General features: G+C 70.0%; 141 protein-coding genes, 1 tRNA gene and 2 pseudogenes (1 of these 144 only partly in view). 73 read left to right on the forward strand and 71 right to left on the reverse strand.

Annotated features, from left to right (window positions below; genetic code table 11):
- The 7 genes from ACFXJ5_RS07095 to ACFXJ5_RS07125 all read left to right on the forward strand — a co-directional run.
- Positions 1 to 661, forward strand: partial view of an iron-sulfur cluster assembly protein gene (locus ACFXJ5_RS07095; RefSeq protein WP_384627952.1) — the 3' portion only. The gene continues 56 nt to the left of window position 1, outside the view; only the last 661 of its 717 coding nucleotides appear in the window; its start codon lies beyond the left edge, outside the window; its stop codon occupies positions 659 to 661.
- Positions 658 to 1,683 carry an NAD(P)-dependent alcohol dehydrogenase gene (locus ACFXJ5_RS07100; RefSeq protein ID WP_384627955.1) on the forward strand — a complete coding sequence of 342 codons (1,026 nt, stop codon included), beginning with the start codon at positions 658 to 660 and terminating at the stop codon, positions 1,681 to 1,683. Before ACFXJ5_RS07095 ends, ACFXJ5_RS07100 begins: the two co-directional genes overlap by 4 nt.
- Before the next feature lie 151 nt (positions 1,684 to 1,834).
- Positions 1,835 to 3,499: a chaperonin GroEL gene (groL, locus tag ACFXJ5_RS07105; RefSeq protein ID WP_384627958.1), complete on the forward strand. Its 1,665-nt coding sequence runs from the start codon at positions 1,835 to 1,837 to the stop codon at positions 3,497 to 3,499.
- Between the two features lie 228 nt (positions 3,500 to 3,727).
- The gene (locus tag ACFXJ5_RS07110) at positions 3,728 to 5,104 is read left to right on the forward strand and encodes an Nramp family divalent metal transporter (protein WP_384627961.1); all 1,377 of its coding nucleotides are present in this window, start codon (positions 3,728 to 3,730) and stop codon (positions 5,102 to 5,104) included.
- A 46-nt stretch (positions 5,105 to 5,150) separates the two neighbouring features.
- Positions 5,151 to 5,477: a putative quinol monooxygenase gene (locus ACFXJ5_RS07115; protein WP_384627963.1), complete on the forward strand. Its 327-nt coding sequence runs from the start codon at positions 5,151 to 5,153 to the stop codon at positions 5,475 to 5,477.
- Between the two features lie 248 nt (positions 5,478 to 5,725).
- Positions 5,726 to 6,466: a class I SAM-dependent methyltransferase gene (locus ACFXJ5_RS07120; protein ID WP_384627966.1), complete on the forward strand. Its 741-nt coding sequence runs from the start codon at positions 5,726 to 5,728 to the stop codon at positions 6,464 to 6,466.
- Between the two features lie 51 nt (positions 6,467 to 6,517).
- Positions 6,518 to 7,000, forward strand: a complete 483-nt coding sequence (locus ACFXJ5_RS07125) for a hypothetical protein (RefSeq protein WP_384627968.1) — start codon at positions 6,518 to 6,520, stop codon at positions 6,998 to 7,000.
- 48 nt (positions 7,001 to 7,048) lie between these two features.
- On the opposite strand, the gene ACFXJ5_RS07130 is transcribed toward ACFXJ5_RS07125, so the two are convergent.
- The 9 genes from ACFXJ5_RS07130 to ACFXJ5_RS07170 form a co-directional block, all read right to left on the reverse strand.
- Positions 7,049 to 9,688 carry a glycosyl hydrolase gene (locus ACFXJ5_RS07130; protein WP_384627971.1) on the reverse strand — a complete coding sequence of 880 codons (2,640 nt, stop codon included), beginning with the start codon at positions 9,686 to 9,688 and terminating at the stop codon, positions 7,049 to 7,051.
- A gap of 184 nt (positions 9,689 to 9,872) precedes the next feature.
- Positions 9,873 to 10,004, reverse strand: a complete 132-nt coding sequence (locus ACFXJ5_RS07135; protein ID WP_384627973.1) for a hypothetical protein — start codon at positions 10,002 to 10,004, stop codon at positions 9,873 to 9,875.
- A 5-nt stretch (positions 10,005 to 10,009) separates the two neighbouring features.
- Positions 10,010 to 10,327 (reverse strand): DUF3618 domain-containing protein, encoded by a 318-nt coding sequence (locus ACFXJ5_RS07140; RefSeq protein WP_384627976.1) that lies wholly within the window; start codon positions 10,325 to 10,327, stop codon positions 10,010 to 10,012.
- A 36-nt stretch (positions 10,328 to 10,363) separates the two neighbouring features.
- Entirely contained in the window at positions 10,364 to 10,672 is a 309-nt protein-coding gene (locus ACFXJ5_RS07145) for an SCO5918 family protein (RefSeq protein ID WP_384627978.1), read from the reverse strand.
- Between the two features lie 64 nt (positions 10,673 to 10,736).
- Positions 10,737 to 12,212 (reverse strand): DEAD/DEAH box helicase, encoded by a 1,476-nt coding sequence (locus ACFXJ5_RS07150; RefSeq protein WP_384627981.1) that lies wholly within the window; start codon positions 12,210 to 12,212, stop codon positions 10,737 to 10,739.
- 191 nt (positions 12,213 to 12,403) lie between these two features.
- Entirely contained in the window at positions 12,404 to 12,607 is a 204-nt protein-coding gene (locus ACFXJ5_RS07155) for a cold-shock protein (RefSeq protein ID WP_010985872.1), read from the reverse strand.
- Positions 12,608 to 12,949: 342 nt separating this feature from the next.
- Positions 12,950 to 13,300 (reverse strand): MerR family transcriptional regulator, encoded by a 351-nt coding sequence (locus ACFXJ5_RS07160; protein WP_384627984.1) that lies wholly within the window; start codon positions 13,298 to 13,300, stop codon positions 12,950 to 12,952.
- A 566-nt stretch (positions 13,301 to 13,866) separates the two neighbouring features.
- Entirely contained in the window at positions 13,867 to 14,871 is a 1,005-nt protein-coding gene (locus tag ACFXJ5_RS07165; RefSeq protein WP_384627986.1) for a thaumatin family protein, read from the reverse strand.
- A complete protein-coding gene (locus ACFXJ5_RS07170; RefSeq protein ID WP_384627989.1) occupies positions 14,864 to 15,811 on the reverse strand; it encodes a thaumatin family protein in 948 nt (315 codons plus the stop codon). Before ACFXJ5_RS07170 ends, ACFXJ5_RS07165 begins: the two co-directional genes overlap by 8 nt.
- Before the next feature lie 217 nt (positions 15,812 to 16,028).
- Here ACFXJ5_RS07170 and ACFXJ5_RS07175 point away from each other — a divergent pair, with 217 nt between their 5' ends.
- Positions 16,029 to 17,936 carry a sigma-70 family RNA polymerase sigma factor gene (locus ACFXJ5_RS07175; protein WP_384627993.1) on the forward strand — a complete coding sequence of 636 codons (1,908 nt, stop codon included), beginning with the start codon at positions 16,029 to 16,031 and terminating at the stop codon, positions 17,934 to 17,936.
- A 17-nt stretch (positions 17,937 to 17,953) separates the two neighbouring features.
- Here ACFXJ5_RS07175 and ACFXJ5_RS07180 read toward each other — a convergent pair whose 3' ends face one another.
- On the reverse strand, positions 17,954 to 18,919 hold the full coding sequence (locus tag ACFXJ5_RS07180) for an AraC-like ligand-binding domain-containing protein (protein WP_384627996.1): 966 nt from the start codon (positions 18,917 to 18,919) through the stop codon (positions 17,954 to 17,956).
- Positions 18,920 to 19,099: 180 nt separating this feature from the next.
- Here ACFXJ5_RS07180 and ACFXJ5_RS07185 point away from each other — a divergent pair, with 180 nt between their 5' ends.
- Together ACFXJ5_RS07185 and ACFXJ5_RS07190 are read left to right on the forward strand one after the other, a co-directional pair.
- On the forward strand, positions 19,100 to 20,128 hold the full coding sequence (locus ACFXJ5_RS07185) for a phenylacetaldoxime dehydratase family protein (RefSeq protein WP_384627999.1): 1,029 nt from the start codon (positions 19,100 to 19,102) through the stop codon (positions 20,126 to 20,128).
- Positions 20,129 to 20,147: 19 nt separating this feature from the next.
- Positions 20,148 to 21,176 carry a carbon-nitrogen hydrolase family protein gene (locus ACFXJ5_RS07190; RefSeq protein WP_384628002.1) on the forward strand — a complete coding sequence of 343 codons (1,029 nt, stop codon included), beginning with the start codon at positions 20,148 to 20,150 and terminating at the stop codon, positions 21,174 to 21,176.
- Here ACFXJ5_RS07190 and ACFXJ5_RS07195 read toward each other — a convergent pair.
- A complete protein-coding gene (locus tag ACFXJ5_RS07195; RefSeq protein WP_384628005.1) occupies positions 21,145 to 22,035 on the reverse strand; it encodes a helix-turn-helix domain-containing protein in 891 nt (296 codons plus the stop codon). The genes ACFXJ5_RS07190 and ACFXJ5_RS07195 overlap by 32 nt on opposite strands.
- A 54-nt stretch (positions 22,036 to 22,089) precedes the next feature.
- On the opposite strand from ACFXJ5_RS07195, the gene ACFXJ5_RS07200 reads away from it, so the two are divergent.
- The 13 genes from ACFXJ5_RS07200 to ACFXJ5_RS07260 all read left to right on the forward strand — a co-directional run bounded on the left by ACFXJ5_RS07200 (position 22,090) and on the right by ACFXJ5_RS07260 (position 34,232).
- Positions 22,090 to 22,746 (forward strand): non-oxidative hydroxyarylic acid decarboxylases subunit B, encoded by a 657-nt coding sequence (locus ACFXJ5_RS07200; protein ID WP_384628008.1) that lies wholly within the window; start codon positions 22,090 to 22,092, stop codon positions 22,744 to 22,746.
- Positions 22,716 to 24,140, forward strand: a complete 1,425-nt coding sequence (locus ACFXJ5_RS07205) for a non-oxidative hydroxyarylic acid decarboxylases subunit C (protein ID WP_384628011.1) — start codon at positions 22,716 to 22,718, stop codon at positions 24,138 to 24,140. Before ACFXJ5_RS07200 ends, ACFXJ5_RS07205 begins: the two co-directional genes overlap by 31 nt.
- A gap of 29 nt (positions 24,141 to 24,169) precedes the next feature.
- The gene (locus ACFXJ5_RS07210; RefSeq protein ID WP_459253981.1) at positions 24,170 to 24,424 is read left to right on the forward strand and encodes a non-oxidative hydroxyarylic acid decarboxylases subunit D; all 255 of its coding nucleotides are present in this window, start codon (positions 24,170 to 24,172) and stop codon (positions 24,422 to 24,424) included.
- A 322-nt stretch (positions 24,425 to 24,746) separates the two neighbouring features.
- Positions 24,747 to 25,823 carry an ABC transporter ATP-binding protein gene (locus ACFXJ5_RS07215; protein ID WP_384628014.1) on the forward strand — a complete coding sequence of 359 codons (1,077 nt, stop codon included), beginning with the start codon at positions 24,747 to 24,749 and terminating at the stop codon, positions 25,821 to 25,823.
- Positions 25,820 to 26,509, forward strand: a complete 690-nt coding sequence (locus ACFXJ5_RS07220) for an ABC transporter permease (RefSeq protein WP_384628017.1) — start codon at positions 25,820 to 25,822, stop codon at positions 26,507 to 26,509. The genes ACFXJ5_RS07215 and ACFXJ5_RS07220 overlap by 4 nt, the downstream gene beginning before the upstream one ends.
- Positions 26,506 to 27,201, forward strand: a complete 696-nt coding sequence (locus ACFXJ5_RS07225; RefSeq protein ID WP_384628020.1) for an ABC transporter permease — start codon at positions 26,506 to 26,508, stop codon at positions 27,199 to 27,201. Before ACFXJ5_RS07220 ends, ACFXJ5_RS07225 begins: the two co-directional genes overlap by 4 nt.
- Complete coding sequence (locus ACFXJ5_RS07230) at positions 27,198 to 28,112, forward strand: ABC transporter substrate-binding protein (RefSeq protein WP_384628023.1); 915 nt, start codon at positions 27,198 to 27,200, stop codon at positions 28,110 to 28,112. Before ACFXJ5_RS07225 ends, ACFXJ5_RS07230 begins: the two co-directional genes overlap by 4 nt.
- A 24-nt stretch (positions 28,113 to 28,136) precedes the next feature.
- On the forward strand, positions 28,137 to 29,312 hold the full coding sequence (locus tag ACFXJ5_RS07235; protein ID WP_384628026.1) for a cytochrome P450: 1,176 nt from the start codon (positions 28,137 to 28,139) through the stop codon (positions 29,310 to 29,312).
- Positions 29,309 to 29,665, forward strand: a complete 357-nt coding sequence (locus tag ACFXJ5_RS07240) for a hypothetical protein (protein WP_384628028.1) — start codon at positions 29,309 to 29,311, stop codon at positions 29,663 to 29,665. The genes ACFXJ5_RS07235 and ACFXJ5_RS07240 overlap by 4 nt, the downstream gene beginning before the upstream one ends.
- Positions 29,666 to 29,741: 76 nt before the next feature.
- On the forward strand, positions 29,742 to 29,993 hold the full coding sequence (locus ACFXJ5_RS07245) for a hypothetical protein (RefSeq protein WP_384628031.1): 252 nt from the start codon (positions 29,742 to 29,744) through the stop codon (positions 29,991 to 29,993).
- Positions 29,994 to 30,004: 11 nt separating this feature from the next.
- Positions 30,005 to 31,156 (forward strand): SPFH domain-containing protein, encoded by a 1,152-nt coding sequence (locus ACFXJ5_RS07250; protein ID WP_384628034.1) that lies wholly within the window; start codon positions 30,005 to 30,007, stop codon positions 31,154 to 31,156.
- 375 nt (positions 31,157 to 31,531) lie between these two features.
- Positions 31,532 to 33,622, forward strand: a complete 2,091-nt coding sequence (locus tag ACFXJ5_RS07255) for a putative Ig domain-containing protein (RefSeq protein WP_384628036.1) — start codon at positions 31,532 to 31,534, stop codon at positions 33,620 to 33,622.
- Between the two features lie 103 nt (positions 33,623 to 33,725).
- Positions 33,726 to 34,232: a hypothetical protein gene (locus tag ACFXJ5_RS07260; RefSeq protein ID WP_384628039.1), complete on the forward strand. Its 507-nt coding sequence runs from the start codon at positions 33,726 to 33,728 to the stop codon at positions 34,230 to 34,232.
- Positions 34,233 to 34,303: 71 nt separating this feature from the next.
- Here ACFXJ5_RS07260 and ACFXJ5_RS07265 read toward each other — a convergent pair whose 3' ends face one another.
- Positions 34,304 to 35,452 (reverse strand): serine hydrolase domain-containing protein, encoded by a 1,149-nt coding sequence (locus ACFXJ5_RS07265; protein ID WP_384628041.1) that lies wholly within the window; start codon positions 35,450 to 35,452, stop codon positions 34,304 to 34,306.
- Between the two features lie 180 nt (positions 35,453 to 35,632).
- On the opposite strand from ACFXJ5_RS07265, the gene ACFXJ5_RS07270 reads away from it, so the two are divergent.
- Positions 35,633 to 37,660 carry a phosphocholine-specific phospholipase C gene (locus ACFXJ5_RS07270; RefSeq protein WP_384628044.1) on the forward strand — a complete coding sequence of 676 codons (2,028 nt, stop codon included), beginning with the start codon at positions 35,633 to 35,635 and terminating at the stop codon, positions 37,658 to 37,660.
- Between the two features lie 22 nt (positions 37,661 to 37,682).
- Here the strand turns inward: ACFXJ5_RS07270 and ACFXJ5_RS07275 are convergent, their stop codons facing one another.
- Positions 37,683 to 39,788, reverse strand: coding sequence for a terpene synthase family protein (locus ACFXJ5_RS07275; protein ID WP_384628047.1), 2,106 nt, complete (start codon positions 39,786 to 39,788; stop codon positions 37,683 to 37,685).
- A gap of 187 nt (positions 39,789 to 39,975) precedes the next feature.
- Here ACFXJ5_RS07275 and ACFXJ5_RS07280 point away from each other — a divergent pair, with 187 nt between their 5' ends.
- Positions 39,976 to 41,229, forward strand: a complete 1,254-nt coding sequence (locus ACFXJ5_RS07280; RefSeq protein ID WP_384628049.1) for an FAD-binding protein — start codon at positions 39,976 to 39,978, stop codon at positions 41,227 to 41,229.
- Here ACFXJ5_RS07280 and ACFXJ5_RS07285 read toward each other — a convergent pair.
- The 7 genes from ACFXJ5_RS07285 to ACFXJ5_RS07315 all read right to left on the reverse strand — a co-directional run bounded on the left by ACFXJ5_RS07285 (position 41,208) and on the right by ACFXJ5_RS07315 (position 46,901).
- Positions 41,208 to 41,729 carry a GNAT family N-acetyltransferase gene (locus ACFXJ5_RS07285; protein ID WP_384628051.1) on the reverse strand — a complete coding sequence of 174 codons (522 nt, stop codon included), beginning with the start codon at positions 41,727 to 41,729 and terminating at the stop codon, positions 41,208 to 41,210. The two genes, ACFXJ5_RS07280 and ACFXJ5_RS07285, sit on opposite strands and share 22 nt — an antisense overlap.
- 59 nt (positions 41,730 to 41,788) lie before the next feature.
- Positions 41,789 to 42,349 (reverse strand): helix-turn-helix domain-containing protein, encoded by a 561-nt coding sequence (locus tag ACFXJ5_RS07290; protein ID WP_384628053.1) that lies wholly within the window; start codon positions 42,347 to 42,349, stop codon positions 41,789 to 41,791.
- 63 nt (positions 42,350 to 42,412) lie between these two features.
- A complete protein-coding gene (locus ACFXJ5_RS07295) occupies positions 42,413 to 43,078 on the reverse strand; it encodes a DUF5063 domain-containing protein (protein ID WP_384628056.1) in 666 nt (221 codons plus the stop codon).
- Positions 43,071 to 43,670, reverse strand: coding sequence for a recombination mediator RecR (recR, locus tag ACFXJ5_RS07300; protein WP_127356250.1), 600 nt, complete (start codon positions 43,668 to 43,670; stop codon positions 43,071 to 43,073). The genes ACFXJ5_RS07295 and recR overlap by 8 nt, the downstream gene beginning before the upstream one ends.
- Before the next feature lie 34 nt (positions 43,671 to 43,704).
- A complete protein-coding gene (locus tag ACFXJ5_RS07305) occupies positions 43,705 to 44,040 on the reverse strand; it encodes a YbaB/EbfC family nucleoid-associated protein (RefSeq protein ID WP_384628059.1) in 336 nt (111 codons plus the stop codon).
- A gap of 123 nt (positions 44,041 to 44,163) precedes the next feature.
- Entirely contained in the window at positions 44,164 to 46,194 is a 2,031-nt protein-coding gene (locus ACFXJ5_RS07310; RefSeq protein ID WP_384628062.1) for a DNA polymerase III subunit gamma and tau, read from the reverse strand.
- A gap of 89 nt (positions 46,195 to 46,283) precedes the next feature.
- Positions 46,284 to 46,901: an HhH-GPD-type base excision DNA repair protein gene (locus tag ACFXJ5_RS07315; protein WP_384628065.1), complete on the reverse strand. Its 618-nt coding sequence runs from the start codon at positions 46,899 to 46,901 to the stop codon at positions 46,284 to 46,286.
- A 249-nt stretch (positions 46,902 to 47,150) separates the two neighbouring features.
- Between ACFXJ5_RS07315 and ACFXJ5_RS07320 the strand changes: the two genes are divergently transcribed.
- The 4 genes from ACFXJ5_RS07320 (at position 47,151) to ACFXJ5_RS07335 (ending at position 51,373) form a co-directional block, all read left to right on the forward strand.
- Entirely contained in the window at positions 47,151 to 48,422 is a 1,272-nt protein-coding gene (locus ACFXJ5_RS07320) for an aspartate kinase (protein ID WP_384628067.1), read from the forward strand.
- Positions 48,423 to 48,807: 385 nt separating this feature from the next.
- On the forward strand, positions 48,808 to 49,374 hold the full coding sequence (locus ACFXJ5_RS07325; protein ID WP_384628352.1) for a SigE family RNA polymerase sigma factor: 567 nt from the start codon (positions 48,808 to 48,810) through the stop codon (positions 49,372 to 49,374).
- A 23-nt stretch (positions 49,375 to 49,397) separates the two neighbouring features.
- Positions 49,398 to 50,447, forward strand: coding sequence for a hypothetical protein (locus ACFXJ5_RS07330; RefSeq protein WP_384628070.1), 1,050 nt, complete (start codon positions 49,398 to 49,400; stop codon positions 50,445 to 50,447).
- A gap of 95 nt (positions 50,448 to 50,542) precedes the next feature.
- Positions 50,543 to 51,373 carry an SURF1 family protein gene (locus ACFXJ5_RS07335; RefSeq protein WP_384628073.1) on the forward strand — a complete coding sequence of 277 codons (831 nt, stop codon included), beginning with the start codon at positions 50,543 to 50,545 and terminating at the stop codon, positions 51,371 to 51,373.
- Here ACFXJ5_RS07335 and ACFXJ5_RS07340 read toward each other — a convergent pair.
- The 3 genes from ACFXJ5_RS07340 to ACFXJ5_RS07350 all read right to left on the reverse strand — a co-directional run bounded on the left by ACFXJ5_RS07340 (position 51,323) and on the right by ACFXJ5_RS07350 (position 55,297).
- Positions 51,323 to 53,158, reverse strand: coding sequence for a S9 family peptidase (locus ACFXJ5_RS07340; RefSeq protein WP_384628075.1), 1,836 nt, complete (start codon positions 53,156 to 53,158; stop codon positions 51,323 to 51,325). The two genes, ACFXJ5_RS07335 and ACFXJ5_RS07340, sit on opposite strands and share 51 nt — an antisense overlap.
- Positions 53,158 to 54,687 (reverse strand): methionine--tRNA ligase, encoded by a 1,530-nt coding sequence (locus tag ACFXJ5_RS07345; RefSeq protein ID WP_384628078.1) that lies wholly within the window; start codon positions 54,685 to 54,687, stop codon positions 53,158 to 53,160. The genes ACFXJ5_RS07340 and ACFXJ5_RS07345 overlap by 1 nt, the downstream gene beginning before the upstream one ends.
- Positions 54,688 to 54,841: 154 nt before the next feature.
- On the reverse strand, positions 54,842 to 55,297 hold the full coding sequence (locus tag ACFXJ5_RS07350; RefSeq protein WP_384628080.1) for a MarR family winged helix-turn-helix transcriptional regulator: 456 nt from the start codon (positions 55,295 to 55,297) through the stop codon (positions 54,842 to 54,844).
- Positions 55,298 to 55,398: 101 nt separating this feature from the next.
- On the opposite strand from ACFXJ5_RS07350, the gene ACFXJ5_RS07355 reads away from it, so the two are divergent.
- Positions 55,399 to 57,477, forward strand: a complete 2,079-nt coding sequence (locus tag ACFXJ5_RS07355; protein ID WP_384628082.1) for an FUSC family protein — start codon at positions 55,399 to 55,401, stop codon at positions 57,475 to 57,477.
- A gap of 172 nt (positions 57,478 to 57,649) precedes the next feature.
- On the opposite strand, the gene ACFXJ5_RS07360 is transcribed toward ACFXJ5_RS07355, so the two are convergent.
- The gene (locus tag ACFXJ5_RS07360; protein ID WP_384628085.1) at positions 57,650 to 57,883 is read right to left on the reverse strand and encodes a hypothetical protein; all 234 of its coding nucleotides are present in this window, start codon (positions 57,881 to 57,883) and stop codon (positions 57,650 to 57,652) included.
- Between the two features lie 477 nt (positions 57,884 to 58,360).
- On the opposite strand from ACFXJ5_RS07360, the gene ACFXJ5_RS07365 reads away from it, so the two are divergent.
- From ACFXJ5_RS07365 to ACFXJ5_RS07380, 4 genes are all read left to right on the forward strand, one after another.
- Positions 58,361 to 58,753: a hypothetical protein gene (locus ACFXJ5_RS07365; RefSeq protein ID WP_384628087.1), complete on the forward strand. Its 393-nt coding sequence runs from the start codon at positions 58,361 to 58,363 to the stop codon at positions 58,751 to 58,753.
- A 162-nt stretch (positions 58,754 to 58,915) separates the two neighbouring features.
- Positions 58,916 to 59,470 (forward strand): hypothetical protein, encoded by a 555-nt coding sequence (locus tag ACFXJ5_RS07370; protein WP_384628090.1) that lies wholly within the window; start codon positions 58,916 to 58,918, stop codon positions 59,468 to 59,470.
- A gap of 535 nt (positions 59,471 to 60,005) precedes the next feature.
- Positions 60,006 to 60,335, forward strand: a complete 330-nt coding sequence (locus ACFXJ5_RS07375; protein WP_384628093.1) for a type II toxin-antitoxin system RelE/ParE family toxin — start codon at positions 60,006 to 60,008, stop codon at positions 60,333 to 60,335.
- A 24-nt stretch (positions 60,336 to 60,359) separates the two neighbouring features.
- Positions 60,360 to 61,481, forward strand: coding sequence for an ImmA/IrrE family metallo-endopeptidase (locus ACFXJ5_RS07380; RefSeq protein ID WP_384628096.1), 1,122 nt, complete (start codon positions 60,360 to 60,362; stop codon positions 61,479 to 61,481).
- 34 nt (positions 61,482 to 61,515) lie between these two features.
- Here ACFXJ5_RS07380 and ACFXJ5_RS07385 read toward each other — a convergent pair.
- Positions 61,516 to 61,846 (reverse strand): annotated as a pseudogene (locus tag ACFXJ5_RS07385) (ElyC/SanA/YdcF family protein); the annotation flags it as partial.
- A gap of 126 nt (positions 61,847 to 61,972) precedes the next feature.
- Here ACFXJ5_RS07385 and ACFXJ5_RS07390 point away from each other — a divergent pair.
- Positions 61,973 to 62,818: a PE-PGRS family protein gene (locus tag ACFXJ5_RS07390; RefSeq protein ID WP_384628099.1), complete on the forward strand. Its 846-nt coding sequence runs from the start codon at positions 61,973 to 61,975 to the stop codon at positions 62,816 to 62,818.
- Here the strand turns inward: ACFXJ5_RS07390 and ACFXJ5_RS07395 are convergent.
- Positions 62,748 to 64,457: a PE-PGRS family protein gene (locus ACFXJ5_RS07395; protein WP_384628102.1), complete on the reverse strand. Its 1,710-nt coding sequence runs from the start codon at positions 64,455 to 64,457 to the stop codon at positions 62,748 to 62,750. The two genes, ACFXJ5_RS07390 and ACFXJ5_RS07395, sit on opposite strands and share 71 nt — an antisense overlap.
- Positions 64,458 to 64,793: 336 nt before the next feature.
- On the opposite strand from ACFXJ5_RS07395, the gene ACFXJ5_RS07400 reads away from it, so the two are divergent.
- Complete coding sequence (locus tag ACFXJ5_RS07400) at positions 64,794 to 68,327, forward strand: type ISP restriction/modification enzyme (protein ID WP_384628105.1); 3,534 nt, start codon at positions 64,794 to 64,796, stop codon at positions 68,325 to 68,327.
- Between the two features lie 27 nt (positions 68,328 to 68,354).
- Here ACFXJ5_RS07400 and ACFXJ5_RS07405 read toward each other — a convergent pair whose 3' ends face one another.
- Positions 68,355 to 68,654, reverse strand: coding sequence for a DUF4193 domain-containing protein (locus ACFXJ5_RS07405; protein WP_384628108.1), 300 nt, complete (start codon positions 68,652 to 68,654; stop codon positions 68,355 to 68,357).
- 121 nt (positions 68,655 to 68,775) lie between these two features.
- Entirely contained in the window at positions 68,776 to 73,641 is a 4,866-nt protein-coding gene (locus ACFXJ5_RS07410; RefSeq protein WP_384628111.1) for a DEAD/DEAH box helicase, read from the reverse strand.
- Between the two features lie 254 nt (positions 73,642 to 73,895).
- On the opposite strand from ACFXJ5_RS07410, the gene gltX reads away from it, so the two are divergent.
- Positions 73,896 to 75,263, forward strand: coding sequence for a glutamate--tRNA ligase (gene gltX / locus ACFXJ5_RS07415; RefSeq protein ID WP_384628355.1), 1,368 nt, complete (start codon positions 73,896 to 73,898; stop codon positions 75,261 to 75,263).
- Positions 75,264 to 75,267: 4 nt separating this feature from the next.
- Here gltX and ACFXJ5_RS07420 read toward each other — a convergent pair whose 3' ends face one another.
- From ACFXJ5_RS07420 to ACFXJ5_RS07460, 9 genes are all read right to left on the reverse strand, one after another.
- Positions 75,268 to 76,257: a glycosyltransferase gene (locus ACFXJ5_RS07420; RefSeq protein ID WP_384628114.1), complete on the reverse strand. Its 990-nt coding sequence runs from the start codon at positions 76,255 to 76,257 to the stop codon at positions 75,268 to 75,270.
- Positions 76,254 to 76,880 (reverse strand): HD domain-containing protein, encoded by a 627-nt coding sequence (locus ACFXJ5_RS07425; protein WP_384628117.1) that lies wholly within the window; start codon positions 76,878 to 76,880, stop codon positions 76,254 to 76,256. Before ACFXJ5_RS07425 ends, ACFXJ5_RS07420 begins: the two co-directional genes overlap by 4 nt.
- Positions 76,881 to 76,885: 5 nt before the next feature.
- On the reverse strand, positions 76,886 to 78,616 hold the full coding sequence (locus ACFXJ5_RS07430; protein ID WP_384628119.1) for a carbamoyltransferase: 1,731 nt from the start codon (positions 78,614 to 78,616) through the stop codon (positions 76,886 to 76,888).
- Between the two features lie 14 nt (positions 78,617 to 78,630).
- Positions 78,631 to 79,440, reverse strand: coding sequence for a radical SAM protein (locus ACFXJ5_RS07435; protein ID WP_384628122.1), 810 nt, complete (start codon positions 79,438 to 79,440; stop codon positions 78,631 to 78,633).
- A 38-nt stretch (positions 79,441 to 79,478) separates the two neighbouring features.
- Positions 79,479 to 80,603 (reverse strand): hypothetical protein, encoded by a 1,125-nt coding sequence (locus tag ACFXJ5_RS07440; RefSeq protein WP_384628125.1) that lies wholly within the window; start codon positions 80,601 to 80,603, stop codon positions 79,479 to 79,481.
- Entirely contained in the window at positions 80,603 to 81,721 is a 1,119-nt protein-coding gene (locus ACFXJ5_RS07445; RefSeq protein ID WP_384628127.1) for a radical SAM protein, read from the reverse strand. Before ACFXJ5_RS07445 ends, ACFXJ5_RS07440 begins: the two co-directional genes overlap by 1 nt.
- 4 nt (positions 81,722 to 81,725) lie before the next feature.
- Positions 81,726 to 82,724, reverse strand: coding sequence for a D-2-hydroxyacid dehydrogenase (locus tag ACFXJ5_RS07450; RefSeq protein ID WP_384628130.1), 999 nt, complete (start codon positions 82,722 to 82,724; stop codon positions 81,726 to 81,728).
- Positions 82,721 to 83,779 carry a glycosyltransferase family 4 protein gene (locus ACFXJ5_RS07455; RefSeq protein WP_384628133.1) on the reverse strand — a complete coding sequence of 353 codons (1,059 nt, stop codon included), beginning with the start codon at positions 83,777 to 83,779 and terminating at the stop codon, positions 82,721 to 82,723. The genes ACFXJ5_RS07450 and ACFXJ5_RS07455 overlap by 4 nt, the downstream gene beginning before the upstream one ends.
- A 260-nt stretch (positions 83,780 to 84,039) precedes the next feature.
- Entirely contained in the window at positions 84,040 to 84,528 is a 489-nt protein-coding gene (locus ACFXJ5_RS07460; RefSeq protein WP_384628135.1) for an ATP-binding protein, read from the reverse strand.
- Positions 84,529 to 84,903: 375 nt separating this feature from the next.
- Between ACFXJ5_RS07460 and ACFXJ5_RS07465 the strand changes: the two genes are divergently transcribed.
- From ACFXJ5_RS07465 to ACFXJ5_RS07475, 3 genes are read left to right on the forward strand one after another with little or no spacing between them, the layout of a single operon-like run.
- Positions 84,904 to 86,253, forward strand: coding sequence for a hypothetical protein (locus ACFXJ5_RS07465; protein WP_384628137.1), 1,350 nt, complete (start codon positions 84,904 to 84,906; stop codon positions 86,251 to 86,253).
- Positions 86,254 to 86,287: 34 nt separating this feature from the next.
- On the forward strand, positions 86,288 to 87,394 hold the full coding sequence (locus ACFXJ5_RS07470; protein ID WP_384628138.1) for a UDP-N-acetylmuramate dehydrogenase: 1,107 nt from the start codon (positions 86,288 to 86,290) through the stop codon (positions 87,392 to 87,394).
- 29 nt (positions 87,395 to 87,423) lie between these two features.
- Complete coding sequence (locus ACFXJ5_RS07475; RefSeq protein ID WP_384628141.1) at positions 87,424 to 87,906, forward strand: NUDIX domain-containing protein; 483 nt, start codon at positions 87,424 to 87,426, stop codon at positions 87,904 to 87,906.
- 76 nt (positions 87,907 to 87,982) lie between these two features.
- Here the strand turns inward: ACFXJ5_RS07475 and ACFXJ5_RS07480 are convergent, their stop codons facing one another.
- The 10 genes and pseudogenes from ACFXJ5_RS07480 to ACFXJ5_RS07525 form a co-directional block, all read right to left on the reverse strand.
- Positions 87,983 to 88,333 carry a hypothetical protein gene (locus ACFXJ5_RS07480; RefSeq protein ID WP_384628144.1) on the reverse strand — a complete coding sequence of 117 codons (351 nt, stop codon included), beginning with the start codon at positions 88,331 to 88,333 and terminating at the stop codon, positions 87,983 to 87,985.
- A gap of 32 nt (positions 88,334 to 88,365) precedes the next feature.
- A complete protein-coding gene (locus ACFXJ5_RS07485) occupies positions 88,366 to 93,126 on the reverse strand; it encodes a putative T7SS-secreted protein (RefSeq protein WP_384628147.1) in 4,761 nt (1,586 codons plus the stop codon).
- Positions 93,126 to 93,734, reverse strand: coding sequence for a hypothetical protein (locus tag ACFXJ5_RS07490; protein WP_384628150.1), 609 nt, complete (start codon positions 93,732 to 93,734; stop codon positions 93,126 to 93,128). The genes ACFXJ5_RS07485 and ACFXJ5_RS07490 overlap by 1 nt, the downstream gene beginning before the upstream one ends.
- Positions 93,731 to 94,132 (reverse strand): SseB family protein, encoded by a 402-nt coding sequence (locus ACFXJ5_RS07495; protein WP_384628152.1) that lies wholly within the window; start codon positions 94,130 to 94,132, stop codon positions 93,731 to 93,733. Before ACFXJ5_RS07495 ends, ACFXJ5_RS07490 begins: the two co-directional genes overlap by 4 nt.
- A gap of 353 nt (positions 94,133 to 94,485) precedes the next feature.
- Positions 94,486 to 97,104, reverse strand: coding sequence for a valine--tRNA ligase (locus ACFXJ5_RS07500; RefSeq protein ID WP_384628155.1), 2,619 nt, complete (start codon positions 97,102 to 97,104; stop codon positions 94,486 to 94,488).
- Positions 97,105 to 97,299: 195 nt separating this feature from the next.
- Complete coding sequence (locus tag ACFXJ5_RS07505; RefSeq protein ID WP_384628157.1) at positions 97,300 to 99,033, reverse strand: relaxase/mobilization nuclease domain-containing protein; 1,734 nt, start codon at positions 99,031 to 99,033, stop codon at positions 97,300 to 97,302.
- Positions 99,034 to 99,035: 2 nt separating this feature from the next.
- Positions 99,036 to 99,611, reverse strand: coding sequence for a MobC family plasmid mobilization relaxosome protein (locus tag ACFXJ5_RS07510; RefSeq protein WP_384628160.1), 576 nt, complete (start codon positions 99,609 to 99,611; stop codon positions 99,036 to 99,038).
- A 386-nt stretch (positions 99,612 to 99,997) separates the two neighbouring features.
- A complete protein-coding gene (locus tag ACFXJ5_RS07515) occupies positions 99,998 to 100,819 on the reverse strand; it encodes a DUF2637 domain-containing protein (RefSeq protein ID WP_384628162.1) in 822 nt (273 codons plus the stop codon).
- An 87-nt stretch (positions 100,820 to 100,906) separates the two neighbouring features.
- Positions 100,907 to 101,548, reverse strand: a complete 642-nt coding sequence (locus ACFXJ5_RS07520; protein ID WP_384628358.1) for an ATP-binding protein — start codon at positions 101,546 to 101,548, stop codon at positions 100,907 to 100,909.
- A gap of 71 nt (positions 101,549 to 101,619) precedes the next feature.
- Positions 101,620 to 102,531: pseudogene (locus tag ACFXJ5_RS07525) on the reverse strand (hypothetical protein).
- A gap of 361 nt (positions 102,532 to 102,892) precedes the next feature.
- Between ACFXJ5_RS07525 and ACFXJ5_RS07530 the strand changes: the two are divergent.
- The 3 genes from ACFXJ5_RS07530 to ACFXJ5_RS07540 all read left to right on the forward strand — a co-directional run bounded on the left by ACFXJ5_RS07530 (position 102,893) and on the right by ACFXJ5_RS07540 (position 105,467).
- Positions 102,893 to 103,381, forward strand: a complete 489-nt coding sequence (locus ACFXJ5_RS07530; RefSeq protein WP_384628165.1) for a helix-turn-helix domain-containing protein — start codon at positions 102,893 to 102,895, stop codon at positions 103,379 to 103,381.
- 210 nt (positions 103,382 to 103,591) lie between these two features.
- Positions 103,592 to 103,930 carry a DNA-binding protein gene (locus tag ACFXJ5_RS07535; protein WP_384628168.1) on the forward strand — a complete coding sequence of 113 codons (339 nt, stop codon included), beginning with the start codon at positions 103,592 to 103,594 and terminating at the stop codon, positions 103,928 to 103,930.
- 16 nt (positions 103,931 to 103,946) lie between these two features.
- Complete coding sequence (locus ACFXJ5_RS07540) at positions 103,947 to 105,467, forward strand: LacI family DNA-binding transcriptional regulator (protein ID WP_384628171.1); 1,521 nt, start codon at positions 103,947 to 103,949, stop codon at positions 105,465 to 105,467.
- Between the two features lie 41 nt (positions 105,468 to 105,508).
- Here ACFXJ5_RS07540 and ACFXJ5_RS07545 read toward each other — a convergent pair whose 3' ends face one another.
- From ACFXJ5_RS07545 to ACFXJ5_RS07565, 5 genes are all read right to left on the reverse strand, one after another.
- Positions 105,509 to 107,077, reverse strand: coding sequence for a restriction endonuclease (locus ACFXJ5_RS07545; protein WP_384628174.1), 1,569 nt, complete (start codon positions 107,075 to 107,077; stop codon positions 105,509 to 105,511).
- 207 nt (positions 107,078 to 107,284) lie between these two features.
- Positions 107,285 to 107,947, reverse strand: coding sequence for a nucleotidyl transferase AbiEii/AbiGii toxin family protein (locus tag ACFXJ5_RS07550; protein ID WP_384628177.1), 663 nt, complete (start codon positions 107,945 to 107,947; stop codon positions 107,285 to 107,287).
- The gene (locus tag ACFXJ5_RS07555) at positions 107,947 to 108,267 is read right to left on the reverse strand and encodes a hypothetical protein (protein ID WP_384628180.1); all 321 of its coding nucleotides are present in this window, start codon (positions 108,265 to 108,267) and stop codon (positions 107,947 to 107,949) included. Before ACFXJ5_RS07555 ends, ACFXJ5_RS07550 begins: the two co-directional genes overlap by 1 nt.
- Before the next feature lie 158 nt (positions 108,268 to 108,425).
- Positions 108,426 to 108,499, reverse strand: a tRNA-Pro gene (locus ACFXJ5_RS07560).
- Positions 108,500 to 108,602: 103 nt separating this feature from the next.
- Positions 108,603 to 109,544, reverse strand: coding sequence for a metallophosphoesterase (locus tag ACFXJ5_RS07565; protein WP_384628183.1), 942 nt, complete (start codon positions 109,542 to 109,544; stop codon positions 108,603 to 108,605).
- 77 nt (positions 109,545 to 109,621) lie between these two features.
- Here ACFXJ5_RS07565 and ACFXJ5_RS07570 point away from each other — a divergent pair, with 77 nt between their 5' ends.
- Positions 109,622 to 110,080, forward strand: coding sequence for a GatB/YqeY domain-containing protein (locus ACFXJ5_RS07570; protein WP_384628186.1), 459 nt, complete (start codon positions 109,622 to 109,624; stop codon positions 110,078 to 110,080).
- 95 nt (positions 110,081 to 110,175) lie between these two features.
- On the opposite strand, the gene ACFXJ5_RS07575 is transcribed toward ACFXJ5_RS07570, so the two are convergent.
- Entirely contained in the window at positions 110,176 to 112,419 is a 2,244-nt protein-coding gene (locus ACFXJ5_RS07575; RefSeq protein WP_384628188.1) for a transglycosylase domain-containing protein, read from the reverse strand.
- Between the two features lie 387 nt (positions 112,420 to 112,806).
- Between ACFXJ5_RS07575 and ACFXJ5_RS07580 the strand changes: the two genes are divergently transcribed.
- The gene (locus tag ACFXJ5_RS07580) at positions 112,807 to 113,145 is read left to right on the forward strand and encodes a WhiB family transcriptional regulator (protein WP_384628190.1); all 339 of its coding nucleotides are present in this window, start codon (positions 112,807 to 112,809) and stop codon (positions 113,143 to 113,145) included.
- On the opposite strand, the gene ACFXJ5_RS07585 is transcribed toward ACFXJ5_RS07580, so the two are convergent.
- Complete coding sequence (locus tag ACFXJ5_RS07585; RefSeq protein WP_384628193.1) at positions 113,127 to 114,458, reverse strand: ArsA family ATPase; 1,332 nt, start codon at positions 114,456 to 114,458, stop codon at positions 113,127 to 113,129. The two genes, ACFXJ5_RS07580 and ACFXJ5_RS07585, sit on opposite strands and share 19 nt — an antisense overlap.
- A complete protein-coding gene (locus ACFXJ5_RS07590; protein WP_384628195.1) occupies positions 114,455 to 115,459 on the reverse strand; it encodes an ArsA-related P-loop ATPase in 1,005 nt (334 codons plus the stop codon). The genes ACFXJ5_RS07585 and ACFXJ5_RS07590 overlap by 4 nt, the downstream gene beginning before the upstream one ends.
- Before the next feature lie 72 nt (positions 115,460 to 115,531).
- On the opposite strand from ACFXJ5_RS07590, the gene ACFXJ5_RS07595 reads away from it, so the two are divergent.
- From ACFXJ5_RS07595 to ACFXJ5_RS07610, 4 genes are all read left to right on the forward strand, one after another.
- Complete coding sequence (locus ACFXJ5_RS07595; RefSeq protein WP_127357531.1) at positions 115,532 to 115,693, forward strand: DUF4177 domain-containing protein; 162 nt, start codon at positions 115,532 to 115,534, stop codon at positions 115,691 to 115,693.
- A complete protein-coding gene (locus ACFXJ5_RS07600; protein WP_384628198.1) occupies positions 115,690 to 116,154 on the forward strand; it encodes a RidA family protein in 465 nt (154 codons plus the stop codon). Before ACFXJ5_RS07595 ends, ACFXJ5_RS07600 begins: the two co-directional genes overlap by 4 nt.
- 392 nt (positions 116,155 to 116,546) lie before the next feature.
- Positions 116,547 to 117,476 (forward strand): NUDIX hydrolase, encoded by a 930-nt coding sequence (locus tag ACFXJ5_RS07605; protein ID WP_384628201.1) that lies wholly within the window; start codon positions 116,547 to 116,549, stop codon positions 117,474 to 117,476.
- Positions 117,473 to 118,297 (forward strand): MBL fold metallo-hydrolase, encoded by an 825-nt coding sequence (locus ACFXJ5_RS07610; RefSeq protein ID WP_384628204.1) that lies wholly within the window; start codon positions 117,473 to 117,475, stop codon positions 118,295 to 118,297. The genes ACFXJ5_RS07605 and ACFXJ5_RS07610 overlap by 4 nt, the downstream gene beginning before the upstream one ends.
- A gap of 20 nt (positions 118,298 to 118,317) precedes the next feature.
- On the opposite strand, the gene ACFXJ5_RS07615 is transcribed toward ACFXJ5_RS07610, so the two are convergent.
- Positions 118,318 to 118,992: a Crp/Fnr family transcriptional regulator gene (locus ACFXJ5_RS07615; RefSeq protein WP_384628207.1), complete on the reverse strand. Its 675-nt coding sequence runs from the start codon at positions 118,990 to 118,992 to the stop codon at positions 118,318 to 118,320.
- A 264-nt stretch (positions 118,993 to 119,256) separates the two neighbouring features.
- On the opposite strand from ACFXJ5_RS07615, the gene nth reads away from it, so the two are divergent.
- From nth to ACFXJ5_RS07630, 3 genes are read left to right on the forward strand one after another with little or no spacing between them, the layout of a single operon-like run.
- Positions 119,257 to 120,069: an endonuclease III gene (gene nth, locus ACFXJ5_RS07620; protein ID WP_384628361.1), complete on the forward strand. Its 813-nt coding sequence runs from the start codon at positions 119,257 to 119,259 to the stop codon at positions 120,067 to 120,069.
- Positions 120,066 to 120,755 (forward strand): NUDIX hydrolase, encoded by a 690-nt coding sequence (locus tag ACFXJ5_RS07625; RefSeq protein ID WP_384628209.1) that lies wholly within the window; start codon positions 120,066 to 120,068, stop codon positions 120,753 to 120,755. Before nth ends, ACFXJ5_RS07625 begins: the two co-directional genes overlap by 4 nt.
- Positions 120,756 to 120,777: 22 nt before the next feature.
- Positions 120,778 to 121,977 (forward strand): MarP family serine protease, encoded by a 1,200-nt coding sequence (locus ACFXJ5_RS07630; protein ID WP_384628210.1) that lies wholly within the window; start codon positions 120,778 to 120,780, stop codon positions 121,975 to 121,977.
- A 51-nt stretch (positions 121,978 to 122,028) separates the two neighbouring features.
- On the opposite strand, the gene ACFXJ5_RS07635 is transcribed toward ACFXJ5_RS07630, so the two are convergent.
- From ACFXJ5_RS07635 to ACFXJ5_RS07665, 7 genes are all read right to left on the reverse strand, one after another.
- Positions 122,029 to 122,217: a hypothetical protein gene (locus ACFXJ5_RS07635; protein ID WP_384628213.1), complete on the reverse strand. Its 189-nt coding sequence runs from the start codon at positions 122,215 to 122,217 to the stop codon at positions 122,029 to 122,031.
- A gap of 104 nt (positions 122,218 to 122,321) precedes the next feature.
- Entirely contained in the window at positions 122,322 to 123,254 is a 933-nt protein-coding gene (locus tag ACFXJ5_RS07640) for an alpha/beta fold hydrolase (protein WP_384628215.1), read from the reverse strand.
- Between the two features lie 13 nt (positions 123,255 to 123,267).
- Positions 123,268 to 123,717, reverse strand: a complete 450-nt coding sequence (locus ACFXJ5_RS07645) for a phage holin family protein (protein ID WP_384628217.1) — start codon at positions 123,715 to 123,717, stop codon at positions 123,268 to 123,270.
- Between the two features lie 27 nt (positions 123,718 to 123,744).
- Positions 123,745 to 125,112 (reverse strand): Na+/H+ antiporter NhaA, encoded by a 1,368-nt coding sequence (gene nhaA / locus ACFXJ5_RS07650; protein ID WP_384628364.1) that lies wholly within the window; start codon positions 125,110 to 125,112, stop codon positions 123,745 to 123,747.
- Between the two features lie 292 nt (positions 125,113 to 125,404).
- On the reverse strand, positions 125,405 to 127,360 hold the full coding sequence (acs, locus tag ACFXJ5_RS07655; protein WP_384628219.1) for an acetate--CoA ligase: 1,956 nt from the start codon (positions 127,358 to 127,360) through the stop codon (positions 125,405 to 125,407).
- A 113-nt stretch (positions 127,361 to 127,473) separates the two neighbouring features.
- Positions 127,474 to 129,759 (reverse strand): SulP family inorganic anion transporter, encoded by a 2,286-nt coding sequence (locus ACFXJ5_RS07660; RefSeq protein ID WP_384628367.1) that lies wholly within the window; start codon positions 129,757 to 129,759, stop codon positions 127,474 to 127,476.
- Between the two features lie 204 nt (positions 129,760 to 129,963).
- On the reverse strand, positions 129,964 to 130,956 hold the full coding sequence (locus ACFXJ5_RS07665; RefSeq protein ID WP_384628221.1) for a nucleotide-binding protein: 993 nt from the start codon (positions 130,954 to 130,956) through the stop codon (positions 129,964 to 129,966).
- A gap of 101 nt (positions 130,957 to 131,057) precedes the next feature.
- Here ACFXJ5_RS07665 and ACFXJ5_RS07670 point away from each other — a divergent pair, with 101 nt between their 5' ends.
- Entirely contained in the window at positions 131,058 to 131,885 is an 828-nt protein-coding gene (locus ACFXJ5_RS07670) for an oxidoreductase (protein WP_384628224.1), read from the forward strand.
- 373 nt (positions 131,886 to 132,258) lie between these two features.
- Here the strand turns inward: ACFXJ5_RS07670 and ACFXJ5_RS07675 are convergent, their stop codons facing one another.
- Complete coding sequence (locus tag ACFXJ5_RS07675) at positions 132,259 to 133,098, reverse strand: HAD family hydrolase (protein ID WP_384628227.1); 840 nt, start codon at positions 133,096 to 133,098, stop codon at positions 132,259 to 132,261.
- A gap of 483 nt (positions 133,099 to 133,581) precedes the next feature.
- Here ACFXJ5_RS07675 and ssd point away from each other — a divergent pair, with 483 nt between their 5' ends.
- From ssd to ACFXJ5_RS07710, 7 genes are read left to right on the forward strand one after another with little or no spacing between them, the layout of a single operon-like run.
- Positions 133,582 to 134,745: a septum site-determining protein Ssd gene (gene ssd, locus ACFXJ5_RS07680; protein WP_384628229.1), complete on the forward strand. Its 1,164-nt coding sequence runs from the start codon at positions 133,582 to 133,584 to the stop codon at positions 134,743 to 134,745.
- Positions 134,742 to 135,893, forward strand: a complete 1,152-nt coding sequence (locus tag ACFXJ5_RS07685; RefSeq protein WP_384628232.1) for a TadA family conjugal transfer-associated ATPase — start codon at positions 134,742 to 134,744, stop codon at positions 135,891 to 135,893. Before ssd ends, ACFXJ5_RS07685 begins: the two co-directional genes overlap by 4 nt.
- A complete protein-coding gene (locus ACFXJ5_RS07690) occupies positions 135,890 to 136,771 on the forward strand; it encodes a type II secretion system F family protein (RefSeq protein ID WP_384628234.1) in 882 nt (293 codons plus the stop codon). Before ACFXJ5_RS07685 ends, ACFXJ5_RS07690 begins: the two co-directional genes overlap by 4 nt.
- Positions 136,771 to 137,544, forward strand: a complete 774-nt coding sequence (locus ACFXJ5_RS07695) for a type II secretion system F family protein (protein ID WP_384628237.1) — start codon at positions 136,771 to 136,773, stop codon at positions 137,542 to 137,544. Before ACFXJ5_RS07690 ends, ACFXJ5_RS07695 begins: the two co-directional genes overlap by 1 nt.
- Positions 137,545 to 137,579: 35 nt before the next feature.
- Positions 137,580 to 137,768, forward strand: coding sequence for a DUF4244 domain-containing protein (locus ACFXJ5_RS07700; RefSeq protein WP_384628240.1), 189 nt, complete (start codon positions 137,580 to 137,582; stop codon positions 137,766 to 137,768).
- The gene (locus ACFXJ5_RS07705; RefSeq protein ID WP_384628243.1) at positions 137,755 to 138,081 is read left to right on the forward strand and encodes a TadE family type IV pilus minor pilin; all 327 of its coding nucleotides are present in this window, start codon (positions 137,755 to 137,757) and stop codon (positions 138,079 to 138,081) included. The genes ACFXJ5_RS07700 and ACFXJ5_RS07705 overlap by 14 nt, the downstream gene beginning before the upstream one ends.
- A complete protein-coding gene (locus tag ACFXJ5_RS07710) occupies positions 138,078 to 138,440 on the forward strand; it encodes an Rv3654c family TadE-like protein (protein ID WP_384628246.1) in 363 nt (120 codons plus the stop codon). The genes ACFXJ5_RS07705 and ACFXJ5_RS07710 overlap by 4 nt, the downstream gene beginning before the upstream one ends.
- Positions 138,441 to 138,463: 23 nt before the next feature.
- On the opposite strand, the gene ACFXJ5_RS07715 is transcribed toward ACFXJ5_RS07710, so the two are convergent.
- A complete protein-coding gene (locus tag ACFXJ5_RS07715) occupies positions 138,464 to 140,806 on the reverse strand; it encodes a DEAD/DEAH box helicase (RefSeq protein ID WP_384628248.1) in 2,343 nt (780 codons plus the stop codon).
- A 135-nt stretch (positions 140,807 to 140,941) separates the two neighbouring features.
- Here ACFXJ5_RS07715 and bldG point away from each other — a divergent pair, with 135 nt between their 5' ends.
- From bldG to ACFXJ5_RS07740, 5 genes are all read left to right on the forward strand, one after another.
- Positions 140,942 to 141,283, forward strand: a complete 342-nt coding sequence (gene bldG, locus ACFXJ5_RS07720; protein WP_384628251.1) for an anti-sigma factor antagonist BldG — start codon at positions 140,942 to 140,944, stop codon at positions 141,281 to 141,283.
- Positions 141,284 to 141,373: 90 nt separating this feature from the next.
- Positions 141,374 to 141,832 carry an ATP-binding protein gene (locus ACFXJ5_RS07725; protein WP_384628254.1) on the forward strand — a complete coding sequence of 153 codons (459 nt, stop codon included), beginning with the start codon at positions 141,374 to 141,376 and terminating at the stop codon, positions 141,830 to 141,832.
- A 317-nt stretch (positions 141,833 to 142,149) separates the two neighbouring features.
- On the forward strand, positions 142,150 to 144,555 hold the full coding sequence (locus tag ACFXJ5_RS07730) for a sodium-translocating pyrophosphatase (protein ID WP_384628257.1): 2,406 nt from the start codon (positions 142,150 to 142,152) through the stop codon (positions 144,553 to 144,555).
- A gap of 198 nt (positions 144,556 to 144,753) precedes the next feature.
- A complete protein-coding gene (locus ACFXJ5_RS07735) occupies positions 144,754 to 145,326 on the forward strand; it encodes a small secreted protein (RefSeq protein ID WP_384628259.1) in 573 nt (190 codons plus the stop codon).
- 74 nt (positions 145,327 to 145,400) lie between these two features.
- The gene (locus ACFXJ5_RS07740) at positions 145,401 to 146,918 is read left to right on the forward strand and encodes a DUF7059 domain-containing protein (protein WP_384628262.1); all 1,518 of its coding nucleotides are present in this window, start codon (positions 145,401 to 145,403) and stop codon (positions 146,916 to 146,918) included.
- A gap of 112 nt (positions 146,919 to 147,030) precedes the next feature.
- Here the strand turns inward: ACFXJ5_RS07740 and ACFXJ5_RS07745 are convergent, their stop codons facing one another.
- The 3 genes from ACFXJ5_RS07745 to ACFXJ5_RS07755 form a co-directional block, all read right to left on the reverse strand.
- On the reverse strand, positions 147,031 to 147,294 hold the full coding sequence (locus ACFXJ5_RS07745) for a TM2 domain-containing protein (protein WP_384628265.1): 264 nt from the start codon (positions 147,292 to 147,294) through the stop codon (positions 147,031 to 147,033).
- Between the two features lie 164 nt (positions 147,295 to 147,458).
- Positions 147,459 to 147,866, reverse strand: coding sequence for a DUF2752 domain-containing protein (locus tag ACFXJ5_RS07750; RefSeq protein WP_384628268.1), 408 nt, complete (start codon positions 147,864 to 147,866; stop codon positions 147,459 to 147,461).
- Positions 147,859 to 148,287: a TM2 domain-containing protein gene (locus ACFXJ5_RS07755; RefSeq protein WP_384628270.1), complete on the reverse strand. Its 429-nt coding sequence runs from the start codon at positions 148,285 to 148,287 to the stop codon at positions 147,859 to 147,861. Before ACFXJ5_RS07755 ends, ACFXJ5_RS07750 begins: the two co-directional genes overlap by 8 nt.
- 234 nt (positions 148,288 to 148,521) lie before the next feature.
- Between ACFXJ5_RS07755 and ACFXJ5_RS07760 the strand changes: the two genes are divergently transcribed.
- The 5 genes from ACFXJ5_RS07760 (at position 148,522) to ACFXJ5_RS07780 (ending at position 159,455) form a co-directional block, all read left to right on the forward strand.
- Entirely contained in the window at positions 148,522 to 148,716 is a 195-nt protein-coding gene (locus ACFXJ5_RS07760) for a hypothetical protein (protein WP_384628273.1), read from the forward strand.
- Between the two features lie 207 nt (positions 148,717 to 148,923).
- A complete protein-coding gene (topA, locus tag ACFXJ5_RS07765; protein ID WP_384628276.1) occupies positions 148,924 to 151,752 on the forward strand; it encodes a type I DNA topoisomerase in 2,829 nt (942 codons plus the stop codon).
- Between the two features lie 439 nt (positions 151,753 to 152,191).
- Positions 152,192 to 155,230, forward strand: coding sequence for a dTMP kinase (gene tmk / locus ACFXJ5_RS07770; RefSeq protein ID WP_384628278.1), 3,039 nt, complete (start codon positions 152,192 to 152,194; stop codon positions 155,228 to 155,230).
- Positions 155,231 to 155,479: 249 nt separating this feature from the next.
- A complete protein-coding gene (locus tag ACFXJ5_RS07775; RefSeq protein ID WP_384628281.1) occupies positions 155,480 to 158,746 on the forward strand; it encodes a BTAD domain-containing putative transcriptional regulator in 3,267 nt (1,088 codons plus the stop codon).
- A gap of 7 nt (positions 158,747 to 158,753) precedes the next feature.
- Positions 158,754 to 159,455 (forward strand): DsbA family oxidoreductase, encoded by a 702-nt coding sequence (locus ACFXJ5_RS07780; RefSeq protein WP_384628283.1) that lies wholly within the window; start codon positions 158,754 to 158,756, stop codon positions 159,453 to 159,455.
- A 191-nt stretch (positions 159,456 to 159,646) separates the two neighbouring features.
- Here ACFXJ5_RS07780 and ACFXJ5_RS07785 read toward each other — a convergent pair whose 3' ends face one another.
- Both ACFXJ5_RS07785 and ACFXJ5_RS07790 read right to left on the reverse strand, forming a co-directional pair.
- Positions 159,647 to 161,515, reverse strand: coding sequence for a sigma-70 family RNA polymerase sigma factor (locus ACFXJ5_RS07785; protein ID WP_384628286.1), 1,869 nt, complete (start codon positions 161,513 to 161,515; stop codon positions 159,647 to 159,649).
- Between the two features lie 174 nt (positions 161,516 to 161,689).
- Positions 161,690 to 162,379, reverse strand: coding sequence for a TetR/AcrR family transcriptional regulator (locus ACFXJ5_RS07790; RefSeq protein WP_384628288.1), 690 nt, complete (start codon positions 162,377 to 162,379; stop codon positions 161,690 to 161,692).
- Between the two features lie 292 nt (positions 162,380 to 162,671).
- Here ACFXJ5_RS07790 and ACFXJ5_RS07795 point away from each other — a divergent pair, with 292 nt between their 5' ends.
- Together ACFXJ5_RS07795 and ACFXJ5_RS07800 are read left to right on the forward strand one after the other, a co-directional pair.
- Positions 162,672 to 164,036 carry an NAD(P)/FAD-dependent oxidoreductase gene (locus tag ACFXJ5_RS07795; protein ID WP_384628291.1) on the forward strand — a complete coding sequence of 455 codons (1,365 nt, stop codon included), beginning with the start codon at positions 162,672 to 162,674 and terminating at the stop codon, positions 164,034 to 164,036.
- Positions 164,037 to 164,202: 166 nt separating this feature from the next.
- Positions 164,203 to 165,852 (forward strand): SpoIIE family protein phosphatase, encoded by a 1,650-nt coding sequence (locus tag ACFXJ5_RS07800; RefSeq protein WP_384628294.1) that lies wholly within the window; start codon positions 164,203 to 164,205, stop codon positions 165,850 to 165,852.
- A gap of 83 nt (positions 165,853 to 165,935) precedes the next feature.
- Here the strand turns inward: ACFXJ5_RS07800 and ACFXJ5_RS07805 are convergent, their stop codons facing one another.
- Positions 165,936 to 167,210, reverse strand: coding sequence for an MFS transporter (locus ACFXJ5_RS07805; protein WP_384628297.1), 1,275 nt, complete (start codon positions 167,208 to 167,210; stop codon positions 165,936 to 165,938).
- A gap of 116 nt (positions 167,211 to 167,326) precedes the next feature.
- Between ACFXJ5_RS07805 and ACFXJ5_RS07810 the strand changes: the two genes are divergently transcribed.
- Positions 167,327 to 167,890 (forward strand): MarR family winged helix-turn-helix transcriptional regulator, encoded by a 564-nt coding sequence (locus ACFXJ5_RS07810; RefSeq protein ID WP_384628300.1) that lies wholly within the window; start codon positions 167,327 to 167,329, stop codon positions 167,888 to 167,890.
- Positions 167,891 to 168,539 lie beyond the last annotated feature (649 nt).

Here is a 168,539-nt window from a genome sequence, read left to right on the forward strand (position 1 = left end):
GGCGACGGTCCTCGACCCGGAACTCGACCGGCCGATCACCGAACTCGGCTTCGTACGGTCCGTCAGCGTCGGCGCCGACGGCTCGGTGGAGGCCACTCTCCGGCTGCCCACCTACTTCTGCGCCCCCAACTTCGCCTGGCTGATGGTGGAGGACGCCCGTCGCGCCCTGGCCACGCTCTCCTGGGCCCGCGAGTGCCGGGTGATCCTCGAGGACCACTTCGCCTCCGACGAGATCAACGAGGGCGTCGGATGCGGCAAGGGCTTCGCCGAGGCGTTCCCCGGCCTCGCCGATCCCGACCGGATGGAGGAGCTGCGGGCGGTGTTCGTACGCAAAGGACACCTCGCCGCCCAGGCCAGGCTCGGCAAGCGGCTGCTGGAACGCGGCTGGACCATGCTGCAGCTCGCCGACGCTGTCCTCGGCGACGTGCCGGAACGGCTCACGGTGACGCTGCGCCGGCGGCGGACCCTGCTCGGCCTGCCCTCCGGCCCCGCCGCCCCGCTGTTCGCCGACGACCAGGGCCGGCCGGTGCCGGCCGCCGCGCTCGAACGGCACCTGCTGCGGGGCCGTACGGCGGGGGTCGGCATCGGCGCCAACACCGAGGTCTGCGAGGGCCTGCTCGCGGTCCGCTACGGGCCGTCGGAAGAGGAGGGAAGCGGATGAAAGCCGTACGCCTGCATGCCTACGATCGCCGGCCCGTGCTCGACGAGGTGCCCGACCCGGTCGTCACCGGGCCGCTGGACGTGGTGGTCAGGATCGGCGGCGCCGGGGTGTGCCGTACCGACCTGCACATCATCGAGGGCCAGTGGGCGGCCAAGAGCGGCGTCGCCCTGCCGTACATCCAGGGCCACGAGAACGCGGGCTGGGTGGCGGACGTGGGCTCCGCCGTCACCGGTGTGGCCCCCGGCGACCCGGTGATCCTGCATCCGCTGGTCACCTGCGGCCTGTGCCCCGCCTGCCGGCGCGGCGACGACGTGCACTGCGCGGCGAGCGCCTTCCCCGGCATCGACGCGGACGGGGGCTTCGCCGAGTACCTGCGGACCAACGCCCGCGCCGTCGTCCCGCTCGGCCCGGGGCTCGCCCCGGCGGACGTCGCGGCTCTCGCCGACGCCGGGCTGACTGCGTATCACGCGGCCAAGAAAGCGGCCCGCAGGCTCGCCCCGGGCGACAAGGCCGTGGTGATCGGCGCGGGTGGCCTCGGGCACATCGGTGTCCAGGTGCTGCGTGCCCTGACCCCGGCCGAGCTGATCGTCGTCGACTCCTCCGCCGAGGCGCTGAAGCTGGCCGAGACCCTCGGCGCCCACCACACGGTGGTCGCCGACGGCACCCAGGTCGAGCAGGTCGCCTCGCTCACCGGCGGACAGGGCGCCGAGGCGGTGCTCGACTTCGTCGGCGAGGGCGGCGCGCTGGAGGACGGCGTACGGATGCTGCGGCGGGCCGGCGACTACTACGTCATCGGTTACGGCGGCACCCTGTCCGTGCCGACCATCGACATCATCTCCTCCGAGATCAACTTCATCGGGAACCTGGTCGGTTCGTACACCGACCTGGTGGAGCTGATGGACCTGGCCGCCCGTGGCCTCGTCACCCTGCACACCGTCACCTATCCCCTGGACGCCTTCGACCGGGCCCTGGAGGACCTCGACCAGGGCCGGGTGAGGGGGCGCGCGGTGCTCGTGCCCTGATCCTGGCCCTCCCCCCCCGTACAGGTGGCGGCGGCCCGGTCCGTGGATCCCCAGGGGTCGGCGCACCACGGACTCCGTACCGGCCGCCGCCACCGCACCACCGACCCGCAACCCCCGTACGTACACCGCTGGACGGAAGGACGACACCGCCATGGCGAAGGACCTGCGCTTCAACGCCGAAGCGCGCGCACTGCTGGAGAGCGGGGTGAACGCGCTCGCCGACGCGGTGCGCGTCACCCTCGGGCCCAAGGGCCGCAACGCGGTACTGGAGAAGCTGACCGGACCGCCGACCATCACCAACGACGGCGTCACCATCGCTCGCGAGATCCAGCTCAAGGACCCCTTCGCCAACATGGGCGCCCAACTCGTCAAGGAGGTGGCCACCCGCACCAACGGGGACGTCGGCGACGGCACCACCACCGCGACGGTGCTCGCCCAGGCCATCGTCCGCGAGGGCCTGAAGGCGGTCAACGACGGCGCCAACCCGGTGCTGCTGAAGAACGGCATCGAGGCCGCCGTGGCCGCCGCCGTCGACTCCCTCGCCGCCCAGTCCCGGCCGGTCAGTTCCGACGAGGAACTGGTCCGCGTCGCCGCGCTGTCCGCCAACAACGACCCCGCCATCGGCGCGGCCATCGCCGAGGCCGTGGCCCGGGTCGGGCGCACCGGCGTCGTCACCGTGGAGGAGTCCTCGGCGTACGGGCTGAGCGTCGAGTACGCGGAGGGCCTGGAGTTCGACAACGGCTGGGTCTCGCCGTACATGGTCACCGACCAGGGACGCATGGAGGCGGTGCTGGAGAATCCGTACCTGCTCTACTGCGACACCAAGATCGTCAAGGTACGGGAACTGATGCCGCTCCTGGACCAGGTGACCCGCACCGGCGCCCCGCTGGTCGTGGTCGCCGAGAACATCGACGGCCCCGCCCTCGGCATGCTCGTCACCAACGCGGCCCACGGCACCTTCCGTTCCCTCGCCGTACGCGCCCCCGGCTTCGGCTTCCGGCGGATCGCGGAACTGGAGGACATGGCGGCCCTCACCGGCGGCCGGGTCATCACCGGCACCGCCGGCCGCACCCTGGAAGGCGCCACCCTGGAGGACCTGGGCCGGGCGGAGAAGGTCATCGCCACCGAGCGCTCCACCACCATCCTCGGCGGCGCGGGCGGCAAGGAGCGGGTGAGCGAACGCATCGAGAACCTCAAGACCGAGCTGGAACGCGCCACCAACGAGCACGACCGCGACAAGCTCGGCGAACGCATCGCCAAGCTCTCCGGCGGCGTCGCCGTCATCCGCGTCGGCGCCGCCAGCGGCGTCGAACTCCGCGAGAAGCAGATGCGGTTGGAGGACTCCCTCGCCGCCACGCGCGCCGCCGCCGAGGAGGGCGTCGTCGCGGGCGGCGGCGCGGCCCTGGTGCATGTGCGCGCCGACATCGCGGCCCTCGACGGGTCCGGCGACGGCTTCAGCGGCGACCCCGCCATCGGGCGCGCCATCGTCGCCAAGGCCCTCGCGGAACCACTGCGCTGGATCGCCATCAACGCCGGCCTCGACCCCGACGACGCCGAACGCCGCGTCGCCGCCCTCCCCGTCGGCTTCGGCCTCGACGCCCTGCGCGGCGACTACGCCGACCTGCACGTACGCGGCGTCATCGACCCGGTCAAGGTCACCCGCAGCGCCCTGCTCAGCGCCGCGTCCATCGCCGCGCTCCTGCTCACCACCGAGACCCTCGTGGTCGAGGAGGTCATCGGCAACCCCGGCTCCATCGTCTCCCCGGAGATCGGCGACCTCGCGGAGGGGCTGGCCCGGCCGTCCAACATCCCCTGAGGAGGCCCGTCATCGGCCTGTGGCCCAGCAAGGGACGGAAGGGGATGCGCCCCTTCAGGGGCGCGGGGAACTGCGCGAGCACCCACCACCGGCCGGTGGTCCGGACACGACAGAAACAGCCCCACCGGGCCGGTGACGACCCGCACCACCGCTCCGGCTGAGCGCGCAGTTCCCCGCGCCCCTGCGGGGCGTATCCCGACGGCGACGAAGCGACAAGGAGTGGGCGAGATGACGGCTGACGCCTCGGCGGCCCGACCCGGCCGGACACCGCCTCGCGCCACCCGGCCCGCTGGGGCCGGGCACCCCACCGAGGGCCCCGGCCGGACCCCTGGCGAGCGGCGCCCACGGCTGCGCTCGGGGCTGTCGTACGCACTCCTCGGGCCGGCCTTCGTCGCGGCCATCGCCTACGTCGACCCGGGGAACTTCGCCACCAACGTGCAGGCGGGCGCGGCGTTCGGGCCGCTGCTGCTGTGGGTGCTGCTCACCGCGAACGTCGTCGCGATGCTGCTGCAGTACCTCTCCGCGAAACTCGGCGTCGCCACCGGGATGAGCCTGCCGCAGCTGTGCCGGGTCCGGTACCGGACGCCGGTGGTGTGGGGGCTGTGGGCCCAGGCGGAGGCCATCGTGGTGATGACCGACCTCGCGGAGGTCGTCGGCGGGGCCATCGCGCTGCAGCTGCTCTTCGGACTGCCGCTGTGGCTGGGCGGTGTGGTCGTCGGTGCGGCGTCGCTGGCCGTCATGCCGATGCGCGGCCGTGGGCAACGGCGGTTCGAGGTGCTGATGGCGGGCTGCCTGGCCTGCCTGCTCGGGCTGTTCCTCCGCCAGGTGCTGGGTACCGGCTCCCCGATGGCCACGGCCGCCGGCGGGCTGCTGCCACGTCTGTCGGGTGCCGAGAGCCTGGTGCTGGCCGGCGGCATCGTCGGCGCCACGGTGATGCCGCACGTCATCTACCTGCACTCTGCGCTCACCAGCGACCGCTACAGCCTCTCCCTCACCCCCGGCTCCCCCGAGACGGGCGGCGGGCCGCCGGGTGACCGGGACCGCCCGCTGCGCCGCAGGCTGCTGCGTCACGTACGGGCCGACGTACTCATCGCGATGGGGCTGGCCGGCGCCGTGAACGTAGCCCTGCTGGTGTCGGCGGCAACCCTCTTCCACCCCGGCGCGCCCGAAGCGGCCCAGTCGCTCGGCGCGGCGCACGACGCGTACGGGCGGCTCGTCGGGCCCGCCGCGGCACTCGTCTTCGCGCTGGCCCTGCTCGTCTCCGGCCTGGCCGGCACCAGCGTCGGGATGTACGCGGGGGAGGTGGTGATGGGCGGCTTCCTCGGACGGCGCATTCCGCTGCTCCTGCGCCGGCTGCTCACCATGGCGCCCGCCCTCGCCGTCCTGGCGAGCGGCGCGAGCCCGACGGCCGCCCTGGTCATCAGCCAGGTCGTCCTGTCCTTCGGTATCCCCTTCGCCCTCTTCCCGCTGATCGCCCTCACCCGCGACCCCACCGTCATGGGCCGATGGGTCAACCGCCCCCTGACGACATACGGCGGCTGGGCTGTCAGCCTGGTCGTGGTGGGGCTCAACGCCGCCCTCCTGGTGAGCCTGCTGGGCGGCTGAACCCGGCGGCTTTCCTTCGTCCCTTCCCCCTCTCCAGGAGCACCTCATGATCTTCATCGCCGTACGGTTCACCGTCCGCCCCGAGTACCGGGACCAGTGGCTCGACCGCGTCGCCGACTTCACCGCCGGCACTCGCGCCGAACCCGGCAACCTCTTCTTCGAATGGTCCGTCGACACCGCCGACCCCAACCGCTTCGTCCTGCTCGAGGGCTTCGCCTCCCCCGAGGCCGGCGCCGAACACGTCGGCTCCGCCCACTTCAAGGCAGCCATGTCCTGGATGCCGGACGTCGTCGCGGACACCCCCGACATCATCAACGTCCAGACCGAGGGCCAGGGCTGGTCCTCCATGGCGGAAATCACGCCACGGCCTTAGACCGCGGGGGCCGTTGCCATGCTGCGTGCGCCATCTCACCGCGAAAACCCGTCCCGGCGCGGCTCGGACTGCCCCCGTGACGGCCTTCGGTGGGGGTGCGGGCGGCGATGCGCACCACCTGCGAACGGCGTCATCGTGATCCGCGTACGAGCCCCTCACACAGCCCGCAGCGGCATCCGGCCATACCGTCTGACCTGGGTCTTTGTTCCCCTCGAGGCTAAAATCGGCTGCTGGGGAAAGGGGACCGGATGGACCGGAACGTACGCTCGCTGGACGATGTGCTGGGGCTTCTGGACGGCCTGTTCGCGCCGGAGGCGGACCGTTGGACGGCGGGTGCGGCCTCGTGGTGGGACGGTTTCTACGCGGACCCGTCCAAGCCGGTGCCGTTCTTCGTGGCGAAGCCGGACGAGAACCTGGTCTCGTACCTCGACCGGGGCCTGATCACCGGGGGCCGGGCCCTCGACCTGGGGTGCGGGCCGGGCCGTAACGCAGTCCATCTCGCCTCGCGGAGCTTCGAGGTGGACGCCGTCGACCTGTCCCCGGCGGCCATCGCCTGGGGTGAGGAGCGTGCCCGGGAGGCGGGGGCCGAGGTGCGGTTCCGCTGCGGGGACGCCTTCGCGCCCGCCGGGAGCGAACCGGGCGGTGGCCCGTACGACCTGATCTACGATTCCGGCTGCTTCCACCATCTGCCGCCGCATCGCCGCCTCAGCTACCTGGCCCTGCTCGACCGGGCCCTCGCGCCCGGCGGCCACTTCGCCCTCGCCTGCTTCGCGTCCGGCGAGATGGGGTCCGAGCTGCCCGACGCCGACTTCTATCGCCAGTCCCGGCTCCACGGCGGCCTCGCCTACACGCCGGAGTCGCTGCGCTGGATCTTCTCCGACCTGACGGAGGTCGAACTGCGCCGCATGCGCGACGAACCGCCCGAGTCCCCGCGCTACGGCGAACCCTTCCTCTGGACGGCGCTGTTCCGCAGGCAAGCCCAGCCGTAGTTCGCGCGGCATGCTGGTAGCACGCGAGCGGGTCGGTCGGGAGGTGCTGGGATGCGGTGCTGGGCCGGGTGGACGGCGGTCGTCGGAGTGGTCGGCGGGGTGGTCGCCGGGGTGGTCGTGCTGGCGGCGTGCGGCGGGCCGGCGGGCGGCGGCACGCCCGCGACCCCGAGTACCGGGTCCTCCACCCCCGCAGGGGGCTGCGCCGCCGGGCACGCGGAGGTCACGGTGGTCCCGGGCGGGGCGGTGGAGCAGCAGTTGTGCGTGCGGCCCGGGACCGTGGTGACCCTGACCCTGCGGCCGCGTACGGACGACAGGCGGTGGACGGCGGTGCACAGCTCGGCGCCGGTACTCGTGCTGGCGTCCGGGTGGCGGGTCGACGCGGACGGCACCGGCCATGCGTCGCTGCGGTGCGCCGGGGTGCGGGCGGGGGTGGCGGAGGTCACCGCGCTGGCGAAGGCGCCGGACGTGGCGGGCGCGGCGCGGGCCGCCTTCCGGCTCAGGATCAGCGTGGTCCCGTACGCGAAGGAGGGGTGACCCCCGGTTCCAGCCCCGGGGCCACCCCTCCTCGTACCGCCGCGCGGCTTACCTGAGGCCGCGCACGCCGATCGTGTAGATACCGCGGCCGTGGGTGGCCGCGTACAGGGTGTTGCCGTTCGGGCTGAGCTTCAGCTGGAGCACGGCGACGGCGGGCAGGTTGCCGACGCGCTTCCAGCTCGTACGGCCCGGCGCGCGGTAGACGACGCCGAGGTCGGTGGCGACGGCGAGGCCGCCGTTGGGCAGGACGACGGCGGAGTCGGCCGGCACGTCGGGCAGGTTCGCCGAGATGTCGGTCCAGGTGGTGCCGCCGTCCTTGGACTCGAAGACGTGGCCGACGCCCGCGCCGGGGCCTTCGGTCCAGTGCCGCGAGAAGCCGTTGACCGCGAGGTAGACGTGGTTCGCGTCCTTCGGGTCGATGGCGAAGCCGCTGAGGTAGCGGTTGGGTACGGTCCCGTCGGCCGGCAGGGTGATGTCGTGCCAGCCGGTGCCGTCCGCGTTGCCGACGGAGATGCCGCGGGTGAAGCCCTGGTTGTTGCAGGGGCCGCACCAGGCCGCGTACACCTTGCCACCGGAGGAGGCGACGGCGGTGGCGGTGTGGCCCGCGCCGAGGTCGTACGCGCTGGTCCACTCGTCGCCGCTGCGGATGGCGTAGCCGTTGGTCTGCACCCACACGTGGCGGCCGCCGGCGATCCAGGTCGAGCTGTCCTTCAGGTCGGCGGAGAGCGGGGCGATGAAGCGGGCCTCGCCGGTGGCGTTGTCGGGCGGGGCGACGGAGTACGAGGTGATCGGGCCGGAGCCGTCGATCCAGGAACCGTTGTTGACGGCGCAGTTCTGGGTGACCTGGACCGCGAGGTAGACGTACTCCTCGGCGATGTTGCAGCCGTTGGCCGGGTCGGTGAGGGTGTCGCCGCCGTCACCGCCGAAGTTGGAGCCCATGATCTTGTCGTTGCTGCGCAGCTCGGACTGGCCGTTGTCCTGGAGGCCGCCGGTGACCGAGACGCCGCCGTACGTCAGGTCCTTGCCGACGCCCACCGAGTAGTACTGGAGGGTGTCGATGGTGCCGTCGTTGAGCGAGGTCCAGTCGGTGGCGTGGCCGGAGGAGTCCTGCGAGCCGTTGACCGGCCGCTTGTAGGCACCGCCGTCGTTGCCCACGTACACATAGCTCTTGCCGTGGTAGCTGCCGATGGCGACGCCGTGCTGGTCGGAGTGGGTGGTCTGGTTGCAGTCGCCGGTCTGCTTGGAGGGGTCGATGTTCCAGCAGGAGAACCCGAAGTTCCAGTACGGGCCGACGGTCGACCAGTTGCTGCCGCCGTCCTTGGTCTCGTAGACCTCCTCCAGGCCCGCGTACACATGCTGCGCGTTGGCCGGGTCGACGGTCAGGAACTGGTTGTACCAGGCCTGTACGCCCGGCATGTAGCCGCTGGAGGTCAGCGCGGAGCCGTCGGCGGCGAGGCCCTGGTAGTCGGCGATCTTCGTCCAGGAGCCGGTGGGGGAGCCGGACTTGGAGACGTAGATGCCCTCCAGGCCGCTGTCCGGGTTGGTGTTCAGCTGCTCGGGCGACTGCTCGATCGCGTAGTAGCGCGAACCGTCGGCGGAGCGGGCGAAGGTGACGTTGCCGACGTTGTCCGCGTCGGAGGGCAGGTCGCCGAGGCCGCTGGTGATCCGCGTCCAGGTGCCGTTCACCTTGGTGTAGAAGCCGTTGTAGTCGTCACCGCTGCGCCAGCCGACCGCCAGGACCACCTTCGAGGGGTCCTTCGGGTCGATCGCGATGTCGTTGGCGATGTTCTTGTACGGGGCCGAGGGGTCGTTCGCCAGCGAACCGCCGGGCAGGTAGTCGGGGTTGGGCGCGTACTCGAGCTTCCAGGCGCCGCTGAGCTTCTTCGTGGAGTGGCTCCACACGCCCTCGCTGGTCGCCGCGTACACCTTGCCGCCGCCGAAGCGCAGCTGGTGGATGGTGGTGCTCTCCAGTTCGTCGCCGCCGACCCGGCTGCGGGAGGAGAAGGTGCCGTGGTGCGGGCTCGACAGGACGTAGACCCCGCTGCCGAGGTAGGCGTCGGCGTTGGTGTTCGCCTCGCCGGTGCCCAGCCAGAGCCGGCCGCTGCCGTCGAGCGCGAGCGCGCCGGTGGACTGGGAGGACAGCTTGTCGCTGATCGGCTGCCACTTCCCGCCGCCGGTCCGGGACCGCCACACGCCGCCGCCCGCGCTGCCCGCGTAGACGTAACCGCTGTTGTCGGCGGCCATCGCCGCCAGCCGGCCGGTGACATTGCCCGAACCGCCGCTGGAGTTGGAGTCGTAGTCGCGGTAGCGCGAGTCGTCGGAGTTGTACGGCAGGTTCGTGATGTTCTGCCAACTGCCCCCGGTGCTCGGCAGGTTGCTCAGGCTGGTCCAGGCGGCGCCATACGCTCCCGGCGCCACGACGCCCGGCGAGGTCCGGGCCTCGGCGTACTGGTCCGCGCCCTCGGCTATCTCGTCCGCCTCGTTGCCGCCGTCGGAGTCCTGAGCCTGCGCCTTGGCGGTGACACCGCCCGTCGACTGCAGGCGCTCGGCCGCGAGTTGCGCGGTCGTACGGACCCCGAAGGGGCTGCCCTGGCTTGACGCGGCGCCTGCGGGTACGGCGACGAGTGCGGCGGAAGCGGTAATGGCGCAGATCGTGAACCATCGTCTTCTACGGGTTGGTGCTGACACCAGATCCTCCCAAACGGGCATTGATACAGCCGTCGCAGGAGACCCGATCACGGCCGAGCCGAAACATCCCGGGCTTGGCCAAGTCTTTGTCCAGCACCTGTCATGAGCCGCGAGCACGAAGGGCCGCGCCTGTCCAAGGCGCGGCCCTTCGTGCTGAACGGCGGAAGCTACAACACCGTCGAGCTCAGCCCGGCCATGTGCCGGTCAGGCTCCGGGTGGCGGCGGCGCCGCCGCGGTCGACGGTGGCCTTGACGGTGGCGAAGACGGCTCCGAAGAGCAGACCGAGCGGCCTGTAGGCGACTTTCACCGTGTTCACGGGGATCACCCCCGGATACCGCGCACGGCCAGGAACACCAGGAGTGCACCCGTCGCACCGGCGGCGGCCAGGAACCAGGTGCGGTTGCGGAGCACGGTGTCCCGGACGGGGGCGGTCTTCTCACTCACCTGGTGCTTGGCGGCGCCGCCTTCGTGGACGGGGGCTTTGACGTCGGCCTTGGCCGCCAGGGCCTCGACCGTCTCGCCGAGTTGCTCGCGGGTGGCTTCGGCTCGCTCGCGCAGCTCCTGCGTGGTGGGGGCCGGCCCGGATTCCTTGCGGCTGTCGGTCACCGTGAAGGCGCCGCTCAATCCTGCGGAGATCACGGGAGATCACGGGAGATCACGGGAGATCGGCGGAGATCACATACGGGCGGGATATCCGAGCAGTGCCGCCGCCGTCTCGAGCGGGTTGAGGACCTCGACGGGGGCGGCCGCGGGGGCGGGGCGGCAGGTGAAGCCGAGGCGGGTCAGGGCCCTGGTCACCTCGCCGGCGGAGAAGTCGCGGCGGTCCTGCCTGGTGAGCACTTCCCCGACCTGCATGACGGGGTAGGTACGGCGGCCGATGATCACGGACGCGCCCGTGACGGGTTCGGGCTTGATGCCCTTCATCGACTGCAGCACTTCACTCTTGACCAGGTCGAACGAGAAGTGGGCGATGACGCAGCGCATAGATGCCTCAACAGGGTTCAGGGGAAAACCGGAAAGGGGACGGGCGACTGGCTGATGTGAGGTCCTACGCGGCGCTGCTGAGAGAGGACCGGCGCTGCGGGGCGCCGGTCCGCGCCGAGGACGGGGACGATCCGGGGGTGCGGTGCCCGTGAGCGGGGCGCCCGCGCCGGCCGCGGCCCGAGGAGGCGCCGCGCTCGGCGCGCTCCGCCGCCGGTGCGGTGATGGTGACGGGGACGCCGGAGGGGGCCTGGGCGCCGGTGATCCGGCTCAGTTCGGCCTCGCCGGAGCGGACCTGGTGGGTCTGCGGGGTGATCCCGGCGGTTGCCATCAGGCGGGCCATCTCACGGCGCTGGTTGGGCAGCACCAGGGTGACGACGCTGCCGGACTCACCCGCGCGGGCGGTGCGGCCGCCGCGGTGGAGGTAGCCCTTGTGGTCGCTGGGCGGGTCGACGTTGACGACCAGGTCGAGGTTGTCGACGTGGATGCCGCGCGCCGCGACGTTGGTGGCCACCAGCACCGTGACGTGGCCGGTCTTGAACTGGGCGAGGGTGCGGGTGCGCTGCGGCTGGGACTTTCCGCCGTGCAGCGCGGCCGCCCGTACGCCGCTGTTCAGCAGGTGCTCGGTGAGCCGGTCCACGGCGTACTTGGTGTCCAGGAACATGAGCACCCGGCCGTCGCGGGCCGCGATCTCGGTGGTGGTGGCGTGCTTGTCGGCGCCGTGCACGTGCAGCACGTGGTGCTCCATCGTGGTGACCGCGCCCGCCGAGGGGTCGACCGAGTGGACCACCGGGTCGTGCAGGTAGCGGCGTACCAGGAGGTCGACGTTACGGTCCAGGGTGGCCGAGAACAGCATCCGCTGGCCGTCGGCGCGGACCTGGTCGAGCAGCTCGGTGACCTGGGGCATGAAGCCCATGTCGGCCATCTGGTCGGCCTCGTCCAGGACGGTGATGGCGACCTGGTCCAGGCGGGCGTCGCCGCGCTCGATGAGGTCCTTGAGCCGGCCCGGAGTGGCGACGACGACCTCGGCACCGGCGCGCAGGGCGTTCGCCTGCCGGCCGATCGACATACCGCCGACCACGGTGGCCAGCCGCAGCTTCAGCGACCGGGCGTAGGGGGTGAGCGCGTCGGTGACCTGCTGGGCCAGCTCCCGGGTGGGCACGAGGACCAGGGCCAGCGGCCGGCGGGACTCGGCGCGCTGTCCGGCGGTGCGGACGAGCAGTGCCAGGCCGAAGGCGAGGGTCTTGCCCGATCCGGTGCGGCCGCGGCCGAGTACGTCCCGGCCGGCCAGCGAGTTCGGCAGCGTGGCGGACTGGATCGGGAACGGCTCGTTCATGCCCAGGCTGGTGAGCGTCTTCTGCAGCGGGAGCGGCATGTCCAGCTCGGCGAATGTCGCGGCCGGCGACAGGGCCGGGGTGACGGTGACCGGCAGGGCGAACTCTCCCTGCGGCGCGGTGGGACGACGTCGGTTGCCGCCGGAGCCGCCCGTTCGGGGTCGGGAGTAACGGTCGCTCGTGCGAGTCGTGCGAGTTGTGCGGTTCACGCGGAACCTTCCTCGATGCGACACGTATCGAGGAATTCCCGGCAGCGACGAGCAGCGCAGGGAATCGCAGGAACGAGCCGAAGAAAAGACGAGATCAAAGCCCGGGCCTGCCATGCGAGCGGCCCCAAAAAAACAACGAGCCGGTGTCCGCACCTCGCGGTGCGGACCCAGCTACGTCGTACGGGTCAGCGTCAGGCGGGAACGATGTTCTCGGCCTGCGGGCCCTTCTGGCCCTGCGTGACGTCGAAGTTCACCTTCTGGCCCTCCTGAAGCTCACGGAAGCCGGAGGTGGCGATGTTCGAGTAGTGGGCGAAGACGTCAGCGCCGCCGCCGTCCTGCTCGATGAAGCCAAAGCCCTTTTCCGCGTTGAACCACTTCACGGTGCCACTAGCCATGTCAAATCTCCTTCGGGGCAAAACCCGGGGCCCGCACTGTGCGAACCCCGCATCGCTGTAATGATTGCCCGGTCCGGAACAAAGCACCGGAAATACAAAAGAGCGCCTATCGGCAAATGAAGCCGACAAGAGCACTTGAAGTCTTTGGGAACCACAACTGCAACTGTGATCAACCGTAGCACGGTGCGAGCGGCTGGGCGCGGCAAGTGATATCGCTCCGCCCGTTACGCCATAAACCCTCACCGCGCATTGCGATAATTTCTGCACCGGCGGCAGTAGATATTCGCTCAGCGGAACGTGGTGCTCCGGTTCGCGCCGGTTCGCGCCGGTTCGCTCAGGTCATCAGGAGGCGGCGGCCCCGTCCGGGTCCGCCGCGGGGTGGCGGCGCAGTTCCTCGTTGAGCCGCAGGGCCTCCTCGAGCTGGTCCTCCAGGATGACGATGCGGCAGGCGGCGTCGATCGGCGTACCGCCGTCGACCAGCTCGCGGGCGCGGGCGGCGATGCGCAGTTGGTAGCGGGAGTAGCGGCGGTGGCCGCCCTCGGACCTCAGGGGGGTGATGAGCCGGGCGTCGCCGATGGCGCGGAGAAACCCGGGTGTGGCGCCGATCATCTCGGCGGCGCGGCCCATCGTGTAGGCGGGGTAGTCGTCGTCGTCGAATCGGTCGGTGTGCTGCGGTTGGGTCTCTGGGGGCACTTGCACCTCTTCTTGGTTCTCGGGCTTCTTGGTTCTCGGGCTTCTCGGGACGCGTCGAGGGGCCCTGGCGCCTTACGGCACCAGGGCCCCGAGGGATGTCAACACCATCTGTCGGCGCTGTGCGCCGGCTTTCGTATTCCGCACGTCCGCCGGGGAGGCCGGAGATGCGGGGATCGCGAATGCGTGACCGGGGACCACCTTCCAATCCGGGGGCCTGCGGTACCCGAGCGGACCGAAGCTCTCGCCCGGGCGATCCTGATGGCGTCTACTCCTCTCTTGCTCGTCTTCTTGGGCCGGTACTGCCGGTACTGCTGAACTGCGTGTACTGCTCGGCGGCCCCTGAGGCCGCCCGGCCCGGCAACCAGCCGTGGGACCTTCCTGCACTTCCTGGCCCCATGACTCCGCTGCCGTGCCCGTGTACTGCTCGCGGCAGTTCGTCTCTGCCACGTATTGCTGACTCGCTTGGCTACGAGAAAAACCCTAGCCGGGTGACAACGGCATGTCTACTGCGGCCACGATAGATTTCCCCGGATCGGAGCAGCAGGTTTTCTGCCACGGCTGCAGGGTCACGGGGAGCTCCCGAAGGTGATGCGGTAGCCGCACTCCCCCGCGCAGGTGAAGGTGCTGGTGGCGTCGTCGTCGACGTACGAGTACGCGAACGGCTGGGCCTTCTTGAAGATCGCCGCGTAGTCGACGGGCCACTTCTCCGGCAGGCACTGGTCGCGGGGCGCCCACGTCCCGCGGCAGCAGTACTGGTCGGTGTCGAACACCCCGCAGGGGGACTCGCAGCCGACCGTGCGTCCGCCTGCGCGTACGCGCAGCGCGGTGGGGCAGGGCACCGGCCTGGTGCAGCCCGCCGAGGAGCAGCCGGAGGCGCTGACCGGGTCCTTGGTACGGCCTGCGGCGATGTTGATCCACAGGGGGACGTTGGAGCCGTCGACCATGCTGACGTCGTAGAAGTCGAGCTTCTGCCAGGAGTTGAAGTTGAACTCGGCGAGCGTCGCGGGGATCACGCCGTACTGGCCGCACAGGAAGCGGCCGGCGCAGTCACCGGTCTCGCAGTGCCCCCGGCCGACCGCGTTGAAGACGCAGCCGGTGCGGCCCCAGAAACGGCCGTTCCAGTGGTCGGGGACCTTGATGGTGAGGGTGCGGCCGGGGCGCAGGACCCAGCCGGTGGTCGGCAGCGCGGGCTGCGGGGTCTGCTGGGCGGCGGCGATCCAGAGGGTCTGGCCCAGCGTGTTGACGAAGGTCACCTGGCGGTGGCCGGTGCGCACGGTCCCGGCGGACCGGGTGGCGGTGGCGGCGGGTCGGCGGGCGGTCGCCGTGGCGGCGATGCGGCGGGTGGGACCCGGCGAGGCGGACCGGGGACTCGCCTTCGGGGCGGCGGACGCCGTCGTGCGGACCGACGGCGAAGGACTGACGGGGGCGGCCGACGGCAACGCGTGCGAGACCGTGGTCCGGTGCCCGGGGAGGCCCAGCAGCACCCCGGCGGCGACGGTGACCACAGCCGCCAGCAGCGCCACGCCCCTGGCCCGGCTGCCGCGCCTGTCGCGCCTGTCGTGCTTATCCACCGGACACCCCGAAGGTCACGCGGTAGTCGCAGCCGCCGCGGCAGGACATGGTCGCCGAGTCGTCGAAGGCGTACGAATAGGCGTAGGGCTCGGCCTTCTTGAACACCTGGGTGTAGTCCACCGGCCACCGCGACGGAACGCAGTTCTCGCGCCCCGCCCAGGCGCCGCGGCAGCAGTAGGTGTCCCCGCCGAAGGCCGCGCACGGGTTCTTGCAGGCGACGACCCGACCGCCGGCCTTGGTCTGCATGGCGGACGGGCAGGTGACCGGCTTGGTGCAGCCGGCCGCCGAGCAACCGGCGGCGCTGACCGGGTCCTTGGTGGTGCCGTGGGTGATGTTGATGTACATGGGGAGGTTGGAACCGTCGACCATGCTCACGTCGTAGAAGTCCATGCCGCCCCAGGCGCCGGTGGCGAATTCCGCGAGCGTCGCGGGGGTGGCGCCGCTGCCGGTGCACTGGAAGCCGCCCGCGCAGTCGCCGGTCTGGCAGTGCCCCTGCCCCGCCGCGTCGAAGGAGCAGCCGGTGCGGCCCCAGAAGCGCCCTCCCCAGCCCTCCGGCACGGTGACCGAGACGCTGCCGCCCGGCCGGAGGACCCAACCGGTGGTGGCGAGCGGGTGCTTGTCGCCCTTGGTGGCGGCCAGCCAGACCGTCTGGCCGAGGCGGTTGGCGAAGGCGAACGTACGGGTGCCGGCGGCGGACTTCGTGGCGGTGGCCTTGGGCCGCGTGTTCTTGGAGGCGCTGGGCCTGCTCGGCGCGGCCGAGTGGCTGGGGCTCGCCGACGGGGATGGCGAAGCCTTCGAGGCGGAGGCAGTGGGGGTGGACGGCGTGACCACGGCGTGGTCGGTGGCGGCGCTGATCTGCTGGTCGTTCCCCGCGCCCGGGGAGTGTCCGGAGGACTCGAACCACAGGAGGGCCACCGCTACCGTGAGCACCGTCGCCATGAGCCCGGCCCACCACCTTCGGGCCCGTTGCGTACGGTTGCGCCTTCGTCCCATCGCGGTACCTTTCCACTTCGCCTTCCCGGTCCCTGTCTCGGAGACCGGCGGGAAGCGGGCGGACAACAGAAAATCCCGGGACGTACGCTGATGAATTTCCGTTGTCCGGCCCCGCCCCGCCGGTCTCCGATAACAGAGGCAGAAGACATCCGGAGAGTGGACCATGCGCGGAAACGGTCGGAGCGGTACCGATACCGAGACGGTGGTGGCCGCCCGCGACGGTGACCAGGACGCGTTGGAGGCGCTGGTCGCCGACGCGCTGCCGCTCGTCTACAACATCGTCGGCCGCGCGCTGGGTGCTCACAGCGATGTCGACGACGTCGTCCAGGAGACGCTGCTGCGGGTCGTGCGGAGCCTGTCGGACCTGCGCGATCCCGACGCCTTCCGGTCCTGGCTGGTGGCGATCACCGTACGGCAGGTCCGCAACCGCGATCACTACCGCAGGACCGCCCAGTACAGCACCGCCGACCTGGACACCGCCGACCAGATGCCGGACCCCGCCTCCGACTTCGCCGACCTGACCATCCTGCGTCTCGGCCTGACCGACCAGCGCCGGGAGGTCGCCGAGGCCACCCGCTGGCTCGACGGGGACGACCGGGCGCTGCTGGCCGTGTGGTGGCTCGAGACGACCGGTGAACTGGACCGGGGCGAACTGGCCGCGGGGCTCGGCCTGTCCGGCCGCCATGCCGCGGTGCGGGTGCAGCGCATGAAGGAGCAGATGCAGGTCTTCCGTATGGTCGCGCGAGTGCTCGCCGGGCCCCGCGAGTGCCATGAACTCGACGCCCTGATCCGGGACTGGGACGGCACGCCGAGCCCGTTGTGGCGCAAGCGGTTCGCGCGGCACATACGCGGCTGCGGCACCTGCGGACGGCTCTGCGAGGACCTGCTCCCGATGGACCGGCTGCTGGTCGGCCTGCCCATGCTGCCCGTACCGGTGTCGCTGTCAGGCCTTCACCTCTCCTCGCTCCCCTCAGACGCGGTGAGGGCCGCGGCCCCGCGCACCGCTCCGCACACCCCCCAGCGGAGCGGTGCGCCAAGGGGCGCCCATGCCGCGCGCCGCCTGCTGCCCAAGGGCCCCCTCCTGGGTGCGGCCGCCGTCACCTCCGTGGCGGTCGCCGTCGCCGGCGCCCTGATCGCCGCCCACCTCTCCGGGCAGCCGTCGACCCGTGCCGACGCGGCGGCCTCACCGGTCGTGGCCGCCGCCACGCCCTCGACGGCGTCGCCCACCCCGCGTCGTACGGAATCGGCCACGCCGACCCCCACCGCGAAACCCAAGCCCACCCCCACCCCGAAGGCCAGGGCCAAGCCTGCCGCGCCGACGGCCAAGACGGTCTCCTCCGCCCAAAAGGGCGTGGGGGTATGGAAGTTCACCGGGGTCAACCAGGCGCTGGCCGCCTCAGGGGCGAGCTGGTACTACACCTGGTCCACCCAGCACCCCGGGATCAGCGGCCCCGCCTCGACCGGCTTCGTACCGATGGTGTGGGGCGCCGCCGCCACCGACGCGGCCACCCTGGCCCAGGCCAAGGCACGGGGCCCGTATCTGCTGGGCTTCAACGAGCCCGACATGGCCGCCCAGTCCAACATGACCGTCGATCAGGCGCTCGCCCTGTGGCCCAAGCTGATGGACGCGGGCCGGGTCCTCGGCAGCCCCGCCGTCGCCTATGGCGGCGACACCCCCGGCGGCTGGCTCGACCGCTTCATGTCCGGCGCGAAGTCCCACGGCTACCGCGTCGACTTCATCGCCCTGCACTGGTACGGCGGGGACTTCACCACCTCCGCCGCGGTCAGCCAGCTCAAGGCCTACCTCCAGGCGGTCTACGCCCGCTACCACAAGCCCATCTGGCTCACCGAATACGCCCTCATCGACTTCTCCCAGGGCACCCGCTTCCCGACCCCCCACCAACAGGCCGCCTTCGTCACCGCCTCCACCCGCATGCTCGCCGCCCTGCCCTACCTCCACCGGTACGCCTGGTTCGGGCTCCCCGCCTCGGATTCCGCCCCGAGCAGCGGCCTCTTCCGCAGCGGCCCGGTCGCCACCGAGGCCGGCCGCGCCTTCGAGGCCGCCCGCTGAACACGTAGGAATCCAGCTCAGGGGCGCTCGCTCCTGGCCTGCCATTCACGTGGCGACATCCCGTACGCGGCCCGGAACACCCGGCTGAAGTGCGCGGGGCTGGTGAAGCCCCAGCGGTGGGCGACGGCGGCGACGGCGGGGGTCAGGCGGCCGGGGCGGCTGAGTTCGCGGCGGCATTCCTCGAGGCGGCGGTGCTGGATCCAGCGGCTGACGGTGGTGCCTTCGTACTGGAAGAGCCGGTGGAGGTAGCGGACGGAGATGCGGTGGGCGGCGGCGATGGATTCCGGTGAGAGGCCGGGGTCGGCGAGGTGGCGGGCGATGAAGGCGCGGATCCGCAGGAGCAGGGCGTGGTGGGCGGCGTCGGTGCCGGCGGTGTCGCGGCCCAGGTGCTCGGCGATCAGGGTGGTGAGGAGGTCGACGGCGTTGCGGGCGAGCATCTCGCCGACCTGGGGGCGGCAGGAGGCGGCTCCGGCTGCGAGACCGGCCAGGAAGGGGGCCACCATGGCGGCCGGGCCCTCGTCGCCGCGGAGGGTGATGCCGGTGATCCGGCGCAGGTCGGACTCCCGGAGCCCGAGGACCTGGCGTGGCAGCTGGAAGACCTTCATCTGGAAGCGGTCGGGGAAGCTCAGGGTGTACGGCCGGGTCGTGTCGTAGAGGGCGAAGTCGCCGGGCCGCAGGAAGGCGTCCCGGCCGTCCTGGGTGATCACGGCGGGTCCTCGGCCCTGGAGGCCGATGAGCAGGTACTCGTCGCTGTCCTGGGCGATCAGCCGTGACGTACGGGAGACCCGCTCCGGGTCGGCGTCCACGGTGGAGATCTGCAGGTAGCCGAGACGGTCGGTCCTGACCGCTCCCGAGAAGGGCACGTCCGACGGGTCCCTCGGGGTGGAGACGTCCAGGGGGACGAAGGTCCGCCAGACGGCGTCGTGCCAGTAGGCCCGCCGCTCGCCGGCGGGCACGGAGTCTGTGGAGAGGACAAGGCTCACGGCGCCTCCACCGGAAGACCGACTTGCTCGTCCAATTTAGCCCGGGTCGGCGTTTCCGCGTGGTCACGTGCGCGTATCGAGTTCGCTCTCGGACAAGTGCCGGTGCACCGGCGGTCAAGCCGCGCCCTGCGGGCGGCCCAGGCTTCGAGTCACACACAGCCACGCGAAGGAGCCAGCGCCATGCCGAGAACGGCCCCGCCGGGGCACACCCCGCGTTTCACCGCCTACAGCGCCCGTTTCCCGGAGGGTACGGACGCCTTCGTGTTCGCGCAGTACGGCTGCCAGGCCCCCTCCCGGGTGGAAGCCGAGAAGGCCGCGGCGGCGCTCGCCGGGCTGTTCACCGGGCCGGACGGGCCGGACGGGCCGGACCTGGTCGACCGTGGATCGTTCGTCGACACCGCCGGGGCGCACAACGTGGTGCTGCTGGCGTACTGGTACGACCCGAGCAGGCACCGGCGCTGGCGGGAGTCGGAGGCCGTCCGAGCCGCCTGGGAGCGGCTCCCCGTGCTGGGGCCGGTCGGGCACTGGCGCGAGGAGTCGGTCATCCCCGTCGAGCGGAACGAGACGCTGCACACCCACCGCCGCGAGGACTACGCGACGAGCGGGCTGTCCCAGTCCGGCGCCCTCGAACTCCCCGAGACCCAGGTGCACGACTACTGGGGCGCGGCCCGGGACCGGATCGCGGCGTCGGCCACCGAGGCGCTGGAGCCCGCGATGCCGGTCTTCGAGCCCAGGGATCCCGCCGGCCAGGGGACTCGGGGCCGTCGCGTCAGCGTCGCCGTACCGGGGAACGTCGCGCTGATCCGTACCGCACAGGACTGGTCGGCCGGCCGGCTGTACCGCGAGACGTACCTGGCCGACGTCAAGCCGGTCAAGGACCGGGGTGTCGACTTCCTGGCAGAGAATCCCGGGTCCGGCTGCATCGCCGCCCGCAACCTCGTGGAGGAGTCGGCCGACGGCGCGCCGCTGGACCGCGCGTGCACCATCGCCTGGTTCGCCTCGCTGGAACACCTGATGACCTGGTGCCGGTCGCACCGCACGCACCTGGACATCTACGCCGCCTTCTTCCGGATGGTGGGCGGCGGCGAGGGCCCGCTGGACGTCGCCTTCTGGCACGAGGTCTCCGTACTGCCGAGCGGTTCGGTGACCGCCGAGTACGTCAACTGCGATCCGCGGACCGGCTTCCTGCCGCTGTCCCCAACCACCTGACAACAGAGGAGAGTTGACCATGGTCGAGTACACAGGGGCCTTTAAGGCGGCCGTCGTCCAGGCCGAGCCGGTATGGCTCGACGCCGACGCCACGATCGACAAGAGCATCGGCCTGATCGAGGAGGCCGCCCGCGCGGGGGCGCAGCTCATCGCCTTCCCCGAGACCTTCGTTCCCGGCTATCCGTGGTGGCTGTGGCTGGACTCGCCGGCCGGGGGCATGCAGTTCGTCGGCCGCTACCACGAGAACTCGCTGACCCTGGAGGGCCCGCGCTTCCAGCGGCTGCTCGATGCCGCAGACGCCAACGGCATCGCGGTGGTCGCCGGATTCAGCGAGCGGGCGGGCGGCAGCCTGTACATGGGCCAGGCGGTCATCTCCGCCGACGGCAAGCTCGTCGGAGCCCGCCGCAAGCTCAAGCCCACGCATGTGGAGCGCACCGTGTTCGGGGAGGGTGACGGCTCCGACCTGGTGGTGCACGACACCGCGCTCGGCAGGGTCGGCGCACTGTGCTGCTGGGAGCACCTCCAGCCGCTGACCAAGTACGCCATGTTCAGCCAGCACGAGCAGGTGCACGTGGCCGCCTGGCCCAGCTTCTCCGTCTACAAGGGGGCGGCCTACGCGCTCGGCCCGGAGGTCAACACCGCCGCCTCGCAGATCTACGCCGCCGAGGGCCAGGTCTTCGTACTCGCCCCGTGCGCGGTGGTCGGCGACGCCGCCGTCGAGCTGTTCTGCGACACCCCCGTCAAGCAGCAGCTGCTCCAGCGCGGCGGCGGTTTCGCGCGGATCTACGGCCCCGACGGCCGCCCGCTGGCCGAGCCGCTGCCCGAGGACGCCGAGGGCATCCTGTACGCCGAGATCGACCTGACCGCGATCCCGTTCGCCAAGGCCGCCGCCGACCCGGTCGGGCACTACGCCCGCCCCGACGTCACTCGGCTGCTGCTCAACCGCACCGAACGGCGCCCGGTGGAGTACGCCCCCAGCGCCGCCCCGGCGGACGAGCGCTTCGACGAGGCGGTCGTCATGGAGCCCGAGGCGACACCGGTCGGCTGAGGCCGCGCGCCACGGCGCGGAACTCCAGGGGCGTACGGCCGTCGCGCTTCCGGAAGAACTTGCTGAAGTCGCCCGGCTCACGGAAGCCGAGCCGGCCGGCGATGTCCGCCGCCGTGGCGTCGGTGTGGACGAGGAGACGCTTGGCCTCCAGCACGATGCGGGCGTCGAGGTACTGCTTGGCCGTGGAGCCGGTCGCGGCGAGGGTGGCCCGGGTGAGGGTACGGGGGCTGTAGCCGAGGGCGGCGGCGTAGTCGGCGACCCGGTGGGTGCCGGCGAAGTCCCGCTCGACGGCGGCGTGGAAGCGGCGGAAGGCGTCGTCGCCCAGGGCGGGCGACGGCGCTGCCGCCGGGGCATGGGCGAGCCGGAGCAGCAGGACCGAGAGCAGGAGGCGCAGCGCCTCGATGTGGGCGTCCAGGGGGATGGACGCGAGGTCGGCGTACTCGTGGGTGAGGTGGCGCAGCGCGAGCCGGGTGGCGCGGGCGTGCGGGCCGGCCGGGAGCAGCGGCGACTGGTCGTACGGGGGATCGGCGGCCACGAAGCCGGGCTGCCAGATGACGATGGTGCCGCGGGCCGTGGCCAGGTCGTCGGGGGAGTACTGGTGGACCTGGCCGGGGCGGACCCAGAGCCAGCTGCCGGGGGCCAGAGTGAGGTCCGAGAAGTCCACGGTGTGCGGGAGGGTGCCCGAACCGACGTGGATCAGGTGGTGGAAGCTCGGCCGCTGGGGTGTGGACAGGTCGAGGCCCCGGCGGCGGCCGCGTGCGCGCAGCTCGGCGAAGTCGAGGACGTCCATGCCGATGGGCGCGCCCAGGGACGGGCGGTAGGAGACGTCGGTGATCGAGGCTTGTCCGTTTTTTCCCATACTGAGTCCTCAGCGTACCGCCGGCCCCCGCTGACCCGCTCCTACGGTCGAAGCATGCGACTGATCGTGGGAATGACCGGGGCCACCGGGGCCGTGTTCGGTATCCGGCTGCTGGAGAACCTGGCCGAGCTGCCCGAGGTGGAGACCCATCTCGTCCTGAGCCGCTGGGCCCGGACCACGATCGAGCTGGAGACCGGGCGGGCCGTCCGCGAGGTCGCGGCGCTCGCCGATGTCGTGCACAGCCCCGACGACCAGGGCGCGACCATCGCCTCCGGGTCCTTCCGGACCGACGGCATGGTGATCGTGCCCTGCTCCATGAAGACGCTGGCCGGCATCCGTGCCGGATACGCCGACGGGCTGGTCGGCCGGGCCGCCGACGTGATCCTCAAGGAGCGGCGCCCGCTGGTGCTCGTACCGCGCGAGACGCCGCTGAGCGAGATCCACCTGGAGAACATGCTCGACCTGGCCCGCAAGGGCGTCCGGATGGTCCCGCCCATGCCCGCTTTCTACAACCACCCCGCCTCCGTCGACGACATCGTCGACCACATCACCGCCCGCATCCTCGACCAGTTCGAGCTGCCCGCCCCCGCCGCCAAGCGCTGGGAGGGCATGCGCGCGTCCCGAAGCGCGTCCCGAAGCGCCGCGTCCCGAAGCGCCGCGGCCCGAAACGGAGTACCGACATGGCATACGACGACCTCCGCAGTTTCCTGAACACCCTCGACAAGGAGGGCCAGTTGCTGCGCATCACCGACGAGGTGCTGCCCGAGCCCGACCTCGCCGCCGCCGCCAACGCGGCCGGCCGGATCGGCGAAGGCGCCCCCGCCCTCTACTTCGACAACGTCACCGGCTTCACCGATGCCCGTATCGCCATGAACGTCCACGGCTCGTGGCGCAACCACGCGCTCGCGCTCGGCCTGCCCGCCGCCACCTCGGTCAAGGACCAGGTCGAGGAGTTCGCCCGCCGCTGGGACGCCTTCCCGGTCGCGCCGGAGCGCCGCGAGGACGCGCCCTGGCGCGAGAACACCGTGCAGGGTGCGGACATCGACCTCTTCGAGGTGCTCCCCCTCTTCCGCCTCAACGACGGTGACGGCGGCTTCTACCTGGACAAGGCCGCCGTGGTCTCCCGTGACCCGGAGGACCCGGACCACTTCGGCAAGCAGAACGTCGGTACGTACCGGATCGAGGTCATCGGCCGCGACCGGCTCGCCTTCCAGCCGGTCCCGATGCACGACGTGGCCCAGCACCTGCGCAAGGCGGAGGAGAAGGGCGAGGACCTGCCGATCGCGATCACGCTCGGCAACGACCCGGTGATCACCATCGTGGCCGGCATGCCCATGGGCTACGACCAGTCCGAGTACGAGATGGCCGGCGCCCTGCGCGGCGCGCCCGCGCCCATCGCCACCGCCCCGCTGACCGGTTTCGACGTCCCGTGGGGCTCCGAGGTGGTCATCGAGGGCGTGATCGAGAGCCGCAAGCGCCAGATCGAGGGCCCCTTCGGCGAGTTCACCGGCCACTACTCCGGCGGCCGCCGGATGCCGGTCATCCGCGTCGACCGCGTCTCGTACCGTACGGACCCGGTCTTCGAGTCCCTGTACCTCGGGATGCCCTGGACCGAGGTGGACTACCTGGTCGGGCCGAACACCTGCGTACCGCTGCTCAAGCAACTGCGCGCCGAGTTCCCCGAGGTGCAGGCGGTCAACGCGATGTACACGCACGGCCTGGCGGTGATCATCTCCACGAAGAAGCGGTACGGCGGTTTCGCCAAGGCTGTCGGCATGCGCGCGATGACGACGCCGCACGGCCTCGGATACGTCGCCCAGGTGATCCTCGTCGACGAGGACATCGACCCCTTCAACCTGCCGCAGGTGATGTGGGCGATGTCGTCCAAGGTCAACCCCAAGGACGACGTCGTGATCATCCCGAACCTGTCCGTCCTGGAGCTGGCGCCCGCCGCGTCCCCGGCCGGCATCACCAGCAAGATGATCATCGACGCCACCACCCCCGTCTCCCCCGACGACCGCGGCAACTTCAGCACCCCGGCCAAGGACCTCCCCGAGACCAAGGAGTGGATCGGCCGCCTCCAGTCCCTGATCGCCGCCCGCTGAGAACCCATCCGGAGATACGGAGCCACCCCATGAACTCCCCCACGAACTCCCCCCTGATCTGCCCCCGTTGCGCCCACGAAACCGTCGGGACCGTCACCACCTCCCCCGTGCCGGGCGTGTGGGACGTCCTCCAGTGCGCCCGTTGCCTCTACATGTGGCGCACCACCGAGCCCGCCCGCCGCACCGACCGGGAGTCGTACCCCGCCGAGTTCCGCATGACCCGGGCCGACATCGACAACGCCCCCGAGGTCCCCGCGATCCCGCCGCTGCTGAGGGGCAACTGACGCCGCGAATCCGGCCAAAGCCGCTGAGAGTGGCTTGTCCGTGTGCTGACAGCGACTGTCCATTCCGTCATACGGACAGTCCTTGACGGCCCCGTCCGGCTCTTGAACGATCGCCGCATGAAGTCCGGCGTGTTTCTGACCTGCCGCCTGCACGTCGATCTGCGACGCCAGGCGAGCGACATGTGTGCGCACTGAGTCTTCCATTTCCCCTTCGCCCTGTGGTGTCCTCTGAGGCTTGATCCGCGAGATCCGTGTACCGCGATCGCCCACAGGTCCGCCGTACGCGCCAACTCCCGACGACGACGAGACCGCGAGGATTCCGGTGATCAGATTCGAGGGCGCTGCCAAGCGCCACCCAGACGGCACCGTCGCCGTCGAGGGGCTTGACCTGGACGTACCGGCCGGGCGGACGACCGTGCTGGTCGGGCCGTCCGGCTGCGGCAAGACGACGATCCTGCGCATGGTGAACCGGATGGTCACGCCGACGGCCGGCCGGGTGCTGCTGGACGGCGCCGACGTGGCGGGGCTGGACGCGGCGAAGTTGCGGCGGGGGATCGGGTATGTGATCCAGCAGGCGGGGCTGTTTCCGCAGCGGCGGGTGCTGGACAACATAGCCACCGTCCCGTACCTGCTCGGGTGGGACCGCAAGCGGGCCCGGGCGAGGGCCGCGGAGATGCTCGAACTGGTCGGGCTGCCACCGGAGACGGGACGGCGGTATCCGTTCCAGCTCTCGGGCGGTCAGCAGCAACGGGTCGGAGTGGCCAGGGCGCTGGCGGCCGATCCGCCGGTGCTGCTGATGGACGAGCCCTTCAGCGCGGTCGACCCGGTGGTGAGGGCGGGGCTGCAGGAGGAACTGCTGCGGTTGCAGGCCGAGTTGCACAAGACGGTGCTCTTCGTCACGCACGACATCGACGAGGCGGTACGGCTCGGCGACCAGGTCGTGGTGTTGCGCGACCACGGACACATAGCCCAACTCGCCGACCCGCACACCCTGTTGACCAGCCCGGCGGACGAGGACGTGTCCGCCTTCCTCGGCCCCGGACGCGGCCTGCGCGGGCTGGGGCTGGTGCCCGCGACCGGGGTCGGGCTCGACGGCCTCGCTGGTGCCGACGGCTGGGAGCTGGCCCTGGACGCGGCGGGCCGCCCGACCGGATGGACCGGCCCGGACGGCCAACTGCAGGGCCCCGCCCCGGTCTTCGTACCGGCCCGGGACAGCCTGCATGCCGCGCTGGACGCCGCCGTGCTCTCCCCGAGCGGCCTGGCCGTCGCCGTGGACGCGGATACCGGCCGGGCCGTGGGCACGGTCAGCCGGGCGGGAGTCCTCGCCGCGCTCGCCGCCGGCGCGTCGGCCGATACGCCGGCCGGTACGGCGAAGGTGCCGGGCGGGCGGCAGGCGTGACGGACGAACCTCTGGTCCGGTGGGGCTGGATCGGCAGCCACCTCGGGTATCTGCGCGACCTCACCCTCGACCACGCGGTGATCGCCCTCGTCCCGGTGCTGATCGCCCTGGTGATCGCGGTGCCGCTGGGGCTGCTCTGCACGCGCTACCCGAGGCTCTACCAACCGGTCGCCCTCGTCTTCAACGTGGTGTACGCGCTGCCCGGCGTCGCGGTGTTCGTGGTGCTGATCCCGTACACCGGCCTGGCCACCCGCACCACGGTCATGATCCCGCTCACCTGCTACGCGCTGGCGGTCCTGGTGCCGGCCACGGTGGACGGGCTGCGCGCGGTCCCCGAGGCGCTGCGGCAGTCGGCGACCGCGATGGGGTACGGCCCCTGGCGCAGGCTGGCCGCGGTGGAGCTGCCCGCCGCCGTCTCGTACGTGGTCGCCGGGCTGCGGGTGGCGGCGGTGTCGAGCATCTCGCTGGCGGCGGTCGGCGCGCTGATCGGGCGGGGCGGCCTCGGCTACCTCTTCATCGACGGCTTCCAGCGCACCTTCCCGACCCCGATCGTGGCCGGCATCGTGCTGGTCGCCGCGCTGGCCCTGGTCACCGATCTGGCCCTCGTCCTCGCCCTGCGCCTGCTCGCGCCCTGGGCCGCGCACGAGCGCCGGGCCACCCGCCGGCAACGAGGAGCGGCCCAGTGAACTGGCTCGACTGGATCAGTACGTTCGTCAACGACCCCGCCCACCGCAGCGGCCCCGACGCGATCGTCCACCGGGTCGGCGAGCATCTGGCCTTCACCGGCGAAGCGCTGTTGTGGGCAAGCCTGTTGGCGATCCCGGCCGGGCTGCTGATCGGCTACACCGGGCGCGGCGCCTTCGCCGTGACCGCGCTGGCCGGCACCGCCCGCGCCCTGCCCACCCTCGGCCTGGTCACGCTCGCCGTGCTGCTGGCCAAGATCAGCGACCTGACGGTCCTCATCCCGCTGGTCGCCCTCGCCGCGCCGTCCCTGCTGGTGGCCGCCGCCGAGGGGGTCCGCGGCACCGATCCGCAGGTCCGGGACGCCGCCCTGGGCACTGGCCTGACGCACCGTCAAGTCCTGTTCAGGGTCTGCCTCCCGGCCGCCCTCCCGACCCTGCTGGCCGGCCTGCGCACGGCGACCGTCCAGGTGATCGCGACGGCCACGGTCGCCGCGTACGTCGGTCTCGGCGGCCTCGGCCGCTATGTGATCGACGGCCTCGCCACGAAGAACTACCCGACCACGGTGGGCGGCGCCTTGCTGGTCGTCCTGCTCGCCGTGGGCGCCCAACTGCTGTTCGCCCCGCTGATCCGTTACTCGCTGCCGCCAGGTGCGCGCGCGCAACGCCGATCCCTCACCCCGAAGGAATCCCTGTGACGAAGAACCTGCTCGCCAGACCGTCCGCGGCCGTCACGCTGGCCACCCTCCTCCTGGGCGCGACCGCGTGCGGCGGCTCCGGCAGCGATCCGCTCGCGGACAGTACGAAATCCTCCGGAGGCGGCGGGACCGTGACGGTCGGCTCGGCGAACTTCCCCGAGAACGTGCTGCTCGCCTCGATCTACTCGCAGGCGCTCCAGGCCAAGGGCATCAAGGTCAAGGAGAAGTTCAACATCGGCAGCCGCGAGGTGATCTACGGACAGGTCAAGAGCGGCAATCTGACCGTACTGCCCGAGTACAACGGCTCCCTCCTGACCTACCTGAAGGCCAAGGCCGCGTCGAGCGACGAGGCGGCGGTGAACGCGGCCCTCCTCAAGGCGCTGCCCTCCTCGCTCACCCTCCTGGACTCCTCGGCGGCCGAGGACAAGGACTCGCTCACCGTCAGCAAGGCGACCGCCGACAAGTACAGCCTGAAGAGCATCCCCGACCTCAAGGACCACGCGGCCGACTTCGTGGCCGGCGGCCCGCCGGAGTTCAAGACGCGCGAAGAGCAGCCCTTCAAGGATGTCTACGGGCTGACCTTCAAGGAGTGGAAGGCCACCTCGGACGCCACCGCCAACGCCCTCAAGGACGGCACCGTCCAGGTCGGCGACATCTACACCACCGACCCGCGGATCATCTCCCTGAACCTGGTCTCCCTCGATGACCCGAAGCATCTCTTCGACGTCCAGAACGTGACCCCGCTGGTCCACAAGGGCGACCTCAGCGACAAGGGCGTCGCCGCGCTCAACGCCGTATCGGCCAAACTGGACACCGCCGGGCTGGTCAAGCTGATGAAGCGGGTCGGCACGGACAAGGAGGACCCGGCGGTCGTGGCGAAGGACTGGCTGTCCTCCAACGGCCTGGTCTGACCACCCTCGTACGGAGGAGTTCCGGTGAGCGTCGCCGCCTTTCCCCTCGGAGCGGCGACGACGCTCGCCGAACTCACCCGTGACCCGCACCCCCGGCTGGCCCGGCTGCGTACGCACGAACCCGTCTCCTGGCTTCCCGAGCTGGGCGGCTGGCTGGTCACCCGGCGCGATCTGGCGCTGGAGGTGATGCGCGACCCCGAGGCCTTCACGGTGGACGACCCCCGGTTCTCCACCGCGCAGGTCGTCGGCCCCAGCATGCTCTCCCTGGACGGCGCCGAACACGCCCGCCACCGCGCGCCGTTCACCGCCCCCTTCCGGCCCCGGGACGTGCACACCGGCTTCTCCGCCTTCATCGAGCAGGAGGCCGACCGCCTGCTCGCGCCCCTGGAGGCGGCCGGCGCCGCCGAACTGCGCCGGGACTTCGCCGGCCCGCTCGCCGCCGCCGTCATGGCGGAGGCCCTCGGCATCGAGGGGACCGCCAAGGACCTGCTCGCCTGGTACGACGCCATCGTCCGGGCGGTCTCCGAGGTCACCGAGGGACGCGACCCGGGGCCGGCCGGTGCCCAGGCGTACGCGGAGCTGAAGACGGCGGTGGCGCGGACCGTCGCCGGCGGCCCTTCGCTGCTCTCCGAGGCGGCCGGCTCGGGCTCCCTCACCCCGGCCGAGGTGGCGTCCAACGCGGCGGTGCTGATGTTCGGCGGCCTGGAGACCACCGAGGCGATGATCACCAACGCCCTGTTGCACCTCCTCGCCCACCCGGACCAACTCGCCCTCGTACGCGCCGATCCCGGGCTGCTCGACGCCGCGATCGAGGAGTCCCTGCGCCTCGAACCCGGCGCGGCCGTCGTCGACCGCTACGCCACCCGCGACCTCACCCTCGGCCCGGCCGCCACCGTGCGGGCCGGCGACCTCGTCACCGTCTCCCTGGCCGGCGCCAACCGCGACCCCGCCGTCTTCCCCGACCCCGACCGCTTCGACGTACGCCGCCACAACGCCCGCCTCCACCTGGCCTTCGCCCACGGCCCCCACTACTGCGTCGCCGCCCACCTCGCCCGCCTGGAAACCCGCGTCGCCCTCCACCGCCTCCTCCTCCGCCCCCTCCCCGGCCCCCACCTCGACCCTGCCCACCCCACCGCCCCCGAGGGCCTGGTCTTCCGCAAGCCGCTGTCCCTCCGTGTGCGCTGGGGGACCGCACGGTGACCGGGTCCCCGGGGGTGTCGTGGGGTGAGGCCGCGCGGATGCTGGCGCGCTGCTGGGCGGTCCTCGGCCTGATGTGCGCGGTGCTGAGTGTGGTGGGCGAGTCGACGTCTCTGCTGTTCGCGCCGGTCGTGATGATGCTGACCCAGTGGGCCGTGACCCGGCACCGGCACTGGGTGGCGGGGGGCACGGCGACGGTCGTGGGGATCATTGTCGGCGGAACTGCGGTCGACGGTCTGCGGCCGCATCTGGACCGGCTGGTGGCGGACACGCTGTCGACGGCGGCGGCCGTGCTGTTCTCCCTGGTCGCGTTCACGCTCGCCTCGCGGACGAGGGGCCGGGTGCGAGTGCTGTAAGGGGATCGGCCGCTGGTCGGAGTAGCGTTAAGGTCTGAGTTTCGGGGTCGGACTGATGACGAGGGGGCGGCCGGGGATGGCGCCGGACGAGACCGTGGTCGGCTGCACCGGGGTGGTGATCGTCGGGACCCGCGGATCTGCCGGTCCCGGTGAGATCCTGGTGAGTATCCGGGGCGGTTCGGAGGCGTTTCTGGCCTGGTCGGAGCGGCCCCTGCCGAAGGGGGCGCCGGTGTTGGTGGTCGAGTCCCGTGGCGAGCGCCAGGTCGATGTCATCGAGTGGGCAGATCCGTTGGACGCGTTGGCCGGCCTTGCCGGCGACGCCGGTTGAGGAGACTGAGGATGTTCGGTTACCGCGTTCCCGCGCCTGACGAGGCGATGCTGATTTCGGGAGGCAGGCGTGGACTGGGGGGTGCGCCGTTCCGCGTGGTGACGGGCCACGGGAAGTTCGTCCTGCCGATATTCCGCAAGACCCGCTTCCTGACCCTCGCGATGTGCGAGGCGGAGGTCGCGGAGACCTGCGTGACCAGGCAGGGCATCGTGCTGACGGTGCGCGCGGTGATCGCGTTCAAGGTGGGCAACGACACCGAGAGCATCGTCAACGCCGGCCAGCGCTTCCTGTCCGACCAGGACCAGATGGCGGTGCTGACCGGGCGGATCTTCGCGGGGCACCTGCGCTCGATCATCGGCTCGATGACGGTCGAGGAGATCGTCACCGAACGGCAGAAGCTCGCCACCGAGGTGCTGGAGACGTCGAAGACCGAGATGGCGAAGATCGGCCTGATCGTGGACTCGCTCCAGATCCAGTCGATCGACGACGGGGAGACCGGCTACATCGCCGCGATGGCCGCTCCGCACAAGGCGGCCATCCAGCGGCAGGCCCAGATCGCGCAGGCGCAGGCGACCCAGCTGTCGGTCGAGGCGGAGCAGGTGGCGGCGCGGAACCAGGCGGAGTACGCGCGGCAGACCGCGGTGGTCAGGGCGGAGTACTCGGCGGAGGTGGAACGGGCGCAGGCGAAGGCCGCGCAGGCCGGGCCGCTGGCGCAGGCGCACGCCCAGCAGGAGGTGCTGGCGGCGCAGACGGAGCTGGCCCAGCGGGCGGCTGAGCTGCGCCAGCAGCAACTGGTGGCCGAGATCGTGAAGCCCGCGCAGGCGGAGGCGGAGCGGATCAGGGTGCTGGCCCTGGCCGACGCCGAGCGGATGAAGATCCAGGCCGAGGCAGCCGCTTCGTACGACCGGGTGGCGCTGGACCGGATGCTGATCGACCAGCTCCCGCTGATCGTCAAGGAGGCGGCGGGCGGCCTCGCGGGCGCCAACGTCAACGTACTCAACGGCGCCGACGGGCTGGGCGAGATCGCGGCGGGCCTGGTCGGCCAGGGCCTGACGATCCTGGACTCGGTCAGGCAGAACCTGGGATCGCCGCAGAGCCGTGCCGCCGAGAAGGACGGCGGGCCGAACGGCCGTCCGTCCACCGGACAGATCGAGATCCAGTAGCACCCTCCGGAAGCGGGTTTACGCAAGGCCTCGGCCGCTGAATCGGCCGGGGCCTTCGTGTTGTTCTGCCCCGGAATCGTCGCCCGGCCCGTAAAACTCCCGCCCAAGGCGAGGCAAAGGTCTTGGGCCGTGGCTGTCCGCCCGGATGGGGCTCGGATACGTTCTGGCCATCGCTTGGCTCCGTCACAGCGGATCCATAGATCCACGGGTCTACGCGTGTCACTTGGCATGTCATGCCCATGACATTCGCCATTCATGTTCAACCGAGGAACCGCGCCCGCACCCGCCGAGAACCCCCACTTCCGGCTCTGGCACCGCGACCCGGCCACACCCCGGCCGCCGCGCTGCCGGCCTCGATCAGACGGAGGCGCAACCATGCGTCGTGAACGCATCCGAACGCCCAGACCCAGCCTGCGCAAGGCCCTCACCGCCGCCCTGCCCGCACTCGCGCTGGCGGTCGCCGGGCTGCTGGCCGCCCCGCCCGCCGGTGCGCAGCCGGTGAGCCCGGCCGCCGCCACGACCAGCCACGCCGCGGTCGCCGCCCAGAACGCGAAGGCCCTCACCGCACCGCAGCGCCAAGTCGTGCACTCCACGGGCAAGGCCGGCCAGAAGGTGCCGACCAAGAGCCTGTGCGGTACGACACCCGCCGCCGGCCACGCAGCCTGTTTCGCCCAGCGGCGTACCGACATCGCGCAGAAGCTCGCCGCCGCGATATCCCCTGACGCCACGCCGTCCGGCCTCAGCCCGACCAACCTGCACAGCGCCTACAACCTGCCCTCGACCGGCGGTTCGGGCCTGACCGTGGCGGTCGTCGACGCGTACAACGACCCCAACGCCGCGTCCGACCTGGCCACCTACCGCTCGCAGTACGGCCTGTCGGCCTGCACGGTCGCCAGCGGCTGCTTCAAGCAGGTCAGCCAGACCGGCTCCACCACCTCGCTGCCGACCAACGACACCGGCTGGGCCGGCGAGGAAGCGCTCGACATCGACATGGTCAGCGCCATCTGCCCCAACTGCAACATCATCCTGGTCGAGGCCAGCTCGGCCACCGACTCCGACCTCGGCACCGCCGAGAACGAGGCCGTGGCGCTCGGCGCGAAGTTCGTCTCCAACAGCTGGGGCGGCTCCGAGTCCTCCTCCCAGACCAGTGAGGACACCTCGTACTTCAAGCACCCGGGCGTCGCGATCACCGTCTCCTCCGGTGACTCCGCCTACGGTGCCGAGTACCCGGCGACCTCCCAGTACGTCACCGCCGTCGGCGGCACCGCGCTGAGCACCTCCTCCAGCACCCGCGGCTGGACCGAGTCCGTCTGGAAGACCAGCAGCACCGAGGGCACCGGCTCCGGCTGCTCCTCGTACGACGCCAAGCCGAGCTGGCAGACCGACACGGGCTGCACCAAGCGCATGGAGGCGGACGTCTCCGCCGTCGCCGACCCGGCGACCGGTGTCGCGGTCTACGACACCTACGGCGGCTCCGGCTGGGCGGTCTACGGCGGCACCAGCGCTTCCTCGCCCATCATCGCGGGCGTCTACGCGCTGGCCGGCACCCCGGGCACCAGCGACTACCCGGCGAAGTACCCCTACTCGCACACTTCGAACCTGTACGACGTCACCAGCGGCAACAACGGCAGCTGCTCCACGTCCTACTTCTGCACCGCCGGCACCGGCTACGACGGCCCGACCGGCTGGGGCACCCCCAACGGCACCGCCGCCTTCACCTCCGGCACCAGCACCGGCAACACGGTGACCGTCACCAACCCGGGCAGCCAGTCCACCGCCACCGGCAGCGCGGTCAGCCTCCAGATCTCGGCCAGCGACAGCGCGAGCGCCACGCTCACGTACAGCGCGTCCGGCCTGCCCACCGGGCTGTCGATCAGCAGCTCCACCGGCCTGATCAGCGGCACCGCGAGCACGGCGGGTACGTACAGCACCACCGTCACCGCCACCGACAGCACGGGCGCCACCGGCTCGGCCTCCTTCACCTGGACGGTCAGCACGTCCGGCGGGGGCACCTGCACCTCGGCCCAGCTGCTGGGCAACGCGGGCTTCGAGTCCGGCAACACCACCTGGACCGCGAGCAGTGGCGTCATCACCAACTCCACCAGTGAGGCGGCCCACGGCGGCTCGTACAAGGCCTGGCTGGACGGCTACGGGTCGACGCACACCGACACGCTGTCCCAGTCGGTGACGATTCCCAGTGGTTGCAAGGCCTCGCTGACCTTCTACCTCCACATCGACACCGCCGAGACCACCACCAGCACCGCCTACGACAAGCTCACCGTCACGGCCGGCTCCACGACCCTGGCGACCTACTCCAACCTCAACAAGGCCACCGGCTACGTCCTCAAGACCTTCGACGTCTCCTCGCTGGCCGGCACCACCGCCACCATCAAGTTCAGCGGAGTCGAGGACTCCTCGCTCCAGACCAGCTTCGTCATCGACGACACGGCCCTGACGACCAGCTGACGCACCACCCCACGCGGGCCCCGGCCGTCTCCCCACGGCCGGGGCCCTCGCATGTGGATCCTGATGCGGGTGTGGCACGTCAAACCGGAAAGGAGGCTCACCCATGCGCCGTACGACCCCCCACTCGACCCCCCACCTCACCATCCGCGGAGTACCGCTCGCCGCCCTGGCGGCGTCCGTGCTCCTGCTGGCCGGCTGCGGCTCACAGACCGTCGGCTCCTCCTCGGGCGCCGCTCCCTCACCGCCGGCCTCGCCCTCGGCCGCACCGTCCGCCACGACGAGCGGCGGCGGATGCTCGGCCGAAGTGACCCTCACCGCCAAGGACAACGGCCGTACGGTGTGCGTGACCTCGGGCGGAACGATTCGGCTGACCCTGGACGGCACCACCTCACGCCCCTGGACGGCCGTCGCGGCAACCGGCAGCGCGCTCGAGGCCACCAACGCCGGCATCACCGTCGCGCCCGGCGACGCCGCCTCGGCCTTCCACGCGGTGGCCACCGGCAAGGCCCAGCTCAGCTCCACCCGGCCGCTGTGCGCCCAGGCGCCGGGCAAGATGTCCTGCAAGGGCCTCCAGCTGTGGACCGCCCATGTGACCGTTGCCGCAAGTTGATGCGACGACGGACCACCGGCGGGATGACCCGCCGGTGGTCCGGTCGTCTGCGCGTCTGCGCGTCGTCGCGCCTACGGCGCCTTCGGCAGGCTGTAGACGTGGCCGGGCGTCACGATGCGGGTGATGGCCTGGGCGAAGAGCGTGCTCGGCTCGTAACCCTGGTACGACGTGTCGGAGTTGGAGAGCACCACCAGGCTCGCCTTGGTCTGCGGCAGGTAGACGACCGCGGCCTGGTAGCCGGGCAGCGAGCCGTTGTGGCCGATCCAGCCGTGGTTGTCGAAGATGCCGAGGCCGTAGCCGGTGCCGGGGAAGCCGGTCGGCAGGAAGCGGAGGCGCTGAGCCTGCGTCTTGGCCGACAGCAGGCTGCCGGTGGCCAGGGTGCGAGCCCAGGAGTGGAGGTCGTTGAGGTCCGAGATGATCGCACCGGCCGCCCAGCCCCAGGAGGGGTCCCAGTTGGTGGCGTCGGCGGTCTTCCCGTTCAGCGTCTGGTTGGTGTACCCGTGGGCGTGCGGGGAGGGGAACTCGGCGCCCTTCGGGAAGACGGTGTGCTTCAGATGGGCGGGCTCGAAGACCTCACGCCGCAGGAAGTCACGCAGCGACTGCCCGCTCACCTTCTCGATCGCCAGACCGAGCAGGATGGTGTTGGTGTTGGAGTAGTCGAACTTCGTCCCCGGCTTGAACTTCGCGGGGTGCTTGAACGCGTAGCTCAACAACTGCCGCGGGGTCCAGGGCTTGCGGGGGTTGCTCATGAGGGCCTTGTCGAAGCCCGGGTCCTCCGAGTACGAGAACAGCCCGCTGCGCATCTCGGCCAGCTGCCGCAGGGAGATCTTGGAGCCGCCGGGCACCCCGGAGACGTACCGCGAGATCGGGTCGTCGAGCTTGATCTTGCCCAGGTCCACCAGGCGCAGCAGGCCGGTGATGGTGAAGGTCTTGGTATCGCTTCCGATCCGCATGTTGAGCCGGGGCGACATACGGGCGTGGGTGCGCTTGTCGGCGACGCCGAAGGAGCGGACGTACTGGCCCTTCCCCGGAATCCAGAGCCCGACGGTGACCCCGGGCACGCCGGCCCGGCGCATCACATCGGTGATCGCCTTGTCGAGCTTCTTGCTGACGGAGGGGTCCAGCTGTCGGTGTGCGGCGGTGGGCGCCGCTGCCACGGGGGCGGCGAGCGCTATGGACAGTGAGGTGGCGGCCAGTGCCGCGGCGATCCTGCGCTTCATGTCTGGAACGTAGGTCGGGCGGATCACCGCGGCGACCGGTCAGCCCCTGCTTGCGGCCATCCGTGTGATTACCGGGTCAAAGCCTGCGCTCAGTTGCCGGTGCTGGGCGCCGGGTAACGTCTTCGGAAATTTGCCTCGTGGCTGTGGGGAGTTCGCGTACTCCTGGTGACACTGAGGCCCATGACCGCCATTGATCGTCGTAGATTCATGCAACTGGCCGGTGGCACCGCCGCCATGTCCGTGCTCTCCACGAGCATCGCCCGGGCCGCCGAAATTCCGGCGAACCGCCGTACCGGCAGCCTGCGGGACGTGGAGCACATCGTTGTCCTGATGCAGGAGAACCGTTCCTTCGACCACTACTTCGGCTCGCTGCGCGGCGTACGCGGTTTCGGCGACCCCCGTACGGTGACGCTGCCCAGCGGCAAGCCGGTCTGGTACCAGTCCGACGGCACGAAGGACGTCCTGCCCTTCCACCCCACCGCGAACGACCTGGGCCTGCAGTTCATTCAGGACCTCCCGCACGGCTGGAACGACGGCCATGCCGCCTTCAACCAGGGCAAGTACGACAAGTGGGTGCCGTCGAAGTCCGCGACGACGATGGCCCATCTGACGCGTGACGACATCCCGTTCCACTACGCGCTGGCCGACGCCTTCACGATCTGCGACGCCTACCACTGCTCCTTCATCGGCTCCACGGACCCCAACCGCTACTACATGTGGACCGGTTACACGGGCAACGACGGCACCGGCGGCGGCCCGGTGCTCGGCAACGACGAGGCCGGCTACTCGTGGACGACCTACCCCGAGCGCCTGGAGAAGGCCGGGGTCTCCTGGAAGATCTACCAGGACATCGGCGACGGCCTCGACGCGAACGGCTCCTGGGGCTGGATCCCGGACGCCTACCGGGGCAACTACGGCGACAACTCGCTGCTGTACTTCGACCAGTACCGCAACGCCAAGCCCGGCGACCCGCTCTACGACAAGGCCCGCACCGGCACGAACGCCAAGGCGGGCGACGGCTTCTTCGACATCCTCAAGGCGGATGTGAAGGGCGGCAAGCTCCCGCAGGTCTCCTGGATCGCCGCCCCCGAGGCCTTCACCGAGCACCCGAACTGGCCGGCGAACTACGGCGCCTGGTACATCTCCCAGGTCCTGGACGCGCTGACGGCGGACCCCGAGGTGTGGAGCAAGACCGCCCTGTTCGTCACCTACGACGAGAACGACGGCTTCTTCGACCACATCGTGCCGCCGCACCCGCAGTCCGGCCGCTCGACCGTCGACCTCACCGACGAGCTCTTCACCCCCTCCGGATCCGACACCCATGTCGCCGGGCCCTACGGTCTCGGCCTGCGGGTCCCGATGATCGTCGTGTCCCCGTGGAGCAAGGGCGGCTGGGTCAACTCCCAGGTCTCCGACCACACCTCCATCATCCGCTTCATCGAGAGCCGCTTCGGCGTCCACGAGCCCAACATCTCGGCCTGGCGGCGCGCGGTCTGCGGTGACCTGACCTCGGCCTTCGACTTCGCCAAGACCGACACGAAGGTCCCCGCGCTGCCCGACACCAGCGGCTACCTCCCGCCGGACGGCGACCGCCACCCCGACTACGTCCCGACGCCCCCGGCGAACCCGACGCTGCCCCGGCAGGAAGCGGGCCAACGCCCCACCCGCCCCCTGCCGTACGACCTCGCCGCCGACGGCGTCGTCACCGCCGCCGGCCACCTGTCGGTCACCTTCACCAACCCCGGCGCAGCGGGCGCCACCTTCCACGTCGTCTCCACGACCGACCCCGCCGGCCCCTGGACCTACACGGTCGAGCCCGGGCGCCGGCTGTCCGGCGACTGGACTATCAGCGGGGCGTACGACTTCTCCGCGCACGGCCCCAACGGCTTCCTGCGGCAGCTGAAGGGCCACACCCCCGGCCCGGAGGTCTCCGCCTGCCATGAAGGCGACCAGCAGCGGGTCCGCCTGGTCCTCACCAACGACGGCCCCGCCACCGTCCGCCTCACCGTCACCGACGGCTACGGCAAGGAGCGCCCCGCCACCTACCGCCTCCGCCCCGGTGCCCGCGTCGTCCACAGCGCGCACACCACCGGCAGCCACGGCTGGTACGACCTCTCGGTGACCTCGGACCACGACGCGGCCTTCCTCCGCCGGCTGGCCGGCCACGTCGAGACGGGCGGGGCCGGCCTGAGCGACCCGTCGTTCTGAGCCGTCGCCGCCGGGCGAAAGCTCACCCGGACAGCCCGAGGAGCCTGGGGAGCTCCGCGGCGGCGATTCCGGGGCCCGTCGGACCGGGGATGGTCAGGGCGGGCCTCGGATGGTGCCGGAGCAGGGCGGACTCCTGGTAGCGCCGGCAGTCGCGGTGCCAGTTGAGGATGCCGGCCATCCAGTCCTGCAGCTCCAGCACATAGCCGTCGAGGATCCGCCGGGCCTCGGCGCCGAGGTCGAAGTCGTCGTAGAGGACCGGCAGTTCGTGCGCGGCGACGTGCTCGAACTGCCGCATGCGGGAGGTCATGAGGTCGTCGATGACGGCGAGGGCGGTGGGGTAGTCGCAGTCGAAGAAGTTCTGGACGACGAGGATCCCGTTGTGCACCTCGCCCTCGAACTCGATCTCCTTCTGGTACGAGAAGCAGTCGTTGAGCAGGCACGCGTAGTCGGCGGCGGCGTTCTCCAGGGACTGGAGGGGGCCGCTGCTGTAGATCTCGTCCGGGACCTGCCGGCCGTGGCCGATGCGGGACAGGCTCATGGTGAGGTCGGAGCCGAAGGTCTTACGGCGCATCTCGATGTAGTCGACCGGGTCGGGGATGCGGTTCTGGGCCTGGTTGGTGAGCTCCCAGAGCCAGCCCTCGGTCATGCTCTCGACGGCGGCACGGAACGAGCGGCGGGCGCCCTCCTCCATCGGGTCGGCGGTGCGGGTCCAGAGGTCGGCGAGGCCGCGCTCCATCGCGTTGGCCGGGGCGAGGGTGAAGTGGCCGTCGACCGGCATGAAGGCCGACAGCCGGTCGTTGCGGAGCTTCGCCCCGGCCAGGTCGCGGCGGTGGCCGAAGACGACGGGGTAGTAGTCGTCGCCGTACGTGCCCCAGGCCAGCCAGGCCGACGACAGGTCGAGCTCGGCGGGGGTGGCGTCCGGGTCGAGCCCGGCGGAGCAGAGCGGCAGGTCGTAGTCGATGATCTTGCCCTCGTCCCAGATCCCCTCTTCGAGGATGCCGACGCCGTGCGCCCAGGCCACCACATTGCGGCGGGCCTCCTCCAGGTGCGGGCTGAGGGTGACCGGGAAGGGCATGGAGAAGTCGGGCAGCCGGGACGGGCCCACCCGCTGGAAGGGCACGTGGGTGAAGCCGCGCAGCCGGGCGGTTTCGGCGCGGGCGGTGGTGAGCTTGAGGTTCGCCGCCGAGATGCCGATGCCGCTGGGCCCACGCAGGGCGACCGTCCCGCCGCCGGCCGTGCCACCGCCGTTCATGTACCGGCTGGAGCGCATGTGCCACTCCAGGCCGCCGGACTGCCAGTCCTGCAGCCCCTTGACGTACGCCAGGACGTCCGCGCAGGACCGCGGGTCGAGTCCGGTCTCCACGAAGAGCGGCGGCAGTTCGGTGAGCGTGGTGTTCTCGAACTGCTGGAGGCGCGAGGTGCGCAGGTCGTTGACGGCCTCGGCGGCCTGCTGCGTGGTGCAGTCCAGGAAGGTCTCCAGGACGAGTACGCCGTTGCTGTTCTCGCCCTCGTCCTCGACCTCACGCTGGTACGAGAACAGGTCGTTGCACAGGTGGACGCCGTCGGAGAAGGCGTCCCGCAGCACCCGCATCGGCCGGGACGCGGCGATCACGTCGGGGACCTCGGCCCCGACCGCGTACTCGACGAGTCCGGCGGACCAGGGCGCTCCGCCGACCTTGCGGCGCATCTCGATGTACTCCACCGGATTGGGAATCCGGTGCGCATTCATGTTGGACAGCTCCCACAGCGATTCGTTGAGCAGATTCTCGGTGCTCTCGATGAACCGCTCCCGCCATTCCATGGACATCGCCGGCACGGTCCGCGCCCACAGGTCCGCGAGCCCCGCCTCGACGGGATTGGTGGGCTCGGGAACACCGGCCGCGTCCAGGTCCCTGGGCATGAAGGCGGGCAGCCGGTCGAGATAGGCTTTACCGCCTTCGCGGTCCTGGGTTCGTTTGAAGAGCTCCAGGAAATGGTCGTCGAAGAAGAAGACCCACACATACCAGTCGGTCACGAGCGAGAGCGCGGGTCCGTCGCAGTCCGGGTGGGTGTAGGAGCAGAGGAGGGCGTAGTCATGGGAATCGAGATCCTTCTCCTCCCAGATGCCCGAGCCTTCGAGCATCCCCATCCCGCGCGCCCATTCCCGGGAATGGGCCCGCGCCTCCTCCAGGTGGGGGTTCAGTCGGGCCGGATACGGCGTGTAGAACTCAGGTAGATCAAAAGGCTGTTGCTGCACAGGTCAGGACTACCCGGGGTCACAAACGGCTATCCCGGTCCCGAAATGGTCATATCAGTACATAAAAAGTGGAGGCGCGATGGCCAGGACGTTGACGAACTGGGCGGGCAACGTCGAGTTCGAGGCGCGGCGGCTGCACCGCCCGGCCACGGTGGCCGAGCTGCGCACCCTCGTCGCCGCGAACGACCGCGTGCGGGCGCTCGGCGCCGGCCACTCCTTCAACCGGATCGCCGACACCCCGGGCGTCCTGGTCAGCCTCGACGACCTGCTGCCGTGCGTCATCGACGTCGACCCCGGCCGCCGTACGGTCCGGGTGGGCGGCGGCGTACGGCTGGCCGAGCTGTGCGCGGAGCTGCGGCGCCACGGGCTGGCGCTGCCCAATCTGCCGTCCACGCCGCACTTCTCCGTCGCCGGCGCGGTCGCCACCGGCACCCACGGCTCGGGGGACGGCAACGGCACGCTGGCCGCCGGCGTCAGCTCCGTGGAGCTGATCACGGCGGACGGCTCCCAGGTCGTCCTCTCGCGGGGGGAGGAGGACTTCGAGGGCGCGGTGACCTCGCTGGGCGCGCTCGGGATCGTCGAGGCGCTCACCTTCGACCTGCGGCCCGGCTTCGAGGTCGAGCAGTACGTGTACGAAGGGCTGCCCTGGTCCGCGCTGGTCGACCACCTCGACGGCATCTACTCGGCCGCGTACAGCGTCAGCGCCTTCACCGACTGGGACGGCTCGCTGCGGCTGTGGGCCAAGCGCCGCACCGGCGACCCCCTCCCCGACCTCACCTGGACCGGCGCCCGGCCCGCCGACGGCCCGCGCCATCCCATCGACGGCATGCCCGTCGCCAACGCCACCGAGCAACTCGGCGTCCCCGGGCCCTGGGACGAACGGCTCCCGCACTTCCGCGCCGGCTTCATGCCCAGCGTCGGCGACGAGCTGCAGTCCGAGTACTTCGTGCCGCGCGCCGACGCCGCCGAGGCCGTGAAGGCGCTGCGCGAGCTGCGGGCGTTCATCTCCCCGGTGCTCCAGGTCGGCGAGATACGATCCGTCGCCGCGGACACCGCCTGGCTCAGCCCCAGCCACGGCCGCGACAGCATCGCCTTCCACTTCACCTGGATCGCCGACCCGCCCGCCGTCGCCCCCGTCCTCCTCCGCATCGAAGCGGCCCTCGCCCCCTTCGGCGTCCGCCCGCACTGGGGCAAGCTCTCCTCCATGGACCCGGGCACGGTGGCGGCCTCGTACGAGCACGCGCCCCGCTTCCGCGAGCTGCTGGGACGGCTCGACCCGGCGGGCACCTTCCGGAACGAGCTGATCGACAGCTACTTCCCCAGCGACTTGTAGAAGAAGGTGCAGGGCTGCAGCACACCGGCCGGATCAGCCGCGTAGTCCGGCACGACCGCCATCTCGGTCCAGCCCGCCGAGCGGTACAGGCGCTCGGCCGGGCCGCCGGCCTCCGTGTCCAGGAGCAGCAGCCTCACCCCGGCCTCGGCGGCGGCCTGCTCCGCCACGGCCAGCAGCTCACGCCCGAGCCCCTGCCCCCGGGCCTGCCGGTGGACGATCAGCTTCGCGATCTGGGCGCGGTGCCGCCCGTTGGGCTTGCCCTCGGGAGCCAGGGTCACGGTGCCGGTGAGCCGCCCGCCGCTACGGGCCGCCCAGATCAGCAAGCGGCCCTCGGCGACGGCGGGGGCCAGGTCCTCCCACCAGGCGGCGGCCGCGTCATGGCCGAAGGGGGAGAGGAAGCCGAGCGAGGAGCCGCTTTCCACGGCGTCCACGAGCAGGTCGGCCAGTTCCTTGGCGGAGGTCAGTAGTTCTTTGGCGGAGAGCCGGCTGATCGTGGGCACGGAGGCGATTCCCTTCACGGCGGTACGACTCACGGCGGTACGACTCACGGCAGGACGACTCACGGCAGTACGACAAAGACCGCGTAGCGGACCGGCTCCGGCCCCGGGCACTCGAAGCGCGTCCCGCCCCACAACCGGAACCGCAGGCAGTCCCCCTGCCCCAGCGCGTACGCCTCGCCCTGCACCGTCAGGCCGAGCGACCCCTCCAGCACCCAGATGTGCTGCTCAAGCCCCGGCACGGGCGGTGCGTCGTAACTGATCACCGCCCCCGGCCGCAGCACCCCCTCGACGACCTCGCCCCGCAGCCCCGCGTGCGGCGCGGACACGGATCGGCGTACGAAGCCGGACTCGGCGTCCGTCCACACCATCTGGTCGGCCGCGCACACCAGTTGGGCGGGCTGCGCCTCGACCTCGCTGAGCAGGCGTGACATCGTCAGCCCATAGGCCGAGCAGAGTCGGCCGAGCAGGGCGGCGGTCGGGCTGATCTCGGCCCGCTCCAGCCTCGACAGCGTCGACCGGCTCACGGCGGTGCGGTGGGCGAGGTCGTCCAGGGACCAGTCGTGCTCCGCGCGGAGCTCCGCGAGGCGGGCGGCGAGGCGCGCGTCGACGTCGTCTCTCATATCCGGGATTCTATCCCGGATATGAGAGACGACAGGGGTCTTGTTCGTCTCGGCGTCAGCGCGTCAGGACTGCTGTTGCTGCCGGCTCGACGGACGCAGTCCCAGCGGCGCGGCGATCTCCTCGGCCATGACCTTGCCGGCCTCCTCGGCCAGCCTCTCCTCGTCGCCGCTGTTGTCGTCCGTGTCGAGGCCGTCCAGCGCGTCGAGCGGGCTGTCGAGCCGCACATGGGCGACCAGCGACTGCAGGGCGCGCAGCGAAGCGGACGCCGTGGGGCCCCAGTTGGAGAGGTACGAGAACTGCCACCACCACAGCGCCTCGGTGACCCGGCCGGCCCGGAAATGGGCCAGGCCGTGCGAGAGGTCGGTGACGACGTCGGCCAGGTCGTCCGAGATGCGGCAGGCGACCGGGGTCGAGCGCGGGACGTACGGGTCGAAGACCTCGGAGTAGACGTCGATCGGCTCCAGCAGCACCGCCAGGCGCTCGCGCAGCTCGTCGGCATCGGGCTCGGGACCGATGTCGGGCTCGTAGCGCTCGTCCGGGAGGATGTCCTCGTGCGCGCCGAGACGGCCGCCGGCCAGCAGGAGCTGGGAGATCTCGAGCAGCAGGTAGGGCACCGCACTGTCGGGGTCGTCGCCCTTGGCCACCTCGCGGACCGAGAGGATGAAGCTCTCGATCTGGTCGGAGATCTGGACAGCGAAGTCGTTGGGATCCAGCGCGTTGTCAGACATCAAGCAGTCGCCTTCCTTCAAAGGCCCGACCGAGCGTGACCTCGTCGGCATACTCAAGGTCGCCGCCCACCGGCAGGCCACTGGCGAGACGGGTGACCTTCAGCCCCATGGGCTTGACCATGCGGGCGAGGTACGTCGCTGTCGCCTCGCCCTCCAGATTCGGGTCGGTGGCCAGGATCAACTCGGTTACGGTGCCGTCGGCGAGCCGGGCCAGCAACTCCCGTATCCGCAGGTCGTCCGGGCCGACGCCCTCGATGGGGCTGATGGCGCCGCCGAGGACGTGGTACTTGCCGCGGAACTCACGGGTGCGCTCGACCGCGACGACGTCCTTGGACTCCTCGACCACGCAGATGACCGCCGGATCGCGTCGCGGGTCGCGGCAGACCCGGCACAGATCGGCCTCGGCGACATTGCCGCACGTCGCGCAGAATCGGACCTTGGCCTTGACCTCGGAGAGGACGTGCGCCAGCCGGCGTACGTCCGCGGGGTCGGCCTGGAGGATATGGAAGGCGATCCGCTGCGCGCTCTTGGGACCCACGCCGGGCAGCCTGCCCAGTTCGTCGATCAGGTCCTGAACCACGCCTTCGTACACCGTCGGTACGCCTTTCCGGACTTCTCGGAACTTCTCAGAACGGCAGGCCGGGCATGCCGCCCAACCCCTGGGCGAGCGGGCCGAGCTTCTGCTGCTGAAGCTCCTGCGCGCTCGCGTTGGCATTGTGCACGGCGGCGACGACCAGATCGGCCAGCGTCTCCGTGTCCTCAGGATCGACTGCCTCGGGGTGGATGACCAGCCCCCGGAGCTCACCGGCTCCGGTCACCGTCGCCTTCACCAGGCCGCCGCCCGCGCTTCCCTCGACCTCGGTCTCGGCCAGCTCCTGCTGGGCCGCGGCAAGGTCCTCCTGCATCTTCTGCGCCTGCTTCAGCAGCTGCTGCATGTTGGGCTGGCCACCACCGGGGATCACGGTCTCGCTCCTGCCGTACGACAACGATGTGCGGGTAGGGCGAGCCTACGTGTTCCCAAGCCGGTGCGCCCTACACCCCAGGGAGGAGAACGGAGGTTCTAGGACCTGTCCGGGCCCAGGCCCCTAGTCGTTCGAGATCTCCTCGATCACGGTCGCCCCCAGCTCACGTACGAACAGGTCGTGACCGCTCAGCGCGGTGTCGTCGAGGTCCGGATCGTCGTCCTCCGGGATGTCGTCCTCGATCGGCGGCGGCTCCGGGGTGTCCTGCCGGGGCGCGGCGGCCGCTGTCCGTGGCGTGGGCGGCGGCGGGGCCTGCGCCTGCGCCTGGGGTGGCGGGCTGTACTGCGGCTGCTGCTGGGGCGGCGGCTGTACGGGGGCGGGGCGGGACGACGGGGCGTTGCCGCCTCCTCCTCCGCCACCGGCTCCGCCTGAGGGGTCGACGATCGCCTCTACGCGCCACTGCACGCCCAGCGCGTCGCTGATGGCCTGCTTCAGCACGTCCTCGCTGCCGCCGCTGACGAAGCTGTCCCGCGCCCCGGGGTTGGCGAAGCCGACCTGCAGCGTCGTGCCGTCGAAGCCCACGACCTGGGCGTTCTGGCTGAGGAGTATCCAGGTGAAGCGGCGCCGGTTCTTCACCGCGTCCAGGATCTGCGGCCACATCTGCCGTACGCGGGAGGCGTCGCCCCCTGCGGCAGCCGGCGCCGCCTGCGGGGTGGGCGCGGAGGCAGGTGCGGGGGCCTGGGCCGGCGCCGGCCCAGGGGCCTGGGCGCGGGCCGCGGGGGCTTCGGCGGGGCTCGCCGTGGGCCACGCACCGGGGCGCCGGCCGGCGGGGGCGGGCTCCACGGGGGCCGGTGCCGGGGCAGGCGCGGGGGCCGGTGCCGGAGCCGCTGCCTGGACCGGGGCGGGCGCCTGTGCCGGAGCCGGTGCCGGCGCGGGTGGGGGCGTGAAAACGGGGGCCGGCGCCGGAGCCGGGGCCGCCGCCGCGAAACCGCCCGCGGACGCGCTCCGCTCAAGCCTGTCGAGCCGGGCCTGCACCGACCGCTCGTCGCCGTACGCGGCCGGCAGCAGCACCCGTGCGCAGATCAGCTCCAACTGCAGCCTCGGCGAGGTCGCCCCCCGCATCTCCGTGAGCCCCGTATTGACCAGGTCGGCCGCCCTGCTCAGCTCGGCCGCACCGAACACCGACGCCTGGGCCTGCATCCGCTCCACGACGTCCGCCGGGGCGTCGATCAGCCCCTTCTCCAACGCGTCCGGCACCGCTGCAAGGATCACCAGATCCCGCAGCCGCTCCAACAGGTCGGCGACGAACCGCCGTGGGTCGTTCCCGCCCTCGATGACCCGGTCGACCACCTCGAAGGCCGCCGCACCGTCCCCCGCCGCGAAGGCGTCCATCACGTCGTCCAGCAGCGCTGCATCCGTGTAACCGAGCAGCGACGTGGCCATGGCATACGTGACGCCGTCCTCGCCCGCCCCCGCCAGCAGCTGGTCCATCACCGACATCGAGTCACGCACCGACCCCGCCCCGGCCCGTACCACCAGCGGATAGACCCCGGCCTCGACCGGAATCGCCTCCCGCTCACACACCTCGGCCAGGTAGTCGCGCAGCGTGCCCGGCGGCACCAGCCGGAACGGATAGTGGTGCGTCCGCGACCTGATCGTCCCGATGACCTTCTCGGGCTCCGTCGTCGCGAAGATGAACTTCAGATGCTCCGGCGGCTCCTCGACCACCTTCAGCAGGGCGTTGAACCCCGCCGACGTGACCATGTGCGCCTCGTCGATGATGTAGATCTTGTACCGGCTGCCTGCCGGCCCGAAGAACGCCTTCTCCCGCAGATCACGCGCGTCGTCCACACCACCATGCGACGCCGCGTCGATCTCGATCACATCGATCGACCCCGGCCCGTTCCGCGCCAGGTCCCTGCACGACTGGCACTCACCGCACGGCGTCGGCGTCGGCCCCTCCTCGCAGTTCAGACACCGAGCCAGAATCCGCGCACTCGTCGTCTTGCCACACCCACGCGGACCACTGAACAGATACGCGTGATTCACCCGGTTGTTCCGCAGTGCCTGCTGCAACGGGTCAGTGACGTGCTCCTGCCCGATGACCTCGGCGAAGGACTCGGGACGGTAGCGGCGGTACAGAGCGAGGGACACGCATACGACGATATCGGGCCCCACTGACACTCGGAGCCACGTCCGGCCTCGGTCGGCGAGGTCGGCCGGGGTCCAGCCGGTTCCAGGAATCAGCGGGGCCTGGCGGGCCTCACGGGCTTGGCGACGGGGGTGGCGGCCTTGGCGGCTCGTTTCATTTCCTGTTTGTGGGCGCGGACCTTGTCCAGGGAGTCGGGGCCGGTGATGTCGGCGACGGAGCGGTAGGAGCCGTCCTCGCCGTAGGGTCCGGCGGCTTCGCGCCAGCCGGGCGGGCGGACGCCGAGGCGTTTGCCGAGGAGGGCGAGGAAGATGCGGGCCTTCTGCTCGCCGAAGCCGGGGAGGTCCTTGAGGCGGTCGAGGAGTTCCCGGCCGGAGGGGGCGTCGCGCCAGATCGCCTCGGCGTCGCCGTTGTAGTGCTCGACCAGGTACTGGGAGAGCTGCTGGACGCGCTTGGCCATGGAGCCGGGGTAGCGGTGGACGGCGGGCTTGGCGGCCAGGAGGGCGGCGAAGTCGTCGGGGTCGTACGAGGCGATCGCGTGGGCGTCGAGATCGTCGCTGCCCATGCGCTGGGCGATGGCGTGCGGGCCGGAGAAGGCCCACTCCATGGGGACCTGCTGGTCAAGGAGCATGCCGGTCAGAAGGGCCAGCGGGCTGCGCCCGAGCAGCTCGTCGGCCTCCGGCTGCTGGGAGAGCCGAAGTTTGGTGTCCATAACCGGAATGCTTCCGTCCTGGGGGTCGCGGGGCAACTCGCGGGCTGACGGATCCGGACCCGTGACGTCAGCCACACCATGCGTGCCGCACGCCTCGCCGGGGCAGGGCTTCAGCTCATGACGTGGGCCGCGCGTCTCAGCATGTGGTAGTGCACGGACGCTGTGAGCCCGCTCGTTAGACTGAACCGTCTGCAGCCCCCTTGTGGGGTCTGGGGACGGACCCCCGGAAGACACTTTTGAGGAGCGCACGTGGGCCTTGTCGTGCAGAAGTACGGCGGCTCCTCCGTCGCCGATGCCGAAGGCATCAAGCGCGTCGCCAAGCGGATCGTCGATGCCAAGAAGAGCGGCCACCAGGTGGTCGTCGTGGTGTCGGCGATGGGTGACACGACGGATGAGCTGATCGACCTCGCCGAGCAGGTATCCCCGATTCCTGCCGGGCGCGAGTTCGACATGCTGCTGACCGCCGGAGAGCGGATCGCCATGGCGTTGCTGGCGATGGCGATCAAAAACCTGGGCCACGAGGCCCAGTCGTTCACCGGCAGCCAGGCGGGTGTCATCACCGACTCGGTCCACAACAAAGCGCGCATCATCGATGTCACGCCGGGCCGTATCCGCACCGCCCTCGACCAGGGCAACATCGCGATCGTGGCCGGCTTCCAGGGCGTGAGCCAGGACAGCAAGGACATCACGACGCTCGGCCGGGGTGGCTCGGACACCACGGCCGTCGCGCTCGCGGCGGCGCTGAAGGCCGAGGTGTGCGAGATCTACACCGACGTGGACGGCGTGTTCACCGCCGATCCCCGCGTGGTGAAGAAGGCCCGGAAGATCGAGTGGATCTCCTCCGAGGACATGCTGGAGCTGGCCAGCTCCGGCTCGAAGGTGCTGCTGCACCGCTGCGTGGAGTACGCACGCCGTTACAACATCCCGATCCATGTCCGGTCGTCGTTCTCCGGCCTCAAGGGCACCTGGGTCAGCAACGAGCCGCGAGAGGACCAGAACGTGGAGCACGCGATCATCTCCGGAGTCGCTCACGACACGTCCGAGGCCAAGGTCACGGTCGTCGGGGTGCCGGACAAGCCGGGCGAGGCAGCCGTGATCTTCCGCGCGATCGCGGATGCGGAGATCAACATCGACATGGTCGTGCAGAACGTCTCGGCCGCCGCCACCGGCCTGACCGACATCTCCTTCACCCTCCCCAAGAACGAGGGCCCGAAGGCGATCGAGGCCCTGAAGAAGGCCCGTACGCTCATCGGCTTCGAGTCGCTGCGCTACGACGACCAGATCGCGAAGATCTCGCTCGTCGGCGCCGGCATGAAGACCAACCCGGGCGTCACGGCGCAGTTCTTCGAGGCGCTGTCGAACGCGGGCGTGAACATCGAGCTGATCTCGACCTCCGAGATCCGGATCTCGGTCGTCACGCGCGCCGATGACGTCAAGGAGGCCGTGCAGGCGGTGCACACCGCCTTCGGCCTGGACAGCGACAGCGACGAGGCCGTGGTCTACGGCGGCACCGGTCGCTGATCCGACCTGCCTCTCCCCAATGTGACGAAGTCGCTGGTCTGGACCACTTGATCACGAAGCCGTCAGCGTCAGACAATTTCGCTCCCTGTGTGCTGCAACCGGCAGCCCGCAGGGAGCGTCTTTGTGTCAGCGCACTACGCCGGCTGGAAGAGCGCCAGGCATAAGGGGCATTGGGGAAAGAGTTGGTACGCATGGGGATTTTTGCTACACCGCCAAAAACGGTGCCTAGCGCGTACAACCCTGACGGGGGGCAGCGTGTCCAACAGGCGTGGCAGAGGCACTTGGGGCACTTGGCATCGACGCGGCGTTCGGGCGGACCGGCATCGCGGCTCCCGTGCGACCGCACACGCGGCGGCCGGGCGGCAGCGGCCGTGCACCCGGCGGCATGCCGGTGATCGCGCCGTGGCCTGTCGTCAAGGCGCCCTCAGACCACGGGGATGCTGACGCAGCGATGTCAGTCGGAACCACCGTCGACCACCTCACCGAGACCTACCGGGCGCACTACCGCTCGCTGCTCGGACTCGCCGCACTGCTGCTCGACGACACCGCCTCCTGCGAGGACGTCGTCCAGGAGGCGTTCATCCGCGTCCACTCGGCGCGCAACCGGGTCCGCGACCCGGAGAAGACGCTCGCCTACCTCCGGCAGACCGTGGTCAACCTCTCCCGCTCCGCGCTGCGTCGCCGCATCCTCGGGCTTCGGCTGCTGTCCAAGCCGATGCCCGACATGGCCAGCGCCGAGGAGGGCGCGTACGAGATCCTCGAACGCGACCAGTTGAAGGCCGCCATGCGCAAACTGCAGCGCCGGCAGCGCGAAGTGCTCGTCCTGCGCTACTTCGCGGACATGACCGAAGCCCAGGTCGCCGAGACCCTCGGCATTTCCATAGGCTCGGTAAAGGCGTACGGCTCGCGCGGTCTCGCGGCGCTTCGCGTCGCAATGGAGGCCCCGGCATGATCATCCCCGACTCCCCTCATGGCATGGATCCAAAGAACCGAGCACACATCCCTGACGACGACAACGCGCTGAAGATCGGTTACGAGGACGATCTGAACCCGGAAGAACTGGCCCTGCGCCGGCTCCTCCACGACGCCGTACAGGACATCGAGCCCCGACCCGAAACGCTGAACCACCTGCGACGCGCGGTCCCGGCCCGCCGGGCGCACCGCAGGCAGCTCCTGGTCGGCGCGGCCGCCGCCTGCCTGCTCGCGATCGCCGCCGTACCGGCCGCCCTGCACGCCGCCAACAGCGCGGACTCGGACAACCCGAACCCGGCCAACGCCTCCAGCTCCCACGACAACGGCGGCACCAACGGCAAGACCGGTGGCGACACGGCGTCCGTCAAGCCGAACGACTCCGCATCCGGCGGCAAGAAGGGCGGCGGCGCCGGCAGCAGCGCGTCCTCGGGCAAGCCCGGCAAGGCCGCCACCAGCAGCACCGACCCCTCGCAGACCCTGGCCGCCAACGCCCCGAGCTGTACGGCGGCCGACCTCGGCAACCCGCTCGGGACCACCGGCACCGCCGACTCCAGCGGCCAGGTCAGCGGCTACTTCCAGGTCGCCAACATCTCCTCCGGCCCCTGCACGGTCGACGGCGGCGGCAGCGTCAGCTTCACCGCCCAGGGCAGCGCGCAGTCCTCCGGGATCGCCGTGGTCGACCACACCGCGGGCGACGGCACCTCGCTGCCCGACTCGTCGGGGGCGACGCTGATCCTCAAGGCCGGGGAGTCCTTCCAGGTGCGGTTCACCTGGGTGCCGGCCAGTGGCGGCGGCACGTCCGGCTGCGAGACGGCCAGTACCCCGACGCCCACGCCCACCCCCTCCGACGGCAGCTCCAGCTCCAGCTCGAGCGGTACGACGACGGGCGACGGCGGCACCACCACGTCCCTCGACTCGGCCTCCGACGACTCCTCGGCCAGCATCCTGCTGACCTACACCCCGGAGGCGGGCGGCCCGGCCCCCGCCACCACCATCAGCAACGCGTGCGCCGGCACCGTCTACAAGACCGGCGCGATCGCGTCGACGACGTAGGCCTGCGACGTAGAGCGGGGCCTCGGAGCTCGGGGTGGGAGGAGGGTGCGGGGGGCGGGTCCGGGGGACGGACCCGCCCCCCGTACCGTTGAGGGGTGTACCGGTTCCTGCTGACCCCGCGCTGGCTCGCCGGCCATCTCTTCGTGGTGCTGGCCGTCATCTTCTGCGTCTTCATGGGCAGCTGGCAGCTCAGCCGCTTCGAGTCCCGCGTCGAGAGCCAACGCACGGCTGAGAAGGACACCAAGAGCGCCGCGGCGGCCCGGCCCGTCTCCCTGACCAAGCTGCTCCCCGGCACCAAGTCCCAGGTCACCACCGTCACTTCGGGCCGCGAGGTCACCGCCACCGGCCGCTACGACACCGCCCACCAGCTGCTCGTCCCCGAGCGCGTCCTGGACGGCCGCACCGGCTTCTACGTTCTGACCCCGCTGCGGGTGAACGGCGGCGCCGCCCTGCCCGTCGTACGGGGCTGGCTCCCCGGCAAGGCCTCGGCAGCGGCCGTACCCGCCGCCCCCGAGGGCGAGGTCACCGTCACCGGCGCCCTCCAGGCTCCCGAGACCACCTCCACCGACGGCGTGATCTCCACCGGCGGCCTGCCCGAGGGCCAGCTCGGCATGATCAGCGCCGCGTCGCTGGTCAACCTCGTCCCGTACGACGTCTACAGCGCCTGGATCACCCAGACCGATGCCACGGCTCCCCTGAAGGCCGTCCCGCCGACCGCCCCCGCGAACACCGGACTCGACCTCAAGGCCTTCCAGAACCTCGGCTACACGGGCGAGTGGTTCGTCTTCGCGGGCTTCGTCGTCTTCATGTGGTTCCGGCTCTTCCGCCGGGAGGCGGAGGCCCAGCGCGACGCCGCGCTGGGCCTGCCGCCGGAGTCAGTCACCCAGGCCGAGGTGCCGCCGCGCGAAGCCGAGCTCAAGTCGTAGCTGCTTGATCCGCTCCTCGACGACGAGCGAGCCGTGCCCCGCGTCGTAGCGGTAGACCTGGTGCACCTTGCCCAGGCCCTCCAGCCGCTCGACGTAGTTGTCGATCTGCTGGATCGGGCAGCGCGGGTCGTTCATGCCGGCGCTGATGTAGACCGGCGCCTTGACCTGCCCGACGTACGTGATCGGCGACGACGCCTCGTACCGGTCGGGTACGTCCTCCGGGGAGCCGCCGAAGAGGGTGCGGTCCATCGCCTTCAGGGCCTCCATCTCGTCGTGGTAGGCCGTGACGTAGTCCGCGACCGGCACGGCGGCGAGCCCGACCGCCCAGGCGTCCGGCTCGGTGCCGAGGCCGAGGAGGGTGAGGAAGCCGCCCCAGGAGCCGCCGGACAGCACGAGCTTCGCCGGGTCGGCGAGGCCGGAGTCCACGGCCCATTCACGCACCGCCGCGATGTCCTCCAGCTCGATCAGGCCGACCCGGTGCTTGAGGGCGTCGGTCCACTCGCGGCCGTACCCGGTCGAGCCCCGGTAGTTGACCCGTACGACCGCGAAACCGTGGTCCAGCCAGGCGGCGGGCCCGGCCGCGAAGGCGTCCGAGTCGTGCCACGTCGGGCCGCCGTGGATCTCGAAGACGGTCGGGAACGGGCCGTCCCCGGTCCCGGGCCGCTGTACGAGGGCGTGCACCCGCCCGCCGGGACCCTCGACCCAGACGTCCTCGACGGGAAGGGAACCGGGGGCGTTGAAGCCCGGCGCCTCCAGCACCGTCGCGCCGGTCGTGGACCGCACCTCGGACGGCCGCGCGGCGGAGGACCAGAGGAACTCGACGGTCCCGTCCGGGCGGGCCGTGGCGCCGGACACGGACCCGGCGGGGGTGTCCAGCTTCGTCAGCGTGCCGCTCTCCAGCTCATAGCGGAAGATCTCGCTCCGCGCCTGGTACGAGTGCACCACCAGCAGCGCCGACCCGTCCGGATACCACTCCGCCGCCACATCGCCCGGCAGTTCGATGGCCAGGGGCGTCTCCTCGCCCGTCGCCACGTCCCACACCATCGGCTCCCAGCGCCCGCGCCGCTGGTGCGCCACCAGCAGCCGGGTGTCGCCCGCGACCGGCGCGAAGCCCAGGCACTCCAGACCCAGCTCTTCCTGGCCGCCCCGGCTGTCGTCCAGCTCGGCGACCGTGGAGCCGTCCTTCCTCACCACGCGCAGCGCGGAGTGCATCGCGTCACCGTGCTCGGTGTGCTCGATGACGATCAGCGTCCCGTCCTCCGACAGGTCGCCCACCCCGCCCGACTCCGCGTGCCGGTAGATCTCCACCGGGTCGGCCCCGGGCCGTACGACGTGGATCGTCGTCCCGTCCTCGTCGGTCGACCGCCCCACCACGGCCGTCCCGTCCTTGGCCAGCGCCAGCCCCGCCGGGTACGACGCCTCCAGCCCCGGTGTCGCCTCCTCGTCCGGCCCGCCGCCGAAGGGCTGCCGCACCCACACCCCGAACTCGTCGCCGTCCGTGTCCCGGAACCACCACACCCACTCCCCGTCCGGCGACAGCGTCCCGTCCGACGTCCCGTTCGGCCGGTCCGTCACCTGCCGCTGCGCGCCGGTGGCCCGGTCCCAGGCGTACAGCTCGTACGTCCCCGTCGCGTTCGACACGAACAGGCTGCGGTCGGGCGCGTCCTCCGCCCACTCGGGCAGTCCGACGCGCGGCGCCCGGAAGCGCTTCTCCCACTCCGGCATGTCCGGCGTCGTCGGCGTGACCGGCGTATTGGCTTCGCTGCTGCTGCTCATGCCCTCCATCAAACCTGATCGCGTGCCCGGCCGGTGGCCTGCCTGCCGACCAGATGACGTGGCTCCGGCAGGGCGCCGTCAACGGGCGTGCACGCAGCGGCGATACGGGTGGCCGTCCCGGGGAGGAAGGGGTGCAGCTCGGTGGCGAGGACACGGAGGGCGGCGAGCAGGGAGGCCAGGACGGAGGCGGCGCCGCCGGACCTGGCGGGTTCCCAGGGGCGGGTGTGGTCGAGGGCGCGATTCGCCTCGTCCACGATCGTCCGGAGGGCGGCGGTGGCACGCCGGAAGTCGTACGCCTCCAGGGCGGCGTCGACCAGGCCGGGCACCTCCTGGCAGACGGTGGCCAGGCCGCGCAGGACGTGCGGCGATGCCCCTTCCGGCACCCGGCCGCCCCACAACCGGTGCACCAGGGTGGTGACCCGGTGGACCAGGTTGCCCAGCCCGCCGGCCAGGTCGGCGTCGGCGCGGGCCGTGAGGCGGCCGACGGTGAAGTCGGCGTCGCCCACCCTCGGCACCTCGCTCAGCAGCCACCAGCGGACGGCGTCGGTGCCGTACGCCTCGACCAGGGCGGCCGGGTCGGCCGAGGCCGCGTTGCCACTGGACTTACTGATCTTGGCGCCGTCCACGGTCAGGTAGTCGTGCACCAGGATGTCGCTGGGCACCGGCAGCCCCGCCGACAGCAGGATCGCCGGCCAGTACACGGCGTGGAACCGCAGCACGCCCTTGCCGACCAGGTGGACCCGGCGGCCGCCGTCGTCCGCCGCCCACCAGGGGGCGAACGCGGGGTCCCCGGTGCCGTAGCCGAGGCTCGTGACGTAGTTGCCGAGGGCGTCCCACCAGACGTAGACCACCTGCCCGGGATCGCCGGGCACGGGGATGCCCCAGCCCCGGGCGCGCGCCTGGGAGCGGGAGACGGAGAAGTCCCGCAGGCCGCCGTCAATGAGAGCGAGGACCTCATTACGGCGGGAGGCGGGCTCGATGCGCAGCGCGCCGCTCGTGATCAGCTCGCGCAGCGGTCCGGCGTAGCGGGAGAGCCGGAAGAACCAGTTCTCCTCGGCGACGAGTTGCGCCTCCGTGCCGTGCTCGGGACAGAGACGGCCCTGCGTCAGCTCGTCCGGCGTACAGAACTGCTCGCAGCCGACGCAGTACAGCCCCTCGTACTGCCTGCGGTAGAGATCCCCCGCCGCCGCGCACTGCCGCCACAGCCGTTCCACCCCCACCCGGTGGCGCGGATCGCGGCTGGTGCGGATGAAGTCGTCGTACGACAGGCCGAGCGTCCCGCGCAGCGCCTCGAACTCGGCGGCGTTGCGGTCCACCAGCGCCTGGACCGGCACGCCTTCGGCCTCGGCGGCGAGCACGTTCTTGAGCGAGTTCTCGTCCGTTCCGCTGAGGAAGCGGACCTTGTCGCCACGCCGCCGTCGGTGGCGGGCGAGCACATCCGCCTGCACCAGCTCCAGGGCGAAGCCGAGATGGGGGCGGGCGTTCACGTACGGGATGGTGGTCGTGACGTAATAGCGACCGGTGGTCGGACGGGTCATCGGAACCTCCTGCGGACTCCTGGGAAGAAGGAGACCGGGGCCCGGCCCGTACATGCGTCGAGGCCCCGTCTCCGGGGCCTCGGAACGTCATGCGTCCAGCATCAGCAGCCCCGCGAGCGGGGCATCATCACCTGGTGCCGACAGTGGGACGCGATCATCCCCCGATCGTACGGGGCCCGTCCGGCGCCCGGAAAGCGGATTCCGCGAGCCTGTCGATGAGCGGTGCCGCCAGGCGCAGCAACTCCCTTTCCGTGTGGGTCAGTTCGTACTCCATGCACTGGGCGAGCCAGCGGTCCCGCTGCTCCATATCGGCGGTAACGGCGGTACGCCCGGCCTCGGTCAGCGTGATCCGGTACTGGCGGGCGTCGGCGGCATCCCGGGCCCGCGTGACCAGGCCGTCGGCCTCCAGCCCGGCCAGGGTCCGGGTGAGCGACTGCGGCTGCACGTGCTGCGCGGCGGCCAGCTCCCCCGGGGTGCTCGGCCCGGCGCGGTGCAGGTGGCCGAGCACGCCGAGCCGCCCTGCGGGCAGACCGCCGGGCGGCTGCTCGGCGCGCAGCCGGCGGGCGAGGCGGACGGTGGCGCGGCGGAGGGCGGTGGCGGTGGTCGTCATGAGGGCTATCTGACGCCTTACGTAAGGTCTGGTCGGGTCGTTGGTGCTTTACTGCTGTGCTTTGCTGCCGATAATCTTACGCCAAGCGTAGTATCCGACCCATGGCCATACGGCTGCTCACTCTGCTGAGCTCCCTCGACCCCGGCTTCCTCCACCTCCGCCGCGCCGCCCAGACCCTCGCCGCCGCCCTCGCGGCGCTGCTGCTCACCGGGGGCGTTGGCGTGGGCCTGGGCCTGGGACCTGGCCTGGGCGGTCGCCTCGCGGTCGTATCCGTCGTCGTCGCCGTCACCACCGCCCGCAACCTGCGGAGCTTCACGACCCGGCAACGGGCGGCGGCCCTGGTCCATGTGCCGCTCGCGGGAGCGGTGGTGGCAGTGATCGGCGCCTTCATGGCACGCCATGCGGCGCTGGGGGCCGTGGTGTTCGTCGCGGCTGTCTTCGCCTCCCGGTGGCTGATCGGCCGGGGCGGCCGGGCGCGTCGGTTCGGCCGCCTGGCCCTCTCCCCGCTCATCGCGATGTTCGTCGTCCCGCTCCCCCCGCAGGCGGTCTCCGCGCCGGGCCCCCTCTGGCCCCTCCGGGTCGCTATCGCCTGCGCGATCGCCGTGGCCTGCGTCTGGGCCGCCCACTCCTTCGTCCTCCCCTGCCACCCCGCCCGCGACTCCGCGGCCGCCGCCCGCGCCTTCATCCGCCTCGCCCGCCACGGTTCGCCTCCCCAGGCCCTCCACCGCGCCGCCCTCGCCCTCGACGACCACCCACCCGCCGTCCACCCCCTCACCACCGCCCTCCTCCAGACCGAGTCCCGCTACGAAGCCGACCCGGCCGACCCCCGCCTCCCCGCCGCCCTCCTGCGCGCCGAGGCCCTGGCCGCCGAGCTGGCGCGCGGTGGGGACCCACGGAGGGCGGTCCCCGCAGCCGGCCCGTCCGGCGCTGCCGAGCGCTTGGCCCCGGCAGGGTCTGCGGGCGGTGTCATGCCGCCCGGCGGCCTCGATCTTCCGGCTCAGTCCTCGCCGCCGCCCGAGGCCTTCCCCGGCGATGGAGAGCACGCGGCCCGCGCCGGATCTGTGGCCGGTGTGATGTCGCCGGCCGATCCGCCCGGCGGCCTCGATCTTCCGGCTCAGTCCTCGCCGCCGCCCGAGGCCTTCCCAGGCGACGGTGAGCGCTCGGCCCGCGCTGGATCCGTCGCCGGTGTGATGTCCCAGGCCGATCCGCCCGGCGGGGGCAAGCTGCTGGCTCAGTCCTCGCCGCACGGCGGTTCCGACCGTGCTGACTCCGCTCCTGGACCGCGTTCCGGAGCCAGGCTCTCCGCCCACACCCGCCTCGCGGCGCAGCTCGCCACCGCCATGGGGCTCGCCTTCGCGAGCGGCCACCTGCTCTTCCCCCAGCGCTGGAACTGGCCGGTCATCACCGCCTTCGCCGTCTGCGGGGCGGCCCGCAGCCGTGGCGACGTCGTCCACCGGAGCGCCCTGCGCGTCCTGGGCGCCCTCTCCGGCGCGCTGACCGCCACGCCGGTCGCGTACGCCCTGTGGGGGCATGCCGGCGCGAGCGTCGCGGTGATCTTCGGCTACCTGTTCGTGGGCCTGTGGCTGCGCGACCTCGCGTACACCGCGTGGGCGTTCTGCGTGACCAGCCTGCTGGCCGTCCTCTACACGCTGTACGGCGACTCCGGCAGCGCCGCCCTGCTCGTCGAGCGCCCGGCGGGAATTCTGCTGGGCTCGGCGTGCGGGATCGCGGCGGCCTACTTCGTACTGCCGATCCGTACGGAGCGGGTGATCCGGGCCCGTACGGCGGCCGCGTTGCGGGCCCTGCAGTCGGTGGTCGAGGCGGCGCCGGGCACCGAGGAACTTCCCCTCCGCGCCCGCGCGTTCGACCGCACCCTCGCCGAGGTCCGTACCGCGGCCGCCCCCGCCCGGCTCGGCGGCCGCACCGCCACCGTCCCGGACCTGCTCGACCGCCTGGGCCGCCCCGTGCGCGCCCTCGCCGCAACGCCGGCCGCGCCCGCCGCCGACCAGGGCCCCGCCCTCGCCCGCACCGCCGCCAACGTCGGCCGCGTACGCCGCAAGCTCGGCCGCCTCCCGGAAGCCCGCCCCCCGACCCCGCCCCAACCGCGCCCCGGAGCGCCCGTGGCGGCGCCACTGGCCGAGCTCAACGCAACGCTGTCGGCCCTCTACGCACACCTTTAGCCAGCAGCCCGGTGTGCGGCCGCGCCAACACGCCGCCCGCCTCCGCGAACTCCGCGCTCAGCCGGTCGTACTGCCGCGCCCCCACCTCACACATCACGCTGCCCTTACCGGAAGCGGAGTTGCCCCGCAGTTGGATCCCAGACGCATCACGTCAAGCGATCGGCCCCGTCCGTCAGGTAGACCACTTGTACTTCCCGCCGCCCACCCACCGCACCATGGCCGGGTCGTCCAGGTCGACATGGTGCATACCCGCCGCATGCGCAAGCCTCAGCACATCGACCATGTCACGGGCGATCCCGACGGTCTCCCCGTTGATCTGTACGACCCGAAACGGCCGCTCGCCCCGCTCGACCGGGGTCACCACGATCGGGGACGACACAAAGGCCGGTGTCTCACTCTCGGTCATGGCTCCACGCTGCGCCCGCCACGCCGCACACGCAAACGCAGAGGGCCCGCCGGTCGAAACCAGCGGGCCCTCTGCTCTGGGTCGGGGTGGCGGGATTTGAACCCACGGCCTCTTCGTCCCGAATGAGGTCGGGACAAGATCGCTGCCAGGTGGATTCGTATTTGCGCTGGTCAGAGACGTGGATTCGAGTGGTCTGGGGTGGTGTCAGTGGGCCTCGGGGAGCCAATCGGCTCCCACCTGGCTCCCAGACGTTGCCTCCGAAGCCGCCGGCCGATCCGCAGGGTCATTGCACACGGCACCGCACCGCATCTATCTGGAACGGTAGCTCGCCGTAGTCGACGCCAAGCAGGAGATCGAGGGCCGTCCGCGGCCGAGGCTGATAGACATAGGGCATAGACCGGCATGGGAGTATCGATGGGTATTCGGCCAACGGCGTTCAGTGCGTTCGGGTTTGGTGTAAATTGGGAGTTCACGAAGGTGGACAGACTCATCGCACAACAAGCTTTGGACTTCCTCTCCGACAAGCGTGTGTTGACGGTTGGCCGTGCCCGCCCGCAGGTCGAGGCCACGGCATGCCTTGCGTCGGCTGCTGAGTGTCGGGCACGGCTATCCGAGGATCTGGAGCGTTTGGAGAAGCCTGGGGGCGATCTGCGCATCTGGCTTCGCGCCATGCGTAAAGGCTTTACGGACTTCCTCGAAGCTGGTGGTTCCAGCGGTGAACGGTTCGGCCCTGGATCCGATGAAGAGTTCAACGAGGCTCTGGCTCTGCTGCGAGATCGAGTCCAACAGCAGGCGAACGAGGTCTCAGACCGCTACAGGCTCACCGGCCTAAGCCTTCCGGAACACGAGGTATGGCCAACCGACTTGTAGCGGCAATGGCACCAGACACCCTGCCGCTGAGGCTGCCTGACGGCTTCGTCTGGACGGTTATCGCCGATGCCGCTCCGGTCCTCGGAGGTCAGCCGGCTGGCCAACTACGGCCTGACGCGGAGCGGCCTATCGCAAAGGTTAGATCTTCGGAAGCATGCGTCCATGACCACCGGTGACTTCTCGGATGCAGATCGCTCAGCCCTACTTGCGGAACGTCGGCAAGAGCTGGAGAACTGGCCAGCCCGACGGCGATGGCACATTGAGATGCACCCACTGCTGCACATCGACAAGCCGCGGCCAGGAGTCACGATCCCTGCCACGGACGACATGGAGCTACGGAAGGTCGTCGAGATCGTCGGCCGGTACTTCAAGAGCGAGTTGCGCTTCGACTTCCCACCATTCGCTGCTGAGCCGACTCGGCTGGACCTGGAGCAGTCTGTCGAAGGCGTGCTCTTCGACTCCCAGAAGCTACGAGCCACGTTCCCGGTCGCGGTCGGTGCCGCAGGCCTCAGCGTCCAAGACGGCGCGCGCTGGCTGGACTGGATCTGGATCCACCCATTCGAGCGGGGAACCGGACTCATGGATCAGATCTGGACCGACCTGGAAAGGATCTACGGAAGCGACTTCAAGATCTCGCCGCCAATCTCACCAGCAATGGCGGGCTTCCTCACCCACTCAGGCGTAGACCGCGGACGCTGGGCCTCCGGAGGCCGCTGACCGAGAGGAGGCCTCCCTCTCCCCGCCCATCGAACGAGGCGTTACGGCCGCCCCGACCTCGTGAGCCCGGCCGACCCGGATCAGGTGGCGCAGCAGATTTACAGCAGGCCTGATTTGCTAGTCCTGACCGGGGCTTTTCTCCGTTCCGTGTCTCGCCGGGGGACATCTGGGGGATCTACCCCGCCCCTGAACCCTCAGCCGACCGCCCTGAACAGAGGCTCTGTCGGTATGGAGTGGTCGGGAGGGGTGCGCCTCTGGTGTGGACCATTGCTGATCGATCACGCTTCCATGTCACCGCAAGGATCGTCAGCAACCCCTGCGTGCGGAGGCGAAGCGTGCGGTGCTCCACAGCCTCACAATCACCGCCCGTTTCATGATCGAATGAGGGCAATCACCCATGTTACTGATCAGTCAGTTGGTTACCTGGCGCTACGGACCGGTACGATGCTGTGATCTTGGGCTACTTGGCTGGCCTCAGTCTCGATAGGGTGACGTTTACCGATTCCGTAAACGTTCACTGGGGGCGGTGGTTACAATGGAAGTGTTGTTCGCGGATCGGAAGGTCGCCAAGATCTTTGAGTCCGAGAGGGACATGCGACGGACGTACGGAGCGCAGACGGCCGACAAGCTCGCCATGCGGCGTGCAGCTCTGGTCGCGGCCGAGACCCTTGAAGACATGCGCCCGCCGGCCCTCGGGAGGTGTGAGGAGTTGTCCGGCGACTGGGCCGGGTGCCTGTCCTTGCGCCTGACCGCCAACTGGAGGCTGATCTTCTCTCCGACCGAGTACGAGATGGACAAACAGGGCGGTCTCGACTGGTCGAGCGTGACATCAGTCACCATCGAAGAGATTAAGGACTACCACTAGCGAGCAGTATCCGGACTGGGGGTCATGCGAATGAATAATAATAGCACTGTCCGTGAACTGTACACCGCCGATGAACCGGACTACGCGGTTCCGCCGGGCGGTACTATTCTGGAATTTTTGGAAGATTCCGGAATGACTCAGAGGGAATTTGCCCTACGGTCCGACCTGAGTACGAAGCACCTAAATCAGCTCATCAAGGGCGTCGTCTCCCTTTCCCCGGATGTAGCTGAGAAGCTTGAGAGTGTAACTGGAATCCGCGCCCGATTCTGGAATCGGCTCGAAGCAGATTATCAATCAACAAGGCAGCGCTTGCGAAATGGTCGCGATCCGGCTGTCTTTGATGAGTGGTGCAAGTCCCTCCCCATGAAAGAGCTTATTAAGCGAGGGCAGCTTCCGGAAGAGCCGTCGGATAAAGCATCTCGCTGGGAGCAACTCTTGGCGTTTTTTGGTGTCTCAAGCCTCGACGCCTGGGCCGAGCTTTACGAAAAACCAGCAGCGGTATTTAGGCAGACGAAGGCCTTCGAGGCGAAGGTCGGGGCTGTAGCGGCATGGCTACGCCTGGGTGAGATCGCAGCTCAGGCGGTTCCGTGTGACCCGTTCGACAAGTCGGGGCTGCGTACGCAAATTCCTAAGCTTCGCTCTCTGACTCTTCTCCCACCAGAAGAATTCGAACCGGAACTAGTGAAGACCTGCTCTCGATATGGGGTCGCCGTGGTTTTCGTCAAGGAAATCACAGGTAGTCGTTCATGCGGAGCAACCAGGTGGACATCTCCCACCAAGGCTGTTATCCAACTCAGCTTGAGGTACAAGAGTGACGACCAGCTCTGGTTTACAGTATTCCACGAGCTTGGACACGTTCTTTTGCACGGAAGGCAAGACGTATTGGTCGAGTCGGATCGTCGTGCAACTTCAAAAGAGCCACAGGAGATTGAGGCGGACGATTTCGCCCGCGACATCCTGATTCCAGCGAAAGACGCAAAGCGTCTCGGCGAGTTGCGCTCGATCGCCAGCGTGAAATCATTCGCCCAAGAGATCGGCGTGGCTCCGGGCGTCGTGGTCGGTCGATTGCACCATGAAGGAAAATGGCCGCACCATTGGGGAAATCAACTCAAGCGACGCTTTGAGCTGGTATCGGATTTTGATTGACCCGTTCTCAGCGATTGCTCGCAGTCTTGTTCTGCAGCTTGCGGGTCATAGCGTAGGAGCGCCGCTCTTCGTACGGCTTGCTGACCAGCAGGACGGACGACACGTCTGGTGAACTCGATGTTCTCGGCGGTATTGCCCGCGCGAGGCTCAACGAGGATGGCAGCGTCAGGCACCCTCAACTCCAAAGTCCACTCCCTGTAGTGGACCGCCTCGCCTCGCGGCATGCGCTGCTGCGTCGTGGGACTGGTGGCCCCGGTGAACAATGCGTCGGTCAGCAGGCTGACGAAACCCCCAAGTAGACCAGGGTCGTATGCACCGCCAACCTTGTAGCGGCCGATGGCCAAAACGACCTGCAGATCGGTGATCTACTACGGCAGCAGCGAGTCGCCGCTCCCGACACGACAACGGGCAACGGCTGGCAGCGGTCTGCACTGCGTGTCCAAGTTCCGGAATCCTGGTCAGGATTTCTGCTGACCTGGCTCAATGGGGATATGGAGATCGGTGAGAACTGGGCCTACCGGGCCAGGCCCAAGGAGTTGGGCGGCGATGTCCGCCGGGTGGAAGTCGTGCGGACGGGCGGGCCGGGGAAGTCTGGACGGGTGCACGTACGGTTTCTGGAGGGCGACGAGGCCGGGCTGCAGGAGTGGGTGGATGTCAGCTGTCTGCTCTCCCTGTGGGCTGACGTCGAGGTGTTCCGGGCGGACGACGCGGCGGAGCTGACTCTCACCGAAGCCTCGCGGGCTGTGCGGGGCAGCACTGAGTTCGAGGCGGCCCGCATGGTGTTGGGGTTCGTCCGTCCCAAGAACAAGGTGCGCCTTCGCCGTGGCGTGGCCGACGCGGGCGTCCTGGAGATCGTCCGCTTCGATGACACCGCCGCGCTTCTCGGAATGGACCCCGCCGAACTGCGCACCGACCCGATGCTCCATGAGGACCGCAACGGCTTGTGCCTGGCCGGTTGGCCGATCACAGAGCGCGTCGCGCGCCATGTCGCCGAGAAGCACGCCGAGGAGATCCTGCCGGAAACCGACCGCCGGCAGCAGGCCCTTGCCGAGGAGCGGGCCCGGCCAGCATGGGACTCGTGGCAGCGCCGCAGGGACGACCGCAAACTGGAGGCGGAGGACGCCGTCCTGCGCACCGTCCGTGAGTGGTGCGGCCAGGAGCGGGCTGACCGCTACGACGAGCTGGTCGCCCTGCGCGCCGAGGTGCTACGGCTCGGTGAACTGGTCGAGCGGGCCGTGAAAGAACTGCGCAGCCGGGGACACGGGGTCATCGCCTCCACCATTGCCCGCGACCTCGGGGTCCATATCTCCAGCCTTGGTCCCGAGGTACGCCGCTGAGACCGGACCACGGATCCTGCTCCGGCCTCGACGGAGCGGGCTCCGCAGGAGGTTTCTCCTTCACGGGCCGGTACGGGCTCCATCCCTTGAGGAACGGCCGCAAGTCGTCCCCGGTCAGCTCGGCGTCGAACTCCTCCTCGCCCAGGCCATCGCCCGTCGCCGTCGGATCGAGCCGGTCTGCCTCTGTCTTCCCCCAGGCCGACCACTGCAGGAGCCGCTCCGTCTCCGCCGGCTCGGCGCTGCGGGCGGCGGCCTCCTCCAGCGCCGCGCAGAACACCCGGATCTCCCCCGCAGCACGCCACCGCTCCAGGGCCGTCCCGAAGCGCTCGGCCCGCGCCGCCTCAGCAGCCTCGTCCCGGGCCTCGGCGACTGCGACCTCCCACTCGCGCTGCCTGCGCTCCTGCTCCTCGGCCTCCAGCCGCCTGCGCTCGGATTCCCGCTGCTCCCGCTCCGACTGCAGCCGGAGCTGCTCCGCCTCCCGTTCCAGCCGTGCCCGCTCTTGTTCCTCGGCGCGTGTCTTCAAGGCACGGAAGACCGTGCCGATCTGTGTCTCCAGCGGCTTTCTGGGTGTGTCGGCCCAGTCCTCCTTCCAGCCGTAGCTGTAGCCCTGCTGAGCAAGGTGCAGCTCCAGCTCCCCGGAGGGCTCGAACCGCTGCGCGGGGGTTACCCGCTGCCAGCCGTACGTCTTTCGCCGACCGTGCTGGGTCGGTACGTACTGGACCTGCTTCTGCCGCTCCCGGAAGCTCAGCTCGTACGTCCTGCCGTGGACGGTGAGCAACGGCCGCGGCTGCTTGCGCTTCTTGGAGACCGCCATGTCACCGTGACGGGCAAGGGCCTCCTCGGCGAGAAGCCGGATCAGGGACAGCACCCGGGGGAGCACCTCCTCGGAGACCTCGAATGCGCTGTGGTCCGCCTGCACGGCGGCGACCACCTCGTCCACATCCGTGATGATCCTGCTGCGCTGCAACCGGATCCGGTTCCACTCGGTGTCGTCCTCGCCGGTCACCCTCAGCAGGCCAAGGAAGAAATCGCCCTTGGCCCGGCCGCTGTACTTCAGGTGGTACCCAGCCGGCGCGCAGGTGCGGGCGGCGTCGAACGCCCTGCGGTAACGGGCCCGTTCCCCCTCATCCGGGTTCGGGATCCGCAGGAAGCGCCCCGCCTTCTGCACCTCCTCAATCAATGCCGGTCCGGCGGCTGCTGGGGATGTCCTCGCAGGCTTGACGGCCGGCTGAGGCGAATTCCCTGCGGCACGTTTCATCGAGCCCCCACGGGTGCTGCGGCCTTCGCCCTCGGCTGCCTCGACGGTCATCTCGGTCTGCCGGGCTTCGGGTACCTGCTCCTCTGGCACGCCCTGGGCAGGGTGTTCGGAGTCGAGTGTCTTCTTGGCAGTCGACACCTTTCGCGGCTTCTTCGCAGGCAGGTCTGGATGGTGTCCGTGTTCCAGATAGAAGCGGCCAGCGTCGGTGATCCCGGCCTGCCACTTCCCGCCCGTCCTGGGCATGGCGATGAGCCCGCGCTCCTTCAGGGCCCGGGCGGAGAGGGCCAACTCGGGACTGTCCGAGGTAACCGGCTCCTCGCCTACTCCGATCCGGCTCAGTAGGGCGAGCTGACGTTCGTTGAGACGTGACCAACGCTGCATGGTTACGGTCGTACCGTCAGCTGCTGCCAGAGCACAAGCATTGCGGTGTGGATCAAGCCTGAGCACGTCTGAAATTGCCACGGTTCGGAGGAGCGGCTCCCGAAGTCCACCAGCCTTGCCGCCGACTTCAATGCCCGTTCGGCGGGCGGAAAGCCTGTAGGGACCTGAAGGCGGGGATGGTTGTAGGCGGTCTATGCCGAGTGGCTCTGCGCCCGTATCGTCATGGAACAGGGAAACGTTCGGACTGGGACTGGGCTCAGCAGACGTTGGGACGAGGCTGCCTGACCCCGTGTTGCCAGTAAGTCCGGTTGTTCCACGGCGGCTGGGGGAGGCACAGTGGCTGAGCCATGGGTCCAGAAACTGGTAGGTGAGTTCGGACTGGAGTGCCGGAACCGTCTCGGCCTCGGCGAACCAGAAGCCGCCATCAGCACGCCTGTAGAGAACTTAGTTCGGTCTATTGCTGAGCGCTTCCACTTTCGACTCCATTTGCATCGCGAGGTTCGGCGACCCGAACTGGGTGTACGGCCAGACTTCGCCGCCCGTTTGGGTGATCGGCAGGAGATCATTGGATATCTTGAACTGAAGCGGCCGGGTCGGAGTGTGACCCGTAGTGGACTGCGCGGAAGAGATTTGCGTCAATGGGAGACAATGACGCAGCTATCGAATGTGCTCTACACGAACGGCAGTTCGTGGGTCTTATATCGTGATGGCGAAGCCGTACGAACCGTTCACCTTGAAGGTGATCTCGAGCGTACTGGCAGTCGTCTACGGGCACCGGGAGAGGAAGGGGAATCTTTCCGGTTGCTGATTCAAGAATTCTTGGTATGGCGACCTGACCCCATCACCAGTGTCCGCGCCTTGATCAGGGCGGTGGCACCGTTGTGCCGTCTCCTGAAGGAAGAAGTGCTTGAGCAACTTGCTTTTGAATCCGAATCGTACGATCCGATCACAGGGCGTGCGACCATAAGACAATTCACGGCCTTGGCGAAAGACTGGGAGAGAGTCCTATTCCCGCGTAGCGGTGGGAAGGGTGATTATCACGTCGACTTCGCAGATCGCTATGCTCAGGCTGTCACCCACGCTCTGATTCTCGCGCGGGTGGAAGGCCTGGACGTCACCCATCAGAGTCTCCATGAGGTCGGGCAGCGACTTGGTGCCGAACATACCGTTATGGGTAAGTCACTCCAAATACTCACGGATCCCATTGGTCGGCAGTTTGGCAATTGCTTGGATATGCTCGTGCGAGTCATTGGGGCTATTGAGTGGGGGGAGATAAAGAAGCGCGAGCCGGACGCGCATGTGTATCTGTATGAAGACTTCCTGGAGGCGTACGACAAAAATCTTCGTCGCAAGTCAGGTACGTACTTCACTCCGATGCCGCTAGTTCAGAACATGGTCAGGCTGACCGAGGAGATTTTGGAGACTCGGCTAGGCTGCTCGCTTGGCCTGGCTGACAGCAAGGTTACGATTGTAGATCCAGCGATGGGGAGCGGCAGTTTCCTCAGCGCGGTAATCGACAGAGTCGCGAATCGGTGGGAGCACAAGGATGACGGGGAGCGAATAGAAGCCCTAGATAGTTTGTCTCGACGCCTTGTGGGATTCGAGAAGCAGATGGGCGCCTTCGCTGTAGCGGCGATGCGCATAACGCAGGCCCTCAGCCAGCAACAGACGCGGCTGCGTCTCAAGGATATGCATCTGCATCTGGCGGACACGCTTTCAGATCCTTGGGCAAAAGATTCCGTTCCCGACCTGGGTGCCGTCTATGCAGAACTAATCGAGGATCGGAGAACTGCCGATCGAATAAAGCACTCCGAGCCTGTCACCGTCGTAATAGGGAATCCGCCATTCATGGAGCAGGCGTTCGGCTTGGGCGGATGGATCGAGACCGGGTCGCCAGGACATTTTCAGGCGGCCAGCGAAGGAGATTGGTTCGATTCCGAATACGCTGCTCCCGGTAGACCCCTGCTCGACGGATTCCGCTTGGGCGGCACTCACGGCACATACGAGAACAAACTGCGGAATATGTACGTGTACTTCTGGCGATGGGCAACCTACAAGGTGTTCGAGCAGCACCGGTCTCAGCGTCAGAATGGGGCTGGTCTGGTGTGCTTTGTGAGCATGGCAGGATTTCTGCGCGGGCCTGGTTTCAGAGGTATGCGCGAGTACTTGCGAAGGACTTGTTCTGAAGGTTGGATCATAGACCTTTCCCCGGAAGGGCATATGCCGCCAGGGCCGACGCGCTTGTTTCCGGGAGTGAAGCAGGAGCTAGCTGTTGCAATCTTCGTACGAAAGCCAGACACATCCCAAGATGAGCCAGCCGTCATCCATTACACTGCTCTGACCGGTCACAGAGATGAAAAATATCGGAAGATAGATGAATTAACCGTCGAGAGCCCGTGTTGGCAGCAGACCCGCACGGGCTTGCAGGCAGAACTCACGCCAGCCCCTCACCTGAGCGACTGGGATGAATTTCCCACCCTGGCAGATATTTTGCCGTGGACGGCGACAGGGATTACGCCCCACCGTACATGGGTCTACGGTCCTGACAAGGAAACGCTCCGAAGGCGGTGGAATCACCTTGTTCAGGAACAGGACCTGAGAGAGAAGGCCCTACTCTTCAAGGAGACGCGTGACCGTACGCTGTTCAGCGTTGTTCCGCCGTTGCCAGGCAACTTGCCTCAACCGGAGTATTCGCTGAGCGCTGAGCGGGGAGAATCGGTTGAACCGGTTCCCGTGTGCTTCCGCAGCTTCGATCGGCAGTGGATTATCCCGGATAATCGACTCCTGGACATGCCACGCCCTGATCTCTGGCGTGCTCGGCGGGAGGATCAAATCTTCTTGCTGGAACAGCATTCGCATAAGATCGAGGCTGGGCCCGCTCTGGCCTTCTCCGCGCTCATCCCTGACAAACATGCCTTCAGAGGTAGCGGAGGTGGGCGGACGCTTCCGCTACGCCACGCCGATGGAGTGCCAAACATTTCTCCCGGCTTGCTTCAGCACCTCGCGAACTCATTCCTTGTAGCAGATATTACGGCCGATGACCTGGCGGCCTATATAGCCGGTGTTGCAGCTCATCCTGCATACACTCGGCAGTTCGCTGATGAGTTGAACACCCCTGGAGTCCGTATCCCGATCACGGGGGACTCCTCACTGTGGAACGAGGCGGTGAGTCTGGGCAAACATGTTATCTGGGCGGCTACCTTTGGGGAGCGTTACGTAGACAGCGATGCAGGCCGGCCAGCAGCTGGTGTGGGACTTCGTAAAGCCTTGCCAGAGCCCATCGTGTACAGGCCCGTGATTGACCTACGACCTCTTCCCTCCGAGGCGCTATACGATTCTAATGCGCGACAGCTCCAAATAGGAACGGGCAAATTTCACAATGTCAACAAACGAATGTGGGAATATACTGTCGACGGTCGGCGAGTGATTGACCGCTGGCTCAGCAGCCGCGGGAGTAATCCGACTGGGCGGGTCGGTAGCTTTCTGGATCGAATTCGCAGCGAGACGTGGCAGAAGGAATGGAGTGAAGAACTCATTTTTCTGCTGGCTTCGCTACGCCACCTCACTGACTTGGAGCCCGCGCAGGCTAACTTGCTCAATCGTATTCTCGCTCGGCCGCTGATCACAAAGCAGGAACTCCTCCGGCGAGAAATCCTCCCGGTCCCCTCCTACGCCACCAAGCCACGTCCTGCTGTTGTGGCGGAGGATGTGCTACCTGGGATGGGCGAGTTCGGCGGACAATTGCGCTCTAGGGTCCAACCGATCTCTCCCGGCCCTCCAGACGCTGAAGCGTCGCAAGAGGCGTCACCGAACAGTGGACGGCGCCGTGGCACAGGTCATCGGAATCACCGTTCTACAGATCACGGTTGACAGACAGGAGGGTCCCCGCTCCTCGCGTCAGGCAGCGCAGTCGCGGCAGACCGGCTGACCGTTCTTCTCAGAAGCTAGCTGGCTGCGATGGTGCACTAGGAAGCAGCTCATGCAAGTGAACTCGTCGGCCTGTCGGGGAAGCACTCGGACGGACAGTTCCTCGTTGCTGAGGTCCGCCCCTGGCAGCTCCAAGCCTTCGGCTGCGTCGAACTCATCGACATCGACGGAACCAGTCGTCTTCTCGTTTCGGCGTGTCTTTAGCTCCTCGATGCTGTCCTCGGTGCCGTCGTCATCTGTTTTGCGTGGGGTGTCGTAGTCGGTAGCCATGGTGTCCTCCGCTTTCGGGTCTCTCGCAGGTAACGCTCGGCGGGCTGTACTTGTGCCCGAAGCCGGTCGTTTGTCTCGAAAGACACCAACACCGCCTGTTGCTGTCGAGAGGAGCAGGCGATCACGCGGGGCCGTCCTGGATGTCTAGTGGCGGCAGAGCATCCACGATCCTCATCGTCTTCAGGCTCACGGTGACGATGCGCTTGAGCAGGTCGACGATGTAACGCGGGTCGTCAGACCAGTCGTTCGGATCGTTGACGATAGTGCTCGGCTTGTCCACCTTTACTTGGTAGCGGTCCATAATCCACTCGATCGCGGAACGGGCGCCAAGCTGATACCGGTACGCCTCCTCTGGGATATTGGAGAGGGTGACACGAGTATTGTAAATGATCGTGGAATGGTCCTGCCTGTTTCGGAACTTCATCTTTGTGACCTGGTAAAGATCGGACGGCAGGGTGCCCAGCTGGCCACTGACGGTCTCTACAATTCCACTGTACGGATTCACCTTCTCGTAGCCCGTGTGCAGATCAAATAGATTTCGGCCGGCGTTGGCGAATCCGTGGAAGTCGAGCGCCTTGGGGATTCGCGGAAGAGACTTCTTGAGGTCGGCAACGAACTGCTCCCTATATGCGGGAGAGTGGAGCAATCCGTAGACGTAGTGGAAGATGTCATCCTTGCCGATGTTGGCGTCACCGTAGGCAGTTCGGTAGTCGCGGAGCGCGGCATCTGTGATGTTATCGACGCGTTCATAGCCAGGCTCCTCAGAGGCGCCGAAAAGGTCGTCGCTCTTTCCGAGTTCGCGGTAAGTGTAGCGAGTGAACAAGTAACCACCCTTTCCGAAGACATCGAGACATGGCAAGGCGTCTACGGCAAGCAACGCAAATTCGCTGGTGGCATGGTATCCATTGATGTAAAATCCGAAATTCTCGGACTCTGGCGTCGGGAACATCTGAGGCAGTTGGCCGGGCCTGTGATTGAGATCCCGGTCGAAGTAAACCACTTGCCGACTGAAGGGTCGGTACATGCTGGTGGTGATGTGACTGGATTCGAAGGCGACTCTCCTCCCGCGTGCAACCTTGGGGATAAGACTCGATGACCAGCTGATCTCCTTCGGATTGCGGTCAACGAAGGACTCCACAGTCTGGCTGGGGTCAGCGATCTCGTTCTTCACGCAGTACGCACTAAAGTCTTCTACCTGGGAGTTGTAGAAATCGATAGTGCGCCGGACGTTCTGCTCAATTTTCTCGCGCGAGTAGTTGTAGACCCATGCATCGCGATTCGTTCCCAGTCCAAGCGAGTAGGAACTGAAAATTGGATCCGGCCCGATTATCCCCTTCCTGGCATTCTGCCCCAGCGGCTGGAAGGCGGAAAATTGCTCGTCGCGTTGATTGATCCAATCGCCCTCAGGATTAGGGATTACCTTGTCCCAAGGAACCGAGTCGAGGCTCTGACCGCCGAGAATCCGCAGTTTATCCTCACGGCTGAGGTAGTCACCGATGTCTCGGTAGTGAAGGGTGCATCCACTGGTCGCAGGCTTGCTTCCCTTGACGAGGACCAGGATGGCGACCGTGTTGCGACTGCCCGAGCCGAAGATCTTGCCGCCCTCCTTGCGCGACAGCTCGCCTGCAGTGCGCTGGTTGCCGCGCAAGTTGTAGCAGTAGATCGCATCGAACTCGTCTACCAGGCACTTTCGCAGGCCGTCATAGGTGTTGCCGTCGATGTAACCGCCGTTGGAAACATATGCCACTACCCCGTCATCCTTGATCCGGTCGGAAGCCCATCGGATGGCGCGGATGTAGGAGTCGTACAGAGTCCGCCGCGAAGTTGCGCTTGTGACCGCTCCGTAGGTCGACTCGATGCGGCCGTCAAGGGCCATGTATTTCTGGTTCTGATTGTTGTCGTTGGCACTGTCCTGCCCCACCGAGTACGGCGGGTTGCCGACGATCACGGTGATGTTCTGCTTCTGCTGTTTCTTCGCGCGCTCGCTGTTGCCTTCCATTACGTCCATCCCGTCGAGCTTCGCCGTGCCCTCGGCAAGCTGGAAGGTGTCCGTCAGAACGATGCCTTCGAAGGGTTGGTAATCGCCGCCGGCCAGGTCGTGGAAAGCGGCCTCGATGTTGACGGCGGCGATGTAATACGCGAGGAGCACGATCTCGTTGGCATGCAGCTCACTCGTGTACTTGCGCAGCAGATCCTCGGGCTTGATGAGGCCGGACTGGAGGAGGCGGACGGGAAAAGTTCCAGTGCCGACGAAAGGGTCGATGATCTGGACACCCTGGTCGGACAGGGACTTGCCGAAGTGCTTCGCCAGGGCCTGTTCTGTGGAGCGGATGATGAAGTCGACAACCTCAATCGGCGTATATACGATCCCGAGAGCGTCAGCAGTCTTCGGCAGAGCAGTCTTGAAGAACTTGTCGTACAGCTCGACAATGACTTGCTGGCGTCCCTCGTGGTTGTCGATGCCCTCTGCGCGGACCTTTACCGAGTCGTAGAAGCCCTGCAGGGTCTTTGCCTCGGCATCCAGGCCCTGGTCGTCAAGGATGTCGAGCATCCGCTGCATAGCCTTCGAGACGGGGTTGTGCTCGGCGAAACCGTAGTCCTTGAACAGGGCGTCGAAGACTGGTTTGGTGACGATGTGCTGGGCGAGCATATCGATGGCGTCGGTCTCGGTAACGCCCGGGTTTATGTTCAGCCGCAGCTCGCCAAGGAACTCCTCGAAGGCGGCCTTCTTCTCGGGAATTGTGAGTGCGGCCTTGATGCGGGTGACGTGTCGGGCGGCGATCTGGGCGATGTCCTTGGCCCAGTCTTCCCAGTAGTGGCGCTCGCCGACTTTGTGGACGATGCGGGCGTAGATGGCTTCGCGCCAGTCATTGACGGAGAACAAGGAGTCCTGGATGTGCTGGGCACTCTGGGCTTCCTTCTCTTTAGCGTCCTTGGCGCTGTCGGTGGTGCTGGATCCGTCCTTGTCGCCGATCGATTCGTCGCTGGGGCCGATGGCGCCGATGCCAATTTTGTTGTCGGGCCTGTTCTTGTTCAGCTCGATCTGATTGACGGTCGCGTTGAAGCGGTCGTCGTGCGCGCGCAGGGCCTGGAGGACCTGCCAGACAGTCTTGAAGCGATGATTCTCGGCGAGGGCCTTCTCCGGCGGCATCCCGGCGGGGACGGCGACGGGCAGGATGATGTAGCCGTAATTCTTGCCGGGGGCCAGGCGCATCACGCGGCCGACAGACTGGACGACGTCGACCACGGAGTTGCGGGGGTGGAGGAAGAGGACGGCGTCCAGGCTGGGTACGTCGACACCCTCGGACAGGCAGCGGGCGTTGGACAGGATGCGCGCGTTGGCCGGGCCAGGGTCCTGCTTAAGCCAGTCCAGCAGCCTGTTGCGCTGCAGGGTGTTGAACGTGCCGTCGACGTGGCCGACTTCGCAGTGCAGCACGTCGTCGTCGGCGTCGTCGTAGGCGTCCACGACCTCGTTGAAGCGGGTGGCGATCGACTTGGAGTCGGCGATGGAGCGGGCAAAGGCAACGGCTCGCTTCATGGGTGCCTCACCTTCGGCGAAGCCGGAGCCGTCGGCGAAGGTGCCGGTGCGCTTGGCCATGGCATTCCAGCAGCCGATGATCTTCGCGGCATCGTCGATGTTCAGCTCGGACGACCCGCTCGCGAAGCCCTCCTGGAGGGTTTTCGCGACTACGCCCTCGTCGATGGTGAGGATGAGGACCTTGTAGTCGGTGAGCAGGCCCTGTTCCACTGCCTGACCGAATCCCAGACGGTGGAACTCCGGACCATATGTCTGTTCGTCGTCCATCGAGGCCATGACCGCGTCCGCGTTCTTCGCATCGGACTTGGTGTCCTCGTTGTAAATCCGCGGGGTGGCTGTCATGTAGACGCGGCGGTCTGCGCCGAGGTAGTCGTCGTCGTGGACCCGGACGAACGTGGACTCGTCGTGGCCGGCCAGGGTGACGCCGGTGGTGCGGTGTGCCTCGTCGCACAGGATGAGGTCGAAGCGGGGCAGGCCCTTCTTCTGTGCCTCGGAGATGGTGGCGATGGACTGGTAGGTGGAGAACACCACGGTCAGTCCCGGGACCGCTTCCACGCTGGCCATCTGCTGGATCAGGCGGTCCGGGTCAGTAGTGGCGGGCAGGGCCAGGTCGTGGGTGGACATGTCCTTGTCGTCGCCCACGGTCTGCTGCTTGCCGACCTTGGTGTCCGAGCACACCGCGAAGGCACGTAGCGGCACTTCAGCCTCGTACGACCACTCGCGGAGCGTCTGGGAGAGCAGAGCGATCGAGGGGACCAGGAAGAGGACAGTGGTGTGCTCGCCCTCGCCGGCCTGCGTCCGCTCCTTCTGCAGCCGTTCCACGATCTTCAGGCCCGTGAAGGTCTTGCCGGTACCACAGGCCATGATCAGCTTGCCGCGGCTGTGCTCGGCAAGGCCCTGGAAGACGTCGTTGATCGCGTCGCGCTGGTGCTTGCGCGGTGACTTTTTCGCCCGCAGCGTCAGCTCGACCTGAAGGCCGGCCGTGGGGAGGTGCCACTCCACTGGGCTGCCGGCGATGTCGGACAGACCAACACGGGTGACGGGGATCTGCTGATCATCCAGCGCAGCCTCGGCGTGGACGCCCCACTTGTCTGTCGTAGAGATGATCATCCGGCGGGTGAAACCGCCCTTGCCGGAGGCCGTGAAGAAAGAGTCGAGGTCCTCCTTGCGCATGGTGTGCTGAGGCTCGTAGAACTTGCACTGGATGGCGCAGAAGCCACCGGTCTCCCGGTCCTGGGCCACCAGGTCAATGCCGGTGTCCCGCTTGTCGTGCTCTGCACCCGGCCAGTCGGCCCACATCCACACCCGGGTGAACTGCTCGGTCCACTGAGGGTCGGTGCTGAGGTACTCGACCATCAGCTCCTCGAAGCGGGTGCCGCGATCGCGATTCACGCCGGAGCCGTCGCGGATCGCCTTGAGGACGTCGTGCACCGTCGTGGTCGTGGCCACTGCGCTTCGCTTCCCATCACACTCAGAGGCGCGCGAGGCGCGCGCCGAAAAGTCACACCAGAGGTGTTCAGACCCTACTGGCACCCGCGGACATCACACACGGAGTCCGGCAGGGTTGCGCCCGAGACATGGCACCCCTGCGCCGCGCCAAGGCTGAGAGCGGCTGATTGGCAAAAGCGTGTGCTCACGTCGGTACCCTTGTGCACATGTCTGATGCCCCGGTTCGCGTTCGTTTCGCCCCGTCTCCGACCGGCATGTTCCATGTTGGTGGCGCTCGGTCCGCTCTCTACAACTGGGCGGTGGCGCGACAGTCCGGCGGGGCGTTCGTGCTGCGGATCGAGGACACGGATGCGGCGCGGAATCAGCCGGAGTGGATTGACGGGATCATCAGCGCGCTGGCGGCGATCGGGATCAACGAATCGGAGCCCGCCTTCGAGGGGCCGTACTTCCAGTCGCAGAACGCTGACCGGCACCGCGAGGCGGCGCAGAAGTTGCTCGTGGCCGGCAAGGCGTACTACTGCGACTGCACGCGCGAGCAGCTGAAGGAGCGCACCGGGTCTGAGCACCTTGGGTACGACGGGTTCTGCCGCGAGCGTGGGCTGGCGTACGAGCCGGGGCGGGCGCTGCGGTTCCGAACGCCGGATGAGGGCGAGACCGTGGTGGTGGACCTGATCCGCGGGGAGCCGGCGTTCCCGAACAGTGCGATCGAGGACTTCGTGATTGCGCGCGGGGACGGCTCTCCGGTGTTCCTGATCGCGAACGTGGTCGATGACCTGGACGAGGGGATCACGCAGGTGATCCGGGGTGAGGAGCACCTGTCGAATACGCCGAAGCAGCAGCTGCTGTGGGAGGCGCTGGGCGCGGAGCCGCCGGTCTGGGCGCATCTGCCGGTGATCGTGAATGAGAAGCGACAGAAGCTGTCCAAGCGCCGGGACAAGGTGGCGCTGGAGGACTATCTCGCCGAGGGCTTTCTGCCCGAGGCGATGGTGAACTATCTGATGCTGCTGGGCTGGGGTCCGGGCGATGACGTGGAGATCCGGCCGTACGAGGAGCTGGAGCGGCTGTTCCGGATCGAGGACGTCAACACGTCGCCGGCGTTTTTCGACGTGAAGAAGCTGACCGCGTTCAACGGCGAATACATTCGGGCGCTGACGCTGGAGGCGTTCGTGAAGGCGTGTGCGCCGTGGCTGACGGCTCCGTACGCGCCGTGGAAGGCGGAGGCGTATGACCAGGCGGTCTTTGTTGAGGTGGCGCCGCTGGCGCAGACGCGGCTGACGGTGCTCTCGGAGATCACCGCCTACGTCGACTTCTTGTTCCTGGACGAGCCGGTGTTCGACGAGGCGTCGTGGAACAAGGCGATGAAGACAGGCGCCGCCGAGCTGCTGCAGGACGCCCGTGCCGAGCTTGCTGCCGCGCCGTGGGAAGCGGAAGCGCTGAAGGCCGTGCTGGTGGCGGTGGGCGAGAAGCACGGACTGAAGCTGGGCAAGGCCCAGGCTCCAGTCCGTGTCGCGGTGACGGGCCGGACGGTTGGTCTGCCGCTGTTCGAGTCGCTGGAGCTGCTGGGGCGGGAGCGGGTGCTGGCACGGCTGGGTGCCGCGCAGGAGCGGTTGGCCGGGCAGTAAAGGGTCAGGTCGCGACCTTGTCCAGGAGCTGGCTCCAGGCGTCGGCGAAGTAGCCGGGGTCGAAGCGGGCGAGGGTTTCGTACACGGCCTTGGTGTCGGCATCCGGCGTGGCGGCCCGCTCGTAGATCTGCTCGCGGAGGCGGGCGAGGTCGAGGGCGGGCTGGGCGGTAATGTGGGCGAGGTCGCCGAGGCCGGCGATGGGGCGGATCAGGCTGGGAAGGCCGGTCATCATGGCTTCGGCCGCGCAGCGGCTCCAGCCCTCCTGCATTTGTGGGGTGAAGACGCCGACGTCGCAGGCGCGCAGGAGCCGGAAGTAGCGGTCGCGGGGCAGATCGTGGTGGGTGCCGGTGAAGCTGATGGTGTTGCTGCCGGTGGTGATGACGCGGAGCCGGGGGTCGTCGCGTAGGGCGGCGGCCACGGTCTCGGCGCCTTTCCAGTGGACGGCCTTGCCGGCGTAGACGGCGATGGTGTCGGGGGTCAGGCCGAACTCGTCGCGGCAGACCTGGCGGTTGAGGCCGCGGGCGTGGTCGATCTCGGTGAGGTCGAAGGCGTTGTAGATGACCTGGACGTCAGGGACGCCTCGGGCGCGTAAGAAGTGAGCCCAGTACGGGGCGACGCAGACGACGGCAGCGCACTGCGGCAGGACGGCGAACAGGCGTTGCCACAGTGCGGCTTCGATGGGAGCGGAGTCGTGCTGGAGCGGTTCGTAGTGGTGGAGGACGAAGACCGTGCGGGCCCGCATGCTGGGGGTGAAGAGCAGAAGGCTCAGGTCGTCCCAGACGAAGGTGCCGGGTGCGTGCCGCAAGGCGCGGATGGTGGGGGCGAGGCGGGCCAGGTGGCGGAGCTTGCGCCAGCGGCGGGTGCGGTAGGCGCGCTTGTAGTCCGGGACGGTGCGCCATTCGTATCGGTCGGCGGTGACATCGTGGAGCATCCGAAGGTACGCACGGCCGCCGGTGCGGCCTGTCGGCTCCAGGGAGTGCACGACCGGTTTCATATGCGAGCCTCCTGGGTGTCGCGTTGGTAGCGCTCGAACTCGGCCATGAGTACCGTGCATGCCGCTTCCAGGTGCGTGTTTATGGGGCGGGCTCGTTCCGCGAGAGGCAGGTAGAACTCGGCCAGAGCGGTGACGAATCGCTCGCGGCGGGCGGTGTTCGGGGAGTTCCGCAGGTCGCGGAGGTTGTGGATGCGGTCGGCGAGCCGGACGAGCAGCCCTTCCGGCGAGAGGCGGGTGGTCTTTTCTCGCCAGGTCGCCTCGTCGCCGGACTGCTTGGGCCGCTCGTCCAAGCGATGGTCAGGGGTCATCGCTCGCAACTGCTCCGCGAAGTCTTCGCCGAAGCGTGACGCCACGGTCGGGGCGGAGCCCGGGGAGATCTCCAGGGCGTCGTGCAGCAGGCCGAGGAGGAGCGTGTTGGGGGTGGTCACGGCGAGTTCGTCGCGCAGGATGCCGACGACCGCAAGAGGGTGCTGGAGGTAGGGGGTGCCCTGGTCACGTGTGTGGCCCGCGTAGATGGTGAGGGCCAGCGCGGCGGCTTGCTGGCCTTGGGCTTGGGCGGCCGGGTTCCAGGTGGTCACGTGCAGGGTGCGGAGGATGGCGTCGATTTCGGGGGTTGGGGGCATCGGGTTCACCTCTCGCTTGCGGTGGTGAGCGGGCTGATGTGGGGGAACGGGATGTGGTCGGCGAGCAGGAGCGTTTCCCCGACGGCGAGCGCGTCCAGGCCGAGGTCGGCGGTGGCGTGGAGGGCCTGCCCGGCGGTTTGGAGGATGGGGGTGCCCTTGCGGTTGAAGGAGGTGTTGAGCAGGAGCGGCAGGTCGGTGCGGCGGTGGAACTCCTCCAGGAGCGGCCGGAGGCCGGTGTGGTCGGCGGAGACGGTCTGCAGGCGGGCGGTGCCGTCGTGGTGGGTGACTGCGGCGATGCGGTCGGCGCGGCAGTGGCGGGCGTGGGAGACGCGGTTCATGAACGGGTCGCCGGTGGTCATGAACCAGTCGGGCGCGTGCTCGGTGAGGACGGCGGGGGCGAAGGGGCGGTAGGAGGCTCGCTGTTTGAGGGCGTTGAGGCGGTCGCGGGTCTCGGCGCGGCCGGGGTGGGCGAGGATCGAGCGGTGGCCGAGTGCGCGTGGCCCGAATTCGAGCGGTCCCTGGACCCAGCCGACGATGCGGTGGTCGGCGAGCAGGGCGGCAACGGTGGGCACGAGGCGTTCGCCCAGGTTGGGGATGGCTCGGTATCCGGCGGGCAGGCCTGTGTCGGGCAGGGGGCCTGGTTCGGGGCCCCAGGCGGCGTCGGTGGGGATCGGGAGCCGGGGTTGGCCGAGCTGGTAGTGCCAGGCGTACAGCGCGGCGCCGAGGGCGGTGCCGGCGTCGTGCGGCGCGGGGGCGACGAAGAGGTTGTCGAAGCCGGAGTCGGCGGCGAGGTGGCCGTTGAGGTGGGAGTTCAGGGCGCATCCGCCGGAGAAGACGAGGGTGTTCGCGGTGGTGAGCCGCTGGAGGTGGCGGGCTATATGGGTGACGGTTTCGGCGAAGACTTCCTGTACGGCGGCGGCAAGGTCGGCTCGTTCCTCCAGGGTTGCGTCGGCGGCGGTGTCGGCGGTCCAGGCGCGCTTCCCGATGACCAGCGGGGTCTCGGTGTCGGCCGAGCCCAGCGGATGGGGGATGCGGACTTCGCCGTTGTCGCCGAGGTGGATCAGGGCACGGACGTTCTCGCGGTGGCGGCTGGGGTCGCCGTACGCGGCCAGGGCCATCATGCTGCCTTCGGGCTCGTCGCCGGGCGGGATGATCCGCTGCGCGAGGTTGCGGTAGAAGTGGCCGAGCGAGGGGTGGTCGCGGCGGGGGCCTGCGGGGCCGGGGATGACGGTCGGCATGGCCTGGTGGATGCGGTCGACGCGGTCGGGGTGCAGGTCGTAGCCGGTGATGCGTTCGCGGCCGGGGCCGAAGTCGGCGCCGAGGGACGAGCCGCCGGCGTCGATGACAAGTCCGGCGGCGTGGTCGTGGCCGGAGAGCAGGTAGCCGGCCATGACGTGGGCGGTGTGGTGGGAGATCAGTCGCAGTCGCTCGCCGAGCGGGGTGGGCAGGAGCGCGGCGAGTTCCTCGCGTTCCTCGGCGAGCCACCATCCGGCGGCCGGGGTGGGGCGCATGGACGGGGTCCATACGGCGTCGATGTCTTCGGGGCTGATTCCGGCGGCCTCCAGGCACCAGGCCAGGGCATGGGTGGGAGCGGTGAGCGTGGCTTTGTGCGTGTGCTGCTGCCGGTGGTGCTTGATTCCGCTCCAGCGTTCCTCTTCGGCGGCGTAGAGGCGGCCGTCGACGATCAGGGCGGCGGATGTGTCGTGGTGGAAGTTCAGGCCGAGGACTGCGGGCATGTTGGTACCTCCGGTCAGGCAGCGGTGATGGGCTCGGGCAGCTGGAGGGGGAGGACGGGCGAGCCGGAGTCGGTGTACTCGTGGCACTTGCCGCAGAAGCGGTAGTGGTGGCGGCGTGGGGCGAAGACTTTGGCCGTGAAGTCGTCGTCCCAGATGCTCAATTCGCTGTCGTCCTTGGCCATCGCGTTGAAGCAGCGGTAGCAGGAGCCGTCGAGTTCGATCATCAGGTGCTGGTCGAGGTAGCGGGCGCACAGGCCGCGCAGCTCGTTGTGGGGCTGGCCGACGTCGATGTGGTGGACGTGGTTGGTGACGTGGATCGCTCCGTATGCGGAGCAGAGTTCTGCGAGCTGGGTGAGGCGGTGGGGGCTGATGCCTTCCAGGACGCTGTTGACCACGACCGTTTTGCCGGCCGCGCGGAGGACTGGGACGGTGGCGTGGACCTCCTCGTAGTTGCCGTGTTCGTCGTCGCAGCCGATGAGGATCTGGTCGTAGGAGGCCAGGGTGGTGTCCATCAGGCGCTGGTTGCGGGCCAGGGTGATGGCGTTGGTGCCGAGCACCATGACCTTGTCCGGCAGGCGGGTGCGGGCGAGGTGGCTGAGGGTGGGGAAGTCGCGGTGGACGGTGGGTTCGCCGCCGTTGATGTGGAGCTGCTGGAAGGGGATGGTCTCCAGGCGGTCCAGGACGGTGGAGAACGTCGTGGGCGGCATGTTCTCGCCCTGGGCGCCGTCGGCGAAGATGCAGAAGTCGCAGGAGCGGTTGCACTTGGTCGTGATTTTGATCTTGGCGGTCTTCAGGACCCGTGGACGGACGGCTCCGGCGGGCATGGCGCTGCCTCCTTGGATGGTGAGGGGTAGTGCGTTCGTCATGTGGTGTGGAGAGTGAGGAAGTCCTCCACAAGTGCGTGGTGCCGGTCCCAGGCGGCGAGGGCGTCACGCAGGACGGCGGGGGTGGTGGGGCCGGTGGGGAGCAGGTCGGCCATGCGGGCGGCGAGCTGCTGTTCGGGGGTGCGCTCATCTGCGGCCAGGGTGCGCAGGACTTCGGCGGCGGCGCGGAGTTCCTTGGCCTCACGGGTGATGAGGTAGCCGGTGGCGACGCCGAGTGGTGGGCTGAGGTAGTACAGCCAGCGGGCGACACGGACGCGGAGCATGCCGGCGGTCATCGTCCAGGCCGTCGGCTGCGCGCCGTCGGTCTCATTGAAGTTGCTGCCCTTGGTTTGGGCGGGGACATGACGCATGGCGGCATCGAGTGCGACATGGGCGGATCGGAGCAGGTCTCGTATGGCAGGTGTTCGGCTCGCCATGTCGGGTTCGGCGGCCAGCGTGTGGCGGAGGAACGTTTCGGTGTGCCGCTCCAATCCGGCTGGGCGCCATTGGGTGAGGGCGGCGGACTTGCCGGGCAAGCGGTTGCGAGTCGCCAGGGCTGCGGCGGCGAACCAGCAGGGGGCGACGTAGTGCCAGGCGACACAGTGCCTGCGGTAGCCGGGGATGTCCTGGGTGACGTTGTCGGTGCTGTCGGCGGCCAGCTGGTAACGGCCGCCGAGCCGGGAGCCGAGGATGCCGCGGTAGAAGCGTTCGTCCAGGCGGCTCCACGGGGCTGACTGGGCGTGGGACTTCCAGCGCTGGAGAGTCGGGGCGTGGCCGTGGATCAGGCTCCAGGTGACCAGCTCGGGTGGGGAAACGCGACTGCGGTGGGCCTCGGAGACGGTGAAGGCGAATCCGGGTGGGTGCTCCAGCAGGCGCCGGTTGGCAACCTCGTGGGTGACGGCGCTGGCGTGGGCGGCGGCCAGGTGGTGGTTCCACTCACGCCAATCGGCCGGTGGCTGGTCGAGCAGGACGCGTACATCCAGGTCGGAGTGCGGAGCGAGCAGGTCGTTGCGCTGCCACTTGTGCGTGAGCATCGCCACCTGGAGCCCGTGACGGGCCAGCTCGTGGACGTACAGGGCGCCGAGCTCGTCGTACAGCGGCATCGTCTCGATCGGGGCGGCCATCACTGGTCCTCCCCGGCCAGCGGGCGGCGCACTGAGCACGACGAGGCGGCTGTGCCGGTACTGACCAGGGGCAGCAGCGGGAGGACGGGGGCGCCTTCGGGGCGCTCCATGCGGTCCCAGCGCAGGTCGTAGTCGACGTAGTGGAAGCCCTGCCAGGCATCGTTGCTGTTGCGCTCCAGCATGGCGCGGAACAGATGGGCGAAGGCGTCGGTGAGCGTGCCATCGGTGAGGTGGGGTTTGAGGGGGATGTCGCGGTTGTGGAGGATGCAGGGCCGTGCCACTCCTGTGGGGGTGATCTTGATGCGGTTGGCGTCCGAGCAGGTCGCGCAGCTGGAGTTGGAGATGAAGCCGATCGATCCGGCCCAGCCGACGGGCTGAAGGTAGCGGCCGGGACTGCGTACGCCGAGATCGCCCCGGGCGATCTCACCGGCGTCGGCGAACCAGTCCTCCAGACGGGTGCGGACTTCCGCCTCGGGGATGAACTCGGTGTCGAACAGGGCCTGGGCCGGGCCGATGTTCTGCAGCTCGATGAGGCGGACGGCGATCGGCAGGTTCCTGGCGAGTTCGGCGACCTGCAGGGCGTCGTCCAGGTAGCTGCGTTGCAGGACGCAGTTGACCTTGACCTTCAGCCCGCGGGCCAGGGCCTCGTCGATGGTCGTGCGGGTGGTGCGGGGATCGCCGCCGCCCATGATCGTGGCCGAGCGGGTCGGGTCGAGGCTGTGCAGGCTGACGTTGAGGTAGGTCAGCCCGGCGCGTTGGAACTGCTCGACGCTCAGGCCGTTGCGGAGGTTGCCGTGGCTGGTCATGCCGATGGAAGCGTCGGGGCCGAGGCCGTCGGCGAGGGCGGCGATCACGTCGAGGATGTCGGCGCGCAGGGTCGGTTCGCCGCCGGAGCAGTGGGCCTTCTTCACCCGCCAGGCTCCGGCCTCGGCCGCGATGGCTGCGTAGTCGGCGGCGGTGAGCGGCCGGTCCTTGTGGCCGTAGTCGGGCATGCAGCGCGGTTTGCAGAAGACGCAGTCCAGGTTGCACAGGGAGTTGAGGGTGAGGGCGAGGTAGGGGTGGTTGCGGCCGGTGGCGGCGAAGGTCGCGAGCAGGTCGCGGTGGTCGGCGGTGAGCATCGGGTCAGCCTCCTGCGGTCGAGGTGCGGGTGGTGGGCGCGGTGGCCAGGCCGTTCAGGGGCCATCCGGCCAGGTGGCGGTGCAGGTTGTCGGCGAAGAACGCCACGGCCTCGTCCATGTAGGTGCGGGAGAAGGTCGCGCTCTTGGGGGTGAGGACGACGCGCGGGTGTCGGCGCAGCGGATCGCTCATGGGCAGGGGGCGGGGGTCGGTGACGTCGAGAGCGGCGCCGCGCAGGCGTCCGGTGTCCAAGGCGGCCAGTAGCGCGGCGTGGTCGACCGTGGAGGCGCGGCCGAGGTTGACGAAGAGTGCCCTGGGCTTGAAGGCGGCGAAGGTGTCGCCGCTGAAGAAGTGGTGGGTGTCGCTGGCGGCGGGCAGCAGGTCGACGACTACGTCGGCGTTGGCGACCGCGGAGCGGATGTCGTCCGTACGCATCCACGTGATGCCGTAGCGGTCGGTGGCGGGTGGGTTGCGGCGTACACCGATGACCTCCATGCCGAACGCGCGGGCGGCGTGCGCGAGATCGGCGCCGATGCTGCCGCAGCCGACGATGGTCATGGTGGCGTCGGCCAGGTCGAAGAACTCCTCGGCGAGGTCGTCCTTCCACCATTGGTGGGTCTGCTGGAGGCGGTTGCTGGTGAACAGGCCACGGGAGAAGCCCAGGATCAGGCCCAGGGCGTGCTCGGCCATGGGGCGGCCGTGGAAGCCGTAGGAGCGGGTGACAGCGACACCGGCGGCCTCGGCTTCGGCGATCGGCAGGTGGTCGGTGCCGGCGGCCGGGGAGGCGATCCACTCCAGGTGCGGGGCGGCGGAGAACCAGTCGATTCCGAATCGCCAACCGAAGTACACCTGGGCGTCGGGCAGCTGCTCGGCGACGGTGTCGGTGGTCGCGAAACGGAAGTCCACCGCCGGGAACGCGGTGCGCAGGGTGCGCTCGTGCTCCTTGGAGAGGCGCCAGAAGGGATGCGGCGATTCCAGGCACACCAGAACCACGGGACGGCTCATCGCGACTCACCCCATGCGGTTGCTGACGGGGCCAGTGCCCACGGCGCGATCTTGGTGACTGCGGTGCGGATGGTGGCCAGATAGTCGTGCCGGGTTTTCAGTAGTGCGCTCCCGGCGCTCACGAGCTGTTCGCGCTCGCGCGGCGTCACCGTCAGGGCTCGGTGGATGGCTTTCGCCAGCGAGTCGGGATCGTTGGGCGTGGCGGCGTAGCCGGTCACTCCGTCCAGCACGGTCTGGGTCAGCCCACCGGTGCGGGTGGCGACCACGGGGCCGGCCTTCGCGGCGAAGGCCTCCAGCGGGATCCGTCCGAAGGGCTCCTCGCGGGAGGGCACGATCACGGCCCGTAGCGCTGGGCTGTGCAGCCAGCCCCGTACGGTCGGGGTGAAGCGGGTGATCAGCGTGGCGTCCACTTGGTGTTCGCGGATGATCTGGGCCAGAAGGGCCTGGTAGGCGTCTGCCTGCGGGGTGGTGCTGGTGGCGGCCAGCACCAGGTGTGGGAGCCGGATGCGCTGGCTGCGTAACAGGGCAAGGGCGATGAGGAGGTCTTCGAAGCCCTTCTCGGGCACGGCCCGGCCCATGGCCAGGAGGAATCCGGCACGGGCGCATGCGGGAAGTGGCAGTTCCGCCGATGGCTGGGCGGTCTCCTCCTCCAGCAACAACCCGTTGGTCAGGTCGAGGAGCGTTCGTGCGGGAATGCCGTAGTCCTGGCGCAGATGCCACCGCATGTGCTGGGAGATCGCCGCGATCCTGCCGCCCTTGGCGGCGACCGACCTCAGCCCTGCCCACTCCCAGCGGATGCGGGCCCGGTCCTCAGGATGGGCCACCATGGCGGTGGAACGTGGGACCAGGAGAAGGTCCATGTCATCGGGCGTATGTGGAGCCAGGCCGAGGAAGGGCACGTCGAGGCCGATCAGCAGGCAGCGGCCTGACTGGGCTGCCACCCCTGCGGCCTCCTCGGCGACCAGCTGGCAGAGGGTTTCGCAGCCGCGTACGGATTCGGTCAGAGCGTGACCATTGGAGGTGGGCACGACCCTGGCCCCGCAGGCGTCGAGCATGGCCCGCACCTGAGCGGTCCACTGACGATCCCGGTGCGGGTGGTCTTCAGGTACGTGCGCCGGAACGACCACGAGTCGGCCTTGCGGCAGCAACCGACTCAGGGCGGTCAGAAAAGCCCTGTTGCTGAAGCCGGTGCCAGAACTGGCGCCGTAGAAGCCGTCATGCAGAGCGACGACGACGCACGGTGACGCGGACGCGCGAGACGCAGAAGGCTGATCGATCGTGCCCGTGTTGGCCGCTGGCGGCACGGTCTCTACGGTCATGCTTTGTCCCCTCCGTCGAAGGTCCCGTGGTTCGAGCCTGTGCGCGGGCCGTCTGCCGCCGGTACGGCGATCAGGGCCCAGGTGCTCTTCGTGCCGTCCCCGTGCGGCATCCAGCCCCAGTCGCGGGCCAGGGAGTGGACCAGGCCGAGGCCGCGCCCGCTCTCGGTGCTGCCTGCCGACCCGTGGCGCAGGATCGGCGGGTTGGCGGAGCCGTCCTGGACCTCGATGAGGAGAAGGCCTTCGCAGCGGGTAGCGGTGAAGCCGATTTCGGGGCGCGGGGCGTGCCGGACGGCGTTGGTGACGAGTTCACTGACCACCAGGAGTACGTCGTCAATGACGTGCACGACCTCCCACGTCACCAGGGCCTTCTCCATCTCCTGGCGTACTCGCCGGACCTCTCGGGGCTCAGGCGCGGCGCCCATGGCCAACTGGGCCGTGGGCGCGAGGTCAGGGCACATACGGGGAGCGGGAATCGTGGTCGGCATTCCGGCCTCCTCAGCCCCTCCGCCACATGCCGGGGCGTGGGGACACTGGCGTCGTACGACGACCGGCAGAGCGGGCGCCAGCACCGACGGGTACATCCACGGCCCGCCGTGCCGGGTGGTGTTGGCTCGAAGGATCAGGCTCATGGCCACCTGCCTTTCTGCTCGGTCGGTGGATGTCATGGCCGCGACCTCGTGCATCGCGTGACATCAACTTCACCGGCAGTAACGGCCTGCTGGAAGGGGTGGCAGAGGTCAGCAAGGTTCGTGGGTTGGTCAGAATGGTCAGCTTCCGGTGGACTGCCGTCCCTTGGTGGGGAGTTCATGTGAGGGTGGGTAGTCAGACGGAGGCCGAGGAAGGCGAACGGAGGTACTGCGATGGGCGAGATGTCGTTGCTCGGCGAGTGCCTGAGCCAGTTGGACTGGTCGCCGGAGCGTCTGGCTCGCGAGATCAACCGGGTATGCGGGAAGGGCGCGATCAGCGTCAAGGCCCCATACGGCTGGCTGCGCGGTTCCTGCCCGCGTGGCCGCCTGCCGCAGGTAGTGGCGACGATCCTCACCCGACGCCTCAACGAGCCGATCACGGCGGAGGCGCTCTGGCCTGCGAAGTTCTCCGCCCGGTGCGTGATCCTCGCCGCGGATGACGGACTGGATCTGCCCTGGACCCAGGAAGGCACTCTTCAGTCCACTGCCGTGCTCGCCCCGTCTTCGGCCGCTCTCAATCAGCCGGTGACGCTGCTGGCGCTCGCCGGTCCTGACCTGATCCGCCCGGCGGTCGACTGGCTGACCGCCCCCGAGGCTTCGGCAACAGGGAGCGTTCAGGGCGAGCAACTGAACCCGGACGCGGTCGGCGTCCTCGCCGACCGGGTGGCACAGCTGCGGCGCCTGGACGACTCGCAGGGCGGTCCGCTGGTGCTGGAGTGGATTGCCCAGGACTTGCGGTGGACCGCGAACCTGGCGCGTACCGCCTCCTACGACGCCCCGACCGGGGCCCGTCTGTTCCAGGTGTTCGCCGAGCTGGCCCAGCTGGCCGGCTGGGTGGCCTGCGACCTGGGCCGTGACGCCCTCGGCCAGCGCTACTTCCTGGTCGGGCTCCGGGCCGCGCACGCCGCCGGCGACCAGCAGCTCGGCGCGAACATCGTCTCCTGCCTCAGCTACCAGGCGTCCTGGAACGGCAACCGCGATGACGCTCTCCGGCTGATCAAGCTGGCCCGTAGAGGGGCCGGACGTCCGCCCGCCGCTTCCGTACACGCGCTGCTGGCCACTCGGCAGGCTCGTGCTCACGCCCAGCTCGGCGAAATCGCCGAATGCGCGCAGACCCTCGACGAAGTCGCCGAGCTGGGGGAGACGATCACCACCGGGAGCGAGCCGTCGTGGGCCTACTGGGTTACCCCCGCCGTACTCGCCGCTGACGCGGGACGCGCCTGGCTGGAACTCGGACAGCCCGATCGGGCAGAACAGAGCCTGCTCAGAGGACTGCGGTTGTTCGGCACCACGCAGCCGCGCAATCGCCTGCTGCACAACACGTCACTGGCCGAGGCCCGACTCGCGCGACGCGACGTCGACGGCGCCGCCGAAGCCACCCAAGACGCCCTGGATCTGACCACGTCCTTCGGCTCCGCGAGGGCCCGGAAGCGCCTGAAGGACCTGCGGACGAAGTTCACACCCCTCGACGCTGCCGTGGCCCGAGAGGTCTGCGACAGAATCGATACGGTCCTGTCCGCCTGAAACCTCCGCACCAGGCTCGCACGAAGGAGCGCTCATGCACGTCCGCGAACAGGTCCCTCTGGCCACGTTGACCACCCTGGGTATCGGTGGACCTGCTGCGGCGCTCGTCGAACTGACCGACCTGGACGATCTCCCCGAGGTCACCGCCTTCGCCCACACCCAGGGAGCCCACCCACTCGTCCTGGGCAGCGGCAGCAACGTCCTCGCCGCCGACAGCGGCTGCCTCGTCCCCGTCATCAAGATGGCCACCAGCGGGATCCGGCTTGAGCCCCAGCCCGCCGACGGCTCCGTGCTCGTGACCGTGGAGGCCGGCCATTCCCTTCAGGACCTGGTGGACACCACCATCGCTGAAGGACTCACCGGGATGGAGACCTTGACCGGCATTCCTGGCACGGTGGGCGCCACCCCGGTACAGAATGTCGGCGCCTACGGCCAGGAGGTCGCCGACACCCTCGTCTCGGTCGAGGCATGGGACTGGGAGCAGAATCGGATGGTCTCGCTCACCGCCGAGCAGTGTCGGCTGGGGCATCGCACAAGCGTCTTCAAGCACTCGAATCGCTGGCTGCTGCTGAAGGTGGCCTTCCGGCTGCGGCCCTCCGCACTCAGCCGCACGATCACCTACCGCCAGGTCGCCGATGCCCTCGACATCCCGCTCGGCACCCGTGTTCCGCTCTCCGAGGCGGCGGCCGGCGTGCTGGCAGTCCGGCGGAGCAAGGGCATGGTGCTCACCCCGGGCGACCGCGACAACCGCAACGCAGGCAGCGTCTTCCTCAGCCCGGTCATTACCCCGCAGACCGCCGAACGGCTGCGGGCGCAGGACGCCCCCGTGCACGACTTCCCCGACGGCTCCACCCGGGTCAGTGCCAGCTGGCTGATCAAAGAGACCGGCCTCGCCCTGGGGGAGCGGCTCGCCGAGGGGGTACGGCTGTCCACCAAGCAGTACACCCTGGTCGCGGACGATGGCGCGACGGCTGCCGCCTTCGCCGCCGCCGCCGAGATCATTGTGAACAAGGTGCACAAGGCCACCGAGGTACAACTCACTCCGGAGCCGGATCTGTTCGGCGATGAACCCACCTACCGCCGCCTGGCCGAGCGGAGCCCGTCGAGCCGCCCGCTTGAGCCGTCGGGACGCACATCGTGATGGTGAACGAGACCGCTACCGTGTCCCGAGTGACCAGCACCGGAACCCCCGAGCCCATCGCCCAGCCCCGAGTCGCAGCGGGGGTGCTCTTCTTCGACGAGGCCGGAGAAGTGCTGCTCGCCAAGCCAACCTACAAGCCAGGTTGGGAGATCCCCGGCGGTTACCTCCACCCCGGCGAAACGCCTCGCGAAGGGGCGGCACGTGAGGTCACCGAAGAGCTTGGCATCGCACCGCCCATCGGCCAACTCCTCGTCGCGGACTGGGCACCCCACCCCGCCGAGGGCGACAAACTCCTCTTCATCTTCGACGGCGGGCAACTTCCCGACGACATCCGCGAACAAATCACCGTCGACGGCAAAGAGATCAGCGAATACGCCTACTACCGGCCCGACCAGATCGACGCGCTCCTCATCCCCCGGCTGGCCCGCCGAGTCCACGCGGCGATTGGCGCCCGTGCGCGGTCGGAAACCACTTACCTTGAGAACGGGGCATGCTTCGGCTTCGAGGCCTAATCCCACGGTCCGAGTGCACAGCCGACCGGGGGATCAGCCTTGCCGCCCGATCCGTCTCTGCCTTCCTTTGTAACCTTTAGCTCAGCAAGAGGTTATCGTTAATGGACACGAAGGGGTAGATGCCGATTTCCAGGCGCGCGGTAGATCCACTCATTTCGAAATCAATCAAAAAATACGTGCGCTCCGACTCGGATATTAGCCGAATGCGCGTTGCTCCTTCGCGGAAGATCTCCACCAATTGGTTCGCTCCAAGCTTCCAGAGGAATCTAACGGAACGCCCGGTGAGACTGTAGGAAAGTAGCAGGCTACCCCCTTCTGTGTCGAGATGAATTGTTTGCAAGAGCCCTTCCTCGGACTCCTCTGGGGCAACCCCGAGCTTCTCGATGATCTCGATTTCCTCGGGGGTGCTGAAGCCTCCGAAATCCACAAACCCTCCATTTGAAATGCCATATGTTCCAATTACCGTAAGATCGACGGACCGCCTCCTCTGCCATGGAGTATAGAGGTGGAGAATCGGTAGGTCCCGTCGGGCATGATCTGCCACGTGGTCTGGGCCTGGACTCCACCGAAGGGTCCCATGATGAGCGTGTTCGTTTCACCGAAGGTCCCGTACTTACTGGTGAAGGTCTTTTCGAAGCCCTGCTCTATGCCTTTTCTCAACTGCTCGGACACGTATGCCCGTGATTCCGGGGAGTCTCGCAGGCCAATTCGACTCAACTGTTGATCGTTTTGTATGGCGCGAGGTGTGTTGTGGGGATCGAAGGCAATGTCTTTATTGTATAGGTAGTCTAGCTTTCGGGGATTTATTTCCGCCTTTGCGGAACATGGTGAGAGGCCAAGGGGATCGGTCCAGGTGTGGGGATTGTGGACGTATGCTGCTGGGTTTGGCGCGGGCTCCAAACCCAGTGGGTCGGGGGTGGTGTAGCGGGCGGTTTCGGGGTCGTAGTAACGGTGGAAGTTGTAGTGGAGGCCGGTTTCGGGGTCGAAGTATTGGCCGGGGAAACGGAGGGGGGTGTAGGCAGTGCTGTCGCGGGTCCAGGTGGTGGCGCCCCAGAGGGTCGTGCGGGTGCGGTAGCCGACCCGGCCGGTTTCGTCGACGAGTTCGGTGGGGGTTCCGACGAGGTCGGTGATGATGGCGAAGAAGCGGGAGTCGACTTCTTGCTGGGGGACGTCGGCGGCGGTTATTCGCTCGGTCTGGGCGAGGGGGCGCAGGCCGTCGTGGTCCCAGGTGAGGGTGACGGGGTTGGGGTTCTGGGGGGAGCCGGTGGTTTGTTCGGCGAGGGTGGGGCCGTCCCAGGTGAAGTGTGTCTGTTCGGCGATGTCGCCGGTGGCGGTGAGTCGTTGTTTGGCGATGCGGCGGCCGAGGGGGTCGTAGATGTAGCGCCAGACGGTGCCGTCGGGGGTGGTGACCGTGGTGAGGCGGTCTTCGGCGTCCCAGGTGTAGCGCCAGATGTCGGGTTTGCGGGACAGGCGGGTCTTCTGGCGCAGTGTGATGCGGCCCTGGGCGTCGTGCTCGTAGCGGATCCGGCCGGCGTGGGTGATGCGGGTGCCGGTGTAGGTGCGGGTGCCGGTGGCTTCTTGGCCGGGGTGTTTGGTGGGCCAGGAGGCATCGGTCTGGTTGCCGGTGTCGTCGTAGGCGTAGCGCTCGGTCCAGTTGCGGGCGTGGACTGTGGTGACACGGCCTGCGGCGTCAAGGTCGAAGGTACGAGAACCGTCCAGGTCATCGTCGATGGCCATGAGGTTGCCGTCGGCCCGGTAGGTGTAGGTGCGGTGCTGGAGGCGGCGGGTGTCGGCTGTCAGGGACTGGGCGGTCTGGCGGCCGAGGGCATCGAATGTGGTGGAGAGCGTGACCACGTCGCCGAAATGACGGACGATTTCGCGACCCGCGGCGTCATGCTCGAAGTCGAAAGTGTGGCCTGCTGTTGTGAGCGTAGTGCGGTTGCCTGCCGCGTCGTAGGTCCACCCGCTGACCGCGCCGGTCGGGGTCGTGCGGGCGGTCCGACGGCCGAGGTCGTCGTAAGTGAAAGCCAGAGTACGGCCGTTGCAGGCTTCGGCGGTGATGCGACCGAGGCGGTCGCGCTGGTAGGTCAGGGAAGCTTCGGGGCTGGTTGCCTGGAGGAGGCGGCCTGCTTCGTCGTACGTGAAGGAGGTCTCGGCACTGTCGGCTGTCTTGGTGATGACGTTGCCAAGCACGTCGTGCGCGTAGCTGGTGGTCTGGCCGAGGGCGTTCGTACGGCCGACGAGTTGTCCGGCCTCGTCATGGACGTAAGTCAGCGTGCGGGCGTCGAAGTCGGTCTCGGATATCAGGCGGCCGGCGGGGTCGTAGTCGTAGGTCCAGGTCAGGCCCTGGGGGTTGGTGACCTGGCGGAGTTGGAGGGTGGTGTCGTGGGTGAAGGTATGCCGCACGCCGTCTGGGCCGGTCTGGGCCGTGAGCAGGTCGAAGTGGGTGTATTCGGATCGCGTGACGCCGCCGATGGCGTTGGTGTGGGTGAGGACGTTGCCTTCGCCGTCGTACGTCCAGGATTCGGTGGTGCCGTCGGGGGCCGTGCGGGAGGAGAGTTTGCCCTCGATGGTCCAGGTGAGGCGGGTGGTGTTGCCGAGTGGGTCGGTGGCGCTGGTGACGCGGCCGAACCCGTCGCGGAGGTAGCGGGTGACCGCCCCCAGCGGGTCGACGATCTCGACCGGTAGACCGGCGCTGTCATGGCGGACGCGTGTGGTGTTGCCTAGCGGGTCGGTTACGGCGGCCAGGTTGCCGGCCTCGTCGTAGGCGTAATGCGTCGTGGCGCCGTCCGGGCCGGTGCCGGAGGTGCGGTTCCCCGTCGCGTCGTAGGTCTGGCGCGATGTGGTGCCGTCGGGGTTGCGGATGACGGTGGGCAGGCCGAGGTCGTTGTAGGCGGCGATGGTGGCGTTGCCGTCGGGGCGGGTGATGGTGGCCGGGCGTCCGGCTTCGTCGTATTCGAAGGTGACGGTCCGGCCGAGGGGATCCGTGCGGGAGAGAACGCGGTCGTAGCGGTCGCGGGTGGTGCGGGTGGTGTTGCCCAGTTCGTCGATCTCGGCGACGACCTGGAGGGCGTCGTTGATGAGGCGGCGTCTGGTGTGGCCGAGGGAGTTGGTGATGGTGGTGACGCGCAGGCCGGTGTCGGGGTCGGTCTGGTCGTAGTCGTAGGTGTTGCGCAGGTGGCCGGCGGCGCCGCCCTGGGAGATGCAGCGGCTGTGCTCGTCGTAGACGTATTCGAAGCGGCTGCCGTTGCGGTCGGTCCAGGAGGTGATGCGGCCGGTGTCGTCGTAGCCGAAGACCAGGGGCTGTCTGGAGGAGTTGATGACCTCGGTGAGGCGGCCGTCGGTGTAGCCGTAACGGATCAGCTCGACGTCCGATCCGCCCTCCCCCGCGCCGGCCAGGTGGAGGGCGGTGATGCGGCCGTGCTGGGTGGTGATGCGGAGGTGGTAGCCGGCGTGGTGGCGGATGGCGAGCGGGGTGCCGATGCTGTCGTGCTCGAAGTCGATGGCGCGACCGTGCCGGTCGGTGATCCGGCGGATGAGGGCCAGGTTCTCGTCGTAGGAGGCGAAGGCCTGGGTGTGGCCAGTGTCGGGGTCGGTGACGGTGTAGCCGTCGTCGGTGCGGTCGAGCAGCCAGCGTGAGCCCTCGCGGGGCTGGGTGGGGACGCCGGGGACCGGGTGGGGGAAGTCGAGGAGGTGGCCGTCCTCGGTGATGAGGACGACGCCCTGGGAGTCGATCTCCAGGCGTTGGTCGGCGGTGCTGGCCCAGCTGCGGCCCATCCACCAGCCGGAGCGGTAACTGGATTCGTACTTACGGGAGAACAGCAGGGGCAGCGCGCCGGGAAGCCGCACGTCGGTCTGCGGGAGGAGCACGCGGCCAGTCGCGATGTCGACGGGGTCGTCTTCGCACTTCACGGCGTCGTTCTCGCGGGAGGCGTTGCGTGGTTCTTCGTCTGCCGTCCTGCGCGCCGCTCCTTCCGCCGCGTCGTCCGCGCTGCGTGCCGCGCCTTGTTCGGCTGCGTCGAGGGCACTGCGTTCGGCGACGGTTTCGGCGCCTTCTTTCGCGGCGGCGATGGCGGTGCGTTCGCCGGCGGTGGCGGCGGTGCCGGCGCCGTCGGTGAGGATGGCGGTGAGGATGTTGAAGCCGAGGCGGCCGCCGGCTTCGCTCGGGTCGCTGCCCCAGCCGGTGCCGACCAGGGCGCTGGGCAGGCGTTCGGGGTGGGCGGCCATGGTGACCAGGCCGGCGGCGGCCAGGTTCATGCCGGTCATCCACTCGGCGGGGTGGGTGAGGTTGTACGGGTCCATGGGGTTGAGGCTGCGGGCGAAGCGGCCCAGGTCGGCGGCGCCGCGGACGATGCCGCCGAGGCCGTGTTCGAGCTCGACGCCCATGGCGGCGCTCTTGTCGTTGCCGGTGGCGAGCAGGCGCATGGCGAAGGACGGCTCGGCCGGGGCGAGCTCGGTGGCCCCGGCGATGGCGGCTTGGGCGTCGCGTGCGGCGGAGTCGCGCTGTTCGCGGGCGGTGTTCAGGATGTCCTGGGCGGCCTGGCGGTCGTCGGTGCCGGGGTCGGTGAAGGCGGCGGGTTTCACCGGTGGGTTGTCGGGGTTCTGGCCTGCCGCGAGCATGTCGTTGTAGGTGTCGATGTCGAGGTTGTAGAGCTTGACGGCGGCGTTGTAGTCGCCGACCGCCTGTTCGGTGGCTTTCTGGCCGTCGCGGTAGCGCTCGACGGCCTCCTTGGCCTGCTGCTGGGCCCAGGTGATGGTGTCGGCGTAGCGGTCCAGGGCGTCGGCAGCGTTGCCGCAAGCGTCGGCGGCCTTGAGCCACTTTTTGGGGTGGGTGTCGAACTTCTCGCGGAAGGCGTCGGCGGCCTTGCCGGTCCAGTGGGCCGTGTCCAGCCTCGAAAGCCCCGAGTGCGCGTTCTCGAAGGCGGCATGGAACTTCCGCAGATGTTTTACGGTCCTCCGGATCGCCTCGGCGTCACCGTGGACCAGTTCCTTGGGCTCCTCGCTCTGCCCGAGCTGCTGCTCGGCGACGTCCGCGCCGAGGGCGGAGGCGGCCCGGTCGCCGAAGTCCTCGACGGCGTCGGCCGCGCTGTGCAAGCCCACGGTGTCCAGGGCGCCGCCGGCCACGTCGGTCGCGGTGTCGATGCCCTCGCCGACCAGCTTCTTCGTACCGTCGTAGGCGCCTTCGAGCGCGTCCCCGAGGTTGTTCAGGCCCCAGCTCATCAGCTGTCGCTCCCGAACGCCTGATCCTTGGCCGCTTCCAGCTCCTCGCCGGAGACCCCGAACGCGCGTAGCAGCGCCTCGTTCTGGGTGCCGCCGGTCAGGCTGTCGCGAGCGGTCTCCTTCCAGGTCTGGTCGACGGTCTGGGCCGACTCGTTGAAGGACTGTCCGCTGTAGTCCGGGTTCAGGGAGGACTTCATGTCGGCGACGACCTGGTCCCGGGACATGGCCGCTGCTTGCTCCTCGGTCAGGTGGGGGTTGCCGATCGCCGTGTTGACGCCGACCTTGAGGGTGTCCTTGGCGTACTGCTCCATGTCGTTGTAGATCCCGGCCGACAGGTTCAGGCCCTCGGCGAACTGCGTCGCCTCACCGACCAGTTCCCGCACGCCCCACTCCCAGCGCTCGCAGAAAGTGTCGAACGCGCCCGTCAGCCCGGCCGCTCCCAGTTGCAGCCCGGTCAGCTGCAGTTCCTGAAAGCCCCGTCCGACGTCGGAGTAGCCGATCTGCCCGGTGACGTCCTTCAACTCGGCGATCACCCCGTTAAGGCCCTTGGCCACCTCCGCCAAGGCTTCCGGGTCCGCGCTGTAACCGTCCCCCACCCCGCCGCTCACGCGTCCACCGCCACCGCGTCCGGCACGATCCCCGCCACCGGCGGGAACATCACCGGCCGCTCACCCGCCACGTCCAGCGCCACCCCGGTAGGCACACCGACCTGAGGGATCACCACATCCAGCAGCCGCGCACCCAGCACGGATATGAACTCCCAGTCCGAGCCCGGCGATTCGGGGCGTGCGCCGCGTGCCGCCGCGAACCGTGCCAGCTCCGCCTCGTCCGAGAACGCGTAGATCCACCGGATCCCGCCCGACTCGGCCGACCACATCCCGCCCCCGGCATCCAGCGGTACCAGCACCGTGTTGCGCCGGAACTCTCCCAGGAGCGCGGCGAACCACCGCCGGAATTCTGCCGGTCCGGTTGTGTCCGTGGCTGCACTTCCCCCGTTAGCACGCATGAACGCAATCCTCCCAGCTGGCACTTTGCAACGGCAACGCCGCTTTGACCTCGGAGGTGATTCACAGGTCGGGCAATCCGCCCAGGGCGACCACAGCGAGGTGCTACTACGCCGGGTGTTCCTACTTGCGGCGGCGCTGTCCGTCGTGGCTCGGGAGGGCGGGCCGTGGTGTCGCCGGTTCGGTTACGTGCTGCTGTTGCGTGGCTGTGCGGATGGTCGAGCGTTTGCGGGCAGCTTCGGCGACCGAGTTGCGGGCGGGGTTGCGGCTGGTGTGAACTGCCCCTTGCGTGCGAGTTCGTTGCGCCCGTGGCCCCGGACAGCTGCCGTCCGGGGCTTCCGTGCTGGTCCAGGACCTACGCAGGCGGCAGGTTGTCGATCTGGCCCTGAAGCCGCACGATGTCCTCTTCCGCCTTGGCGAGGCGAGTACGGATCTTCTCGACCACGTTGTCCGGGGCCTTCGCCAGGAACGCCTCGTTGCCCAGCTTGGCCTCCGCCTGGGCCTTCTCCTTCTCGGCCGCAGCAAGGTCCTTGGCCAGGCGCTTACGCTCCGCTGCGACGTCGATGGTGCCGGACAGGTCGAGCGCGACCTTGGCACCGGCGACCGGGAGCGTCGCGGTCGCGTGGAAGCCGTCGCCCTCCGGCAGGAGACGCAGCAGCTGGCGGATGGCAGCCTCGTGGGAAGCGAGCTGCGTGCCCGACAGGTCCAGGCGGGCCGGGACCTTCTGACCCGGCTGCAGGCCCTGGTCCGCACGGAAGCGGCGGACCTCCGTGATCACCTTCTGCAGGTTTTCGATCTCCGCCTCGGCGGCCGGGTCACGGAATCCGCTGTCAGCCGGCCAGTCAGCGATCACGACGGATTCGCGGCCGGTCAGCGTCGTCCACAGGGTCTCGGTGACGAACGGTACGACCGGGTGGAGCAGGCGCAGGGTGAGGTCGAGGACTTCGCCCAGGACGCGGCCGGAGACCTCCGCCTGCTCGCCGCCCTCGAAGAAGGTGGTCTTGGACAGCTCGACGTACCAGTCGAAGACCTCATCCCACGCGAAGTGATAGAGCGCGTCGGCGAGCTTCGCGAACTGGTAGTCCTCGTAGTAGGCATCCGCCTCGGCCACGATGCTGTTCAGCCGGGACAGAATCCAGCGGTCCGCGGCAGCGAGCTTCTCGACGGGCGGGAGGTCTCCCTCGATCGTGGCGCCGTTCATCAGTGCGAAGCGAGTGGCGTTCCAGATCTTGTTGGCGAAGTTCCGGGACGCCTGGACCCAGTCCTCGCCGATGGGCACGTCCGTACCGGGGTTGGCGCCCTTGGCCAGAGTGAAGCGGACGGCGTCCGAGCCGTACTTGTCCATCCAGTCCAGCGGGTTCACGGTGTTGCCGAAGGACTTCGACATCTTCTTGCCGAACTCGTCGCGAACCATGCCGTGGAACGCGATGGTGTGGAACGGCACTTCGCCGTCCATCGCGTACAGGCCGAACATCATCATGCGGGCGACCCAGAAGAACATGAGGTCGTACCCGGTGACGAGGACGGAGTTCGGATAGAACTTCTCCAGGTCCGGGGTCTGCTCCGGCCAGCCGAGAGTGGAGAAGGGCCACAGACCAGATGAGAACCAGGTGTCGAGGACATCTGTGTCCTGGGTCCAGCCCTCGCCGGTCGGCGGCTGCTCGTCGGGGCCGACACAGACGGTCTCGCCGTTCGGGCCGTGCCAGACGGGGATCCGGTGGCCCCACCAGAGCTGGCGCGAGATGCACCAGTCGTTGAGGTTGTCGACCCAGTCGAAGTACCGCGGCGACAGGTCGGCGGGGTGGACGTTCACCTGGCCGTCGCGGACCGCGTCGCCGGCGGCCTTGGCGAGTGTCTCGACCTTGACCCACCACTGCAGGGACAGCCGCGGCTCCAGCGTCGTCTTGCAGCGCGAGCAGTGGCCGACGGAGTGCGTGTACGGGCGCTTCTCGGCGACGATCCGGCCTTCGGCCCGAAGAGCGGCGACGATCGCCGAACGCGCCTCGAATCGGTCCAGGCCCACGAAAGGACCATGAACCGTGATCACGCCGCGCTCGTCCAGCACCTCGATTGAGTCGAGCCCGTGGCGCTGACCGATGGCGAAGTCGTTCGGGTCGTGGGCCGGGGTCACCTTGACGCAGCCGGTGCCAAACGCGGGGTCGACGTGGGTGTCCGCGACGACCGGGATCGTACGGTCCGTGAGCGGCAGCTTGATCCGCTTGCCGACCAGGTGCTTGTACCGCTCGTCGTCCGGATGGACAGCGATCGCGGTGTCGCCGAGCATCGTCTCGGCGCGGGTGGTTGCGACGATGAGAGTGTCTTCGCCCTCCCCGTACTTCAGCGAGACGAGCTCACCGTCGTCGTCCTGGTAGTCCACCTCGATGTCCGAGATGGCCGTCAGACAGCGCGGGCACCAGTTGATGATGCGCTCGGCGCGGTAGATCAGGCCGTCGTCGAACATCTTCTTGAAGACGGTCTGGACGGCCCTGGAAAGGCCCTCGTCCATGGTGAAGCGGTCACGGCTCCACGCGACGCCGTTGCCGAGGCGGCGCATCTGGCCAGCGATCTGGCCTCCGGACTCGGCCTTCCACTGCCAGACCCGCTCGACAAAAGCCTCGCGTCCCAGGTCGTGACGTGACTTGCCTTCCTTGGCAAGCTCTCGTTCGACCACGTTCTGAGTGGCAATGCCGGCGTGGTCCATGCCGGGCTGCCACAACGTCTCGTACCCCTGCATGCGCTTGCGGCGCGTGAGGGCGTCGATCAGCGTGTGCTCGAAGGCGTGGCCCAGGTGCAGAGAACCCGTCACGTTCGGCGGCGGGATGACGATCGTGTACGCGGGCTTGTCGCTCTTCGCGTCGGCCTCGAAGTAACCACGCTCTACCCAGCGCTCGTACAGCGACCCCTCTACCTCGGCCGGCGCGTATTGAGTCGGCAGTTCAGGGGAGCTGTTGGGGCGCTGAGTGTTATCGGTCACGAGGGCCAGTCTAGGGGCCCGGTGCTCCTCGCTTCGCCTGACTATTGCGCGCAGACCGTGCCCTGGTCAGGACATGAAAGTGGCCGCACGGATGTGATTCAAGTGTGACCAAGAACACTCCCGTGCGACCACTTCCTAGCCTACCCCCTCCGCCACAGCGGGAGGGCCAGCCCCACTTGGCTTGCAGCTCATCTGCTACCGCCGGGGGCGGTTGTTCCGTCCCGCAGCGGCGGAAGGGGTCGTTGGCTGCGTTGGAGGCGTCTCGCAACCTGCAGCCCATGCGCCTGTGGTGGTGCGGCGGCGGGCGGCTTCGGCGCGGCGGTTGGGGGCTGGGTCGCGGCTGGTGTACTGGATCCGGGTAATCAGGACGCGGGCGGGTTGGCGGGCGGTGGCCAGTTCGCGCTGGGCGGCGGCCTCCTTGAGGAGTTGGTGGGGCTTGTGGCCGCCGGCTTCGGCGTCGGCGAGGACGGTGGCGAGGGCGGGCCAGCCGGGGTCGGCGAGGATGCGGGCGGCATGGTCGGGGACCGCGGCTCGTACGTCGTTGGCGAGGGTGTTGCGGGTGTCCGCCTTGGGCTGGCGCTGGGCGAGCGTGGCGAGCTGCTGGGCGGCGGCGTGGTCGTAGGCGGCCTGCAGGTGCTGGACGGCCTGGTGGGAGGCTGCGGCCTGCTGGGCGTGTCCTCGGGCCTGGTGCCAGCGGCCGGCGAGGATCGCGGACCAGACGAGGGCGGCGATCAGGACGGCGAGGGCGCTGCCGTCCTTGCCGCTTCCGGCGTTGACGAGGTTGCGGGCGGCGGTGCGCAGGCCGGTGGCAGTGCGGTGCTCGGCGCGGATCTGGGAGCGCTGGGCGTGGGCGAACGCCTTTGACGCAGCCCGCAGTTCGGTGCGGAGTTCCGAGGGTGCGGCCTGCGCGGTGGCCTCGATGAGTTCGCCGAGTGCGGCGATCTGGGCCTGGGCCAGGCTGCCGTCGCCCTCGCTCGTTTCGGCATCGGCGAGTTGGCCCGGGAAGCCGTCGAGGGCTTCGGTGGCGCTGTGCCATGGGGTGCTGGGCCGGTTGCGGCGAGCGGTGGGGTGCTCCTCCGGCATGTTGGTGTCGAGACGGGCTTCGAGCTTGGGCAGGGACAGGTCGGGGGCGATCTTCCCGCCGGGGATGTAGATCTGCTCGCCGTCCTTGTTCAGGTCGCCGGGGCGCCCTACGGAGTAGCCGATGAGGTCGCCGGAGGGAGCGCGCCGGGGCTTGACCTGGACGTCGTCGGCTTGAAGGTAGGCGAGGAGTTCTTCGACGGTGGAGGTGTAAGGGATGGCGGCGCGGATGCGGTCCTGGAGCCATTCGCGGCTGGTCTGCTCCCATCCCAGGCGCTTGGCCTTGTGCATCTCACCTTGCGTGGGCCGCCTGGCGGCGGTGCCGTCACCGGTGGCGAGCTGGCGCAGGCCGTAGTCCTTCTCGATGGCGCGGCATTCGGTTCCGGCGCGTCGGCCGCTGTCGTTGAGCTTGGGGCGGCGGCCGTCTTCGCGGACGGTGGTGGCGAGGATGTGGATGTGGTCGTCGGCGTGGCGGACGGCGATCCAGCGGCAGGCCAGGTCATCGCCCGTGGGCGCGATACCGGCGGCTTGGACGATGCGCTCAGCGATGTCGGCCCATTCGGCGTCGGAGAGGTAGCGGTCCTCCGGGGCGGCGCGGACCGGGCAGTGCCAGACGTGGTCAGTGACCTTCTGACCGAGTTCGCTGTTGCGCAGGCGTACGGGGGCGTCCAGGTGACGCGCGAGTTCGGTGAGGGTGGCCCTCTCGTCCCGGCCAGGGTCGGGCAGGCCGAGCGTGGCGAAGGCGCCGACGATATGGGGGTCGTGGTGCTCGTCGTGGCGGCCGGGCCCGTAGAGGTAGGCGAGCAGACCGCGGGTGTTGGCGCCGGGGTCCTTGATGGACGCGATCACAGTCAGGCCTCTTGGTCGGCGGGCTGGCGGAGGGCTTCGGCGATCTGCGTCAGCAGGTGGTGCAGGTCGTCGAGGGTGTGGCGGAAGTCGGTGGGTGGTTCGTAGGCGCCGTTGAAGGCGCGGGCGATCTGGTTGACGTTGTGGCCGATCCTGTTGAGGTGGCGCAGCGCTTGGGCGCGGAAGACGTGGGTTTGGCGGCGTTCTTCCGCCAGCGGCAGGTCGACGAAGAACCGGCCGTCGATGAAGGCCAGGGTGACGTCGGCGGCGAAACCGGACTCTCCCCAGTAGCCGTGGGCGGCGGCCGAGGTGTGCAGGCGCTCGCGCTCGCCGGGCGTGAACCTCAAGGGGCCTACGCGCGCGGTGCGCTTGGCACCGGTGAAACGCCGGATCGCCGGCTGGGCGCTCTGCACGGCAGGCTCGCAGGCCGTTTCGTCGGCTATGGCTGGTGCGGCGGTTTCGCTGGGTCGGACGGCGGCGAGTGCGTCGCTCTGTACGGCGTGGAGCGTGTCCCGGTCGGGGTCGGCCACGGCCCCGACCTTCTGGCCCGGCGCGCCCTCGCGACGGGCCTTCTCCGCCACCCCTGGGGCGGAGAACCTCCCAGTTCGGCCATGAGTCGGACTGGGGGGACTACTGGCTCCGCCAGGAGTCCCCTTACCGAACGCCCGACGCCAAAGGACCTTCAGGTCAACGGATTTCGATGACCGGTCCGGACCCTCGGTGGGGTTGTCGTCGAGGTGCGACCTCTTCTTCACTGCATTGTCTCCTCTCGGGGCACGCGGGGTGTGGGCGCCGCCGGACTGTCTGGGGCGTACGGGTGGGATGGTCCGGACGATCAGCGGTTTGGTCGGGACGGGAAGTGTGGTGTAGCGGGCTGCTGTCCGGAGTGCGAGGGACTGTCGTGGTCCAGTACCGGAAGTATTTTCGGTACTTCCGGTACCGGGCCACGTGGAGTGGAAGGGGCCGGTCAGAGGCTGTTGCCGACGGTGGCCGTGTCAGTGGTGGCTTCGGTCTCCAGGCTGCGGATGACTTCCTTGAGGCGCTCGTGGCTGATGGTGTGACCGGCATTCCGGATGGACTCCAGGACGGCCTTGCGGGAGACCGTGCCCATGGCGGTGACCGTGGGGCGGGCGATGGCCACCAACTCGTCGATCTCTGCGCTCGGCGGCCGTCCCATGCGCCGGGTCGGCGGCTGGATGTCCTCCGGCGCGGCGTCGGCGGGCTCCGAGTCGTCGAGCGCGTCACCCTGCGCGGGTGCGGTCGACTCCGTGAACGTTGCCGGCTCGGCGTCGGCCGGGGCTCCCCGGTCTGGTCCGGTGCCGCAAGTCGGAGGATGCGGGTGGTCGGTTCCGGCGGCGTGGCGGGTGATGAGGATGTAGAGGTGGACGGCTCCGGCGAGGGCGAGCGGGGCGATGGTGCTGAGGGCGCCGACGGTGAAGTCCCCGAGCCGGAGCACCCCGGATGCGGTGGCGGTTTGTTGGTTGATGCGGATGGCGTGGAGGGCGTTGGCCCAGATGCTGGCGGCGGTGGCGGTGCCGAACAGCGTCCAGACGTACAGGCGGGCATGGAATGGGGCGGCACGAAGGATGATCAGGGCGCGCACCCCGTAAGCGATGAAGCCGTCGATCACCAGCGGGAACAGGTACGTGAGGATTCCGCGGACGTGGATGGCGACGGCCATCTGCTGCAGCGCGTCGTAGGACAGCGCGCAGCCGGCGCTGCCGAGGACGGTGATGGCAGCGCGGTCCCAGGCGGACATGCGGGCAGCGGGTATTGCGGTGGTGGTCATGAAGGTCTCCGATGGGCCCTCCCGCGCGCAGACGGATGCGCTGCGGGAGGGCGAGGTCGGGCGAAGGGAGATGCGGCGGTCCGCTGATCAGGCGGTGGTACGCCTTCTGCGGTCGGGACCGGTCAAGACGGCTCGCTCGGTCATCTCCGCCAGGCGGGAGGCGATGCGGTCACCGAGGACGTTGCGGATCTCGCGGACCGGCAGGTTCGTCGTGAACACGGTGGGGAGCAGTTGCTCGTAGCGGTGGTTGACGAGCCGATAGGTCAGCTCCTCGGTCCACTCGCTGGCCTTGGCCGCGCCGAGGTCGTCGACCAGCAAAAGCGGGCAGCGGGTCATCATCTGCAGATCGCGTTCGGCGTCGTGGCCTTGGCGGGGCCGCTGGGCGGCGTACAGGTCGGCGGCGGTGATCACCTGCCAGCGCAGGCGCACACCGGCCTGGAGGAGGCTACGTACGGCCCCGTAGGCCTGATACGTCTTGCCGACGCCGGTCGGTCCGGCGATCAGCAGCGACGGGCCGGTGGCGATTCCCCGCGTACTGCCGGGTCCGGGCCTGGCGGCGAGGGTCACCTGCTTGACCCAGATGGCGACCTCGGGATGGTCGGCCTGGGCATGGCGATAGCGCGGCGGAATGCGCCCCTCGGCGAGTTCCAAGGCGTCCGCCTGCTGCTCCGGCTCCTCGTCGAGGACGTGCTCGGGGGTCAGTCCGCGTGCGGCGAGGAGGCGTTCCATGCGCTGGCGCATCGCGATACCGGCCTGCTCGGGATCCCGGCTGCCGTGCTGGCGGGGGTGGTGTCGGCGGATCACAGGTCACCTCCGTACGCGGCCTCGACATCTGCGGGGTTGGTCCAGGCTCGGTGCCCGCGAGCAGCAGGCCGGTCGGCGTTCATGACCTCGTTGACGAGACTGGGCAGCAGGCTGGGGCTGAGCCCTTTGGTGCGCAGGCGGTCCAGGGCGGTGCGGATGTGGGCGGGGTCGATGCGTTCGGCGAGGAGTTGGTTGATCTCCCGGCCGAGGTGGCCGAGGAACTTCTCGGGCGGCCGATGGGCGCACGCGGCGACGTATTCGCGGATCAGCTGCCGGGCAGAGACGATCTCGGGCGCGGGGGCGCTTGCGCCCCCCGAAGGAACAGATCCTAGGTCCAAGATCCTAGGTCCTAGATCCGGACCCTGAGCCCTCACTGACGACTCACTGAGTCCTCCGTGACTGGGCACCGAGGAGTCACCAAGACCCTTCTGACCTGCGTCTTCGAGATTCGCAGAAGGCTCGGCGGTTTCTCGTGAGGCCTCGGGGAGCAGTCAGTGAGGGCTCAGTGAGCCCTCACTGACTGCTCCCCGAGTACGCGGTGAGGGCATCCCGTTCTGCGCGGTGTCGTGGTGGGGGCAGGCGGGGTTGCGGACGCCGCTGGGGCGGTTGATCTTCTGGTGGAGGTGCCAGGTGACGATGTGGAGGTAACGCTTGCCGTCCTGGCCGGCGTAGCGGCAGATGAGGTCGGCGTCGGCGAGCTGGGCGAGGTCGTTCTCCACGTCCATGGGGCTGTGGTCGGGGCGAAGGGACCACAGCAGTCCGGTGATGACGGCGGCCTGGTCGCGGAAGCGGCCGTGGTCGTCGGCCTGGGTGAGCAGCCCGACGAAGGTCCGCTCGGCGGACAGCGACACGGCGGCCAGGGATTCGGAGGCGAAGGCCTCGGGCTTGATGGTGCGGATGCGCGCCATGTCTATCGCCCCGCCTTCGGCAGGGCGTGGCGGGCGGGGGATGCGGGGTTGGGTGGGGGCGTCGTACCCTGGGGCACGGAGACTCCTTACCCGGAGGGCCATATGGGACGGCAATCCCGGCCTACCGGTTGATCGTTCTTTGGATGGGCGGTCGTCAAGGTTTCTGCTTCAACCCCCGGCGTTCGCAGCGCCGGGGGTTCTGTCGTCTTCGGGCGTCTCTCAGGTCGATTCGGTGGTGGAGATCAACAGTACCATCCATCTTGCGATTCGCAGAGCATTTCTGCAATCCGCAGAGGCATGCTACTGTTTTGACCTTGCTGCAAACCGCAGAGAGTCACTACGAGAGGGAGGAGTCGACCCGGTGACAGACGACGCCCCGCCCGAGGAGTCCGCGCCGCTCAGCGGCGAGGAAAACCTCGCCGTCCGCATCAAACTCGAACGCGAGACACGCGGCTGGAGCACCAACGCCGTCTCCGACCGCCTCAACGCCGCCGGCTACGACATGAACCCCTCCGCCGTCTGGCGCATCGAGAACGGCAAACGCCGCGTCAACCTCGACGAGGCCATCGGCTTCGCCGAGATCTTCGGCCTCTCCCTCGACAGCCTCGCCGGCCCGCCCCGCCTGGCCGCCCACGCCAGAGCCATGGAACTCGTCGAGGTCATCCGCCGCGCCTGGGGCGACGTCCAACGCGCCAATCTCGCCTTCACCCAAGCCCGCGACGCCCTCGACATCTACCTCGACAACCACCCCGACATCGCCAACGACGTCGATGCCGTCATCTCCAACGCCCTCGCCCACGACACCATGAACCTCCCCCAGCCCCACGAACTGCACCGACAAGGCGAATAACCCCACCGCCCCATCCACCCCTGAGCGCTGCGAACGCCCAGGCCCCAGGAAACCCCGCGCACCCACAACCGCCCATCCAAGAACGATCAACCGGCAGGCCAGGGATTGCCGTCCCCTGAGGCCCGCCGGGTAGGAGCCTTCCCTTGCGCCGATTCGCGCTACCCCATGCTCTCCTCGGACCCTGGCACACCGCTGAGGAGCTGAAGGCCCATGCCTGAGCCCCTGCGAAGCGACGTCATGCCACCCCGCCTTCACCTTCCCGAAGAAGTCGCTGCCGTCCTTGGCTGCTCTACGTGGTGGGTCAAGGACCGCGCCCGCCGACGCCTCATCCCCTTCACCCGGGTCGGCCGCGCCTACCGCTTCACCGCCGCCCAGCTCACCGAGATCATTCACCTCCACGAGGAGCGACCCGCCCAAGCCGCGCCACACGTCGTGTCCGCCCCGCCTCCTCCCGCGCCCCGGCCTTCCCGGTCCGGCGAGTCCGCGGTGCGCTTGCAGGCCCGGGCTCCGCGCCGAGCCCGCCAGGCCCAGTACGACACCGCCGCGTAGAGAGGAGGGGACACCCATGGGTTTCGCGGAAAAGCGCGGGAACTACTGGCGCGGTCGCTACAAGACCACGCCGAGCAAGCACAACACCGTCCTCGACCCCACCGGCAAGGCGGTCAAGTTCGCCACCAAGCGCGAGGCCAAGCGCGCTGCCGACGAAGCGGAGATGCAGTTCCGACGTGGTCATTGGCGCGACCCAGCTCTCGGACAGGAGACCTTCGGCGAGTACGCCAGCCGCTGGTACGACGCCCAGGACCTGGCCGCGTCCACCATGCAGAACTACCGCCGCCACATCGAGGAGCACCTCCTCCCCGACTTCGAGGACAAGGCACTCGCCGGCATCCTGCGCACCGACATCGCCCTCTGGGAGAAGAAGGCAAGGGCCGCTTACGCCGCCTCCAGCGTCAAGACCTGGCGCGCCACGCTCCATCTCATCCTGGCCGACGCAGTCGACGAGAGCCTCATCGACGCCAACCCCGCCACCAAGCGCCGGGGCCGGGGCAAGCGTGCTGGCCGCTCCAGCGAACGAGGCCCCGAGAAGGTCGTCACCGACCCGCTCGGCACCCTGCTGATCGCCGAGCGGGCAGCCCTGCTCTCCGGCCGGGACGATGAGTTCGTCGCCGTGGTCCTCAAGGCGTACACCGGCATGCGCTGGGGTGAAATCGTCGGCCTGGAGAGGGAGTTCGCCCGGTCCAGTGCTGTACGCGTCGAGTGGCAGCTGTACGAACTCGATAGCGGCGAGATGGTCCGCTGCCCGCCCAAGGACGACAGCTACCGCACCATCGACACCCCCGACTGGCTGTCGGCCCTGGTCGCCAACCACATCGCTCGCACCAAGCCGACCCCCTGCCCTTGCCACGGCAAGACCTACGTCTTCCGAGGCCAGCGCGCCGCCCGCACCGGTGGCCACCACGGCGCCAAGCTCGTGGACGTCGCCCGCCGCGCCAGGGTCTCCACGGGCACCGTCTCCAACGTCCTCAACCACCCCGACCGCGTCACCGAGCCCACCCGCATCCGGGTCGAGGCCGCCATCGCGGACCTCGGATTCGTACGCGGAGGCACGGTAACCGGCCACACCGCCCACTGGCGCCGCAACGGCTTCTCCACCTGGCTCTTCACCCCCGCCGTCTCTGGCTGGTACCCGAAGAAAGCACCCCAGGAGGCGCGGCCGGTTCCGCTGCTTGGCGAGCCGTGGCCTGGCATCCCTGTCCGAGGGCGTAACGCTCAGGGACGGGCCGACGCCTGCTGGGCCCCGGTCGCGAAGGGTCTCACCCCGCACGGCCTCCGCCACTCCCACCGCACCCTCATGGAGGACCTGGGCACCGAGAAGGTCCTCATGGACGAGCGCATGGGCCACATCGACGGCTCGGTCTCGGCGCGCTACGCCCACGTCACCCCGGGCATGCGTAAGCGGCTGACGGGCGGCCTGACTGAGCAGTGGGAGGCCGCCCTCGACGCTCGTCTGGGGGTGTGCGTCGGCTCACCGGTCCGCGTTCTCGATGACCTACTACGGGTACGGGCGGACGCACGCCAACAGTAGGGCAGAGGTAGGCGTCGCGCGCTGAGTCCAGGGCGCGACGCCTACCGAGGGCGCCGCTTCGGCGGTACCGGTCCGGGGATGACGTCGAGGTTCATGTGCTCCTTGAACAAGTGCACCAGGTTGGCTCCGTCAAGGAGTTCGAGCCGCCCGTGTTCGTTGGCGAACGCCTCGCTGGCGCGGCCGAACCAGGATGTCGTCACGAGGATGCCTTTTGCTGCCCGCTTGTGTTCCACGACGCCGGCGAGTGCGGAGACGGTCTCGAACGGCACTACGTTCTTGGTGCGCTTGGCCTGGATGATGCACAGCCCTTTCATGACGGGGTCGGTGTTCATCGCGACCGCGTCCACCCCCTCGTCCTTCGACGGCTGGGTGTTCACGCTGTCCAGGCCGATGGCTTCGAACAGTTGCCTAATGAGGTGCTCGAACTCCGTGGGTTTCAGGTCCATCAGCACCGGTCGGCTGTCCAGGCCAGCCACGACGTCCAAGCTGTCCATGAGACGGAACTTGGACAGATCGAACGTAACCAGCGGGCGCACTGGTTCCAGCTCGTACGGGTTCGGTGAGATCAGTGACCTCAGCCGCTTCAGACAGGCACGCGGGTCCACCTGTGTCAGGACCAGATGACTGAACTCTGCCCTATCTGCCTGGAGCGTGATCAAACACGGATGGACCTTGCGCCCGGTAGCGCGGTCGATGGTGGCCACATGTCCGTTCAGGGCGATGGACTGGACTACGCCTTCGGCGTCGGCGGCAAAGAGCTCGTGCACGGTGCGCAAAGCGGTCTGCGCCAGGACTGACGCGTACAGGTCCTTGCGCTCTTTCTCCGGGCGCGGAACGGGTGTTATCTCGTCGCGCATCTTTACATAGCGGTATGCGCGGGCCGTGGGGACCACGTCCTCCAGCGGCAGGTCGATCTCAACGAGCAGATCACCCGTGTCCGCCTGATACGAGACCTGATGGGCCTTCGGAAAGCCGTGTGGGTACACCGAGGCCGCCAAGGCCTGGTCGATGAACCACCCGACAGCCTCAACATCCCTGTCCCGGTAGGCGTTACGGCGTTCCTCGAGCGCAGTGTTCCACGCCTCGATCAGGGCAGCTTTTTCCTGGTTGCGTTCCTCGTGCTGCCTACGGGCCTTTTCCAGCTTCTCCACGCGTTTCTTCTCGTCGCGTGCGTGCTCCCGCAGCGCTCTGTCGAACCGCTTGCGGGCAGTTTCGAGCTCCGCGTCGTACCCGCGACGTCCAAATCCGAGAGCACCGAGCAGTCCTCGTGGCGGCTCGGGCTCATACTCTTCCCAGCGAGGCAGGGGCGCAGCTTTCGTGCGCCCTTTGGGCGGCACGAACAGTGGGGGAACGAACTCCTGCCTCAGCCGATCGAACGTCAGCGGGCGCCCGTCCACTACGGCTGTGCGCAACAGCTTTGAGAGTTGCTCGGCATCGTGCTCGGCCACGCTGGTGCGGTCAACAGCCTCCTGGGCACGGGCCGCTTCGTACGCGAGCTTCTCCTCGCGCGCCTTCCGCTTGGCCTCGGCCTCGGCGGCCCTCTGGGCCTTCTCTCGTTCTCTGGCCTGCCGCGCGAGTTCCCGTGCGTATGGATCGTTCCCGCCCGCCACTGTTTCCCCTAGCTCAGTGCCTGATCGTCAGATCGGAACGTTCCGCAGTATCCCGTACCGGGCCGATGGCGTCAGCAGGTACTTGTCGAAGGCGTCCCCTGCTACCAACTGCCCCGGTCGGCCTGCGACTGAAACCGCACGGTGCACCTCAGGTAAGGACTGGGCCGTGTGCACTTGGCTGCTGCAGTTCGCTTCTCGGCTGCCTGGTTACTCGCTTTCGCGCGAGTTCAGTCGGCGCTGCCAGTCCGCGAACTGAGCCCGGATAGCAGCGGCCTCTGCGGCAGCGAGGCCGTACGCAGCGAACTGCTTGTCGGTGTAGCGCTGGACGCGGGCGAGCGAGTCGGCGAACATGCGCGGCTCGAAGCCGTCGTCGTTCTGCTTCGCCAGCTCCATCAAGCGCTCGCGGGTGAACCCGGCCTTGAGAAGCCCGTCGATGTCGATGGCGTCGCGGACCTCCGCCCGCCCGTCCAGTGCGGCGATCTTCCCAGCGGCGACGTCGTCAGGGTGCAGTACGGGACCGAGTTCGGACGCCACGGGCGGGTGGTGCAGGAACTCGGCGACGAGTTCGACCTTGTTCTGGATCCCGCTGGCCGGTTCGGTCACGGTGAGCCGCGTGTACGTGTGCTCGGGATTCTGGTGCGCGACGACGACGGTGAAGCCTGCGGCTTCGTAGGCCGCGATGACCCGTTCGGTGGCCGCGGGCATTTCCGCGGTGGCCCGCTGGAACGGAGCGAATAGGTCCACGTCGTCGCTGATGCGGTTCACGATCTGGTGGGCCTGGACGGCATAGCCGCCTGCGAGGGCGTAGCCGAAGTCGTCGGCGAGCGCGTCGAGCCCGATCCGGATCAGGCGGCGGTGCAGTTCGTCCACTATGCGGCGGCCGCCGTCGTTGCGAGTTCGGGGAACCGGGCCTGCCAGGCCATACGGGCGGGGGAGGGCAGGAACAGGCTCGCCCAGTGGCGGCGCAGCAGCGTGGCGTTCAGATGGGTCCGTAGATCGTCCGGGGCCTGGGCCTCCCGGATGACCCGCTCGTACATGAGCAGCAGGTCGGCCTCGTCGGTGAGGTCGTACACGTAGTACGGACCCCAGTCGATGTGGCGGGGCAGCGTCATGGCACCGGCTGTCGGCCCGACGAGTTCGTCGAGCGACTCCGGCAGCGCGTAGATCCTGGCTGCGGCGTACCTGCTCATGAACCCAGCATGCCGCAAGGTGTCCGAGCGCGGTACTGAGCCCGCCGTTGGGAGCCGGGTTTCGAGGTCGGCTCCCAAATGGCTCCCAAGGACACTCAGAAAAGCACTCAGGGCCCGATCCATTAAGTGGATCAAGGCCCTGACCTGCTTAAACGAAGTCGGGGTGGCGGGATTTGAACCCACGGCCTCTTCGTCCCGAACGAAGCGCGCTACCAAGCTGCGCCACACCCCGGTCCTGCGATGCCGCGCCGTTTCCGGCGCGACGAGGATTACTCTAGCGGACCGGCTGCCGGAGACGAAATCCGGTTTTCGGTGTCAGGCCCGGCCAGGGGGGCTCAGGCGGGGCGGGGGGTCAGGGTGAGGAGGGTGGCTTCGGGGGGGCAGGCGAAGCGGACGGGGGTGTAGCGGTTGGCGCCGCAGCCGGCGGAGACGTGGAGGTAGGAGCGGTGGCCGGCGGCGTCGTGGGTGGAGAGGCCCTTGACGCGGTCGGTGTCGAGGTCGCAGTTGGTGACGAGGGCGCCGTAGAAGGGGATGCAGAGCTGGCCGCCGTGGGTGTGGCCGGCGAGGATGAGGGGGTAGCGGTCGGCGGTGAAGGCATCGAGGACGCGCAGGTAGGGGGCGTGGACGACTGCCAGGGACAGGTCCGCGCTCGATTCGGCGCCGCCGGCGACGAGGGGGTAGCGGTCGCGCTTTATGTGGGGGTCGTCGAGGCCGGTGAGGGCGATCTCGATGCCGTCGTCGAGCTTGAGGCGGCCGCGGGCGTTGTTGAGGCCGACCCAGCCGGCGGTGTCGAAGGCGTCGCGGATGCCTTCCCAGGGGTTGCGGAGGACGCCGGTGGCGTGCCCGTGCCCGTTCTTGCCGTTGAGGCCGTACTGGCCGCGGCCGCGCTCGAAGAGGTAGCGGGCGGGGTTGCGGAGCTTGGGGCCGTAGTAGTCGTTGGAGCCGAAGACGTACGTGCCGGGGAACTCCATGAGGGGGCCGAGCGCGTCGAGGAGCTCGGGGACGCCCTCGGGGTCGGAGAGGTTGTCGCCGGTGTTGACGACGAAGTCGGGGCGCAGGCCGGCGAGGGACTGCAGCCAGTGGCGCTTCTTGTTCTGGCCGCTGACCATGTGGATGTCGGAGACCTGGAGTACGCGCAGCGGTCGCATGCCGGGGGGGAGTACGGGGATCTCGACCCGCCTCAGGCGGAAGGACCGCGATTCGATTCCGGCGGCGTAGGCCACGCAGGCCGCGCCGACTGCCGTGATGCCAAGAGGGACTCCGTATCGAGCGCGCATGCGGTCCATGGTGACAGACGCCCTGTCAGACCCTAAATTTTCGGCCCCCAGGCGGCCGACCTGGCAGACTCGATGCCATGACCACCACGCTCAAGCAGCGCCTGAAGGACGACCTCACCACCGCCATCAAGGGGCGCGACGAGCTGCGCTCCGCCACTCTCCGGCTGACCCTCACCGCCATCACGAAGGAAGAGGTCGCGGGTAAGCAGGCCCGCGAGCTGTCCGACGCCGAGGTGGTGAAGGTGATCGCCCGCGAGGAGAAGAAGCGCCGGGAGGCGGCGGAGGCCTTCGAGCAGGGCGGCCGCAAGGAGTCGGCGGAGCGGGAGCTCGCGGAGGGCGAGGTGCTGCAGGCGTATCTGCCGAAGCAGCTCGACGACGCGGAGCTGAGCGGGATCGTGGCGCAGGCGATCAAGGAGTCGGGCGCCGAGGGGCCGAAGGCGATGGGCGCGGTCATGAAGATCGTGAACCCGAAGGTGGCCGGGCTCGCGGACGGCGGCCGGGTGGCGGCCGAGGTGAGGAAGCAGCTGGCCGGCTGACCGCCTGGCCGTAGGGATACGGATACGGATACGCGTAAGGGGCGCCCCTGAGAAGGGAGCGCCCCTTACGCATGCGGTCAGAAGGAGGGCGGCACCTAGCCGCCGTTCCCGCTTCCGTTGCCCCCGCTGCGGCCGTTGCTCGTGGACCCGGTACTGCTCGAACTGCCCGTGGTGTTGAAGATGCCGCCGAGCAGCCCGGTGCTGTTGGTGCTGCCGGTGCTGGTGGTGGTTCCGGTGGTGCCCGTCGACGTGCCGCCGTTGCTGTTCCCGTTGTTGTCCTTCGAGGTGTCCTGGATGGCCACCGTCGGCAGGTTGGCGGAGGACGTACCGGACAGGGCGCCGGTCATCGCGTCCTTCCAGATCGGGCCCGGGGTGTCGGCGCCGTAGACCTTGGAGTGGTACTGGCCGCCGATGGTGATGTTGATCATCTTGCGCTGGTGGTTCGGGTCGCCGACCCAGACCGCGCCGGCCATGTTGGAGGTGTAGCCGACGAACCAGGCCGCGTAGCGGGAGTCGGTCGTACCGGTCTTGCCCGCGCTGTCGCGGTCCTTGAGGCCGGCCTGCTTGCCGGTGCCGTCCTCGACCACGCCCTTGAGGAGGGTGTTGAGCGTGGAGGCGGTCGTCGTGGACATCGCCCGCTCGCACGAGGTCTTCGGGACGGCCAGCTGCTTGCCGGTGGTGTCCGTGATCGACTCGATGGCGGTGGGTGAGCAGTAGACGCCGCCGTTGGCGAAGGTGGCGTAGGCGTTCGCCATGGTCAGCGGGGTGACCTCCTGGGTGCCCAGGGTTATCGACGGGACCTGGTCGAGCTTCTTGCCATCGGCCCGCTGGATGCCCATGGAGGTGGCCATCTTGGTGACCGAGCAGACGCCGATGTCACTGATGAGCTGGACGTAGTAGGTGTTGACCGACTTCGCGGTCGCCTCCTTCATCCCCATCGGGCCCTTTTCCGTGGTGCTCTCGTTCTGGACGGTGGCGCCCTCGTTGTTCGTCCAGCTCCCGCTGCAGGTGGAGACCGGGCTCGGGTACGCCATCTTGTACGGCGCCGGGTAGACCTGCGAGGCGCTGGTGCCCTGCTCGATGGCGGCGGCCGCGGTGATCGCCTTGAAGGTGGAGCCGGGCTGGTAGCCGGCGCCGCCGCCGCGGTTGCGGTTGACCGAGTAGTTGATCGTGGTCTGGTTCTTGCCGAGGCCGTACGGGCGGGACTGGCCCATGGCGAGGATCTTGCCGGTGCCGGGCTGGACGAGGGTGACGGCGGTGGCGACCTCGTCGCTCGCGTAGACGTGGTTACTGATCGACGACTGGACGGAGGCCTGGGCCTTGGGGTCCAGGGTGGTCTTGATGGTGAGGCCACCGTGGTCCCAGCGCTGGACGCGGGCGGCCCGGGTCGTCCCGAAGGTCTTGTCGTTGAGGAAGACCTCGCGTACGTAGTCGCAGAAGAAGCCCGCGCCGTTGACGGCGGTGATGCAGCCGCTCTTGGGCTTGCTGACCTTCAGGCCGAGCGATGTCTTCTTCGCGGCGTCAGCCTGCGCCTGCGTGATGTCCTTCACGTCGGCCATCCGCTGCAGCACGGTGTCGCGCCGCTTCTTGGCCGTCACCGGGTCGTTGATCGGGTCGTACGTGCTCGGCGACTGGACGAGGCCGGCCAGCAGCGCGGACTGGGGCAGCGTGAGGTTCTTGGCGCTGGTGCTGAAGTAGCGCTTGGCGGCGGCCTCGACGCCGTACGCCTGCTCGCCGAAGAAGGTGATGTTGAGGTAGTTCTCAAGGATCTTGTCCTTGCCGAGCTCCTGCTCGAGCTTGATGGCGTACTTCATTTCCTTGATCTTGCGGCCGAGCGTCTGCTGGGTGGCCTGGGCGACCTTGGTCGGGTCGTCGCCCGCCTCCTCGATGAAGACGTTCTTCACGTACTGCTGGGTCAGGGTGGACGCGCCCTGGGCGACGCCGCCGTCCTGGGCGTTCTTGTTGAGGGCGCGGAGGATGCCCTTGACGTCGATCGCGCCGTGTTGGTAGAAGCGCGAGTCCTCGATGGCGACGATCGCCTGCTGCATGGTCTTGTTGACGTTCTTGAGTGACACGACCTGGCGGTCCCGCGAGTAGACGGTGGCGATCAGACCGCCGTTCGCGTCGAGGATCTGGGTGCGCTGACTCAACGGTGGACGCTTCAGTTCGCCCGGCAGCGAGTCGAACTCGGACGCCGTGCCCTTCGCGGAAAGCCCGAGTGCGCCGGCGGCGGGCAGCGCTATACCCGCCAGCACGACGCCCGCCAGGACGCTGACTCCGAGGAACTTGGCGGCCTGCTGGGCTGTGGAGAGCCCCCCGCCCGATCGCTTCTGACCCATGCAGGGCATCGTACGTTGCGATTCTTAGGACGTGCGGCCACCTGTTCGCCTATCCTGTAACAAGAGCAGGCGCGACCCGCAGCGTGCGTCTGTCCACCCCCGTCACTCTTGTGGGTGATGAGAAGTGTCCGAATTCCTGTCATATGCCATAGGTCTCGGGCGCTGGAACGCTCGAAATATCCGACTTTGACGCCTAGGTCGGATATGTCGCCAGCTCACTCCCGCGGGTGATCTGCCGCGTACCCATAGTCCGTTCGGGCCATTCAAGATTGGGCCTGAAAGGGCTGTTGCGCCGTGCCCACCTTCCGTAACGTCCTCAACTGGCGGCGGTGAATATGCCGCTCGCCGCCGTGGGGGAGCCTCGATTCGGGAGAGGACGGCGCCAGCATGAGCAGCTGGGTAACCGACTGGAGCACGCTAGCCGCGTGTCGTACGACGGATCCGGACGAGCTTTTCGTCCAGGGAGCGGCCCAGAACAGGGCCAAGGCGGTGTGCACCGGCTGCCCGGTGCGGACCGAGTGCCTGGCGGACGCCCTCGACAACCGCGTCGAGTTCGGCGTGTGGGGCGGCATGACAGAACGAGAGCGCAGGGCGCTGCTGCGTCGGCGCCCAACGGTCACCTCGTGGCGCGCGCTCCTGGAGACAGCGCGTACCGAGTACGAGCGCAGCACAGGCGTGCTGCCGCTGGACGACGACGAGTACGGCGACTACGCGGCGGTCGGCTGACCCTGTGCGAGACGCTCGCCGATCTCGCGCAGGCCCGCCAGGTCGTGTACGTCACCGGGCAGTGCGGCCACGTCCACCATGGGCACCTCGGGGTGCACCGAGACGAACCGGTCGCGGGTGCGGCGCTCGCGCGCGACCAGCTGCATGCGCTCCGCGTGCAGCCGCAGCAGTCCGGCGGCGAGGCGGTGCGCGTCGTGGGCGTCGTGCGTGTTGGTCTCTTTGGACTCTGACTCGGGAGAGTTGGTACGAAGTCCAACCTTCCCGTCCGGCTGATCCACAATGCCGACCTTTTGAAGATTTTCTGCGGATTCGTCGAACTCCCCGCTGGGGAGGGGAGTTGGCGACTCCTCCGAGCCCTCTTCCGAGCCCTCGTCGTCCTCCTCCAGCGCCTCGGCGGCGGCCAGCGCGCGCTCCGCCGTCAGCCGCTCCGCCCCGCTCCCGTGCACCCGGTTGAGCACCAGGCCCGCCAGCGGCATGTCCTCCGCCGCCAGCCGCTCCACGAAGTACGAGGCCTCGCGCAGCGCGTCCCGCTCCGGCGCCGCCACCACCAGGAAGGCGGTGCCGTTGGCCTGGAGCAGCTTGTACGTGGCGTCCGCCCGCTTGCGGAAGCCGCCGAACATCGAGTCCATCGCCGCCACGAAGGTCTGTACGTCGCGCAGCAGCTGCCCGCCCACGACCTTGTTCAGGGTGCCGGTCATCATCGACATCCCCATGTTCAGGAACTTCACCCCGGCCCGGCCACCGACCTTCGCCGGCGCCATCAGCAGCCGGATGAACCGCCCGTCCAGGAAGGACCCCAGTCGCTTGGGCGCGTCCAGGAAGTCCAGCGCGGACCGGCTCGGCGGGGTGTCCACGATGATCAGGTCCCAGGCGTCGAGTGCGCGGAGCTGGCCCAGCTTCTCCATGGCCATGTACTCCTGCGTGCCCGCGAAGCCCGCCGAAAGCGACTGGTAGAAGGGGTTCTCCAGGATCGCCCGGGCCCGTTCCGGATCGCTGTGCTGCATCACGACCTCGTCGAAGGTCCGCTTCATGTCGAGCATCATCGCGTGCAGTTCGCCGCCCGCCGACTCGTCGACGCCGTTCACCTTGCGCGGGGTGTTGTCCAGCTCGGTCAGCCCCATGGACTGGGCCAGCCGCCGCGCCGGGTCGATGGTCAGGACGACCGCTTTCCGCCCGCGCTCGGCGGCCCGTACGCCCAGGGCGGCCGCCGTGGTCGTCTTGCCGACGCCGCCGGAGCCGCAACAGACCAGGATGCGGGTGCGCGGGTCGTCGAGCAGGGGGTCGATCGCCAATACCGGACTCTCCAGGCTCATGCGACTCCCAGCCCCTGCTTCCGTAGATTTTCAGCCAATCGGTAGAGCCCACCGAGGTCGACGCCGTCGCCCAGCAGATCCAGCTCGTACGTCGGCAGTCCCAGCTCTTCCAGCTCGGCGCGCTCCCGCCGTTCCAGGGCGACCCGCTCGGCGTGCTCGTGCGCCTCCGCCAGCAGCGGGTCCACCAGGCGCTCCGCGTGGCCACCACGGCGGGCGCCGCCGAGGCCGGCCTGCGAGAGGGCCTTGGCGACGGCCGTACGCTGCCCGTTGGCGGCCGCGCACACGGCCTCGGAGTCCAGGACGACCGGCCGCACCATGTTGATCACCACACCACCGACCGGCAGCCCGGCCGCGCGTAGTTCGGCGACGCCGTCCACGGTCTCCTGGACTGGCATCTCCTCCAGCAGCGTCACCAGGTGCACCGCCGTCTGCTGGGACTTCATCACCCGCATCACGGCCTGCGCCTGATTGAATATCGGCCCGATCCGAGCCAGGCCGGCCACCTCGTCGTTGACGTTGAGGAAGCGGGTGATCCGGCCGGTGGGCGGCGCGTCCATCACCACGGCGTCGTACGTCCGCCAGCCCGCCTTGTCCTTACGGCGGACGGCCTCGCACGCCTTGCCGGTCAGCAGCACGTCGCGCAGACCCGGCGCGATGGTCGTCGCGAAGTCGATCGCGCCCAGCTTCTTGAGCGCCCGGCCGGCCCGGCCGAGCTTGTAGAACATGTCCAGGTAGTCCAGCAGCGCCTGTTCGGGGTCGATGGCGAGCGCGTGCACTTCACCGCCGCCCGGGGAGACGGCGATCTTCCGCTCCACGTACGGCAGCGCGTCGGTCTCGAAGAGCTGGGCAATGCCCTGCCGCCCTTCGACCTCGACCAGGAGAATCCTTCTCCCCTCGGCGGCCAGGGCGAGCGCGAGCGCCGCGGCGACCGTGGTCTTTCCCGTGCCGCCCTTGCCCGTCACGATGTGGAGCCTGGTGGCGTTCGACTGTTGAGGGCTCACATATGCGAGCCTAACCAGTCGGGCGGCGGGCTACGCGTGAGGGCACCAGGGTCAGGCATTACAGTCCCTGTCATGGCTAAGTGGGAATACGCGACCGTGCCGCTGCTTGTGCACGCGACGAAGCAGATTCTGGACACCTGGGGCGAGGACGGCTGGGAGCTCGTCCAGGTCGTGCCGGGGCCCAACAACCCCGAGCAACTCGTCGCCTACTTCAAGCGCGAGAAGCAGGCATGAGCGCGGCCGAGGCCCGTCTCGCCGAACTCGGGCTGACCCTCCCCGGGGTCGCGGCACCGCTCGCCGCCTACGTTCCCGCCGTCCGGTCGGGCTCCTACGTCTTCACGGCCGGCCAGCTTCCTCTCGTTGACGGCAAGCTCCCGCTCACCGGCAAGGTCGGCGCGGAAGTCACGGCCGAAGAAGCCAAGGAACTGGCCCGCACCGCCGCCCTCAACGGCCTCGCCGCCGTCAAGTCCGTCATCGGCGACCTCGACCGCCTCAAGCGCGTCGTCAAGGTCACCGGCTTCGTCGCCTCCGCCCCCGACTTCACCGGCCAGCCCGGCGTCGTCAACGGCGCGAGCGAGCTCCTCGGCGAAGTCCTCGGCGAAGCCGGCATCCACGCCCGCAGCGCGGTCGGCGTCGCCGTCCTCCCCCTCGACGCCCCCGTCGAAATCGAGCTCCAGGTAGAAGTCCAGGACTAGCCCCGCCCCACCGCCGGCGTTTCATCCCCCACCCCAAACCCCGGACGGGCTGAAGCTGGCTCACCCGGGTTGTGGGTAGGCCGTCCGCCAGAGGGCGAGCGAAGCGAGGTGGGGGTCCCCCCGGCCGAAGGCTGGGGGTGGGGGCACCTCCCAAAGGAAGCTTTGGGGGAGGGCTGGCACAACCCGGCCACGGACCCGCGGCCGACACTGCACGCGTCCGGGGTCCAGGGGCAGCGCCCCTGGTTTCGGGAAGGGGCGGGGTGGGGGAAAGCCACCCCGCCCAGGCCCGCAGCCGCCACCCGACCGCGCAACCCACCCACCCGGCAAGGGCGCGGCGGCGTCAAAGAGGGGCCCTATCGAACATCCCCGCGGAAGCGCATAGCATCCGCCCCATGACCACCACGAACGGCCAGTGGTTCCCGGCGAGCTGGCCGGAGCGGATCAGGGCGCTGGCGGAGGGCCGGCTGGAGCCAGTCGTGCCACGGCGGGCGGCGACGGTGATGTTGCTGCGCGACACCGGGACGGGAGGCGGCGGCCCGGCCGTGCACATGCTGCGCCGGAGCACGTCGATGGCCTTCGCGGCGGGCGCGTACGCCTACCCCGGCGGCGGGGTCGACCCGCGGGACGAGCGGCCGGTCGGCTGGGCGGGCCCGGGCCTGGACGTGTGGGCGGAACGGCTGGGCGTGGACGCGGTGTCGGCGCAGGCGGTGGTGTGTGCGGCGGTGCGGGAGACGTTCGAGGAGTCCGGGGTGCTGCTGGCGGGGCCGGACGGCGGCAGCGTCGTGGCGGACACGACCGCCGAGGACTGGGAGGCGGACCGCCGGGCCCTGGTCACCCGGGAGCTGGCGTTCGCCGACTTCCTGGCCCGGCGCGAACTCGTGCTGCGGTCGGATCTGCTCGGGCCGTGGGCGCGGTGGATCACCCCGGAGTTCGAGGAGCGCCGCTACGACACCTGGTTCTTCGTGACGCTGCTGCCCGCCGGCCAGCGCACCCGCGACGTGTCCGGCGAGGCCGACCACACGGAGTGGCTGCGGCCGGCCGAAGCCGCGGCGGCGTACGACCGGGGCGAACTGACGATGTTGCCGCCGACCATCGCGACGCTGCGGGACCTCACGCCGTACGCGACCGCCGCCGAGGCCCTGGCCGGGGCTGCGGGCCGCGACCTGAGCCCCGTACTGGCGCAGGCAACGCTGGAAGGCGGCGACATCGTGCTGAGCTGGCCGGGGCACACGGAATTCACGAAGCGAATCGCCCCCAGAGCCCCCAAAGCCCCTAAAGCCCCCAAAGACACTGGAACCACTGGAACCGGAGCTGTCGAATGACCGCGGCCATCCTGCCCGGCGACCCCCGCCCGACCGTCGGGGGGCAGGCGACCGCGCGCGCCTTCTGCGTGCTCGCGCCGAACCCGTCGCCGATGACCCTCGACGGCACCAACACCTGGATCGTGAGCGAGCCGGACTCCGACCTGGCCGTCGTCATCGACCCGGGCCCGGCCGACGAGGCACACCTCGAGCACGTCGTGAGCACTGCCCGCTCCCTCGGCAAGCGGATCGCCCTCACCCTGCTCACCCACGGCCACCCCGACCACGCCGAGGGCGCGGCACGTTTCGCCGAGCTGACGCGCACGTCCGTACGGGCCCTGGATCCCGCCCTCCGCCTCGGCGGGGAGGGGCTGGAGGCCGGTGACGTGATCACGACGGGCGGCCTGGAGCTGCGGGTCGTCCCGACGCCGGGCCACACCGCGGACTCCCTGTCCTTCCATCTGACCGCCGACGACGCCGTCCTCACCGGCGACACGGTCCTGGGTCGCGGTACGACGCTCGTGGCGCACCCCGACGGCCGGCTCGGCGACTACCTGGACTCCCTGCGACGCCTCCAGCACCTCACGATGGAGGCCGGCGTCGACACCGTCCTGCCCGGCCACGGGCCCGTGCTGACGGACGCGCGCGGCGCCGTGGAGTTCTACCTCGCCCACCGCGCGAACCGCCTCGCGCAGGTGGAGACGGCCGTGGAGGCGGGGTACGTCACCTCGGGCGATGTCGTCGCCCATGTGTACGCGGACGTGGACAAAGCCCTGTGGCCCGCAGCCGAACTCTCGGTGCGGGCACAGATGGACTACCTACGGGAGCACGGCCTCATCTGAGGACCGCCACCTGGGGGCGCTCAGCGCGAGCGCTTCGCCAGCCGCTCGACGTCGAGCAGGATGACCGCCCGCGCCTCGAGCCGCAGCCAGCCACGGCCGGCGAAGTCGGCCAGTGCCTTGTTGACGGTCTCCCGGGACGCGCCGACCAGCTGGGCCAGCTCCTCCTGGGTGAGGTCGTGGACGACGTGGATGCCCTCTTCGGACTGCACGCCGAAGCGGCGCGACAGGTCCAGGAGCGCCTTGGCGACGCGGCCCGGAACATCGGAGAAGACCAGGTCCGACATCACGTCGTTGGTTCGCCGGAGCCGGCGCGCGACGGCGCGCAACAGGGCGGTGGCGACCTCGGGCCGGGCGTTGAGCCAGGGCTGGAGGTCGCCGTGGCCGAGGGCGAGGAGCTTGACCTCGGTCAGGGCGGTGGCGGTGGCGGTGCGGGGGCCGGGGTCGAAGAGCGAGAGCTCACCGATCAGCTCGCCCGGGCCGATGACGGCGAGCATGTTCTCGCGGCCGTCGGGTGAGGTGCGGTGCAGCTTCACCTTGCCCTCGGTGACGACGTACAGCCGGTCCCCGGGGTCACCCTCGTGGAACAGCGAGTCGCCACGCGCGAGCGTGACCTCCGTCATGGAGGCGCGCAGTTCAGCGGCCTGCTCATCGTCGAGCGCCGCGAATAGCGGTGCGCGCCGCAGAACGTCGTCCACGTGCTCTCTCCTTGTCGGCCATGCCGGACCTTGCTACTGCCCGGACCATCATGCCGTACAGCAAAACAGTGCGATCAATCACAAGTCTGTCTTATGTGTGGCCGGACCTGTGCCCCGGGGGTCCGTTTGGGTGCGGGATCTTCGCGGTCCGTGCCGGATGTCAGCCCCGGGCCTTAGGCTGGCCGGGTGTCTGATACGCCGAGCGCGCAGAAGAAACGGCAGGGTGGTACGGCCAAGCGAGTGAAGGCCGCGCCGGATTCAGCCCTGAGCGAACAGAGCGTGGCGAGCGCGCCACCGAACGGAATTCGCAAGGGCGAATCAAGGGTGGGGCTGGTCCGCCGGGCCCGGAGAATCAACCGGGAGCTGGCCGAGGCGTATCCGTACGCCCATCCCGAGCTGGACTTCGAGAATCCGTACGAACTCCTCGTGGCGACCGTGCTGTCCGCACAGACCACCGACCTCAGGGTCAACCAGACGACGCCCGCGCTCTTCGCGAAGTACCCGACGCCCGAGGATCTGGCGGCCGCCGATCCGGAGGAGCTGGAGCAGATCATCAAGCCGACCGGCTTCTTCCGGGCCAAGGCCAGGTCGCTGCTCGGCCTGTCGGCCGCGCTGCGCGACCGCTTCGGCGGCGAGGTGCCGGGGAAGCTGAAGGACCTGGTCACGCTGCCGGGTGTGGGCCGCAAGACGGCCAATGTGGTGCTCGGCAATGCCTTCGGGGTGCCCGGGATCACCGTGGACACGCACTTCGGGCGGCTGGCGCGCCGCTTCGGGTGGACCACGTCGGAGGACCCGGAGAAGGTCGAGCAGGACGTCGCGAGTCTCTTCCCGAAGAGCGAGTGGACGATGCTGTCCCACCGGGTGGTCTTCCATGGCCGCCGGGTCTGCCACTCCCGCAAGCCCGCCTGCGGCGCCTGCCCGATCGCCGCCCTCTGTCCTGCGTACGGAGAGGGTGAGACCGATCCGGAGAAGGCGAAGAAGCTGCTGAAGTACGAACTGGGCGGGGCCCCGGGCCAGCGGCTGAAGCCGCCGCCGGACTTCCCGGGCAAGCCCGCCCCTCCTCTGGGGGCTGAGTGACGAGAGCAAGCGAGACCCACAACGGCGACATCACGGTCAGCTCGGACGGGCTGCCCGACTGGCTGCACCCGGTCGCCCACGCGGCGGCCGGCGTGCTGCCGGAGCAGCTCAGCCGTTTCCTGCCGCCCGCGGTCGGGGGCAGGGCGTCGGCCGTACTGATCCTGTTCGGGGAGGGCGCCGACGGCTCGGGCCCCGAGCTGCTGCTCATGGAGCGGTCCAGCTCCCTGCGGTCGCACGCCGGGCAGCCCTCCTTCCCCGGCGGGGCGCTCGATCCGGAGGACGGCGACCCGGAGGACGAGGGCCCGCTGCGGGCCGCCCTGCGGGAGGCGCAGGAGGAGACCGGCCTCGACCCCTCGGGCGTCCAGATCTTCGCGGTGCTGCCCCGGCTCTACATCCCGGTGAGCAGCTTCGTGGTGACCCCGGTGCTGGGCTGGTGGCGCAGCCCGAGCCCGGTCGGTGCCGTCGACCTCGCCGAGACCGCCCGGGTCTTCACGGTGCCGGTCGCGGACCTCGTGGACCCCGCCAACCGTGCGACCGTCGTGCACCCCAGCGGTTACCAGGGGCCGGCCTTCCTGGTCGCGGACGCTCTCGTGTGGGGCTTTACAGCGGGACTGATCGACCGAATTCTGCACTTCGCGGGCTGGGAACGAAGTTGGGATCGTACAAAGTCCGTCCCACTCGGCTGATCCTCCGTGAGACGGTGTCCACGTGAATGTGCTGGACGTCGTACTGCTGCTCGCCGCCGTGTGGTTCGCGGTCATCGGCTACCGCCAGGGGTTCATCGTCGGCGTCATGTCGGTGGTCGGCTTCCTCGGTGGCGGCCTGATCGCCGTCTACCTGTTGCCCGTGATCTGGGGCGAGGTCACCGACAAGGCCACCCCCGGCACGGTGGCGGTGGTCGCGGCGGTGGTGCTGGTCATCGTCAGCGCTTCGGTCGGGCAGGCGTTCACCACGCATCTGGGCAACAAGGTCCGTACGCACATCAGCTGGTCACCGGCGCGCGCGATCGACGCGATCGGCGGCGCCGTGGTGAACGTCGTGGCGATGCTGCTGGTCGCCTGGCTGATCGGGTCCGCGCTGGCCACGACGACGCTGCCCACCCTCGGCCGCGAGGTGCGCTCGTCCAAGGTGCTGCTGGGGGTCGCCAGGGTCGTACCGCAGCAGGCGGACACCTGGTTCGCGAACTTCAGCTCCACGCTCGCGCAGAACGGACTGCCGCAGGTCTTCACGCCCTTCGCCAACGAGCCGATCACCGATGTGCCGCCCCCGGACCAGGCGCTCACCACCAGCAGCGCGGTGAGCCAGGCCAGGAAGAGCATCGTCAAGGTGGTCGGCACCGCGGCGAGCTGCGGCAAGATCCTCGAGGGCAGCGGCTTCGTCTTCGCCAACCACCGCGTCATGACCAACGCCCATGTCGTCGGCGGCGTCGACGAGCCGACCGTCCAGATCGGCGGCGAGGGCAAGCTCTACGACGCCAAGATCGTGCTCTACGACTGGCAGCGCGACATCGCCGTCCTCGACGTGCCCTCGCTCAACGCCCCCGCCCTGCAGTTCAGCGCGACGGACGCCAAGACCCGCGACGACGCGATCGTGGCCGGCTTCCCGGAGAACGGCGCCTTCGACGTCCGCGCCGCCCGGGTCCGTAACCGCATCCCCGCCACCGGCCCGGACATCTATCGCCGGGGCACGGTGAACCGCGACGTCTACTCGCTCTACACCACGGTCCGTCAGGGCAACTCCGGCGGCCCGCTGCTCACCCCGGACGGCAAGGTCTACGGCGTCGTCTTCGCCAAGTCGCTCGACGACAAGAGCACCGGCTACGCCCTCACCGCTGACGAGGTGGCCCCGGACGCGAGCTCCGGAGCGAAGGCCACCGGCGAGGTGGACAGCCAGGGCTGCGCCCTCTAGGGCGTGTTCCGCCGGGTGGGCCCGGCTCGTGGGGGCTGGGCCCGGCAGCGGTCAGTCGCCGCGCACGTGACGCAGCCGCGCGCTCACCCAGCGGGCGCGGCGCCTCAGGATGTGCGGGATCCCGATCCGGGAACCACCCGTATGGTCCGGGGTCGAATTCCCCGGGAAGCTCCGTGCGGCCGATGCCGCTGCGGAGCCGCGATTGCGTGACACGTCACGGTAGTCGTGCGTCCAGCCCATACCGAGCTACGTGCCCGCGCCCCAAGGTCCATAACCGCGTCGGGGTCCATCAATTGGCCTATGCGTCCGGCATTTGGCTGATGGTCATATGAGAAGAATGGTGGCTAACGGTCCGGTTCGGGGTCCTTGAGCCAGTTGATGAGCTCTGTCGAGAAGGCCACCGGGTCCTCCTCGTGCGGGAAGTGCCCGAGCCCGTCGAAGAGCCGCCAGCGGTAGGGGGCTTCGACGTACACCCCGCTGCCCGCCGCCGAGCGGGTGCGCATCGCCGGGTCCAGCGAGCCGTGCAGGTGCAGCGTCGGCACCCGCACCGGCCGCTTCATGCGGCGGTTGAACTGGAAGCCGTCGAAACGGGCCAGCGACCGCACCATCCACCGGTACGGCTCGATCGCGCAGTGCGCGGTCGACGGGATCATCATCGCCCGGCGGTACGTCTCGACCGTCTCGTCCTCCGGCAGCCGGGGCCCCGACCAGTCCCGGACCAGCCGCCCGACCAGCGCCGCGTCATCCGCGAGCAGCTGCCGCTCGGGCAGCCACGGGGTCTGGAAGCCCCACACGTACGACCCGGCCGCCGTCTGCTTGAAGTCACCCAGCATCGCCGCCCGCCACCGCCGCGGGTGCGGCATCGACGACACCGCCAGCCGCCGTACGAGCTTCGGCCGCATCACCGCCGCCGTCCACGCCAGGTAGCCGCCCAGGTCATGGCCGACCAGTGCGGCATCCGGCTCTCCCAGCGACCGGATCACGCCGGTGATGTCGAGCGCGAGGTTCGCCGGGTCGTAGCCGCGCGGCGTACGGTCGCTGCCGCCCACCCCGCGCAGGTCCATCGCGACCGCCCGGAAACCGGCGGCGGCGAGCGCGGGCAGCTGCTCTCGCCAGGTCCACCAGAACTGCGGGAAGCCGTGCAGCAGCAGCACCAGCGGGCCGTCGCCCATCTCCGCGATGTGGAAGCGGGCGCCGTTCGCCGCGACATCCCGGTGGGTCCATGGTCCGTCGATCCGTACGACCTCGGAACCCGAGGGGTTTGCAGCCACCGTCATAGCGTTGAGCCTGTCACACCTTTACGTCGGCTGTGTTGCCGGACGCGACCGGCCGGGGATGCGGTTTGACGCCCTTGACCACCGCGGCCGTCTCCTTGGCCGAGGCGATGCTGCGCTCCGGCTTCTTGATTTTCTTGAACTTGGAGATCGCGTAGACCCCGAGGAGCCCGGCCAGCAGCAGATACGCGACGCCCACGATCAGGAAGGACCAGGCCAGTCCGAGCCCGAGGTTGTTGATGCCGTACGCCGCCGCGAAGCTCAGCACGGGCAGCGCGAAAAGCGCGAGGATGCCGGCGACCGAGATCGCGCCGCCGCCGATGCCGGCCCGCTTCACGTCCTGCCGGATCTCCGCCTTGGCGAGGGCGATCTCCTCGTGCACCAGGGCGGACATCTCCGCCGTGGCCGATGCGAACAGTTGGCCGAGGCTCCGTCCCTCGGGTCCGGCCTCGTCCGCTGCGCTCATCGCGTCCTCCGTACGTTCTGGGGGTGGTTACCCCTCGATCATGCCTGACGGGTCGTCGTCCCCGCTCCCGCTGCGCGCCACTTCGGCGAGACGGCGGTGCTCGGCGGCCTTCGCCTCATGGATCGCGGCCATCCGCAAGTGGTAGGCAGGGTTGTCCTGCTCGTACACATCCGGGATGCCGTCCAGGTCGTCGTCGCGCTCCTCCTCGTCGACCAGACGGCGGTACCGGTTGTTGCGCAGCTTCAGCAGCGTGCCCGCCAGGATCGCCGAGATGAGCGACCCGATCAGTACCGCCGCCTTGACCTCCGAGGTCAGCACCGGGTCCCCGGCGAAGGCCAGTTCGCCGATCAGCAGCGACACCGTGAAGCCGATGCCGGCCAGCGACGCCACCGCCAGCACATCCGCCCACGCCAGCTCCGGATTCAGCTCCGCCTTCGTGAAACGCGCCGTCAGCCACGTCCCGCCGAACACCCCGACGGCCTTGCCCACCACCAGGCCCAGCACCACGCCCAGCGTCTCCGGCTTGCCGAACACATCGCCCAGCACCCCGCCCGACACCGACACCCCGGCCGAGAAGAGGGCGAACAGCGGCACGGCCAGACCCGCCGACAGGGGGCGTACGAGATGCTCGATGTGCTCGCCGGGCGACTGCTCCTCGCCTTCGCGCCGGTGGCACCGCAACATCAGGCCCATCGCCACGCCGGCGATCGTCGCGTGCACCCCGCTGGCGTGCATCAGCGCCCAGTTGACCAGGGCCAGGGGCACGTAGACGTACCAGCCGTGCACTTCCTTGCGCAGCAGCCCCCAGAAGACGGCCAGCCCGACCACGGCCAGGCCCAGCGCCGCGAGATCGATGGACGACGTGAAGAACACCGCGATGATCAGGATCGCGAACAGGTCGTCCACGACGGCCAGCGTCAGCAGAAACGCCCGCAGCGCGGACGGCAACGACGTCCCGATCACCGCCAGCACCGCCAGCGCGAAGGCGATGTCCGTCGCCGTCGGCACCGCCCAGCCCTGCAACGACCCGCCGCCGGTCGCACACACGATCGCGTACACCAGCGCCGGGACCGCCATCCCGCACACCGCCGCCACGACCGGCAGCGCCGCCGCGGCCGGGCTGCGCAGCTCACCGGCGACCAGCTCGCGCTTCAGCTCGATCCCGGCCACGAAGAAGAAGACCGTCAGCAGCCCGTCCGCCGCCCATTGGCTGACCGACAGGTCCAGATGCAGCGACGCCACCCCGAAGTGGAAGCCGAGGGTCGATTCGTACGAACCGCTGACCGGGCTGTTCGCCCAGACCAGGGCCGCCACCGCCGCGAGCAGCAACAGCACGCCGCCCACGGTCTCCGCACGGAGCGCGTCCGCGACGAAGTTCCGCTCCGGGAGCGGCATCCGGCCCAGGAACTCGGAACGGCGGCGGGTTCCGGCGCGGCTTTCGGGGGACGGCGGCGCGGTCACGGGTCGACCTCCGGTCGGGTCACGGCATGGCTGATGACGTTGCCGACCAGACTTCCCGGCGCACCCGATGTCCGACTGCCGCGTCCTTGACGCGATGGTCAGCTTATATGGCACACGCTCGGAGGAGTCCGGCGATCTTCACCATACGGTCATAGCAGGCACCCGGCGCGAGGTGCTTCGCGCCGGGTGCCTGGTGCCGCGTGCGGGGCGCCGTGCCCCCGTCGACTCAGTCCTCGCTGGCCGCGCTCGGCAGCTTCGTCTGGATGAGGTCCATCACCGTCGAGTCGGTCAGCGTCGTGACATCGCCGAGCTCGCGGTTCTCGGCCACGTCCCGCAGCAGCCGCCGCATGATCTTCCCGGAGCGGGTCTTCGGCAGCTCGGCCACCGGCAGGATCCGCTTGGGCTTGGCGATCGGGCCCAGCACGGTGCTCACGTGCGCCCGCAGATCGTCGACCAGGCTGTCGGTCTCGGAGGCGCTGCCGCGCAGGATGACGAAGGCCACGATGGCCTGGCCGGTGGTGGCGTCGTTGGCGCCGACGACCGCGGCCTCGGCGACCGAGGGGTGGGAGACGAGCGCCGACTCGACCTCCGTGGTCGAGATGTTGTGCCCGGAGACGAGCATCACGTCGTCGACCCGGCCCAGCAGCCAGATGTCGCCGTCGTCGTCCTTCTTCGCCCCGTCACCGGCGAAGTAGCGGCCCGGGAAGCGCGACCAGTAGGTGTCCAGGTAGCGCTGGTCGTCGCCCCAGATGGTGCGGAGCATCGAGGGCCACGGCTCGGTCAGCACCAGGTAGCCGCCGGAGCCGTCGGGCACCTCGTTGGCCTCGTCGTCCACGACGGTCGCCGAGATGCCGGGTAGGGCCCGCTGGGCCGAACCGGGCTTGGTCGCGGTGACGCCGGGGAGCGGCGAGATCATCATCGCGCCGGTCTCGGTCTGCCACCACGTGTCGACGATCGGGCAGCGGCCGCCGCCGATGTGCTCGCGGTACCAGATCCACGCCTCGGGGTTGATCGGTTCGCCGACCGACCCGAGCACCCGCAGGCTCGACAGGTCGAACTTGGCGGGGATGTCGTCGCCCCACTTCATGAACGTACGGATCGCCGTCGGGGCGGTGTAGAGCAGCGAGACGCCGTACTTCTGCACGATCTCCCAGAAGCGGCCCTGGTGCGGGGTGTCCGGGGTGCCCTCGTAGATCACCTGCGTGGCGCCGTTGGCCAGCGGCCCGTAGACGATGTACGAGTGGCCGGTGACCCAGCCGATGTCGGCGGTGCACCAGTAGACGTCCGACTCGGGCTTGAGGTCGAAGACGGCGTGGTGGGTGTAGGAGGCCTGGGTGAGGTAGCCGCCGGAGGTGTGAAGGATGCCCTTCGGCTTACCCGTGGTGCCGGAGGTGTAGAGGATGAAGAGCGGCTGCTCCGCCCCGAAGGCCTGCGGGGTGTGCTCGGCGGACTGCCGGTCCACCGCGTCGTGCCACCACAGGTCGCGGCCCTCGGTGAAGGCGACCTCCTGGCCGGTGCGGCGGACCACCAGGACGTGTTCGACCTGGGGGGTCTTGGCGAGGGCCTCGTCGACGGTGGGCTTGAGGGCGGACGGCTTGCCGCGCCGCCAGCCGCCGTCGGAGGTGATGACGACCTTGGCGTCGGCGTCCTCGATGCGGGTGGCCAGCGCCTCCGCGCTGAAACCGCCGAAGACCACGGAGTGCGCGGCGCCGATGCGGGCGCAGGCCAGCATGGCGAAGACGGCCTCGGGGATCATCGGCAGGTAGACCGCGACCCGGTCGCCGGCCTCGACGCCCAGCTCGGTGAGGGCGTTGGCGGCCCGGCTGACCTCGTCCTTGAGTTCGGCGTAGGTGATGGCGCGTTGGTCGCCCGGCTCGCCCTCGAAGTGGATGGCGACCCGGTCGCCCAGACCCGCCTCGACGTGCCGGTCGACGCAGTTGTACGCCACGTTGAGCGTGCCGTCGGCGAACCACTTCGCGAACGGCGGGTTCGACCAGTCCAGCGTCTCGGTCGGCTCGACCGCCCAGGTCAGCCGCCGGGCCTGCTCCGCCCAGAAGCCGAGCCGGTCCGCCTTTGCCTGCGCATACGCGTCCGCTGTCACATTGGCGGCCGCCGCCAGGTCGGCGGGCGGGGCGAACCGGCGCTCCTCCTTCAGGAGGTTGGCAAGGCTCTCGTTGCTCACAATGTCTCCTTCGGCCTTCTCCCGTGTGTCCCAGGCCATAGCTCATCAGGCGGGGCGGCCCGTGACAAGGGCCGCCCCGAAGATTGGTTTAGACCTGTTGGTCACACCGCTGGTCAGACCGCGTCGAGCACCTCGGGTCGTACGGCCGTGAAGGTGCCGGTCGCGCGGTCCAGGACGTACGCCTGCGCCTCGGCCACGTGGAAGTACATGCCCTGGAGGTGCAGCCTGCCCTCGGCGACCCGGCGGGCGACGCAGGGGTGCGCCATGAGGTGGTCGAGCTGCTGCATGACGTTGACCAGGGCGAGCCGCTCCAGGTCGTCGGCCACCGGGCGGTCGGCCAGGGCGACTTCGCCGCGGCCGAGGCGTCCGCTGCGGCCGAGCCGGGCGAGGGACGGCCGGCCGTGGCGCAGCCAGCGGGCGAGCGGGGTCTGCGCGCCGGGCTCGTGGCCCTGGCCGCCGAGGAGCGCCTGCATGGCGCCGCAGCCGGAGTGGCCGCAGACGGTGATGCTGCCGACCTCGAGGACCTCCACCGCGTACTCGACGGCGGCGGCCACCGAGTCGCAGGAGGCGTCGCTGCCGGGTGGCGGCATGAGGTTCCCGACATTGCGGACGGTGAACAGGTCACCGGGGCCGCTGGAGGTGATCATGCTGGTGACCAGGCGGGAGTCGGCGCAGGTCAGGAAGAGCTGGGTGGGCCGCTGCCCCTCGGCGGCGAGCCTGGCCAGCTCGTCGCGCACCAGGGGCGCCGTGTTGCGCTGGAAGGCGCTGAGCCCGCCGACCAGCTGGCCCGCGCCGCCGGATCCGGTCTCCGTACGCGTGCAGTGGTGGTTGTGCCACGGCGTCCAGGGCCGGCAGGCGTGCGCGCTGGCGGGCTCGGAGATGGGCTGCCCCGCCCGCCCCGCGATGGTGGCCCAGCCGCCGCGCGCCCGGTGGCCGTCGCTCCAGGTGCGCAGCGCCTCGTACGCGGCGTGGTCCATGAAGGAGCCGTCCAGCTCGACCACCGCCGTCGCCCCGTACGGGACTTGGGCGAAGGCCCTGGTCAGCTGGGGGACGGCCAGGAACGTCAACTGGCCGCGGACGTGGACCCGGTGGGTGCCGCCCTCCTGGGTGACCGTGATCCGGGTCCGGGTCAGCCGGTGCAGCTGGAGGAAGACCGAGACGGCCACCCCGGCCGCCACGCCCTGCAGCACGCCGAACAGGACGACCGTGCCCAGGGTGACGGCGTACACCGGGAACTCGCGGTGCCGTTGGACGTGCTTGAGGTGGGCGAAGCTGACCATCCGCACGCCGACCGCCATCACCAGCGCGGCGAGCGTGGCCAGCGGGATCAGCCCGAGGACCCCGGCCAGCAGTCCGGAGCACAGCACCACCCACACCCCGTGCAGGACGGTGGCCCGACGGCTGACCGCCCCGGCCGCGACATTGGCCGAGCCCCGGATCGCGCCACCGGCCACCGGCAGCCCGCCGAGCAGCCCGGAGACCACGTTGGAGACGCCCTGGCCGAGCAGTTCCCGGTCGAGCCGGGCCCGTTCCGCCGTGTCGCCGCGCGCGGCCCGCAGCTTGTCGACGGCGACGGCGGACAGCAGCGACTCCATACTGGCCACGAGCGTGACGGTCAGGACGGCGGCCATGATGCCGAGGACCGGCCCTTCCGGCAGCCCGGGCAGTACGAGGGTCTTCCAGGACGGCATGACGGCCCTCGGCAGGGTCATGCCGGCCGCGATACCGGTGGCCAGGGTGATCGCGGCGAGCGGAGCCGGAACGGTGCGCAGGGCGCGGCCCACCCGGCCGGGCAGCCGGGGCCAGCCGAGGAGCACGGCGATGGTGACCAGGCCGATCAGCAGCGCGGCCGGGTGGGGATGGGTCAACTGCCGAGGCAGCTGGGCGAGGTTGTCGAGCGCCGAGGGGTCCGGGCTGCCGCCGAGGACGACATGCAGCTGCGCGAGGGCGATCGTCGCGCCGATCCCGGCGAGCATGCCGTGCACGATCGCCGGGCTGACGGCCAGCGTGGCCCGGGCGACGCGCAGCGCCCCCAGGACGAGCTGGGCGAGGCCGGCCAGCACCGTGATGGCGCAGGTGGTGCGCCACCCGTAGCGCTGCACCAGCTCGGCCGTCACCACGACCAGGCTGGTGGCGGCTCCGCTGACCTGAAGCGGAGCCCCGCCCAGCAGCCCGGCGACGATGCCGCCGACGGCCGCCGAGACCAGCCCGGCCTGCAGCGGGGCGCCGGTCGCCATGGCGATGCCGAGGGACAGGGGGACGGCGATCAGAAAGACGGTGATCGAGGCGGACAGGTCGTGGCGGACGGCATTGCGTGCGGATGGGCGTACGGCGTGGCTGATGGCGTGACTGACGGTGTGGCTGACGGCGTGGCGTAGGTCAAGGCGCAGTGGGCTCATGGGTCCCGTCTCCTCCGGGGCGGCGCGGCTGCGTACGGCGCTCTGCTGCGCGTACGCGGTCGTGGTCACGGCTGTGCGGCGGGTGCTGCTGCCAAGGCCCGGAGAGTCACGGACTGTGACTGTCTCGTTACTCTCAAGACTCGGTAATGGGAGAGTAATGCACAGCTCTGACAAAGCCGGAGGTCGTGGGACCGTACGGGGCTGCTAGTTAGCCCTCGCGGGTGACGCGCTCGATTCCTCCCCCAGCAGGAACGACGGATCCACCTGAGAGGCCAGGTCGGCGCCGGTGCGCTCGTTTCCCCAGCTCTCGGCGTTCTTGAGGTGGAAGTGCACCATCTGGCGGGTGTAGAGCTCCCAGTCCCGTTCCCCGTACGAGGCGTCGGCGGCCTGGTGCATCGCGCGCAGGGCGTCGCGGTTGTCCGCCTCGAGGAGCTCGAAACGCGGCGGACGGCCCTTCTCCATGGCCCGCACCCAGTCGGAGTGGCCGACGGTGACCAGCAGGTCGTCGCCGACCTCGTCGCGCAGGAAGGCCAGGTCGTCCGGACCCTGCACCTTGTTGCCGACGACGCGCAGCGCGACCCCGAAGTCGCGGGCGTACTCCTTGTACTGGCGGTAGACGCTGACGCCCTTGCGGGTCGGCTCGGCGACCAGGAACGTCATGTCGAAGCGGGTGAACATACCCGAGGCGAAGGAGTCGCTGCCGGCCGTCATGTCGACCACCACGTACTCGTCGCGGCCGTCCACGAGGTGGTTGAGGCACAGTTCGACCGCCCCGACCTTGGAGTGGTAGCAGGCGACGCCCAGGTCGGACTCGTTGAAGGGGCCGGTCACCATCAGCCGCACCTCGCCGTCGTCCAGCGCGACCGGGCGGGCGCAGGCGGCATAGACCGGGTTGTCCTCCACGACGTGGAGCAGGCGTGAGCCGTGGCCCGGCGGAGTGGTCTTGATCATCGTGTCGGCGGAGGTGATGCGGGGGTTGGCGCCACGCAGATACTCCTTGATCTCCGGGAGGTGCGCGCCCATCGCGGGGAGTGCGGCGGCTTCCTCCTCGTCGATGCCGAGGGCGGGCGCGAGGTGCTGGTTGATGTCGGCGTCGACGGCGAGAACGGGGACGCGCGTGGCGGCGAGGTGGCGGATGAAGAGAGAGGACAGCGTGGTCTTGCCGCTGCCGCCCTTCCCGACGAAAGCGATCTTCATGTTCGGTAAGGGTAGTGGTGCCGGGGCCCTGTTTCTGCCCACGGGGTGAGGAACACCACTCCAAAGGGGGGCGCGGGGGCCGGGTGCGTAGGGTCGTACGTATGAGTACGACAGACCCGCTCGCCGTTCTCGGCTCGCTCCCCGGTGTCGTGGAGTCCGTGGACTCCGTACGGAAGGCCGTTGACCAGGTCTACGGTCACCGGGTGATGCGCCGGCGCTCCAACGAGGTGGCCTCCGAGGCCGCGCTGCGCGGCGCGCGCGGCTCGGCGGCCCTGGCCGGGGCCGACTGGCCGCTGGAGGAGGTGCGCCGCCGCAGTGACTTCGGCGCCGACCCCGAGTCCCGCACGGTCGGGGCCGCACTGCGGCTGACCGCCGAGGCGGGCCAACTCCTCGGCGTCTGGCGGCGATCGCCGGTGCAGACGCTGGCCAGGCTGCACCTGGTGGCGGCAGGCGGCGCGGTGCCCGACGAGACGGTGGGGCGGCCCAGGCTGGCCGGAGAGAAGGTCGCGGACGACGGGCTGGTGGAGTCGGCCCTGCCGCTGCCGGAGCCCGAGGAGGTCGCTGCCCGCCTCGACGGCCTGGCGGCGCTGCTGCTCGCGGGCAGCGAGGCGCCGGCGCTGGTGGTGGGCGCGGTCGTCCACGGCGAGCTGCTTGCGCTCCGCCCCTTCGGCTCCTTCAACGGCCCGGTGGCGCGGGCGGCGCAGCGCATCGTCCTGGTCGGCAGCGGCCTCGACCCCAAGTCCATCTGCCCGGCGGAGGCCGGGCACGCGGAGCTGGGACGCGCGGACTACCTCAAGGCGCTGGAGGGTTACGTCTCCGGGACGCCGGAGGGGATGGTCGCCTGGATCGCGCACTGCGCGCGGGCCGTGGGGCTCGGGGTGCGGGAGAGCGTGGCGGTGTGCGAGGCGCTGCAGCGCGGGGCGGCGTAAGGCGTCTGGGCCATCGGGCCCGAACAGGTTGTGCCAGGCTCCGCAATGGGGGCCCGAACAGGGTTGCGGCGGCACCTTGGGGGTGCCGCCGCTGGCATGACTTTCGGGTTACCAAGCGTGCACGATATTCGCCCATCAGGTCGGGACTTCGCCCGTCACCTGGTGCGGCTGGCCCGGTAAGCGGGTCTGCGTCGCGTGGGTGCCCGATTGTCATGCTCGGTCCGTGGGGCCTTCATGCTGATCTCTCCGGTCTTCCTCTCGGAATGTCCGTGGTCACGCGGGCCGTTACTTCATTTCTACAGCTCCGATGAGGGAAGCGGAACCCCTCAGTGCAGTTGATTTGCTTTTGGGACAATCGGTACATTACGCGGCGTCACGACATCGCCGGCCTGCGGCGGCGCGAGGCGTACCAGACCAGGCCCGCCGTGGCCGCCGCCGCCCCGATCGCCGCTGCCGCCAGGACGGGCCGCGGCGGCAGGGACAGCGTCGGCACCCGCTGGTGCAGCCGCACCGGGCGGCTGAAGGTCAGTACCGGCCACTCGCGGGCGATCGCCTCCCGGCGCAGCGCGCGGTCGGGATTGACGGCATACGGGTGGCCGACCGCCGACAGCATCGGGATGTCGGTGACGGAGTCGCTGTAGGCGAAGGACCGCTCCAGGTCGTATCCCTCGGACTCGGCGAGCCCCGCGATCGCCTCGGCCTTGGCGGGGCCGTAGACATAGTGCTCGATCTCGCCGGTGTAGGCGCCGTCCTTGGCGACCATCCGGGTGGCCACGACATGGTCGGCGCCGAGCATCTCGCCGATCGGCTCGACGACTTCGGCGCCGGACGCGCTGACGATGACCACGTCACGGCCGGCGAGGTGGTGTTCCTCGATGAGCGAGGCGGCCTCGTCGTAGATGATCGGGTCGATCAGGTCGTGCAGGGTCTCGGCGACGATCTCCCGTACCTGCTGCACATTCCAGCCACGGCAGAGCTCGGAGAGGTACTTGCGCATTCCCTCCATCTGGTCGTGGTCCGCCCCGCCGACGAGGTAGACGAACTGGGCGTACGCGGTGCGCAGCACGGCACGCCGGTTGATCAGGCCTCCTTGGTAGAAGGAACGGCTGAAGGCCAGCGTGCTCGACTTGGCGATGACCGTCTTGTCGAGGTCGAAGAAGGCCGCGGTGCGCCCAGCGCGCGGGGCGAGGTGGTTTTCCACGAGCACGAGCATAGGCACCCACCATTCGGCGTAAGCTGAGGCGCGTGGGTTTGCCTGAGAAGGCCTTCGGGTACACCATGGAAGTCACGGATCGTTCGCGACCGTGCTAACCCGGTCTGGCTCCTCCCCCCCCGAGTCGGACCGTGGGGACGACCCCCGCTCTCCCCCCCGGCGGGGGTCGTCGCATGTCCACATGCGTTTTGGGGGCCCTGGACCGGTCGTTCCGCTTCCTCTTTCGGCTCGTGTGCGTGGCATCGTGCTGTCTCCTTTCGTCCCTTTGACAACTACTACGCGTGACATCGCGTAATCGTTGCGCTGTTCGAAGGAACTCACCCGAACGGGTAGCGGAGATATCCACAACCGGTCGGTTACCCGCCGGTTATCCACAGATCCTCTTCAAGATCAACAATTTTTCCCGGATCCCTCAATCCTGGCCGTGGATGTTGCACCGGTGATGCAGCCGGTGCGTACGGGACGAACGAGGGGGACGGGAAAATGGCTGAAAACTTCACAGGTGGCCTGCCCACGGCGGCCGCCGACGTGCCCGGCGGGCCGCTGATCGTCACCGAGGACGAAGCGCTTCTCGACGATCTGCTGAGACTCTGCGCGGCGGCCGGCGCCCAGCCGGAGGTGGCCTTCGCGGGCCCGCCGAGAGCGGGCAGCTGGGAGACCGCGCCGCTGGTGCTGGTGGGCGCGGAAAGGCGTGCGCCCGGTGGTGGCGACGGGCGCGTCGGAGGTGTGGGGAGCGCCGGGGTGCGGCGGCTGCGCGGGGCGGCCCGGCGCGGCGGGGTACTGCTCATCGGCCGCGACCTGGACGACCCGGATGTCTGGCGGCAGGCCGTGGACATCGGCGCCGATCATGTGATCTTCCTGCCCGACGCCGAGAAGTGGCTGGTCGACCGGATCGCCGACGCGGCGGAGGGCGTCGGCGTACCGGCCCTCACCATCGGCGTCGTCGGCGGCCGGGGCGGCGCCGGGGCCAGCACACTGGCCTGCGCCCTGGCGGTCACCGCCGCCCGCTCCGGACGCCGGACCATGCTCGTCGACGCCGACCCGCTCGGCGGCGGCCTCGACGTCCTGCTCGGCGCCGAACGGGCTGCCGGGCTGCGCTGGCCCGACCTCGCCGAATCCCGGGGCCGGGTCAACAGCGGAGCCCTGGAGGAGTCCCTGCCGCGTACGCATGCGCTGAGCGTGCTGAGCTGGGACCGGGGCGACGCCGTCGTCATCCCGCCGCAGGCCATGCGGTCCGTGATGGGCGCGGCCAGACGGCGCGGCGGGGTCGTGGTGGTGGACCTGCCCCGCCGGATCGACGATGCCGTGACCGAGGCGCTCACCCAGATCGACGTCGGGCTCCTGGTGGTTCCCGCCGAGCTGCGGGCCGTCGCGGCGGCGGGGCGGGTCGCCTCACGGATCGGCATGGTGCTGAAGGACCTACGGGTCGTCGCCCGGGGCCCGTTCGGTTCCGGCCACCTCGGCGACGAGGCCATCGCCAAGCTCATCGGCCTCCCGCTCGCCGGTGAACTGCCGCTCGAGCCGGGCCTGTCCGCCGCCCTCGACTGCGGCGAGGCCCCGGGCGCCGACGCCCGCGGCCCCCTCGCCCGCTTCTGCTCCGCCTTCCTGGCCGAGGCCCTGCCCAGCGGCGGGAGCGTGGCCGCATGAGCGCCGGACTGCACGACGTCCTCGACGCGGTACGACTGCGTCTCGCCGCCTCCGGGGACGAGCCCACACCGGCGGGCGTCGCCACCGCCCTCCGGGCCCAGGGACGGCTGCTCGGCGACACCGAGGTCCTCGGGGTCGTCCACGCGCTGCGGTCCGAGATCGTCGGCGCGGGCCCCCTGGAGCCGCTGCTCGCCGATCCTCAGGTCACCGACGTCCTGGTCAACGGCCCCGAAGAGGTCTGGGTCGACCGCGGCTCCGGGCTGGAACGCAGCACCGTGCGCTTCCAGGACGCCGCCGCGGTGCGCAGGCTGGCCCAGCGGCTCGCCACCTCCGCCGGACGCCGGCTCGACGACGCCCGCCCCTGGGTGGACGCCCGCCTGCCCGACGGCACCCGGCTGCATGCCGTGCTGCCGCCGGTCGTGGTCGGCGCCCCCTGCCTGTCGCTGCGCGTCGTACGGACCCGGGCCTTCACCCTCGACGAGCTGATCGCGGCGGGCAGCATGGACCGGGCCACCGCCGCCCTGCTGCGGGCCGTCCTCGACGCACGGCTGAGCTTCCTGGTGTCGGGCGGCACCGGCTGCGGCAAGACGACACTCCTGAGCTGCCTGCTCGGGCTCGTCGCCCCGCACGAACGGATCGTCCTCGCCGAGGACTCCGCCGAGCTGCGCCCGCACCACCCGCATGTCGTACGCCTGGAGACCCGGCCGGCCAACCAGGAGGGCATGGGCCTGGTCACCCTGCGGGACCTGGTCCGCCAGGCCCTTCGGATGCGGCCGGACCGGCTGGTCGTCGGCGAGGTCCGGGGTCCCGAGGTCACCGATCTACTGGCTGCCCTCAACACCGGCCACGAGGGCGGCTGCGGCACCGTGCACGCCAACGCGGCCGCCGATGTCCCCGCCCGGCTGGAAGCCCTCGGTTCCACGGCGGGGCTCGACCGGGCCGCGCTACACAGCCAGTTGGCGGCCGCCCTGTCGGTCGTCGTCCACCTCGTACGGGACCGTGCGGGGCGGCGCCGGGTCGCCGAGATCCACGTCCTGGAGCGGGGCCGCGACGGCCTCGTCACCACCGTCCCAGCGACGCTCGGCAGCGAACGCGGCCCGGGCTGGGCGCGGTTGGCGGCCCTGTGCGAACGGGGGGCCGACCGGTGAGCGTGCAGGTGGCCTTTGCGGCGGCGCTGTGTGCGGGCGGAGCGGCCTGGGTGCTGGGCGGGCGGGACGATGTGCTGCGCCGGGCACGGCTGATGTTCGCCGGCGGGGCTCCGCCACCCGTGTCCTGGGAGGCCCGGGGCCGGGCGCTGCTCGACCCCTTCCGGGCCCGGTTCGGCTGGCGGCTCGGCCGCGAATTCCTGTGCCTGCCCGCCGGGTTGCTGCTCTGCCCGCTCGCCCATTCGGTCCTGCCCGCTCTCGCCGGGGCGGCCGCCGTACCGCTGGCCGGCCGGTGGCTGCGGGCCCGTGAGCGTGAGGCGGCGGTCGAACGGCGAGCCGATGCGGTGACCACGCTCTGCTCCGCCGTCGCGGGCGACCTGCGGGCCGGGCTCGCCCCGCACGCCGCCCTCGCCGGCGCGCTGGGCCGCGAGGGCTGGCCCGACCGTCCCGAACTGGCGGACGCGGCCGTGCTGCTGCTCGCCGCCGCCCGCTTCGGGGGTGACGTCCCGGTCGCCCTGCGGTCCGCCGCCGTGCAGCCGGGCGCGGAGGGCCTGGCCGGGGCCGCCGCGTGCTGGCAGGTCGCGGTGGACGGCGGTGCCGGTCTCGCCGACGGCCTGGACCGCATCGCCACCGCGCTGCGCGCCGAGCACGCGGGCCGCGAAGACCTCCGCGCCCAACTGGCCGGTCCCCGCTCAACGGCCGTCCTGCTGGCCCTGCTTCCCGCCTTCGGCGTCATCCTCGGCACCGGCTTCGGCGCCGACCCCCTCCGGGTGCTCCTGCGCACCCCGGTCGGCTTCGCCTGCCTGCTCGCCGGCGGCCTTCTGGAGTGGGCCGGGCTCGCCTGGACCCGGCGCATCGTACGGTCGGCGGAGGGCGCGTGATGGCCGCCGAACTTGTCCACAGGCTGGGGATTGTCCTGACGGTCTGCGCGGCCGCGCTCTGTGCCGTCGGCGCGGTGGCCGCCGCCCGTCGCGAGCGCGCGGCCAGGCAACGGTTGCGGGGGCTGCTCGGCCTGCCGCCGGAACCCTCCCGGGTGCGGGCGCGTCCCGCGTCCGCCGAAGCGCTGCGCCCCTGGCTGCCGGTCGCCGGGGTCGCGGTCGGGGCGGCGGTCCTGGTCGGCGGAGTGCCGGGCTGTCTGGTGGGCGCCGGCGCCGCGTACGGGATACGGCGATGGCAGCGGCGTCCCCGTGCCGCGCCCGGTTCCGCTGCCGACCGCGCCGAGGAGTCCCGGCAACTGCCGCTGGCCGCCGATCTGATGGCCGCGTGCCTTGCCGCCGGGGCAGGCCCGCGCGAGGCGGCCGACGCGGTGGGCCGCTCCCTCGGCGGACCGCTGGGCGACGCGCTCACCCGCATCGCGGCCGAACTCCGCCTCGGCGGCGACCCGGCCGCCTGCTGGGCCCGCCTCGGCTCCCACGACCTGGGCCGCTGCCTGGAACGCGCCTCCTCCACCGGTATTCCGCCGGTCGGCGAGGTCTCCCGCCTCGCCGCCGCCTACCGCGCCGAGCGCACCCGCGCCGCCCTGGCCCGGGCCCGCCGCGCCGGCGTGCTGGCCACCGCCCCGCTGGGGCTCTGCTTCCTGCCGGCCTTCCTGCTGGTGGGGGTGGCCCCAGTGGTCATGGGCCTGGCGGGGTCGATCCTCGCCGCCTCGAACTGAACGCCTCGAACCGAACCCTGAATGGAGAGATCACCATGTTCGTACGCATCCTCAAGCGGTGCCGCCGAGCCACCGGCGAGGCCGGCATGACCACCGCCGAATACGCCGTCGGCACCCTTGCCGCCTGCGGCTTCGCGGCCGTGCTCTACAAGGTCGTGACCAGTGGCGCCGTCAGCTCGGCCCTGAGCGGCCTGATCACACGAGCCCTCCATGCCGGCTTCTGACCGCGGCTACGTCACCGCCGAGGCGGCGACCGTCATCCCGACCCTGCTGCTCGTCGCCGCGATGCTGCTGTGGGGGCTAGCGGCGGCCGGCGCGCAGATCCGCTGCGTCGACGCCGCACGCGCCGGTGCCAGGGCCGCCGCGCGCGCCGAGTCCGAATCCGCTGCTCTGGCCGCCGCGCGGTCCGCTGCACCGCGCGGCGCGTCCGTCACGCTCGACCACGCCGGGGATCTGGTCCGGGTCCGTGTCACGGCCCGGGTGGCGGCCCTCACGGTCCGGGGAGACGCCACGGCCCTCGCGGAGGCGGCCCCATGACCCCCGCCGCCGCCCGCCCAGACCGTGGCTCCGCCACGGTCTGGGCGGTGCTCCTCATGGCCCTGCTGTTCCTCGCCGCCGGGGTGCTTCTTGCTCTGGGCCATGCCCTGAACGCCCGCCACCGGGCCGGTGCGGCCGCCGACTTGGCGGCCCTCGCCGCCGCCGACCACGCCCTCGACGGGGAGGCCACCGCCTGCGTCCTCGCCGCCCGGGTCGCCACGGCGCAGGGCGCCCGGCTGCTGCGCTGCGCCGTCGTCGGCGAGATCGCCGACCTCACGACGGCGGTTGGTCCGGCCCAGGTCAGGTCCCGCGCCGGGCCGCAGGCCTCATCCGGGTTGTGGGAAGGCGGTCCGCCGTAAGGCGGCCCACCCCCAACCCGGGGTCACGCGAGAAGCGCGTCGAGCACCCGCACCGCGGCCGCCTTGTCCAGGGGGTCGTTGCCGTTGCCGCATTTGGGGGACTGGACGCAGGAGGGGCAGCCGAAGTCGCAGTCGCAGGAGGCGATCGCCTCCCGCGTGGCTGTGAGCCAACTCCGCGCCGTGTGGAAGGCGCGCTCTGCGAAGCCCGCGCCGCCGGGGTGGCCGTCGTACACGAAGACCGTCGGAAGGCCGGTATCAGGATGCAGGGCGATCGACACCCCGCCGATGTCCCAGCGGTCGCACGTCGCGAAGAGCGGCAGCAGGCCGATGGAGGCGTGCTCGGCGGCATGGAGGGCGCCGGGGAGCTCCTCGGGGTGGACCTGGGCGGCGTCGAGTTGGTCGTCGGTCATGGTCCACCAGACGGCCCGGGTGCGCAGGGTGCGTGGCGGGAGGTCCAGCTTGCTCTCGCCGAGGATCTCGCCGGTGATGAGCCGGCGGCGCAGGAAGGAGACGACCTGGTTGGTGACCTCGACCGAGCCGAAGCAGAGCCGGGCCTCGCCCCAGGCCTCCTCGCGCTCGACCTCCAGCACGGAGACCGAGACGATGTCGCGCGCCATGGTCGAGTACGCCGGGTCCGCCTCCTCGACCAGGGCGACCGAGTCGTCCAGATCGAGCCGCCGCACCAGGTAGGTACGCCCCTGGTGCAGGTGCACCGCGCCCTCGTGCACGGTGGCGTGCGCGGATCCGGCGTCCACGGTGCCGAGCAGGCGTCCGGTCCCGGCCTCGACGACCCGCACGGGGTTTCCGCCGCCGCCGCGGATGTCGGTGAGGTCGGCCGCGCGCTCGCGCCGCGTCCAGTACCAGCCGCCGGCCCGCCGCCGCAGCAGCCCGCGCTGCTCCAACTGGCCGACCAGGCCGGCGGCCTCCGGCCCGAAGAGCTTCAGATCCGCCTCCCCGAGCGGAAGCTCCGCCGCAGCCGCGCACAGATGCGGGGCGAGGACGTAGGGGTTGTCGGGATCCAGCACCGTGGACTCCACGGGGCGCTGGAAGAGCGCCTCCGGGTGGTGGACGAGGTACGTGTCCAGCGGGTCGTCCCGCGCGATGAGCACCGCCAGCGCGCCCTGGCCGCCCCGGCCCGCCCGGCCCGCCTGCTGCCACAGGGAGGCCCGGGTGCCGGGATACCCGGCCAGAAGCACGGCGTCCAGTCCCGAGACGTCCACGCCCAGCTCCAGGGCCGTGGTGGAGGCCAGCCCGAGCAGCCGGCCGTCGTGCAGGTCGCGCTCGATCGCCCGCCGTTCCTCCGGAAGGTAGCCGCCGCGGTAGGCCCCGACCCGGCGCGGCAGCGACGCGTCCACCTCCGCGAGGCGTTCCTTGGCGATCACGGAGACCAGCTCGGCGCCCCGCCGGGACCGTACGAAGGCGACCGTACGGGTGCCCTGGATCACCAGATCGGTCAGCAGGTCGGCCGCCTCGGCCACGGCCGTACGCCGCACGGGGGCGCCCCGCTCGCCGCTCAGCTCGGTCAGCGGCGGCTCCCACAGGGCGAAGGCCAGCTCACCGCGCGGAGAGGCGTCGTCGGTCACCTCCACCACCGGCACGCCGGTCAGCCGGCCCGCCGCCTCCGCCGGGTCGGCGGCCGTGGCCGACGCCAGCAGGAAGACCGGGTCGGAGCCGTAGCGGGCGCACAGCCGCCGCAGCCGGCGGATGACCTGGGCCACGTGGGAGCCGAAGACACCCCGGTACGTGTGGCACTCGTCGATCACCACGTACCGGAGCGCCCGCAGAAAGGACGACCAGCGGGCATGCCCCGGCAGGATGCCCGTGTGCAGCATGTCGGGGTTGGTCAGCACGTACGTGGCGTACTGGCGGACCCACTCCCGCTCCTCGAAAGGCGTGTCGCCGTCGTAGACCGCCGGCCGGATCGCCGTGCCCAGCGGAGCCGCCAGTCGGGCCACGGCGCGCCGCTGATCGGCCGCCAGGGCCTTGGTGGGCGCCAGGTACAGGGCGGTGGCCCCACGGCCGTTCGGAGCCTCGGAGCCGTCCAGCAGGGCGCTCAGCACCGGCACCAGATAAGCGAGCGACTTGCCGGAGGCGGTCCCCGTTGCGACCACGACCGACGTGTTGCCGATAGCGTGGGTGGCGACGCGCGCCTGGTGCTGCCAGGGGCGTTCGATGCCTGCCGTCCGTACGGCCTCGATCACTTCACTGCGGATCTGATCAGGCCAATCGGCATGGCGGCCGACCCGTGCGGGCAAGTGCTCCGTATGGGTGATGCGCGCGGCCCTGCCTGCCCCCGTGGCGAGCCGCTCAAGGAGGACGCGGGGGGACGGGCGGCCGTGCGCCGACTGCGGAAGATCGTGGGCCATCGGCACTCAGTGTGTCACTGGCATGACGGACAATCGCCGTAAGGCGTCGTGCACGCCCGCTGGTAAGTGATTGAATGCCAACGCGGCTGCCGATCCATGGGGGGCGACCGCTCGATGCAAGGTGCTGGAGGATCCGTGGACCTGTCCCTGTCGACTCGAACCGTTGGCGACCGTACGGTCGTCGAGGTCGGCGGCGAGATTGATGTGTACACCGCGCCCAAGCTGCGTGAGCAGCTGGTCGAGCTCGTGAACGACGGCAATTACCACCTGGTCGTGGACATGGAAGGCGTCGACTTCCTGGACTCCACCGGACTCGGTGTGCTGGTCGGCGGGCTCAAGCGGGTTCGTGCGCATGAAGGCTCGCTTCGCCTGGTATGCAACCAGGAGCGCATTCTCAAGATTTTCCGGATTACCGGCCTGACCAAGGTGTTTCCCATCCACACCTCGGTCGACGAGGCCGTCGCGGCGACCGACTGACCGGCTGATCGCTGTACGTACGCGGGGTGCCGGGCGGAAAACGACGCCCGGGCCCCCGTGATGCCCGCCCATAGGCACGAGGGGGAGGCCATGCCCACCGTAGAACTGCTCTTCAGCGCTCTGCCGGAGCACGTCCGCACCGCACGACTCGTAGCGGCCGCGGTAGCGCGCAGGGCGGGGGTGGACGAGGCCGTTCTCGACGAGGTCCGGCTTGCCGTGGGTGAGGCCTGCAGCCGCGCCGTCGGACTGCACCGCAGCAGCGGTGTGGACAAGCCGGTGCGGGTGCTGCTGACCGAGGACGAGAAGAAGTTCTCCATCGAGGTCGGCGACGAGGTCCCCCTCACACCCGTCAACGGCTCGGCCCCCGCTGTCCCGTCGGCCCGCGGCGACGAGCCCGTGCCCGGCCCCGCCCCCGCCGAGGACTCCGAGGCCGACGACGAGGGTCAGATGGGTCTGGCCGTCATCAGCGGCCTGGTTGACGACGTCGAGGTCATAGAGGGCGAGAACGGCGGCCTGATCCGCATGACCTGGCCGACCACAGCGCCGTAGCCCACGACGCGTAGCTCACGACGCCGTAGCGCCGGGTGTCATCGCCCACGACGCCGTAGCCCAGGACGCCCTGGCCTCGGCAGCGAACACTCCCGTGTCGCCCTGTAGCGCCTGCCCCATTCACCGTTTACGGTGAAATTTGTGGTGCGGGCGCTTTGCTATTCCCCCGTGACAGGCGAAAAAGGGTTCCTGCGCCCTGTTTTGATCTAGTTCGGCTCCCTACAATCCGTCCACAATCTTGCTCAGTTCGCCTGAGCGCAGCGGCTCTCGAAGTCGCAGGAGCCGCGCGCCCATGTGCCAAACGTCAAGGAGGACGAATGGCGGGGCAACTCACCCCTCACACGCAGGACATCGCTTCATCCCTGGCCGCCAACCCGGTGCTGACCGACGGCAACCGCAATCTCGTACTGGTCATCGCAGTCGTAGCCATCGCAGCACTGGCGCTCGCGGTGGTGCTGGTACGTCAAGTGCTCTCAGCCGATGAAGGCACCGACAGCATGAAGGAGATCGCGGGCGCCGTTCAGGAGGGCGCGAACGCCTACCTGGCACGGCAGTTCCGCACCCTGGGCGTCTTCGCGGTCGCCGCCTTCTTCCTGCTGATGCTGCTCCCCGCCGACACCACCTCGCAGCGCATCGGACGCAGCGCCTTCTTCCTGGTCGGCGCCGGTTTCTCGGGCGTCACCGGGTACATCGGCATGTGGCTGGCGGTGCGCAGCAACGTACGAGTGGCGGCGGCAGCGCGGGCAGCGACACCCGGGCCCGGCGAGCCGAAGGCCGACCTCACCGCCGTGTCCCACCGCGCCATGAAGATCGCCTTCCGCACCGGCGGTGTGGTCGGCATGTTCACCGTCGGCCTGGGCCTGCTCGGTGCTTCCGTGGTCGTCCTGATCTACAAGCAGGACGCCCCCAAGGTCCTGGAGGGCTTCGGCTTCGGCGCGGCGCTGCTGGCGATGTTCATGAGGGTCGGCGGCGGCATCTTCACCAAGGCCGCCGACGTGGGCGCCGACCTGGTCGGCAAGGTCGAGAAGGGCATCCCGGAGGACGACCCGCGCAACGCCGCGACCATCGCGGACAACGTGGGCGACAACGTCGGCGACTGCGCCGGGATGGCGGCCGACCTCTTCGAGTCGTACGCCGTCACGCTGGTCGCCGCGCTGATCCTCGGCAAGGTGACGTTCGGGGACTCCGGCCTCGCCTTCCCGCTCCTCATCCCCGCGATCGGCGTCCTCACCGCCATGATCGGCATCTTCGCGGTCGCCCCGCGCCGATCCGACCGCAGCGGCATGACCGCCATCAACCGCGGCTTCTTCATCTCCGCCGTGATCTCGCTGGTGCTGGTGGCGGTGGCCACGTTCGTCTACCTGCCGTCCTCGTACGCCGACCTCAAGGGCGTACCGGCCGACATCGCCGCCCACCCCGGCGACCCGCGGATCCTCGCCGTGATCGCGGTCGCCATCGGCATCGTGCTCGCCGCGGTGATCCAGCAGCTCACCGGCTACTTCACCGAGACCAGCCGGCGCCCCGTCCGGGACATCGGCAAGTCCTCGCTCACCGGGCCGGCCACCGTCGTCCTGTCCGGTATCTCGCTCGGCCTGGAGTCGGCGGTCTACTCGGCTGTCCTCATCGGGCTCGCGGTCTACGGGGCCTTCCTGCTGGGCGGTACGTCGGTGTGGCTGGCCCTCTTCGCGGTCGCGCTGGCCGGCACCGGGCTGCTGACCACGGTCGGCGTGATCGTCGCCATGGACACCTTCGGGCCGGTCTCCGACAACGCCCAGGGCATCGCCGAGATGTCCGGTGACGTCCACGGCGAGGGCGCCCAGGTGCTCACCGACCTGGACGCGGTCGGCAACACCACCAAGGCGATCACCAAGGGCATCGCCATCGCGACCGCCGTCCTCGCGGCGACCGCGCTCTTCGGCTCGTTCAAGGAGGCCATCGACACGGCCGTCGCCAAGGCGCAGATCCCCGCCTCCGACGCCCGCTGGCTCACCCTGGACATCTCCCAGCCGAACAACCTCGTCGGGCTGCTGCTCGGCGCCGCGGTCGTGTTCCTCTTCTCCGGGCTCGCCATCAACGCGGTGTCCCGGTCGGCGGGCGCGGTGGTCTACGAGGTGCGGCGGCAGTTCCGCGAGCACCCCGGGATCATGGACTTCTCCGAGAAGCCGGAGTACGGCCGCGTCGTCGACATCTGCACCAAGGACGCCCTGCGCGAACTGGCCACCCCCGGCCTGCTCGCCGTCCTGGCGCCGGTCGCGATCGGCTTCACGTTCGGCGTCGGCTCCCTCGGCTCGTACCTCGCCGGAGCCATCGGCGCGGGCACGCTCATGGCGGTCTTCCTCGCCAACTCCGGTGGCGCCTGGGACAACGCCAAGAAGCTCGTCGAGGACGGCCACTACGGCGGCAAGGGCAGCGAGGCCCACGCCGCGACCGTCATCGGCGACACCGTCGGCGACCCGTTCAAGGACACCGCGGGCCCGGCGATCAACCCGCTGCTCAAGGTCATGAACCTGGTGGCGCTGCTGATCGCCCCCGCCGTCGTGCAGTTCTCGTACGGCAAGGACGCGAATCTCGGCGTGCGGATCGGGGTCGCGGTGATCTCGATCGCCGTGATCGTCGTCGCGGTCTACATCTCCAAGCGGCGCGGCATCACCATGGGCGACGAGGAGGGCACCGAGGGGACGGCCACGCGATCAGCCGACCCTGCGGTGGTGTCGTCCTCCTGACAGCCGACCAACCGTCAAGAGTGTGGCGGGCGTCACCCTTTGGGGTGGCGCCCGCCATCTTTTTCCACGTCAGGTATGTCACTGGTTGCTTGGTGCAAATGGCTATAATACGTGTTGAAAGGTGCGGCCGATTGGTGGCCGGACCCGGTGCGGCGTGTAGGTTCCGGGGCCGTAGAGCCACGGAAGGAACGACAACCGGTGACGAACAAATTCGCGGCTGCGCTGTCCGGTGCGGCTCTGGTCCTGGCGATGGGGTCGCTGTCCGCATGCGGCGACAGCGGCAACAAGAAGCTCGACAGCTGGGCGAAGACGGTCTGCGACCAGGCCGCCACCCAGGTCAAGAAGATCAACGACGCCAACACGGCGATCACCAAGGTGGACAGCGGCGGTCAGCCCGCGGACGTCCAGAAGGCCGACGCGGCGGCCTTCCAGCAGATCTCGGACGCCTACAAGTCGCTCGCGAGCATCGTCGACAAGGCGGGCGACCCGCCGGTCGACAACGGCGCCACGCTGAAGACCGACGCGGTCTCGGACCTGAACAAGCTCTCCACCTCGTACACCGACCTCAAGAAGCAGGTCGACGCCCTCAACACCAAGGACCAGGCCAAGTTCGCCGACGGACTCAAGTCCGTCTCCGACAACCTCGGCAAGGTCAGCAAGAGCGGCGAGCAGGCCCTCGACACCCTCCGCAAGGGTGAAGTCGGCACGGCCATGGCCAAGCAGCCGGGCTGCCAGCAGGGCAGCGCCTCCCCGAGCGCGTCAGCCGGCTGATTCCGATCCCCGGGTGGGGGGCAGGCCGCTCGCCTCAGGCGGACGGCCTACCCCCAACCCGGCAGAATGGCAGCGTGAGTACCACGGACGCCCTACCCACGACCGCGCACGCCGCGCAGCTGCGCGACGCCCTGCGTGCCGCAGCGTTCACCGCTGACGGCTGTCTCGACCTGCTCGGCGCGAGCGCCTACGCCGCGCTCTCCCGGGCGGAGACCGTGCCCGCGCTGCGCGCGACGCGCGGCGGGGGGCCGTTGGAGAGCCTGGTGCGACTGTTCCTGCTGCAGCAGGCCGTGCCGTACGCCTCGGTACGCGGCGTGCTGCCGCTGGAGGAGGCGATCGCGGGCGGCTGGCTGGTGCGGGACGGGGACGAGGTGCGGGCGACGGTGGACGTGCGCCCGTACGCGGGGGACGGCGCCGGTGAGGACTGGTGGATCGTGTCGGACCTCGGGTGCGCGGTGGGCGGCGCGAACGGGATCCGTACGTCCCCGGGGGTGGACCGGGCGGACCTCGTGCTGGGCGTGGGCGGGGCGTCGACGACGCTGGCCGGGATCACGGTCCGGGAGCCCGTCGGCAGTGCGCTCGACCTGGGCAACGGTTCGGGCGTGCAGGCGCTGCACGCGTCCCGGCACGCCACCCGGGTCACCGCGACCGACCTCAACCCGCGGGCCCTGCACTTCACGCGGCTCACGCTTGCGCTGTCCGGCGCGTCGGAGCCGGTGCTGAAGCAGGGCAGCCTGTTCGAGCCGGTCGGCGACGAACGCTTCGACCTGATCGTGTCGAACCCGCCGTTCGTCATCTCGCCGGGCAGCCGCTTCACGTACCGCGACGGCGGCATGGCGGGCGACGACCTGTGCCGGACGCTGGTCCAGCAGTCCGCCGACCACCTCAACGACGGCGGCTACTGCCAGCTGCTCGCCAACTGGCAGCACACCGAGGGCGAGGACTGGCGGGAACGGCTCAGCTCCTGGATTCCGCAGGGCTGCGACGCCTGGATCGTCCAGCGCGAGGTCCAGGACATCACCCAGTACGCAGAGCTGTGGCTGCGCGACGGCGGTGACCACCTGGCCGATCCGGCCGCGTACGCCGCCCATTACGACGCCTGGCTCGACGCCTTCGAACAGCGCAAGGTCAAGGGCATCGGCTTCGGCTGGATCACCGTCCGGAAGACCGGCTCCGACCGCCCCGCCGTCATCGCGGAGGAGTGGCCGCACCCCGTCGAACAACCGCTCGGCCCGCACATCGGCGCCTGGTTCGACCGCCAGGACTTCCTGCGCGGGCACGACGACGCCGCACTGCTCGCCGCCCGCTTCCGGCTCGCCGACGAGGTCGTCCAGGAGCAGGTCGGCCTGCCCGGCGCCGAGGACCCCGAGCACGTGGTGCTGCGCGCCAACCGCGGCATGCGGCGCGCCACCAAGGTCGACACGGTGGGCGCCGGATTCGCCGGGGTCTGCGACGGCAGCCTCACCGCCGGCGCGATCCTGGACGCCATCGCCCAACTGCTGGGCGAGGACCCGGTCATACTGCGGGACCGTACGCCGGAGGCGATCCGCACGCTGGTCGAGCAGGGCTTCCTGGAGCCGCTGGCCGGGTAACCGCGTGACCGTATGACGACGAAGCCCGTCGGCCGGAGGACGGCCGACGGGCTTCGGTGGGTCAAGGCGCTGGGTCAAGGCCGTGGGTCAAGGCGCTGGGTCAGGCGGGCAATCAGCCCTGCAGCACGCGCCCCTGGGCGTCGGTGCGGTCGTTGCTGGTGAAGAAGATGATCGCGTCGATCAGCGACCAGATGCCGCAGCCGCCGCAGGTGAAGAGCTGACCCAGGGCTATGCCCGTGTGGCCGGTGTAGAAGCGGCCGACGCCGAAGCCGCCCAGGAAGAGGGTGAGCAGGCCCGCGGTCGTCTTGTTCTTGTCGGACAGCGGGCGGCCCTGCGGGTCGTAACCGTAGGGGGCGTCAGGGGTGGGCGTAGCCATGGGGTGCTGCTCCTTGCGCGATCAAATGGGGACGAACGGCAGGGCAGACATACGAGATCCGGCCCCCCGCCTCGGATTGACCAGATCTTTGCATCCAGTGCGGGGCGTTGGCCTGTTAATTACGTCTTGTCACGCAACCGTGATCGGCATGTTGCCAACGCCGGTCAGTGCAGGTTGCGCACCACGGCCCACAGCACCGCGATACCGAGCACGACGGCCTGCGCGCGCGGCTCGAGCCTCGGGCGGAACACCCGGCCCTGAAGGCCCTCGGCGAACCACCGCAGGTAGAGGAGGAGTCCGGCCGGGCTGACGATCAGCAGCAGCATGTTGTCGTGGAAGGCGGCGGAGAGGTCCCCGTGCATCAGGTCGTAGACCATGCGGGTGCCGCCGCAGGCCGGACAGTACAGCCCGGTCACCCAGTTGAAGGGGCAGCGGGGGAGCCAGTGGCCCGGCTGGTGCGGGTTCGTGCCGTAGAGATACGCGGCGGCGCCGATGCCCGCGGCGGCGGATGCCAGTGAGGCCGTGGCCGGTCGTCCGGCCACGGCCCGGAGGCGGGTGAGCGCCTCAGCCATGCAGGATCCGGCCGTTGGAGTCGGTGCGGTCGTTGCTGGTGAGGAAGAGGATGCCGTCGATCAGCGACCAGACGCCGCAGCCCCCGCAGGTGAACAGCTGGGCCAGGCCTATGCCGATGTCGCCGGTGTAGAAGCGGCCGATGCCCAGGCCGCCGACCAGGAGCTGCAGAACGCCGGCCACGACCTTGGACTTGTCGGACAGCGGGCGGCCGTACGCGTCGTAGCCGTAGGGGGCGTTGGGGTCGCCGGTGTAGCCGGCCCCGTATCCGGCCCCGTAGCCGCCGGGTCCGCCGGGGGGCGGGTAGGCGCCCTGCTGCGGGTAGCCGTAACCCGGCTGGCCGCCGGGCTGTCCTGCGGGCTGCTGCGGGTAGCCGTAACCGTCGCCGGGTGGAGGGCCGTAGGGGTTGTTCGGGTCGGACATCTCGGGGTTCCCCGTTCTGCGGACTGCGGAAGGTGGTTCGGTCGTCGTCGGTCATCTTGTCAGGTCGGACAGAGCCGTAGAGAGGGGTACGCGTGCGCTTCGCCACCGTCGAAAACGCGCCACGGCGTTCACCCGGGATTCGCCTGGGCTTGGCCCCGGCGTGGCAGTCTGCGGCGCACGTCGAGGAGCACGTCGGAGAAGCACGTCGGAGAAGACACAGAGAAGAGGGACGACATGGACACCGCACCAGCGGTCTTCGCCGGGACGGTCTTCGCGCTCTTCGGGGCCGGGGTGCTGCTGTGGACGGTGACTCGCATCACCCGAGGGGTGCCGGTGACCGAGGGCGGCGGGCAGACCGCGACGGTGGTCGCGGTGTTCTTCGGAGCGGCCTCACTGCTCGCGGGTGTCTGGTCTTTGCTACGTATCTGAGCGCAGTTCGATCACCGCGAGTCGTGCCCATGACACGCACTGCCACCAGGATGAATCGGACATGACTGGCAGTCCGTGCGGCAGACAGGACGCTTGTCGGGTTACCGTTCGAGTGGCGTTGCGGACTTTTCGCGTTTGACACGGGGCCGGGATGTACGGTCACACTCCGCAGCGAGACCACCCTTCGATCCGGAGAGAAGAGCGAAGTTGTCCCCGACCCGCGAGACCGCACAGGGCGGCCGCCGCCGACTCGTCATCGTCGAGTCGCCCGCCAAGGCGAAGACGATCAAGGGCTACCTCGGCCCTGGTTACGTGGTCGAGGCCAGCGTCGGGCACATCCGCGACCTCCCCAACGGGGCCGCCGAGGTGCCGGCGGAGTTCAAGGGCCAGCCGTGGGCGCGGCTCGGCGTGAACGTCGACAGCGAGTTCCAACCGATCTACGTCGTCAACGCCGACAAGAAGGCACAGGTCAAGAAGCTCAAGGACCTGCTGAAGGAGTCCGACGAACTTCTCCTCGCCACCGATGAGGACCGCGAGGGCGAGGCCATCGCCTGGCACCTGCAGGAAGTCCTCAAGCCCAAGGTCCCGGTCCGCCGGATGGTCTTCCACGAGATCACCAAGGACGCCATCCAGGAAGCCGTCCGCAATCCCCGCGAGCTGAACCAGCCCCTCGTCGACGCCCAGGAGACCCGCCGGATCCTCGACCGCCTCTACGGCTACGAGGTCTCGCCGGTCCTGTGGAAGAAGGTCATGCCCCGGCTGTCGGCCGGCCGTGTCCAGTCCGTGGCGACCCGGCTCGTCGTGCAGCGGGAGCGCGAGCGCATCGCCTTCCGCTCCGCCGAGTACTGGGACCTCGCCGGCACCTTCGCCACCGGCCGCACCGGCGACGCGTCCGACCCCGGCACCTTCGCCGCCAAGCTGACCACCGTCGACGGCCGCCGGGTCGCCCAGGGCCGCGACTTCGACGCGGCCACCGGGCAGCTGAAGGACGGCGCCACCGTCCTCCACCTCGACGAGTCCGCCGCGCGCACCCTGGCCGCCGCCCTCGCCGACGCGTCCTTCGCGGTGCGGTCCGTCGAGTCCAAGCCCTACCGCCGCTCGCCGTACGCGCCCTTCCGTACGACGACCCTCCAGCAGGAGGCCGCGCGCAAGCTCGGCTTCGGCGCGAAGGCCACCATGCAGGTCGCCCAGAAGCTGTACGAGAACGGCTTCATCACCTACATGCGTACGGACTCCACAACCCTGTCCGAGACGGCCATCACCGCCGCTCGCGCCCAGGTCACGCAGCTGTACGGCGCCGAGTACCTCCCCGACAAGCCGCGCGTCTACACCGGCAAGGTCAAGAACGCCCAGGAGGCGCACGAGGCGATCCGCCCCTCCGGCGACCGCTTCCGTACCCCCGCCGAGACCGGCCTCACCGGCGACCAGTACCGGCTCTACGAGCTGATCTGGATGCGTACGGTCGCCTCGCAGATGAAGGACGCCGTCGGGCAGAGCGTGACCGTGAAGGTCGGCGGCCGGGCGTCGGACGGCCGGGACGCCGAGTTCTCCGCCTCCGGCAAGATCATCACCTTCCACGGCTTCATGAAGGCCTACGTCGAAGGCGCCGACGACCCGAACGCCGAGCTGGACGACCGCGAGCGCCGCCTGCCGCAGGTCAGCGAGGGCGACGCGCTCACGGCCGAGGAGATCACCGCCGACGGCCACGCCACCAAGCCGCCGGCCCGCTACACCGAGGCCTCACTGGTCAAGGAGCTGGAGGAGCGCGAGATCGGCCGCCCGTCGACGTACGCGTCGATCATCGGCACGATCCTCGACCGCGGCTATGTCTTCAAGAAGGGCACGGCCCTCGTCCCGTCCTTCCTGAGCTTCGCCGTCGTCGGACTCCTGGAGAAGCACTTCGGGCGCCTGGTCGACTACGACTTCACCGCCAAGATGGAGGACGACCTCGACCGCATCGCGCGCGGCGAGGCCCGTGCCGTGCCGTGGCTCCGCCGCTTCTACTTCGGCTCCGAGCACGGTGCCGAGGGCTCCGCCGCCGACGCCGGCAACGGAGACGGCGACCACCTCGGCGGCCTCAAGGAACTCGTCGAGGACCTCGGCGCCATCGACGCCCGCGAGGTCTCCTCGTTCCCCGTCGGCACCGGCGGCATCATGCTCCGCGTCGGCCGCTACGGCCCGTACGTCGAGAAGCCGTCCGAGGTCGAGGGCGAGCCCGGCCAGCGCGCCGACGTCCCCGACGACCTCCCCCCGGACGAGCTCACGGTCGAGCTCGCCGAGGAGTTCCTGGCCAAGCCCAGCGGCGACTTCGAGCTCGGCGCCGACCCCGAAACCGGCCGCCAGATCGTCGCCAAGGACGGCCGCTACGGTCCGTACGTCACCGAGATCCTCCCCGAGGGCACCCCGAAGACCGGCAAGAACGCGGTCAAGCCGCGCACTGCCTCGCTCTTCAAGTCCATGTCGCTCGACACGGTGACCCTCGAAGACGCGCTGCGGCTGATGTCGCTGCCCCGCGTCGTCGGCGTCGACCCCGAGTCCGGCACCGAGATCACGGCCCAGAACGGCCGCTACGGCCCGTACCTGAAGAAGGGCACTGACTCGCGCTCCCTCGAGACCGAGGACCAGCTCTTCACCATCACCCTCGACGAAGCCCTGGCCATCTACGCCCAGCCCAAGGCCCGCGGCCGCGCCGCCGCCAAGCCGCCCCTGAAGGAACTGGGCACCGACCCGGTCAGCGAGCGCCCCGTCGTCGTGAAGGACGGCCGCTTCGGCCCGTACGTCACGGACGGCGAGACCAACGCGACCCTCCGGACCGGCGACAGCGTCGAGGACATCACGCCGGAGCGCGGCTACGAACTCCTCGCGGAGAAGCGGGCCAAGGCTCCCGTCAAGAAGAAGGCCGTGGCCAAGAAGGCTCCCGCGAAGAAGGCTGCCGCCAAGAAGACGGCTGCCAAGAAGACGACGACTTCCGCGGCCAAGAAGACCGCCGCCGCCAAGAAGGCCCCCTCGGCCTCAGCCACGAAGTCGGTCGACTAGTCCGCCAGGGGGCTCCGCCCCCTGGACCCCCGAACGCCCTTCTGGGGGTGCCCCCTCTGGGGAGTGTCCTCAAACGCCGGACGGGCTGAATCTGGTCCAACCGGGTTGTGGGTAGGCCGTCCGCCTGAGGCGAGCGAAGCGAGGTGGGGGTCCCCCCGGCCGAAGGCTGGGGGAGGGCTGGCCCAACCCGGCCACGGGCCTCAGGCCGCCGACGCACCCTCGGACACCCGCCGTCGTGGTGCGGGCCCGTTGCCGGGTGCGGCCGGGTTGGGCCAGCCCGCTCCGCCTCAGGCGAGCGGCCTACCCCCAACCCGCGGTGTGGGATCCGGGGACGGCAGCCCACGGGCCGGGCGGTGCGGTCGGGGCGCCGGGGCGTAAGCCCCGCCTGTATGTTCGGGCGGGGGGCTTGGGAGGCACCGGCTCCGGATAGGCTTGCGGAATGACGCGATCGGAGCAGCCGGCCGAGCACGAGCAACAGCAGCAGCCGACCACAGGTGTGACCCACGGGACAGACGGGGCTGACGCCTTCGCGGGTGATCTGGCCGCGGACTCGCGGGAGCGCGCGGTCGGGGCGCTGTTGAAGATCCCGCCGTTGCGGAAGCTGTGGGGCGCCCACTTCACGGGCACGGTCGCCGACCGCCTGGGACTGCTGACGCTGGTCGCGCTGACCGTTCAGGCGGCGGTGGCGGCGCAGCCGTTCGGCGGGGGCTATCGGGGCGCGGCCTTCGCCGTGGCGGCCGTGTTCGGGGCGCGACTGCTCGCGACGCTGCTGTTCGGCGCGGTCCTGCTGGGCCCGCTGAGTGCGCTGACGGCCCCGGACGGCGTCCTCGACCGCCGGTGGACGATGATCGGCGCCGACGCGGTCCGGCTGGCGCTGCTGATCGTGGCGCCGCTGTGGATCGACTGGGTGCCGGACACCGCCGTCGCCTGGCTGCTGGCCACCGTCTTCGTCACGGGCGTCGCCGAACGCCTCTGGACGGTCGCCAAGGACGGCGCCGCCCCCGCTCTGCTGCCCGCGCCCGCGCCGGGCGACGGGGTGGTGCGCCCGGCGCCGGACCACTTGGACGCGCTCCGGCGCCTGGATCTGCGTACGGGGTTCGTGGCGCTGCCGATCGCCGCCGCGGCGCTGGTCGCGGTCACCCTCGTCGGAAATCTGCTGGGCGTCGGCATCGGCTGGTTCGGCGCGCATCAGGTGGCGCTGGCGTCGTACGTGGCGGCGGGGCTGTTCTCGTCGTCCATCGCGGTCCTGTACTTCCTGGAACTGCCCAACTCGACCGCCGTCCGCCCGCGTTCGCCGCTGGAGGGCCTGCGGCTGCCCAAGGACGCGCACGGCGCGCCCGAGCGCGGCCGCACCGGGGCCGTGCCGCTGCTGGTGCTCGCCACAGCGGCCGTGGCGGGGGCGGTGGCCGCGGCCGTCGCGCTCGCGGTGCTGCATGCCTCGGACCTCGGTGGCGGCCCGGTGGGTTACGGCCTGCTCGTGCTGGCCCTCACCGCAGGGCCCGTGCTGGGCATCCGGATCGCCCCGCGCACCCTGCCCGGGCTGTCGCGGCGCCGGCTGTTCGCGCTCGCGATCGCCGTGACCGGGCTGGCGCTGCTGCTGGCCGGGGTCGTGCCGGACCCGACGACCGTGCTGTTGCTGGCGTTCCTCGCCGGGACCGCCGCCGGCATAACCGCCAACACCGGCCACACCCTCATCGACCAGGAGGCCGAGGAGCCCCGCCGGGCCCGGACCACCGAGCATCTGCACGCCGTGGTCAGGGTCTTCCTGGCCATCGCCGCCGTTGCCGCGCCGCTGCTCGCCGGGGTGATCGGCCGCCACCGTCTGGCGAACGGTTCCTTCACCTTCGACCACGGCGGAGCCGCGTACGCGCTGATGCTGGTCGGTGCGCTGCTGCTGCCGGTCGCCGCGATCGTGCTGGGCAAGACCGACGACCGCCAGGGCGTCCCGCTCCGCCGCGACCTGCGCGAGGCGCTGCGCGGCGGCGACCCGGCCCAGGTCCCGGCCACCACCGGCTTCTTCATCGCCCTCGAGGGCGGCGACGGCGCCGGGAAATCCACTCAGGTCGAGGCGCTGGCGGACTGGATCCGCGACAAGGGCCACGAGGTCGTCGTCACCCGTGAGCCCGGCGCGACCGCCGTCGGCAAGCGCCTGCGCTCGATCCTCCTCGACGTGTCGGGCGCCGGGCTCTCGCCCCGCGCCGAGGCGCTGCTGTACGCCGCCGACCGCGCCGAGCACGTCGACTCCGTCGTACGCCCAGCCCTCGAACGCGGCGCGGTCGTCATCTCCGACCGCTACATCGACTCCTCCGTCGCCTACCAGGGCGCCGGTCGCGATCTCGCCCCGACCGAGGTCGCCCGCATCTCGCGCTGGGCCACCGACGGTCTCGTACCGCATCTGACGGTCCTGCTCGACGTCGCCCCCGAGACCGCCCGCGAGCGCTTCACCGAGGCCCCCGACCGGCTCGAGTCCGAGCCCGCCGAGTTCCACCAGCGCGTACGGTCCGGCTTCCTCACCCTCGCCGCCGCCGACCCGGCCCGCTACCTCGTCGTCGACGCCGGCCAGGAGCCGGAGGCGGTGACCACGGTCGTACGCCACCGGCTCGACCAGGTCCTCCCGCTCTCCGCGAAGGAGATCGAGGCCCGCGAGCAAGCCCGGCGCGCCGCGGAGGAGGAGGCCCGGCGCCTGGCGGAGGAGGAAGCCGCCCGCAAGGCCGAGGAAGAGCGGCTGGAGCGCGAGCGCCAGGCCCAGCTCGACAAGCTCCGAGCGGAGGAAGCCGAGCGCAAGCGGCTCATCGAGGAGGCAGCCCGCCGCGAGGTCGAGGAACGCGAGGCCGAGGAGGCCCGGAAGCGGGCCGAGGAAGCGCGCCGCGTGGCCGAGGAGGAGCGCCTGCGCCGCGAGGCCCAGGAGCGGGTCTACGAGGAGGAGCAGGCGCGGCTCCGCCGCCAGAAGGAGGAAGAGGCCCGCCTCCGCGCCGAGGCGGAGGAACGGCGCCTGGAGAAGCAGCGCAAGGCCGAGGAGGCTTTGCTCCGGGCCGAGCAGGCCCGCATCGAGGCCGCGGAGGCTGCCGAGGCCACCCGCACCGTCGAGGTGCCGCGTCTCGAAGACCCGACCGAGACCATCGAGGTCCCCGCGCCGGACGCCGAGGAGACGGCTGTCCTGCCCGCGGTGCCCCCGGTTTCCCCGAACGAGGAGACCGCGGTGCTGCCGCCCGTACGGGACACGTCCGGTCCGGACGCCGACGAGACCGCCGTCCTGCCCAAGGCGGACGACGGCCCCACCGACCGCGTGCCGTCCGACTTCTTCCGCCCCGCCGAACCCGAGAACGAGCGCACCCGCGAACTCCCCGCCGCCCAGCCGCCCTCCCGTCGCCCCCGTCCCTCCTGGGCCGAGGAAACCCCCCTCGACGACCTCCCCTCCCTCGCCGACGAACTCCTCGGCCCGCACGACGACGACCACCCCGACGGCCGCCGCCGCTAGCCTGCGGCGTCCACCGGGCAAGGAGCGCCGGCACGGCCCCCTGGGGCTCCGCCCCAGTCCCGCCCCCGGCCGAAGGCTGGGGGTGGGGGCACCTCCCAAAGGAAGCTTTGGGGGGCTGGCACAACCCGGCCACGGACCCGCACCGAAGAACGCACGCGTCCGGGGTCCAGGGGCAGCGCCCCGGACCGGCAGCGGCCGCGGGGTGCGAATACGCGGGTGCGCAAGGCAGAACCCCACCACAATGGGCCCGTGCGGTACTTGATCCTTGGCCCAGCGGAGGCGCGGAGCGCCGGCGGCGAGCCGGTTCCCCTTGGGGGGACGCGGTTGCGGGCGCTGCTGACCGCGCTCGCGCTGAGGGCGCCGCACGCGGTGTCCGTGGAGGCGCTGATCGGCGAGGTGTGGGGCGGTCCGGAAGACGAGCCGCCCTACGACGCCCCCGGCGCGCTGCAGGCACTGGTGTCCCGCCTGCGCCGCGCGGTGGGCAAGGACGCGATCACCTCGGGCCCGGCGGGCTACCGGCTGCAGGCCGAAGCGGACGACGTGGACCTGCACACCTTCGAGCGGCTCGTACGCGAAGGCATCGCCGCCCTCGACACCGACCACGACCCCGCGACCGCCGCCGCCACCCTCCACCGGGCCCTGGCACTGTGGCGCGGCCCCGCGCTCGCCGACCTGCCGGACCGGGCGAGCGCGGCGGCCCGACCCGAGGCGCTGCGGGTCACGGCGACGCAGCGCAGGATCGACGCGGAGCTGGCGCTGGGCAAGGGCGCGGACGTACTGCCGCAGCTGCGCGGGCTGGTCGCGGAGCAGCCGCTGCACGAGCCGTTCCGGGCGCAGTTGATGCGTGCGCTGCGCGCGACGGGGCGGGCGGCGGACGCGCTGATGGCGTACGAGGAGGCCAGAACCGCCCTCGCGGACCACCTCGGCACCGACCCGGGCCCGGAACTGCGCGCGCTGCACGCCGAGTTGCTCCAGGCGGCCGAAGCGCCGGCCCCGGCACCGGCGCAGGGCAACCTGCGGGCCCGCCTCACGACCTTCGTCGGCCGCGAGGCCGAACTCCGCGCTCTCCGGGCCGCCATGGCGGCCGGTCGTCTGATCACCCTCACCGGCCCGGGCGGCTCGGGCAAGACGCGCCTCGCCCAGCAGGCGGCGGAGGCGACGCAGACGGCGGCCGCCTTCCCCGACGGCACCTGGCTCGCCGAACTCGCCCCGCTGGACCAGCCCGCCGCCGTTCCCGGCGCGGTGCTGACCGCGCTGGGGCGCCGGGACACCAGTGTGTTCGCGGCCGGCATGGAGGCCCGTACGGGAGTGGTGCACGAGCCCGCCGACGCCACCGCCCGCATCATCGAACACTGCCGACGGCGCCGCCTGCTCCTCGTACTCGACAACTGCGAGCACGTCATCGGCGCTGCCGCCGCCCTCGCCGACACGCTCCTCGCGGCGTGCCCCGGCGTGACGATCCTGGCGACCAGCCGCGAACCCCTGCTGGTGCCCGGCGAAGCCGTACGCCCCGTGGAGCCGCTCCCGCCGCCCACCGCGCAGCGGCTCTTCGCCGAGCGCGCGGCGGCCGTACGACCGGGCTTCGACCCGGCGCCGCACGCGCACGCCATCAACGAGATCTGCCGTCGCCTGGACGGCCTGCCGCTCGCCATCGAACTCGCCGCCGCCCGCCTGCGGATGCTCACCCCGCGCCAGATCGCCGACCGCCTCGACGACCGCTTCCGGCTCCTCACCGGCGGCAGCCGCACCCTCCTGCCGCGCCAGCAGACACTGCGCGCGGTCGTCGACTGGAGCTGGGACCTGCTGGACGAGGACGAGCGCACCGCCCTGCGCCGTTTCAGCGTCTTCGCGGGCGGCTGCACGCTCGCCGCCGCCGAGGAGGTGATCGGCGAGCCGGACACGCTGCACGTCCTCGGCCGGCTCGTCGACAAGTCCCTGGTCGTGCCGGAGCGGACGGCGGACGACATCCGCTACCGCATGCTGGAGACCATCCACGAGTACGTCACCGAGCAGGCGGCAGCCCACCCGTCGCCCGCCACCACCCCTCCAACGAGCGCTTCGCACGCCCCAGGTGATTCCGACGATCTCGCGGCGACCGCCGCCCGCCACACCGCCCACTACCGCGAGTTCGTCCGCACCGCCGACCTCCGGCTGCGCGGCCCCGACCAGCTCCACTGGGCCGACCGCGTCGAGGCGGAACTCGACAACATCCGGGCCGCCCTGCACCGCACGATCCAAGCCGGCGCCGTGGACGACGCGACCGCGATCGCCCTCGGGATGGGCTGGTTCTGGTGGCTGCGTACGTACCGGGACGAGGCCATCGTCTGGCTGGACCGGGTCGTGGCGCTCGGTGGGCTGCCCGACGGTCCCGAAGACCCCGGCTTCTGGCCGCGTATGGACCTGCGGTTGCTGCACCTTTTCGTGAAGAGCGACATCAGCTCCCAGGAGGAGTTCTTCACCGACGAAGCCCGGGCCCTCGCCGCCCGCATCATCGAGGCCTACCGGCGCCCCGGGCCGCCCACCGCCCGCTTCCCGGGCCTGCTGTGGCCGTTCGCCGGCTTCATCGTCGGCGAGTTCGCCATGGTCCGCGAGAACATGGACGCGGTCGTCGACAACTGCCGTGCGTACGGCGACGACTGGGCGCTGGCGAGCGCGTTCCTCTTCCGTACCCACATCCTCGTCGACACCCCCGGCGGCATGACGCGCGCCGACGCCGACCTGCCCGAGGTGCGGGCCCTCAGCGAAAGCACCGGCGACCGCTGGCTGCGGGCGCAGGTGTACGGTGCGAGCGCCGAGATCCACTTCGTACGGGGTGAGTACGCCGAAGCGCAGGCCGACCTGGAGGCCGCCCGGCGGCTGGGGGAGGAGCTGGGGGCGCGCGGCGAAGGGCCGTTCCTGACCGCCCGGATGGGCGAGGTGGCGCGCCGCGCCGGGGACGGCGAGGCAGCGGGGAAGCTGCTGCAGGAGGCCCTGGAGGAGGCCGAGCGCTACGGCGTGTGGGATGCCCGGACCTACATCCGCTACCTCCTCGCGCAGCTCGCCCTCGACGCCGGCGACGTCCCGCGGGCCCGCGAGCTGAACGACCTCGCCCGCACCCAGGCCACCCTCGGCACACCGCCGCCGATGTTCGGCGTCATCCTCGACACCCTCGCCGCCGCCGTCACCGCCGCCGAGGGCCACCCGCGCGACGCCCTCGTCGCCCTCACCCACGCGCTGCGCGCCGGCCTCGACAGCGCCCTTACGGGGGCTCAGCTCGCCGCCGTCGTCGAACAGGCCGCCGCCGTACTCGTCGCCCTCGGCGAGCCCGGCCGGGCGGCGCGGCTGCACGGCGCCGCCCACACCCTCTGGGGCGAGCTGCCCCGCTCCGTGCCGGAGGCGCGGCAGCTGGCCGCCGTCGAGGCCGTGGCGCGGGAGGTGCTGGGCGATGCCGCGTACGAGGCCGCCTGCGGGGAGGGCCGGTCGCTGGGCGCCGAGGAGGCGTACCGTGTCCTTGAGCTTTCAATCGCCGAGGAGTGAGTCAGCCGTGAAGGTCGAGATCTACAGCGACATAGCCTGCCCGTGGTGCTACGTCGGCAAGCGCCGCTTCGAGCGTGCCCTCGCCGCCTTCCCGCAGGCCGACTCCGTCGAGGTGATCTACCGGCCCTACCAACTCGTCCCCGACAAGAGCGACCGGCCCGAGCCGCACCGCGAGTACCTCACCGCGCGTTACGGCCCCCAGGCCGAGGCCATGGACGCCCGCCTCGTCGAACTCGGCCGCGCCGAAGGCCTCCCCTTCGACTTCGACACGGTCCTGGAGAACAACACCCTCCTCGCCCACCGCCTGCTCCGGCACGCCCTCACCGCCTACGGCCCCACCGTCCAGGCCACCCTCAAGGACCGCCTCCTCACCGCCCACTTCGCCGAGGGCGTCGACATCGGCGACCGCGCCGCGCTCACGACTCTCGCCGCCGACGCCGGCCTCGACGCCGACCGCGCAGCCGCCTTCCTCGCCTCCGACGACGGCCACGACGAGGTCCTCGCCGAGATCGAATCCGCCCGTGAGCTCGGCATCACCGCCGTCCCCACCTTCGTCTTCGAGGGCCAGTGGGCCGTCCAGGGCGGCCAGGAATCCTCCACCTTCCTGCGCGTCCTCGAGCAGGTGGCCAAGGACACCGGCGCCGCCGCGCCGGCCGCCGCCGAGGCCTGTGACACCGACGGCGCCTGCGAGGTGCCTGCGGCGGGCTGACCGGGCCTGGGCCCGGTCTGACAAATCTCGCCTGCCCCGCGACGCTCCCCCAGCCTGGCGGCTGGGTGGTGCCCCCAGGCACGCGCGCTCGCTGCGTTGTCGGAGTCGCCCACTACGAGGGCAATCCTCCGCCTTGCGATCGCACGCACCGGACGACGCTCCTTGACGGGCGAACATTGGCGGTCACGGCACTAGTTACAGCTGATCCGGGACATGGCCCAGTCGGCGACGTTCACGGGCTGCCAGCCGTCCGCGGCCTCGACGACCAGCCGGAGGGTCTTGCGCCCGGCGAGCGACGCATGCACCGGCAGGGCCGCGTCGCCGCCGTGGATGACGCCCGACTGCCACAGGCGGGTGTCGTCCCCGTAGACGGAGAAGCGGGCCGAGCCCAGGCCGAGGGCGAGGTCGTCGATGCCTACCAGGGCGTCGTACGAGGTGCACGAGCGATTGAGGTCGATGGTCACGGAGGACGGGGTGGAGACGGTGACCCCGTAGCCGTATGTCGTGCCGCCGATGCCAAGGCCCCAGCGCCGCCAGACCCAATCACCGGTACGGATCGTGGGCTCGGAGGCGTCGCCGAGCGGGGCGTAGCCGAGCTGGTTGACCTGGTAGACCTCGGCCGCCGGGGTCGGGGTGGGCGTGGGGGTCGGGGTCGGGGTCGGGGTGGGGCTCGGCTTCTTGGTGGGCGTCGGCGACGGAGTCGGGGGCGCCTTCTTCGTCGTCGTCGGGCTCGGCGTGGGCGTCGGGGTGGGCGACGGCGCGGCCTGCTGCACCGGCGCCGGGCTGGGCGAGGGCTTCGGCTTGTTCGAGGGCGCGGGCCCGGCCGGCGCCTCGACGACGGGCGAGGGCTTGGGCTGCGCCTTCACCGGTGCCTTGTCGTGGCCCCCGGTCAGGGCGATGGCCAGCGCCACGCCCGCCGCGGCCACGACGACGCCCGCCGCGATGCCGACCTTGAGCGGCGTACTGGCGCCCTCGGCGGCCGCCGCGCCGCCCACACCGGCGCCGGCCGAGCCGCCACCGCCGGAGGCAGCCGCAACGGTGCCGCCCGCCGCCGCGCCGACGGCCGCGCCGCCCGCCACGATCCCGGCCGCCTTGGCGGCGTACGCAGCCGCGAACCAGCCGACCACCGCGACCGGCAGCAGTCCCTTCAGGGCTGCATTGACGTCGGCCAGCTCGGCCGCGGCCAGCCGGCAGTTCCCGCACTCCCCGAGGTGCTTGCGCAACTCCCGGTCGGCCCGCATCCGCAGGCCGCCGCGCGCATGCGCACCCAGCCGGTCCGCGTAACGGGCGCAGGAGCCCTCCGCCGTCAGCGTCGAGGAGACGTGCGCCTGAAGGTAGGCCTGCCGCAGCCCCTCCCGCGCGCGGTGCGCGAGGACCGCCGTGGCGTTGGCGGTCAGGCCGAGCAGCGGAGCGATCTCGCTGGGGGACTCCTCCTCGACCGCCGTGTGCCAGAGCACGGCCTGCCAGCGCTCGGGCAGGGTACGGAAGGCCTGGATGGCCAGCGACTGCTCCGCCTCGTGCATGGCGTGTACGTCGGCGCCGAGGTCGAGGGTGTCCTCGTTCGTGGACGACCCGGCCGCCGACACCGCGAACGCCGCGAAGTCGTCGACCAGTTGCTCCCGCTTGGCGGTGTTGCCCCAGGACGCGGCGACCCGCCGTACCGTCGTCAGCAGATACGCCCGCACGGCTGCGTCGGGTCCGCTGCCGCCACGGATCGCCTGCAACGTACGCGCGAACACCTCGCCGGTGAGGTCCTCGGCGGTGTGCGCGTCGCGGCAGCAACTCCGGGCGTAGCGCCGTACGGCATCGGCGTGCCGCCGGTAGAGCTCCTCGTACGCGGTGTCGTCACCGCCGCGCACCCGCGCGACGAGTTCGGCGTCCGCGAGCGGCACCGCCCCGGCGGCCTCGGCGGCGTCACCGGAATCCTGCGCCGGTACCCGCGCGGAATCGGGCCCAACGGGCTGCCGCCCCGGCTCACGCTGCCCGGGTACCCGTTCCCGCGACGGCAGGCCCTCGCTCGCTTCCGCGGCGGCCCCCGGCTCCCCGATTCCCTCGTCCACGGCGCAAAGCCTGTCACACGCGTGCGCTTCTGCTCCCCGGTCGAGCAGGGAACCACTCGTCCGGGGAGTTTTCCCTCCCCGGACCTTTGGCCATGACTCGAACGGGGCAGTGAACAGGGCACGCCTTTACGCCACCGCGCTGGTTCCCGCCCGCCTCGTCCGCTGCCTACGCGACTACGCCGCCGGCCGCGACCGCAGCCCGTCCACCAGGATGTCCAGCAACCGCGCCGAAGCCGCCGCCTGCTGGGCCGGATCGGGCAGCACCGGTGCAGCCGTGGCGATCACCAGCAGCACATCGGCCACCGACACGTCGCCGCGCAGCTCACCCGCCTCCCGCGCCCGGTCGACGAGTTGCCCGACGACCTCCAGCAGCTCCGTCACCCCGGGGCCGGAGCTTCCGTCGTCCTCCAGCGCCCCGCGCTGCTGCGGAACCCGGGCCGCCTCTTCGGCAGCCGACCGCACCTGGAGCACCTGCGGCGGCAGCAGCCGTCCGGCGCCCGAGGCCACCGACGTCCGCAGGAAGCGCGACAGCGCCGGCCAGGCCTCGTCCTCCTGCCCGAGAGCAGCCCGCGCCTGCTCGGTGAGCCGCGCGGTCTCCTCCTCGGCTATTCGCCTGACCAGTACGTCCTTGCTCGGGAACCGCCGGTAGACGGTGCCGACCCCGACCCGGGCCCGCCGGGCCACGTCCTCCATCGGCGCGCCGTAACCGAGCTCGCCGAACACCTCTCGCGCGGCTCGCAGTACGTGTTCCAGATTGCGCTGGGCGTCCACCCGCAGCGGGGCGGGCCGACCCCCACCGCCGTTCGCGCCCGTCACTGCGTCCACTGTCGCCGCCGTCGCCCAATGAGGGTCCTGAATGCGCATATGTGTATCCCCCGGTAATGACGTCTCCCCCCGGAGACTTCCCCACCCCATGAATGCCGGAGCACGACGAACGCACCCCGACGGGTTACGAACATAGTTGAGCATTGGTCAAGAAAGAAGGGGGCGCCCCCCGACGATCCGCGCCACGATCGGAGTACCCGCCCCGACTCGTTCGTCTTGCCCCGCTCTTTCCCACTCCGCCCGTCCAGCATGGGCCGTCCCTCCGAGATCCGGCAATCCCATGCCGTACGCCCTGTGGACAAACCCCGGTCGCCCAATGCCTCATGGAGCGATGGGCCCACTCAAAGAGCCGGAGATCCCCCGCATCCTGATCGTCGGCGGCGGTTACGTAGGGATGTACACCGCACTTCGCCTGCAGAAGAAGCTGAAGCTGGCGCGGGGCGAGGCGGAAATCGTGGTGGTCGAGCCGCAGCCCTATATGACCTACCAGCCCTTCCTCCCCGAGGCGGCCGCCGGTTCCATCTCCCCGCGCCATGTCGTCGTCCCGCTGCGCCGGGTCCTCGACAAGTGCAAGCTCGTCATCGGCGAGGCCCACCGCATCGACCACGCCAAGCGGATCGCGATCGTCTCCACCCTCGCCACCGAGGAGGAAGGTTCAGGCGACATCGAGATCCCGTACGACCAGCTCGTCCTGGCCCCCGGCTCGGTCTCCCGGACGCTCCCCATCCCGGGCCTCGCCGAGCACGGCATCGGCTTCAAGACCGTCGAGGAGGCCATCGGGCTGCGCAACCACGTCCTGGAGCAGCTCGACATCGCCTCGTCGACCCGCGATGTCGACGTCCGCGACGCCGCCCTGACCTTCGTCTTCGTCGGTGGCGGCTACGCGGGCGTCGAGGCACTGGGCGAGCTGGAGGACATGGCCCGCTTCGCCGTCCGCTACTACCACAACGTCGTCCCCGAGGACCTGAAGTGGATCCTGGTCGAGGCCACCGACCGGATCCTCCCCGAGGTCGGCGAGGAGATGGGCCGGTACGCCATCAGCGAGCTGCGCGGCCGCAACATCGACATCCGCCTCGACACCCGCCTCGAATCGGTCGAGCACCGCGTCGCCGTCCTCAGCGACGGCTCCCGTTTCCCGACCCGGACGCTCGTCTGGACCGCCGGCGTCAAGCCGCACCCCGTCCTCGGCCACAGCGACCTGCCGGTCAACGAGCGGGGCCGCCTCAAGTGCACCGCCGAGCTGCGCATCGACGGCACCGAGGGTGCCTGGGCGGCCGGTGACGCGGCCGCCGTCCCGGACCTCACCGCCCCGGACCCCGGCACCGTGACCGCGCCCAACGCCCAGCACGCCGTACGCCAGGCCAAGGTCCTCGCCGACAACCTCACCGCCACCCTGCGCGGGCAGCCGCTCACCGAATACCGGCACAAGTACATCGGCTCGGTCGCCTCACTCGGCCTGCACAAGGGCGTCGCGTACCTCTACGGCCGCAAGGCCAAGGGCTACCCGGCCTGGTTCATGCACCGTGCCTACCACCTCAGCCGGGTGCCGACCTTCAACCGCAAGGCCCGTGTCCTGGCCGAATGGACCCTCTCCGGGCTCTTCAAGCGTGAGATCGTCTCGCTCGGCTCCCTGGAGCACCCACGCGCCGAATTCGAACTCGCCGCGGGCCTCGGCCGCAAGCCCGACGCGCCCTGACAAGCAGTGCGGACACCGTCGCCGATTCCCCCCGGGCGGCGGGTCGGCCACACTGGGCGGGTGACCATGCGTGCGTCAGCACCTGCAAAGAGTGACAATCACGAGGAATCGGACGTTTGCAGCATTCACTGAAAGACCAGGCCATGACACCGCGAGGCGAACGTCGGTGAACCTCACGCGTTGGAGCGCCCGGCTCCCCGGAACACAGCGACGCAATGCCGTCCCCGCCGAAGCGCTGCCCTCAGGCGGTGGCGCAGTCCCGGCTGCCCGGGCCCGCAAGGGCGAGCACGCCGACCGCGCCGACGAGGCGGCCCACGGCCTCGCCGCGCTCTCCGTCCACGACATGCTCGGCCAGGTCCCCGCGCTCATCGCCGTCACGTACGGTCCCTCGCACCGGATCGGCTACGTCAACGACGCATACGCCGACGTCTTCGGCCCCCGCCCGCCCGGCGACCCGGCCCGCGAAGCCCTCCCCGAGCTCGCCGAGCTGGGCCTCCTCCCCCTCATGGACCAGGTCTACCGAAGCGGCAAGCCCCGTACGGTCAAGGCCCGTCGCGTCGCCACACCCAGCCGCCAGGGCTACTTCACCTTCACCTGCACCCCCGTCCAGGCGGCCGCGGGCGACGGCGGCGTCCTCGTCTTCGCCGCCGACGTCACCGACCAGGTCCAGTCCGCCGAGCGCCTGCGCGAGAGCGAACGCCGCCTCCACGACACCGCGGTGACCCTCCAGCGCAGCCTGCTCCCCCAGGAGCTCGAACAGCCCGATGACCTCCGGGTGGCCGCCACCTACCAGCCCGGCGGCACCGACGCCGCCGTCGGCGGCGACTGGTACGACGTCATCACCCTCGGCGCCGGCCGCACCGCCCTGGTCATCGGCGACGTCATGGGCCGCGGCGTCCGCGCCGCCGCCGTCATGGGCCAGCTCCGCACCGCCGTACGCGCCTACGCCCGGCTCGACCTCCCCCCGCACGAGGTCATCCAGCTCCTCGACGGCCTCGCCGCCGAAATCGACGCCACCCAGATCGCCACCTGCGTCTACGCCGTCCACGACCCCAGCGAGAGCTGCCTCTCGTACGCCACCGCAGGCCATCTGCCGATCCTCGTACGCGACGCCCAAGGCGTCGTCCACCGCGCCGACGAGCCCACCGGCCCGCCCCTGGGCACCGGTGGCTGGATGCACACCTCCGGATCCATCCCCCTCGGCCCCGGCTCCACCGCCGTGCTCTACACCGACGGCCTCATCGAACGGCGCGGCGAGGACATCGACGAAGGCCTCGCCGCCCTCATGAACGCCCTCGCCGGCGCGACCGGAACACCCTCGGTGATCTGCGACCGCCTGCTGCGCGCCCTCGGCGTCACCTCCGAGCACGACGACGACGTCGCCGTCCTCGTCCTCCAGTACCCCGACCACGAAGGCCCCGCCGCCGAGCTCTTCCGCAACGCCTCCCTGGACCTCCTCGGCGGCATCGAAGCCGCCCCGCGAGCCCGCGCCTTCGCCTCCGGCGTCCTCGCCTCCTGGCGCTTCCCCGTCGAGCTGGTCGACCTCGGCGTCCTGGCCGCGAGCGAACTGGTCGCCAACTCCCTGCAACACGGCGTCCCGCCCATGCGGCTCCGGCTCCGCCGAACGGACCGGCGCCTCATCATCGAAGTCACCGACGGCGACGACCACCTCCCCCGCCGCCGCCGCGCCGAACCCGCCGACGAAGCGGGCCGGGGCATCTCGATCATCGCCACCATCGCCTCGGCCTGGGGCTCCCGCCGCACCCCGGGCGGCGGCAAAGCGGTCTGGTGCGAGTTCGCGCTGCCGCAGGCCTGACGTGGGGTTGTGGGTAGGCCGTCCGCCTGAGGCGGAGGGGTTGGCACAACCCGACCACGGGCGTGCCGGCCGCCAACGCCTCCTCAGGCCGCGACCCGCTCCGGCGTGCCCTGAGCCACGATCCGCGACGCCCGCAACGGCTGGTCCTGCGCCGGGGCGAGGCTGCGCCCCATCCGCAGCGCGAGCCACGAAATGCCCAGCGAGAAGGCAACCAGCATCACGATGTACGGCCCGTAAAACCCCGCACCGGCCATGAGCCCGCCCACCGCCGGCCCAATCGCCAGCGCGAGCTGCTTCACCAGAGCGAAAGCCGAGTTGTACTGCCCGACGAACCGCGCCGGCGCCAGATCGGCTACCAGCGGAGCGACGGTCGGCGACAGCATCGCCTCGCCGAGCCCGAAGATCGCGTACGTGGAGATCAGCAGAGCCGTCGCCACTGCCTGCGACCCGTGCACCAGCCCCGACAGACCCGCCGTGACCCAGGCGAGCGCCCACAGCAGGCCGACCGCCGCGATGACGCGGCTGCGCCGACGCCGTTCCACGGTCTTCAGGATCAGGAACTGCGCGATGACGATGACCGCCGTGTTCGCGGCCAGCGCGATCCCCAGCGTCGACGTCGAGATCCGGGTGACCTCGGTCGCGAAAGCCGCCAGCCCCGACTCGAACTGCCCGTAGCAGGCGAAGAACATGACCCCGCCCAGCACACACAGCTGCACCATCGCCCGGTCGGCGAAGAGCACCCGCCAGCCGTTGACGGCCTTCTCCGTCGGCGCGGCGCCGATCCGGGCGACCTTCGGCAGCCGCACCGAAGCCACGACCCCGCCGAGGACCAGGAACATCACGCCCTCGATCGTGAAGAGCAACGTGAAGGACCCCGGACGCGACGCGTCCACCATCAGCCCGCCGATCAGCCCGCCGATCCCCAGGCCGAGATTGGCCAGGAAGAACTGCGTCGCGAACGCCCGCGACCGCGTCCTCGGCGTCGAGCACCACACGATGAGCGTCGCCAGCGCCGGCTGCATGACCGCGATCCCCGCGCCCATCACCGCCGAAGCCGCGATCGCCAGCGGCGCGGTCGCCGCCAGCCCGAAGCCCATCGCCCCGACGGCCGCCGTCACCGAACCGGTCAGCAGCACAGGCAGCGGCCCCCGCCGGTCGATCGTCCGACCGGTGAACGGCAGCACGGCAAGCGCGGCCACAGCGAATGCCGACAGGACCACGCCCGCCGTACCCGCCCCCAGACCCCGCACCTGCGCCACATAGACGAACAGGTACGGGACGGTGAAGCCGTTGCCGAACGCGCTCAACGCGTTCCCCAGCTGGATCCGGCGCAGTGCTGCGCCCATCGCGGTAGTCACACCCACCCCTTAGGTCAGTAGTCCTCGATCTCGAAGACTTCGAAGTTAAAGTTCGAAGCTAAACTGTACATCCCGGAAGTCTTTAGCGCCAATGGTTTACGTGGGACACTCGACCCATGACCACCGCAGCGGATGGCCCGTCCAGCGCCCCCCACGAGCTGGATCTCGATGAGCAGATCGCGATCTACCAGCGCGAATATCCCGAGGTCGACCCCCAGGTCGAGAAGGTCGTCACCGCCCTCGGCCGCCTCAACCGCCGTATGACCGTGGGCTACGGTCGCCACCTCTCCGCTGTGGGCATCAGCAGCGCCGAATGGGAGGTCCTCAAGGCCCTCGTCCTCGTCGGCCGCCCCTACCGCCTGGGCCCCGGCGACCTCGCCAAGCGCCTCGGCCTCACCCCGGCCGCCATGACCCATCGCATCGACCGCATGGTCTCCGAAGGTCTCGTCACCCGTGAACGCGACGAGACCAACCGCGTCCGCGTCATCGTCGAGCTCACCGACGAAGGCCGCAGCAAGTGGCTCCAGACCATGCGCATGGCCTCCGCCTTCGAGGACGACCTCCTCCAGGACCTCTCCCCCGACGAACGCAGCCAACTCGGCGAGATGCTCTCCCGCCTCCTCCGCCGCGTCGAAGCCACCCAACCCGACGCCGGCGGGCGTCTGCAGGACCTCGACTGAGGCGGTTTGACACTCGGGGTGCCGATGCGTAGTGTTCTCCGAGTTGCCCAACGGTGGACGCCGATTCCGGTCGGCCCCGAGGCAGCCATTCCACAGCGAGTACTCGAACGAACGACAGCATGTCGTCTCGTTTTCGTGCGCGTTTTCGGAATGAGGATCAACTCGTTTTGAATTGAGCACAGCGCTCGATTTGGATCGGGCGACGCCGATCCGCTAATGTTTCACCTGTCGGAACGGCCCAACAGCCGGAAAAACAAAGCCCGCTGACAGGGAATCAGGGCCGAAAGGGTCTGATACAGTCGGAACCGCCGAAAAGCGAAAGCCGGACGGCAGCCCCTCCAGAGGGTGGCGGAAACGAGAAATCGGGTCTGCTAAGCTGGAGACACGAAGGGAAAGCCCGGAGTGGCCGGTGAAACGGCCGCGAAGGAAGCTTCCGTTCCTTGAGAACTCAACAGCGTGCCAAAAGTCAACGCCAGATATGTTGATACCCCGTCCGTCCGGCCCGTAGGGCTGGTGGATGAGGTTCCTTTGAAGAACAAAAACACAGCGAGGACGCTGTGCGCGACTGGGATTATTCCTCCCGGTCGCGCCGCTCTTGCGTGAAGACATTCACGGAGAGTTTGATCCTGGCTCAGGACGAACGCTGGCG

The organism is Streptomyces sp. NPDC059373 (genome assembly GCF_042751495.1).
Lineage (GTDB): Bacteria > Actinomycetota > Actinomycetes > Streptomycetales > Streptomycetaceae > Actinacidiphila.

Bases quoted from the DNA above. Each gene is read 5' to 3' on its own strand.
- ACFXJ5_RS07100 (WP_384627955.1), top strand. From the start codon at position 658: ATGAAAGCCGTACGCCTGCATGCCTACGATCGCCGGCCCGTGCTCGAC.
- groL (WP_384627958.1), top strand. From the start codon at position 1,835: ATGGCGAAGGACCTGCGCTTCAACGCCGAAGCGCGCGCACTGCTGGAG.
- ACFXJ5_RS07110 (WP_384627961.1), top strand. From the start codon at position 3,728: ATGACGGCTGACGCCTCGGCGGCCCGACCCGGCCGGACACCGCCTCGC.
- ACFXJ5_RS07115 (WP_384627963.1), top strand. From the start codon at position 5,151: ATGATCTTCATCGCCGTACGGTTCACCGTCCGCCCCGAGTACCGGGAC.
- ACFXJ5_RS07120 (WP_384627966.1), top strand. From the start codon at position 5,726: ATGGACCGGAACGTACGCTCGCTGGACGATGTGCTGGGGCTTCTGGAC.
- ACFXJ5_RS07125 (WP_384627968.1), top strand. From the start codon at position 6,518: ATGCGGTGCTGGGCCGGGTGGACGGCGGTCGTCGGAGTGGTCGGCGGG.
- ACFXJ5_RS07145 (WP_384627978.1), bottom strand. From the start codon at position 10,672: ATGCGCTGCGTCATCGCCCACTTCTCGTTCGACCTGGTCAAGAGTGAA.
- ACFXJ5_RS07155 (WP_010985872.1), bottom strand. From the start codon at position 12,607: ATGGCTAGTGGCACCGTGAAGTGGTTCAACGCGGAAAAGGGCTTTGGC.
- ACFXJ5_RS07170 (WP_384627989.1), bottom strand. From the start codon at position 15,811: ATGGCGACGGTGCTCACGGTAGCGGTGGCCCTCCTGTGGTTCGAGTCC.
- ACFXJ5_RS07175 (WP_384627993.1), top strand. From the start codon at position 16,029: ATGCGCGGAAACGGTCGGAGCGGTACCGATACCGAGACGGTGGTGGCC.
- ACFXJ5_RS07185 (WP_384627999.1), top strand. From the start codon at position 19,100: ATGCCGAGAACGGCCCCGCCGGGGCACACCCCGCGTTTCACCGCCTAC.
- ACFXJ5_RS07190 (WP_384628002.1), top strand. From the start codon at position 20,148: ATGGTCGAGTACACAGGGGCCTTTAAGGCGGCCGTCGTCCAGGCCGAG.
- ACFXJ5_RS07195 (WP_384628005.1), bottom strand. From the start codon at position 22,035: ATGGGAAAAAACGGACAAGCCTCGATCACCGACGTCTCCTACCGCCCG.
- ACFXJ5_RS07200 (WP_384628008.1), top strand. From the start codon at position 22,090: ATGCGACTGATCGTGGGAATGACCGGGGCCACCGGGGCCGTGTTCGGT.
- ACFXJ5_RS07205 (WP_384628011.1), top strand. From the start codon at position 22,716: ATGGCATACGACGACCTCCGCAGTTTCCTGAACACCCTCGACAAGGAG.
- ACFXJ5_RS07210 (WP_459253981.1), top strand. From the start codon at position 24,170: ATGAACTCCCCCACGAACTCCCCCCTGATCTGCCCCCGTTGCGCCCAC.
- ACFXJ5_RS07245 (WP_384628031.1), top strand. From the start codon at position 29,742: ATGGCGCCGGACGAGACCGTGGTCGGCTGCACCGGGGTGGTGATCGTC.
- ACFXJ5_RS07250 (WP_384628034.1), top strand. From the start codon at position 30,005: ATGTTCGGTTACCGCGTTCCCGCGCCTGACGAGGCGATGCTGATTTCG.
- ACFXJ5_RS07255 (WP_384628036.1), top strand. From the start codon at position 31,532: ATGCGTCGTGAACGCATCCGAACGCCCAGACCCAGCCTGCGCAAGGCC.
- ACFXJ5_RS07260 (WP_384628039.1), top strand. From the start codon at position 33,726: ATGCGCCGTACGACCCCCCACTCGACCCCCCACCTCACCATCCGCGGA.
- ACFXJ5_RS07265 (WP_384628041.1), bottom strand. From the start codon at position 35,452: ATGAAGCGCAGGATCGCCGCGGCACTGGCCGCCACCTCACTGTCCATA.
- ACFXJ5_RS07270 (WP_384628044.1), top strand. From the start codon at position 35,633: ATGACCGCCATTGATCGTCGTAGATTCATGCAACTGGCCGGTGGCACC.
- ACFXJ5_RS07275 (WP_384628047.1), bottom strand. From the start codon at position 39,788: ATGGGGATGCTCGAAGGCTCGGGCATCTGGGAGGAGAAGGATCTCGAT.
- ACFXJ5_RS07280 (WP_384628049.1), top strand. From the start codon at position 39,976: ATGGCCAGGACGTTGACGAACTGGGCGGGCAACGTCGAGTTCGAGGCG.
- ACFXJ5_RS07290 (WP_384628053.1), bottom strand. From the start codon at position 42,349: ATGAGAGACGACGTCGACGCGCGCCTCGCCGCCCGCCTCGCGGAGCTC.
- ACFXJ5_RS07295 (WP_384628056.1), bottom strand. From the start codon at position 43,078: ATGTCTGACAACGCGCTGGATCCCAACGACTTCGCTGTCCAGATCTCC.
- ACFXJ5_RS07315 (WP_384628065.1), bottom strand. From the start codon at position 46,901: ATGGACACCAAACTTCGGCTCTCCCAGCAGCCGGAGGCCGACGAGCTG.
- ACFXJ5_RS07325 (WP_384628352.1), top strand. From the start codon at position 48,808: ATGCCGGTGATCGCGCCGTGGCCTGTCGTCAAGGCGCCCTCAGACCAC.
- ACFXJ5_RS07330 (WP_384628070.1), top strand. From the start codon at position 49,398: ATGGATCCAAAGAACCGAGCACACATCCCTGACGACGACAACGCGCTG.
- ACFXJ5_RS07340 (WP_384628075.1), bottom strand. From the start codon at position 53,158: ATGGAGGGCATGAGCAGCAGCAGCGAAGCCAATACGCCGGTCACGCCG.
- ACFXJ5_RS07345 (WP_384628078.1), bottom strand. From the start codon at position 54,687: ATGACCCGTCCGACCACCGGTCGCTATTACGTCACGACCACCATCCCG.
- ACFXJ5_RS07350 (WP_384628080.1), bottom strand. From the start codon at position 55,297: ATGACGACCACCGCCACCGCCCTCCGCCGCGCCACCGTCCGCCTCGCC.
- ACFXJ5_RS07355 (WP_384628082.1), top strand. From the start codon at position 55,399: ATGGCCATACGGCTGCTCACTCTGCTGAGCTCCCTCGACCCCGGCTTC.
- ACFXJ5_RS07360 (WP_384628085.1), bottom strand. From the start codon at position 57,883: ATGACCGAGAGTGAGACACCGGCCTTTGTGTCGTCCCCGATCGTGGTG.
- ACFXJ5_RS07370 (WP_384628090.1), top strand. From the start codon at position 58,916: ATGACCACCGGTGACTTCTCGGATGCAGATCGCTCAGCCCTACTTGCG.
- ACFXJ5_RS07375 (WP_384628093.1), top strand. From the start codon at position 60,006: ATGGAAGTGTTGTTCGCGGATCGGAAGGTCGCCAAGATCTTTGAGTCC.
- ACFXJ5_RS07380 (WP_384628096.1), top strand. From the start codon at position 60,360: ATGCGAATGAATAATAATAGCACTGTCCGTGAACTGTACACCGCCGAT.
- ACFXJ5_RS07390 (WP_384628099.1), top strand. From the start codon at position 61,973: ATGGAGATCGGTGAGAACTGGGCCTACCGGGCCAGGCCCAAGGAGTTG.
- ACFXJ5_RS07395 (WP_384628102.1), bottom strand. From the start codon at position 64,457: ATGCAGCGTTGGTCACGTCTCAACGAACGTCAGCTCGCCCTACTGAGC.
- ACFXJ5_RS07405 (WP_384628108.1), bottom strand. From the start codon at position 68,654: ATGGCTACCGACTACGACACCCCACGCAAAACAGATGACGACGGCACC.
- gltX (WP_384628355.1), top strand. From the start codon at position 73,896: ATGTTCCATGTTGGTGGCGCTCGGTCCGCTCTCTACAACTGGGCGGTG.
- ACFXJ5_RS07420 (WP_384628114.1), bottom strand. From the start codon at position 76,257: ATGAAACCGGTCGTGCACTCCCTGGAGCCGACAGGCCGCACCGGCGGC.
- ACFXJ5_RS07425 (WP_384628117.1), bottom strand. From the start codon at position 76,880: ATGCCCCCAACCCCCGAAATCGACGCCATCCTCCGCACCCTGCACGTG.
- ACFXJ5_RS07430 (WP_384628119.1), bottom strand. From the start codon at position 78,616: ATGCCCGCAGTCCTCGGCCTGAACTTCCACCACGACACATCCGCCGCC.
- ACFXJ5_RS07435 (WP_384628122.1), bottom strand. From the start codon at position 79,440: ATGCCCGCCGGAGCCGTCCGTCCACGGGTCCTGAAGACCGCCAAGATC.
- ACFXJ5_RS07440 (WP_384628125.1), bottom strand. From the start codon at position 80,603: ATGGCCGCCCCGATCGAGACGATGCCGCTGTACGACGAGCTCGGCGCC.
- ACFXJ5_RS07445 (WP_384628127.1), bottom strand. From the start codon at position 81,721: ATGCTCACCGCCGACCACCGCGACCTGCTCGCGACCTTCGCCGCCACC.
- ACFXJ5_RS07450 (WP_384628130.1), bottom strand. From the start codon at position 82,724: ATGAGCCGTCCCGTGGTTCTGGTGTGCCTGGAATCGCCGCATCCCTTC.
- ACFXJ5_RS07455 (WP_384628133.1), bottom strand. From the start codon at position 83,779: ATGCTCGACGCCTGCGGGGCCAGGGTCGTGCCCACCTCCAATGGTCAC.
- ACFXJ5_RS07460 (WP_384628135.1), bottom strand. From the start codon at position 84,528: ATGCCGACCACGATTCCCGCTCCCCGTATGTGCCCTGACCTCGCGCCC.
- ACFXJ5_RS07465 (WP_384628137.1), top strand. From the start codon at position 84,904: ATGGGCGAGATGTCGTTGCTCGGCGAGTGCCTGAGCCAGTTGGACTGG.
- ACFXJ5_RS07470 (WP_384628138.1), top strand. From the start codon at position 86,288: ATGCACGTCCGCGAACAGGTCCCTCTGGCCACGTTGACCACCCTGGGT.
- ACFXJ5_RS07485 (WP_384628147.1), bottom strand. From the start codon at position 93,126: ATGAGCTGGGGCCTGAACAACCTCGGGGACGCGCTCGAAGGCGCCTAC.
- ACFXJ5_RS07495 (WP_384628152.1), bottom strand. From the start codon at position 94,132: ATGCGTGCTAACGGGGGAAGTGCAGCCACGGACACAACCGGACCGGCA.
- ACFXJ5_RS07515 (WP_384628162.1), bottom strand. From the start codon at position 100,819: ATGACCACCACCGCAATACCCGCTGCCCGCATGTCCGCCTGGGACCGC.
- ACFXJ5_RS07520 (WP_384628358.1), bottom strand. From the start codon at position 101,548: ATGGAACGCCTCCTCGCCGCACGCGGACTGACCCCCGAGCACGTCCTC.
- ACFXJ5_RS07535 (WP_384628168.1), top strand. From the start codon at position 103,592: ATGCCTGAGCCCCTGCGAAGCGACGTCATGCCACCCCGCCTTCACCTT.
- ACFXJ5_RS07540 (WP_384628171.1), top strand. From the start codon at position 103,947: ATGGGTTTCGCGGAAAAGCGCGGGAACTACTGGCGCGGTCGCTACAAG.
- ACFXJ5_RS07555 (WP_384628180.1), bottom strand. From the start codon at position 108,267: ATGAGCAGGTACGCCGCAGCCAGGATCTACGCGCTGCCGGAGTCGCTC.
- ACFXJ5_RS07565 (WP_384628183.1), bottom strand. From the start codon at position 109,544: ATGCGCGCTCGATACGGAGTCCCTCTTGGCATCACGGCAGTCGGCGCG.
- ACFXJ5_RS07570 (WP_384628186.1), top strand. From the start codon at position 109,622: ATGACCACCACGCTCAAGCAGCGCCTGAAGGACGACCTCACCACCGCC.
- ACFXJ5_RS07575 (WP_384628188.1), bottom strand. From the start codon at position 112,419: ATGGGTCAGAAGCGATCGGGCGGGGGGCTCTCCACAGCCCAGCAGGCC.
- ACFXJ5_RS07580 (WP_384628190.1), top strand. From the start codon at position 112,807: ATGAGCAGCTGGGTAACCGACTGGAGCACGCTAGCCGCGTGTCGTACG.
- ACFXJ5_RS07585 (WP_384628193.1), bottom strand. From the start codon at position 114,458: ATGAGCCTGGAGAGTCCGGTATTGGCGATCGACCCCCTGCTCGACGAC.
- ACFXJ5_RS07595 (WP_127357531.1), top strand. From the start codon at position 115,532: ATGGCTAAGTGGGAATACGCGACCGTGCCGCTGCTTGTGCACGCGACG.
- ACFXJ5_RS07600 (WP_384628198.1), top strand. From the start codon at position 115,690: ATGAGCGCGGCCGAGGCCCGTCTCGCCGAACTCGGGCTGACCCTCCCC.
- ACFXJ5_RS07605 (WP_384628201.1), top strand. From the start codon at position 116,547: ATGACCACCACGAACGGCCAGTGGTTCCCGGCGAGCTGGCCGGAGCGG.
- ACFXJ5_RS07610 (WP_384628204.1), top strand. From the start codon at position 117,473: ATGACCGCGGCCATCCTGCCCGGCGACCCCCGCCCGACCGTCGGGGGG.
- ACFXJ5_RS07635 (WP_384628213.1), bottom strand. From the start codon at position 122,217: ATGGGCTGGACGCACGACTACCGTGACGTGTCACGCAATCGCGGCTCC.
- ACFXJ5_RS07640 (WP_384628215.1), bottom strand. From the start codon at position 123,254: ATGACGGTGGCTGCAAACCCCTCGGGTTCCGAGGTCGTACGGATCGAC.
- ACFXJ5_RS07645 (WP_384628217.1), bottom strand. From the start codon at position 123,717: ATGAGCGCAGCGGACGAGGCCGGACCCGAGGGACGGAGCCTCGGCCAA.
- nhaA (WP_384628364.1), bottom strand. From the start codon at position 125,112: ATGCCGCTCCCGGAGCGGAACTTCGTCGCGGACGCGCTCCGTGCGGAG.
- ACFXJ5_RS07660 (WP_384628367.1), bottom strand. From the start codon at position 129,759: ATGAGCCCACTGCGCCTTGACCTACGCCACGCCGTCAGCCACACCGTC.
- ACFXJ5_RS07665 (WP_384628221.1), bottom strand. From the start codon at position 130,956: ATGAAGATCGCTTTCGTCGGGAAGGGCGGCAGCGGCAAGACCACGCTG.
- ACFXJ5_RS07670 (WP_384628224.1), top strand. From the start codon at position 131,058: ATGAGTACGACAGACCCGCTCGCCGTTCTCGGCTCGCTCCCCGGTGTC.
- ACFXJ5_RS07675 (WP_384628227.1), bottom strand. From the start codon at position 133,098: ATGCTCGTGCTCGTGGAAAACCACCTCGCCCCGCGCGCTGGGCGCACC.
- ssd (WP_384628229.1), top strand. From the start codon at position 133,582: ATGGCTGAAAACTTCACAGGTGGCCTGCCCACGGCGGCCGCCGACGTG.
- ACFXJ5_RS07685 (WP_384628232.1), top strand. From the start codon at position 134,742: ATGAGCGCCGGACTGCACGACGTCCTCGACGCGGTACGACTGCGTCTC.
- ACFXJ5_RS07695 (WP_384628237.1), top strand. From the start codon at position 136,771: ATGGCCGCCGAACTTGTCCACAGGCTGGGGATTGTCCTGACGGTCTGC.
- ACFXJ5_RS07700 (WP_384628240.1), top strand. From the start codon at position 137,580: ATGTTCGTACGCATCCTCAAGCGGTGCCGCCGAGCCACCGGCGAGGCC.
- ACFXJ5_RS07705 (WP_384628243.1), top strand. From the start codon at position 137,755: ATGCCGGCTTCTGACCGCGGCTACGTCACCGCCGAGGCGGCGACCGTC.
- ACFXJ5_RS07710 (WP_384628246.1), top strand. From the start codon at position 138,078: ATGACCCCCGCCGCCGCCCGCCCAGACCGTGGCTCCGCCACGGTCTGG.
- ACFXJ5_RS07715 (WP_384628248.1), bottom strand. From the start codon at position 140,806: ATGGCCCACGATCTTCCGCAGTCGGCGCACGGCCGCCCGTCCCCCCGC.
- ACFXJ5_RS07725 (WP_384628254.1), top strand. From the start codon at position 141,374: ATGCCCACCGTAGAACTGCTCTTCAGCGCTCTGCCGGAGCACGTCCGC.
- ACFXJ5_RS07730 (WP_384628257.1), top strand. From the start codon at position 142,150: ATGGCGGGGCAACTCACCCCTCACACGCAGGACATCGCTTCATCCCTG.
- ACFXJ5_RS07745 (WP_384628265.1), bottom strand. From the start codon at position 147,294: ATGGCTACGCCCACCCCTGACGCCCCCTACGGTTACGACCCGCAGGGC.
- ACFXJ5_RS07750 (WP_384628268.1), bottom strand. From the start codon at position 147,866: ATGGCTGAGGCGCTCACCCGCCTCCGGGCCGTGGCCGGACGACCGGCC.
- ACFXJ5_RS07755 (WP_384628270.1), bottom strand. From the start codon at position 148,287: ATGTCCGACCCGAACAACCCCTACGGCCCTCCACCCGGCGACGGTTAC.
- ACFXJ5_RS07760 (WP_384628273.1), top strand. From the start codon at position 148,522: ATGGACACCGCACCAGCGGTCTTCGCCGGGACGGTCTTCGCGCTCTTC.
- tmk (WP_384628278.1), top strand. From the start codon at position 152,192: ATGACGCGATCGGAGCAGCCGGCCGAGCACGAGCAACAGCAGCAGCCG.
- ACFXJ5_RS07790 (WP_384628288.1), bottom strand. From the start codon at position 162,379: ATGCGCATTCAGGACCCTCATTGGGCGACGGCGGCGACAGTGGACGCA.
- ACFXJ5_RS07795 (WP_384628291.1), top strand. From the start codon at position 162,672: ATGGGCCCACTCAAAGAGCCGGAGATCCCCCGCATCCTGATCGTCGGC.
- ACFXJ5_RS07810 (WP_384628300.1), top strand. From the start codon at position 167,327: ATGACCACCGCAGCGGATGGCCCGTCCAGCGCCCCCCACGAGCTGGAT.